This is a genomic window from Pseudonocardia halophobica, from assembly GCF_050948485.1.
Lineage (GTDB): Bacteria > Actinomycetota > Actinomycetes > Mycobacteriales > Pseudonocardiaceae > Pseudonocardia > Pseudonocardia halophobica.
This window is the reverse complement of record NZ_CP192046.1, coordinates 1,530,504-1,761,189: the sequence shown is the minus strand read 5'-3', so window position 1 is coordinate 1,761,189 and position 230,686 is coordinate 1,530,504. Positions and strand designations below refer to the sequence as shown.

206 protein-coding genes, 2 tRNA genes and 2 pseudogenes (1 of these 210 running past the window's edge) are annotated in these 230,686 nt (G+C 74.4%); 95 read left to right on the top strand and 115 right to left on the bottom strand.

Translation table 11 applies throughout. From position 1 onward, the window contains the following. Positions 1–1,102 precede the first annotated feature (1,102 nt). The 5 genes from ACQP04_RS08490 to ACQP04_RS08470 all read left to right on the top strand — a co-directional run bounded on the left by ACQP04_RS08490 (position 1,103) and on the right by ACQP04_RS08470 (position 6,788). Entirely contained in the window at positions 1,103–3,337 is a 2,235-nt protein-coding gene (locus ACQP04_RS08490) for an LCP family protein (RefSeq protein WP_433506503.1), read from the top strand. 164 nt (positions 3,338–3,501) lie between these two features. Further along, entirely contained in the window at positions 3,502–4,842 is a 1,341-nt protein-coding gene (locus tag ACQP04_RS08485) for an NAD(P)/FAD-dependent oxidoreductase (protein WP_433506502.1), read from the top strand. Between the two features lie 49 nt (positions 4,843–4,891). Then, positions 4,892–5,341 carry a nuclear transport factor 2 family protein gene (locus ACQP04_RS08480; protein WP_433506501.1) on the top strand — a complete coding sequence of 150 codons (450 nt, stop codon included), beginning with the start codon at positions 4,892–4,894 and terminating at the stop codon, positions 5,339–5,341. Positions 5,342–5,531: 190 nt separating this feature from the next. After that, entirely contained in the window at positions 5,532–5,843 is a 312-nt protein-coding gene (gene mihF, locus ACQP04_RS08475) for an integration host factor, actinobacterial type (RefSeq protein WP_037049162.1), read from the top strand. 96 nt (positions 5,844–5,939) lie between these two features. Continuing rightward, a complete protein-coding gene (locus ACQP04_RS08470) occupies positions 5,940–6,788 on the top strand; it encodes an alpha/beta fold hydrolase (protein WP_433508332.1) in 849 nt (282 codons plus the stop codon). A 14-nt stretch (positions 6,789–6,802) separates the two neighbouring features. Here ACQP04_RS08470 and ACQP04_RS08465 read toward each other — a convergent pair whose 3' ends face one another. Both ACQP04_RS08465 and ACQP04_RS08460 read right to left on the bottom strand, forming a co-directional pair. Continuing rightward, positions 6,803–7,495, bottom strand: coding sequence for a response regulator (locus tag ACQP04_RS08465; RefSeq protein WP_433506500.1), 693 nt, complete (start codon positions 7,493–7,495; stop codon positions 6,803–6,805). After that, positions 7,492–9,093, bottom strand: coding sequence for an ATP-binding protein (locus ACQP04_RS08460; protein WP_433506499.1), 1,602 nt, complete (start codon positions 9,091–9,093; stop codon positions 7,492–7,494). The genes ACQP04_RS08465 and ACQP04_RS08460 overlap by 4 nt, the downstream gene beginning before the upstream one ends. Positions 9,094–9,237: 144 nt before the next feature. Here ACQP04_RS08460 and ACQP04_RS08455 point away from each other — a divergent pair, with 144 nt between their 5' ends. The 4 genes from ACQP04_RS08455 to ACQP04_RS08440 all read left to right on the top strand — a co-directional run bounded on the left by ACQP04_RS08455 (position 9,238) and on the right by ACQP04_RS08440 (position 13,172). Then, entirely contained in the window at positions 9,238–10,251 is a 1,014-nt protein-coding gene (locus ACQP04_RS08455; protein WP_433506498.1) for a Bug family tripartite tricarboxylate transporter substrate binding protein, read from the top strand. After that, positions 10,248–10,790 carry a tripartite tricarboxylate transporter TctB family protein gene (locus ACQP04_RS08450; RefSeq protein WP_433506497.1) on the top strand — a complete coding sequence of 181 codons (543 nt, stop codon included), beginning with the start codon at positions 10,248–10,250 and terminating at the stop codon, positions 10,788–10,790. Before ACQP04_RS08455 ends, ACQP04_RS08450 begins: the two co-directional genes overlap by 4 nt. Then, entirely contained in the window at positions 10,787–12,313 is a 1,527-nt protein-coding gene (locus ACQP04_RS08445; protein WP_433506496.1) for a tripartite tricarboxylate transporter permease, read from the top strand. Before ACQP04_RS08450 ends, ACQP04_RS08445 begins: the two co-directional genes overlap by 4 nt. A gap of 94 nt (positions 12,314–12,407) precedes the next feature. Next, positions 12,408–13,172, top strand: a complete 765-nt coding sequence (locus ACQP04_RS08440) for a response regulator transcription factor (protein ID WP_433506495.1) — start codon at positions 12,408–12,410, stop codon at positions 13,170–13,172. An 18-nt stretch (positions 13,173–13,190) separates the two neighbouring features. Here the strand turns inward: ACQP04_RS08440 and ACQP04_RS08435 are convergent, their stop codons facing one another. Further along, positions 13,191–13,985: a DUF1684 domain-containing protein gene (locus ACQP04_RS08435; protein ID WP_433506494.1), complete on the bottom strand. Its 795-nt coding sequence runs from the start codon at positions 13,983–13,985 to the stop codon at positions 13,191–13,193. A gap of 280 nt (positions 13,986–14,265) precedes the next feature. Here ACQP04_RS08435 and sfnG point away from each other — a divergent pair, with 280 nt between their 5' ends. Next, on the top strand, positions 14,266–15,417 hold the full coding sequence (gene sfnG, locus ACQP04_RS08430) for a dimethylsulfone monooxygenase SfnG (protein WP_433506493.1): 1,152 nt from the start codon (positions 14,266–14,268) through the stop codon (positions 15,415–15,417). A 393-nt stretch (positions 15,418–15,810) separates the two neighbouring features. Further along, complete coding sequence (locus tag ACQP04_RS08425; RefSeq protein ID WP_433506492.1) at positions 15,811–17,031, top strand: acyl-CoA dehydrogenase family protein; 1,221 nt, start codon at positions 15,811–15,813, stop codon at positions 17,029–17,031. A 75-nt stretch (positions 17,032–17,106) separates the two neighbouring features. On the opposite strand, the gene ACQP04_RS08420 is transcribed toward ACQP04_RS08425, so the two are convergent. Further along, a complete protein-coding gene (locus ACQP04_RS08420; RefSeq protein ID WP_433508331.1) occupies positions 17,107–18,369 on the bottom strand; it encodes a TMEM165/GDT1 family protein in 1,263 nt (420 codons plus the stop codon). 304 nt (positions 18,370–18,673) lie between these two features. On the opposite strand from ACQP04_RS08420, the gene ACQP04_RS08415 reads away from it, so the two are divergent. Then, entirely contained in the window at positions 18,674–19,840 is a 1,167-nt protein-coding gene (locus tag ACQP04_RS08415; RefSeq protein ID WP_433506491.1) for a thiolase family protein, read from the top strand. A 181-nt stretch (positions 19,841–20,021) separates the two neighbouring features. Next, a complete protein-coding gene (locus ACQP04_RS08410) occupies positions 20,022–21,503 on the top strand; it encodes a S1C family serine protease (protein WP_433506490.1) in 1,482 nt (493 codons plus the stop codon). 90 nt (positions 21,504–21,593) lie between these two features. Here ACQP04_RS08410 and ACQP04_RS08405 read toward each other — a convergent pair whose 3' ends face one another. The 3 genes from ACQP04_RS08405 to ACQP04_RS08395 form a co-directional block, all read right to left on the bottom strand. After that, positions 21,594–22,772 carry a CaiB/BaiF CoA transferase family protein gene (locus ACQP04_RS08405; RefSeq protein WP_433506489.1) on the bottom strand — a complete coding sequence of 393 codons (1,179 nt, stop codon included), beginning with the start codon at positions 22,770–22,772 and terminating at the stop codon, positions 21,594–21,596. 56 nt (positions 22,773–22,828) lie between these two features. Continuing rightward, entirely contained in the window at positions 22,829–23,617 is a 789-nt protein-coding gene (locus ACQP04_RS08400; RefSeq protein ID WP_433506488.1) for a GIDE domain-containing protein, read from the bottom strand. 91 nt (positions 23,618–23,708) lie between these two features. After that, positions 23,709–26,051 carry an FHA domain-containing protein gene (locus tag ACQP04_RS08395; protein WP_433506487.1) on the bottom strand — a complete coding sequence of 781 codons (2,343 nt, stop codon included), beginning with the start codon at positions 26,049–26,051 and terminating at the stop codon, positions 23,709–23,711. A gap of 153 nt (positions 26,052–26,204) precedes the next feature. Between ACQP04_RS08395 and ACQP04_RS08390 the strand changes: the two genes are divergently transcribed. Beyond that, positions 26,205–27,695: a long-chain-fatty-acid--CoA ligase gene (locus ACQP04_RS08390; RefSeq protein ID WP_433506486.1), complete on the top strand. Its 1,491-nt coding sequence runs from the start codon at positions 26,205–26,207 to the stop codon at positions 27,693–27,695. Positions 27,696–27,711: 16 nt separating this feature from the next. Here the strand turns inward: ACQP04_RS08390 and ACQP04_RS08385 are convergent, their stop codons facing one another. The 6 genes and pseudogenes from ACQP04_RS08385 to ACQP04_RS08360 form a co-directional block, all read right to left on the bottom strand. Further along, entirely contained in the window at positions 27,712–28,416 is a 705-nt protein-coding gene (locus tag ACQP04_RS08385; RefSeq protein ID WP_433506485.1) for an alpha/beta fold hydrolase, read from the bottom strand. Between the two features lie 394 nt (positions 28,417–28,810). After that, positions 28,811–31,656 (bottom strand): annotated as a pseudogene (locus tag ACQP04_RS08380) (VTT domain-containing protein). A 61-nt stretch (positions 31,657–31,717) separates the two neighbouring features. After that, positions 31,718–32,530, bottom strand: coding sequence for an MBL fold metallo-hydrolase (locus ACQP04_RS08375; protein ID WP_433506484.1), 813 nt, complete (start codon positions 32,528–32,530; stop codon positions 31,718–31,720). A 20-nt stretch (positions 32,531–32,550) separates the two neighbouring features. Next, positions 32,551–33,903, bottom strand: coding sequence for an ATP-dependent 6-phosphofructokinase (locus tag ACQP04_RS08370; RefSeq protein WP_433508330.1), 1,353 nt, complete (start codon positions 33,901–33,903; stop codon positions 32,551–32,553). A gap of 280 nt (positions 33,904–34,183) precedes the next feature. Further along, positions 34,184–34,606 carry a TIGR03618 family F420-dependent PPOX class oxidoreductase gene (locus ACQP04_RS08365; RefSeq protein WP_433506483.1) on the bottom strand — a complete coding sequence of 141 codons (423 nt, stop codon included), beginning with the start codon at positions 34,604–34,606 and terminating at the stop codon, positions 34,184–34,186. Positions 34,607–34,613: 7 nt separating this feature from the next. Continuing rightward, positions 34,614–35,501 carry an EamA family transporter gene (locus ACQP04_RS08360; RefSeq protein ID WP_433506482.1) on the bottom strand — a complete coding sequence of 296 codons (888 nt, stop codon included), beginning with the start codon at positions 35,499–35,501 and terminating at the stop codon, positions 34,614–34,616. Between the two features lie 69 nt (positions 35,502–35,570). Here ACQP04_RS08360 and ACQP04_RS08355 point away from each other — a divergent pair, with 69 nt between their 5' ends. Next, positions 35,571–36,443 carry a LysR family transcriptional regulator gene (locus ACQP04_RS08355; protein WP_433506481.1) on the top strand — a complete coding sequence of 291 codons (873 nt, stop codon included), beginning with the start codon at positions 35,571–35,573 and terminating at the stop codon, positions 36,441–36,443. Here ACQP04_RS08355 and ACQP04_RS08350 read toward each other — a convergent pair. Next, positions 36,421–38,880 carry a PEP/pyruvate-binding domain-containing protein gene (locus ACQP04_RS08350; RefSeq protein WP_433506480.1) on the bottom strand — a complete coding sequence of 820 codons (2,460 nt, stop codon included), beginning with the start codon at positions 38,878–38,880 and terminating at the stop codon, positions 36,421–36,423. The genes ACQP04_RS08355 and ACQP04_RS08350 overlap by 23 nt on opposite strands. 142 nt (positions 38,881–39,022) lie before the next feature. On the opposite strand from ACQP04_RS08350, the gene ACQP04_RS08345 reads away from it, so the two are divergent. After that, positions 39,023–40,492 carry an MFS transporter gene (locus ACQP04_RS08345; protein ID WP_433506479.1) on the top strand — a complete coding sequence of 490 codons (1,470 nt, stop codon included), beginning with the start codon at positions 39,023–39,025 and terminating at the stop codon, positions 40,490–40,492. Positions 40,493–40,544: 52 nt separating this feature from the next. After that, positions 40,545–41,048, top strand: a complete 504-nt coding sequence (locus ACQP04_RS08340) for a winged helix-turn-helix transcriptional regulator (RefSeq protein ID WP_433506478.1) — start codon at positions 40,545–40,547, stop codon at positions 41,046–41,048. A gap of 425 nt (positions 41,049–41,473) precedes the next feature. Here ACQP04_RS08340 and ACQP04_RS08335 read toward each other — a convergent pair whose 3' ends face one another. Continuing rightward, complete coding sequence (locus ACQP04_RS08335; protein ID WP_433506477.1) at positions 41,474–41,860, bottom strand: VOC family protein; 387 nt, start codon at positions 41,858–41,860, stop codon at positions 41,474–41,476. 10 nt (positions 41,861–41,870) lie between these two features. Next, the gene (locus ACQP04_RS08330; protein WP_433506476.1) at positions 41,871–42,428 is read right to left on the bottom strand and encodes a carboxymuconolactone decarboxylase family protein; all 558 of its coding nucleotides are present in this window, start codon (positions 42,426–42,428) and stop codon (positions 41,871–41,873) included. Between the two features lie 369 nt (positions 42,429–42,797). On the opposite strand from ACQP04_RS08330, the gene ACQP04_RS08325 reads away from it, so the two are divergent. From ACQP04_RS08325 to ACQP04_RS08315, 3 genes are read left to right on the top strand one after another with little or no spacing between them, the layout of a single operon-like run. Then, positions 42,798–44,762, top strand: coding sequence for a 3-oxoacyl-[acyl-carrier-protein] synthase III C-terminal domain-containing protein (locus ACQP04_RS08325; protein ID WP_433506475.1), 1,965 nt, complete (start codon positions 42,798–42,800; stop codon positions 44,760–44,762). 13 nt (positions 44,763–44,775) lie between these two features. Then, positions 44,776–50,394 carry a biotin carboxylase N-terminal domain-containing protein gene (locus tag ACQP04_RS08320; RefSeq protein ID WP_433506474.1) on the top strand — a complete coding sequence of 1,873 codons (5,619 nt, stop codon included), beginning with the start codon at positions 44,776–44,778 and terminating at the stop codon, positions 50,392–50,394. Positions 50,395–50,396: 2 nt separating this feature from the next. Then, the gene (locus ACQP04_RS08315; RefSeq protein ID WP_433506473.1) at positions 50,397–51,173 is read left to right on the top strand and encodes a beta-ketoacyl-ACP reductase; all 777 of its coding nucleotides are present in this window, start codon (positions 50,397–50,399) and stop codon (positions 51,171–51,173) included. 59 nt (positions 51,174–51,232) lie between these two features. On the opposite strand, the gene ACQP04_RS08310 is transcribed toward ACQP04_RS08315, so the two are convergent. Together ACQP04_RS08310 and ACQP04_RS08305 are read right to left on the bottom strand one after the other, a co-directional pair. Next, entirely contained in the window at positions 51,233–52,486 is a 1,254-nt protein-coding gene (locus ACQP04_RS08310) for a glycoside hydrolase family 3 N-terminal domain-containing protein (RefSeq protein ID WP_433506472.1), read from the bottom strand. Positions 52,487–52,553: 67 nt separating this feature from the next. Beyond that, complete coding sequence (locus tag ACQP04_RS08305) at positions 52,554–53,564, bottom strand: glutathione S-transferase family protein (RefSeq protein ID WP_433506471.1); 1,011 nt, start codon at positions 53,562–53,564, stop codon at positions 52,554–52,556. A 52-nt stretch (positions 53,565–53,616) separates the two neighbouring features. On the opposite strand from ACQP04_RS08305, the gene ACQP04_RS08300 reads away from it, so the two are divergent. Further along, entirely contained in the window at positions 53,617–54,783 is a 1,167-nt protein-coding gene (locus ACQP04_RS08300; RefSeq protein WP_433506470.1) for an acetyl-CoA hydrolase/transferase C-terminal domain-containing protein, read from the top strand. Then, positions 54,780–55,136, top strand: a complete 357-nt coding sequence (locus ACQP04_RS08295) for a VOC family protein (protein WP_433506469.1) — start codon at positions 54,780–54,782, stop codon at positions 55,134–55,136. The genes ACQP04_RS08300 and ACQP04_RS08295 overlap by 4 nt, the downstream gene beginning before the upstream one ends. An 18-nt stretch (positions 55,137–55,154) precedes the next feature. Here ACQP04_RS08295 and ACQP04_RS08290 read toward each other — a convergent pair whose 3' ends face one another. Then, the gene (locus tag ACQP04_RS08290; protein ID WP_433506468.1) at positions 55,155–55,961 is read right to left on the bottom strand and encodes an alpha/beta fold hydrolase; all 807 of its coding nucleotides are present in this window, start codon (positions 55,959–55,961) and stop codon (positions 55,155–55,157) included. After that, positions 55,864–56,637: a GtrA family protein gene (locus ACQP04_RS08285; protein WP_433506467.1), complete on the bottom strand. Its 774-nt coding sequence runs from the start codon at positions 56,635–56,637 to the stop codon at positions 55,864–55,866. The genes ACQP04_RS08290 and ACQP04_RS08285 overlap by 98 nt, the downstream gene beginning before the upstream one ends. Positions 56,638–56,881: 244 nt before the next feature. On the opposite strand from ACQP04_RS08285, the gene ACQP04_RS08280 reads away from it, so the two are divergent. Next, positions 56,882–57,325: a hypothetical protein gene (locus ACQP04_RS08280; protein ID WP_433506466.1), complete on the top strand. Its 444-nt coding sequence runs from the start codon at positions 56,882–56,884 to the stop codon at positions 57,323–57,325. A gap of 13 nt (positions 57,326–57,338) precedes the next feature. Here the strand turns inward: ACQP04_RS08280 and pcaG are convergent, their stop codons facing one another. Together pcaG and pcaH are read right to left on the bottom strand one after the other, a co-directional pair. After that, positions 57,339–57,914, bottom strand: a complete 576-nt coding sequence (gene pcaG / locus ACQP04_RS08275; protein ID WP_433506465.1) for a protocatechuate 3,4-dioxygenase subunit alpha — start codon at positions 57,912–57,914, stop codon at positions 57,339–57,341. Further along, positions 57,907–58,617: a protocatechuate 3,4-dioxygenase subunit beta gene (gene pcaH, locus ACQP04_RS08270; protein ID WP_433506464.1), complete on the bottom strand. Its 711-nt coding sequence runs from the start codon at positions 58,615–58,617 to the stop codon at positions 57,907–57,909. The genes pcaG and pcaH overlap by 8 nt, the downstream gene beginning before the upstream one ends. Positions 58,618–58,736: 119 nt before the next feature. Between pcaH and ACQP04_RS08265 the strand changes: the two genes are divergently transcribed. Genes ACQP04_RS08265 through ACQP04_RS08250 form a run of 4 tightly spaced genes read left to right on the top strand, consistent with a single transcriptional unit; the run spans position 58,737 to position 62,436 of the window. Continuing rightward, the gene (locus tag ACQP04_RS08265; protein ID WP_433506463.1) at positions 58,737–59,495 is read left to right on the top strand and encodes an IclR family transcriptional regulator; all 759 of its coding nucleotides are present in this window, start codon (positions 58,737–58,739) and stop codon (positions 59,493–59,495) included. 49 nt (positions 59,496–59,544) lie between these two features. Continuing rightward, positions 59,545–60,543 carry an acetamidase/formamidase family protein gene (locus ACQP04_RS08260; RefSeq protein WP_433506462.1) on the top strand — a complete coding sequence of 333 codons (999 nt, stop codon included), beginning with the start codon at positions 59,545–59,547 and terminating at the stop codon, positions 60,541–60,543. A gap of 11 nt (positions 60,544–60,554) precedes the next feature. Continuing rightward, the gene (locus tag ACQP04_RS08255; protein ID WP_433506461.1) at positions 60,555–61,298 is read left to right on the top strand and encodes an SDR family NAD(P)-dependent oxidoreductase; all 744 of its coding nucleotides are present in this window, start codon (positions 60,555–60,557) and stop codon (positions 61,296–61,298) included. 4 nt (positions 61,299–61,302) lie between these two features. After that, complete coding sequence (locus ACQP04_RS08250; RefSeq protein WP_433506460.1) at positions 61,303–62,436, top strand: epoxide hydrolase family protein; 1,134 nt, start codon at positions 61,303–61,305, stop codon at positions 62,434–62,436. An 837-nt stretch (positions 62,437–63,273) separates the two neighbouring features. On the opposite strand, the gene ACQP04_RS08245 is transcribed toward ACQP04_RS08250, so the two are convergent. Then, entirely contained in the window at positions 63,274–64,443 is a 1,170-nt protein-coding gene (locus ACQP04_RS08245) for an FIST signal transduction protein (RefSeq protein WP_433506459.1), read from the bottom strand. A 298-nt stretch (positions 64,444–64,741) separates the two neighbouring features. On the opposite strand from ACQP04_RS08245, the gene ACQP04_RS08240 reads away from it, so the two are divergent. Then, entirely contained in the window at positions 64,742–65,344 is a 603-nt protein-coding gene (locus ACQP04_RS08240) for a superoxide dismutase (protein ID WP_433506458.1), read from the top strand. Between the two features lie 234 nt (positions 65,345–65,578). Here the strand turns inward: ACQP04_RS08240 and ACQP04_RS08235 are convergent, their stop codons facing one another. After that, a complete protein-coding gene (locus ACQP04_RS08235) occupies positions 65,579–66,877 on the bottom strand; it encodes a competence/damage-inducible protein A (RefSeq protein WP_433506457.1) in 1,299 nt (432 codons plus the stop codon). Between the two features lie 217 nt (positions 66,878–67,094). Between ACQP04_RS08235 and ACQP04_RS08230 the strand changes: the two genes are divergently transcribed. The 3 genes from ACQP04_RS08230 (at position 67,095) to ACQP04_RS08220 (ending at position 70,322) form a co-directional block, all read left to right on the top strand. Beyond that, positions 67,095–68,363, top strand: coding sequence for a glycosyltransferase family 2 protein (locus tag ACQP04_RS08230; protein WP_433506456.1), 1,269 nt, complete (start codon positions 67,095–67,097; stop codon positions 68,361–68,363). A 533-nt stretch (positions 68,364–68,896) separates the two neighbouring features. Then, a complete protein-coding gene (locus ACQP04_RS08225) occupies positions 68,897–69,550 on the top strand; it encodes a response regulator transcription factor (RefSeq protein WP_433508329.1) in 654 nt (217 codons plus the stop codon). Between the two features lie 52 nt (positions 69,551–69,602). Beyond that, positions 69,603–70,322, top strand: a complete 720-nt coding sequence (locus ACQP04_RS08220; RefSeq protein ID WP_433506455.1) for a class I SAM-dependent methyltransferase — start codon at positions 69,603–69,605, stop codon at positions 70,320–70,322. Between the two features lie 31 nt (positions 70,323–70,353). Here the strand turns inward: ACQP04_RS08220 and ACQP04_RS08215 are convergent, their stop codons facing one another. The 3 genes from ACQP04_RS08215 to ACQP04_RS08205 form a co-directional block, all read right to left on the bottom strand. After that, positions 70,354–71,184, bottom strand: coding sequence for a siderophore-interacting protein (locus ACQP04_RS08215; protein WP_433506454.1), 831 nt, complete (start codon positions 71,182–71,184; stop codon positions 70,354–70,356). A 56-nt stretch (positions 71,185–71,240) separates the two neighbouring features. After that, positions 71,241–71,807, bottom strand: coding sequence for a dihydrofolate reductase family protein (locus ACQP04_RS08210; RefSeq protein WP_433506453.1), 567 nt, complete (start codon positions 71,805–71,807; stop codon positions 71,241–71,243). A 171-nt stretch (positions 71,808–71,978) separates the two neighbouring features. Further along, positions 71,979–73,730: a trypsin-like peptidase domain-containing protein gene (locus ACQP04_RS08205; protein ID WP_433506452.1), complete on the bottom strand. Its 1,752-nt coding sequence runs from the start codon at positions 73,728–73,730 to the stop codon at positions 71,979–71,981. A gap of 238 nt (positions 73,731–73,968) precedes the next feature. Here ACQP04_RS08205 and ACQP04_RS08200 point away from each other — a divergent pair, with 238 nt between their 5' ends. Next, positions 73,969–74,367, top strand: a complete 399-nt coding sequence (locus ACQP04_RS08200; protein ID WP_433506451.1) for a response regulator transcription factor — start codon at positions 73,969–73,971, stop codon at positions 74,365–74,367. 27 nt (positions 74,368–74,394) lie between these two features. Here ACQP04_RS08200 and ACQP04_RS08195 read toward each other — a convergent pair whose 3' ends face one another. The 7 genes from ACQP04_RS08195 to ACQP04_RS08165 all read right to left on the bottom strand — a co-directional run bounded on the left by ACQP04_RS08195 (position 74,395) and on the right by ACQP04_RS08165 (position 84,136). After that, positions 74,395–76,776, bottom strand: coding sequence for an FtsX-like permease family protein (locus tag ACQP04_RS08195; RefSeq protein ID WP_433506450.1), 2,382 nt, complete (start codon positions 76,774–76,776; stop codon positions 74,395–74,397). Beyond that, positions 76,776–79,154 carry an FtsX-like permease family protein gene (locus tag ACQP04_RS08190; protein WP_433506449.1) on the bottom strand — a complete coding sequence of 793 codons (2,379 nt, stop codon included), beginning with the start codon at positions 79,152–79,154 and terminating at the stop codon, positions 76,776–76,778. The genes ACQP04_RS08195 and ACQP04_RS08190 overlap by 1 nt, the downstream gene beginning before the upstream one ends. 3 nt (positions 79,155–79,157) lie before the next feature. Then, positions 79,158–80,873: a sensor histidine kinase gene (locus ACQP04_RS08185; protein WP_433506448.1), complete on the bottom strand. Its 1,716-nt coding sequence runs from the start codon at positions 80,871–80,873 to the stop codon at positions 79,158–79,160. Beyond that, positions 80,870–81,652 (bottom strand): ABC transporter ATP-binding protein, encoded by a 783-nt coding sequence (locus tag ACQP04_RS08180; protein ID WP_433506447.1) that lies wholly within the window; start codon positions 81,650–81,652, stop codon positions 80,870–80,872. Before ACQP04_RS08180 ends, ACQP04_RS08185 begins: the two co-directional genes overlap by 4 nt. 157 nt (positions 81,653–81,809) lie before the next feature. Continuing rightward, the gene (locus ACQP04_RS08175) at positions 81,810–82,562 is read right to left on the bottom strand and encodes an alternative oxidase (RefSeq protein ID WP_433506446.1); all 753 of its coding nucleotides are present in this window, start codon (positions 82,560–82,562) and stop codon (positions 81,810–81,812) included. A gap of 545 nt (positions 82,563–83,107) precedes the next feature. After that, complete coding sequence (locus ACQP04_RS08170) at positions 83,108–83,794, bottom strand: alpha/beta hydrolase (protein WP_433506445.1); 687 nt, start codon at positions 83,792–83,794, stop codon at positions 83,108–83,110. Positions 83,795–83,851: 57 nt separating this feature from the next. Further along, positions 83,852–84,136, bottom strand: a complete 285-nt coding sequence (locus tag ACQP04_RS08165) for a DUF2795 domain-containing protein (protein ID WP_433506444.1) — start codon at positions 84,134–84,136, stop codon at positions 83,852–83,854. Positions 84,137–84,345: 209 nt separating this feature from the next. Between ACQP04_RS08165 and ACQP04_RS08160 the strand changes: the two genes are divergently transcribed. Continuing rightward, a complete protein-coding gene (locus ACQP04_RS08160; protein WP_433506443.1) occupies positions 84,346–84,735 on the top strand; it encodes an STAS domain-containing protein in 390 nt (129 codons plus the stop codon). Between the two features lie 9 nt (positions 84,736–84,744). Further along, positions 84,745–84,840 (top strand) — tRNA-Sec (locus ACQP04_RS08155). Positions 84,841–84,845: 5 nt separating this feature from the next. On the opposite strand, the gene selD is transcribed toward ACQP04_RS08155, so the two are convergent. Next, on the bottom strand, positions 84,846–85,889 hold the full coding sequence (gene selD / locus ACQP04_RS08150) for a selenide, water dikinase SelD (protein ID WP_433506442.1): 1,044 nt from the start codon (positions 85,887–85,889) through the stop codon (positions 84,846–84,848). Between the two features lie 103 nt (positions 85,890–85,992). Here selD and ACQP04_RS08145 point away from each other — a divergent pair, with 103 nt between their 5' ends. The 5 genes from ACQP04_RS08145 (at position 85,993) to ACQP04_RS08125 (ending at position 91,306) form a co-directional block, all read left to right on the top strand. Then, positions 85,993–87,024 (top strand): hypothetical protein, encoded by a 1,032-nt coding sequence (locus ACQP04_RS08145; RefSeq protein ID WP_433506441.1) that lies wholly within the window; start codon positions 85,993–85,995, stop codon positions 87,022–87,024. Positions 87,025–87,045: 21 nt separating this feature from the next. Beyond that, positions 87,046–88,401 carry an L-seryl-tRNA(Sec) selenium transferase gene (gene selA, locus ACQP04_RS08140; protein ID WP_433506440.1) on the top strand — a complete coding sequence of 452 codons (1,356 nt, stop codon included), beginning with the start codon at positions 87,046–87,048 and terminating at the stop codon, positions 88,399–88,401. Positions 88,402–88,403: 2 nt separating this feature from the next. Next, on the top strand, positions 88,404–90,218 hold the full coding sequence (gene selB, locus ACQP04_RS08135; protein WP_433506439.1) for a selenocysteine-specific translation elongation factor: 1,815 nt from the start codon (positions 88,404–88,406) through the stop codon (positions 90,216–90,218). Between the two features lie 109 nt (positions 90,219–90,327). Beyond that, complete coding sequence (locus tag ACQP04_RS08130; protein WP_051737928.1) at positions 90,328–90,723, top strand: STAS domain-containing protein; 396 nt, start codon at positions 90,328–90,330, stop codon at positions 90,721–90,723. Positions 90,724–91,000: 277 nt separating this feature from the next. Continuing rightward, entirely contained in the window at positions 91,001–91,306 is a 306-nt protein-coding gene (locus ACQP04_RS08125; RefSeq protein WP_037050093.1) for a WhiB family transcriptional regulator, read from the top strand. A gap of 183 nt (positions 91,307–91,489) precedes the next feature. Here ACQP04_RS08125 and ACQP04_RS08120 read toward each other — a convergent pair whose 3' ends face one another. After that, complete coding sequence (locus ACQP04_RS08120; protein ID WP_433506438.1) at positions 91,490–92,089, bottom strand: hypothetical protein; 600 nt, start codon at positions 92,087–92,089, stop codon at positions 91,490–91,492. A 231-nt stretch (positions 92,090–92,320) separates the two neighbouring features. After that, positions 92,321–94,564 (bottom strand): SpoIIE family protein phosphatase, encoded by a 2,244-nt coding sequence (locus ACQP04_RS08115; protein ID WP_433506437.1) that lies wholly within the window; start codon positions 94,562–94,564, stop codon positions 92,321–92,323. Between the two features lie 142 nt (positions 94,565–94,706). Between ACQP04_RS08115 and ACQP04_RS08110 the strand changes: the two genes are divergently transcribed. The 4 genes from ACQP04_RS08110 (at position 94,707) to ACQP04_RS08095 (ending at position 97,752) form a co-directional block, all read left to right on the top strand. After that, complete coding sequence (locus tag ACQP04_RS08110) at positions 94,707–95,138, top strand: STAS domain-containing protein (protein WP_433506436.1); 432 nt, start codon at positions 94,707–94,709, stop codon at positions 95,136–95,138. Between the two features lie 72 nt (positions 95,139–95,210). Beyond that, on the top strand, positions 95,211–95,648 hold the full coding sequence (locus tag ACQP04_RS08105; protein ID WP_433506435.1) for an ATP-binding protein: 438 nt from the start codon (positions 95,211–95,213) through the stop codon (positions 95,646–95,648). Then, positions 95,645–96,424, top strand: coding sequence for a SigB/SigF/SigG family RNA polymerase sigma factor (locus ACQP04_RS08100; protein WP_037050089.1), 780 nt, complete (start codon positions 95,645–95,647; stop codon positions 96,422–96,424). The genes ACQP04_RS08105 and ACQP04_RS08100 overlap by 4 nt, the downstream gene beginning before the upstream one ends. A 110-nt stretch (positions 96,425–96,534) precedes the next feature. Further along, positions 96,535–97,752, top strand: coding sequence for an NAD(P)/FAD-dependent oxidoreductase (locus tag ACQP04_RS08095; protein WP_433506434.1), 1,218 nt, complete (start codon positions 96,535–96,537; stop codon positions 97,750–97,752). Positions 97,753–97,785: 33 nt separating this feature from the next. Here the strand turns inward: ACQP04_RS08095 and ACQP04_RS08090 are convergent, their stop codons facing one another. Then, positions 97,786–98,007: a DUF3618 domain-containing protein gene (locus ACQP04_RS08090; protein WP_037050206.1), complete on the bottom strand. Its 222-nt coding sequence runs from the start codon at positions 98,005–98,007 to the stop codon at positions 97,786–97,788. A gap of 114 nt (positions 98,008–98,121) precedes the next feature. Between ACQP04_RS08090 and bcp the strand changes: the two genes are divergently transcribed. From bcp to ACQP04_RS08075, 3 genes are all read left to right on the top strand, one after another. Beyond that, positions 98,122–98,589 carry a thioredoxin-dependent thiol peroxidase gene (gene bcp, locus ACQP04_RS08085; protein WP_433506433.1) on the top strand — a complete coding sequence of 156 codons (468 nt, stop codon included), beginning with the start codon at positions 98,122–98,124 and terminating at the stop codon, positions 98,587–98,589. A gap of 355 nt (positions 98,590–98,944) precedes the next feature. Continuing rightward, complete coding sequence (locus ACQP04_RS08080; protein ID WP_433506432.1) at positions 98,945–99,310, top strand: HNH endonuclease; 366 nt, start codon at positions 98,945–98,947, stop codon at positions 99,308–99,310. After that, positions 99,301–99,374: transfer RNA gene (locus ACQP04_RS08075), tRNA-Leu, on the top strand. The genes ACQP04_RS08080 and ACQP04_RS08075 overlap by 10 nt, the downstream gene beginning before the upstream one ends. Before the next feature lie 46 nt (positions 99,375–99,420). On the opposite strand, the gene ACQP04_RS08070 is transcribed toward ACQP04_RS08075, so the two are convergent. After that, entirely contained in the window at positions 99,421–100,098 is a 678-nt protein-coding gene (locus tag ACQP04_RS08070; protein WP_433506431.1) for a TVP38/TMEM64 family protein, read from the bottom strand. Between the two features lie 122 nt (positions 100,099–100,220). Here ACQP04_RS08070 and pcaC point away from each other — a divergent pair, with 122 nt between their 5' ends. Further along, on the top strand, positions 100,221–100,619 hold the full coding sequence (gene pcaC / locus ACQP04_RS08065) for a 4-carboxymuconolactone decarboxylase (protein WP_433506430.1): 399 nt from the start codon (positions 100,221–100,223) through the stop codon (positions 100,617–100,619). A gap of 52 nt (positions 100,620–100,671) precedes the next feature. Here the strand turns inward: pcaC and rdgB are convergent, their stop codons facing one another. The 14 genes from rdgB to clpS form a co-directional block, all read right to left on the bottom strand. Next, positions 100,672–101,262, bottom strand: coding sequence for an RdgB/HAM1 family non-canonical purine NTP pyrophosphatase (gene rdgB / locus ACQP04_RS08060; protein WP_433506429.1), 591 nt, complete (start codon positions 101,260–101,262; stop codon positions 100,672–100,674). After that, entirely contained in the window at positions 101,259–101,981 is a 723-nt protein-coding gene (gene rph, locus ACQP04_RS08055) for a ribonuclease PH (protein WP_037050077.1), read from the bottom strand. The genes rdgB and rph overlap by 4 nt, the downstream gene beginning before the upstream one ends. A gap of 22 nt (positions 101,982–102,003) precedes the next feature. Next, the gene (locus ACQP04_RS08050; protein ID WP_433506428.1) at positions 102,004–102,777 is read right to left on the bottom strand and encodes an MBL fold metallo-hydrolase; all 774 of its coding nucleotides are present in this window, start codon (positions 102,775–102,777) and stop codon (positions 102,004–102,006) included. 9 nt (positions 102,778–102,786) lie between these two features. Further along, positions 102,787–103,212, bottom strand: coding sequence for a hypothetical protein (locus tag ACQP04_RS08045; RefSeq protein WP_433506427.1), 426 nt, complete (start codon positions 103,210–103,212; stop codon positions 102,787–102,789). Continuing rightward, positions 103,205–103,570 (bottom strand): hypothetical protein, encoded by a 366-nt coding sequence (locus tag ACQP04_RS08040; RefSeq protein WP_433506426.1) that lies wholly within the window; start codon positions 103,568–103,570, stop codon positions 103,205–103,207. The genes ACQP04_RS08045 and ACQP04_RS08040 overlap by 8 nt, the downstream gene beginning before the upstream one ends. Before the next feature lie 9 nt (positions 103,571–103,579). Then, positions 103,580–104,410 (bottom strand): glutamate racemase, encoded by an 831-nt coding sequence (murI, locus tag ACQP04_RS08035; RefSeq protein ID WP_433506425.1) that lies wholly within the window; start codon positions 104,408–104,410, stop codon positions 103,580–103,582. A 43-nt stretch (positions 104,411–104,453) separates the two neighbouring features. Next, a complete protein-coding gene (locus tag ACQP04_RS08030) occupies positions 104,454–105,089 on the bottom strand; it encodes a rhomboid family intramembrane serine protease (protein ID WP_433506424.1) in 636 nt (211 codons plus the stop codon). Positions 105,090–105,363: 274 nt separating this feature from the next. Then, positions 105,364–106,314, bottom strand: coding sequence for a PLP-dependent cysteine synthase family protein (locus tag ACQP04_RS08025; RefSeq protein ID WP_037050060.1), 951 nt, complete (start codon positions 106,312–106,314; stop codon positions 105,364–105,366). Positions 106,315–106,376: 62 nt separating this feature from the next. After that, positions 106,377–106,655 carry a MoaD/ThiS family protein gene (locus ACQP04_RS08020; protein ID WP_037050058.1) on the bottom strand — a complete coding sequence of 93 codons (279 nt, stop codon included), beginning with the start codon at positions 106,653–106,655 and terminating at the stop codon, positions 106,377–106,379. Positions 106,656–106,709: 54 nt separating this feature from the next. Next, entirely contained in the window at positions 106,710–107,180 is a 471-nt protein-coding gene (locus ACQP04_RS08015) for a Mov34/MPN/PAD-1 family protein (protein WP_037050057.1), read from the bottom strand. Positions 107,181–107,231: 51 nt separating this feature from the next. Then, complete coding sequence (locus tag ACQP04_RS08010) at positions 107,232–108,521, bottom strand: hypothetical protein (protein WP_433506423.1); 1,290 nt, start codon at positions 108,519–108,521, stop codon at positions 107,232–107,234. Positions 108,522–108,529: 8 nt separating this feature from the next. Continuing rightward, positions 108,530–109,030 carry a DUF3558 domain-containing protein gene (locus ACQP04_RS08005; protein WP_433506422.1) on the bottom strand — a complete coding sequence of 167 codons (501 nt, stop codon included), beginning with the start codon at positions 109,028–109,030 and terminating at the stop codon, positions 108,530–108,532. Positions 109,031–109,511: 481 nt separating this feature from the next. Further along, entirely contained in the window at positions 109,512–110,063 is a 552-nt protein-coding gene (locus tag ACQP04_RS08000) for a DUF2017 domain-containing protein (RefSeq protein ID WP_433506421.1), read from the bottom strand. After that, positions 110,060–110,356: an ATP-dependent Clp protease adapter ClpS gene (gene clpS / locus ACQP04_RS07995; RefSeq protein ID WP_037050048.1), complete on the bottom strand. Its 297-nt coding sequence runs from the start codon at positions 110,354–110,356 to the stop codon at positions 110,060–110,062. The genes ACQP04_RS08000 and clpS overlap by 4 nt, the downstream gene beginning before the upstream one ends. Positions 110,357–110,411: 55 nt before the next feature. Between clpS and ACQP04_RS07990 the strand changes: the two genes are divergently transcribed. Beyond that, complete coding sequence (locus ACQP04_RS07990; RefSeq protein ID WP_433506420.1) at positions 110,412–111,710, top strand: nicotinate phosphoribosyltransferase; 1,299 nt, start codon at positions 110,412–110,414, stop codon at positions 111,708–111,710. Positions 111,711–111,749: 39 nt separating this feature from the next. Continuing rightward, positions 111,750–112,298: an isochorismatase family protein gene (locus tag ACQP04_RS07985; protein WP_433506419.1), complete on the top strand. Its 549-nt coding sequence runs from the start codon at positions 111,750–111,752 to the stop codon at positions 112,296–112,298. A 4-nt stretch (positions 112,299–112,302) separates the two neighbouring features. Here ACQP04_RS07985 and ACQP04_RS07980 read toward each other — a convergent pair whose 3' ends face one another. Further along, on the bottom strand, positions 112,303–113,190 hold the full coding sequence (locus ACQP04_RS07980) for an AraC family transcriptional regulator (protein ID WP_433506418.1): 888 nt from the start codon (positions 113,188–113,190) through the stop codon (positions 112,303–112,305). A 113-nt stretch (positions 113,191–113,303) separates the two neighbouring features. Between ACQP04_RS07980 and ACQP04_RS07975 the strand changes: the two genes are divergently transcribed. Next, entirely contained in the window at positions 113,304–114,023 is a 720-nt protein-coding gene (locus tag ACQP04_RS07975) for a class I SAM-dependent methyltransferase (RefSeq protein ID WP_433506417.1), read from the top strand. Position 114,024: 1 nt separating this feature from the next. Here the strand turns inward: ACQP04_RS07975 and ACQP04_RS07970 are convergent, their stop codons facing one another. Next, positions 114,025–114,909, bottom strand: coding sequence for an acyl-CoA thioesterase (locus ACQP04_RS07970; protein ID WP_433506416.1), 885 nt, complete (start codon positions 114,907–114,909; stop codon positions 114,025–114,027). Positions 114,910–115,053: 144 nt separating this feature from the next. Between ACQP04_RS07970 and ACQP04_RS07965 the strand changes: the two genes are divergently transcribed. Further along, positions 115,054–117,135, top strand: coding sequence for an ATP-dependent DNA helicase (locus tag ACQP04_RS07965; RefSeq protein WP_433506415.1), 2,082 nt, complete (start codon positions 115,054–115,056; stop codon positions 117,133–117,135). A gap of 31 nt (positions 117,136–117,166) precedes the next feature. Here the strand turns inward: ACQP04_RS07965 and ACQP04_RS07960 are convergent, their stop codons facing one another. Genes ACQP04_RS07960 through ctaD form a run of 3 tightly spaced genes read right to left on the bottom strand, consistent with a single transcriptional unit; the run spans position 117,167 to position 120,882 of the window. Next, positions 117,167–117,862 (bottom strand): peptidyl-tRNA hydrolase, encoded by a 696-nt coding sequence (locus tag ACQP04_RS07960; RefSeq protein ID WP_433508328.1) that lies wholly within the window; start codon positions 117,860–117,862, stop codon positions 117,167–117,169. Positions 117,863–117,891: 29 nt separating this feature from the next. Then, the gene (gene serB, locus ACQP04_RS07955; RefSeq protein ID WP_433506414.1) at positions 117,892–119,085 is read right to left on the bottom strand and encodes a phosphoserine phosphatase SerB; all 1,194 of its coding nucleotides are present in this window, start codon (positions 119,083–119,085) and stop codon (positions 117,892–117,894) included. 42 nt (positions 119,086–119,127) lie between these two features. Next, a complete protein-coding gene (gene ctaD, locus ACQP04_RS07950; protein ID WP_433506413.1) occupies positions 119,128–120,882 on the bottom strand; it encodes an aa3-type cytochrome oxidase subunit I in 1,755 nt (584 codons plus the stop codon). Between the two features lie 390 nt (positions 120,883–121,272). Between ctaD and ACQP04_RS07945 the strand changes: the two genes are divergently transcribed. Next, positions 121,273–122,004, top strand: coding sequence for an ABC transporter permease (locus tag ACQP04_RS07945; protein ID WP_433506412.1), 732 nt, complete (start codon positions 121,273–121,275; stop codon positions 122,002–122,004). Between the two features lie 314 nt (positions 122,005–122,318). Here the strand turns inward: ACQP04_RS07945 and ACQP04_RS07940 are convergent, their stop codons facing one another. Further along, positions 122,319–123,137 carry a PIG-L family deacetylase gene (locus ACQP04_RS07940; RefSeq protein ID WP_433506411.1) on the bottom strand — a complete coding sequence of 273 codons (819 nt, stop codon included), beginning with the start codon at positions 123,135–123,137 and terminating at the stop codon, positions 122,319–122,321. A gap of 79 nt (positions 123,138–123,216) precedes the next feature. Next, positions 123,217–125,058: an AAA family ATPase gene (locus tag ACQP04_RS07935; protein ID WP_433506410.1), complete on the bottom strand. Its 1,842-nt coding sequence runs from the start codon at positions 125,056–125,058 to the stop codon at positions 123,217–123,219. A 160-nt stretch (positions 125,059–125,218) separates the two neighbouring features. Between ACQP04_RS07935 and ACQP04_RS07930 the strand changes: the two genes are divergently transcribed. Continuing rightward, the gene (locus tag ACQP04_RS07930; RefSeq protein ID WP_433506409.1) at positions 125,219–126,775 is read left to right on the top strand and encodes a benzoate-CoA ligase family protein; all 1,557 of its coding nucleotides are present in this window, start codon (positions 125,219–125,221) and stop codon (positions 126,773–126,775) included. 52 nt (positions 126,776–126,827) lie between these two features. On the opposite strand, the gene ACQP04_RS07925 is transcribed toward ACQP04_RS07930, so the two are convergent. Beyond that, positions 126,828–127,424 (bottom strand): hypothetical protein, encoded by a 597-nt coding sequence (locus ACQP04_RS07925; protein WP_433506408.1) that lies wholly within the window; start codon positions 127,422–127,424, stop codon positions 126,828–126,830. Positions 127,425–127,503: 79 nt separating this feature from the next. Continuing rightward, positions 127,504–128,547, bottom strand: coding sequence for a D-2-hydroxyacid dehydrogenase (locus ACQP04_RS07920; RefSeq protein WP_433506407.1), 1,044 nt, complete (start codon positions 128,545–128,547; stop codon positions 127,504–127,506). 60 nt (positions 128,548–128,607) lie between these two features. Between ACQP04_RS07920 and ACQP04_RS07915 the strand changes: the two genes are divergently transcribed. From ACQP04_RS07915 to ACQP04_RS07905, 3 genes are read left to right on the top strand one after another with little or no spacing between them, the layout of a single operon-like run. Then, positions 128,608–129,657 (top strand): alpha/beta fold hydrolase, encoded by a 1,050-nt coding sequence (locus tag ACQP04_RS07915; RefSeq protein ID WP_433506406.1) that lies wholly within the window; start codon positions 128,608–128,610, stop codon positions 129,655–129,657. Between the two features lie 57 nt (positions 129,658–129,714). Next, positions 129,715–130,257 carry an RNA polymerase sigma factor gene (locus ACQP04_RS07910; protein ID WP_433506405.1) on the top strand — a complete coding sequence of 181 codons (543 nt, stop codon included), beginning with the start codon at positions 129,715–129,717 and terminating at the stop codon, positions 130,255–130,257. After that, positions 130,254–130,814 (top strand): VOC family protein, encoded by a 561-nt coding sequence (locus tag ACQP04_RS07905; RefSeq protein ID WP_433506404.1) that lies wholly within the window; start codon positions 130,254–130,256, stop codon positions 130,812–130,814. Before ACQP04_RS07910 ends, ACQP04_RS07905 begins: the two co-directional genes overlap by 4 nt. 71 nt (positions 130,815–130,885) lie before the next feature. On the opposite strand, the gene ACQP04_RS07900 is transcribed toward ACQP04_RS07905, so the two are convergent. Then, on the bottom strand, positions 130,886–132,046 hold the full coding sequence (locus ACQP04_RS07900; RefSeq protein ID WP_433506403.1) for a macrolide family glycosyltransferase: 1,161 nt from the start codon (positions 132,044–132,046) through the stop codon (positions 130,886–130,888). 135 nt (positions 132,047–132,181) lie between these two features. Further along, on the bottom strand, positions 132,182–132,907 hold the full coding sequence (locus ACQP04_RS07895) for an SDR family oxidoreductase (RefSeq protein ID WP_433506402.1): 726 nt from the start codon (positions 132,905–132,907) through the stop codon (positions 132,182–132,184). 101 nt (positions 132,908–133,008) lie between these two features. Here ACQP04_RS07895 and ACQP04_RS07890 point away from each other — a divergent pair, with 101 nt between their 5' ends. Further along, the gene (locus ACQP04_RS07890; protein WP_433506401.1) at positions 133,009–133,938 is read left to right on the top strand and encodes a helix-turn-helix transcriptional regulator; all 930 of its coding nucleotides are present in this window, start codon (positions 133,009–133,011) and stop codon (positions 133,936–133,938) included. 22 nt (positions 133,939–133,960) lie between these two features. Continuing rightward, on the top strand, positions 133,961–134,359 hold the full coding sequence (locus ACQP04_RS07885) for a DUF6401 family natural product biosynthesis protein (RefSeq protein WP_433506400.1): 399 nt from the start codon (positions 133,961–133,963) through the stop codon (positions 134,357–134,359). On the opposite strand, the gene ACQP04_RS07880 is transcribed toward ACQP04_RS07885, so the two are convergent. From ACQP04_RS07880 to eutB, 4 genes are read right to left on the bottom strand one after another with little or no spacing between them, the layout of a single operon-like run. Next, positions 134,356–134,499 (bottom strand): hypothetical protein, encoded by a 144-nt coding sequence (locus tag ACQP04_RS07880; RefSeq protein ID WP_433508327.1) that lies wholly within the window; start codon positions 134,497–134,499, stop codon positions 134,356–134,358. The genes ACQP04_RS07885 and ACQP04_RS07880 overlap by 4 nt on opposite strands. A 44-nt stretch (positions 134,500–134,543) precedes the next feature. Beyond that, positions 134,544–135,095, bottom strand: coding sequence for an ethanolamine ammonia-lyase light chain EutC (locus tag ACQP04_RS07875; protein WP_433506399.1), 552 nt, complete (start codon positions 135,093–135,095; stop codon positions 134,544–134,546). Continuing rightward, positions 135,092–135,265, bottom strand: a complete 174-nt coding sequence (locus ACQP04_RS07870) for a hypothetical protein (RefSeq protein ID WP_433506398.1) — start codon at positions 135,263–135,265, stop codon at positions 135,092–135,094. Before ACQP04_RS07870 ends, ACQP04_RS07875 begins: the two co-directional genes overlap by 4 nt. Further along, positions 135,262–135,489 carry an ethanolamine ammonia-lyase subunit EutB gene (gene eutB, locus ACQP04_RS07865; RefSeq protein ID WP_433506397.1) on the bottom strand — a complete coding sequence of 76 codons (228 nt, stop codon included), beginning with the start codon at positions 135,487–135,489 and terminating at the stop codon, positions 135,262–135,264. The genes ACQP04_RS07870 and eutB overlap by 4 nt, the downstream gene beginning before the upstream one ends. A 253-nt stretch (positions 135,490–135,742) precedes the next feature. Here eutB and ACQP04_RS07860 point away from each other — a divergent pair, with 253 nt between their 5' ends. Further along, positions 135,743–135,883, top strand: coding sequence for a hypothetical protein (locus tag ACQP04_RS07860; RefSeq protein WP_433506396.1), 141 nt, complete (start codon positions 135,743–135,745; stop codon positions 135,881–135,883). 769 nt (positions 135,884–136,652) lie between these two features. Here the strand turns inward: ACQP04_RS07860 and ACQP04_RS07855 are convergent. Both ACQP04_RS07855 and ACQP04_RS07850 read right to left on the bottom strand, forming a co-directional pair. After that, complete coding sequence (locus ACQP04_RS07855) at positions 136,653–136,931, bottom strand: hypothetical protein (protein WP_433506395.1); 279 nt, start codon at positions 136,929–136,931, stop codon at positions 136,653–136,655. Positions 136,932–136,988: 57 nt separating this feature from the next. Next, positions 136,989–137,996, bottom strand: a complete 1,008-nt coding sequence (locus ACQP04_RS07850) for a LacI family DNA-binding transcriptional regulator (RefSeq protein ID WP_433506394.1) — start codon at positions 137,994–137,996, stop codon at positions 136,989–136,991. Between the two features lie 63 nt (positions 137,997–138,059). On the opposite strand from ACQP04_RS07850, the gene ACQP04_RS07845 reads away from it, so the two are divergent. The 5 genes from ACQP04_RS07845 to ACQP04_RS07825 all read left to right on the top strand — a co-directional run bounded on the left by ACQP04_RS07845 (position 138,060) and on the right by ACQP04_RS07825 (position 143,512). Beyond that, the gene (locus tag ACQP04_RS07845; RefSeq protein ID WP_433506393.1) at positions 138,060–139,697 is read left to right on the top strand and encodes a glycoside hydrolase family 13 protein; all 1,638 of its coding nucleotides are present in this window, start codon (positions 138,060–138,062) and stop codon (positions 139,695–139,697) included. 56 nt (positions 139,698–139,753) lie between these two features. Further along, the gene (locus tag ACQP04_RS07840) at positions 139,754–140,527 is read left to right on the top strand and encodes a class I SAM-dependent methyltransferase (protein ID WP_433506392.1); all 774 of its coding nucleotides are present in this window, start codon (positions 139,754–139,756) and stop codon (positions 140,525–140,527) included. Positions 140,528–140,556: 29 nt separating this feature from the next. Then, positions 140,557–141,657 carry a serine hydrolase domain-containing protein gene (locus ACQP04_RS07835; RefSeq protein WP_433506391.1) on the top strand — a complete coding sequence of 367 codons (1,101 nt, stop codon included), beginning with the start codon at positions 140,557–140,559 and terminating at the stop codon, positions 141,655–141,657. 161 nt (positions 141,658–141,818) lie between these two features. Continuing rightward, complete coding sequence (locus ACQP04_RS07830) at positions 141,819–143,228, top strand: O-antigen ligase family protein (protein ID WP_433506390.1); 1,410 nt, start codon at positions 141,819–141,821, stop codon at positions 143,226–143,228. Further along, positions 143,225–143,512, top strand: coding sequence for a hypothetical protein (locus ACQP04_RS07825; protein WP_433506389.1), 288 nt, complete (start codon positions 143,225–143,227; stop codon positions 143,510–143,512). The genes ACQP04_RS07830 and ACQP04_RS07825 overlap by 4 nt, the downstream gene beginning before the upstream one ends. A gap of 48 nt (positions 143,513–143,560) precedes the next feature. Here the strand turns inward: ACQP04_RS07825 and ACQP04_RS07820 are convergent, their stop codons facing one another. The 3 genes from ACQP04_RS07820 to ACQP04_RS07810 form a co-directional block, all read right to left on the bottom strand. After that, complete coding sequence (locus tag ACQP04_RS07820) at positions 143,561–143,947, bottom strand: DUF5313 family protein (RefSeq protein ID WP_433506388.1); 387 nt, start codon at positions 143,945–143,947, stop codon at positions 143,561–143,563. 662 nt (positions 143,948–144,609) lie between these two features. Then, positions 144,610–145,788 (bottom strand): LLM class flavin-dependent oxidoreductase, encoded by a 1,179-nt coding sequence (locus ACQP04_RS07815; protein WP_433506387.1) that lies wholly within the window; start codon positions 145,786–145,788, stop codon positions 144,610–144,612. Between the two features lie 93 nt (positions 145,789–145,881). Next, positions 145,882–147,360: an aldehyde dehydrogenase gene (locus tag ACQP04_RS07810; protein ID WP_433506386.1), complete on the bottom strand. Its 1,479-nt coding sequence runs from the start codon at positions 147,358–147,360 to the stop codon at positions 145,882–145,884. Between the two features lie 305 nt (positions 147,361–147,665). Between ACQP04_RS07810 and ACQP04_RS07805 the strand changes: the two genes are divergently transcribed. From ACQP04_RS07805 to ACQP04_RS07795, 3 genes are all read left to right on the top strand, one after another. After that, entirely contained in the window at positions 147,666–148,676 is a 1,011-nt protein-coding gene (locus ACQP04_RS07805) for an AraC family transcriptional regulator (RefSeq protein WP_433506385.1), read from the top strand. Between the two features lie 78 nt (positions 148,677–148,754). Beyond that, the gene (locus ACQP04_RS07800) at positions 148,755–149,993 is read left to right on the top strand and encodes a CaiB/BaiF CoA transferase family protein (protein WP_433506384.1); all 1,239 of its coding nucleotides are present in this window, start codon (positions 148,755–148,757) and stop codon (positions 149,991–149,993) included. A gap of 33 nt (positions 149,994–150,026) precedes the next feature. Further along, positions 150,027–150,956, top strand: coding sequence for a hydroxymethylglutaryl-CoA lyase (locus tag ACQP04_RS07795; RefSeq protein WP_433506383.1), 930 nt, complete (start codon positions 150,027–150,029; stop codon positions 150,954–150,956). On the opposite strand, the gene ACQP04_RS07790 is transcribed toward ACQP04_RS07795, so the two are convergent. Continuing rightward, complete coding sequence (locus ACQP04_RS07790) at positions 150,946–151,446, bottom strand: flavin reductase family protein (protein WP_433506382.1); 501 nt, start codon at positions 151,444–151,446, stop codon at positions 150,946–150,948. The genes ACQP04_RS07795 and ACQP04_RS07790 overlap by 11 nt on opposite strands. A gap of 222 nt (positions 151,447–151,668) precedes the next feature. On the opposite strand from ACQP04_RS07790, the gene ACQP04_RS07785 reads away from it, so the two are divergent. From ACQP04_RS07785 to ACQP04_RS07755, 7 genes are all read left to right on the top strand, one after another. After that, positions 151,669–152,919: a bifunctional 3,4-dihydroxy-2-butanone-4-phosphate synthase/GTP cyclohydrolase II gene (locus ACQP04_RS07785; protein ID WP_433506381.1), complete on the top strand. Its 1,251-nt coding sequence runs from the start codon at positions 151,669–151,671 to the stop codon at positions 152,917–152,919. An 807-nt stretch (positions 152,920–153,726) separates the two neighbouring features. Continuing rightward, complete coding sequence (locus tag ACQP04_RS07780; RefSeq protein WP_433506380.1) at positions 153,727–154,131, top strand: ArsR/SmtB family transcription factor; 405 nt, start codon at positions 153,727–153,729, stop codon at positions 154,129–154,131. 28 nt (positions 154,132–154,159) lie between these two features. Then, positions 154,160–155,593 (top strand): substrate-binding protein, encoded by a 1,434-nt coding sequence (locus tag ACQP04_RS07775; RefSeq protein ID WP_433506379.1) that lies wholly within the window; start codon positions 154,160–154,162, stop codon positions 155,591–155,593. Between the two features lie 90 nt (positions 155,594–155,683). Continuing rightward, entirely contained in the window at positions 155,684–157,228 is a 1,545-nt protein-coding gene (locus tag ACQP04_RS07770) for an amidase (protein WP_433506378.1), read from the top strand. Further along, complete coding sequence (gene nthB / locus ACQP04_RS07765) at positions 157,225–157,920, top strand: nitrile hydratase subunit beta (RefSeq protein ID WP_433506377.1); 696 nt, start codon at positions 157,225–157,227, stop codon at positions 157,918–157,920. Before ACQP04_RS07770 ends, nthB begins: the two co-directional genes overlap by 4 nt. Before the next feature lies 1 nt (position 157,921). After that, entirely contained in the window at positions 157,922–158,536 is a 615-nt protein-coding gene (nthA, locus tag ACQP04_RS07760) for a nitrile hydratase subunit alpha (RefSeq protein WP_433506376.1), read from the top strand. Next, positions 158,533–158,940: a nitrile hydratase accessory protein gene (locus tag ACQP04_RS07755; RefSeq protein ID WP_433506375.1), complete on the top strand. Its 408-nt coding sequence runs from the start codon at positions 158,533–158,535 to the stop codon at positions 158,938–158,940. Before nthA ends, ACQP04_RS07755 begins: the two co-directional genes overlap by 4 nt. A 57-nt stretch (positions 158,941–158,997) precedes the next feature. On the opposite strand, the gene ACQP04_RS07750 is transcribed toward ACQP04_RS07755, so the two are convergent. After that, positions 158,998–160,581, bottom strand: a complete 1,584-nt coding sequence (locus ACQP04_RS07750; RefSeq protein WP_433506374.1) for a phospholipase D family protein — start codon at positions 160,579–160,581, stop codon at positions 158,998–159,000. A 96-nt stretch (positions 160,582–160,677) separates the two neighbouring features. On the opposite strand from ACQP04_RS07750, the gene ACQP04_RS07745 reads away from it, so the two are divergent. The 5 genes from ACQP04_RS07745 (at position 160,678) to ACQP04_RS07725 (ending at position 166,819) form a co-directional block, all read left to right on the top strand. Next, the gene (locus tag ACQP04_RS07745) at positions 160,678–161,274 is read left to right on the top strand and encodes a PadR family transcriptional regulator (protein WP_433506373.1); all 597 of its coding nucleotides are present in this window, start codon (positions 160,678–160,680) and stop codon (positions 161,272–161,274) included. Positions 161,275–161,307: 33 nt separating this feature from the next. Beyond that, positions 161,308–162,660, top strand: coding sequence for an FAD-dependent oxidoreductase (locus ACQP04_RS07740; protein WP_433506372.1), 1,353 nt, complete (start codon positions 161,308–161,310; stop codon positions 162,658–162,660). A 256-nt stretch (positions 162,661–162,916) separates the two neighbouring features. Then, positions 162,917–164,692: an aminodeoxychorismate synthase component I gene (pabB, locus tag ACQP04_RS07735; protein WP_433506371.1), complete on the top strand. Its 1,776-nt coding sequence runs from the start codon at positions 162,917–162,919 to the stop codon at positions 164,690–164,692. A gap of 241 nt (positions 164,693–164,933) precedes the next feature. After that, the gene (locus tag ACQP04_RS07730) at positions 164,934–166,079 is read left to right on the top strand and encodes an MFS transporter (RefSeq protein ID WP_433506370.1); all 1,146 of its coding nucleotides are present in this window, start codon (positions 164,934–164,936) and stop codon (positions 166,077–166,079) included. Beyond that, complete coding sequence (locus ACQP04_RS07725; protein WP_433506369.1) at positions 166,076–166,819, top strand: PIG-L deacetylase family protein; 744 nt, start codon at positions 166,076–166,078, stop codon at positions 166,817–166,819. Before ACQP04_RS07730 ends, ACQP04_RS07725 begins: the two co-directional genes overlap by 4 nt. On the opposite strand, the gene ACQP04_RS07720 is transcribed toward ACQP04_RS07725, so the two are convergent. Beyond that, on the bottom strand, positions 166,780–169,617 hold the full coding sequence (locus ACQP04_RS07720; RefSeq protein WP_433506368.1) for a BTAD domain-containing putative transcriptional regulator: 2,838 nt from the start codon (positions 169,615–169,617) through the stop codon (positions 166,780–166,782). The genes ACQP04_RS07725 and ACQP04_RS07720 overlap by 40 nt on opposite strands. Positions 169,618–169,756: 139 nt before the next feature. On the opposite strand from ACQP04_RS07720, the gene ACQP04_RS07715 reads away from it, so the two are divergent. From ACQP04_RS07715 to ACQP04_RS07705, 3 genes are all read left to right on the top strand, one after another. Next, positions 169,757–170,803 (top strand): class I SAM-dependent methyltransferase, encoded by a 1,047-nt coding sequence (locus tag ACQP04_RS07715; RefSeq protein WP_433506367.1) that lies wholly within the window; start codon positions 169,757–169,759, stop codon positions 170,801–170,803. An 84-nt stretch (positions 170,804–170,887) separates the two neighbouring features. Next, positions 170,888–172,276: a glutamine synthetase gene (locus ACQP04_RS07710; protein WP_433506366.1), complete on the top strand. Its 1,389-nt coding sequence runs from the start codon at positions 170,888–170,890 to the stop codon at positions 172,274–172,276. Continuing rightward, positions 172,273–173,373 carry an amidohydrolase family protein gene (locus tag ACQP04_RS07705; protein WP_433506365.1) on the top strand — a complete coding sequence of 367 codons (1,101 nt, stop codon included), beginning with the start codon at positions 172,273–172,275 and terminating at the stop codon, positions 173,371–173,373. The genes ACQP04_RS07710 and ACQP04_RS07705 overlap by 4 nt, the downstream gene beginning before the upstream one ends. Here ACQP04_RS07705 and couO read toward each other — a convergent pair whose 3' ends face one another. Beyond that, positions 173,374–174,237 (bottom strand): 4-hydroxyphenyl-beta-ketoacyl-CoA hydrolase, encoded by an 864-nt coding sequence (couO, locus tag ACQP04_RS07700; protein ID WP_433506364.1) that lies wholly within the window; start codon positions 174,235–174,237, stop codon positions 173,374–173,376. It lies immediately after the preceding gene. A gap of 73 nt (positions 174,238–174,310) precedes the next feature. Here couO and ACQP04_RS07695 point away from each other — a divergent pair, with 73 nt between their 5' ends. Continuing rightward, the gene (locus tag ACQP04_RS07695; protein WP_433506363.1) at positions 174,311–174,607 is read left to right on the top strand and encodes a hypothetical protein; all 297 of its coding nucleotides are present in this window, start codon (positions 174,311–174,313) and stop codon (positions 174,605–174,607) included. Positions 174,608–174,857: 250 nt separating this feature from the next. Here ACQP04_RS07695 and ACQP04_RS07690 read toward each other — a convergent pair whose 3' ends face one another. Further along, complete coding sequence (locus tag ACQP04_RS07690) at positions 174,858–177,569, bottom strand: MFS transporter (protein ID WP_433506362.1); 2,712 nt, start codon at positions 177,567–177,569, stop codon at positions 174,858–174,860. Between the two features lie 195 nt (positions 177,570–177,764). Continuing rightward, positions 177,765–178,505, bottom strand: a complete 741-nt coding sequence (locus ACQP04_RS07685; protein ID WP_433506361.1) for an SDR family oxidoreductase — start codon at positions 178,503–178,505, stop codon at positions 177,765–177,767. 72 nt (positions 178,506–178,577) lie between these two features. Here ACQP04_RS07685 and ACQP04_RS07680 point away from each other — a divergent pair, with 72 nt between their 5' ends. Beyond that, positions 178,578–179,150 carry a TetR/AcrR family transcriptional regulator C-terminal ligand-binding domain-containing protein gene (locus ACQP04_RS07680; RefSeq protein WP_433506360.1) on the top strand — a complete coding sequence of 191 codons (573 nt, stop codon included), beginning with the start codon at positions 178,578–178,580 and terminating at the stop codon, positions 179,148–179,150. 1 nt (position 179,151) lies between these two features. Here the strand turns inward: ACQP04_RS07680 and ACQP04_RS07675 are convergent, their stop codons facing one another. Then, positions 179,152–181,095 (bottom strand): SpoIIE family protein phosphatase, encoded by a 1,944-nt coding sequence (locus ACQP04_RS07675; RefSeq protein ID WP_433506359.1) that lies wholly within the window; start codon positions 181,093–181,095, stop codon positions 179,152–179,154. 131 nt (positions 181,096–181,226) lie between these two features. Beyond that, positions 181,227–182,222: a 2,3-diaminopropionate biosynthesis protein SbnA gene (gene sbnA / locus ACQP04_RS07670; RefSeq protein WP_433506358.1), complete on the bottom strand. Its 996-nt coding sequence runs from the start codon at positions 182,220–182,222 to the stop codon at positions 181,227–181,229. A gap of 685 nt (positions 182,223–182,907) precedes the next feature. On the opposite strand from sbnA, the gene ACQP04_RS07665 reads away from it, so the two are divergent. Beyond that, positions 182,908–185,631 (top strand): ATP-binding protein, encoded by a 2,724-nt coding sequence (locus tag ACQP04_RS07665; RefSeq protein ID WP_433506357.1) that lies wholly within the window; start codon positions 182,908–182,910, stop codon positions 185,629–185,631. Positions 185,632–185,663: 32 nt separating this feature from the next. Further along, a complete protein-coding gene (locus tag ACQP04_RS07660; protein ID WP_433506356.1) occupies positions 185,664–186,569 on the top strand; it encodes a LysR family transcriptional regulator in 906 nt (301 codons plus the stop codon). On the opposite strand, the gene ACQP04_RS07655 is transcribed toward ACQP04_RS07660, so the two are convergent. From ACQP04_RS07655 to ACQP04_RS07625, 7 genes and pseudogenes are all read right to left on the bottom strand, one after another. Continuing rightward, positions 186,512–187,378, bottom strand: a complete 867-nt coding sequence (locus ACQP04_RS07655; RefSeq protein ID WP_433506355.1) for a LysR family transcriptional regulator — start codon at positions 187,376–187,378, stop codon at positions 186,512–186,514. The two genes, ACQP04_RS07660 and ACQP04_RS07655, sit on opposite strands and share 58 nt — an antisense overlap. 19 nt (positions 187,379–187,397) lie before the next feature. After that, complete coding sequence (fabG, locus tag ACQP04_RS07650) at positions 187,398–188,132, bottom strand: 3-oxoacyl-ACP reductase FabG (protein ID WP_433506354.1); 735 nt, start codon at positions 188,130–188,132, stop codon at positions 187,398–187,400. A gap of 10 nt (positions 188,133–188,142) precedes the next feature. After that, complete coding sequence (locus tag ACQP04_RS07645) at positions 188,143–188,319, bottom strand: acyl-CoA dehydrogenase family protein (protein ID WP_433506353.1); 177 nt, start codon at positions 188,317–188,319, stop codon at positions 188,143–188,145. Between the two features lie 89 nt (positions 188,320–188,408). Continuing rightward, a pseudogene (locus tag ACQP04_RS07640) lies at positions 188,409–188,507 on the bottom strand (hypothetical protein); the annotation flags it as partial. A 102-nt stretch (positions 188,508–188,609) separates the two neighbouring features. Beyond that, positions 188,610–190,253, bottom strand: a complete 1,644-nt coding sequence (locus tag ACQP04_RS07635; RefSeq protein ID WP_433506352.1) for a class I adenylate-forming enzyme family protein — start codon at positions 190,251–190,253, stop codon at positions 188,610–188,612. Beyond that, positions 190,250–191,572 (bottom strand): MFS transporter, encoded by a 1,323-nt coding sequence (locus ACQP04_RS07630; protein WP_433506351.1) that lies wholly within the window; start codon positions 191,570–191,572, stop codon positions 190,250–190,252. Before ACQP04_RS07630 ends, ACQP04_RS07635 begins: the two co-directional genes overlap by 4 nt. A 148-nt stretch (positions 191,573–191,720) precedes the next feature. Then, on the bottom strand, positions 191,721–192,290 hold the full coding sequence (locus ACQP04_RS07625) for a class I SAM-dependent methyltransferase (protein ID WP_433506350.1): 570 nt from the start codon (positions 192,288–192,290) through the stop codon (positions 191,721–191,723). Positions 192,291–192,525: 235 nt separating this feature from the next. Here ACQP04_RS07625 and ACQP04_RS07620 point away from each other — a divergent pair, with 235 nt between their 5' ends. Then, positions 192,526–192,687: a hypothetical protein gene (locus ACQP04_RS07620; RefSeq protein WP_433506349.1), complete on the top strand. Its 162-nt coding sequence runs from the start codon at positions 192,526–192,528 to the stop codon at positions 192,685–192,687. A 10-nt stretch (positions 192,688–192,697) separates the two neighbouring features. Here ACQP04_RS07620 and ACQP04_RS07615 read toward each other — a convergent pair whose 3' ends face one another. Genes ACQP04_RS07615 through ACQP04_RS07605 form a run of 3 tightly spaced genes read right to left on the bottom strand, consistent with a single transcriptional unit; the run spans position 192,698 to position 196,164 of the window. Further along, positions 192,698–193,351, bottom strand: coding sequence for a TetR/AcrR family transcriptional regulator (locus tag ACQP04_RS07615; RefSeq protein ID WP_433506348.1), 654 nt, complete (start codon positions 193,349–193,351; stop codon positions 192,698–192,700). A 24-nt stretch (positions 193,352–193,375) separates the two neighbouring features. Further along, on the bottom strand, positions 193,376–195,001 hold the full coding sequence (locus ACQP04_RS07610) for a class I adenylate-forming enzyme family protein (protein ID WP_433506347.1): 1,626 nt from the start codon (positions 194,999–195,001) through the stop codon (positions 193,376–193,378). Further along, a complete protein-coding gene (locus ACQP04_RS07605) occupies positions 194,998–196,164 on the bottom strand; it encodes an acyl-CoA dehydrogenase family protein (protein WP_433506346.1) in 1,167 nt (388 codons plus the stop codon). Before ACQP04_RS07605 ends, ACQP04_RS07610 begins: the two co-directional genes overlap by 4 nt. Positions 196,165–196,618: 454 nt before the next feature. Here ACQP04_RS07605 and ACQP04_RS07600 point away from each other — a divergent pair, with 454 nt between their 5' ends. The 6 genes from ACQP04_RS07600 (at position 196,619) to ACQP04_RS07575 (ending at position 204,792) form a co-directional block, all read left to right on the top strand. Then, complete coding sequence (locus ACQP04_RS07600; RefSeq protein WP_433506345.1) at positions 196,619–198,511, top strand: molybdopterin oxidoreductase family protein; 1,893 nt, start codon at positions 196,619–196,621, stop codon at positions 198,509–198,511. Further along, positions 198,511–200,346 (top strand): NAD(P)H-dependent oxidoreductase subunit E, encoded by a 1,836-nt coding sequence (locus ACQP04_RS07595; RefSeq protein WP_433506344.1) that lies wholly within the window; start codon positions 198,511–198,513, stop codon positions 200,344–200,346. Before ACQP04_RS07600 ends, ACQP04_RS07595 begins: the two co-directional genes overlap by 1 nt. Beyond that, positions 200,343–201,278, top strand: coding sequence for a 2Fe-2S iron-sulfur cluster-binding protein (locus tag ACQP04_RS07590; protein WP_433506343.1), 936 nt, complete (start codon positions 200,343–200,345; stop codon positions 201,276–201,278). Before ACQP04_RS07595 ends, ACQP04_RS07590 begins: the two co-directional genes overlap by 4 nt. A 103-nt stretch (positions 201,279–201,381) precedes the next feature. Continuing rightward, a complete protein-coding gene (locus ACQP04_RS07585; RefSeq protein ID WP_433506342.1) occupies positions 201,382–202,206 on the top strand; it encodes a HalD/BesD family halogenase in 825 nt (274 codons plus the stop codon). A gap of 13 nt (positions 202,207–202,219) precedes the next feature. After that, positions 202,220–203,977 carry a choline/carnitine O-acyltransferase gene (locus ACQP04_RS07580; RefSeq protein WP_433508326.1) on the top strand — a complete coding sequence of 586 codons (1,758 nt, stop codon included), beginning with the start codon at positions 202,220–202,222 and terminating at the stop codon, positions 203,975–203,977. After that, positions 203,974–204,792, top strand: a complete 819-nt coding sequence (locus ACQP04_RS07575) for a class I SAM-dependent methyltransferase (RefSeq protein WP_433506341.1) — start codon at positions 203,974–203,976, stop codon at positions 204,790–204,792. The genes ACQP04_RS07580 and ACQP04_RS07575 overlap by 4 nt, the downstream gene beginning before the upstream one ends. Before the next feature lie 177 nt (positions 204,793–204,969). Here the strand turns inward: ACQP04_RS07575 and ACQP04_RS07570 are convergent, their stop codons facing one another. From ACQP04_RS07570 to ACQP04_RS07495, 16 genes are all read right to left on the bottom strand, one after another. Next, complete coding sequence (locus tag ACQP04_RS07570; RefSeq protein ID WP_433506340.1) at positions 204,970–205,779, bottom strand: MBL fold metallo-hydrolase; 810 nt, start codon at positions 205,777–205,779, stop codon at positions 204,970–204,972. Continuing rightward, positions 205,776–206,738, bottom strand: a complete 963-nt coding sequence (locus ACQP04_RS07565; RefSeq protein WP_433506339.1) for an NADPH:quinone reductase — start codon at positions 206,736–206,738, stop codon at positions 205,776–205,778. Before ACQP04_RS07565 ends, ACQP04_RS07570 begins: the two co-directional genes overlap by 4 nt. Next, on the bottom strand, positions 206,735–207,703 hold the full coding sequence (locus ACQP04_RS07560) for an NAD-dependent epimerase/dehydratase family protein (protein WP_433506338.1): 969 nt from the start codon (positions 207,701–207,703) through the stop codon (positions 206,735–206,737). The genes ACQP04_RS07565 and ACQP04_RS07560 overlap by 4 nt, the downstream gene beginning before the upstream one ends. A gap of 4 nt (positions 207,704–207,707) precedes the next feature. Further along, positions 207,708–208,517, bottom strand: a complete 810-nt coding sequence (locus ACQP04_RS07555; RefSeq protein WP_433506337.1) for an SDR family NAD(P)-dependent oxidoreductase — start codon at positions 208,515–208,517, stop codon at positions 207,708–207,710. Continuing rightward, positions 208,514–209,830 carry an MFS transporter gene (locus tag ACQP04_RS07550; protein WP_433506336.1) on the bottom strand — a complete coding sequence of 439 codons (1,317 nt, stop codon included), beginning with the start codon at positions 209,828–209,830 and terminating at the stop codon, positions 208,514–208,516. The genes ACQP04_RS07555 and ACQP04_RS07550 overlap by 4 nt, the downstream gene beginning before the upstream one ends. A 27-nt stretch (positions 209,831–209,857) precedes the next feature. Then, the gene (locus ACQP04_RS07545) at positions 209,858–211,048 is read right to left on the bottom strand and encodes an LLM class flavin-dependent oxidoreductase (RefSeq protein WP_433506335.1); all 1,191 of its coding nucleotides are present in this window, start codon (positions 211,046–211,048) and stop codon (positions 209,858–209,860) included. A gap of 20 nt (positions 211,049–211,068) precedes the next feature. Continuing rightward, positions 211,069–211,866 (bottom strand): alpha/beta fold hydrolase, encoded by a 798-nt coding sequence (locus tag ACQP04_RS07540; protein WP_433506334.1) that lies wholly within the window; start codon positions 211,864–211,866, stop codon positions 211,069–211,071. Between the two features lie 94 nt (positions 211,867–211,960). Next, on the bottom strand, positions 211,961–212,755 hold the full coding sequence (locus ACQP04_RS07535; protein ID WP_433506333.1) for an SDR family NAD(P)-dependent oxidoreductase: 795 nt from the start codon (positions 212,753–212,755) through the stop codon (positions 211,961–211,963). 10 nt (positions 212,756–212,765) lie between these two features. Next, positions 212,766–213,521 (bottom strand): SDR family NAD(P)-dependent oxidoreductase, encoded by a 756-nt coding sequence (locus ACQP04_RS07530; RefSeq protein ID WP_433506332.1) that lies wholly within the window; start codon positions 213,519–213,521, stop codon positions 212,766–212,768. 3 nt (positions 213,522–213,524) lie between these two features. After that, positions 213,525–214,157 (bottom strand): enoyl-CoA hydratase/isomerase family protein, encoded by a 633-nt coding sequence (locus ACQP04_RS07525; protein WP_433506331.1) that lies wholly within the window; start codon positions 214,155–214,157, stop codon positions 213,525–213,527. Further along, on the bottom strand, positions 214,154–215,332 hold the full coding sequence (locus tag ACQP04_RS07520) for a CaiB/BaiF CoA transferase family protein (protein ID WP_433506330.1): 1,179 nt from the start codon (positions 215,330–215,332) through the stop codon (positions 214,154–214,156). The genes ACQP04_RS07525 and ACQP04_RS07520 overlap by 4 nt, the downstream gene beginning before the upstream one ends. After that, positions 215,333–216,220 carry an alpha/beta hydrolase gene (locus ACQP04_RS07515; RefSeq protein ID WP_433506329.1) on the bottom strand — a complete coding sequence of 296 codons (888 nt, stop codon included), beginning with the start codon at positions 216,218–216,220 and terminating at the stop codon, positions 215,333–215,335. It abuts the gene before it with no gap. Next, entirely contained in the window at positions 216,217–216,918 is a 702-nt protein-coding gene (locus ACQP04_RS07510; protein ID WP_433506328.1) for a Crp/Fnr family transcriptional regulator, read from the bottom strand. Before ACQP04_RS07510 ends, ACQP04_RS07515 begins: the two co-directional genes overlap by 4 nt. A gap of 46 nt (positions 216,919–216,964) precedes the next feature. Further along, the gene (locus ACQP04_RS07505) at positions 216,965–217,879 is read right to left on the bottom strand and encodes an alpha/beta fold hydrolase (RefSeq protein WP_433506327.1); all 915 of its coding nucleotides are present in this window, start codon (positions 217,877–217,879) and stop codon (positions 216,965–216,967) included. Positions 217,880–217,949: 70 nt separating this feature from the next. Continuing rightward, a complete protein-coding gene (locus ACQP04_RS07500; protein WP_433506326.1) occupies positions 217,950–218,816 on the bottom strand; it encodes an LLM class F420-dependent oxidoreductase in 867 nt (288 codons plus the stop codon). A gap of 592 nt (positions 218,817–219,408) precedes the next feature. Beyond that, positions 219,409–219,591 carry an SDR family NAD(P)-dependent oxidoreductase gene (locus tag ACQP04_RS07495; protein WP_433506325.1) on the bottom strand — a complete coding sequence of 61 codons (183 nt, stop codon included), beginning with the start codon at positions 219,589–219,591 and terminating at the stop codon, positions 219,409–219,411. 499 nt (positions 219,592–220,090) lie between these two features. Between ACQP04_RS07495 and ACQP04_RS07490 the strand changes: the two genes are divergently transcribed. Continuing rightward, a complete protein-coding gene (locus ACQP04_RS07490; protein ID WP_433506324.1) occupies positions 220,091–220,960 on the top strand; it encodes an alpha/beta fold hydrolase in 870 nt (289 codons plus the stop codon). 192 nt (positions 220,961–221,152) lie between these two features. Further along, positions 221,153–223,405 (top strand): molybdopterin-dependent oxidoreductase, encoded by a 2,253-nt coding sequence (locus ACQP04_RS07485; RefSeq protein WP_433506323.1) that lies wholly within the window; start codon positions 221,153–221,155, stop codon positions 223,403–223,405. A gap of 21 nt (positions 223,406–223,426) precedes the next feature. Here ACQP04_RS07485 and ACQP04_RS07480 read toward each other — a convergent pair whose 3' ends face one another. The 8 genes in view from ACQP04_RS07480 to ACQP04_RS07445 are tightly spaced (at most 39 nt apart) and all read right to left on the bottom strand, a layout consistent with a single transcriptional unit that may run on beyond the window. Further along, the gene (locus tag ACQP04_RS07480) at positions 223,427–224,293 is read right to left on the bottom strand and encodes a TIGR03619 family F420-dependent LLM class oxidoreductase (protein WP_433506322.1); all 867 of its coding nucleotides are present in this window, start codon (positions 224,291–224,293) and stop codon (positions 223,427–223,429) included. 1 nt (position 224,294) lies between these two features. Further along, complete coding sequence (locus ACQP04_RS07475) at positions 224,295–226,127, bottom strand: flavin-containing monooxygenase (RefSeq protein ID WP_433506321.1); 1,833 nt, start codon at positions 226,125–226,127, stop codon at positions 224,295–224,297. Further along, the gene (locus tag ACQP04_RS07470; RefSeq protein WP_433506320.1) at positions 226,124–227,068 is read right to left on the bottom strand and encodes an alpha/beta hydrolase; all 945 of its coding nucleotides are present in this window, start codon (positions 227,066–227,068) and stop codon (positions 226,124–226,126) included. Before ACQP04_RS07470 ends, ACQP04_RS07475 begins: the two co-directional genes overlap by 4 nt. Continuing rightward, positions 227,065–227,517, bottom strand: a complete 453-nt coding sequence (locus ACQP04_RS07465; RefSeq protein ID WP_433508325.1) for an SDR family NAD(P)-dependent oxidoreductase — start codon at positions 227,515–227,517, stop codon at positions 227,065–227,067. The genes ACQP04_RS07470 and ACQP04_RS07465 overlap by 4 nt, the downstream gene beginning before the upstream one ends. Next, positions 227,496–227,873, bottom strand: a complete 378-nt coding sequence (locus ACQP04_RS07460) for an SDR family NAD(P)-dependent oxidoreductase (protein WP_433506319.1) — start codon at positions 227,871–227,873, stop codon at positions 227,496–227,498. Before ACQP04_RS07460 ends, ACQP04_RS07465 begins: the two co-directional genes overlap by 22 nt. A gap of 11 nt (positions 227,874–227,884) precedes the next feature. After that, positions 227,885–229,087, bottom strand: coding sequence for a cytochrome P450 (locus tag ACQP04_RS07455; RefSeq protein WP_433506318.1), 1,203 nt, complete (start codon positions 229,085–229,087; stop codon positions 227,885–227,887). Positions 229,088–229,126: 39 nt separating this feature from the next. Further along, the gene (locus ACQP04_RS07450) at positions 229,127–229,588 is read right to left on the bottom strand and encodes a lipocalin-like domain-containing protein (protein ID WP_433506317.1); all 462 of its coding nucleotides are present in this window, start codon (positions 229,586–229,588) and stop codon (positions 229,127–229,129) included. After that, positions 229,585–230,686, bottom strand: the 3' portion of a protein-coding gene (locus tag ACQP04_RS07445) for an MFS transporter (protein WP_433506316.1). It continues 254 nt past the right edge of the window; 1,102 of the gene's 1,356 nt are visible here — the last part of the coding sequence; its start codon lies off the right edge, out of view; its stop codon occupies positions 229,585–229,587. Before ACQP04_RS07445 ends, ACQP04_RS07450 begins: the two co-directional genes overlap by 4 nt.

The following is a 230,686-nucleotide window of genomic DNA, read 5'->3' as shown; positions in this document are numbered from 1 at the left end:
GCCGCGCCGCGCCGAGCGGCCCCTCGTGCAGGAGCCCGCACCGCCCCGGCGGCCCGCGAACGGCTCCGGTGGCACCGGCGGCTCCGGCCTCAGCGGCCTGAACGGTGGCACGGGCGGCGGCCCCACCGGCCGCGACGGGGTCGCGAGCGGCTCCGGCCGGTCCGGCGACGCGCCCGCCCCGCGGGAGGCCTGGCCCTCCCGGCGGCACGCGGCCGGCGCCGAACGCCCGGAGGTGCCCGGTCCCGCGCGGCGCGGCCCCGGCGGCCCGGACGGCCGCGGCGCCCCCGCGGTGCCCGGACCCGGCGCCCCGGGCCCCGTCGGCCCGGACGTCCCGTCGCGCAACAGGCCCGGTGGTGGCCGCCCGCCCGCGCCGGACCTCGGCCACGGCGCGAGCCGGCCCGACCGCGGCGATCGCTCTGACCGTTCCGACCGCTCCGCGAGCGCCCCGCTGCCCGGACGCGCGGGCGGTCCTCCTCCCGGCGCTACCCCGAACGGCACCCCCGCCCACCCCGGCCGGTCGGGTCCGGGCGACCGGTCCGCCGACCGCGGCCGCGGCGCACGCCCGACGCAGGGCGGTCCCGGTGGCCCCTCCGGACCCGGTGGAGCCGGCCGGGGCGACCGTGCCCCCGACCGCCGGACCGGCGGCGATCCGCGGAACCCCGGCCGCCCCGGTGCGGGCGACCCCGGGCGCCCCGATCGGTCCCGCGGCAGCAGGTCCGCCGGCGAGCCCCGCGACCCCCGGGCCGACCCCCGTGCCGATCCCCGCACTCCCGGCGGTTCCGCCGACCGCTCCGGCGCCCCGCGCCGCGGCCCCGGCGGCCCTGGCGGCCCCAGCGGCCCTGGCGGCCGCGGCGGTCCTGGTGGCCGCGACGGTTCCGCGGGCGGCGCGCCGCGCGAGGGCCGAACCGAGCAGGGCCGAACCGAGCAGGGACGTGCCGAGCAGGGACGTCCGGAGCAGGGCGGTCCCGCCCGGCCTCCCGGCCCCGGCGCCCCCGACCGCCCGGGTGGGCCCGGCGGACCCCGGCAGGACGACCGCAGCGCCAGTGCGTCCGCACGCGGCGGCTCCGGTGCGCCCGCGGCCCCGCCCGGTCCCCGCGGGCGCATGCCCGACCAGGCCCGCCGCTCCCCCTCCGACGCCGGCCGCGCGCCCGGCGGTGCGGGCAGGCCCGAGCAGGCCGGTCAGCCCGGGCAGGCCGGTCAACCGGGTCAACCGGGTCAACAAGGGCAGCCCGGTGAGCGCCGTCCCGGCACACGACGACCCGAGGGCGCCGCGGCCCACCGCACCCGCGCCACCGCGACACCCGACGGGCGCCCGCCCGGCCAGGCCGGCCGCCGCCCCGGCACGCTCCCGCCCGGCGGCAGGCCCACCGGCGGCAGGTCCACCGGCGGCAGGCCCACCGACGGCAGGGCCACCGACGGCAGGCCCACCGACGGAACGACCGGTGCCGCCACCGGCACCCGCACCGGCTCCGACCGCGCCGGCACCCGCTCCGGTCCCGACCGCGCAAGCCCCGACCGCTCCGGCGCCCCGACCCGCGCCGTCGCCCGGACCGCGGGCGCCGCGGCCGCGGCCCCGAGTGCCGCTCTCGACGACCCGGCCGCGACCCGTGTCCCCCGCCGCATCCCGGCGAGCGAGGCGGCCGCGGACCGTGTGGCCCGCCGGCGCGCGGAGGCCGGGGACGGCGCCACCCGCACCGGTAGGAACGGCAGCGTCGGCGGAACCGGCAGCGTCGGCGGGAAGGGCGGCGCCGGTGGGAAGGGCGGCGCCGGTGGGAAGGGCAGGGCCGGCCGGCGCGGCACGGCCCGCCGCACCCTGCGCGCGGCACTGGCCACCACGGCGGCGTCGACGCTGGTCCCCGGCACCGGGCACCTGATCCTGCGCCGCCGGCGCACGGGTGGGCTCATCCTCGGCCTGTTCCTGCTGGTCCTGGCGGCCGGCGCGGTCGCGGTCCTCACGATGAGCCGGCGGGCGCTGCTCGAGAACGCGGTCTCGACGACGGTCCTCGCCGTCGGCGCGGTCGTCGCGCTCGTCGCCGCGCTCGGCTGGATCGCCCAGATCGCGCGGACCTACGCCCTGGCCCGCCCGCGGGACATGGGCGCCGGGCGGAAGGTCCTGGGCACGGCCGTCGCGGCGGTGCTGTGCATGGCCGTGGCCGTGCCGTTCGGCTACGCGGCCGACCTGGCGAACTCGCAGCGCTCCCTGCTCAACGACCTGTTCAGCGGCGGGGCAGGCGGCACCGCGGCCGCGGAGGCGATCAACAAGCCGCGGCTGAACGTGCTGCTGCTGGGCAGCGACGCCGGCCCGGACCGCACCGGCACGCGCACCGACACGATGATGCTGGCCAGCATCGACACGCGGACCGGCCGCACCACGATCTTCGGGCTGCCCCGCAACATCCAGCGCGCCGAGTTCCCGCCGGGATCCGCGATGGCCGAGAAGTTCCCGAACGGCTTCCACGACCCCGCGAGTCCGCTGTCGGGCGACTACCTGCTCAACGCGGTCTACGCCTACGCGCACAACAACCCGCCGCTCGCCCCCACCGGCCCGACGAACGACATCGGGCTGAACCTCCTGCAGTCGTCGATCTCGTACATGACGGGCCTGCCGATCGACTACTTCCTCGAGGTCAACATGGCGGGCTTCTCGACGATGATCGACGCGGTCGGCGGCGTGACGGTCGACGTCGGCCCGGTGCCGCTGCCGATCAACGGCGTCACGGCCGACGGCCGGCACGTCAAGCCGGACGGCTACATCCAGCCCGGGATCCAGACGTTGAACGGCGAGGAGGCGCTCTGGTTCGCGCGCTCCCGCCGGGACAGCAACGACTACCAGCGGATGAGCCGCCAGCGTTGCCTCATCCAGGCGGTGCTCGAGCAGAAGAGCCCGACGGACCTCCTGGCCAACTTCCAGCAGGTGGCGCAGGCGACCAAGGACAACGTCGACACGAACATCCCGCAGGCGGTGCTCCCGGCCCTGGTCTCGCTGGCCGGCGAGGGCTTCACCCTGCAGAGCATCTCGTTCGACCCGAGCCTGCCGGACCCGAACGAGGCCGACGGCAAGTTCGACACCTCGCGCCCGGACGTCGAGTACATGCAGAAGGTCGTGCAGGACGCGATCAACCCGCCGCCCGCCGCGGCGGCCCCACCGACGACCGCCGCCGTGCCGAGCACGGCCGAGACCCCGGAGACCTCGGGCTCGGACGAGACCGCGGCGGGCACCGCGGCCCCGACCTCGCTCGCCGACTCCTGCGCCGCCGCCGCGGGGCCCACGACCGGCGAGGGCGGGATCGGGTCGGGCCCGGAGAGCGCCGGCGAGGGCGGCTCCGGGGGCAACTGAGCCCCGGGACCCCGCCGGGCGCGCCACGCCCGGGGCCCGCCCATTACCCTTTCCTGGCGCGGTCCTGCGACGACGCCCGGGCTGCGGTACACCAGACACCGGTACGAACCGGGCACCGGCACGCCCGGATCCATCGGACCGGAGCACCAGAGGGGCAGACGGACGTGAGCAGCACTGGGGACACCCCCGCCCGCGAGGGCCGCACGAAGGTCGTCGTCGTCGGCGGCGGGTTCGGCGGGGTGCGCGTGGCGAAGGCGTTGGCCCACGCCGACGTCGACGTGACGCTCCTGGACCGGACCAACCACCACCTCTTCCAGCCGTTGCTGTACCAGGTGGCGACCGGGATCCTGTCGCCCGGCCTGATCGCGCCCGCGCTGCGCCGGGTGGTGAAGACGCAGTCCAACACCCGCACCCTGCTCGCCGAGGTGTTCGACATCGACGTGCAGGCGAAGGTGGTGCACGCCCTCGCGCCGAACGAGCAGCGCCTGGACCTGCCCTACGACTACCTGGTCGTCGCCGGCGGGGCCACGCACGCCTACTTCGGACACGACGAGTGGAGCCACTACGCGCCGGGCATGAAGAGCATCGAGGACGCGCGGATGCTCCGCAGCCAGATCCTCGGCGCCTACGAGCTGGCCGAGGTCGCGACGGACGAGAAGGAGCGGGACGCGTACCTGACCTTCGTCGTCGTCGGCGCGGGCCCGACCGGCGTCGAGATCACCGGGCAGCTCGCCGAGCTCGCCCGCTACGTGCTCCCGAAGGAGTACCGGACGATCGACACCCGCTCGGCGAAGATCATCCTGCTCGACGCCGCGCCGTCCGTGCTCCCGCCCTTCGCGCCGAAGCTGCAGAAGTACACCCAGCGCCGGCTGGAGAAGATGGGCGTCGAGGTCCGGCTCAACACCGCGGCCACGGACATGGACTACGACTCGATCACGGTGAAGGGCCCGGACGGCGTCGACACCATCACCGCCCGCACCAAGATCTGGGCGGCCGGCGTGCAGGCCTCGCCGCTCGCGGCGATGCTCGCCAAGGTCACCGGGACGGAGACCGACCGGGCCGGGCGCCTCGCCGTCGACCCGGACTGCAGCCTCCCGGGCGCCGAGGGCGTCTACGCCATCGGCGACATGGTCACCACGGTGGACCGGCTGCCCGGCGTCGCGCAGGTGGCCATGCAGCAGGGCACCTACGTCGGCAAGCTGATCGCGAAGCGGGCCAAGGGCGACCACACCACGCCCGCCCCGTTCCACTACTTCGACAAGGGCAGCATGGCGACCATCGGCGCCCGCCAGGCGGTCGCCGACGTGCGCGGGTTCCAGATCACCGGATACCTCGCCTACCTGCTCTGGTGCTACGTGCACGTCATGTTCCTGATCGGCTGGGGCAACCGGTTGGGCACGCTCTACAACTGGGTCCGCTCGCTGCGCTACGCGCGCAACCGCGGCCACCGGCTCATCAGCATGACGGGCGCGAAGGCGGTCGCGAAGCACCACGAAGCGGCATGACGCGGGCGGCCCGGTTGGAGATCGCCGGGCCGCCACCTACCGTTCGTTCGTGACCCCGTCCATGCAGGTCCTGATGCGCGAGGCCGAGCGCGTCTGGGACGACTTCTGGTCGGCCGTGTACGAGCGGGGGGACGTCGCGTCCGCGGCGGCCCTGCTCGCCCCGGAGGCCGTGCTCGTGGACATGCCCGCGATGACCGGCGGCAACGACCGGGCGGAGATCGAACGGCACCTCGCGGACACCGTCACGCCGCACCTGCCGGCGGATCTCGCGCGTCGGCGGATCTCCCGCACGGTCGACACCCGCGGGCTCGTCGACGAGCTGCGGTGGACCTTCACGCACGACCGCGAGCTGCCCTGGTTGCTCCCCGGGATACCCCCGACCGGCCGCCCGTTGCGGGTCCTGGCGGTCTCCGTGGTGGCCGTCCGGCAGGGCCGGATCGCGTCCGTCCGGACGCTCTGGGACGACGTCCGGCTGCGCCGTCAGCTCGCCGCGGGCTGACCGTCCGACGCCCGGAACCGGCCGTTCGCGGTTCTGCGACACCGTTATAGACCCTTTCGAGCCTCTGAACTGGGGGTTCCCCGCGTGCCGCCCTCGGTGTTCTGCCACGCTATGGGCCACGCTGTACCAGGAACGACCACCGACGCACCCCCGAGCGGGTGGTCGATGGGAGAGGAGAGGAGCACTCACCATGGCACTGCCCGCACTGACCCCCGAACAGCGCCAGGAGGCGCTCAAGAAGGCCGCGGCGGCCCGTACGGCGCGCAAGGAGCTCCGCGACAAGATCGCGAAGGGCGAGGAGACCATCCCCGCCGTCCTCGACCGGGCCAAGTCCGACCAGATCGTCGGCAAGACCAAGGTCGCGGACCTCCTCAAGAGCCTGCCCGGCTACGGCCCCGCCAAGGTCTCGGCGCTGCTGGAGCGCACCGGCATCGACGCGTCCCGCCGCGCCGCCGGCCTCGGCGAGCGTCAGCGCCAGGCGCTGCTCGACGCCCTCAAGTGAGCCGCCGGGCGTCCTGACGCCCGCGACTCCCCGCACCCGGTCCGGCCTCCCGCCGGGCCGGGTGCGGCGTTCTCTAGGGTGCGGGGCGTGGAACTGATGGTCGACGTCGCCCCGGGCGTGCAGCTGTGGGCCGAGGAGATCCCCGGCCCGACGCCGGACGCGGAGCCGCTGCTGCTGGTGATGGGCGCGAACGCGTCGGGGCTGGCCTGGCCGGACGCGCTGCTGGACCGGCTCGCCGAGCGGCACCGCGTGATCCGCTACGACCACCGGGACACCGGCCTCTCCACGCACGCCTTCGACCACGCCCCCTACGCGATCCGCGACCTCGCCGCCGACGCCCTGGCGGTGCTCGACGCGTTCGGGATCGAGCGGGCGCACGTCGTCGGGATGTCGATGGGCGGCACGCTCGTGCAGCTGCTGCTGCTCGACCACCCCGACCGGCTGCTCACCGCCACGGTCCTCTGCACCGCGGCCCTCGGCGCCTACGGCGACCCCGAGCTGCCCGGCCCCGACCCGGCCCTGCTGCGGCTGTGGGGCGAGTTCACGGACGACCGGGACCTCGAGGGCGAGCTGGCCTGGCGGGTCGAGCACTGGCGGCTGCTCAACGGCACCGGCACCCCGTTCGACGCCGAGGGCTTCCGTGCACTGGAGGAGCGGGTCGTCGCCCACTCCGGGCGGGTGGACAACCCGGCCGCGCACGCCGTCGCCGACACGGACGGGCTGGACCGCGGCGCCGAGCTGGCCGGGGTGACCGTGCCGACGCTCGTGATCGAGGCCCCCGAGGACCCGGTGAACCCGCCGCCGCACGCCGGCCACCTCGCCCGCGCGCTCGGCGCCGGCCGGCTCGTCCGCGTCCAGGGCATGGGGCACGCGCTGAACGCGACGGTCGTCGAGCCGGTGGCCGCGGCCGTCCTGGCGCACACCCGCGAGTACGCGCCCCTCTAGATCGGCACGGTCGGTCAGCGCTCCGGGCGCGCCCAGCTGTACCGCCGCTCCGGCCGTCCGGTGCCGCCGTACCGCAGCCGCACGGTCACGGCGCCGGTGTCGACGAAGTGCTCCAGGTAGCGCCGCGCGCTCACCCGCGACAGCTCGGTCCGCTCCGCGCACTCGCTGGCCGACAGGTCGCCGTCGGCCGCGCGCAGCACCCGCTCCACCAGCTCCGCCGTCGGCGCGGTCAGGCCCTTGGGCAGCCGCGCCGCGGCACCGGTCCCACCGCCCGGGCGGTCGTCGCCGAAGAGCCGGTCGATGTCGGCCTGACCGGCCCGGTCGAGGCTCGCCAGCCGGCCACGGATCCGCACCGCCCGCTCCACCTGCTCCTGCAGGGCCCGCGAGTCGAACGGCTTGACCAGGTAGTGCAGCGCGCCGCCGTGCAGGGCGGCGGCGACGGTGGCGCTGTCGTCCGCGGCCGTGATCACCAGGACGGACGGGTCGTCGGGCGCGCCGGTGCGGAGCTTGCCCAGCACGTCGATGCCGGACATGTCCGGCAGGTAGACGTCGAGCAGCACGAGATCGGGCCGCAGCCGCGCGGCCAGGTCGAGGGCCTCGGCCCCGCGGTGCGCGACGCCCACCACCTCGCAGCCGGGGATCCGCGCGACGTAGCCGCTGTGCACCTTGGCGACCATGAAGTCGTCGTCGACGACCAGGACCCTCACGCGCCCACCTCCGCCCGCTCCGGCTGCAGCGGCAGGACGGCGGTGAAGGTGGCGCCCCTGCCGTCAGGACCCGTCCCGCCGCTCTCCACCGCCACCCGGCCCCCGCGGCGCAGGCACACCTCGCGCACGATCGCGAGCCCCAGGCCGCGCCCGCCCGACCCGGACTCCGCCGCCTTGGTGGTGAACCCGTGCCGGAACACCTCCTCGGCCAGGTCCGACGCCACCCCGGGACCGGAGTCCCGGACCCGCACGTGCACCGCGCGCTCCCGCTCGGCCAGCCCGATCTCGACCCAGCCTCCCGCCGGGCCGACGGCGTCGAGCGCGTTGTCGACCAGGTTGCCCAGCACGGTGACCAGGTCGGCGCCGAGGCCCGGGTCCGCCTCGACCGGGTGCAGGTCCGTGTCCTCGGCCAGCCGCAGGCGCACGCCCCGCTCGGTCGCCAGGCTCGCCTTCGCGACCAGCAGCGCCGCCGCGGCCGGCTCCCCGACCCGCGACACGACCTCGCGCCGCCAGCCCTCCGCAGCCGCGACGATCCCGCTGACGAACCGGCGCACCTCGTCGTGCTCGCCGAGCTCGGTCAGCCCGGCGATGGTGTGCAGCCGGTTGGTGAACTCGTGCGCCTGCGCGCGCAGGGTGTCGGTGAGCGTGCGCGAGGCGTCGAGCCGGTCCTGCAGGGCGGTCAGCTCCGTGCGGTCGCGCAGCGTCACGACGGCGCCGACCCCGCGCCCGTCGACCTGCACCGGCATCCGGTTCAGCACGAGGACCCGCCCGCCGTGCAGCACCAGCTGGTCCTCCCCCGCCGCGCGCCCGGTGAGGACGTCGGCGAGTCGCTGGTCGAGGCCCAGCCCGTCGACCTCGTCGCCGACCTGCGCCGCCGGCAGCCCGAGCAGCTCGCGCGCGGCCGGGTTGAGCAGCGTCACCCGGCCCTCGGGATCGAGCCCGACCACGCCCTCCTTCACCCCGAGGAGCATGGCCTCGCGCCGCTGCACCAGCTCGACGATCTCGTCGGGTTCCAGCCCGAGGGTCTGCCGGCGCACCCGACGGGCCAGCAGCAGCGACCCGGCGACGCCCAGCGCCAGCGCCAGCCCGAGCAGGGCCGCGACCTCCCCGCGGGCCGGGGCCAGCGCCTCGACCAGGGTCGGCGCGCGGATGCCGGCGGACACCACGCCCACCACCTGCCCGCCGTCGCCGATCACCGGGACCTCGGCGACGACGGTGCGGTCCGCGGCGCCGGTCCAGGCGCGGCCGGCGAACGCCGTCGACTCGCCCACCTCGAAGGGGGTGCCCAGCTCGGCCGGGTCCGGTGAGCTCCGGACGACCCGGTTCGCGTCGACGACCACGATCCGGTCGGCACCGGAGAGGTTCTCCGCGCTGCGCGCGAAGCTGGCCAGCAGGTCGACGTTCCGGTTGACCAGACCGGCGCGGATCCCGGGCGTGGCGGCGACGTCCTCGGCGACCGACAGCATCCGCCGGCCCTGGGTCTCCCGGAACGCGGCGTCGGACTGCACGGCGGCGAGCGCGGCCACCGCCGCGAGCAGGATGACCACCACCAGCAGCTGCCAGACCAGGAACTGGCGGGCCAGCGGGCGTCGGCGCACGCGGCCAGCCTAGGCGGGGGCGGTGCCCTCCGGCGCGTGTACAGAACGACCACAACCACCGTTGCGGACACAAGCGCGACAGCGGGAACCCGCGCCCCGCACGATGACCGCCACAGTCCACTCGACGGGGAGGGATCGACACCGATGTCCGTCCGGGAGAAACCGACACGCGGCCTGTCCGCCGCGCTGGCGGTGCTGGTGGCCGCCGCCGCGGTCCTGCTGGTGCCGCCCGCCGTGGGCGCCCTGACCGGCGGGGGTGACGGCAACCAGCTGCGCGGCCTGCGCGTGCTCGTCCCGAACTCCCCCGGCGGCGGCTACGACGTCACGGCCCGCACCGCGGCCAAGGCCATGGAGGACGCCGGGCTCACCGGCTCGGTCGAGGTGTTCAACCTCCCGGGCGCGGGCGGCACGGTCGGACTCGGGCGCACGGTCAACGAGAGCGGGAACGACAAGCTCGTCATGTCGATGGGCCTCGGCGTGGTCGGCAGCGTCTACACCAACGACTCGCCCTCCACCCTCGCCGACACGACGCCGATCGCACGGCTCACGCAGGAGACCGAGATCGTCGTCGTCGCGAAGGACTCGCCGTACACGTCGCTCGGGCAGCTCGTCGACGCGTGGAAGGCGGACCCGGGCGGGGTCCCGGTCGGCGGCGGCTCCTCGCCGGGCGGGCCGGACCACCTGGCCCCGATGCTGATGGCGAAGGCGGCGGGGCTGCCCCCGAAGGACGTCAACTACGTCTCCTACGACGGCGGCGGCGAGCTCCTCGCCGCGGTCCTCGGCGGCAAGGTCGCGTTCGGCGTCTCCGGGCTCGGCGAGTACGCCGACCAGATCGACGCCGGTGAGCTGCGGGTGCTGGCCGTGACGGCCGGCGAGCCGGTCCCCGGCGTCGACGCGCCGACCCTGAAGCAGGCCGGCCTGGACGTCGAGTTCACGAACTGGCGCGGGATCGTCGCCCCGCCCGGCCTGTCCGACGAGGGGCGGGCCGACCTCGAGGCGGCCTTCGCCGAGCTGCGGCGCAGCCCGGAGTGGGCGGAGGCGCTGGAGCGCAACGGCTGGACGGACGCCTACCAGCCCGGCCCCGAGTTCGGGGCCTTCCTGGAGAGCGAGAACGAGCGCGTGGCCGGGGTGCTGCGGGAACTGGGGCTGACGTCATGACCGCCGTCGAGGAGAAGGCTCCCGCGCCGCCGCGGGAGAAGCGGGGCTGGTTGCGCGAGCACTCCGAGCTCGGGGTGTCGTTGCTGCTGTTCGTCGTCGGCGTGCTCGTCGTGGTGGACACGCTGCTGGAGAGCGGCGCGGGCAGCGACTCCGACCCGCTCGGCCCGCGGACGGTCGCGCTGGTCCTCGGCGGGGCGTTGCTGCTGCTGTCGGTGCTGCTGACCGTCGACGTCCTGCGCGGCGGGCACGGCGAGGCCGAGGCCGGCGAGGACATCGACCTGTCCACGCCACCGGACCTGCGCACCGTCGGGATGCTGGCCGGGTTCCTGATCGCGACCGCGGCCCTGATCCCGCTGCTCGGCTGGCCGATCGCCGGCGTCGTCCTCTTCTGGGGGGCCACGTACTCCCTGGGCTCACGCACCTACCTGCGCGACCTCCTCATCGCCGCCGGTGTGTCCGTGGTGACCTGGGTGATCTTCGACGGCCTCCTGGGCGTCGACCTGCCCGGCGGCCCGCTGATGGGGGTGTTCGGCGCATGATCGAGTCGCTGACCCACCTGATGGGCGGCTTCGGCGCCGCCCTCACCCCGGCCAACCTGCTGTTCGCCGCGATCGGGGTGCTGCTGGGCACCGCGATCGGCGTGCTGCCGGGCATCGGCCCGGCCATGGCGGTGGCGCTCCTGCTGCCGGTGACCTACGCGTTCGACCCGACCGGCGCCTTCATCATGTTCGCCGGCATCTACTTCGGCGCGATGTTCGGCGGCTCCACCACCTCGATCCTGCTCAACACCCCGGGCGAGAGCGCCTCGGTGATGGCCGCGCTCGAGGGCAACCCGATGGCCAAGTCCGGGCGGGGCGCGCAGGCACTGGCCACGGCCGCGATCGGGCACTTCGTCGGCGGCCTGCTCGGCGTGATCGGGCTGGTGCTGCTGGCGCCGCTGGTCGCGTCGGTCGCCGTCGACATCGGCGCCCCGGACTACTTCGCGGTGATGGTGCTGGCGTTCGTCGCCGTGACCTCCGTGCTCGGCAGCTCGCGGATCCGCGGGTTCGCGGCGCTGGCCATCGGCCTCACGATCGGGCTGGTCGGGCTCGACCCGCTCAGCGGGCAGCCCCGGCTCACCTTCGGCGTGCCGCAGCTGGCCGACGGCATCGACGTCGTCATCGTCGCGGTCGGGCTGTTCGCCGTCGGCGAGGCCCTGTGGGTGGCCGCGCACCTGCGCCGCGGTCAGCAGGAGGTCATCCCGGTGGGGCGGCCGTGGCTGTCCCGCGGCGACGTCAAGCGGGCGTGGAAGCCGTGGCTGCGCGGCCCGTTCATCGGGTTCCCGTTCGGCTCCATCCCGGCGGGCGGCGCGGAGATCCCGACCTTCCTGTCGTACGTCACGGAGCGGCGGCTGTCGAAGCACCGCGACGAGTTCGGGTCCGGCGCCATCGAGGGTGTGGCCGGCCCGGAGTCGGCGGCCAGCGCGTCGTCGGCGGGGACGCTGTCCACGATGCTCACCCTCGGCCTGCCGACGACGGCGATCGCCGCCGTCATGCTCGCCGCGTTCCAGCAGTTCGGGATCCAGCCGGGCCCGCTGCTGTTCCAGACCGAGCCCGACCTGGTGTGGACGCTCATCGCCAGCCTCTTCGTCGGCCTGGTCCTGCTGCTCGTGCTGAACCTGCCGCTCGCGCCGGCCTGGGCGAAGCTGCTGCGGATCCCGCGGCCGTACCTCTACGCGGGCATCCTGTTCTTCGCCTGCATCGGGGCGTACGCGGTCTCCGGGCAGGCCGTGGACCTGCTGGTGCTGCTGGGCATCGGCGCGGTCGGGTTCGTGATGCGGCGCTACGGCCTGCCGGTGCTGCCGGCGATCATCGGCGTGATCCTCGGGCCGGACGCGGAGCTGCAGCTGCGCCGCGCCCTGCAGATCGCCGACGGCGACGTCACGACCCTGGTCTCGACGCCGATCGCGATCACCGTCTACGCCGTGATCGCGCTGCTCCTGCTGTTCCCGCTGGTGCGCAAGGCCCTTCCGGCCCGGACCGCCCCGCCGGCCGACCCGGACCGGGAGCGCACCCCGGTCTGACCCTGGTCCGTCCGGGCGGTTCCCCACCGCGCCCGTTCACGCCCGCCCCCGCGATCGCCAGGATCGCGGGGGCGGGTGGCGTGTGGAGGTGGACGTGCGCACGGAGGCCGACTGGCTGGAGTTCACGGCGGCGCTGTTCCCCGAGCCGCTCACCGAGTTCCCGCTGGAGCGGGTGGCGGTGATGCTGCGGGACACCTTCGACGCGGGCGCGGTCACCACCAACGACCCGCTGCCGGGCGGCGGCCTGCGGACCGGCCTGTACCCGTTCGACGCCGACCTCGACGGGGCCCGCGCCGAGATCGAGGCCTGGCGCGCGTCGCCGGAGATCCGGCACCACCCGCTGGTGCGCTGGTACGTCTCGACCGGGTCCCGCGCCCCGGTGCGCCTCGCCGACGTCCCGGCCCGTTTCGCGCGCTCGTTCGGCGAGGGCCGGTCGCTGCTGCGCCGCGGGCACGTGCCCCACCTGCTCGCCCTCCCCTACGGCGGCGGGCGCAAGCCGAGGACGTTGGTGCCCGGGCGCGCCGACCCCTTCTCCGAGGCCGAGCTGGCGCTGGCCGGCCGCGTGGCCCGGCTGGTCGACGGGCTGGAGCGGCAGGCCCGCGCGTACGCCGCCGCGTCGTCCGGCGTGGGGCCCGACGGCATCGACGCCGTGCGCGCGATCGAGCTCACCCCGCGCGAGCTCGCCGTGCTGGGGCTGCTCGCCGAGGGCGTGACGACGCGGCTCATCGCGCGCCGGCTCGGCATCGGCGAGCGGACGGTGCACAAGCACCTCGAGCGCTGCTACCTCAAGCTCGGCGCCTCGGACCGGATCACCGCGGTGCTCCGGGCGCAGCGCTTCGGGCTCGTCGGGGCGAGGTGAGCGCAGCGCCGCCGCAGGTCAGGCGGGGAGCTTCTCCCCCGCCTCGACGGCCACGGACAGGGTGTTGCCCTCCGGCGGCAGCGGGCAGGTCGCGAACGCGGTGAAGGCGCAGGGCAGGTTGACGACGCGGTTGAGGTCCACCCGCAGCGTCCCGTCCGGGCCCGGCTCGCCGGCCTTGAGGATGCGGCCGCCGCCGTAGGTGGTGTCGCCCGAGGTGGCGTCGCGGAAGTGCAGGGACAGGCCGGCGTCCTTGCCCGCCAGCGCGACCAGCTCCTGCGGGGAGCCGTCGACGGTGAACCGGACGGTGCCCACGGCGATCGGGAAGTGGTTCAGCCCCTCGACCACCGCGCCGACCGTGATCCGGCGCGGCTCGGCATAGGGCTCGAAGCGGGCGTCGACCACCCAGCGCTCGTCCACCGGGAAGGCGGGGACACCGGAGAAGCCGGTGCGGGTGGGCGCCTGCGGGTCGCGCACCCGCAGGGCGTAGGTGTCCGTGCGCCGGGCGACCTCGATCTTCCGGTCGCCCGCGGTGACCAGGGCGCCGGGCAGGCCGTCCCGCGGCTCGAGCCGGACGGTGCCGTCGACCGGCGCGCCCCGGGCCACGAGCCCGTCGGCGGCCGTGGCGGTCAGCTCCACGCCGCCGTCGCCGGTCGCGCGCCAGGTGCCGGGGACGCCGTCGAACGTCGTGGGCGTCTCGGTGATCCACTCCAGCGCGGTGAGGCTGAGCCAGCCGTGCGGCGTGCGGAGCTCCTCCTCCCGCGCGGCGTGCCAGGTGTCCCAGTCCTGCTGCAGGGTGTTCTCCGTCGTCGTCACCTCTCGCCGAACGCCCCACGGCCCGACCGCATTTCGTCGCCGCGACGATTCCCGCGGTGTGGATCGCCCGCTGCGCCGATCGGTCCGATTGTCCGGACGGGTTCGCGATGTGGGAGGCCGTTTGACCCGGCCGCGTCGCGTCTGGTGGGCTCGTCCCGTGGCCACGATCCTGCTGACGCGCCGGCGTCACGTCGACCACAAGCGCGTGCACTCCTGCGCCTGTCGCTGACCCGCCCTCCCGCGCGTCCCGACATCCCTTTCTCCCTGCAGGAGCACAGCTGTGTCCTCTTCCCCCGACCTCCCCGCCGAGCCGCTGAAGTTCGCCTACTGGGTGCCCAACGTCAGCGGCGGCCTCGTCACCAGCACGATCGAGCAGCGCACCGACTGGGGCTACGAGTACAACAAGAAGCTCGCCCGGACCGCGGAGGACAACGGCTTCGAGTACGCCCTGTCCCAGGTCCGGTACATGGCGTCGTACGGCGCCGACCACCAGCACGAGTCCACGAGCTTCTCGCTCGCCCTGCTGCTCGCCACCGAGCGGCTCACGGTCATCGCCGCCGTGCACCCGGGGCTCTGGCACCCGGGCGTGCTGGCGAAGTGGGTCGCGACGGCCGACCACCTCTCCGGCGGCCGGGCGGCGGTGAACGTGGTGAGCGGCTGGTTCAAGGACGAGTTCACCAGCCTCGGCGAGCCCTGGCTGGAGCACGACGAGCGCTACCGCCGCTCCGAGGAGTTCATCCGCGCCCTGCGCGAGATCTGGACCAGCGACCACGCCGAGCTGCGCGGCGACTTCTACCGGATCCACGACTTCGACCTGAAGCCCAAGCCGGTCGAGGTGCCGGGCCGGGCGCACCCGGAGATCTTCCAGGGCGGCAACTCCACCGCCGCCCGTCGGAACGGCGGCCGCGTCTCGGACTGGTACTTCTCCAACGGCAAGGACTACGACGGCTTCACCGAGCAGGTGCACGAGGTGCGCGGGCACGCCCGCGACGCCGGCCGGCCGGAGACCGGCCCGGGCGCGGTCCGGTTCGGGCTCAACGGCTTCCTCATCGCCCGCGACACCGAGCGCGAGGCGCGCGAGCAGCTGCGCGAGATCGTCGAGAAGGCCGACCTCGAGGCCGTCGAGGGCTTCCGGTCCTCGGTGCAGCAGGCGGGCGCCTCCACGGGCGACAAGCGCGGCATGTGGGCGGACTCGACCTTCGAGGACCTCGTCCAGTACAACGACGGCTTCCGCACCCAGCTCGTCGGCACACCGGAGCAGATCGCCGACCGCGCGATCGAGTACAAGCGGCGCGGGGCGGACCTGCTGCTCCTGGGCTTCCTGCACTTCCAGGAGGAGATCGAGTACTTCGGGCGGCACGTGCTCCCGATCGTGCGCGAGAAGGAGGCGGAGCTCGCCGCCCGCGAGCCCGCCCTCGTCGCGGGCTCCTGAGCCGGTGCCGCGCCGACCGCGGCCCGGCACGGTCCGTCCGGCGGCCGGGCCGGCCCACAGCTGGCTGACCCGCCGCCGTCACATCGACCACGCCCGCGTCGGCACCCAGTCCTGTCCGGGCCCCGCCCGCTGACCCACCCGCGGGTCGCGCCCTCGCCCCCGCGAGTGCGCCCCGCTCCCGGTGGGTCCCGCGCCCCTCGCCCCGGCTCCCGCGAGTCGGCACTCTCGGGCGACCGGACCACACATCCCGGTCGCCCGCCCCGCCCTTCCGCATGCCCGCCCGACCGTGTCCGGGCCCGCCCGCTCCGGTCGCCGGTGCCGCGCCCCGGCCGCCGGACGCCCCGCCCGCACGGGCGGCGCCGGCATGCGCCCTCCCACGGAACAGGACCCGTCATGACCACGCTCGAGAACCGTCCCGAGACCCGTTTCCCGACCACCCCCGCGACGCCCGACGAGTGGCTCGCCCGCGCCCGCGAGGTGCGCACGATCCTCGCCGAGGGCGCCGCCGCCCGCGACCACGCCGGCGAGACCCCGTACGCCGAGGTCCAGCTGCTCAAGGACGCCGGCCTCGTCACCCTGCTCGGCCCGGTCGGGCACGGGGGCGGCGGTCAGGAGTGGCCGCTCGCCTACCGGGTGATCCGCGAGGTCGCCGCCGGCGACGGCTCGATCGGCCAGCTGCTCGGCTACCACCTGCTGTGGTTCTGGGCCGCCCGGCTCGTCGGCACGGCCGAGCAGATCGAGGCCGTCGAGGCCGAGGCCACCCGGCACCGCTGGTTCTTCGGCGGCGCGGTCAACCCGCGCGACGAGGACGTCGTGATCCGCGACGCCGGCGACCACATCGTCTACAACGGCCGCAAGTCCTTCTCCACCGGCAGCAGGGTCTCCGACGTCACCGTGGTGGAGGGGGTGCTCGACGGCACCGACACCCACATCTTCGCGATCGTGCCGAGCCAGCAGCCCGGCATCACGTTCCACGACGACTGGGACAACATCGGCCAGCGGCTCACGGAGAGCGGCAGCGTCACGATCTCCGAGGTCCAGGTGCCGTGGGAGCAGGCCGCGGGCTTCCGCGACAAGGCGTTCGAGCCGCGGGTCTACAACACACTCAACGTCCCGACGATCCAGCTCGTGTTCGTGAGCTTCTACCTGGGCATCGCGCGCGGCGCCCTGGAGGAGGCCGCGGAGTACACCCGCACCCGGACCCGGCCGTGGCTGCACGGCGGGCAGGAGCGGGCCGTCGACGAGCCGTACCAGCTCGACCTGTACGGCGACCTGGCGTCGAAGCTCTGGGCCGTCGAGGCGCTGGCCGACCGGGTCGCGGAGGAGGGTCTGGCCATCCACCGCAACGCCTGGGAGGTCACGCCGCAGGAGCGCGGCGAGCACGAGGTCCGGGTGGCGGCCGTCAAGGCGCGGGCCACGGACGTCGCGCTCGAGGTGACCGGTCGGGTGTTCGAGGGCCTGGGCGCCCGGGCCACCGCCACGGAGCTGGGCTTCGACCGCTTCTGGCGCAACGTCCGCACCCACACCCTGCACGACCCCGTCGCCTACAAGCGGCGCGAGGTGGGGGCGTTCCTGCTGCGTGACGAGCTGCCCGAGCCGACCTGGTACAGCTGACCCGAGATGAGCGAACGGCGCTCTCGTTCACATCTACTGAGCGAGAGCGCCGTTCACCTCGGTGGCGAGCCGGGGTCAGCCGACGCGTTCGCGGTCGTTCTCGGGCAGGCCGGCGCGCCGCTCGGGGTGCGGGGTGCGCAGCCGCGGCAGGAACCGACCGGTGCGGGCGAGGTAGTTGGCGTACTCCTCGCCGAGGGCCTGGGTGAGGCCCGGCTCGCGGACCGCGCGCGCCTGGATCTGCACCGCCACCACGATCAGCAGGGTGGCGAGCACGCCGAGCATGGTGGGCGCCATGACCAGCCCGCCGGCGGTGGCGACCACCATGCCGGTGAACGCGGGGTTGCGGACGCGGGCGTAGAAGCCGCTGCTGGTCAGGGCCAGGTTCTGGCCGCGCCGGCGGGCCGTGCCCATCTGGACCAGCGACGCCAGCACCACGGCCACGCCGAGGAGCAGCAACCCGACCCCGACCACGACCCAGCCCGGCGAGCTGAACACGGCGATCGGCTCGATGACGTCGAACGCGACGAGCAGCGGGGCGACCAGGCCGAGCAGCAAGGCGACCGCGAACAGCGCCTGGGACCACCAGGCGGGCGATCCGGGCCCGGTCCGCATCGGCGAGCGGCGCGCGCCGGCGCGGGCCCAGCGGCGCCCGAGGCCGACCAGCACGCAGGCGACGACCCCGAGGCCGACGGCGAGCCAGGCGGCGAGGTTGTGGTTCAGCGTGGCGGAGACGACCTCCCAGGCGCCCCGCCCGGTGAGCCGGCCGATCGCGTCGGCCAGCAGCACCACGCCGAACACGACGAACCCGGCCGCGGCGCCGTAGCGGATCGTCCGCTCGGGCAGCCGCCTGCCGAGCTGCCGGCCGACGACGATCGCCAGCGCATCGGCCGCGACCATGCCGAGCGTCGACCCGAGCCACACGCCGAACCAGCCGTGCTGGGTGGCCAGCGTGATCGTGGCCAGCATCGTCTTGTCGCCCAGCTCGGCCAGGAAGAACGCCACCGACGCCGCGACCACCGCCGACCGGGCCTTGCGGTTGACCTTCTCCTGCTCGTCGTCGGAGAGCGAGTCGCCCTTGAGCGTCCAGGCGCCGAACCCGAGGAACGCGACGGCCGCGACCAGCGCGACCCAGCCGGTCGGGATGGTGGCGCCGAGGCCGTACCCCACGGCGACGGACACGAGGTGCACGACGGACGTGGCGATCGTGATGCCCAGCAGCACGGGCCAGGTCTTGTAGCGGGTCGCGAACGTCAGCGCCATGAGCTGCGACTTGTCGCCGAGCTCGGCCACGAAGATCACGCCGAAACTGATCAGGAAGGCCGCGAGCACGTCCTGCATCGCCACACAACCCCTCGATCTCGGGCCGGATCGAGGAAACAGGGTCTCTTCGATCCGACGTGAACCGGATCGAAGGTCTCGCTCGCCTGGTGGTGGTCAGGCCCCGCAGCCGGGCGACGTGGATCGCCAGTATGTCGACCGCGGCGTTGAGAGCTACTCCCCTTCGCTGCGGCCGAACCTACCTCATCGATCCAGTCCGCTCGACACCCGGTTGCGAGCCCGTGAGGTAGTTCACTCGGGTTCTCGACGGGCGCACAGTGTCGTACGTTCGTTCAGATAGCTCTCGAGTGGACGCGGAGGAACCATGCCCGAGGCCGTCATCGTCGACGCGGTGCGCACCCCGATCGGGAAGCGCAACGGCTCGCTCGCCGACGTCCATCCCGCCGACCTGTCGGGGTACGTCCTGCGGGCGCTGCAGCAGCGCACCGGCATCGACCCGGAGGTGATCGACGACGTCGTCTGGGGCTGCGTGAACCAGGTCGGCGACCAGGCGGCGCAGATCGGCCGGTACGCCGTGCTCGCGGCCGGCTGGCCGGAGACCGTCCCCGGCGTCACCGTCAACCGGGCCTGCGGGTCCAGCCAGTCCTCCTTCGACTTCGCGGCGGGCATGGTCATGGCCGGCCAGTACGACGTCGTGGTGGCCGGGGGCGTCGAGACCATGACCCGGGTGCCGCTCGGCGCGGGCCGCGACCTCGGCCGCCCGTTCGGTTCGCTGGTGCGCGAGCGCTACGAGGCCGACCTGACCAGCGGCGAGTTCCCGAACGAGGACTTCAACCAGGGCATCGGCGCCGAGCGGATCGCGAAGAAGTGGGGCTTCACCCGGCAGCGCCTCGACGAGTACTCGTCGCGCAGCCACGAGCTCGCCGCCGCCGCGATCGACGCGGGCGCCTTCGACGGCCAGCTGGTCCAGGTGCCCGGGCTGCCGGAGTTCACGGCGGACGAGGGCCTGCGCCGCGGCACCACCGCCGAGAAGCTGGCGAAGCTCAAGCCCTCCTTCCGCGAGGACGGGGTGATCCACGCCGGCAACGCCTCCCAGATCTCCGACGGCGCGTCGGCCACCCTGATCATGACGCCGGAGAAGGCCAAGGAGCTGGGGCTCACCCCGATCGCCCGCTACCACTCCGGCGCGGTCTCCGGCGCCGATCCGCTGATGATGCTGACCGGGCCGATCCCGGCCACGCAGAAGGTGCTGAGGAAGAGCGGCCTGTCGATCTCGGACATCGGCGCCTTCGAGGTCAACGAGGCCTTCGCCCCGGTGCCGCTGGCCTGGCAGGCCGAGCTGGGTGCGGACGACAAGGTGCTCAACCCGCTCGGCGGGGCCATCGCCGTCGGCCACCCGCTGGGCGCCTCCGGCACGATCCTCATGACCCGGCTGCTCCACCACATGCGGGACCGGGGCATCCGCTACGGCCTGCAGACCATGTGCGAGGGCGGCGGCACCGCCAACGCCACCATCGTCGAGCTGCTCTGACCGGAGCCCGGTAAGGGGTCCCGCGGGGCCCCTTACCGGAAAGGGTGCCGTACTGCCCGGCCTTTCCCAGGGCGAGCACAGGCAGATCTCAGCTTCGGGGCGCAGAGTCTGTGCCATGACCGACGAGCAGCGGGGTCACTCCCGGCCCGATGGGGACGTTGCGCACAGCACCGACAGCACCGTGAGCACCTCCGCCGGGGACGCCCCGACCCAGCAGACCGACCCGACCCGTTCCTACGGCTCGCCGTACGCCTACGGCCGCGGCTCCGTCTACGGCACGCCCGGCTACGCCCAGACGAGCGGGCACGGCGGTGCCGACCAGGGCACGCGCCCCTACGGCAGCCCCGCCTACGGCCCGTACGCCCAGCAGGGCGCGGGCGACCCTCTGGGTGCCGCGGCGGGCGGCCCGAATGAACCGCCGCCGGGCGGGAACACCGCCTCCGTGTACGACGACCGCCCCCGCAAGCCGGCCCGCCCGTGGACGGCCGTGATCGCGGCCGCGCTCGTCGCGGGCGTCGTGGGCGGCGGGGCGGGCTTCGGCGGCGCCTACGCCCTCCTCGACCGGGGCAGCTCCTCCAGCGGGGTCACCCTGTCCGGCCAGCCGGCGTCGAACGCGTCGTCGGTGCAGACCAACGGCACCGTCCAGGCCGCCGCGGCGAAGGCCAGCCCCAGCACGGTCGACATCCGCGTGACCACGGGCCAGGGCACCGCCGAGGGCTCCGGCGTGATCCTCACCTCCGACGGCGACGTCCTCACCAACAACCACGTCGTCTCGGGCTCGACCGGGCAGATCCAGGTCACCCTCAACGACGGCTCCCAGCACTCCGCCTCGATCGTCGGCACCTCGCCGAGCTACGACCTCGCCGTCATCAAGCTCGACGGCGTGTCCGGCCTGCCCGCGGCCGCGCTCGGCCGCACCGGGGACGTGCAGGTCGGCCAGCAGGTCGTCGCGATCGGGTCGCCGCAGGGTCTCACGGGCACGGTGACGACCGGCATCGTCAGCGCCCTCAACCGCACCGTGCAGGTGCAGGGCGAGGACGGCTCGGCCGTCGTCTACAACGGCCTGCAGACGGACGCCCCGATCAACCAGGGCAACTCCGGCGGCCCGCTGGTGAACCTCGACGGCCAGGTCGTCGGCATCAACTCGGCGATCGCGACCGCGGGGCAGAGCAGCGGCAGCGTCGGCCTCGGCTTCGCGATCCCGGTCGACCAGGCCCGCCGGGTGGCGCAGGAGATCATCGACTCCGGCAGCGCCACCAAGCCCGTGCTCGGCGTCCAGGGCAGCACCCGCTCGTCGGGCACGGAGAACGGCGCGACCGTCGCCGCGGTGACGGACGGCGGCCCGGCGGCGGCGGCCGGGATCAAGGCCGGTGACGTCGTCACCAAGGTCGGCGACTCGACGGTCAGCGACTTCTCCGACCTCGTCGCCCGGATCGGCTCCTACGCCCCGGGCGACAAGGTCACGCTCACGGTCGGCACCGGCTCCGCGGCCCGCACGGTCGATGTGACGCTCGGCAGCACCAAGGACACCGGCGCCACCACCAGCAGCGGCGGCACCAGCCAGGGCGGCGGCAGCAGCAACCCGTTCGGCCAGCTCAACCCGTTCGGCGGCAACTCGCCGTTCGACGGCGAGGGCAACGGCAGCGGCAACGGCGGCGGCTGACCACCCGGTTCACCGGACCCCGGCCGCACGGGCGGTCGGTCCGGCGCGGGCCGGGCGGGGATCCCCTCCCCCGCCCGGCCCGTCCCGTTCTCAGCCCTTCAACCACGCCTTGACGGCGTCGGTGTCCGCGCCGAGGGCCGGCGGCGTGCGGCGGTAGTCCGGCGGGGTCGCCGAGTAGTCGACGGGGTTGCGGACCCCGCCGGGCCCGCCGCCGGGGTGCACGACCGGGGCGAGGCCGAGGCTCTCCGCGAGCTCGACGCCCTGGTCCACGGTGTTGATCGGGCCGCAGGGCACGCCGGCCCCGCTCAGCACGTCGAACCACTCCTGCGCGCCCTTGGTGGCGAGCTTCTCGAGCAGCAGCGGGCGCAGCTCGTCGCGGTGCCGGGTGCGCTCGACCATCGACCCGAAGCGCGGGTCCTCCAGCAGCTCGGGTGCGTCGATGGCGCCGCACAGCCGGCGGAACTGGTGGTCGTTGGCGGCGATCACGATCAGCTCGCCGTCGCCGGTGGGCAGCGGCTCGTAGGGGAACAGCGAGAGGTGGGCGTTGCCCATCCGCTTCGGCACCACGCCGCCCGCGACGTACGCCGAGGTCTGGTTGACCAGGCTCGACAGGGCCGCGGACAGCAGGTTCGTCTTCACGTGCTGACCCTCGCCGGTGGCGTCGCGGTGGCGCAGGGCCGCCAGGATCGCGACCGCGGCGTGCAGCCCGGTCATCACGTCGAACACCGCGACGCCCGCCCGGTACGGCGTGCCGTCCGGGTCGCCGGTCAGGCTCATCAGGCCGGACGTCGCCTGGATCAGCAGGTCGTAGCCGCCGAGCTTCGCGCCGCCCGCGTCGCCGAACCCGCTGATGGAGCAGTAGACGATCGACGGGTTGGTCCCGCGCACGGTGTCGACGTCCAGGCCCCACCTCGCGGTGGAGCCGGGCATGAAGTTCTCGATCAGCACGTCCGCGCGGGCCGCGAGCTGCTGCGCGACCGCCAGGTCCTCGGGGTCCTTCAGGTCGAGGACCACCGAGTGCTTGTTGCGGTTGATCGACAGGTAGTAGGTGGCGACCGGACCGTCGGGCCCGTCGACCGTGGGCGGCTGCCAGGTGCGGGTGTCGTCGCCGGTCGGGCCCTCGACCTTGATCACGGTCGCGCCGAGGTCGCCGAGCAGCATCGTCGCGTAGGGGCCGGCGAGGACCCGGGAGAAGTCGGCCACCACCACCCCGGCGAGCGGGCCGGACGGCGTGGGTTCGTCGGGGTCGAGCGGGGGGAGATCAGCCACGGCCCGACTCTAGATACCGGCCCGGCCGCGACGCGAGGTCACGGCCGGTCGGACGGCTACAGGACCGCGAGCACCACCAGCGCGAGGCCGGCGAGGGCGAGACCGGCGCCGACCCAGGCCCAGATGCGCTGACCGGTGCGGGCGGAGTCGGTCAGCTCCTCCTCCGTCTTCGTGGACATGACGAACGGCGAGCCGTCGCGCGGCGTGCGGATCACGAGCGGGCCGTCCCGGTCGTCGACCTCGCCGAGCACGTACATCCGCGTGCCGGGCCGCAGCACCCACTCGGTGTGCTGGTAGCCGATGGTCTCGTCCCGGTCGCCGCCGGCCAGCGCGCCGAGCACCGAGATCGCCCCGGCCAGCGCGCCCTGCGGCTGGTGGTCGTGCGCGGGCTCGAACCGGTCGACGACGGTCTCGACGCCGTCGGGCCGCCGGCCGCCGTGGTCGACGCCGATCGTGTGGCCGTCGCGCAGCAGCGCCCAGCCGTGCGGGGAGCTGATCTCGGCGACGGTCTCGGTGCGGGTGGTGACTCGGGTGTCGCCGTCGGAGTCCCGGTCGTAGTGCTTGTAGCGGCGCTGGACGCGGTGCGCGTGCCACACGCAGTCGACGCCGGCCAGCTCGGAACGCAGCAGGCCCATCGGCGCCGCCGCCGTCTCGCCGACGACCTCGCACACCTTGCGGAACTGCCCCGGCCCGGTGAGGTCGGCCGAGATGCCCTGCAGCTCGAGCAGCTCGGGCACCGAGAGCGTCTCGGCGGCCATCATCGCGTGCACCTTGCGCCGGGACCGGCTGGCCCCCCACAGGCACCCGCCGGCGGCCAGCAGCAGGATGATCCCGAACCAGACCATGGTCGTCGTTCCTCTCGTGAAGCGGTGAGGGGAACGCTAGGGAGCGCACGGGGGCGGCGGAGGTGTGCTGGCACCACACCCGGTGTGCGGGCTACCGGCGTCTGCGCACGGGGTCCAGCCTCCGCAGCACCAGCCCGGTCGCGACGGCGAGCACCACGGCCATGCCCACCAGCACCCCGGCGCCGAGCAGCCAGTGCGCGGCGTCGTGCGTCCAGAGGGGGTCGGGGCCGCCGCGCGCGACCCGGTTCAGGTCGACGGTCGCCGCACCCATCGCGAAGGCCCAGCGCGACGGCACGAGCCAGGCCAGCTGCTCCAGCCCGGCGTAACCCGCCACCGGGAAGAGCCCGCCGCTGACCACCAGCTCCAGCATCAGGACCAGCACCAGCAGCGGCATGCCGCGGTCCGCGTTGCCGATCGCCGCCGAGATCACCAGCCCGGCCAGCATGGTCACGACGGTCACGCCGACGACCGCCAGCAGCACCTCCAGCAGGCCCGACCCGAGCACGACGGCCGAGTCGGGCCCGGGTCGTCCCGCCAGCGCGAGCAGCGTGAACACCCCCGCCTGCAGCCCGGTGACGATGCCCAGCACCAGCAGCTTCGACAGCAGGTACGCCGGCAGCGACAGCCCGATCGCGCGTTCCCGGACGTAGACCGGCCGCTCCTTGACCAGCTCGCGGATCGCCGCCGCGACCCCCATCAGCGCCCCGCCGAGCACCAGGACCAGCATCAGCTGGCTCGGTTGGACCTCCTGCAGCTCCAGCGCCCGTGTCGTACTCAGCCCGGAGCCGCCCGGGACGAGCCGCGCCAGCGCCGCGAGGACCAGCGGGAGCGCCACGAGGAAGATCGCGTACTGCCGGTCGGCGGCGACCACGGCCAGGTAGCGGCGGCACAGCACGCCCAGCTGCGCGCCGAAGCCCTGCTGGCGCGGCGCCACCTCCGGCGCCGCCCGCTCGACGACCCGCGGCATCCCCGCCGTCGGCTGCGCGACGTACCGCGAGTGCTGCCGCGACTCCCGGTACCGGGCGGCGAGGGTGTCCCCCGGCACCCGCTCCAGCAGCAGGAACATCTCGGCGTAGTCCGGCGCGCCGAAGTACTCCAGCGCCTCCCGCGGCGGTCCGAAGAAGGCGACGTGCCCGCCGGGCGCGAGCACCAGCAGCCGGTCGCAGAGGTCGAGGTTGAGCACGCTGTGGGTGACCACGACGACGGTCCGGCCGCCGCTGCCCGACCGCGTGTCGGACCCGTCGGCCAGCCCGCGCAGCGTCTGCATGACGGACTTGTCCAGGCCCGGGTCGAGGCCGGACGTCGGCTCGTCGAGGAACAGCAGGCTCGGCCGGGTCAGCAGCTCGAGGGCCACGGAGGTGCGCTTGCGCTGGCCGCCGGAGAGCGTGTCGATCCGCTGCCCGGCCTGCTCGGTCAGGTTGAGCTCGGTCAGCACCTCGTCGATGCGGCGCTCGCGGTCGGCCTCCGGGACGTCGGCGGGGAAGCGCAGCCGGGCGGCGAAGCGCAGCGCGCGGCGGACGGTGAGCTGGGGGTGCAGCACGTCGTCCTGCGGGACGAGGCCGATGCGGTGGCGCAGCTCGTCGTACTCGGCGTAGAGGTCGCGGCCCGCGTAGCGGACCTCGCCGACGTCGGCAGGGCGGGAACCGGTGAGCGCGCGCAGCAGGGTCGACTTGCCCGCCCCGGACGGCCCGACGACGGCGAGCAGGCTCCGGCCCGGCAGCGCGAAGGAGACGTCCCGCAGCAGCGTCTTCCCGGAGTCGGTGGTGACCGAGGCGCCCTGGACGGAGAACCCGACGTCGCCGGTGTCCTCGGCGGAGACCAGCCGGTCGCCCTGCAGCTGCAGCAGCGCGTGCCCGATGCCGACGACGTCCCGCGGGGTGATCTCGGCGGAGGTGACCCGCACGCCGTTGACGAAGGTGCCGTTGCCGCTGTTGAGGTCCAGGATCCGCCACCCCGCGCCGCTGCGGTGCAGCTCGGCGTGGCGGCGGGAGACGAGGAGGTCGTCGAGCACGACGTCGTTGTCCGGCAGGCGGCCCACCGTGAGCCGGGTGGTGAGGACGTGCCGGACCGAGGTCTGCCCGCCCTGCCGGGCCAGGACGTCGGCCGGCGCCGGGACCGCTGGTGGCGTCGGGGGTGCGCTCACGGGCAGGACCTGCACGACCGCGGAGTCGGCGGTGTCGCCGAGCCGCACCGAGACCGGGCCGGCGAGCGGGAGGGTCGTGACCCGGCGGCCGTCGACCCACGTGCCGTTGCGCGAGGCGTCGGTGAGCCTCCAGCCCTGCGGGGTGTGCTCCACGATCACGTGCCGGCGCGAGGCCCGCGGGTGCCCGACGTCGAGGTCCGCCTCCGGGCCGCGGCCGATCACGAACGGGCGGCCCGGCGGGACCGGCAGCCGCCGCCCGCCGACGACGATCTCCAGGGCGGGCGGCGTCATGCGCGGACGATATCGGGGCGGACCGGGCGTCGTCACCGATCACGGTGGCGCCCGGATCGTCCGGTTGCGCACGCCACCCGAGTGTGCGCCCCTGGGAGGAGAGGCCGGTAGTGTCCCGGCAAGCTACCCGCCCGTAACCCCGGAGAGTCGACGATGACCAACCTGGCCGCGAACCTCGTCGCGACCGCGCGCGAGCACGGTGACCGCACCGCCGTGAAGCTCGACGAGTACGTCCTCACCTACCGGCAGCTGCACGAGGCGGCGGCCGCCGTCGCGGGGGACCTGCGCGGGCGCGGGATCAACCCCGGCGACCGGGTCGGGCTCGTGCTGCCCAACGTCCCCGCGTACCCGGTGCTGTTCTACGGCGCGCTGCTGGCCGGCGCCGTCGTGGTGCCGATGAACCCGCTGCTCAAGGCGCGCGAGGTGGAGTACTACCTGGGCGACTCGGGGATGTCCCTCGTCTACGGCTGGGACGGCTCGGGCGACGTGGTGCCCGAGGCCGCGAAGGCCGTCGGGATCCCGGGGATCGTGGTGCCCGCGACCGGCCCGACCGAGCTGGGCGGCACCCCCGCGCCCGAGGCCGTCGAGCGCGCCGACTCCGACACCGCCGTCATCCTCTACACCTCCGGCACCACGGGGCAGCCCAAGGGCGCCGAGCTGACCCACCACAACCTCGACTCCAACGCCCGCACCACGGTCGAGACGCTGATCGAGATCACGTCGGAGGACGTGATCATGGGCTGCCTGCCGCTCTTCCACGTCTTCGGCCTGACCTGCGGGCTCAACGCCGCCGTGGTCGCCGGGTCCACGCTCACCCTGATCCCGCGGTTCGACCCGTCCAAGGCGCTGCAGGTCGTGGCCCGCGACAAGGTGACCGTGTTCGAGGGCGTGCCCACGATGTACGCGGCGATGCTGCACTCGCCCGACGCCGAGGGCGCCGACATGGCCTCCCTGCGCACCTGCATCACCGGCGGCTCGGCGATGCCGGTGGAGATCCTCAAGTCGTTCGAGAAGCAGTTCGGCTGCGAGATCTTCGAGGGCTACGGGCTGTCGGAGACCGCACCGGTCGCCTCGTTCAACCAGCCCGGCCGCCCGCGCAAGCCCGGTACCATCGGCTTCCCGGTGCGCGGCTGCGAGATGCGCGTGGTCGACGACGAGGGCCGCGACGTGCCGGACGGCGAGCCCGGCGAGATCGCCATCCGCGGCGAGAACGTCATGAAGGGCTACTGGAACCGCCCCGAGGCGACCGAGGCGGCCATCCCGGACGGCTGGTTCCGCTCCGGCGACATCGCCACCCGCGACGCCGACGGCTACTACACGATCGTCGACCGCAAGAAGGACCTGATCATCCGCGGCGGCTACAACGTCTACCCGCGCGAGGTCGAGGAGACCCTCTACGAGCACCCGGCCGTGGCCGAGGCCGCCGTCATCGGGATCAAGCACGCCGAGCTCGGCGAGGAGATCGGCGCCGCGGTCGCGCTCAAGCCGGGCGAGGAGGCCGACCCGGAGGAGCTGAAGAACTTCGTCCGGGACCGGCTCGCCGCCTACAAGTACCCGCGCGCGGTCTGGCTGGTCGACGCCCTCCCCAAGGGCCCCACCGGCAAGATCCTCCGCCGCGAGGTCGAGCCGCCGGCGGACGTGTAGGCCCGAGTCACCCCGCTCAGCCGAGGAGGGCGGCGACCGTGCCCTCGGGGTCCGTGACCATCGCGTCGTGCCCCGTGGGCAGGTCCCGCCACTCCCAGCCCTGGTCCTTCACCACCTGGCGGGACGACGCCAGCACCGGGTAGACGGGCTGCGTGCAGTGGACGTAGGTGACCGGCAGGCCGGCGCCGAGCGGGCCGTCGAGCGCCAGCGGTTCGCGGTAGCTGCGCAGCGGGTGCGGGGTCATGCGGCGCTCGACCCACGCGACGTCGTCCGGGTCCGTCACCCCGAAGGCCTCGGCGGGCGGCGGCGGGAGCGCGTGACCGTGGCCGCGCCGCTTCGCGTCGAGCTCCCGCTGCAGCACGACGTCCTCGGGCAGGGCGTCGAACGCGCGCCGCCCCGCCTCGATCACCAGGCCGTCGAGCAGCACGAGCCGGCGGATCCGGTCCCGGGCCCGCTCGGCCGCCCCCAGCACGGGCAGCGCGCCGAAGCTGTGCCCGACGAGCAGGACGTCGGAGAGCTCCTCGGCCTCCAGCACCGCCGTGACGTCGCGGATCATGGTGGTGAGGCCCACCTCGGGGGTGAGCAGGTGGGCGCGCTCCCCCAGGCCGGTCAGGGTCGGGGTGAACACCTCGTGGCCCGCCTCGCGGAGCAGCCGCGCCACCGGGCGCCAGCACCATCCACCGTGGCACAGCCCGTGCACCAGCACGATCTGCTCACCCATCGCACCCGCCCCCTCGCACCCGCCCGCCCAGCCTGCCACCGCGCCCCGGGCGAGGGCGAGGGTCACTGCAGTGCTGTCGGCGCAGCGCTCCGGTCACTCTCGCCCCGCTCACCGGCAGCATGATCAGCGCGAGCGTCACACCACAGTCCCTCGACCAACGCTGCTGTCACGTTCGGAAAGATCACCGCCGCGAGAAGCGCGAGCGTCACGCCACCGCTCCCCGACCGGCGCTCCGGTCACTCTCCCCCCGCTCACCGGCAGCATGATCAGCGCGAGCGTCACACCACGATCCCTCGACCAACGCTGCTGTCACGTTCGGAAAGATCACCGCCGCGAGAAGCGCGAGCGTCACGCCACCGCTCCCCGACCGGCGCTCCTGTCACGCTCGGAACGATCACCGCACCCGGGCGGCCCGCTCCTCCGCCGCGTCGGCGACCTGGAGGGCCGGGCGGTCGGCCGTCGGTTCGGGATGACCGAGGTCCGTGAGCCAGCCCCGGAAGACCCGGTGCAGGTGCTCGGCGCCGACGATCTCGCCGGGATCGGCGAGCGCGGAGGGGGCGAGGAGGAAGCCGCGGCTCTGCGGACCGCCGAGCCCGCCGTGCGAGCCGACGTGCGGCTCGAAGGGCGACGCGTCGTCGGTCGCCGGGTCGTAGCGGCTGTTGATCATGATGTCGGGGCAGTGCGGGAAGGTGTCGACCCGGCGGACGAGGTCGGGGGCGTGCTCGCCGTAGTCCGCCAGCGGGTCGTCGCCGACCACCGCGCCGCTCGCCAGCCTGTGCACGCCGTCCCGGCCGAGCACCACGGCGCCGTGCTCCCGGCTGCGGACCAGCACGAACCCGATCCCGGGGTGGTCGACGAGCGAGGGCAGCAGGTCGGGGAACTCGCGCTCGATCGTCTCCAGCTCCACCCGCCCCTCGTGCTCGGTGAACGACACCATCGCCACGTGCCCGGAGGCGCACACCACGACCCCGGGCGCCGCCCGCGCCACCTCGCCCGGCTTCCCGGACTCGGTGCGGTGCTTCGCGGGCGACGCCCCCGCCTTCTCGACGCGCGCCCGCAGCCGGCGGGCGACGAACCCGCCGCCCGACGACGCCTCGGCCAGCGCCGCCCCCACCTGCCAGCCCTCGGCGGCGCGGCGGGTGGAGCGCTCGGCGGGGGTGCGGCCGAGGAGACGCCGGCGCGGGCGCGGCGGCGGGGCGCCGCACAGCCGGCCGACGTACTGCTCGATCGACTCGCCGAACCGGTCGGCGAAGGCCTGGCCCTGCGTCTGCCCGTGGTCGGACAGGCACACGACGAGGTACGGCCGCGGCGCGAGCTGCGCGGCGCGGTGCAGCCGTCCGATCTGCTGGTCGATCGTGCGGAGCACCGCGAGGGAGTCGAAGCGCTCGATGCCCGAGTGGTGGGCGACCTCGTCGTAGCCCAGGAAGTCCGCGTAGGCGACGGGCCGGCCCGCGAGCATGTCCTCGATCAGCGCGGACACCACGACGTCCCGCGCGATCACCGTGGTCCCGGGCCGGGCGAGCGGATAGAGGCCGCCCCGGTGGGTGCGCGGCCGGACGTCCGCCCGCCGCTGGGAGGACGCCTCGGCGACTTCGCGTACGGCGTCGACCAGCGCGCCGACGAAGGTGCGGATGCCGTTGACCGGGTTGGCGAAGTAGGCCCAGTACCCGCCGCCGACGTGGTCGCGCCGCCGCGCCGACCGCTTGCCGCCGAGCACGGTCACGGTGCTCATCGTGAGGCTGTAGTGCGGGGCGTCGCCGGTGAAGAGGTTGCCGCGGCTCGCCCCGTCGACGGCGAGCAGGCCGCGCCCGTCCGAGTGGCGGCGCTCGATCTCGGCGGCGTCGGCGGGGTGCGCGCACGCCATGACGTGGTCGCGGTCCTTCTCGTACCAGCGGAAACCGAGGATGTCGTGGTTGCTGCCGTGCAGGATCCCGGAGACGCTGGCGCCGGTCTGCGAACTCCAGTCCGTGGTCCAGTGCTGCAGGGTGTGGCTGCCCTCGGCGAGCCAGCGGGCCAGCGTCGGCATGGTCCCGTCGCGGACGGCGCGGCGGGCCGTGTCGTGGCCCAGCCCGTCGATCTGCAGGAACAGCACCCCGGGCGTCTGCTGCTCGGGCGCTGCCGACCGCCGGCTGCGGCGGACCGCGCGGCGGAAGAACAGCTCGTCCTCGTCGATGGCCAGCAGGCTCGTGGCGACGGCGTTGACCACCGTCATCACCACGACCACCACGAACGCGGTGCGGATGTTCGTCAGCTCCACACCCGGGACGAGCCAGAAGATCGCGAGCACCGCGGCGGCGAGCAGCACGAAGCTGCCGAGGCCGAGGGTGAACAGGGCCAGCGGCAGCGCGACCCGCAGCACCAGCGGCCAGACGACGGCGGTGAGCAGGCCGAGCAGCAGCGCGCAGACCGTGGGCTGCCACCAGCCGGCCATGGCGAACCCGGCGAGCCAGACGTCGAGCAGGTGCAGCGCCGCCGTGACCAGCGCCCACACCAGCACCACGCGGGCCACCACGCGCCCGCCGCGCAGCAGTGGCCCGCGCTCGACGGGCGTCGCGCGGTAGTCGCGGACGATCGGGCCGGTCCGGTTCACGGGCGCTCCTGGTCGGTCGGCGTGGGCGGCGGCAGCGGGCCGCGCCGCGCCGGGCCGGCCGCGGGATCGATCATCTCCCCAGGCTCGTCGGGGACGACGTCCGGGGCACGCCGTGCGCGCCGCCGTCGCACCAGCCGGGCGATCCCCGCGGACAGCGCGCCGACCAGGAGCACGAGCACCGCCGCGCCGAGCGTGGCCACGAGCGGGTTGTCGAACAGCCCGCCGGAGAGGATGCCGAGCAGCGCGTACGCGACCGCCCACACCAGGCACGCGACCAGCGCGGACGGCAGGAACCGCCGCCACGGGTAGCCCAGCGTTCCCGCGGCCACCAGCGCCGGGATCCGCCCGGCCGGCACCAGCCGCCCGACGACGATCAGCTGCCACCCGTGCCGCCTGAACCGCGCCCGGGCCCGGGCCAGCTGCTCCGGCGTCTGGCCGCGGGCGACGAAGCGGACCGCCGCCTCGCCACCCAGCCGGGCGACCCCGTAGGTCACGACGTCGCCCCCGAACGCGGCCAGGGTCGCGGCCAGCAGCACCAGCGGGAGCGACAGGTGCGTGGTCGTCATCGCGACGGCGGCGGCCGCGCCGACGACCGCGCCCGTGGGCACCACCGGCACGACCGACCCGAGCAGGACGCCGCCGATCAGCACCGGGTAGCCGATGGCCTGCGGGTTCGTCCAGTCCGCGGCGAGGATGCCCGTCACGCGGACATCATCCCCGGTGCCCCTCGCCGTCGAGCGGCACGTCCTGACCCGGCCGGGCGATCGTGATCGTGCTGGTGCTGCCCCGCTCCCGCGCCGCGGCGGCGAACCGGTGCGGCGGGTCGTGCAGCAGCGCCCGCATCCGCGCGCCGTGCCCGGCCGGTGCGCGGGTCAGCCCGGCGACGGCCAGTGTGCCCCAGTGGACCGGGACGGCGAGCCGGGGACGCAGCACGTCGACGGCCTCGGCGGCCCGCTCCGGGTCCAGGTGCCCCGGGCCCAGGTTCGGGCCCCAGCCCCACACCGGCAGCAGGGCGACGTCCAGGCCGAGCGACCCGAGGTCCGTCATCCCGTCGAAGAGATCGGTGTCGCCGGCGGCGTAGATGCGCAGGCCGTCGGCCTCCAGGACGTGCCCGAGCGCCGGCGACTGCGGCCCGCGGGTGGAACGCGGGCCCCATCGGTGCCCGCTGTGCGCGGCCGGCACCGCGGTGACCCGCAGCCCGCCCTCGCGGATCTCCTGCCCGACGTCGATCTCCTCGACCCGGCGCACCCCGCGCCTGCGCACCCACTCGCCCGCCCCGCGCGGCACCACGACCCGGGTGTCGGGCCGGAGCAGCCGCAGCGAGGGCAGGTGCAGGTGGTCACCGTGCAGGTGGGAGATCAGGACGAGGTCCGCGTCGGCCCAGTCCGGGGCGCGCAGCGGCGGCACCACGCGGCGCAGCAGCGACACCCGCGGGGTGAGGACGGGGTCGGTGAGGACGACGCGCCCGCCCAGCTCCAGGCGGGTGGTCGAGTGGCCGAGGAAGCGCAGGGCCGGGTGCTGCACGCCCGCCACAGTAGGTGGGATCAGGCCCCGAAGCGGACGGGTTGTCCGGTCGACTCGAGCACCGCCTGCCAGAGGTCGCCGTGCGGGTCGACCTGGTTGCGCTTGCTCACCGCGAGCGGCATCGGGATGTGGACGAAGCGGCGCCGCACCCGCCCGACGACCATCGCCGTGCGCCCGGACATGGCGGCGTGCACCGCCGCCTGCGACAGCCGGACCGTGTACACGCTGTCGTAGGGGTTGGCCGGCACGGACCGGATCGCGTAGCTGGGGTCGATGTAGCGCACCGACGTCTCGATCCCGGCCCCGTCGAAGTGGTCCTCGATGCGGTCCCGCAGGTACCGGCCGATGTCGCCGAGCTTGCGGTTGCCCGAGGCGTCCGTCGAGCGGCCGGCCTGGGCCGCCTCCAGCAGCTCCTGCCCCGCCCCCTCCGCGACGACGACCACCGCGTGCCCGCGCTGCTCCACCCGCCTGCGCAGGTGGGCGAGCAGGCCGGTGTCGCCCTCCAGGGCGAACGGCACCTCCGGGATCAGCACGACGTCCGCGTCGCTGCGGGCGAGCGCGGCGTAGCAGGCGATGAAGCCCGAGTGCCGGCCCATGAGCTTGACCAGGCCGATGCCGTTGGCCGTGGACTTGGCCTCGACGGTCACGGCCCGGATCGAGTCCGACGCCCGGGAGAAGGCCGTCTGGAAGCCGAAGCTCTGGTCGATGTACGGGATGTCGTTGTCGATCGTCTTCGGCACGCCGACGACCGCGATCTTGAGGTTGCGCTCGGCGATGACCCGCTCGATGCCCATGGCGCCGCGCATGGAGCCGTCGCCGCCGATCACGAACAGGATGTTGATGTGCATCCGCTCGAGGCAGTCGACGATCTCCTCGGGGTCCTGGTGCCCGCGGGAGGTGCCGAGCACGGTGCCGCCGTCGACCGCGATGTCGCGGACGTACTGCGGGGTGAGCTCGACCTCGTCGTAGCCGTAGCGGGAGATGAAGCCCTGGTAGCCGTTGCGGAAGCCGACGACCCGCCGGACCCCGTAGTGGTAGGTCAGCGTGCGGACCAGGCCGGCGATGACGTCGTTGAGCCCCGGGCAGAGGCCGCCGCAGGTCACGATGCCGGCGCGGGTCTTCGACGGGTCGAAGTAGATCTTGCGCCGGGGTCCGCAGGGCTCCAGGCCCGGCAGCTGGTCGATCGGCACACCGCGGGCGGTCACCCGGGCGATGGTGTCGTCGAGCAGGACGCGGTCGTCCTCGTCGACGTAGTGCTCGGTGGTCTGCCGCGCGTCGAGCAGGTCGAGCATCGGGGAGTCGATGCGGCTGGTCCCGAGCCTGCGGATCTCCAGGTCCGCCTGCGTGACGGCCTGCGTCCGCGAGAAGTGCACGACGTTGTCCGGCGCGTCGGGCGCGCCGGCCGTGATCGCGCCGTCGCCGGTCGCGTCGGCCGTGCTCGCGGCAGGTTCGTGTGCGCTGCTCACCGTGTCCCTCGGTCCTCGCGTGCTGGTGCGTGGTCTGCGTGCTGTGCTGTCCTGCACTGCCCGGCACCCGGATCGTGACGGTGTGCCGGACGGGCCGGCCCGCGACGGTGGGGACTCCTGACCCGGAAAGTGCGTCCAGCGTGCCCGATCCGGACACGATCCGACAGGTCCGTGCCACGGGATCGGTTCAGACCATACCGAGGAGGCGGTCGACGCGGATCTCGATGACCACGCGCTCGGGGTTCGGCCGGGGCACGCGGAAGCGGGCGGCGTAGCGCTGCTCGGCGTCCCGCACGGACTCCGGGTCGTCCCGCACGACGGCGACGCCCTCGAGCGTCGACCAGCGCCGGCCGTCGGTCTGCGACACCGCGACGCGGGCGCCCTCCGGCCCGGCCCCGGCGACGTTGCGGGCCTTCTGCGAGCCGCCGCGGCAGATCACCCGGGCGAGGCCCTCCTCGACGTCGATCGTGACCCCGACCGGCACGACGTGCGGCGTCCCGTCCTTCCGCAGCGTGACCAGGGTGCCCAGGTGCCGCTCGGTCCAGAAGGCGCGGAAGTCCGCGGAGACGACGTCGGGGGCCAGGCGGGTGCGCAGGGGGCGTGCGGTCACGCCCGCATCATGCCTCGACGGGTGCCGCCCGCCGGCCGCCCCACCGGACCGCGCCCGCGCAGGCGATGACGACCAGCGCGATCGCGCCCGCGCCGACCGGGGTGAGGGCCTGCCCCAGCACCAGCGCCCCGGCGAGCGCCGCGACGGCCGGTGAGAGGCTCATCACCACGGCGAAGGTGTTCGCGGGGACGCTGCGCAACGCCAGCAGCTCGAGCGAGTAGGGCAGCAGCGAGGACAGCACCGCGACGGCCGCGCCCAGCGCCAGCGCGACCGGGTCGAGGAGCGCGGCCCCGGCCCCGGCGATCCCGAGCGGCAGGGCCAGGGCGGCGGACACGGCGAGACCGAGGGCCAGGCCGTCGAGCTTCGCGAAGGAGCGGCCCGCCCGCTGGGCCAGCACGATGTAGCCGGCCCACAACCCGCCCGCGAGCAGCGCGAACGCGACCCCGACGACGTCGAGCCCGGTGAAGCCGTCCTCACCCAGCAGGGCGACACCGGCCAGCGCGAGCACCGCCCACACGGCGCCGAGCAGGCCGCGCCCGGTGAGCACGGACAGCGCGAGCGGCCCGAGCACCTCCAGCGTCACGGCGGCGCCGAGCGGGATCCGCGCGATCGCCTCGTAGAAGCAGATGTTCATGCCGCCGAGCGCCAGCCCGTAGCCGAGGACGGTGAGCAGGTCGCCGCGCGTGCGTCCCCGAAGCCGCGGCCGGCACACCAGCAGCAGGACGAGCGCGGAGATGCCGAGCCGCAGCGCCACGGTGCCGTTCGCGCCCAGTCGGGCGAACAGCAGTGCCGCCACGGCCGCGCCGAACTGCATCGAGAACTCGCCGCCGACCACGAGCCCGATCGCCGTCCGGCCTCCGGGGCGGGTGGTGGGGCGGGCGGCGAGAACGGTCACCCGCTCGACGCTAGGAGCCGGATCCGCCGCCGGGAAATGCCGGTTCAGCGGTGGTTATGCTCCCGAGGCATGAGCGCGGACCTGCGGCACCTCCGGGCCTTCCTGGCCATCGCCGAGGCCGGGGCGATCACCCGCGCCGCGGCCCGGCTGCACATCGGCCAGCCCGCGCTGTCGCGCACGCTGCACCAGCTCGAGACCCATCTCGGGGTGCGGCTCGTGGAGCGGTCGACCCACCACCTCGCGCTGACCCCGGCCGGCCTGGCGTTCCGGGAGCGCGCCGAGCGGGCGGTCGAGGCCGTCGACGCGCTGCTCGACCCGGCCCGTGCCGCCGAGTGGCTGCGGGTCCCGCTGCGCCTCGGGCACGCCTGGTCGGCGCTGGGCGGCCGCACCCCGGAGCTGCTGCGCCGCTGGCGGGCCGAGCACCCCGACCTGCCGCTGGAGCTGGTACAGCTCGACACCCGCACCGCCGGGCTGGCCGACGGCCGGGTCGACGCCGCGGTGCTCCGCGGGCGGGTGCGCATCCCCGGCACGCGCGCGGCGCGGCTGCCGGACGAGACGCGGGTCGCGGCGGTGCCCGAGGGCGACGCGCTGGCCGCCCGCGCGTCGCTCACCCTGGCCGACCTCGTCGGCCGGACCGTGGCGGTCAACCGGGTCACCGGCACCACCACCGCGTCGCTCTGGCCGGCGGACTCCCGGCCCGAGATCTCCTGGGTGGCCACCACGGAGGACTGGCTGGTGCGGATCGCCTCCGGCGGGGGGGCCGTCGGCGTCACCCCGGCCGCGACCTCGCAGCTGCACCGCTTCCCGGGCGTGGCCTACGTGCCCCTGGCCGACGCCCCGCCCGTCCCGGTGTGGCTGGTCTGGACCGACCCGCCCACGCACCCGGCCGTGCCCCGGCTGGTGGAGCTCGTGCAGGAGGTCACGGGCGCCCCAGCGGGGTGACCGTCCCCGCGGAGCCGTTCACCAGGACCCGGTCGCCGGTGCGCAGCCGCGTGGTGGCGTCCCCGCAGCCGACGACGGCGGGGATGCCCAGCTCGCGGGCGACGATCGCGGCGTGCGAGAGCGGCGCCCCGACGTCCGTGACCACGGCCGTGACCAGGGGGAACAGCGGGGTCCAGCCGACGTTCGTCACGGTCGTCACGAGGATCTCGCCGGGGCGCAGCGCCGCCCCGTCGGCCACGTCGGCGAGCACACGCACGGTGCCCTCGACGACGCCGGGCGCCCCGCCGAACCCGGTGACCGCACCGTCCGCGGCCACAGGTGCGGGTGGGCGTCCCTCGACGAACAGGTCCGCCCGCCGGTGCGGGTCCGCGGCCCAGGCGAACGGGTCGAACGTCCCGCGGATCACGGCGGGATACGGCGGCAGGGCGTCGTAGGCCTCGAACACGGCGCGGTTCCGCGCGGCGCGGGCGACGGGCGTGTCGGCACCCGGCTCGAGGGCCCGCAGCAGCGCGTCGAGCTCGAGGAAGAACACGGCGTCGCCGAGCCCGGTCACCTCGCCCGCCCGCAGCGCCCACGCCCGGAGCACGCCGAACACCCGCACCACCTCCGACCGGGTGCGTTCGCGGCCGCCGGCGGCGCGGGTCCAGCGGTCGACGGCCCTCCGCGCGCCGCGCACCCGCCGCGGCTGCTCGCGGCGCAGCCGGTCCCAGGCCTCCTCACGGGCGACGCGCTGGCGTTCGAGCAGCTGGGCGGGGCCGGCGCCGGCGGCCCGCAGGCGCCCCAGCTCGCGCCGCACCCACTCCGGGTCCTCGGCCGGGCGCGGCGCGGACACCTCGAACTCGCGCGGGCCCCGGTGCCCCCACCGGCGCAGGTACTCCGCCTCGGACAGCTCCCCCGCCTCGACCCGGGCCAGCCCGACGACGGGGCCGAGACTCTCCAGCTCCCCGCCGGTCGCGAGGGCGGCGGCGTCGGCCGGCCCGAGCAGCCGCTCCAGCCGGGCGCGGGCGCCGAGCAGCGCGCGCGGGTCGCTGCGGCCGGCCACCTGCAGCATCGCGCTGGCGCGGACCAGGAGGGGCTGCAGCTCGGCGGTCCAGGCCGTCCGCAACCCCGCCGCGTCGAGCCCCGCGACCCGGGCCGCCAGCGCCGCGCAACGGGCCGGGTTGCCCTCGACGTAGGCGTCGACGTGCGGTTTCTCCCGGCGCACGGTCCGCAGCACCTCGCGCACCGCGGGCAGCAGGGCCCGTCGCGCCGCCCGGCGGTCGAGCGCGGCGCGCGGGACCCGGACCCCGGCCGGGGTCCGCCCGAAGGCGCTGCCGACCAGGCGCACGAACAGCCCGCGCGGGACGCCGACCAGGCCGGCCAGCGCCGACGCCGTCGACAGGTCCATGTAGGCGCGCCCGCCGATCCGGCCGTACGCGCGCAGCCCCGGCAGCGCCGAGGTCGGCATCGCGTGCGCGGTGAAGATCTCCAGGAAGGACCAGGTCAGCGGGGTGACGCTGCCGGGCACGGCCTCGCCGAGGTTGCCGTTGGTCCACAGGTGGTCGCGGCCGCGCGAGTCGTTCCACGGGTCGCGGACCGTGGTGATCGGGCGGGCCTGGAGCAGGGCGAACCGCCCGTCCGCCCACGCCCACTCGACGTCCGTCGGGCCGCCGTACAGGGCCGCGACGCGGCGGCCGAGGGCGACCAGCTCGGCCACGCGCGCGTCGTCGAGCACCGGGACGCGGCGCAGCTCCGCGGGCAGGGGCTCCTCGACCGTCCCGGCGTCGGTCCGCACGGTCCGCACGGCCTTGTCCGCGGTGCGGCGCTCGCGCACGGCACCGGTGGCGGCGTCGGCGACGACCGCGTCCGGCGTGACGAGCCCGCCCACGACCGCCTCCCCCAGGCCCCACGCGGCGTCGACCAGCATCCGGTCCTCGTCACCGGTCACCGGGTCGGCGGTGAACAGCACCCCGGCCGACTCGGCGGGGACGAGCTCCTGGACCACGACGGCGATCTCGGCGCCGTCGATCCCCGCGCGGTCGCGGTAGGCGACGGCCCGCTCGGCCCACAGTGACGCCCAGCAGCGGCGGACGGCATCGAGCACCCCGTCGGCGTCGCGGACGTCGAGCACGGTCTCCTGCTGGCCGGCGAACGACAGCCCGGGCAGGTCCTCGGCGGTCGCCGACGACCGGACCGCCACCGGTGGGCCACCGAGCGCGGCGTGGGCCGCCCGGACGGCGGCGGCGAGGTCCGCGGGCAGCGCGGCCGTGAAGTCCTCCGGACGGGGCCGCTCCGGCAGCCCGGCGGCGTAGCGGCGGTAGGCGGCCGTGGTGACGACGAAGCCCGGCGGCACCGGCAGCCCCGCCCGCACCGCACGGGCCAGCGAGGCCCCCTTGCCGCCGCCCGTCGCGAGGTCGGTCGCCCCGGGCGCGTCGAGCGGGAGGACGAGGTCCGCCATCCCGGGACCGTAGCGTCCTCCGTATTCCCGGACGACCGTTCAGCGTGAGTTACTTGGCAAAGGCAAGGTTTCGCCTTGCCACGGAGTCGGGGCTCGTGGTCACCTGATCAGGCACCCTCTCGTGGACGGAGACCCACACCTCGTGAGCGCCGATCTGGCCGAATCGCCCGCCTCCGCCGCAACCGCACCGCCCGCTCGCCCGACCGTGGCGATCCTGGTGCTCGCGTCCTGCGGTCTGCTGGTGTCCCTCATCCAGACGATGGTCGTGCCCCTGCTGCCGCAGTTCCCGCGGCTCATGTCGGTCTCCCCGTCGACGGCGGCGTGGCTGGTCACCGCCACCCTGGTCGCCGGCGCGGTGTCCGCCCCGGTGCTCGGCCGGCTCGGCGACATGTACGGCAAGCGGCGGATGCTGCTGGTCTCGATCGCGCTGATCCTGGCGGGCTCGGTCATCGGGGCCGCGGCGCCGAACATCGTGCTGCTGATCGTGGGCCGGGTGCTGCAGGGCGTGTCGTTCGGCGTCATCGCGCTCGGGATGAGCCTGATGCGGGACGTGCTGCCACCCGAGCGGGTCGGCAGCGGCGTCGCGCTGATGAGCTCCTCGCTGGGCGTCGGCGGCGCGATCGGGCTGCCCATCACCGGGCTCGTCGCGCAGTTCACCTCCTGGCGCTGGTTGTTCGCCGGCGCGGCCGTGGTCGCGGTGATCCAGCTGCTGCTCGTCTCGCGGCTGGTCCCCGAGTCGCGGGTGCGCACCGGCGGCCGGTTCGACGCCGTCGGCGCCGTCGGGATCGCCGCCGCCCTGGTCTGCCTGCTGCTCGGCATCTCGAAGGGCACGGAGTGGGGCTGGACGAGCCCGACCGTCCTCGGCCTGTTCGGCGCGGCCGCCGTGCTGCTCGCGGTCTGGGCGCGCTGGGAGCTGGGCCGCCGCGCCCCGCTCGTCGACCTGCGCGTCTCGGCCCGCCCCGCGGTGCTGATGACGAACGGTGCCACGGTGCTCATCGGCTTCTCGATGTTCGCGACCTTCATGCTCGCGACCCAGATCCTGCAGGCGCCCGTCGAGACCGGGTACGGCTTCGGGCTGTCGCTGCTGGTCGCCGGCGTGGTGCTGCTGCCGATCGGCGGGTCGATGGTCGTCTTCTCGTCCGCCTCGGCGATCATCTCCCGGATCCGCGGGCCGCGGACGACCCTGATCCTCGGCACCGCGCTGCTGGCGGTGGGCAACGTCGGGTTCGCCCTGCTGCCGTCGTCGGAGCTGCTGCTGATCGGCACCGCGACCATCGGCGCGATCGGGGCCACCCTCGCCTACTCCGCGCTGCCGCTGCTCATCATGCGGGCCGTCCCCGAGACCGAGACGGCCGCGGCGAACAGCCTGAACACGCTGATGCGCCAGTTGGGCACCTCGACCTGCACCGCGGTGGTCGCGGCCGTGAGCACCGCGCTCGTGATGGACGTGGGCGGCGAGACGCGGCCCGCCGGCACGGCCTACACCGTCGTCTTCCTGGCCGCGGCCGTCGCCGCGGTGCTGGCGATGGGCATCGCCGCGGCCACGCCGGCGCCCGAGGGCGTCACCGACCCGCGCGACGACCCCGCGCTGGCCAGCCGGGCCGCGGCCTGAGGCTCCCCGGGGTTTCTGGCGGCAACCCAGCCGCCCGGCTACCCTGGCGCGCATGACGTCCGCAGCGTCTGCACCGTCGCCCGGATCGGCCTGGACCGACTTCGACAGCGGCACCTGCTCCGTCGCCCGCACGGCGGCGCTGATCGGCGACGCCTGGACCGTGCTCGTGCTGCGGGACATGTTCAACGGCGTCCGCCGGTTCGACGACCTGGCCGCACACCTCGGCATCGCCCGCAACGTGCTGACCCGCCGGCTCGCCGGCCTCGTCGACGCGGGCCTGGTGGAGAAGGTGCCCTACCGCGAGCCGGGCCGCCGCGAGCGCCACGAGTACCGGCTGACGCCCGCCGGCAAGGACCTGCGCGTCGTCATGACGGCGCTGCGGGACTGGGGCGACCGGCACCTCGCCGGCGAGGCGGGGCAGCCCATGGTGATCCGGCACGCCGACTGCGGCGCCGAGGTCCACGCGGAGCTGCGCTGCGAGGCGGGGCACCTCATCGAGCCCCGCACCAAGCTCACCTCCGACCCGGGCCCCGGCGCCCGCCTCCGCTCGGCCTGAGGCGCAGTACGGCCCACAACGCGCCGACGACCCGCTCACGGACGCACGACGGCTCCACGGCGCGCCCGACACCGCGGCTTCGAGCGTGAAGCCCTCTTGGCACGGTCGACGGCCTGTACGGCGCCTCGACGGGTGTGCGCGCTCGAGAACGCCGGGGCCGACCGAGTGCTGCTGCCCGTACTGACCCCGTCCTGACAACATTCCCGCCTTGCCCGGCACACCCGTCGAGGCGCAGCACACCCAGTCGACAGGGTGTGCCGCGCTCGTCGCGGGTGTGAGGCGACGTCAGGGCGGGGTCTCCCGCGCCTGGGCAGGTGTGCGGCGTCCGTCTCCAACGCCCTCGGCCGAGCACACACCCTCAAGCCGAGCACACCTCGTCAAGCCGAGCGCGCTCCCTCAGCCACACACTCGTCTGCCGGCCGCCCTCACTCTCCCCGGGTGTCGCGGCGGAGCGGGTGTTCCGGGGGGATCTCCACGATCCCGATCTTCACGCCGTCGGGGTCGGTCAGCCACATCTCCTCGAGCCCCCAGGGCTCGCGGCGCGGCTCCCGGACGATGGTGGCGCCCCGGTCCGCCAGCTCCTTGTGCGCGGCCGCGATGTCCCGCACCTGCATCCAGAGCGCGACGCCGGTGCGTTCCGCGGCGGGCTCGGCGGCGTGTCCCGACACCTCCAGGAACCCGCCGCCGAGGAAGAACACGGTACCGCCGGGGAACTCCCGGTAGACGGCCAGCCCGAGCACGTCCCGGTAGAAGGCCGTGGTCACGTCCGGGTCGGCCGGGCGCAGCAGCACCCGTCCGGCGAGGATCTCCATCTCGGCGAGCCTACCCAGCGGAGGGCCGTTCGACGCGTGCCGCGGGCAGGCCGTCGGGTCCGGCCGGCGCGTCGGGGTCGATCCGGAGCGCGGTCATGATGCGCGCGAGGCCGAGATAATGGGCCGCGGTGAGTGCGAGCTCCACTATTTCCCGTTCCGAGAACTCGGCCGCGAGTGCCGCGTAGTTCTCGTCCGACACTTCGCCGTCGCGCACGAGCGCCGCGGTGAATTCCAGAGCCGCCCGGGTACCAGGGTCGAAAGTCCCCAACTCGCCCCGGTCGAGGGCCTCGATCTGCTCGGCGGTGCCGCCGGCGGCGAGCGCGATCGGCACGTGCTGCTCCCACTCGTAGCGCGCGGCGAGTCGTCCGACCTGGAGGATCACGAGCTCGCGCAGGAGCGGGTCGATCGCGAGGTCCGCGAGGATCGCGCCGCCGAACTTCAGCCACGGCCGGAAGGCCGTCTCGGCGTGCGCGAGCATGCGGAAGACGTGCAGCGGGGGCATCTTGCCGAGCGTCGAGGCGACGGCGGGAGGGGCGGTCTCGGGCGTCAGGTACGTGACACGGGCCATGCCGGTGGACCCTAGAACGGATCGGCACCCGGTGCCACAACCGAGGGATCGGTCCACACAGGACTGCGTCCACACCGGACGGTGTCACGTCCTTGATCTGCACCGATCCAGGCCCGCCCAAGCGAACCCACAGGTAGAACCATTGAGTAGAACTCGCGGGTAACATTTCCTCGGATACCCAACAATGGGATCAGCAGACGGGTGAAGAGCCAGGTCACGTTCCGATCTCCGGTCAATTCCCGCTACGGTTCCCTTACCGCCGAAGCACGAAACCATCCGGGTCGCCGCGCCGTCGTCCGCCGCGCCGACCTGTGTTTCCGCCTTGTTCGGCCCACGTTTCGATCAGCGTCGCCGCCTGGAGGCACCCGTATGAAGCCGTTCGTGGTCAACCGCCACGGCCGCCTCGTGTTCCCCGCGAACTTCTCGCCGGATCTCGATTTCTCGGTGGTGGACACGCTCGACGGCGCGGCCGCCGTCATCGGCCGGGACTTCGAGTCCAAGGCCCCCACCGGGACCGAGATCGCCGAGCGCGTGGCCCGCGGCGCGTACACCCGCCGGTACGACCTGCTGCGCGACCTCGGCCAGAACCTGTTCTGGGTCAACCGCTGGGCGCTCACCATGTACGAGAAGCGCCCCACCCGCTGGCGCGACCTGCCGCGCACCCGGGACGACGTGTTCCTGCCCGTCGTCACCCCGTGGGTCGACGGCGAGCGCAAGGCCGCCGCCGTCGTCGAGGCCTGGCAGGCGCTGCCCGAGGGCCGGTACCCGGAGGTCGAGGAGCGGCTGTTCGGCCTGCTCAACGACGTGTACGGCAACCGCAAGCACCACGCGACGGACCTCGAGCCCGTGAAGCCGACCGTCGCGGAGTTCCTCGCGGAGCCCGGCGCCCTGACCTTCGTCCTGCCCGACCTGGAGCCGGACTACCCGACCTTCTCCCCGACCGAGATCCTCGACGCCCACGAGGAGGCCCCCGAGCTGGAGGCCCTGTCCCGCTGGGCGATGGTGCTGCACAACCAGTACCCGTGGACCCGGTCGCGGACCGAGCTGCGCGAGGCGTCGGCGATCGGCGACGACGAGGTCGTCATCGCGTTCCACCCGCGCACCCGGGAGGTGGCGGCGTTCCTGGACCGGGTCCGCAACGGAGCGCCCGTCCGGACCCGCCCCTCCCGGCCCCCCGTCGCGCCCGTCGCGCCGGCCACGCCGCTCGAGCCGGTGAAGGTCGCCGAGACGTTCGCGGTCAGGCCGACGATCGAGTCGCTGGCGGTCGTGCGCGGCGAGCACGTCTGCGAGAACACGGACGTCGTGCGCAACACCAGCTTCTCCTGGTCGCCGATGAGCGCCGCGGAGATCACGGCGAAGACCGGGATCGAGCGGCGGCGCTACTCCGAGCACGACATCGGCGACCTCGCCCTCGCCGCGGCCGACGCCGCCCTCGCCCACTCCGGCCGCAAGCCGGAGGAGATCGGCGCGGTCCTCGTGGCGACCTGCACCAGCGACCGGCTCATCCCGTCGCTGGCCACCTGGCTCTCCGGCGAGCTCGGCCTCCTGCAGACCCACTGCTCGGCGGACATCGTGGCGGCCTGTGCGGGCCTGCCCTACGGCCTCGCCGAGGCGGTGCGCCAGCTGCAGGAGGTCGGGCGACCGGTGCTGCTGGTCTGTGTCGAGAAGTTCAGCGACAAGATCGGCGGGGTCCGCACCTCGCGCATGATCTTCGGGGACGGCGCGGCCGCCCTCGTCGTCGCGCCCGCGGCGGAGGGGTCCGCGGGCGACGTCGAGGTCCTGCAGACCTACGCGAGCGGTCCGCCCGCCCAGGTCAACTCGATCATCTGGCCGAACCCGGAGTTCGACAACGACATCACGGTCTACGGCCCCGAGGTGAAGGCGCTCGTCGCCCGCTACCTGGAGCAGATGATCGGCGAGCTCGACGCGCTGCCCGGCCCGGACGGCGGGAAGCTGCTCGACGCCATCGAGCTGATCGTGCCGCACCAGGCCAACCGCACGATGATCGTGCAGCTGGCGGAGAAGGCGGGGCTGAGCGCGGACCAGCTGTACTTCGACATCGGCGACATGGGCAACGTGTCCGCCGCGTCGATCCCGATCGCGCTGTTCGACGCCGTGCGCGACGGTGTCATCGACCGCCCGACGCGGGTCTTCGCGCCCGGTTTCGGGGCCGGCGCGGTGGGCGGCTACGCCGTCCTCACCGTCGACCCCGCCATCATGGCGCCGGAGGTCGTGCTGCCGCCCGCGGTGCGGGACCGGTCGACAACGGTGTTACCGCGGAATCCGGTCGTCGGAACCTCCGTGGAGGATGTTCGCGCGGCGTTCGGGGCGTAGCAGGATGGCCCTCGTGAGCAGCTTCTCCCGGATCGCGATCGTCAATCGTGGTGAGCCCGCCATGCGGCTCATCCACGCCGTACGCGAGTGGAACGCCGCGGGTGGATCCCCGCTGCGGACCGTCGCGCTGCACACCGCCGTGGACCGGCGCGCCATGTTCGTGCGCGAGGCCGACGAGGCCGTGCTCATCGGCCCGGACGACCCCGACCACCTCGGTCCGTCGCCCTACCTCGACTACGCGGAGCTGGAGCGTGCCCTGAAGGTGGCCCGCGCCGACGCCGTCTGGCCGGGCTGGGGCTTCGTCTCCGAGAAGGCGGAGTTCGCCGAGCTGTGCCGGGACCTCGGCATCACCTTCATCGGCCCGTCGCCGGAGGTCATGCGCGACCTCGGGGACAAGATCGCCGCGAAGAAGCTCGCCGAGCGTGTCGGCGTGCCGCTGGCGGCCTGGTCCGGCGGCCCGGTCGCCGACCTCGCCGAGGCACGGGAGAAGGCGGAGACGATCGGCTACCCGCTGATGGTCAAGGCCACCGCGGGCGGTGGCGGCCGCGGCATCCGCAAGGTCACCACGCCGGACGAGCTGGCCGAGGCCTTCGAGCGCGCCTCCTCCGAGGCGGGCAAGACCGCCGGCGACGCGACCGTGTTCCTCGAGCGCGCCATCAGCGGCGGCCGGCACGTCGAGGTGCAGGTCGTCGCCGACGCCACCGGCGACGTCTGGACCCTCGGCGTGCGCGACTGCTCCGTGCAGCGCCGCAACCAGAAGGTCATCGAGGAGTCCGCCTCCACCGCGCTCGACGCCGAGCAGGAGGAGCTGCTGCGTTCCTCCGCCGCCGAGCTGGCCCGCGCCGCCGGCTACGTCAACGCCGGCACCGTGGAGTTCCTCTACGAGCCCAAGGAGCGGCTGCTGTCGTTCCTCGAGGTCAACACCCGGCTGCAGGTCGAGCACCCGGTGACCGAGGCGTGCACCGGCGTCGACATCGTCAAGCTGCAGCTGCACGTCGCGGGCGGTGGCAAGCTCGCGGACATCGCGCCGGAGCCTCCGCGCGGCACCGGCTGGGCGATCGAGGCCCGCCTCACCGCCGAGGACCCGGAGCGCGGCTTCGCGCCCGCGCCCGGCGTCATCGAGCACCTCGCGCTGCCCGCCGGTCCCGGGATCCGGGTGGACACCGGCGTCGCGACCGGGGACGTCATCCCGCCGCAGTTCGACTCGATGATCGCCAAGATCATCGCCTGGGGCCGGGACCGCGAGGAGGCCCGCGCCCGGCTGCTGCGCGCGCTGCGCCAGACCGCCGCGGTCATCGACGGCGGCACCACCAACAAGGCCTTCCTGCTCGACCTGCTGCAGCGGCCCGAGCTGATCGCCGGGGACACCGACACGACCTGGCTCGACGGGCTGATGGCGCAGGGCTACACCCCGCCCCGCCGGCTCGACGTCGCGCTCCTCGCCACCGCCGTCGAGGCGCACGACGGGCACGTCGCCCGTCAGCAGGAGCGGCTGTTCACCGCCGCCGAGCGCGGCCGGCCCGAGGTCGGCGCCGAGACCTGGCACCAGACGGACGTCCGCGCGGGCGGCGAGTCCTACCGGCTGCGGGTCGCCCGCACCCGGGCGAACCGCTACCGCGTGGTGCTCGAGGTGCCCGGCGGAGCCCCACAGGCGGTGGACGTCGACGTCGAGCGCTCCGGGCGCTTCGAGCGCCGGCTCACCGTCGGCGGCACCACGTACTCGGTGCTGTCGGCACCGCAGGACACGGACTACCTCGTCGAGGTCGACGGCGCCGTGCACCGGATCTCCGGTGGCGAGGCCGGCATGGTCCGCGCGCCCGCCCCGGCCATGGTCGTGGCCGTCCCGGTGATCGCCGGGCAGGAGGTCGCCGAGGGCGACGTCGTCGCGATCGTCGAGTCGATGAAGCTGGAGACCGCGCTGCGGGCCCCGTTCGCGGGCACCGTCGCCGAGGTCCTGGTGCCGTCGAACACGCAGGTCGAGGGCGGCACGAAGCTGGTCCGGCTGGAGCCCGCGGCCGACGCCGCCGGCCCCGCCGCGGGCGGCGACCGCGCCGACTTCGCCGCGCTGCTCGGCACCGGTGCCGACGAGGACCCGGCCGCCACGGCCGCCGACGCCCTCACCGCGCTGCGCTGGCAGGTGCTCGGCTTCGACGTCGACGAGCGGCAGTCCCGCCCGCTGCTCGCCCGGCTCGACGCCGCGCGCGCCGCGCTGCCCGGTGACGACCCGGCCGTGCTCGCCGGCGAGACCGCCGTGCTGCGGATCTTCACCGACCTGTCGGCGCTGTCCCGCAACCGCCGCGAGTCCGACGAGCCCACCGACGGCAACGGCAACGGCGAGTCGGGCCGCAACCCGCAGGAGTACCTGCACGCCTACCTGCGCTCCCGGGACGTCGAGCAGGAGCAGCTGCCGGAGTCCTTCCGCGCCAAGCTGCGCCGCGCGCTCGCGCACTACGGCGTGGAGCTGGAGGGTTCCGGCACCCAGCTCGAGCCCGCGCTGTACTGGATGTTCCTGGCGCACCGCCGCGCCACCGCGCACGAGCCGGTGATCCTCAACCTGCTGCAGTGGCGGCTGGCGCACCCCGAGTCCCTGGCGGGGCTGCCGGCGGCCACCCGCGAGGAGTACCTGCGCACGCTCGACGCCCTGGTCCTGGCCACCCAGCTGCGGCACCCCGTCGTCGGCGACCTGGCCCGCCAGGTCCGCTACCACTGCTTCGACGCCCCGGCGGTCGAGGCGGAGCGCGACCGCGTGCACCGCGAGGTCCGCACGCAGCTCGACGAGCTGGCCGAGCAGCCGGACGCCGCCGACCGGGCGGAGCGGATCGAGGCGCTGGTCGCCTCGTCCGAGCCGATCCTCGGGGTCTTCGGCAGCCGGCACAACGCCGCCCTGCTCGAGGTCATGACCCGGCGCTACTACCGGATCCGGCCGCTGCAGGACCTGAAGGTCAGCGAGAGCCTCGGGCTGCCGGTGCTCACCGCGTCGTACACGCACCGGGGCAACGACCGCACTGTCCTCGCCACGGTGATCGACAACAACGACCCGCGGCGCGCCCTGGCCGCCGCGAACCAGATGCGGCGGCTGGTCGAGGAGCTGCCCGAGGGCCGCACGGCGCTGGTGGACCTGTACGTCACCTCCACCCACGCCGACGACCGGGGCGACCCCGACGCCCGTGCCGACCGGGTGCGGGCCGCGATCGGCGCCGTGCCGACCGGGCGGGTCGCCCGAGTCGCGGTGGCCGTGCGCCCCAACCCGTCCGAGACGCCCGACGCCCTTGCCGACCCGAGCCCGGTGTGGTTCACCTTCCGCCCGGAGCCCGACGGCACGCTCGTCGAGGACCGCACGCTGCGCGGCCTCCACCCGCTCGTCGCGGAGCGGCTCGGGCTGTGGCGGCTCGGCAACTTCGACCTGCGCCGGCTGCCCGCCGAGCCGGACGTGCACCTGTTCCACGCCACCGGCAAGAACGTGCGCGAGGACCAGCGCCTGCTGGCCCTGTCCGACGTCCGGCGGCTCACCGTGCTGCGGGACGACGCCGGCGTCATCCGGTCGCTGCCCGAGCTGGAGCGGGCGATCGACGCCTGCCTCGACAGCCTGCGCAGCGCGCGGAGCCGGGACCCGAAGCTGGCCAAGCTGGGCTGGAACCGGATCCTGCTGCACGTCTGGCCGGTCGTCGACATCCCGTTCGAGGAGCTCGACACGGTGGTCCGACGGCTCGCCGCCCGCACCGGGTCGCTGGGCCTGGAGCAGGTGCTGGTGCAGTTCCGCGCAGACCGCCCGGGCGAGGCCGGGCCGAACGAGGAGAGCCCGCACGAGTACCTGCTGCGGCTGTCCCGGCCGCCGGGCGCGGGCCTCACCGTCCGGCTCGACGAGCCGCCGACGGGCCTCATGCGCGAGCTCGACGCCTACGCCCAGAACGTGATCAAGGCGCAGCGCCGCGGGGCGGTCTACCCGTACGAGATCATCCCGATGCTGACCGGGCCCGAGGGCCGGTTCGTCGAGTACGACCTGGTCGAGGGCTCGGGGGTCGACCCGGAGGCCGAGCCGGTCGAGCGCGAGCCCGGCCGCAACACGGCCAACATCGTGCTCGGCACGGTCACCATGCCCACGGCGAAGCAGCCCGAGGGCATGACGCGGGTGGTGCTGCTCGGCGACCCGACGCGGGGGCTGGGCGCGCTGGCCGAGCCCGAGTGCGCGCGGGTGTGCGCGGCGATCCGGCTCGCCCGCGAGCTGGACGTGCCGCTCGAGTGGTTCGCGGTGTCGTCGGGCGCCAAGATCGCCATGGACTCCGGCACGGAGAACATGGACTGGATCTCGCGTGCGCTGCGGGCGATCATCGAGTTCACCCAGGAGGGCGGCGAGGTCAACGTCGTCGTCACGGGGATCAACGTCGGCGCCCAGCCCTACTGGAACGCCGAGGCCACGATGCTCACGCACACCAAGGGCATCCTGGTCATGACGCCGGACAGCGCGATGGTGCTCACCGGCAAGCAGAGCCTGGACTACTCCGGCGGCGTCTCGGCCGAGGACAACTTCGGCATCGGCGGCTACGACCGCATCATGGGCCCGAACGGGCAGGCCCAGTATTGGGCGCCGGACCTGGCCGGGGCCGTCGACGTCCTGTTCCGGCACTACGAGCACACCTACCGGGTGCCCGGCGAGCGGTTCCCGCGGCCGGCCCCGACCAACGACCCGGTGCAGCGCGACGTCACGACCGCGCCGCACGAGGGCGGGGAGTTCACCACGCTCGGCGAGATCTTCTCGCCCGAGACCAACCCGGGGCGCAAGAAGCCCTTCGACATCCGCTCCGTGATGCGCGGCGTGGCCGACCTGGACCACGCCCCGCTCGAGCGGTGGGCGGACATGCACGACGCGGACTCCGTCGTCGTGTTCGACGCCCACCTGGGCGGCCAGCCCGTGTCCCTGCTCGGCATCGAGTCGAAGCCGATCCCGCGGCGGGGCGTGCTGCCCGTCGACGGGCCCGAGCAGTTCACCGCGGGCACGCTGTTCCCGCGCTCGTCGAAGAAGACGGCGCGGGCGATCAACGCGGCGAGCGGCAACCGGCCGCTGGTGGTGCTGGCGAACCTCTCCGGGTTCGACGGCTCGCCGGAGTCCCTGCGCTCGCTGCAGCTGGAGTACGGCGCGGAGATCGGCCGGGCGATCGTCAACTTCGACGGCCCGATCGTGTTCTGCGTGGTCTCCCGCTACCACGGAGGGGCGTTCGTGGTCTTCTCCGCGACGCTCAACGACCACATGGAGGTCGCGGCCGTCGAGGGCTCGTACGCCTCCGTGCTGGGCGGTGCGCCGGCCGCCGCCGTGGTGTTCGCCGGCGAGGTCCGCAAGCGGACCGCCGCCGACGAGCGGGTCACGGCCCTCGAGGCGCGCATCGCCGCCGCCGTCGAGGCCGGGTCCGACGCCGAGGCCTCCCGGCTGCGCGCCGAGCTCGCCTCGGTCCGGGCCGCCGTCCGCTCGGAGAAGCTCGGCGCCGTCGCCGAGGAGTTCGACAGCACCCACTCGATCCAGCGGGCCCAGCGCGTCGGGTCCGTCCACAAGATCGTCGATCCGCACCAGCTCCGGCCGTACCTCGTCGACGCCGTCCGCCGGGGCATCGCACGCACCCTCGAGGAACTGGAGACCTGATCATGACCTCCGCCCCCGCTCCGCTCGCGACCGACACCCACCCCGAGCCCCGCGTCGCCCTCGTCACCGGTGGCGCCCGCGGGATCGGGGCGGCGATCACGACCACCCTGGCCCGCGCCGGGGTGCACGTGGCCGCCGGCTACAGCTCCAACTCCAAGGCCGCCAACGACCTGGCCGAGAAGCTGCGCGCCGAGGGCTGCTCGGTCTCGGTCCACCAGGGCAACGTCGGTTCCCCGGAGGACTGCCAGCGCTACGCCGACGAGGTGCTCGCGGCCCACGGGAAGATCGACTACCTGGTCAACAACGCGGGGATCACCGTCGACAAGACGGTGCGGCGGATGACCGTCGAGGACTGGCACGCGGTGCTGCGGATCAACCTCTCCGGCGCCTTCTACATGACCAAGGCCGTGCTGGACCACATGTCCGGCAACGGCTTCGGCCGGATCGTCAACATCAGCTCGGTGATCGGCGAGTCCGGCGCCGTGGGCCAGGCGAACTACGCGGCGTCGAAGTCCGGCCTGTTCGGGTTCAGCAAGAGCCTGGCGCAGGAGGTGGCGCGCAAGGGGATCACGGTCAACTGCGTGGCCCCGGGCTACATCGAGACCGAGATGGTGGCCGCGGTCCCGGAGAAGGTGCTGGAGAAGCTGCTCGAGAACGTCCCGGTCGGGCGGCTGGGCCAGGCGCACGAGATCGCCCGCGCCGTCCAGTTCCTCCTCGACGACGACGCCGGCTACATCACCGGCAGCGTGGTCGCCGTCAACGGCGGGCTGGACATGTAACCACCTGCTCAGGCGAACGGCGCTCTCGCTCAGTCCTGGTGAGCGAGAGCGCCGTTCGCTCATGTGCGGCGGCAGAGGTTCTTGGCGGCGAGGATGCGCTCGACCGCGCGGTCGTTGTCGGCGGCGGCGATCTTCCCGGAGTCGAGGGCCTGCTGGAGGGTGTCGAGGATCGGGGCGACCGGCTCGACGTTCGACGACAGCGCCACGTCCGCGCCCGCGGCCAGCGCCGTCAGGCTTGCCTGCGGCAGCGTGAACCGGTTGCTGACGGCCTTCATCGCGCCGAGGTCGTCCGTCATGACCATGCCGTCGAACCGGTACTCGTCGCGCAGCAGCGTGTACGTCGCCGGGGTGAGCGAGGAGGGCAGGTCGTCCGTGAGGCCCGGGACGTCGAGGTGCCCGACCATCACGCCGACGCGGTCGTGGTCCAGCTTCGCCAGCAGGTCGGTGTACGGCTTCAGGTCCGCCTGCCGCAGCTGGTCGAGCGGCGGCACGGAGACGCGGCCCTGGTGCGAGTCGCCGCTGGAGTGCCCGTGCCCGGGGAAGTGCTTGAGCACGCCGTAGACGCCGGCCTGCCGCAGCCCCTCCTCGAACGCGCCGGCGTAGCGGGTGACCACCGCGGGGTCGTTCGAGAAGGAGCGGTCGCCGATCACCGAGTTGGCCGACTGGTCGCTGACGTCGACGTCCGGCGCCAGGTCCCAGGTCACGCCGCGCGCCGCCAGCTGCCGGCCGCGTTCCTCGGCGAGGGCGCGGACCTGCTCGGGGGTCTTCCTGGCCATCGCGCGGGCGCTGGGCAGCTCGCCGTCGAGGTCGTCGATGCGCTGGACGCGGCCGCCCTCGTCGTCGACGGCCACGGCGACCGGGAGGTTCCCCGCCTCCTGCACGGCGTCGAGCGCCTTGTTCTGCAGCAGGGCGTTCGCGTTGCCGCCCAGGAAGATCCCGCCGACGTGCGAGTCCCGGACGATCTTCGCGGCGCCGGCGGGGTCGGCGGCCTCGACGCCGACCATCAGCCGTTGGGCCAGGCGGTCGCGCGGGCTGAGCGCCTGGACCATGGCGACGCAGGTGGGACGCGGGTCGGCCGGCTCCGGCGCGGCCTGCGGGGCGGGCGCGGCCTGCTGCTGAGGCGTCTGCTCGGCGCGGGCGGAGAGCGCGACGTCCGGCGCCGCCCCGGTGATCACGCCGATCCCCGCCAGGAGCGCACCCACCACGAGACCGGCGCTGAGGACCGAGACCGCCCGCCGGCGCCGACGCGGCGGGCGCGGCCGCTCGGGGGCTTCGGGCGCCAGGTCTCCGGGAGGGAAGCTCTCGATCCGCATCGCACCCCAGTGTCCCTGCCACGCCGGGCCGTCCCGCACACCCCCGCCCCGCGCGTCGCGACACGGCTCAGGCGAGCGGGGGGACCTGCTCCCCCACCGGCGGCGGCTCGGGCGGGGTGCCGTCGCCGAAGGGGCGCCCGCCCAGCTCCTCGCGGTGGTGGGGGGTGAGCCAGCCGGAGAGGTCCGGGCCGGCCGGCACGATGCCCGTCGGGTTGATCTCCTCGTGGACCCCGTAGTAGTGCTGCTTGATCTGGGTGAAGTCGATCGTGTCGCCGAAGCCCGGGGTCTGGAACAGGTCCCGCGCGTAGGCCCACAGCACCGGCATCTCGGTGAGCTTCTGCCGGTTGCACTTGAAGTGGCCGTGGTAGGCGGCGTCGAAGCGGACGAGCGTGACCCAGAGCCGCACGTCCGCCTCGGTGATCGTGTCGCCGACGAGGTAGCGCTGGTCCGTGAGCCGGCCGGAGAGCTCGTCGAGCCGGTCGAACAGCGCCGTGTACGCCCGCTCGTAGGCCTCCTGCCCCTTGGCGAACCCGGACTTGTACACGCCGTTGTTGACGTCGTGGAAGATCTGCTCGGAGATCTCCTCGATCTCGTCGCGGTACTTGTCCGGGAACAGGTCCGGCGCGCCCGGGCGGTGGTAGGCCGACCACTGGGTGGCGAAGTCGAACTCGAGCGCCTTGTAGTCGTTGGTCACGACCTTCCCGCCGGCCACCTCGACGACCGCCGGCACGGTCACGCCCTTGTCGTAGCCCGGCACCGCCTTCTCGTAGGCCTCGCGCAGGTACTCGATCCCGAGCACCGGGTCCTTGTCGTCGGGGTCGAGGTGGAAACGCCAGCTCCGGTCGTCGTGCAGCGGGCCGGCGATGCCCAGCGAGATCACCGGCTCCAGGCCGTGCAGGCGGCGCGAGATGATCGCGCGGTTCGCCCACGGGCAGGCCCGCGCCCCGACCAGGCGGTAGCGGTCCGGCTCGACGGGCCACGGCGACGACCCGTCCGAGGTGATCCGCTCCTGCACCCCGAGCGGCTCCCGCACGAACTCGTCCGTGCTCGACTGGGCGGCGCCTGCGATGTCGGCCATACCTGGAATCTAGGTCCTCCCGGCCCGTCCCGCCGTGTGGTCGAATCCGACCATGGTCGCCGCGACGGAGCTGTCGGATCTGGTACGCCCCGGGATGCGGGTGGCGCTCGGCGACGGGTGCGGCACGCCGCTCGCCCTGCACGGCCCGCTGAGCCGGGCGGCCGAGGGCAAGGAGGTCCGGCTCGTCCTCGGCTGGATGCCCGGCCTCGCGCCCGACCTGGACCCCGCGGCCTTCGCCGACATCCGGGTGCTGATGGGCGGGCCCGGCGTGCGGCGCATGGTCGAGGCGGGGCAGGCGCACGTCGTCCCCTGCCGGCTGTCCGCCGTCCCGGCCCTGGTTGCGGGAGCGCTGAAGCCCGACCTGCTCGTCGCGACCCTGGTCCGCGGTCCCGACGGCCTGCACCTCGGCGCCGAGGCCTCCTACCTGCGCGGGCTCGTCGACGCCGGGGTGCCGGTCGCCGCCGTCGTCTCCACCGCCGCGCCGCTCGCCGAGGTCGGCCCACCGATCCCCGAGGAGCAGGTCACCGTGCTCGGCGAGACGGACGCGCCCCCGATCGAGATCCCCGACGCCGTCCCCACCCCGGCGGACGAGATCGTGGCGCGGCACGTCGCCGGGCTCGTCCCCGAAGGTGCGCGCGTGCAGGTCGGACCCGGGCGGCTCGCGCAGGCGATGGTCGGGGCGCTCGAGGTGCCGGTGCGGATCGACTCGGGGCTGCTGCCCGACCCGGTCGTCGACCTCGACGCGAAGGGCCTGCTGCTCGACGAGCCGGTCGCCGCCTACCTCTGCGGCACGCGGCGGCTCTACGAGTGGGCCGACGGCCGGCGGATCCTGCACCCGGTCGAGGTCACCCACGACATCGGGCGGCTGTCGGCGACGGGGGCCCCGCCGCTGATCGGCCTCAACGCCGCCCTGGAGATCGACCTCGACGGCCAGGTCAACGTCGAGGGCGTCGGCCGCGCGAGCGCCGGCATGATCGGCGGGCATCCCGACTTCTGCGCCGCGGGCGTGCGGGGCTCCGGGCTCTCCGTCATCGCCATGCCCTCGACGGTCAAGGAGCGGCCCACCCTCGTCGAGCGCCTCTCCCGGCCGGTCACCACGGCCTCGCACGACGTCGAGGTGGTGGTCACCGACCGGGGCGTCGCCGACCTGCGCGGCCTGGACCGGGCGGAGCGCCGCGCCGCCCTGCTGGAGTTGTGGGACGGGGAGGTGCGGTCGTGACGAGCCGGGTGCTCGCGGTGGCCGTCGACGCCCGGGACGCTGCTCGGCTCTCCCGCTTCTGGTCCGCCGCACTCGGTCGCGGCGAGCCGTTCACCTGGGACGACGCGACCGGCACGACCTACGTCGAGCTGCCCGGCGAGCCGGCGCTGCTGTTCCAGCCGGTCCCCGAGGAGAAGTCCGGCAAGAACCGGCTGCACCTGGACCTCGCGCCGCCGGAGGGCACCGGGCAGCGCGAGGAGATCGCGCGGTTGGTGGACCTGGGCGCGCGGGTGCTCGACGAGGCGGAGGGCCATCCGTGGGTCGTGCTCGCCGATCCCGAGGGCAACGAGTTCTGCGTGCTCCCACCCCGCTGAGGGCCGCAGAAGCCCGGCTCACCGCAGGTCGTGAGTGGCGACTGCCCCTCTAGCGGCAGTTGCCGCCCACAGGAAGTCGCGCAGGGCGGAGAGGGTGGCGGCCCGGTTCTCCTCCACCAGGAAGTGCCCCGCGTCGGGGATCGCCCGGCCGGTGACGAGGGCGAGATCGGCGGCGTGGCGGCGCCAGACCTCGGTCGGGGGTTCGGGGTTGCGGCCGACCACACCCTTCTCGCCCCACAGGACCAGGGTCGGCGCGCGGAGCCTTGCGCCCTCGGCGTCGTGCTCGAGGTCGATCGTGGCGCCGGCCCGGTAGTCCTCGAGCATCGCGTGCCGCGCCTCGGGGTCGGCGAAGGCCTTCTCGTACGCGGCGAGGGACTCGGCGTCGTGGGCCGCGATCCCGCTCCCCCAGCTGCCGAGCAGGCGGTGCAGGTAGTAGAGCGGGTCGCCGGCGATGAGACGCTCGGGCAGGTCGGCGGGCTGGATGAAGAAGAACCAGTGGTAGTAGGCCTGGGCGAGGGCGCGGTCGACGTGCTCGTAGACGTAGCTCGTCGGCAGGATGTCCAGCAGCGCGAGCTTCTCCACGCGGTCGGCGTGGTCGAGGGCGAGCCGGTGGGTCACGCGGGCGCCCCGGTCGTGCCCGACGACGGCGAACCGCTCGAACCCCAGCTCGGCCATCACCCCGGCCTGGTCGGCCGCCATGGCGCGGAACGAGTAGCCGTAGTGGTCCTCACCGGAGGGCGGACGGTCGGACTCCCCGTACCCGCGGAGGTCGGTCGCGACGACCGTGTGCCGCTCGGCCAGCTCGCGCATCACCGGCCGCCACATCACGTGACTCTGCGGGAAGCCGTGGAGCAGGAGCACCGGAGGGCCCTCGCCGCCACGCGTCCCGTGGATCCTGACCCCGTCGACCGTGACGTCGAAGGACGTGAACCCCGTCGTGTCCGCCATGGTCCGGACCGTAGCCCGGCCGATCGCCGTCGGCAGCCGGTCCGGTGTCCCCGGACCGGGTCTCGAACACCCACGCCTTGAGCACCGCGAACCGGATCAGGCCGCCGAGCACGCTGGCCAGCGTGACCGCCGCCGTCTCCTCGAGCGGGGTGGCGCCGGGGACGATCTCGTGCAGGACCAGCAGCACGGCGGTGCTGTAGCCGGCGTAGAAGGCGACGGTCCCCGCGTCCTGGACGTAGACCCGCCAGCGGTGGGCCGAGGCCCCCTGGAAGGTGAAGCGCCGGTTGATCTCGGTGCTCACCGCGGTGCTGAGCAGCAGCGCGACGAGGTTGGCCGGCACGGCGTCGAGGACCAGCCGCACGAGCAGGTAGAGCAGGGCGTTGACGGCCGTGCCGAGCCCGCCGACCACGCTGTACCGGACCAGCTGCGCCAGCAGCGGGAAGCGCGCCCGGAACGCGGCGACCCCCCTGCCCGGTCCCGCCACGGCACCGGCGGTGAGCTCGGCGAGTACCTGCCCCGGGTGCGTCACCCCGACCGCCCTGCTCGCCGTCACCCGTCCACCTCTTCCGCCCGATCCCGTGATCGGTACCTTTGTCGCATCCCCGCCTGGGTCTACGCCCTTCCCCAGCTGTGCGAACGCTGTGAGGGGCGATCTTTCATCCCCTCGGGGAAGATCCGTGACGGAGTCGTGATCAGCTCTACCCGTCACCGGTCCGTGGCACGCGCGTTGACCGTGTGAGGTCGATCGCCACCCGTCCGGGTGGCGAGCCGGGACATCGACAGGGGGACGGCCGGACATGCGTCGGACGGCACTGGCACTCGCGGTCATCGCGCTCGTCGCGACGGGTGGCGTCGCGGCCGCCACGGCGGCCTCCGCGGCCCCGACGAGTGACCCGGCCGTCGCGCACGGCTACTACCTGGCGCAGAACGGGACCGCGTGGGACGGCTCGTGGTCGCCCCAGTCGGACACGCTCGTCGACCCGAAGGTCGGGCACTGCTACGACCTGACGTCGCTGGCCACCGGCCCCGGCGCGGACTGGACGGAGTCGGTGAACCGCACCGACAAGGTCGCCCTGCTGTCCGCGAAGACCTGCGCGCAGCAGGCGGAGGACGCCGAGGACGCGAGCGGGGAGGCCGCAGCGGCCGCGCATCAGGCGGCGCGCTGGACCTCCCCGGACTCGGTGTCGCCGGGCTCCGGCGACTACACGTTCCGCTCGGTGAGCTTCGCGAACGTCCCCTAGCGACCAAGGATCGCTAGACCTGCAGGAAGACCGTCTCCCGGTCGCCCTGCAGGTGGATGTCGAAGCGGTACTCCGCCTCGCCGACCTTCTCGGCGACCAGGGTGTCCCGCCGCTCGGCCGGCACGGCGGCGAGGAGCGGGTCGGCGTCGTTGCCGGGCTGGCCGGCGAAGTAGATCCGGGTGACGACGCGGTCGAGCAGGCCGCGCGCGAACACCGACACGTCGAGGTGCGGTGCCTCCTGGGCCTCGGTGTCCAGCGCCGGCAGTGCACCGGGCAGCACGGTCCGGACGCTCCAGCGGCCCGTCTCGTCCGTGCAGCTGCGCCCGAAGCCGAGGAAGCCGGGCACGGAGGGCTCGACCGCCCCGCGCGGGTCGTCGGGGTGGGCGAAGCGGCCGTCGGGGTCGGCCTGCCAGGTCTCGATCAGCCCGTCGGTGATCGGCACCCCGGCGCCGTCGTAGACGATCCCGGAGATCACGATCTCGCCCGGGGTGCCGGGCGGGACGACGTCGGCGCCCTTCGGCCAGTCCAGCCCGAGCCGCAGGTACGGCCCGACGGTCTGGGACGGCGTCAGCGGCAGCTGCTCACTCATGGGGCTCCTCGAACGGGGTCTGCTCGCGGCCGCGCAGCACGATGTCCCATCGGTAGGACAGCGCCCACTCGGGCTGGGTGGTGTCCATGTCGAAGGTCGAGACCATCCGCTCGCGGGCACCCTCCGGCGCCGACCGGAAGATCGGGTCGAACGCGAACAGCGGGTCCTCGGGGAAGTACATCTGCGTCACGAGCCGCTGGGTGAAGGCCCGCCCGAACAGCGAGAAGTGGATGTGCGCCGGTCGCCAGGCGTTGTGGTGGTTGCCCCACGGGTAGGCGCCGGGCTTGATCGTGGTGAACGAGTACTCGCCGAGCGAGTTCGTGACCACACGGCCGCCGCCGGAGAAGTTGGGGTCCAGCGGCGCGGGCCAGTTGTCGCGCTCGTGCGCGTAGCGGCCGGCGGCGTTGGCCTGCCAGACCTCCACCAGCGTGTCCGGGACCGGGCGGCCGTCGGAGTCGAGCACCCGGCCGGACACGGTGATCCGCTGGCCGAGGGGCTCGCCCTCGTGCTGGCGGGTCAGGTCGTGGTCGTTCGGCCCGATCTCGCCGACGAGCAGCGGGCCGGTGACCTCGGTCAACCGCTGCGGGACGATGATCGGCCGCTGCGCCGGGGCCCGCAGCCCGGTGCTCTTGTACCCCGCGAAGTCCAGCGGCGGGTGGGTGTCCCTCGGCTGCTGGTAGGGCCGGGGATGGGCCAGGGTCATCGATCGCTCCTCTCCGAGCGTCTCGCTGCACGGTGCCTGTCGGCGCGTCGCCCAGCACTGTGGGGCACGGAGCCCGCACCGCTCGACCCGCCTTCCGTTGTGCGGAAGAATGCCCGCTCGTGGCGGGCAGGTCGACGGTGACGGCGCGGGTCCTCGACGTCCTCGGGGCCTTCACCGCAGCCACCCCGGAGCTCTCCCTCACCGAGATCAGCAGGCGTACCGGGCTCCCCCTCACCACGACCCACCGGCTCGTCGGCGAGCTGGCCGCGTGGGGCGCGCTCGAGCGCGGCGAGGGCGGGCTCTACCGGGTGGGGCTGCGGCTCTGGGAGGTGGGCGCGCTGGCCCCGCGCGGGCTCGGGCTGCGCGAGCGGGCGATGCCGTACCTCGAGGACCTGCACGAGGTCACCAGGGAGAACGTCCAGCTCGCGGTGCTCGACGGCGCCGAGGTCGTCTACGTCGAGCGGCTCGCGGCCCGGGACGCGGTGAGCATCCGGTCGCGCGCCGGGTCCCGGTTGCCGGCGACGGCCACGGGCGTCGGGCTGGCGCTGCTCGCGCACGCCGACCCCGAGCACGTCGAGAAGGTGCTGGCGGCTCCCTTCCGCCGCTTCACGGAGCGGACGCTGACCGAGCCGGACCGGGTGCGGTACCTCCTGGGCGAGGTCCGCCGGACCGGCGTGGCGATCAGCGAGCAGCAGATCGAGATGGTCTCCCAGTCGGTCGGGGCGCCGATCCGGGCGGGCCAGGGCCGGGTCGTCGCCGCGCTGTCCATCGTGGTCCCGATCGAGGCGAACCCGCACGCCTACGTGCCCGCGGTGCTGGCCGCCGCGCGGGGCATCTCGCGGGCCCTCGGCGCGTCCGCGCTCGCCACGCAGCCGTGACCCCGTCCGGGGTTGTGGCGCGCTGGGTGAAGGCGCAACGATCGCCGGCATGGACGTGGTGGAGTACCGGCCGACGCGTGACCAGTACGTCTGGACCTTCGGCGGGGTGGCGCCGTCGCACCGGATCACGCCGGGCACGCTCCTGCGGCTCTGGACCGAGGACGCCTTCTCCGGTCGGCTGACCTCCACGAGCGACCGCCCCAGCGCCGTGCTGAACATGGCCGAGGTCAACCCGCAGACCGGCCCCTTCTTCGTCGAGGGCGCGGAGCCGGGCGACACGCTCGCGCTGCACTTCGTCGACCTGACGCCGGCGCGGGACTGGGGCGCGTCGTCGACGATCCCGTTCTTCGGCGCGCTCTCCACCACCGAGCGCACCGCGCTGCTGCACGACCCGCTGCCCGAGCGGACCTGGATCTACGAGCTCGACCGGGCGCGGGGCGTCGTCCGGTTCGCGGCGCAGAGCGTGGACCTGGAGCTCGAGCTGCCGTGCAACCCGATGCTGGGCACGGTCGGCGTGGCCCCGGCCGGGCGCGAGGTGCGGTCGAGCCTGGTGCCCGACCTGTTCGGCGGCAACATGGACACGCCCGAGATGAAGCCGGGCGTGACCTGCTACCTGGGCGTCAACGTCGAGGGCGCGCTCTTCTCGGTCGGCGACGGGCACTACCGCCAGGGCGAGGGCGAGAGCTGCGGTACCGCCGTCGAGGGCGCCATGGACGTCACGCTGATCGTCGAGCTGATCAAGGACACGCCGACGGTCTGGCCGCGGATCGAGTCGGACACGCACTACACCGTCGTCGGCTCGGCCAGGCCGTTGGAGGACGCCTGGCGCGCGAGCCAGATCGGCATGATCGCCTGGCTCGGCGAGCTGTACGGGATGGACCGGCTCGACGCCTACCAGCTGCTCACCCAGATCTCCGAGTCGCCGCTGGCCAACGTGGTCGACACGAACTACAGCGCGGTCACCAAGATCGCGAAGAACCTCCTGCCCGCCGGATCGGCGTACGGGGGCATGCACGCCCACCTGCGCGACACGGCCCGCACGATCTAGAGGAGAGACGCGTGGACCTGCAGCTCAGCGGCCGGAAGGCCCTGGTCACCGGCGGGACGAAGGGGATCGGCGGCGCCGTCGTCGACCTCCTGGTGGAGGAGGGCGCGGCGGTCGCCTTCTGCGCCCGCAACGCCGACGAGGTGGCGGCCAAGGCGAAGGCGACCGGGGCGAGCGGCCGGGCCCTGGACGTCGCCGACGCGGAGGCCCTCACCGCCTGGGTGCGCGACGAGGGCGAGGCAGGCGGGATCGACATCGTGATCGCCAACGTCAGCGCCCTGGCCATCGGGCCCGGCGAGGAGAACTGGAAGAACTCCTTCGAGGTCGACCTGATGCACACCGTGCGGATGGTCGAGGCGGCGATGCCGTACCTCGAGAAGAGCGACGTGCCGGCGATCGTCGCGGTGTCGAGCGTGTCCGGGCGCGAGGCGGACTTCGCCGGCGGCTCCTACGGCGTGATGAAGGCCGCGATCGTGCACTACATCTCCGGGCTCGCCTTCACCCTCGCCGCCAAGGGCATCCGCGCCAACGCGGTCTCCCCCGGCAACGTCTACTTCGACGGCGGGGTCTGGCAGAACATCGAGCGCACGCAGCCGGAGTTCTTCGCCGAGGCCATGGGGTTGAACCCGTCGGGCCGGATGGGGACGCCCGAGGAGACGGCCTACGCCGTCGTCATGCTGGCGAGCCCGCGTGCGAGCCGGATCAGCGGGACCAACCTGGTGGCCGACGGCGCCCTCACACGCGGCGTGCAACTGTAGGGCCGTGCGCGACTTCCGCATCGACGTCCCCGAGGCCGACCTCGACGACCTGCGCGACCGGCTCCGCCGCACCCGCTGGCCGGAGCCGGCCACGGTCGGAGGCTGGACGCAGGGCGTGCCGCTCGACTACGCGAAGGAGCTCGTCGCGTACTGGGCGGACGAGTACGACTGGCGGCGCTGCGAGGCCGAGCTGAACTCGTACCCGCAGTTCACGACGGGTCTCGACGGCGGCGGCGACGACACCGTCGAGGTGCACTTCCTGCACGTCCGGTCCCCGCACGAGAACGCCCTGCCGCTGATCCTCACGCACGGCTGGCCGGGGTCGGTGATCGAGTACGTCGGGCTGGTCGACGCGCTGACCAAGCCGGAGGACCCCGCCGACGCCTTCCACGTCGTCATCCCCTCGCTGCCCGGTTTCGGGTTCAGCGGCAAGCCCTCGGTGTCCGGGTGGGGCGTCGAGCGGATCGCGACCGCGTGGGCGCAGCTGATGGACCGCCTCGGCTACGACCGCTACGGCGCGCAGGGCGGCGACTGGGGCTCGATGATCACCGCCGCCCTGGGTACCGGGATGCCCGAGGCCCTCGCCGGCATCCACCTCACGATGCCGCTGGCCGAGGCCCCGCCCCAGGACGAGCGCCGCGCCCTCTCCCGCGAGGAGAAGGAGGCGCTGATGTTCGCCAAGCGCTTCAAGGTCACGGGCACCGGCTACTCGGCCGAGCAGTCCACCCGGCCGCAGACGCTGGGCTACGGGCTCACCGACTCGCCCGTCGGGCAGGCGTGCTGGATCGTCGAGAAGTTCTGGGACTGGACGGACTGCGCCGGGCACCCGGAGAACACGGTCCCTCGGGACCGGCTGCTGGACAACGTGATGATCTACTGGCTCACCGCGAGCGCCGCCTCCAGCGCGCGGCTGTACTGGGAGAGCTTCCGCAAGCCGCGCATGGACATCGTGGAGGTGCCGACCGGTGCCACGGTGTTCCCGCACGAGATGAGCCGGCTGCCGCGGCACTGGCTCGAGCGCCGGTTCACCGACCTGCGGCACTTCTCGCACCCGGTGGCGGGTGGGCACTTCGCGTCGCTGGAGCAGCCGGAGACCTTCGTCGACGAGGTGCGGACCTTCTTCCGGATGGTGCGCTGACCGACCGTGGTCGGTGCCCGCCTCCTGGTGCACGTTCGAGTGAGTCGATCTTCGGAGCGTTGACCCTCCGAGACGGACGTCACCTTCGTCCGGGCGACCCGCCCCGCGGTCTCGCGACCCGTCAACCAGAACCGGCACACCCGTCGGGGTGCGGCGGAACACCCGTCGAGGCGCTCGCACAGGCCGTCGACGGGGTGTGAGCGCCCGAGAGGGTGTGCGACCGCCCGGCCCGCCGGGTCCGGACACCTCGCCCCGGGCGAGGCATCACCCCGGGCGACTCGCCCTGTGATTTCTTGACTCGTCAACCCCAAAGGCCGGCACATCCGTCGAGGTGCGGCGACACACCCGCCGAGGCACTCGCACAGGCCGTCGACGGGGTGTGGGCCGCGCGCGAGGGTGTGCGACGCCGTCGGCGGACCGCGCCTGCCCCGACCGCGGCCTTGACGAAACCTCGTGCCGGGCGACATGCTCCGGATCCTTCGACTCGCCCGCGGGTGCCGGCACACCCGCTGCGACGCAATACATGCCGTCGACGGCCTGTGCGAGCAACCTCCGGGGTGTGAGACCGCGCCATACCGGTTGTGTCGACGCTCGAGGCGGCCGGCGGGGATGGGACCGCGCCCTACGGTTGCGCCGGCCGACCTGGGCGACCGAACGAGCCGCGAGACTCCCGGCCGCCTCGACCCGCCCCGATCGGCGCACCTCGTCGGATCGCCGCGCCCGCGCTCACGCGCGCCACACCCGTTCGAGGCCGCGCACCCCTTCGAACACGACGCATCCCGCCGAGCACCCCCGCACCCGCCGAGCACGACGCCTCGAGCGGGGCTGCGCCGCCGACTACTCGAACGCCAGAACCGAGGCGGTGAAGCTGTGGAGGTGGTTCCGCCCACCCACCGGCCCGATCTCCCCGGCGGCGAAGAACCCGGCGACCGGGATCTCTCCGAGCTCGGCACGGACTATCCGGGGGTCGTGGTCGGCGTCGGGGAACATGCCCGCGCCGCGGCCGTTGCACGAGAACAGCAGCGCGCCGCGGACCTGCGGGAGGTCGTCGAGCAGGTGGGCGAGGTCCTCGCCGGCGCCGGCGGCGTCGCGCACCTGGAACCGCACGGTCCGCCCGACCTCGACGACGTCGCCGACCGCCACCGCGCCCGCCTCCGGGTCGATGCCCATCACGCCGCGGATGAGGAAGTCGCCGCGGCCGTGCTCGTCGGCGTACTCGTCCATCGCGACGCCCAGGTGCAGGGCCTGCGCCGCCTGGTGCCGCTCCTCCGGCGGCAGCGCCTGGACGATCGCGCCGAGCTTCGCGTAGGCCTGCTCGCCGGCCAGCTCCAGCAGCAGGTTCGCCTCCGCCGCGGTCACGATCATCGGCGGCCCGATCGGGCGGCATCCCTGGCTCACCACCGTCCGGACCCCGGCACCCCGGCCGATCAGCACTCCGGCCGCGCCGCCGTCGAGCACCTCTCCGTCGAGCACGAGACGGTTGCCGCCGGGCGCCGCGCCGACGCTCGCCAGCCCGCCCATCAGCGGCAGGCCCGGGAGCAGCTCGGCGGACCGCTCGAGGTAGCCGCCGACCGGGAAAGAGAACGGGTCCACGAGGAGGATCGCCGCCTCCGCGGCAGCTGCGGCCGCCGCGGGTGGTGTGCCCGTGACCTCGATGCCACCGGATCTGCGCCGCGCGCCGAGCCGGAACGTGTCGAGCGAGACCCCGGGGAGGGCCGCGGCGAACACCGAGACCGACGGTTCCTGCTCGACGCCGCGCCCGTCGGCGATCACGCCGTGGGCGGTCGTGCCGATCGCGGCACGGGCGCCGGCGATCTCCATGGCGCGCACGGCGGCCGCCGCCGCTGCATCGGGATCGCCGGCGCGGCCCGTGGCCACGAAGACCACCAACAGGTCGGGTGCGCGCCCCTCGAAACCGGCCAGCGCCTCTGCGGTCGCGACCTCCGCGGCCCCGCGGAGATTGGGACCGACGGCCAGGCCGTCGCCGAAGATCCTGCCGTCGTCCACGTCGTCCACCTCCCCCGCCACCGCGGGGAGCGCCGGTGGCGACGCAGAAATCGTCGCAGGTCCAGAGCGGCGCGACCAGCCGATCCAACGCCGACGTGCAACGACGAGAGGGCCGCCGGACGGGCCGGACGGCCCTCTCGTGGCGCACGGATGTCGAGCTGCCAGAACGATCACCTACGCCGGGTCCGCATCGGGCGGACGCGCATCACCTTATCGCACACGACTTTGACCTGCAAACAACTTGCAACAAGGGATAGCGTCGACCACGACCGACCCGACACGGAACGGAGCACCCCTCGTGGCCGAGTACACGCTGCCCGACCTGCCCTACGACTACGGCGCGCTCGCCCCCCACATCGCGCCGGAGATCATGGAGCTGCACCACTCCAAGCACCACAACACGTACGTCACCGCGCTCAACGGCGTCCTCGACAAGCTCGCCGAGGCACGCGCCGCCGGGAACTTCGACGCGATCGTCGGGCTGGAGAAGACGCTCGCGTTCAACCTCGGCGGCCACGTGAACCACTCGGCGTTCTGGCAGAACCTCTCCCCCGAGGGCGGCGACAAGCCGGACGGCGAGCTCGCCGCGGCCCTCGACGAGGACTTCGGCTCGTTCGACGCCTTCCAGTCCCACTTCACGGCCGCGGCCACCACGATCCAGGGCTCCGGCTGGGCGATCCTCGGATGGGACCAGCTCGGGAAGCGGCTCCTGGTGCACCAGCTCTACGACCAGCAGTCCCAGCTGCCGGCCGGCCAGGTCCCGATCGTGCTGCTCGACATGTGGGAGCACGCCTTCTACCTGCAGTACAAGAACGTCAAGCCGGACTACGTCAAGGCGTGGTGGAACGTCGTGAACTGGGCGGACGCGCAGAAGCGCTTCGCCGCCGCCCGCGCGAGCTGAGCCGCCGGTCCGGGCCCGCACCCGGCGGGCCCGGCCACGACTTGCCGGAGGCCACGGCGCGACTCGCCGGGGGCCAGCCCGACTCGCGGTGCCGGAACTCCCGACTCGCGGAACGGCGGCCCCCACCCCGCGAGTCGGGATCTTCGGCAGCGCGAGTCGGGATCTTCGGCAGCGCGAGTCGGGATCTTCGGCAGCGCGAGTCGGGATCTTCGGCAGCGCGAGTCGGGAGTTCGGTCAGTGCGGGAGGCCGCCGGCGGCGCGGAGCAGGAGGTGCATCGCGAGGTCGGTGGAGCGCTCCCGGATGTCCCCCCGTGACCCGGGCAGGACGGGGTCGCGGGCGAGGACCTGCCCGTCGGCGGTCGTGACGCAGAAGCAGACGTACCCGACCGGCTTGGCCTCCGTCCCGCCGCCCGGCCCGGCCACCCCCGTGATCCCGACGCCGATCGAGGCGCCGAACTTCTCCCGCGCCCCGTCGGCCAGCGCGCGGGCCACCTCCGGCGACACCGCTCCGTGCTCCGCGATCATCTCGGCCGGCACGCCCAGCAGCGAGGTCTTGGCCTCGTTCGAGTAGGCGACCACCCCGCCGTCGACGTAGTCCGACGAGCCGGCGCGGTCGATCAGCCGCGACGCCAGCATCCCGCCGGTGCACGACTCCCCCGTCGCGACCGTGAGCCCGTGTTCGAGCAACGCCTCCGCGAGCAGCTCGTCCGTGGTCGCGCCGACCGCGCTGACCAGCTGCTTCCGGTGCCGCGCGATCAGCTCGTCGGCCAGCTCGGCCGCGACCGTCTCGGCCCCGGGCAACGGGTGCAGGTCGACCTCCAGCTCCGAGCGGCGCAGGCAGGTCGTCACCTCGACGTCGGACAGGTCCCGGGCGCGCTCGATGTCGCGGAGCGTCTCGGCGATCTCGGACTCGGGCAGGTTGAAGAAGCGCAGGGACCGCGCCTCGGCCCGCGGCACGGTGGCCAGCAGCTCCGCGAAGGGCGCCGCCTCCAGCACGGCCGGCCACATCCCCTGCAGCTCGCGCGGCGGCCCGGGCAGGACGACGACGAGCGGCCCGTCCGGGCGCCGGACGACGAGCCCGGGCGCGGTCCCGACCGGCTCCAGCGCGACGGCCCCGCGCGGCACCATGGCCTGCTTGCGCGTGGCCTCGTCGAGGGCGGGCCCGGCGAACCCGGTGCGCCGCGCCCACCGCGCCACCCGGCGGCCGATCGTCTCCTGCATCGCGGTGTCGAGCTCCAGCTCGGCACCCACGAACGCCGCGACGATCTCGACCGTGATGTCGTCCGCGGTCGGCCCGAGGCCCCCGCTGGTCACGACCAGGTCGACGCCGCCCTCGGTCACCTGGCGCAGCGCGGCGGCCAGGTCCTCCGGCCGGTCCCCGACGAGCACGACCTGTGCGACCTCGAACCCGAGCTCGCCGAGCTCGCGGGCCACCCACGGCCCGTTGGCGTCCCGGACGGCCCCGGTGAGCAGCTCGCTCCCGGTCACGACGATGCCGGCGCGCGGCCGGCGGACCCTCGATCCCTCACCCACGCAAGGACCCTACCCCGGCCCGGGCGCGTCGATCGGAGATCGATACGGAGCGTGATCGAAATAGGGTAGATCACTCGGTGGTGCACCCTCAAGGACGTCACTGACCTGGGGATGTGCTCGTTCTCAGGGTGGTCACAGCGTGCGTGCGGAGACTGGTGTTCGTCCCACCCGGGACGCCCGAACGCCGGGTGCCGGGCCGGGACGGAAGGGACGCGAGATGACGGACGGGCACGGACCCACGTGGGTCGGCGAGACCGACGTCGACGACGTCGCGGGACTGCACGTCGAGCCCCGCTACACCGCCGCGAGGCTGCTGGTCACCGCGCACGGCGACGCCGTGGGGCAGGTGACCGTGCCGCTGCGCGCCGGCGTGGCCGACGCCGTGACGGTGGCCGACGCTGTTCGCGAGCAGCTCGGGGCCCTGCCGGAGCCGCGGCCGGTGCCGAGCTCCGTCGAGCCGGTCACCGTCGTGATCGCCACCCGCGGGCGCGCCGAGAGCCTGGGCCGCGCGGTGCGCGCCGTGCTGGCCGGCGACCACCCCGCCGTCACGGTGCTCGTGGTCGACAACGACCCGGCCGACGACGCGACCGAGCGGGTCGTCGCCGCGATCGGCGACCCCCGGGTCCGCTACCTGTGCGAGCCGCGCCGCGGCACGTCCGCCGGCCGCAATCGCGGGCTGGCCGAGGCGGGAACCCGGCTCGTCGCCTTCACCGACGACGACACCGAGGTCGACACGGCCTGGGCCCGCCGGCTGGCCGGCGCGTTCGCCGCGGACCCCGAGATCGTCTGCGTGAGCGGGCCGGTGCTCGCCGCGCGCCTCGACACCGAGCAGGAACTCCTCGCCGACGCGACGCTGGGCTGGGCCAAGGGCTTCCGCCCGCGGACCTTCTCGCTCGCCGCGCCGCCCGAGGACTCGGCGATCTTCCCGTTCGCCCCCGGCCTGCTGGGGATCGGCGCGAACCTGGCCGTGCGGGCGGACGTCGCCCGCGAGATCGGCGGGTTCGACGAGGCCTTCGGCCCCGGCTCCCCCACCCGCAGCGGCGAGGACTGCGAGTTCCTGGTGCGGCTGGTGCTCGCCGGGCACGTGCTGGCCTACGAGCCGGCCGCCTGGGTGCGCCACCACCACCGCAGCGACCTCGCCGGGCTGCAGGAGCAGGTCGAGGGCTACGCCGTCGGCCTGGCCGGCTTCCTCACCAAGGTCGCGCTCTCGCCGCGCGGCCGGGCCGCCGCGCTGCGCCGCATCCCGGCCGCCGTGCGCCGGCTGGGCGCGATCGCCGACCGCGACACAGGGGTGACGGGGGGCGCCGAGGCCGCCGCGCCGGGCTCCGGCCGCCGCCACCGGGCGCTGCTCTCCGGCCCGTGGCTCTACCTGCGCTCCCGGCGGCGCGCGCTGCGCTCCGGCGGGCGGGTGCCGCCGCTCGTGCTCGCGGCCGTGCCCCCGGCCCGCGCGGAGCGCCCGCGCGAGCCGGTGCTGGGCCTGCACTGAGACCAGCAGGCCGGGCAGGGCCAGCGTCCCGATCCAGGACAGCACCAGGGCCAGGCTGCCGAGCACCCGCCCACGCCGGCGGGTCATCGCGGCGAGCGTCAGCAACGTCGGCGTGATCCCCATGTAGCCGAAGAACAGCAGGACCGCCGCGAGCTGGCTGCGCAGCGGGTCCACGGTCAGGGTGTCCAGGTGGGCGAGGGTCCCCTCGCCGGTCTCCCGGACCGTCGTCGCGAAGCCGGCGGCGACGAGCAGGCCGCCGGCCGCCGCCGAGAGGCCGACGGCACGCCGCCGGAAGCCCGTCGCCGGCGGCACGGCGGGGGCGGGCGGGGTGAGGGTGTGGCCGGCGTAGTCGTCGGCCGAGAGGTGCAGGGACATCGTCGGCTCCTTCGGATCGTTCGACGGAACCCTCGCGGGACGACGCCGCCGGAGCACCGGTGTCACCCTGCGTCCGCGCACGTGGTCACCGCCCGGCAACGGTGTGGTCAGCACACCCCCGCGCCGCGCGGGGCCCCCTCTAGGCTGGGCGCGTGAAGATCCGAGTGGTCCTGGCGGAGGACAACGCCCTGCTCCGGCACGGACTGGTGCGCCTGATCGACGGCACCGAGGACCTCTCGCTCGTCGGTGCGGCCCCCGACCTGCCGACGCTCACCGCGCTGGTCGACGAGCACGACCCGGACGTCGTGGTCACCGACATCCGGATGCCCCCCACGAACTCGGACGAGGGCCTCTCCGTGGCCGCCGACCTGCGAGTCCGCAAGCCGGGGACCGGCGTGATCCTGCTGTCGCAGTACGCGGAGGCGCAGTACGCGCTGACCCTGCTCGCCGACGGCACCGCCCGGCGCGGATACCTGCTCAAGGAGCGGGTGGCCGACGGGGACGAGCTGGCCGAGGCGGTGCGGCGCGTCGCCGAGGGCGGCTCGGTGATCGACCCGACCGTGATCGAAGGCCTGGTCGCGGCGCAGCGGGCGAAGCCGTCCGAGCTCGACGCGCTCACCCCGCGCGAGCTCGAGGTCCTCGGCGAGATGGCGCAGGGCAAGAGCAACGCCTCGATCGCCGCCGCGCTCGTGCTGTCCGAGCGGGCGATCGAGAAGCACACCAACTCGATCTTCTCCAAGCTCGGGCTCTCCGAGGAGCGCGACCTCAACCGCCGGGTGTCCGCGGTGCTGGTCTACCTGCAGAACAGGTGATCGTTCCGCCCTCCGCGCTGCGGAAACGCCGCGGATGGTGCATTTTGCGCGCATGACCTCCCGGATCTCGTCCGGCCGCGTCCACGACCGCGCCGGCTGGGCCTTCCTCTGCCGGGCGGTCCGCCGCCCGCACCTGTTCGGCTCCCCGGCGCCGTCCGGCCGCGCGCTCGCCGCGCAGCTCGCCCGCCTGCTGCCCGACTCGGGCACCCCGACCGTCGTCGAGCTGGGCGCGGGCACCGGGGCGCTCACCCGGCAGATCCACGAGCGGCTGCCGGCGGGATCGCGGCTGCTGGCGGTCGAGCTGGACGAGGTGCTCGCCCGGCACCTCGCCGCGCACCTGCCCGGCGTCGACGTCCGGCAGGGCGACGCGGAGCGGCTCCCGGCGCTGCTCGCCGACGCCGGCATCACACGCGCCGCGGCGGTCGTGACGTCGCTGCCGTGGACGCTCCTGCCCGCCCACCGGCGCGACGCCGTGCTCGACGCGATCGCGGCCGCCCTCACCCCCGACGGGATGGCGACCGCCGTCCTCACCCGCACCGCGCTGCCGAACCGGGCGCGGGAGCTGCGCCGGGCCTTCGCGGCCCGCTTCGCCGAGGTCGAGACGATGCCGGTCGTCTGGCGCAACCTCCCGCCGGCGACGATCCTCGTCGCCCGCCGGCCGCACCCGACGCAGCAGCGCACCGAGCACCGCCCTGATCACCGCACCGAGCATCCCCGGCCCGATCGGCGGCCCGGGCATCGCCCGCCGGAGCCCGACGCCCGCGCCTCGTAGGACGGCCACGGCCGAGCCGGCGAACGATCTCTCAGTTCGCCGCGCCCTCCCGCCAGTACCCGCAGAACATGATGCGGTCCTTCGGCACGCCGTTGCGGACCCAGTGCCGCCGGATGCCCGTCGGGAGCGCCTGCTCCCCCACGGTCCAGCCGTAGAAGGGCTCGGTGGGGACCGGCAGGGCGAAGGCGGCCGCGAGGGCGGCCCGGCCGGGCGTGGCCCCGGGCTCGCCGCGGACGACCCGCGTGACCTCGACGTCCGGCGGGGCCGCGAGCTCCTGCCGGTCCTCCGCCGTCGGGACCTCGAGCACCGCGCGCCCCCGGGTGTCGACGGGCAGCGAGGCGAGGATCGCGGCGGTCGCCGGCAGCCCGCTCTCCTCGGCCACGAGCACGACGTGCTCCAGCGCGGGATCGGGGTTGAAGCCCACGCCCTCGTCGAGCAGCGCGACCGGATCTCCCGGCGAGCAGGTCTCCGCCCACCTCATGCCCGGGCCGGCGGCCGCCCCGTCCGTGCCGTGGAGCACCACGTCGACGTCGATCTCCGGGCCCTCCGGCCCGACCGGCCGGTACGCCCGCACGGTGTAGGCGCGCAGGACGGGCCGGGTCGCCTTCGGCAGGGTCAGGTACTTCGCGTAGCTCAGGGCGGTGAGCCTGCCCGGCAGGCCCTCGAGCGTGCCGCCCGGCACCGGGATGAACAGCCGGAACCACTGGTCGAAGCCGAGGTACCGGAAGCGGTCGAGGCCGCCGCCACCGAGCGTGACCCGGGCCAGGTGGGGCGACAGGCGTTCCCGCCGGACGACCCGGGTCGTCAGCAGCTCGGTGACCTCCGGCTTGATCCTCGTCGCCCTCATGTTCGTGCGGGCCATGCCACCTCCTCGATAAGTTAGGCAAACCTAACCACGCCGCGAGGGGTGGTCAACGGTCACCGCCGGGTGCGATAGGTCGTCTCGACCACGCGGCCGTCGAACACCCGGGTGCCGACGAGGTCGAAGCCGAGCCGGGTGCCGCCGGTCGCCAGCACCGCGTGCGGTCCGCCGAGGACGACCGGGTGCAGGCAGATCCGCACCTCGTCGACCAGACCCGCCGCGGCCAGCGAACCCGCGAGGGCCGCCCCGCCCATCAGCACGATGTCCTTGCCGGGGCGCTCCTTCAGCGCCGCCACCTCGGCGAGCACGTCGTCCCGGATCAGGGTGGTGTTCTCGGCGTCGACCCGCTCGAGGGTGCGGGACACCACGACCTTGTCCGTGGCCCGCCACCGCGGCGCGTACGCCCGGTCGTGCGGGTGGTCGGAGACCTTGTCGGCGGTCGGCCAGTAGGCGGCCATCATCTCCCAGACCCGGCGGCCGTAGAGCAGCGTGTCCAGCTGGTCGTTCAGCTCGATCGAGTAGGCCGACAGCTCCGGGCCCATCTCGGGCCAGTCGAACTCGCCCTGCGGGCCCTGGATGCGGCCGTCGAGCGAGGTGTGGACGAAGTGGATCAGGGTGCGCACGGCGGTTCCTCCCGCGTCCGGGGCGCCCTCGTGGGCGCCGCTCCCGGAGTGGTCGGAGGGGCACCCGTCTTTTCGACACGGCCGCGGAAGATTTTTTCGCCGGACGGCCGAAGGGCCGGCCCGGATGTCCGGGCCGGCCCTCGGGTCGGTGCAGCGGGTCCGTGCTGCGGGTCAGCTCTGGCGGGTCCCGCAGGTGGCGCAGAAGACCGCGCCGGGGGTGACGGTCGAGCCACAGTTCGTGCAGCTCCCGGCCTTCGGGATCGAGACGACCGCGGTGGGCGCGGCCGCCTCCTCACCCGACCCGTTGACCGGCTGGGCGGCCGGGGCGGGCGGCGGCGTGGGGGCCGCCGGGGGCTGCGCGGTGATCGGCGTGACCGGTGCACCGGGGCTCACGAACGGGCCGGCCGGCGCGGGCCGCTGCGAGGCCATGATGTCCGCCGGGGTGACGACCGTGGTCGGGCCGTCGGCGGGACCGGTCGGCCGGGCCGGCTGCTGCCAGGCCGGCGCGTGCGGGGCCTGCCGGGCCGGCTGGGGCATCGGCGTGCTCCCCCACGGTGCCTGCGGCATGCGCGGGGCCTGCGCGCCGGGCGTCCAGTCCGCGTAGCCGTCGAGGCGCGGGTCGCGCGGGGCCGGGATGTCCGCCACGACGCCCTCGCCGCGGCCCTTGCGCCGGCGGAGCATCGCCACCAGCAGCGCGACCCCGCCGACGACCAGCGCGGCCGCACCGCCGACGATCGTCCAGAACAGCCACGGGGCGAGACCCCACGGGCCGGTGTCGTCGCTCTGCTGCGCGACCGGGACGACCGGGGTGTCGCCGAAGCGCTCCTTGGCCTTCGCGGCCTCGGTCTTGAACTGCTGCGCCTGCCCGTGGTCGGGGTCGACGAGCAGCAGCCGCTCGAAGCCCGCGATCGCGCCGGTGTAGTGGCCGGCGTAGTAGTTCGCGAGCGCGTCACGGTAGAGGGTGTCGTTGGGGCCCAGCTGGTTCTGCACGCCGTTGCGCGCCAGCAGCTCGTTCAGCCCGCCCGCCGGGGCGATGAAGTTGAAGGCCTGGTCGTTGGGCAGGTGGGCGCTGTTGATGCCCAGGACGTCGCCGTCCATGTCGACGGTCGGGCCGCCGCTCATGCCGGGCGAGAGGGAGGCGGAGGTCTCGTAGTACGGGACGCTGCCCATGGTGCGCTTGGTGCTGATCTGACCGTCCTTGTTGGACGGCTCGAGGGTCGTGTCGGTGACGGCGTCGGCGGCGGCCGGGTAGCCGATCGACAGCACCGGGGTGCCGATGGCCGCGTCCGTGTCGGTCCCGAGCTGCACGGACGGCAGGTCCGAGCTCTCGATCTTCAGCAGCGCGACGTCGCCCTGAGCAGGCGGGCGGAAGTCGACGAGGCGGGCCGGCACGACCTCGCCCTTGGTGCCGCTGCCGGTGCCGGAGCCGATCACGGCCGAGTACTGGGCGTCCATCGGCGAGCCCTTGGCCTGGCCCTCCACGGTCCAGTTCGCCATGCCGTAGGTCATGGCGTCCTGCACGGTCACACCGGGCGTGCTGGCGGCGAGGTCCTGCGCGACCATGGCGATGAAGTCCGCGCGGACGCCGTCGGGGCTGGTCGTGTCGACGCAGTGGCCGGCGGTGGCGATGTAGCCCTGCGGGTTCACGCCGAAGCCGGTGCAGGTGGCGTTCAGCGTGAGCGGCTGGCCGTTGTTGTAGTACAGGCCGGTGCCGTCGCCGACGTAGGCGGTGAAGGTCTCGGTGAGGTAGACGATCGCGGGGCGGACCTCGGCGGCGGCCTTCTCGGTCGGCGTGGCCTGCTGGGGCGATCCGGGTCCGGGCGGGGCGCCCGGCTCGGCGGCGAGCGCGGTGCCAGCGGTGGCGAGGGCGACCGAGGCCGCGACGGCGACAGCGGCGGCGGCTCGGGCGATGGTGCCGGTCATGGGTGGTCCTCTCGGATGTGGCGGCTCCGGGCCTGTCGGCCCTCGCCCGGAGCCGGCGGCTGCGCGGCCCGTCGATGACGAGGAGAACTGTCCCGCCGTGGGCGCCGTCGTCACGAGGGGCCCAACCCGCGAACAGGGGTGGGGCCAGCACCACTTTCACTCCAGGCGGTGGACACCCCGCGCGGCCACCGGGCCGCATCCTCGGCGGACCGGACGCAGGCGGGGCACACTGTCCCGCATGGAGCAACGAGCCGCGTCGACGGCGCGGGTGCGCGTGCTGGTGGTGGACGACCACCGGCCGTTCCGGTCCGCCGCCGCCGCGGTCATCCGGCGGATGTCCGGGTGGGAGATCGCGGGCGTCGCGGAGACCGGCGAGGCCGCCGTCGACGTCGCCGCCGAGGTGCACCCGGACCTCGTGCTGATGGACGTCAACCTGCCCGGTATCGACGGCGCCGAGGCGGCCGTACGGGTCTCCGCCGCCGCGCCCGGCACGCGGACCGTGCTGTGCTCGACCTACCGCCTCGAGGACCTGCGGATCGACCCCGGCGGTCCCGGTATCGCCGGTTACCTGCACAAGGAGGAGCTCGGCGCCCCCGTGCTGCTCGACCTGTGGAACCGGATCAGCACCGCGGCGTAGCCGCGCATCCGGCCCACGGCCGGGGACTCACCCGACGCGGAGCGACGCCGCCACCGGCTCCCGGGCCATCCGCACCGCCGGCACCGCACCGAGCACCAGCGACCCGACCAGCACCGCGGGGATGATCAGCGCAATCGGCCAGACGGGCACCGCGACGTCGGGCGCCACGCCCGTCTGGCTCGCCACCTGCCACCACAGCAGCCGGCCGCCGCCCAGCCCGAGCAGCACGCCGAACGCGACGCCGGGCAGCACGGTCGTGCCGGCCAGGACCCCGAGCGCGGCGCGCACCTGCCCCGGCGTCGCACCCAGCACGGACAGCAGCGCGGCGTCCCGGGTGTGCCGGCGGACCGCGCTGATCAGCGTGTGGACCAGCCCCGCCACGGCGACGGCGGCGAGCAGCGTCGCCAGGATCTCGGGCAGCCGGAGCAGGCCGGCGAGGGTGTCGATCTCGGGCGGCATGCCCGGCAGGTGCACCTCGAGGCGTTGCGCGAGGTCGCCGTAGAGCGCGCCCGCCTGCCCCGGCGCGGCCAGGACGTGCGCCGACGCCAGCGGCTGCCGGAAGAGCTCGCGCAGCTGGTCCGGCGTCATCAGCAGGCCCTCGCCGAGCGGCGCGCCGCGTTCGGGCTGCGGGACGGCCACGCCGGTCACGGTGAGCCGGGCCGTGCGCCCGTCCGACGAGGTGACCTCGACGGAGTCGCCGAGGCCGAGCTGCTCGCGCACCGCCACCCGCGCCCCGACGGCCACCTCCCCCGGCACCGCCGGCATCCGGCCGTCGACCAGCGAGACCGGGATGTCGCCCTTGCGCAGCACGTGGGCGTAGGCGTCGATCTGCCGGGACCGGGCCGGATCGATCGTCACCCGCCCGGTCTCGACCTCGGTCAGCCCGGCGACGCGGGGATCGGCGGCCAGCGCGGCCATGTCCGGTTCGCGGGCGTCGGCGATCGTGAGGTCGGAGGTGAACCCGTACCGGGCGGGGGTGTCGACGAGCCGCTGCAGGCTCGCGCCGAGCATGGTCGACGCGACGATCCCGGCGACCGTCACCGCGATCCCGGTCGCGGTGATCGCGGCGGGCAGGCCGATGGTCCCGGGCACCGTGCGGCCGCGCAGGGCGAGCCGCAGCCCCACGAACAGCGGCGGCCAGCGCACGGCCCAGCGGGCGGGCCGGTGCCGGCCGGCCGGCGGCCGGGCGACGGCGGCGCGCCCGGCCAGCGCTGCGCTGCCGGCCGCCAGGGCGAGGAAGCAGAGCAGGACGACCGCGCCGCCGCCGGCGATCGTGCCCCAGACGGGCCGGAAGCCGGTGTCGGGCTCGAACCGGGCCTGGCTGCCGATGGGTTCGATGGCGCCGGCGGCCAGCGTCATACCGGCCGCGACGACCGCCGCCGCGGCCGCGCCCACGCCGGCGGCGAGCACCCTGGCCCCGATGCGCTCGGCCGTCGTCATGCCCAGGGCGTTCTCCACCCGCTGGTCGGCGGCGCCACGGGCGTGGTGGCGCACCAGCCCCTGCCCGACGACGACGCAGCCGCCCACCGCCACGACCAGGGCGAACCCCCACAGCCCGATGCCGAGTACGCGTTCGGCCGCGGCGACCGCGGGATCGGCGTCCGTGGTCGGGAAGACCGGGATCTCCGGGACGTAGTTGCCGACGATCAACGGCCGCGGCTGGCCCTGGTAGCTGCGGGCGAGGGAGGCGACGAACCGGTCCCGCAGCGCGGCGTCGGCCGCCGCGTCGCCGGTGTAGGCGAGCCGCGCGAACCCCGAGCGACCACCCGCGGCGCCGGCGTTCTGCGCGGCGAAGGCGGGCGTGGACATGGAGTCGCCGATGGGGCCGTTCCACGACGGCATCCGCCCGATGCCGACGACCGTCATCCGCCGGGTGGCACCCTCCGGCTCGCCGAACCCGACGTCGAACCGCGCGACCTGGCGCAGGGTCAGCATCTTCAGCGTGATCCGGTCGCCCACGCGCAGCCCGGCCGCGGCGGCGAGGGGTTCGCCGACGAGCAGCTCGTCGGCCGCCTCGACGCGCGGCGCGCGCCCGGCGACGATCACCGGCGTGACCAGGTCGTCCGGCCGCTCGGGCCCGGCGATCACCGAGGTGTACTGCAGGGTGGGCCCGGCGATCTGCGCGATCCACGCGTAGGCGGTCCAGCTCTCCTCGACGCCGGGCAGCCCGGCGAAGCCGGCCGTGACCTCGGGGAGGTCGGCGGGGAGGTAGGCGCGGGCGTCGTCGAGCCCGGTGCGCTCGACGAGGCGCGGGTAGGCGCTGCCGGTGCGGTCCGCGACCACGGCGGCACCGAGCAGGAGCCCGCCGACCACACCGGCGATCAGGCCGAGGACGAGCAGCGCACGGAACCCCGAGCGCAGCTCCGCCCGGGCGACGGCCCGCATCCCGTGCCAGCCCGCCCCGCTCATCAGAGGGCCGCCAACGGGGAGACCGCGGGGGTGCGGGCCCGCAGCGCCGGGACCGCCGCGACCAGGGCGGCCCCGAGCGGCACCGCCGCGATGAGCAGCGCGATCGGGCCGACCGGCACGTCGATGTCGCCGCCGACCCCGATCGTCGACGCCACCTGCCACCAGAACAGCCGGGCGACGCCGAGCCCGACCGGCACGCCCAGCAGCACGGCGGGCACCGCGGTCGACGCGGCCAGCACGCCGAGCGTGGTCCGCACCTGGCCCGGGGTGGCCCCGAGCACGGAGAACACGGCCATCTCGCGCGCCAGCCGCCGGGCGCCGACCAGCAGCGAGTGCGCCAGCCCCGTCCCGGCGACGACGGCGAGCACCACCGCGAGCACGTCCGGCAGCCGGCCGAGGTCGCCGAGGTTGCGGATCGCCTCGGGCACGGTCGGCGGGGACAGCTCCAGCCGGCCGCCCAGCTCGGCGGCGAGCGCGTCGGCCGTGCCGGACCGGGCGTAGACGTGCGTGGTGAGCAGCGGGAAGGTGCGGTCGGGGCTCACCGCGAGCAGCCCGTCGCCGGTGGCGAGGAGGTCCTGGCCGAGCGGGCCGTGGTTCTCGTTGGGCACCACCGCGATCCCGACGACGGTCATCGGGTGCGGGGCGCCGTCCGTCCCCAGCGTGTCGATCCGCTCCCCCGCGGACAGCCCGCGCTCGGCGGCCACCCGGGGGTTGACGGCGACCTCGTCCGGGGCGGCCGGCAGCCGCCCGGACACCAGCTCGACGGGCGGGGCGCCCTTGCGGGCGGTGATGCTGACGATGCCGAGCGGGTCGCCGGAGGCGAGCCGGGCGTACGAGGTGTCGGTGATCGCCAGCGCCGCGACCCGCGGGTCCTCGACGAGCGCGAGGACGTCGGGTTCCCGGCTGTCGGCGATCGTGATGTCGGCGCCGCCCGCCCACCGGTCCGGGTTCGCGACGAGCCGGTCGAGGCTCGCCCCGACCGTCACCGTGGCGACGATCCCGGCGACCGCGGCCGTGGCGGCGAGAACCGTGATCACCGGCGGGACGCCGCGCCGGGTGCCCGCCTGAGCGAGCCTGCTGCCGAGCAGCAGGGTGGGCCACCGCCCCAGCGAACCGCCGACGGCGGCGGCGAGCGAGCCCGGCCGGGGCGCGGCCGGCTCGGGGACGACCAGCGCGCGGCGGCGCCAGGCGAACGTGGCGGCGACCGCCATGACCAGCAGGAACAGCGCCCCGAGCGCGGCACCGCCGGCCACCGCGAGCGCCCACTGCGGCCGGAAGCCCGGCTCCGGCTCGAAGCGGGCCTGGCTGCCGAGGGGCGCGAGGACGCCGGCGGCCACCACGACCCCGGCGCCGAGCAGCCCGGTCACCGCCGCCGCGGGGACGGCCGCGGCGACCCGGGCGGCCACGCTCTGCGCCGCCGTCATGCCGAGGGCGGACTCGATCGACCGGGCCGCGCGGGCCGTGCCCGCGGTCCGCAGCAGCCCGAGCCCGACGACCTGCACGGCGCCCAGGCCCACGACCAGGGCGAACAACCCGACGCCGATCAGCAGCGCCCGCTCGGCCGCGTGCACCGCGGGGTCGGGTGCGCGCGGGTGCTCCACCCCGGGCGTGAGGTAGTCGCCGACGATCGACGGCTGTGCGGCCGACAGCTCGGCGACGGCCGCGTCGAAGCGGGCGCCGGCGTCCGGCGTCGGGTCGAGCCGGACGTAGGCGGCGTGGCCGATCCCCGTCCCGGCCAGCGCCCGCGCGAACCCGGGCCCCGCGAGGACGTCGGGCAGGGCCTGCCCCCACCCCGGCATCCGGGCGACGCCGACGACGCGCACCGTGGTCGCCGGGCCGTGCGGGGTGAACCCGACGGCGAACTGCGCCATGTCCTCGAGGGTCAGCATCCGCAGCGGCAGCACCGTGCCGACGCCCATGCCGTGCTCCGCCGCCCGCTCGGAGATCACCACCTCGTCCGCCGCGGCCGGGTCGACCGCCCGCCCGTCGACGATCACCGGGGTGACCAGCTCGGGGTGCGGGGCGGTGCCCGCGGCCAGCGACATGTACCGCACCTGCGGGCCGTCGACCTGCGCCACCCACGCCTCGGTGAGCCACGCGTCGGCGACGCCGGGCAGGGTCGGCAGGGCCTCGATCAGCGCGGGCCGGTCGGACGGGACGATCAGCCGGGTGTCGTCGAGGTGCACGGCCTCGACGAGCCGCGGGTAGGCGGTGGCGGTGCGCTCGCCGACCGCGACCGCCCCCAGCACCACACCGCCGAGCAGGCCGAGCACCACGCCGAGGGCGAGCAGGCTCCAGCGCCGTTCCCGCAGCTCGGCGCGGGCGACGAGCCGGACCGCGCCCCGGTGGCCCGGCGCGCCGGCCGCGCGCGCGGGCACGGCTCAGCCCGCCACGGGTGCGGGGCGCGACGCGACCGGGGAGACCGGTGGTCGAGGGGCCGGCGCGCCGTTCGCCCCCGCGGCCGGGACGGGGATGCGCCCGGTGAGCACCGTGCCCTCGCCCGGCGCCGACTCGAGCTCGACGGTGCCGCCGATCGCGCCGAGCCGGTCCGCCATGTTCTGCAGCCCGCCGCCGCCGGCGACCCGGGCGGGGTCGAAGCCCGGCCCGTCGTCGGCGACGACCACGGTGAGCTCGTCGCCGTCGGCGCCGGCCTCCACCTGCAGCGTGATCGTGACGTGCGCGCCGGGGGCGTGCTTGCCCGCGTTCTGCAGCGCCTCGAGGCAGCAGAAGTACACGGCGGCCTCGGCCTGCTCCGGCATCCGCCCGACCCCGTCGGCGTGCACCTCGACGGTGAGCGGGCTGCGCTTGGCCGCGGCCCGCAGCGCGTCCCCCAGGCCGGCGTCGCGCAGCAGCGGCGGGTAGATGCCGTGGGCCAGGTCCCGCAGCGCCTGGATGGAGTCGCGGACGCCGCGGTCGAGCTCGTCGAGCAGCTCGGCGTTGGGGTCGTCGGGCGAGGTCAGGGTGTCGCGGACGAGCCGCAGCCCCACGGCGAGGGCGACCAGGTGCTGCTGGGCGCCGTCGTGCAGGTCGCGCTCGATGCGGCGGCGCTCGGCGTCCGCGGCCGCGACGAGGCGGGTGCGGGAGGCCTGCAGGTCGGCGTTGGTGCGGCGCAGGTCGGCCAGGGTGGCCTGGAGCGCCTCGTCGAGCGCGCGGTTGCGCAGCACGATCGCCAGCCGGCGGACGACCTCGGCCAGCGCCCGCTCGTCCGCCTCGCCGAAGGTGTCGGCGTCCGCGTCCCGCTCGATCACCACGAGGGCGAGCACCTCGCCGCCGTGCACCGCGGGGGCCAGCCGCAGCTGCCCGCGGCGGGCCGGCCCGTCCTCCTCGACCAGGTGCGGGAGCCAGAGCTCCAGCCAGCCCGGCCCGGCGACCCCGGCGCGCTGCAGCGTGGCCAGCTCGTCGGCGTCGAGCGGGATCGGCTCCGGCCCCGGCTCGACCGGCTGCGGGACGACGAGGCTGCGCGCCAGGTTCCGGGGCGCGTCGCCGCGGTCGGCCCAGATCTGCACGCGGGACAGCCGCCAGTCCTGCCGCATGGTCTCGGCGAGCTGACGGAGCAGGTCGTCGACGGGGGTGCCGCGGCCGGCCCGTTCGGCGAAGTCGGCGAGCAGCTCGTCGGGCGAGCGGCGGACGCCCTGCAGCGCGGCGCGGGTGGTGCGCGCGGCCCGGCGGCCGAGCGGGCCCGCCACGACCGCGACGACGAGCATCCCCACCAGCGCGGGGTTCAGCAGCGCACGTTCGGCCCCGAGCGGGATCCGCCCGAACACCAGCAGCACGACGAGCAGGCCGGAGCAGACCGCCACGGACAGGCCGCCGAACTCCGACGCGCCGACCAGCACCGCGGTGCTGGCGCGCCGGGCGGTGGCGCTGAACATCAGCGCGATCCCGACCGCGAGCACGACCCCGGCGATCAGCCCGGTGACCCACCAGGCCGGGCCGCCGCCCAGCAGCCCGACGACGACGCCGGGCGCGATCACCCCGGCCGCGCCGATGAGCCCGGACAGCAGCAGGGAGCTGCGGGCGCGTCGGCCCGTCCCGATCCCGACGCGGCGGTGGCTGCGGAACCCGGCGCCGGCCGGGAGCGGCGTGCGGTCGCTCACCGGGCCACCCGCAGCCCGGCGGGCACCTCGACCGGGCCGGACGGCTCGCCGTCGGCCAGGATGCGGCCGTCGCGCATGCGGACCAGCCGCTGCGCGCCCTCGGCGACCTCGCGGCTGTGCGTGACCATGAGGATCGTCTGGCCCTGGGCGTGCAGCCGCTGGAAGAGGTCGAGGACCTCGGCGGCGCCGTCCGAGTCCAGGGCGCCGGTCGGCTCGTCGGCCAGCAGGAGCGTGGGGCGGTTGGCAAGCGCGCGGGCGATCGCGACCCGCTGGCGCTGGCCGCCGGAGAGCGCGGCGGGCAGCTCGCGGGCCTTGTCGAGCAGGCCGAGCTGGTCGAGCAGGTCGCGGGCCCGGGCGGTGGCCTCGGCGGGCTTCGCGCCGGCGACGAGCGCGGCGAGCGAGACGTTCTCCAGCGCCGACATGTGCTCGATGAGGTGGAAGAACTGGAAGACCAGGCCGACGCTGCGGCGGCGCAGCCGGGCCAGCCGCTGGGCGCCGAGCTCCTCGATGCGGGTGCCGTCCAGAGAGATCGTGCCCTCGTCGGGGCGGTCGAGGCCGGCGAGCAGGTGCAGCAGTGTGGACTTGCCGCAGCCCGAGGGACCCATGAGCGCCACGAACTCGCCGGCGCGCACGCTGAGGTCGACACCGCGCAGGGCGCGCACGGGGGCCGTACCGGCCTCGTAGGTCTTGCGCAGACCGCGGACGACGAGGGCGGGGCCGGGCGCTGCGCCGCCGGCGCGACCGCCTGCGCCGGCTGCGGACTCGGTCTGCTGTGTCACCTGCTCACCCTAGGGAGGGCCGGGTCCGCGCCGGGAGGGCCCGCGGCGAAGAGACCGGCTGGCACGCCGGAGCGGGGTGGTACTGGCACCACCCTCGGCCTGTCGTCGCCGCGCCCGGCGCCCGCGTTACGCCCTCCCCTGGGTCACCCCGGTCCGATCACCTCAGGCGGCCCTCGGCGAGGTAGCGCTCGGACTCCTCCTTGTGCATCCGCTCGTCGTGCCCGATCTGGCGGAGCAGGTCGGCGACGGTGGCGTGGGCGCCGTAGCGGTCGGCGAAGGCGGAGCGGTGCGGCACCGTCTCCAGCTCCGGGTGCTCGGTGACGTACTCGGCGTACTCGTGCTCGGCGTGGTCCTCGAAGTCGGCGTTGAGCCGGTAGCTCCAGCGCGGCGCGAGCACGAACATCAGCCAGGCCACGTGGTAGTAGGACAGCGCGAGCAGCAGCGGGAGCACCCGGAAGCGCACCCGGCCCGGCTTCCGGCCGGACGCCCGGACGAGCTCGCCGACGATCAGCAGGTGCCACTGCTCGTTGTCCTGCTGCTCCCGGTTCTCCTCGATCCGCTCGTGGATGCGGCGGGCGAGGGCGCCGTCCCGGTGCCGGCGGGTGAGCAGGCGGTAGGCCGCGTTCTCCCAGATCTGGTATGGGATCCGCGCCACGATCTCGAGCACCTGGAACTTCTCCAGCGTCCGGCGGCGGCCGTACAGCAGGTCCATGGTCACGAACAGCAGCCGGGCGAGGAGCGAGTACCGGCGGCGGGGCGCGGCCAGGGTGGCGAGCTGCTCGCGGCGCAGGGCGCGGCGGCCCAGGCGCGGGGTGGCCGCGGCGGTGAGCGGGCGGTCCGCGTGATCCCCGTCCGGCGAGGGAAGGAGTCGGACGTCGAGGCTTCCGCTGCCCGGACGCGGATCGTGCACGGCCGGCGGCCGCGGTCCGGGGTGGCGCGGAAGGGGATGGCCGGGGCCGGGGCGGCGGAGGGCGTGGTGCGGGTGCCCGGGGTGCGGCGGGTGTCCCGGGCGGGACGGGCCGGGGTGGGGCGGCCGGGACGTCGGCCCCGGCGCGGGACGGGGCGACGTGCCCGGGGTCGGACGGGGCGCAGAGGCGGGACGGGGCGCAGGAGCGGGACGGGGCGCAGGGGCGGGACGGCTCGTACCGGCGACGGAAGGGGGCAGAGCGGCGGGGGGACGGGGCGGGGTGGCGGGCGCGGGGCGGCGGGGGGCGGGCACGCTCCCGATCTGCACGGGGATCCCGTGGTCGAGGCCGGCGGGGGTCGGGGCGGGGCGCATGCGGCTCCTCCGGGTCGGCCCGGCGAGGGTTCCGGGCGGTCGGGGGAACCCTGTCGTCGCCCGGGGCGCGGCACGACCGTGCTGCCCGGTCGACCGCACGCGGCACCCACACCTCGGTCCGGTGTTGCCAGCACCACCCTCCGGTGCGTCGGCCCGCCGCAGCGCGGGGCGTCCGCTCAGCGGATCCGGCCGAGGACCTCGGCGAGCCGGTCGGGCATCGAGAACATCGGGGCGTGCGACGAGGGCAGCCGCTCGACGTGGTCGGCGGCCGCCGCCATCGCCTCCTGGGCCCCGATCGGGATGGTCGCGTCGTCCTCGCAGATCACATAGGTCACCGGGTGCATCCGTTCCGGCGCCGAGCTGGGTGTGGCGAAGCTGGCGATCGACTGGGGGCGTGCCCGCCGCAACAACGACTCGGCCCGCTCCCGCTCGACGTCGGCGCACAGCCACTCGTGGAGGAGGCCGACGTCGTCGACGGGCCGCAGCGTGCCGTCCTCGCCGGGCTCGACCCAGGGCAGCGGCGGCAGGGTGCCCAGCAGGTCGAGCAGCGACGCCCCGCGCGCCGGCCAGGCCGCGGAGACGTACACGCCGTGCGCCACGTCGGGATGGTCGGCGAGCTCGGTGACGACCATGCCGCTGTACGAGTGCCCGACGAGCACCACCGGCTCCTCGGCCGACTCCACGTGCTGCCGGACCACCTCGACGTCGCCGGCGAGATCGCCGAGGGGCGCGGGGTCCGCCCCGCAGCTCGGCAGCTGGGGGACGACGTCGACGGTGTGCCCGGCCTTCTCCAGCCGGGAACGGACCTCGTCCCAGTACCAGCCGCCGACGAAGGCGCCGTGGACGAGGACGTAGGTCGTCATGGGATCGAGAGTGGTCCCCGTCACATGCGGCGGCAACCGCCGAAAGGCGGCGCCGCGTCAGATGTCGACGCTCCCGCGGGGCTGGTCGACGGCCGCGGCCTGGACCCGGGGCTGCTGCCGGTAGCCCGGGCGGGGGTCGGGGAGCAGTCCGAGGGCCACCCCGACGGCGGCCAGGTCCGGGTAGGTCCCGATCGGCAGGGACCACAGCTGGGCGGTGGTCACGGAGTCCGCCCCGTAGTGGTCGGCGTGCGCGATGATCTGCCACTTCGCCGCGGGGTAGGTCAGTCCGGCCAGCACCTGGCCGATGCGCGCCAGGTCGGCGCGGGACGTCCGTCGGTACACGGTTCCTCCTGGTCGGCGCGCTCCGCGAGGGGCTCCGGGACGCGTCGCGGGAGAGTGCCCCACATCACAGTTTTCAAACACCGCCGTCCCTGCGACCCGCCCGAGGGGGCGTCTGTTGTGCGGCCGAGGCGCGCCCCCGTAGGGTTGGCGGGCGGTTGACGCGACAGTCCGCAGCACGCGTCCGCGGAAGTCGAGGAGCACGGTGCGTAATGAGCAGTGAGACCCCCGCCGACGAGGGCGGCGTCGAGATCGACGACGTCGTCCGCTTCGAACGGGCCGGCGAGGGTGACGGCGCGTCCCTGGTCGCGCACGTCCGCGGCGAGATCGACACGTTGACCGCACCCCTGCTGCGCACCGAGCTCGACGCCCGGCTGCCCGAGGCCCCGCTGGTCGTCCTCGACCTGTCCGGGGTGACCTTCCTGGGGTCCGCCGGGCTGGCCGTGCTCGTCGCGGCGAAGGACGCGGTGGAGCGGCGCGGCCACACGCTGCGGCTGGTGTGCGGGTCGCGGATCGTGACCCGGGCGCTCGAGGCGACCGGGCTGCTGGCGCTGTTCGAGGTGGCCGACGGGGTGTCGGACGCGCTGCGCCCCACCGGCTGAGCCTGCCAGGGAGGCGTCTGGGCGCCTGGTGGCCCCCGCGGTCTTCAACACCGACGTGGCCGAGCACCTCGGTCAGGCGGGTTCGATTCCCGTCCGCCTCCGCCAAGCCCTCACCGGCTGATGCGAATCCGGCCGGTCCCCTCCTGCACCCGTCCGACGACCGCGGCGCCGGGCAGCTCCGCCACCGTGGCCGCCGCCCGCTCCGGGTCGGCGCCGAACAGCAGCCCGCCCGAGGTCTGCGCGTCGGCGAGCAGCAGCACGTCCGTCTCCGTCACACCGGGCGCCAGGTCCAGCACCTCGGCCACCCAGTCCCGGTTGCGGCGGGTTCCGCCCGGGACCGTCCCGGCCTCGGCCAGTTCCCGCACGCCCGGGAGCAGCGGCACGTCGCCGACGACGATCTCGGCGTCGACCCCGGAGGCGGCCGCCATCTTGCGCAGGTGACCGAGCAGGCCGAACCCCGTGACGTCCGTGCAGCCGGTCGCCCCGGCGGCGAGCGCGGCGGCCGAGGCGGCGGCGTTGGGCGTGCACATCGAGTCGACCGCGCGGGCGAGCAGGTCCTCCCCCGCGGTGCCCGCCTTGACCGCCGTGGTGGCGATGCCGACGCCGAGGGGCTTGGTGAGCACCAGGGCGTCCCCCGGGCGCAGGCCGGTGTTGGTGAGGATCCGGTCCGGGTGCAGCTCGCCGACCACGGCCAGCCCGTACTTGGGCTCCGGGTCGTCGATCGAGTGCCCGCCGACCACGGCGAACCCGCACTCCCGGCCGGCGTCGGCGCCGCCCTCCAGCACCTCGGCCAGCATCGCCGGCGGCAGCGTCTCCGACGGCCAGGCCACGATGTTCAGGGCGAAGAGCGGCCGGCCGCCCATCGCGAACACGTCGGACACGGCGTTGGTGGCGGCGATCCGGCCCCAGGTCCGCGGGTCGTCGACGACCGGCGTGAAGAAGTCCGTGGTCGCGACGAGCGCGCGGTCGGCGTCGAGCCGCCAGACGGCGGCGTCGTCACCCGTCTCGGTGCCGACGAGCAGGTCGGGGTGACTGGGCGGGGTCACGCCCGCGAGGACCTCGGCGAGCCGGCCGGGCCCGATCTTGCACCCGCAGCCCGCACCGTGGCTGAACTGGGTGAGCCTGCGCGTCTGCTCGGTGGAACCCGCGGTCATCCTCCGACCGTATCCCGTCCGCCCGTCGCACGCGGGCTCCCACTGACCGACCCGGCCGACCCCGCAGGGAGATCGTCCGCAACGGGAGTCACACTCTGGAGGCGTGACATCCGTTCCGGAGCGTGACGCCGACCCGGTCACCCGGTCCGGCGCGTTCGAGGTCGTGCGCCGCGGCTACGCGCGCGACCAGGTCGACGCGCTGGTCCGCGAGCTGGAGCGGCGCGCCCAGGCCGCCGAGAACGCGCGCCGCATGGCCGAGCAGCACGCCGCGGGCCTCGCGGAGGAGCTGCGGACCCTGCGGGCCGGCACCCCCGCGGAGGGCCTGCCCACGGTCCCGCAGAGCTTCGGGTTCCGCGCGGAGAAGGTCCTGCGGCTCGCCGAGCGCGAGGCGTCCGACATCCGGGCCGCCGCGGAGCGCGACGCCGCCGAGACCCGCGCCACCGCCACCCGCGAGGCGACCGACCTGATGGAACGCGCCCACACCGCCGCGGGGCAGGCCCGCGCCGAGGCCGAGGCCGAGTGGGCGGCCGTGGCCACCGAGCGGGCCGAGCTGGCGGCGCGGGTCGCCGAGCACGTCGAGCGGATGGAGGAGCTCGCCGGCCTGCGCGCCGCGCTGCGCGACGAACTGGCCAGGGTGCACGCCGCGGTCGGCGCCGAGCTGCGCGGGCTCGACGCGGCGCTCGCGCCGGACGTCACCGCCGGCGACGCCGAGGAGCCGGTCCGCGTCGACGAGTCCGACCCGGCCGACGAGTCCGACCCGGTCGACGAGTCGGACCCGGTCGACGAGTCCGACCCGGTCGACGAGTCCGACCCGGCCGACGAGACGGAGGAGGCCGATGAGACGACGGAGCAGGCCGGAACCGCCGGGCCCGCCGTCGTCGAGCAGCCCGGGCCCGGCGTCGACCGGGCCGAGGCCGTCGAGCAGCCCGAGGCCGTCACCGAGCCGGCCGAGACCGAACCCGCCACCGGTGAGCCGTCCGACGAGCCGGCCCCCGCGGTGTGGACCCCCACCCCCGGCACGGCGGACCTGTTCGAAGCCGAAGCGGCCCGCCCGACCGACCGCGGCTCCGTCCGCGTCCCGGAACAGCGTCGCGAACAGACGACGGAGAGCAGACACGCCCTGCGCTCCGGCTGACGGGCACGGCATGCTCTTCCCATGACGGACGCCCCGGTCCGCGGCACGACCGCTCCCCCGCCCGCGGACGCACCCGACCCGCGCCGCGCCGTACCGCGCACGGACGCGGTGCTCGCCGACCCGCGCCTGGCGGAGGCGATCCACCGGCTGGGCCGTGCGCTGGTGAAGCGCGCGGTCGTCGACGCCCAGCAGCAGGCCCGCGCGGGTGCCATCCCGCCCGCCGAGGTCGCCGAGGCCGCGCTCGCCGCCCTCCCGCGCACCGCGACCCGGCTGCGTCCCGTGCTCAACGCGACGGGCGTGCTGCTGCACACCAACCTCGGCCGCGCCCCGCTCTCCGCCGCCGCCCGGGAGGCCCTCGCGGTCGCCGCCGGCACCTGCGACGTCGAGCTGGACCTCACCACCGGCACCCGCGGCCGCCGCGGCGCCGGGGTGATCGACGCCCTGCTCGCGGCCGTCCCCGGGGCTGCGGCCGCGCACGTCGCGAACAACGGCGCGGCCGCGCTCGCGCTCGTCGCGGCGACCCTCGCGGCCGGGAAGGAGATCGTGGTGTCGCGCGGCGAGCTCGTCGAGATCGGCGACGGCTTCCGCATCCCCGACCTGCTCGAGTCGACCGGCGCGCGGCTGCGCGAGGTCGGCACCACCAACCGCACCCACCTCGCCGACTACGCGCGCGCGATCGTCCCGAACACCGGGTTCGTGCTCAAGGTGCACCCCTCGAACTTCACCGTCAGCGGCTTCACCAGCGAGGTCGGCCCGGAGGAGCTGGCGGGGCTGGGCGTGCCGGTGGTCGCCGACATCGGCTCCGGGCTGCTCACCCCGCACCCGCTGCTGCCCGACGAGCCGGACGCCGCCGGCATGCTCGCCCGCGGCGCCACGTTGGTCACCGCGTCCGGCGACAAGCTCCTCGGCGGACCGCAGGCGGGCCTGGTCCTCGGTGGCGCGGGCGCGGGCGCGGAGCTGGTCGAGAAGGTCCGCCGGTTCCCGCTGGCCCGGGCGATGCGCGTCGACAAGCTCACGCTCGCGGCGCTGGAGGCCACGCTGCGCGGCCCCGGCACGCCCGTCCGGACGGCGCTGGAGACCTCCGTCGAAGACCTACGGCGCCGGGCCGAGCGGCTCGCCGGGGAGCTTGGTGGGTTCGCCGAGGCCGTCGACTCCGTCTCGACCGTCGGCGGCGGGGGCGCCCCGGGCGTCACGCTGCCGAGCGCCGCCGTCGCGCTGCCGGAACGGTTCGCCGCGGCCCTGCGCGCCGGCGACCCGGCCGTCCTGGGCCGGTTGGAGGGCGGGCGCTGCCTGCTGGACCTGCGCGCCCTGGACCCGGCCGACGACGAGGCCCTCGCCGCCGCCGTCGCGGCCGCCGCCACCCAGACCGGGACCTGACGATGCCCGCCCGCGTGATCGCGACGGCGGGGCACGTCGACCACGGCAAGTCCACCCTGGTCCGCGCCCTGACCGGGATGGAGCCCGACCGGCTGGCCGAAGAGCGCCGCCGCGGCCTGACGATCGACCTCGGGTTCGCCTGGACCCGCCTCGACTCGGGCACCGACCTGGCCTTCGTCGACGTGCCCGGCCACGAACGCTTCGTCACGACGATGCTGGCCGGCGCCGGGCCGGTCCCCGCGGCGATGATCGTCGTCGCCGCCGACGAGGGCTGGATGCCCCAGTCCGCCGAGCACCTCGACGCGCTCGACGCCCTCGGCGTGGAACGCGGCCTGCTCGTGATCACCCGCTCCGACCTGCTCGACCCGGAGCCCGCGCGGGAGGACGCCCTGGCGGCGCTGGCACGCTCGTCGCTCGGCGAGCTGCCGGTCGTTCCGGTGTGCGCGCCGCGCGGCGAGGGCATCCCCGAGCTCCGCGCCGCGCTCGACGCGCTGGTCGGCGGCCTGCCCGAACCCGATCCCGCCGCCGACGTCCGGCTGTGGGTGGACCGCGCCTTCACCATCCGCGGCGCCGGGACGGTCGTGACCGGCACGCTGGGCGCGGGCCGGATCCGGCTGGGCGACGAGCTGGAGCTCGGTGGCCGCCGGGTCGGCGTGCGCGGGCTGGAGAGCCTCGGCGAGCCGCGCGAGGAGGTCACCGGCGTCGCACGGGTGGCGGTGAACCTGCGCGGGCTGCCGAAGGAGGCCGTACGGCGCGGGGACGCCCTGCTCACCCCCGGCGCGTGGCTCACCGCGAGCGACGTCGACGTCCGGCTGCGGGCGCCGGGCGGCGGGGTGGATCCCGACGCGCCCGTCGAGCTGCCCGGAACCCTGATGCTGCACACGGGCGCAGCCGCGACCGGGGTCCGTGTGCGCCCGCTCGGCCCCCACCACGCCCGGCTGCGGCTGGACCACCCGCTGCCGCTGCGCACCGGCGACCGGGCGGTGCTGCGCGACCCCGGCCGGCGCGCGGTCCTCGCCGGGGCGGTGGTGCTGGACGTCCGGCCGCCCGTGCTGGCCAGGCGCGGCGCCGCCCGGCGCCGGGCGGACGAGCTCGCCGCCCCCGGCTTCGGCACCGCGGCCGGAGAGGTGGCCCGGCGCGGCGTCGTGCGGGCCGCGGACCTGGTCGCGATGGGGGTGCCACCCACGGAGGTCGCGGCTCTCCGCGTGCCCGCGGCCCACGGCTGGCTGGTCGACCCCGCGCGGGCCGTCCGGGCGGTCGCCGACCTCGCCGCGGCCGTCGAGGCCCACGACGCCGCCGAGCCGCTCGACCCGGGGCTCACGACGGAGGCCGCCCGCCGCGCCGCCGGCCTGCCCGACGCCGCGCTGCTGCCCGCGGTCCTCGCCGCCGCGTCGAGGCCGGCCGACGGCGGCGGGGTCCCGCTCGTGCTGCGCGACGGCCGCGTCCGGCTCGACCGGGCCCACGCCCTCCCGGCCGCGGTCCGGGAGGCGCTCGCGACCCTGCGCCACGACCTCGCGGGGGACCCCTTCGCGGCCCCCGACGCCGACCGGCTCGCGCAGCTCGGCCTCGGCACGAAGGAGCTCGCGGCGCTCGTCCGGGCGGGCGAGCTGGTGGAGCTCGCGCGCGGCGTGGTGCTGCTGCCGGACGCCCCGGACCGGGCGGTCGAGGTGCTGCGGACCATCGGCCCGGTGTTCACGCTCAGCGAGGCGCGGCAGGCGCTCGGGACCAGCCGCCGCGTCGCCGTCCCGCTGCTCGAGCTGCTCGGCCGGACCGGGCACACCCGGCGCCCCGACGACAGCCACCACGAGCTGCGCTGAGTGCTCTCGCCGCCCCTCGGGGACCGTTCGCCGCGCCGCCTTCAGCCGCGGGCCACAGCGGTCGCGCTCCGAGTGGCAGTGAGGTCCGGCAGCCCTTACCGTTCCGCCAATGCAGCACACGCACGACGCCTCCGGCGCCGCGGTTCGCCGCGGCGAGTCGGACGACCAGATCACCGTCTCCACGCGGCCCGCGGGCGACGGGCAGGTCGTCGTCGAGGTCGGCGGCGAGGTCGACATGCTGACCTCCCCGCAGCTGCGCTCGGTCGTGCTCGGTCAGCTGTCCGACGGTGCCCAGCTCGTCGTGCTGGCGCTCGACGGCGTCACCTTCCTCGGCACCAGCGGTCTCGCGGTGCTGATCGAGGTGCGGGAGGCTGCGCACCAGGCCGGGGTGGAGCTCCGGCTCGCCTGCACGGGCCGCCGTGTGCTGCGTCCGCTCTCGATCGCCGGTCTGGTCCCGATGTTCGACATCCACGACACCGTCGAGCAGGCCCTCGAGGCCACCTGAGCCTACCCGCCACCGTTGTGACGAGGGTCACAATCATGGTGTGTCGACGTGCGGACCCGCGCCGATCGCGGGATCCTCCACGGCCGCTCTGAGCTGCAAGGACACCCACCGGGTCCACTCCGGCCGGTGTCCGGTCCGGTCGTCCGCGCCCGGACGACTTCGCTCTCTCCACTGTGTTCCGACTCATCCGGCGTTTGGCCGTGGAGACCTTGGGGAACGCCGCGGCAGATCGCCCGGCACGTGGTCGGGCCCTCCGACGAGAGCGAAGGTGAGCCGAGTGAGCGACGTTTCCCGCCTCCCTGGGCCCATGGACCACGCCTGGCAGTGGCAGCGCCTGGGCGCGTGCCGCGGCATGGACAGCGCGGTCTTCTTCCACCCGGACGGCGAGCGGAACCCCTCCCGCGCCCGCCGGACCGCCCAGGCGAAGGCAGTGTGTCAGCGTTGCCCGGTGATGGACATGTGCCGCGAGTTCGCGCTCGAGACGCGCGAGCCCTTCGGCGTGTGGGGCGGCCTCGGCGAGTCCGAGCGCCGCGTGCTCCTCGAGCGCCGCGACCAGCAGAAGCGCCTGGTCTCCGCGAGCTGAGCCTCCCCGGCCCAGCGTCCGCCGGCTGAGGCTCCGCCGGCCGAGGCGTCCCTCCCGCGTCGTCGGCGGCCGCGAGAGGACCGACACACCGAAGGGGCGGTCCCGGAATCATCCGGGACCGCCCCTTCGGTGTGTCGGAGGATGCGCCGGGGCCGCAGCCGTCGGAGCCCGGACAAGGCCGTGCTAGGCGTCGCCCACCACGCTGAGCTCGAGACATCGGTAGCGCAGCAGCGGCAGCCCGTAGACCCGCACCACCCGCTGGACGGCGGCCACGACCGTCGTCCGCTCCGGGTCCGCCGGCGAGGGCAGCGGGGCCACGCAGTACACGCCCGGCTCGGGGTCGAAGCCGACGAGCTCGGAGAGGGCGGCGACCAGGTCGTCCTCGGCGGTGGTGCCGACCCGGCCGGGCAGCCCGAGCCGGTGGACGTGCACGTCCTGCAGCCCGAGCGCCTCGACGGCGGCGGCGATCCCGTCGTCGTCCTCGTCGTCGTCCTCGTAGTCGTCGTCCTCGTAGTCGTCGAGGTCGTCGAGATCGAGCTGTGCGGGGACCGACACCGGCGCCGGGGCGGGCGCCGGGACCACCGATACCGCGGGCGCGTCCGGCCGCGCGAGGAGCAGGTCGACCCGGCCGGCGTCGGCGACCACGCGCGCGAGGTCCGACTCCGGCCGCAACAGCTCCATGGGGCTCACCGCGACGGCCACCAGCCGCCGTCGCGCGGGTGGGACGGGGGACGGCCCGCCGCGCCGCTGCGCGGGCGTGCCGATGCCCTCGATGTCCGGCACCGCCACCATTCTTCGTTCGCCCCCTGCCCGATCGGCGCCGTTGCCGACCGTCTCGCTCCGGCCTGTCGACCGGTGTCAACGGCATCGTTTCCTGTTCGCGTCCCCGAATGCTGCCCCGCACGCCGAACGGACGGCGCGGGTCCGTGAGCGGGCGGCAGCGGCAGGCAGTCGGTTACCCCGATCGGGTGCAGCGGTCGTCAACACGGGACGAGCGGGACGGGCCGGCCGACCTCAGCGCTCGAGCCGGACGGCGAGCACGGCGATGTCGTCCCGGACGTGGCGCGGCTCGCACACCGCCAGCACCTGGTCGACGACCGCCTCGGCCGACGAGTCCGCGGGGATCTCCCGCAGGGTGCGTTCGAGCAGCTCGGCGCGCTCGTCGGCGTCCTCCCCCGCGATGTCGGTGAGACCGTCCGTGTACAGCAGCAGCAGGCCGCCCGCGGGCACCGTCAGCGTGGCCTCCGTGCGGCCCTCCTCGCCGGCCCGGCCGAGCGTCGGGACGACGCCGATCATCGGCGAGAGGTGCTCGTCGAGCCGGCGCAGCTCGCCCTCGCGGGTGAGCAGCAGCGGGGCGGGGTGCCCGGCGTTGGCGTAGTGCAGGACCCGGTCGCCCAGGGCGTCCGGCGGCTCGAGCCGCGCGTACACCGCGGTCGCCATCGAGGCCATCTCCAGCCCCTGCACCAGCTGGTCGCAGCGGTCGAGCACCGAGCCCGGGCGGCCGCCGTCCCACGCGTAGGAACGCAGCACACCGCGCAGCTGTCCCATCGCCGCGGCGGCGGACAGGTCGTGCCCGACGACGTCGCCCACCGCGATCCCGACCGCCCCGTCGGGCAGCGGCAGCACGTCGTACCAGTCGCCGCCGACCTGGTTGCCGTCCGTGCCGACCCGGTACCGCGCGGCCAGCTGCAGGCCACCCACCTCGGGGACGGCCGGCAGCAGGCTGTGCTGCAGGGTCGCGGCGGCGGCGTGCTCGCGCTCGTAGAGCCGCGCGTTGTCGACGGTCAGCCCCACCCGCCCGGCGAGGTCGGTGGCCAGGTGCAGGTCCTTCTGGCCGTAGCGACGGCCGTACGGGTGCTGGCTGACCAGCGTCAGCGCGCCGAGCACCCGGCCCCGGGCGCGCAGCGGCACCACGATCGCCGACCGCATCCGCAGCCGGTCGTAGAGCTCGGCGGCGTCCGGGTCGTCGTCGTAACGGTCGGCGCCGTGCTCGGGCAGGTCCGACAGCAGCACCGGCTCGCCCGACGCCAGCACGTGCCCGGTGGTGCTGCCCCGGCCGACGCGGTGGTCCCGCAGGCCGGCCATCCGCGCGATCCGGTCCTCGTCGGCCCGGTCCCGGGCCGCCACGGCGACCCGGCGCAGGAGCCCGGAGCCCGGACGGTCGAGCAGGTCCACCGCGCAGACGTCCGCGAGCTGCGGCACGACCAGGCGGGCCAGGCCGTGGCACGCGTCCTCGACGCCCAGCGTCTCGGTCATCTGCGTGGTCGCCTCGGCGAGCATCCGCAGCTGGCTGCGGGCCTCCTCGGCGTCGGCCAGCGCCGCCCGGCGCTCCTGCTCGACGAGCACCCGCTCGGTGACGTCGTTCTGCACGCCGACGAAGTTGACGAGGTCCCCGGCGCCGTCGACCACCGGCGAGATCGACACCTGGTTCCAGAACGCGGTGCCGTCCTTGCGGTAGTTCAGCAGCACCTCGGTGATCGGCTGCTGCGCGCGCAGCGCCGCGCGCATCCGCTCGATCGACGCCGGGTCGGTGTTGCGGCCCTGCAGGAACCGGCAGTTGCGGCCGACCGCGTCCTCCACCGCGTACCCGGTGAGCCGGGTGAACGACGGGTTGACCCAGATCAGCGGGTCCTCCGGGCGCCGCGGGTCGGTGATGGTGAAGGACATGTCGGTGGCGACGACCGCGCGGTCGCGCAGCACCTCCAGCCGCCGGCGGTCGCCGTGCTCGGTGCCGGAGAGCTGCAGGAACACCACCAGCGCCCGGGACCGCAGCTCCTCGGGGAGCGGCAGCTGCTGCCCCGCGTCGCCCAGCCCGCCCGGCCCCAGGACGAAGCCCGTGACCCACAGCAGCCGGCCCTCGGCGGCCTCGCGCTGCTCCTCGGTGGCGGTCGAGCCGCGGCGGGCGGCGTCGTGCACCGCGACCGGCTCCCCGGCGACCGGGATGCCGGCCGCGACGAGCGACAGCGGCGAGCTCGTCTCGCTCATCCGCTTGCCGCCGAGGTCGGTCAGGCCGGCCGCGTCGCCCCACGCGTCGATGTCGACCGGCAGCGAGACGCGGTGGCCGGTCAGCTCCACGGCCGCCGCGTTGGCGTAGACGACGCGCCGCTCGTCCAGGTCGATCATCAGAACGGCCGCGGGCGCGTCGTAGAGCACCTGCGGCAGCTCGCCGGCGCCGCCGGGCAGGCCGCTCTCCGCGACCCCCTGGGCCACCTCCTGGCCCAGGTCCTCGGCCAGCCCACGCCGGTCGGTCGTCTCCACGCGAAGAGCGTAATGGCGTCCCCGCCCACCCGCGCCCCGGCCGCCTCCGCCCGATGGGTAGGGTTCGCCGGGATCGGTTGAGCCCGCAGCCGTCTCGCGTCCCCGCCTGTCCGCGATCCGGGCGGGCACGCCGTCGCTGGAGGTGAGTGCACTGTCGTCCCCCGCCTCGCGTGGCCCGTCCCGTCCCGGTGGCCTCGACACCAGCCTCACCCGGCCCGCGCCGGGCGTGCACGTCCTCGTGGTCGACGGGGAGGTGGACACGCTCACCGCGCCGGCCCTCGGCGAGGCGCTCGGCGCGCTTCTCGAGCAGGAGCCGACGGACGCGCTCGCCGCGGTCGACCTCGACGGCGTCGGGTTCCTGGCGTCGAGCGGGCTGGCGGTGCTCATCCGGGCCGCGCACCGGGCGGAGGCGCAGGGTCGCGCGCTGCACCTGCTCGGCGGCTCGCGGGCGGTCACGCGGCCGCTCGAGGTCACCGGTTCCGACCGGCTGTTCACGCTGCTCCCGGGTCTGGACGAGCTCCTCGGCCGGGTCGACGGCGACCGCTCCACCGGTCGAGTACGCCGACCGGATTGATAAGAACGCACCCCGGGTAGCACGATGGGGATCGAGGGCCCGAGCGGGTCCGTGACGAAGGGAAGACGTCGCGTGTCCGAAGTGGATCCCGTGGGCGCCGGAGACGGCCCGGGGACGGTGGAGACGCCGGGATCCGTGGTGGAGGTGCGCACCAGCGCCTCGGCCTCGCTGATCCCGACCATCCGCGCCGTCGCCTCGGACCTCGCCGCCCGCGCGGACTTCGACCTGGACGCCATCTCGGACCTGCGGATGGCCGTCGACGAAGCGTGCGCGACCCTGGTCGACGTCGCCGTGCCGGGGTCCTCCCTCCGGTGCACCTTCGACGTGCGCGAGGAGCTCATCCGCGTCCACGCCGAGGTCGACACCGGCGACGCGACCACCCCCGTGTCCACGGACACCTTCGGCTGGCGGGTCCTGCAGACCCTGGCCGACGAGGTGGAGCTCGAGGCGAACGGCAGCGGCACCGTGGGCATCCGCCTGCACAAGCGCGCCGACGCAGCCCCCCGGTGAGTGCGGCCGACTCCGAGTACGGTCACCTGACCCCGCTCCTGGCGGAGTACGCCGGGCTCGACGAGGACGACCCCCGCCGCGAGGCGCTGCGCGACCGGCTGGTGACCGGCTTCCTGCCGATCGCGCAGCACATCGCCCGCCGCTTCGCCCACCGCGGCGAGCCGCTCGACGACCTGGTGCAGGTCGCCACCGTCGGGCTCATCAACGCCGTGGACCGCTACTCGCCGGAGAAGGGCACGGACTTCTTCTCCTTCGCCGTGCCGACCATCAGCGGCGAGGTCCGCCGGCACTTCCGGGACCAGGGCTGGTCGATGCGGGTGCCCCGGCGGCTCAAGGACATGCACGTGTCCATCAACGCCGCGGTGTCGGACCTGTCCCAGCGGCTCGGCCGCGCGCCCCGGCCGTCGGAGATCGCCGAGCAGCTCGGCGTTCCGGTCGCCGAGGTCCTCGAGGGCCTGGAGGCCTCCGAGGCCTACCGCAGCTCGTCGCTCGACGAGATGCTCTCCTCCGAGCAGGGCAGCGCCACCGTCGGCGAGCTGGTCGGCGCCGCCGACGCGGAGCTGGACCGCGTCGACCACCGGCAGGCCCTGCGGCCCGTGCTCGGCGAGCTGGCCGAGCGCGAGCGCACCATCGTCATGCTCCGGTTCTTCGGGAACATGACCCAGACCCAGATCGCCGAGCAGGTCGGCATCTCGCAGATGCACGTCTCGCGGCTGCTCGCCCAGACCCTCGACCGGCTCCGGTCCCGGCTCGACCCGGACACGCGCACCGGCTGATCACCCGGCGGTGTGGGCCGCGCAACAGACCGTGCGGGCCCCGAGACAGCGGCCGGGCGCGTCGGCCAGGATGGCCGCGTCGCAAGTCGCCGGGGACAGGAGCGTGGACGTTGAGCGGTGGGCCGGAGCACGTACTGGTCGTCGGGGCGGGCCTCGGCGGCATCCGGACCGTGGAGCAGCTGCGCCAGGCCGGCTACGAGGGCCGGATCAGCCTCGTCGGCGCGGAGGCGCACCCGCCCTACGACCGCCCGCCGCTGTCCAAGCAGCTCCTCGCCGGCGACTGGGAGGCCGAGCGGCTGGCGCTGAAGGAGGAGGCCGCGCTCGAGGACCTCGGCGTCCGGATGTACCTGGGGCTGCGCGCCGTCGCGCTGCGGCCCGGTGAGGTCGAGCTGGCCGACGGCGCGGTGCTCACCGCCGACGCGATCGTGCTCGCCCCCGGCGTCGAGGCGCGCCGGCTGCCCGGCCAGCCCGAGGGCGTCCACACCCTCCGGACCCTCGACGACGCCCTGACCCTGCGCGACGAGCTCGACAAGGCGTCGACCCTGCTCGTGGTCGGCGCGGGCTTCATCGGCGCCGAGGTCGCCAGCACCGCGATCAACAAGGGCGTGCAGGTCACGATGGTCGAGGCCGCACCGGTGCCGCTGGTGCGCGGCCTGGGCGCGGAGGTCGGCGCACTCGCCGCGCGGCTGATCCGCGAGGGCGGCGTGGACCTGCGGACGGGCGTGGCGCTCACCGGCTTCGTCGAGCCCTCCGGCGCCGGCGTGGCCGTCGAGCTGGCCGACGGGTCGCGGATCGAGGCGGACGTCGCGCTCGTCGGGATCGGCGGGCGGCCGGACCTCGGCTGGCTCGCCGACGCCGGGCTCGACCTGACCGACGGGATCCCGTGCGACGCGCAGGGCCGCGTGCTCGGGCTCGACGGCGTGTGGGCGGTGGGCGACGCCGCCGCCTGGGACTACCCGGCGCAGGGCGGCCGCCACCGGCACGAGCACTGGACCTCCACGGCCGACCAGGCCACGATCGTCGCCCGGGCGATCACCGGCACCGAGGCCCCGCCCGCCACGGTCCCCTACTTCTGGTCGGACCAGTTCGGGCTCAAGATCCAGCTGATCGGGCGACCCGATCTCGCCGACGGGATCGTGCCGCTGCACGGCGAGGGGCTCTCCGGCGGTGCGGTGAAGGGCACCGTCGTCGGGTACCTGCGGGGCGACCGGCTGGTCGCGGTGGCCGGCTTCGGCGCGGCCCGCTACATCGCGCGCTACCGCGCGCTGCTGCTCGCCGAGGCCGACCGGGCGCAGGCGCTGGAGTTCGCCGCCTCGCTGCGACGATGAGGGTGCCGGGGGCCCGGGTGGCCCCCGGACCCGTCAGGAGAACAGCTTCTTCAGCACGGCCAGGGCGAGGACCGCGCCGACGCCGATCAGCGCGTAGCGGATCTTCGGGTCCTCGAGCTTGATCGCGATCTGCTGCTTGCCCGAGTCGACGAAGCGCTTCGGGTTCGCGCGGTCGGTCAGCGCGTCCAGGCTGTCGGCGAGCGCGTCCCGCGTCTTCTCGATCTCGCTCTGGATGCTCTCGGGGTCGCGGGCCACGACACACTCCTCGGTGCTCGTCATCGGACTCTGACTCGGCCACACCGTAGACGAGCGGTCCCGGCCGGGCCCGGCGGGCGTCCCGGTGTCGGGGGGAACTGACAGGATCGGGGTATGACGACACGCCTCGCGCCGGGAGACGCCGCCCCGGACTTCACGCTGCCCGACGCCGACGACAAGCCGGTCTCACTGTCCGACCTGCGCGGCCGCAAGGTCATCGTGTACTTCTACCCGGCCGCGTCCACGCCCGGCTGCACCAAGGAGGCGTGCGACTTCCGGGACAACCTCGCCGAGCTCAACGACGCCGGCGTCGACGTCCTGGGCATCTCCCCGGACAAGCCGACCAAGCTCGCCACGTTCCGGGACAAGGAGGGCCTCACCTTCCCGCTGCTCTCCGACCCGGACCGGAAGGTCCTCGAGGAGTGGGGCGCCTTCGGCGAGAAGACCATGTACGGCAAGACGGTCACCGGCGTGATCCGCTCCACCTTCCTCGTCGACGAGGAGGGCAGGATCGAGGCCGCGCTGTACAACGTCCGCGCCACCGGCCACGTCGCCAAGCTCCGTCGGGACCTCAAGATCTGACCCCTGTGGACAACTCGAGCGGACTCGAACGCATGTTCGCTACGTTCGGATCATGCCGAGAGCCCGCAGGTGGACGGACGAGCAGCTGATCGAGGCGGTGGCGTCGAGCCGCACGCTGAGGGAGGTGTGCCGTGCCGGAAGCTGGGCATCCTGCCCGGGAAGTACGACGTGCTGCGGAGGCACATCGCGCGGCTCGGGCTCGACGCCTCGCATCTGCCACGAGCCTCCGCCGGCTCGCGCGCACCGGCCGGCGGTACAGCGACGAGCAGCTGATCGAGGCGGTGCGGGCCGAGGTGACGGTGCACGGGGTGCTCCGGCGGCTCGGCTACACGCCCAACGGCGGGATGTCCGCGCCGTGTCGGGGCACATCCGGCGGCTGGGCCTGGACACCTCGCACTTCACGGGGCAGTCCTGGGCGAAGGGACTGAAGGTGCCCGCCGCGGGTCGACCCACGCCCCTCGGCGAGATCCTGGTCCAGAACTCGACCTACACCTCCACCGGTCATCTGCGCCGCCGCCTCATCAAGGCGGGGCTCAAACCGGATCACTGCGAGGAGTGCGGCCTCCGCGAGTGGCGCGGCCGACCGCTGCCGCTCGAGCTCGATCATGTCAATGGCGACCACACCGACAATCGCCTCGAGAACCTCCGTATCCTGTGCCCCACCTGTCACGCCATCACGGAGACGTGGGGCGGACGAAAGAACAAGAAGACGCCGGCGTAGCCCAACTGGCAGAGGCGCATGACCTAGGATCATGACAGTGCGGGTTCGAATCCCGCCGCCGGCACCCCGACTGAACAGCGACAACGTGGTGAAGCCCAACGAGCGGAGGCTCAGCGGGCCACCTGCGTCTCCTCGCTCGGAACCTCCTCCGGGACGGGCTTCCGGGCCGCCACCCCGATCCCCGCGAGCCCGACCAGCCCGCACACCACCGACACCGCGACGAGCGCGGGCGAGGGCCGTCCGCTGACCGCGTCGCCCAGCACCACGATCGCGACCGTCCCCGGGATGATCCCCACGACTGTCCCGAGCAGGTACGGCACGAACCGCACCCTGGACAGCCCGCACACGTAGTTGAGCGCGGCGAAGGGCACCAACGGGACCAGCCGCATCGAGGTCACGGCGAGCGTGCCGTGATGGTCGAGGCGCCGGCGCACCCAGGTCACCGCCGATCCGCGCACGTACCGCTCCACGAGCGCCCCGCCCGTCGCGCGCACGAGAAAGTAGGCGAGCACGCCCGCCAGGGTGGTCGCGGCCAACGTGACCACCAACCCGACCGCGGAGCCGAACAGCACGCCGGCCGCGAGCGTGAACACCGTCCGCGGCACCGGCGCCACGCACAGCCCCGCCTGCAGCCCCAGGAACAGCAGCGGCGCCCAGGGGCCCGCCTCCGCGGTCAGCCGCCGCAGGTCCGCGACGCCCGGCACCCCGTAGACCCGCGCCACCACCAGCACCACGGCGACCAGTGCCACCACGCCGAGCCCGGCCAGCACGGGACGCCACCACTTCACTCCCGCGACGGTACCGACCACGGTGCCCCGCCCGTCGTCACACCCGGACGGCCGCCGCCGACCGCTTCCGATCACCGGAACCCGCCCGGCCCGCACACCCCCGCCGGGCTACCGTCCGGGGAGTGAGCACCGAGAAGCGCGAGCTGGACCTCGATCCCGCGGGCCTCGCCGTCCGCCGCGAGGTCCTGGGCGCCACGCACGTCGACACCTCGCTGGAGCGGGCCGACGACGTCACCGGCGAGTTCCAGGAGATGATCACCCGCTACGCCTGGGGCGGGATCTGGACCCGGCCCGGCCTGGACCGGAGGATGCGCAGCGCGATCACGCTGACCGCGCTCGTCGCGCACGGGCACCTCGACGAGCTGGAGCTGCACCTGCGCGCCGCCCGCCGCAACGGCCTGACCCGCGAGGAGATCGTCGAGGTGCTGCTGCAGAGTGCCGTCTACTGCGGCGTCCCCGCCGCCAACAGCGCCTTCGCCCGGGCGAAGAAGGTCCTCGCCGAGGACGCCCCCACCGACTGAACGAACGGCACTCTCGCTCACCAGACGTGAGCGAGAGTGTCGTTCGTCGCGGTCAGGACAGGGCTTCGAGGTGCGGGAGGAGGGCCCGGAAGGCCCGGCCTCGGTGGCTGGCCGCGTCCTTCTCGTCCGGGCTGAGCTCGGCGGCGGTCCGCTCCTCCCCCTCCGGCACGAAGATCGGGTCGTAGCCGAAGCCGTTGCTCCCGCGCGGCGCCCGGACGAGCCGCCCGCGCCACTCCCCGTGCACGACCTCCTCGGGCCCGTCAGGGACCACGAGCGCCGCCGCGCAGACGAAGGCGGCGCCGCGGCGCTCGTCGGGGACGTCGGCCAGCTGGCCGAGGAGCAGGTTCAGGTTGGCGAGGTCGTCGCCGTGCCGGCCCACCCAGCGCGCCGAGAGCACGCCCGGCATGCCGTTGAGCGCGTCGACGGCGAGCCCGGAGTCGTCGGCGACGGACGGCAGCCCGGTCGCGGCCGCGGCGTCGCGTGCCTTGGCCAGGGCGTTCTCGGCGAAGGTCGCGCCCGTCTCGGGGGCCTCCGGGAACTCCGGGACGTCGGCGAGGCCGAGCACCTCGACGCCCGAGCCCTCGGCCAGCCGGCGCAGTTCGACGAGCTTCCCGGCGTTGCGCGTGGCGAGAAGGATCTTCACGACTCGAGCGCCTCGGTCTGGATGCGGGTGAGCTGGGCGATGCCCGCGAGCGCGGAATCGAGCATGGCGTCCAGCGTGCTGCGGGTGAAGGTCGCGCCCTCGCCCGTGCCCTGGACCTCGATCAGCGTGCCGGTGTCCGTCGCGACGACGTTGGTGTCGACCTCCGCGCGCGAGTCCTCCTCGTAGGGCAGGTCCAGCCGCACGCGCCCGTCGACGACGCCGACGCTCACCGCCGCCACCTGGCACGAGATCGGCTTCGGGTCGGCCAGCTTGTTGCGCTCGCCCAGCCAGGTCACGGCGTCGACCAGGGCCACGTACGCGCCGGTGATGGCCGCGGTGCGGGTGCCGCCGTCGGCCTGCAGGACGTCGCAGTCGAGCGCGATGGTGTTCTCGCCCAGCGCCTTGAGGTCGATGCAGGCGCGCAACGACCGCCCGATCAGGCGACTGATCTCGTGGGTGCGGCCGCCGATCCGGCCCTTGACGGACTCGCGGTCCGAGCGGGTGTTCGTGGCCGACGGGAGCATCGCGTACTCCGCGGTGAGCCAGCCCAGCCCCGATCCCTTGCGCCAGCGCGGCACACCCTCGGTCACGCTGGCCGCGCACAGCACCTTGGTGTCCCCGAACTCGACGAGCACGGAGCCCGCCGGGTGCTTCTGGAAACCGCGGGTGATGCGCACCGGGCGCAGCTCGTCGTCGCTCCTGCCGTCTGCTCGCGTCACCCCGACATCCTAGGAAGGGGGCTCAGACCTCGTACTCGCCGTCCGGACGGACCAGCTCCACCGGCCCGTCGAACGACGCCTTGGCCTCCGCCAGCACGGCGTCCGGGTCCGTCCAGATCGGCACGTGCGTGAGCAGCAGCCGTCCGACGCCCGCAGCCGCGGCGTGCTCCCCCGCCTGCCGGCCGGACAGGTGGACACCCGTGGGCATGTCGTCCGTGTGCCGCCAGGACGCCTCGCAGAGCAGGACGTCCGCACTCCGCGCCAGGTCGACGAGCCCCCGGCACGGCCCGGTGTCGCCGCTGTAGACGAGGCTGCGTCCTCCGTGCTGCACGCGCAGGGCATAGGCCTCGCAGAGATGGTCGACCGCCGCCGCCCGCAGCACGGCACCGCCCACGGTGGCCTCGCAGCCGTCGCCGAGGGCTCCGAACGCGAAGACGTCCTCGAGGTCGGTCCCGGCCCGTTCGGCCGCCGACGGGGCGTAGGCCGCCCCGAGCCGCTCCGGCGCCTCGACCGGCGCGAACACCGGCAGCCGGTTGCGCGTGGGGTCGAAGGGCGGGGCCGGGTGGTAGCGCCGCCACACGGCGAGTGCCGAGAAGTCCGCGCAGTGGTCCGGGTGCAGGTGGCTGAAGGCCACGGCGTCGAGCGCCCAGGGGTCGAGGGCGCGCTGCAGCGCGCCGAACGTGCCGTTGCCGAGGTCGAGGGCCAGCCGGGTGCCCCCCGCCTCCACGAGGTAGCCGGACGCCGGCGAGCCCGGCCCCGGTCCGCTGCCGGAGCAGCCGAGCACGACGACCTTCATGTGAGGAGGCTAACCCTTGGCCGAGGTGCGTCGCAGCCACCACAGCCCGACGAACGGCAGCACCAGCGGGATGAAGCCGTAGCCGCGCCCGTAGACCGACCAGACCGTGTCGTCGGGGAAGTCGCCGGTGTCGAACACGGTCAGCGTGCCGACCACCAGCACCCCGACCAGCTCGAACAGGACCGCGCCCCAGGCGAGCCGCCGGTACCCCGGGCCCCGCCCGGCCAGCCCGATCGTGGCGAGGATGTAGACGACGCCGGCGAGACCCGAGAGCAGGTAGGCCACCGGCGCCTCGGAGAACTTCGCGGCGATCTGCACGCCGGCCCGCGCCGTCGCGGACAGGGCGAAGATCGCGTAGACGGCGATGAGGACCCGGCCGGGCCCGCTCGACGTCGCGCGCGGCTCCCGGCCCGGCTCCCTCGTCGGCTCAGCCATTCCCGGCGACCCAGAGGTCGTGCAGCCGCCAGACGGCCACCCCGGTCCCGATCGCGCCGACGGCGATCACCGTGCCGCCCCAGCGGGTCGGCTCGGCCGTGGCGAACTGCAGGGCGATGGGCATGACGCACACGCTGACCAGCAGGTAGATGAGGAAGGTCGACTGCTCGGGCAGCTGGACGCCGGTGAACACGCGCACCGCCGCGACGACCGCCTGGACGACCAGGACCGCCTCGAACACCCCGACCGCGATCCGGTGCGTGCGGTCCGGCGGGCGGTTGCGGACCGTGGTGACCACGCCGTACAGGGCGACGGCCGCCGCGACCACGTAGGCCACGATCTCCAGGACGCCGATCACGCTCCGACGCTACCGGAGCGCCTCCGCGGCCTCCGCCGGCACCTGCTGGACCTGGCCGATCTCCGGGCCGAGGAAGCGCCGGCCGAGCCGCCGGAAGGGCTCCGGGTCGCCGGTCGCGAGGAACTCGTGCGGGCCGGGCGGCGGGTCCGTCTCCGGGTCCCGCGCGAGGTCCGACGCCATCAGGGTGCGCACGACGTCCTTGGCCGTCTCGTCGGCGCTCGACACCAGCGTGACCTCCGGCCCCAGCACGATCTGCAGCACACCGGTGAGCAGCGGATAGTGCGTGCACCCGAGCACCACGGTGTCGACGCGGGCCTGCTGCAGCGGCTCCAGGTAGCTCTGCGCGAGCCCGAGGACCTGCCGCCCGCTCGTCATCCCCCGCTCCACGAAGTCGACGAACCGCGGGCAGGCGACGGCGGTGACCTCGACGTCCCGGGCCGCGGCGAAGGCGTCCGTGTAGGCACCCGACGCGATGGTGGCCTTCGTGCCGATGACGCCGATCCGGCCGTTGCGGGTCGCCGCGACCGCGCGCCGGACGGCCGGCAGGACGACCTCGACGACGGGCACGGGGTAGCGCTCGCGGGCGTCGGCCAGGCAGGCCGCGGAGGCGGTGTTGCACGCGATGACCAGCAGCTTCATGCCGCGGTCGACCAGGCCGTCCCCGATGGCGAGCGCGTGCCGGCGGATGTCGGCGATGCGCAGCGGGCCGTACGGGCCGTGGGCGGTGTCGCCCACGTAGACGATCCGCTCGGCGGGGAGCTGGTCGATGACGGCGCGGGCGACGGTGAGGCCGCCGACGCCGGAGTCGAAGATGCCGATGGGGGCGTCGCGATCGGTCACGGGTGTCCTGCGGTGATCGGGAACGGGCTTACGGCGCCGATCATCAGACCGGCGCCGGCGTGCGGTCGGCCCGCGCGACGATCCACGCGGCCAGGATCCCGAACAGCGCGCCGAACAGGTGCGCCTGCCACGAGATCCCGGGGTTGCCGGGGAGCACGCCGAACAGCATCCCACCCTCGAAGAACAGCAGGACCACGGCCAGCGCGATCTGCCGCCCCGAGCGCGCGAAGAAGCCCCTGGCCAGCAGGAAAAGCAGCCAGCCGAAGATGACGCCGGACATGCCGATCGTCGACGCCATGCTCGGCCCGACGAGCCACACGGCCGCCCCGCTGCCGAGCCAGATCAGCGCCGTGACGCCGAACCACTGCCGGATCCCGCCCGCCATCGCGAGCCAGCCGAAGACCAGGAACGGCAGGGTGTTGGCCCAGAGGTGCGGCCAGCCGCCGTGCAGCAGCGGCGCCCAGAGGATGCCCCACGCCCCGTCGGCGTTGCGGGAGATGATCCCCTCGTTGTCGAGGTACTGGCCCGACATCTGGTCGTAGAACTCCACGGCGTAGAGCACCGCGGTGAACAGGAGCATGACCACGGCCGCCCCGAGCGGGTGCGGCGGGACGATGCGCGCGATACCGCGCGACGACCGCGCGGCGGGGAGGGAGCTCGGTACCTGCGGCGCAGCCATGTGGCCGAGAGTACGCGGGAACACCGTCACCCTGCCGTGAACGGGAATCGGACCAGAACCGTCGGACCCCTTCGCTCGTCGGGGTCGGTAACCAGGACGCGGGCGCCGCCAGTACGGTGCTGAACGCGACGCAGCAGGTCGGCGCCTCGCTCGGCATCGCGCTGCTGAACACGATCGCCACCACGGCCGCGGCGAACTACGTCCGCGACAACCCGATCACCGCCCCGGCGGGACGTCACCGCGGCGACGCCCGTCCACGTGGGGTGAGGGCCGCTCAGGCCCAGAGGTGGCCCTCGATGCCTTCCGCGGCGTCGTCGAGCTCGCCCGAGTAGGCGCCGGTGGAGAGGTACTTCCAGCCGCCGTCGCAGACCACGATCACGATGTCGGCGCTCTCGCCGGACCCGGCGGCCTTCTCGGCGACCGCGAGCGCGGCGTGCAGGATCCCGCCGGTCGAGATGCCGGCGAAGATGCCCTCCTTCTCGACCAGCTCGCGGGTGCGGCGCAGGGCGTCGTAGCTGCCGACCGAGTACCGGCCCGTGAGGACCGAGGGGTCGTACAGCTCGGGGACGAAGCCCTCGTCGAGGTTCCGCAGGCCGTAGACGAGCTCGCCGTAGCGCGGCTCGGCCGCGATGATCTGCACGTCGGGCTTCTGCTCACGCAGGTACCGGCCGGTGCCGACGAGGGTGCCGGTGGTGCCCAGCCCCGCCACGAAGTGCGTGATCTCCGGGCAGTCCCGCAGGATCTCCGGACCCGTGGTCCGGTAGTGCGCGTCGGCGTTCGCCGGGTTCCCGTACTGGTAGAGCATGATCCAGTCCGGGTGCTCGGCGGCGAGCTCCTTGGCCATCGCGACGGCCTGGTTGGAGCCGCCCGCGGCCGGCGAGGAGATGATCTCCGCGCCGTACATGGTGAGCAGCTGCCGCCGCTCCTCCGACGTGTTCTCCGGCATCACGCAGACGATCCGGTAGCCCTTGAGCTTCGCGGCCATCGCCAGCGAGATGCCCGTGTTCCCCGAGGTCGGCTCGAGGATGGTGCAGCCGGGCGTGAGCAGACCGTCCGCCTCCGCCTTCTCGATCATGGCCAGCGCGGGCCGGTCCTTGATCGAGCCGGTGGGGTTGCGGTCCTCGAGCTTCGCCCAGAGCCGGACGTTCTCCGCGGGCGACAGCGACGGCAGACCGACCAGGGGGGTGTCCCCCACGGCCTGCAGCAGGGAGTCGTAGCGCGCCATCGCTCCTCCAAGAGCGGGCAGAGGGCGGCGGGGTTCGGGTCCCGCCGCCCGGTGCCGTCAGCTCAGCGCATGCCGCCGGCGACGGCCGGCAGGATGGTGACGGTCGAGGTCTCCTTGACCGGGGCCTCGAGGCCACCGGCGAAGCGGACGTCCTCGTCGTCGACGTAGATGTTGACGAAGCGGTGCAGCTTGCCGTCCGAGATGAGGCGGTCCTTCAGGCCGGCGTGCCGCGACTCGAGGTCGTCGATCACCTCGGCGACGGTGCCCCCCTTGGCCTCGACGGCCTTCTCGCCCCCGGTGTGGGTGCGGAGGATGGTCGGGATGGAGACGGTGACGGCCATGGTTCTTCGGTGCTCCTGCTCGGGTTCGTTCGGTGAGGGTGTGGCGAGGACGGGTCAGCCGAGGTCGGGGACGTCGTCCGCGCCGGTGTGCGCGAACATATAAGTCTCCACGACCTCGACTTCTTCCTCGGTCACCACACCGTCGACGATCCGGAACGACCGGAACTCGTGGCCCGTGTGGTTCGTCTCCGCCGAGTCGCGGGTGGAGACCAGGACGTAGTGCGCCTCGGGCTCGGAGGCGTACGAGATGTCGGTGCGCGACGGGTAGGCCTCGGTCGCGGTGTGCGAGTGGTAGATCACCACGGGCACCTCGTCGCGCGAGTCCATCTCGCGGTACAGCCGGAGCAGGTCGCCCGAGTCGAATTCGTAGAACGTGGGCGAGCGCGCCGCGTTCAGCATCGGGATGAACCGCTCGGGCCGGTCGGAGCCCTCGGGACCCGCGACGACGCCGCAGGCCTCGTCCGGGTGGTCCCGGCGGGCATGGGCGACGATCTCGTCGAGGAGATCCTTCCGGATGACCAGCACGTTGCCAGCGTACGTAACGCGTCCGTCCGGAGCACATCCGCCCGACGAGACTCACATGCCCGATCCGGTACTCCCGTCCTCGCCGCGCAGCACACCCGGTCCGTACGTCGGGACGTCGACCAGCCACACGCCCTCGGGATCGTCCTCGACCAGCCAGTCCGGCCGCGGGTGCGGCCCGCCGCGGCGGGCGCCGCCCACTCCCGCCGGCACGTACGGGAGGTGTGACGACGTCGACCGCGCCGCCGGGGCGGGGCGTGCCTGCTCGGCGAGCGGGTCGGCGCCGCGGAACCGCTCGCCCGGTGCGAGCCGCGGGGTCGGCTCGCCGAGGCGCGGGGCGGTCGTGCGGGGTGCCGTGGTGCGGCCGGCCTCGAGCGGCCTCGCGGAGGGCGCGGCCGTGCTCGCGCTGCCGTACCGAACGGACGCTCGTGGCACCGAGGGGCTGAGGACGCCGGGCGGCAGGTCGACCGGGGCCCGGCGCGCGACCGGCCGGTCACCGGACGGAAGCGGTGGCGTGGCAGCCCCGGTGGGGCGGCTCAGCCCTGCGACCGGCGTCGGCGCGCGGCCTGCCGGCGGCGTTCCGTGCACGGGCGCGGCGCTCGGCATTCCGGCGCGGCCGGACGCGGCGGCGGGACTCGGCGGGGTCGCGGCCGGCGCCACGGACGGCGTCGCGGCGTCCGCAGGACCGCTCGCGGCCGGCGCCGGCATTCCCGGCGGCGCTGGCAATCCGCCTGCCCCGGTCGGAGCGGTCGCCACGGCCGTGGGAGCGACCGGGACCGCGGCACCTCCGTCATCGGGCCATCCGGACGCGGCGGGTGGTGCGACGGCGGCGGTGTCGGGCGTCGGGAGTGTGAGCGGGGTGAAGGCCTGGAACGCGGTCGTCAGGTTCGCGTTCGAGTTCTCCTGGTAGCGGTTCGCGACGTGCGCCGCCGACTGCTGCTGCTCGTCGACCTGGTGCGGGTTGCCGGTCCTGCCGAGGTAGGCGTCGGTGGCGCGCAGGGCGGCGAGCTCCCGGTTCGCGACGGTGTAGTACTCGGCCTGGTCGCCCAGTGCCCGCGCCGCGAGCTGGAACATCACGGTGCCGACCCGTCCCGGCTCCCCCAGCTTCCGCAGGTACATCCGCGTCACCTCGGCCGCCTCGCCCTCGTGCGCGTCCGCGTACTCGCGCTCCAGCGCCTCGAGCTCGGCGTTGACGTCCGCGAGCTTGCGCGACACCTCGGCCAGCGCCTGCTCCGCCGCCCGCATCGACCCCGGCCCCGGCCCGGTCGCCACGGGGTCCCGGATCTCCGGCAACGTCATCCCCTCGAACGCCACCGCCGTCCCGTCGTACGTCCTCTCCGCCACAGCTCTCCCTACTTCCGCAGTGCGTCCAGGACTTCTGACGCCAAGGCTCGCGCCTTTTCGCACAGCGGCGGCGCAGAGGCGGAAAGACTGCTCGCTCCCGCACTGAAGGTTTGGTTACTAGTGATTTCCACCCAGTAGCGGCAGGTCGGGCCTCCATTTTCGTCGACCTGCACCGCGGGATGACCTTGTATTTCTACAGGGATATGAACATCCAAATCGACTGAACGATCGAGGCCAACCGCTTCATTCATTGTCAGGTTAGCTTCGAAGTTCTTGTCTAAACCGATCCATGAACATCTAGTCGCGAACTCGTTTGAGTCGTGATCGACTGGCTGACTTGCAACTCCGAGCCGTCTGGCCGCTGCAGAGTCGAGGACGTCGCAAGAATCGATCCCTCGCACGACGGCCTCCTGAGCAGGCACGCTCGCTGTCACCGACACCACCGCCGAGTCTTTGGTCTGCGACAGACCATCAACCTCGTCAGAACAGCCCGAAACAAGAACGATCAACGATGCCAGCAGAAGTGGCAGTAGCGCCGAGGACCTACTAGGTGCGGCTCGCAAATGCCCCCTCCGATGCGACGTAGCCTTGAGTTTGTGCGGCGACCGAGGCACCAGCGATTATCAGGTCCTGACGCCACCTCGCCAGGTATGCTCGAGCATGGTTGATCATAACTGTGGACTGCTTGGATGCATTCCTGCTGACTGGGTCATTCGCTGGGGCCGCTACGAAGAGGACGTCGAGGGTCCTCTCAATCTCAGCCACTTCCCGAATCACCCCCTCCAACCTCCCCACCAACCCCTCCACCTTCTCCGGGTCGACCCGGAGCACGGGTGAGTAGCTGAGGGACTGGCGGGAGCGGGGGACGACGGGGCCCGGGTCGTCCCACCGAGGAGCGGTCATGCCGGGATGATCTCAGCGAACCACCCGACACAGGCCCGTCCGCGACGAACCCGTTGCGATCGTGAACACGATCGGGGAGCGCAGGCCCTACAGCACGTGCATCCGCGCCTGGACCAGCGAGTCCTGCACGAAGGTGAGCCAGTGATAGACGCCGAGGTGCGGGGCGCGGGGGTCGTCCTCCGGGAACTCCTCGGGCGTCTCCTCCGAGACGTCCAGGGCCGTCCCCAGCGCGAGCCGGACGTCGTTGAGCGCCGTCAACCACTCGTCGGCCTGCTCGACCGTCAGCTCGACCCGCCCGCCCCGGCCGGGCAGCGCGGTGAGCACGGACTCCGCGGCGTGCTTCTTCGCCTGGATGAGCTCGGGTTCGTGCAGGGAGCGCAGGCCGGCGGCGAGGTCGGCGTCCTCCGAGGTGAAGTCCGGCAGCAGGCGGGCGAGGACCCGGTCGTCCGGCCGGGAGGTGGGTCCGGTGCGCATGCCGGTCAGCTCGGCGAGCTCGTCCTGGGGGGTGTCGGCGGTGCGCCCGTCGAGCATCTGGGTGACCTCGGTGACCAGCCCGCGCAGGACCGTCGACTCCTGCTGCTCGAGGGTCGCGACGAACCGGGTCCGCGCCCCGCGCCCCGCGCGCTTCCAGCCGTTCACGTGCGCTGCATGGTGGCCCAGAGGCCGGCCGCGTGCAGCTTGGCGACGTCGCCCTCGATCTTGTCCTTGTCCCCGGCGGAGACGGCCGCCTTGCCCTTGTGGTGCACGTCGAGCATCAACGCCGTGGCCTTCGGCTCGGGGTAGCCGAAGATCTTCTGCAGCACGTACGTGACGTACGACATGAGGTTGACCGGGTCGTTCCAGACGACGGCCTGCCACGGGGTCGCTCCCGCGACGTCCTCGTCCAGGGCAGGGTCCACCTGGGTGGTGGGCGAGCTCAGCGGCGCGGACATGTGTCCATGGTGTCACGCACACGCGCTGCCGCAGAACGCCGCATAGGCTCTCCGCATGAGCGGCCCCTCGGGTTCGAGCGCCAGCACCGCGCTCCTCACCGACATGTACGAGCTGACGATGGTCGCCGCGGCCCTGGCCGACGGCACCGCCGAGCGGCAGTGCGTGTTCGAGCTGTTCGCCCGGCGCCTGCCGGACGGCCGCCGCTACGGCGTCGTCGCGGGGACCGGCCGGGTGCTCGACGCGCTGCGCGACTTCCGCTTCGGCGACGCCGAGCTCGCGTCGCTGCAGGGCGCGCTCGACGAGCGCACCCTGAAGTGGCTGGCGGACTACCGCTTCGCCGGCGACGTCGACGGCTACCCCGAGGGCGAGCTCTACTTCCCCGGCTCCCCCATCCTCACCGTCACCGGGACCTTCGCCGACGCCGTCGTCCTCGAGACGCTCCTCCTGTCGATCCTCAACCACGACAGCGCGATCGCCTCCGCCGCCGCCCGCATGGTCACGGCGGCGGGCAACCGGCCGTTGATCGAGATGGGGTCGCGGCGCACGCACGAGGAGGCCGCGGTCGCCTCCGCCCGCGCGGCCTACCTCGCCGGGTTCGGCGCCACGTCGAACCTCGAGGCCGGGCGCCGGTACGGCGTCCCGACCGCCGGCACCGCCGCGCACGCCTGGGTCCTCCTGCACGACGACGAGTCGGCGGCCTTCCGCAGCCAGGTCGAGACCCTGGGCGTGAACACGACCCTGCTGGTCGACACCTACGACATCCGGCAGGGCATCGAGCGCGCGATCGAGGCCGCCGGTCCCGAGCTCGGCGCGGTCCGGATCGACTCCGGCGACCTGGGCGTCCTCACCCGGCAGGCGCGTGAACAGCTCGACGCCCTGGGCGCCACCGAGACGAAGATCGTCCTGTCCGGCGACCTGGACGAGTACGCCATCGCCTCGCTGCGGGCCGAGCCCGTGGACTCCTACGGCGTCGGCACGAGCCTGGTGACCGGGTCCGGCGCCCCGACCGCCGGGATGGTCTACAAGCTCGTCGAGGTCGACGGCCGGCCGGTCGCCAAGCGCTCCAGCAGCAAGGAGTCCCGCGGTGGGCGGAAGTCCGCACTGCGCCGGTACAAACCCACGGGCACCGCGGTCGAGGAGGTCGTGCACCCCGTCACCGTGCGGCCCGAGCACGGCCCGCACGACCGCGTCCTGCCGATCCCGATGGTCCGCGAGGGCGAGCCGGTCGCCGACCTGCCGAACCTCGAGGAGGGGCGCGAGCGGCTGCGGGCGGCCCTCGTCTCCGTGCCGTGGGAGGGCCTCAAGCTCTCCCGTGGCGAGCCCGCCATCCCGACCGTCTTCCCGGGGTCCTGAGAAGAACACCGAGAAGCACCGAGAAAGAGAACCGACAGCATGCGCGCGCTGATCGTCGTCGACGTCCAGAACGACTTCTGCGAGGGCGGCTCGCTGGGCGTGACCGGCGGGGCGGCCACCGCGGCCGCGATCTCCGAGTACGTCCGACAGGCCGACTACGACCACGTCGTCGCCACCCGGGACATGCACGTCGCGCCGGGCGGCCACTTCAGCGACACCCCGGACTTCATCGACACCTGGCCGGTGCACTGCGTCGCCGGCACGCCGGGCTCGAGCTTCCACCCCGCGCTCGACGTCGCCCGGATCGAGGCCGTGTTCGACAAGGGCCACCACGCCGCGGCCTACTCCGGGTTCGAGGGCTGCGAGCCGGGCCGGCTCACGCTGGTGGAGTGGCTGCGGGCGCACGACGTCGACTCCATCGACATCGCCGGGCTCGCCACCGACCACTGCGTGAAGGCCACCGCGCTCGACGCCCGTCGCGCCGGCCTCGACACCGGCGTCCTGCTGGAGCTGTGCGCGGGCGTGCTGCCCACGACCACCCGGCTGGCGCTGGTGGAGATGCGGGAGGCGGGAGTCGTGATCGCCTAGCGGCTCACGGCGTCCCGCGGCGCCAGGCCGTCGGGGTGACCCGGTGGGCGCTGCGGAAGCGGCGGACGAAGTAGCCCGCGTCCCGGTAGCCGATCCGCCGGGCGATGTCGGCGACGGTGAGGTCGGTGTCGGCCAGCAGCCGGCGCGCCTCCCGCATGCGCCGCTCGGTGATCCACTGCTGCACCGTGCGCCCGGTCGCCCGCCCGACGACCGTGGTCAGGTGCCCCGGCGTCAGCCCGACCGCGTCGGCGACGTCCCGCAGCGAGATGGCCTCGTGGTACCGGGTCTCGACGATCTCGAGCACCTCCGCGACGAGGGGATCGACGTCGAGCTCGTCCGGCAGGTCGATGCCGAGCCGCCCGAGCCGGACCAGCAGCAGGGTGAGGTGGGCGCGGGCGGCGTCGGCGTACCCGTCGCGGCGGCCGCGCAGCTCCGCGTCGAGGTCGGCGAGGTGGGCGAGCCAGGCCGCGCGGTCCTCGACCGGGACCCGCAGCCGTTGCCCGCCCCCGCGGTGGTTGCCGACGAACGGGGCGAGCAACGGGTGTCCGCGCCAGGAGACGAGCGGGGCGGCGGCTCCCGGGTCGACGGTGTCGGGCGGGAAGGAGACCGCCCAGACGTCGCCGTCGGGGTCCGGCCGCCCCGGTGTGACGACGGCGCCGGGCGCGATGACGAACACGTCGCCCGTGGCGATCGTCCGGGCGCGCCCGTCCACCCTCGCGACGAGGCTGCCGCACGCGACGTAGAGGAGCAGCAGGAAGTCGTGGGCGTGGGCCCCGCTGAACCGCGGCCCCTCGGACGGGTGGTCCCCGACCCAGTGCTGCACGGTGACCGCCGGGAGCCCGGGCCGGCGGACGTAGTCGAGCAGCGGGACGTCCTGCGCGGTCCGGCGCACGACCTCAGCCGAAGAACGTCCCCCTGCAGCCACACTTCGTCCCTTGTCCGCAGCTCATGTGGCATGGACGCTAGCAGGGAGCCACCGAACTTCGTACGACCCGGGAGTGCACCGTGCCGACAACCGAGACGCGGGACTACCTGCCCGCGATGATCAACCCCGCGTTCCTGCCCTTCTACGACCGCTTCGGCAAGCTCGCCGGGGTCGGCGACTCCTACTGGCAGCTCGTGGCGCAGGCCGCGATCGAGCCCGGCGCGACCGTGCTGGAGATCGGCTGCGGCACCGGGAACGTCCTGCTGCTGGCGAAGCGCGCGGTGCCCGGCGCGACGGTCATCGGGACCGATCCCGACGGCGAGGCGCTCGCCCTCGCCCGGCGGAAGGCCGAGCGGGCGGGCCTGGCCCTGCAGCTCGACGAGGCCTACGCCCAGTCGCTCCCGTACGGCGACGGGACCGTCGACCGGGTCCTGTCCTCGCTGATGCTCCACCACCTGCCCGAGGACGCGAAGGTGGGTGCGTTGCGCGAGGTCCGCCGGGTGCTCGCACCGGGCGGGAGCCTGCACCTGATGGACCTCGACCACGACCCGCGGGAGTCAGGGGGCGTGTTCGCCCTGGTGAACGGGCTGCACGGGCTCCTCCTCCGGCTGCGCGGAGGACACGACCACGGGGCCGGGCACGGCCACGGGCAGGGGCACGGTCACGCTCAGGGCCACGGTCACGGGCACGGCCCGTCGGTGCTCGACCTGCTCGCGCAGGCCGGCTTCACCGACGCGACGGCGGTGAGCCGGGGGCGCACCCGGCTCGGTGGGCTGACCTTCTACCGGGCGACCGCGTAGCTCAGCCGCGCATGCGGAACGGCTCGAACGCGGCGCGCAGGTCGACGTCCCGGCCCTCCGCGTCGACGGCCCGGACGGCGCCGGCGGCGTCGGCCAGCCCGACGCAGCGGTGCCCGTCGAAGAGCCCGCAGGCGTAGCGGACCTCGTGGTCGTCGAGCTCCAGGACGCCGACCCGCAGCTGATAGATGCCCGGGTAGTGCACCTGGTCGCGGTACTCGACGCGCAGCGAGCTCGGGGACAGCCCGTCGAGCGGCCCGCCGAGCGGGTAGCCGAGGACGTCGGTGTGCAGCTCGGCGAGGCCGTCGAGGTACCAGCCGGCGAGGGCCACGTTGTTCACGTGCCGGTTGGTGTCGATGTCGCCGAAGCGGGTCCGCACGTCGTAGCGGAACGGGTAGTTCTCACGGACGAGGCGCGACGCGTCGAATGCCCGGCGCCCGGTCGGGGCGGCCTCGGGCAGCACGAGGCCGGCGAGCGCGGTGCGCATCTCCTCGGGCAGCGGCGCGGGCCGGCCGCCCTCCACCCACACGCTGGTGGACTCGCCGGTGGCGACCAGCTCCGCGCCGGTGAAGACGCCGTAGCCGTAGCTGAACGACGAGCCGCCGACCCGGTTCACGGCCATGCCGACCCGGTAGTCGTCGGCGATGCGCAGCGGGGCGAGCACGTCGACGTCGATCGAGGCGAGGAGCTGCCCCGTCCCGGCCGGGCGGTTCCCGAACGTGCGCTCGGGGAAGGCCCGGTGCTCGGTGGTCACCCGGGCGTCCTCGAACCAGCGGACCAGCGCCTCCCGGCCGACGCGGCGGCTCGGGTCCAGGTCGCTGTAGCGCGGCGTCACCTCCAGCACCATGGGGTACCGGTCGGCCTCGGGTCGGATCTGCGTGGACGTCACCCGCCTCATGATGCCCACCTACCCCGGCGTGAGCTGCCGTAACGGAACGACGTCACGTGTGACCATCCCGACCTCGGCGCGGTTCCCCGCGCCCGACCGGGCCGGTTGGCGGGTCCTGTCGGTGCCGGCGGCTATCGTCGGGCGGTGCCCCTCGCCTCCGCCTCCCCGCCCGTCCGGTCCCAGGACCTGCCGGGTGTGGCCGAGCTGCTCGAGGTGGCCGTCACGGCCGTCGGCGGCACCCGCCGCGAGGGACAGGACGCGATGGCCCAGGCCGTGCGCAAGGCGCTGTCGAGCGGCGAGCACCTCGCCGTGCAGGCCGGCACCGGCACGGGCAAGTCGCTGGCCTACCTGGTGCCCGCGATCCGGCACGCGATGGCCCGCGACACCACCGTCGTGATCTCCACGGCCACCATCGCGCTGCAGCGCCAGCTGGTCGACCGGGACCTCCCCCGCCTCGCGAAGGCGCTCAAGCCCGCCCTCGGCCGCGAGCCCACGTTCGCGATCCTCAAGGGCCGGCGGAACTACCTGTGCCTCAACAAGCTCCACGGCGACGAGGAGACGGCCGACCCGGCCGAGGAGCAGCTGTTCGACGCGTTCGCGATCTCGGCCATGGGGCGCAACGTCAAGCGGCTGCACGACTGGGCGTCGGACACCGAGACCGGGGACCGGGACGAGCTGGTCCCCGGCGTGCCGGACAACGCCTGGCGCCAGGTCTCGGTCACCGCCCGGGAGTGCCTCGGCGTCTCGCGGTGCCCCGTCGGCGAGGACTGCTTCGCCGAGAAGGCGCGGGCGGAGGCCGGCCGGGCGGACGTCGTCGTCACCAACCACGCCCTCCTCGCGATCGACGCGATGGGCGAGGCCCAGGTCCTCCCGGAGCACGACGTCGTGGTGGTCGACGAGGCCCACGAGCTGGTCGACCGGGTCACCGGCGCCGCCACCGGTGAGCTCACGGCCGGCACGGTCGCCGCGGCGGCGCGGCGCTGCGGCAAGCTCGTCGACCAGACGCTGGCGGACCGGCTGGCCGAGGCGGGCGAGGGCCTCGGCATGGTGCTCGAGGACCTGCCCAACGGGCGCTGGGAGGCGATCCCACAGGCCGCCACCGGCGCGCTCACGGTGATCCGGGACGCGGCCGGCATGTGCCGGCAGGCACTGGGCGGCGAGCGCCGCGAGGACCCCGAGGGCGCCACCGGGCGCAAGCTCGCGCTCGCGCTGCTCGACGAGGTGTCCGAGTCCGTCGTGCGGGTGCTGAAGGCCTTCGAGGAGCCGGACCCCGCCAAGCGGTACGACGTCGTGTGGCTGGCCGAGCAGGGCCCGGACGGCGCCCGGCACAAGGTGCTGCGGGTGGCGCCGCTGTCCGTCGGCGGGTTGCTGCGGGAGCGGCTGTTCGGGCAGCGCACCACCGTGCTCACCAGCGCGACCCTGGCCCTGGGCGGCTCGTTCGACGCCCTGGCCCGGCAGTGGGGGCTGCCGCCGGAGAAGATCGTCTCGGCTCGTCCCGGGGGCGGGGTGGAGTCGGCGGGCGGGGACTCGGCGGACCCCGTCCGGGACCCGGACGCGCCGCGGTGGAAGGGCCTCGACGTCGGCTCGCCGTTCGCCCACGGGCGCAGCGGGATCCTCTACGTGGCCAAGCACCTGCCGCCCCCGGGGCGGGACGGGCTGGCGCCGGAGTACCTCGACGAGATCGCCGGGCTGGTGGAGGCCGCGGGCGGGCGCACGCTCGGGCTGTTCTCCTCGATGCGGGCCGCGAAGCAGGCCACCGAGGCGTTGCGCGGGCGGTTGTCCGTCCCGCTGCTCTGCCAGGGGGACGACTCCACGATGCTGCTGGTCAAGCGGTTCGCCGAGGACACCGAGACCTGCCTGTTCGGCACGCTGTCGCTGTGGCAGGGCGTCGACGTCCCGGGCCCCTCGCTGAGCTGCGTGATCATCGACCGGATCCCCTTCCCGCGTCCGGACGACCCGCTGGTCGCCGCGCGGCAGAAGGCGGCGGACTCCCGGGGCGGCAACGGCTTCCTCACGGTCTCCGCCACCCACGCCGCGCTGCTGCTCGCCCAGGGCGCCGGCCGGCTGCTGCGGGGAACCGACGACCGGGGGGTGGTCGCGATCCTGGACCCGCGGATCGCGACCGCCCGCTACGGCGGCTTCCTCCGCGCGTCGCTCCCGCCCTTCTGGCAGACCACCGACGCCGGGAAGGTCCGCGCCGCCCTCACCCGCCTCCGGGAGGCCTGACCGTCCCGACGAGCCGCGTGCGACCCGGTCGTCAGTCGGCAGCGGCGCAGGTGATGGTGCCGGGGTCGACCTCGGTGAAGCCCGCGTCCCGGACGCACACCACATCGTCCCGGGCCAGCACGGCCTCCCACAGCGCGGGATCGCGGCGCACGGCGAAGCGCGGTGCCCCGGACCACCCGCGCACCGCGCCGAGGATCATCGACGCGTGCCCGACCTGGGCGGCGGCCTTGCCGACCGTCATGTCCACGGCCGGGTTGATCACGATCAGCGGGGTGCCCCCGGGGACCGGGCCCGGCTCGTCCGCCGGCAGGTCCGTGCCGCCGATCTGCAGCCGCGACACGGCTTTGGGGACGTCGTCGACCGGGCCGGGCAGCAGGGCCCGGGCCTCGGCGCCGTCGACCTCGACCGTGACGCCGGGCAGCTCCTGCACCGCCGCCCAGTGCGCGCCGCGGGCCCGTCGCGCGATCTTGCGGATCCGGCCGTCGACCCAGGCTTGCAGCGGCTCGTGCCACTCCCCCTGCGCCCGCGGGTCCAGGCACACGGCGAGCGCAGCCTGTGCCGCCGCCTCGAGCAGCGCGGTCCGCGCGGGCAGCTCCCGCTCGATCCGCAGGATCACGGGCATCGCCCGGACCACGCCGTCGGCCTCCGGCGGGATCACCGCGGGCGCCCCGGAGTAGCGGGCCCCGAGCGGCGCGAGCACCGGCGGGTGGGGCTCGGCGGCGGTCATCGGCTCCTCGGGCTGCTCCGGCTGGGCGCTCACGCGATCGGCACCCGCCGCAGGACGCCCTCGGCGGCGTCGGCGCGCTCCACCTCGTCCCGCGTGATGCCCAGGACGAACAGCACGACGTCGAGGTAGGGCTGCGACAGCGCCGTGTCGGCGATCTCGCGCAGGGCGGGCTTGGCGTTGAACGCGATGCCCAGCCCGGCGGCGGAGAGCATGTCGATGTCGTTGGCGCCGTCGCCCACCGCGACGGTCTGCTCGACCGGGATCTCGTGCTCCGCGGCGAAGCGCCGCAACGCCTCCGCCTTGCCCGGCCGGTCGACGATCTCGCCGACCACGCGTCCGGTCAGCCGGCCGTCCTCGATCTCCAGCGTGTTGGCCGCGCAGAAGTCGAGACCCAGCTCGGCGACCAGGCCCTCGATGACCTGGGTGAACCCACCGGAGACGACGCCGGTGCGGAACCCGAGCCGCTTCAGCGTGCGGATCGTGGTGCGGGCGCCGGGCATGAGCTCCAGCTCGGCGGCCACCTCGTCGATGACCGACTCCGGCAGCCCCTTCAGCGTGGCGACGCGCGCCCGCAGGGACTGCGCGAAGTCCAGCTCACCGCGCATGGCGGCCTCGGTGACGCGCCGGACCTCGTCCTCGGCACCGGCCCGGGCGGCCAGCATCTCGATGACCTCGCCCTGCACGAGGGTGGAGTCGACGTCGAACACGATCAGGCGCTTGCTGCGCCGGGACAGCCCGACGCGCTCCACGGCGACGTCGACCCCGGCCTCGCGGGCCACCTCGACGAGCTTGGTGCGCAACGTGCCGTGCGGCTGCTCCGGATCGTCGGGGTTCGGCGAGACCTCCAGCTCCAGCCCCGTGACCGGGTAGTCCGCGACGCGGCGGATGGAGTCGATGTTCGCCCCGACGTCCGCCAGCGCCTGCGCGACCATCCCGAAGGCGCGCGCCGTGATCGGTCGCCCCAGCACGACGACCGCGTGCGTGGACCGCCGCCGCACCGAGCCGTCCGTGCCGATCGAGGTGTGGACCTGCATCCCGATGCTGTGCATGGCCGCCTCGACGGCCTCCTGCAGCTCCTCGGGATCGTGCGCGACGGCGACGAGGGCGCCGAGGGTGAGCCGGCCGCGGATCACGACCTGCTCGACGTCCAGCAGCTCGACCGCGTGCCGCGTGAGCACGGTGAACAGCACCGAGCTGACGCCGGGACGGTCGGGCCCGGTCACCGTCACGAGGACGGTCGACCGGGCCTGATCGTGCTGCGGCACTTACCGGGAGCGCGGGTCGTCGTCGGGCTGGGTCTCCCGCGAGACGCCCTGCGCGGCGATCTCGGACGGGGCGGGGTGCCCGCCGACGTGCGCCTCGGCCCGGGCCCGCTCCACCAGGTGCGGGTAGTGCAGCTCGAACGCCGGGCGCTCGGAGCGGATGCGCGGCAGCTCGGTGAAGTTGTGCCGCGGCGGCGGGCAGCTCGTGGCCCACTCCAGCGAGTTCCCGAAGCCCCACGGGTCGTCGACCGTGACCACGCGGCCGTACCGGTAGCTGCGGAACACGTTCCAGATGAACGGCAGCGTGGACGCCCCGAGGACGAACGCGCCGATCGAGGAGATCATGTTCAGCGTGGTGAAGCCGTCCGTGTCGAGGTAGTCGACGTAGCGGCGCGGCATGCCCTCGTTGCCCAGCCAGTGCTGGACGAGGAAGGTCATGTGGAAGCCGATGAACGTGGTCCAGAAGTGGAACTTGCCCAGCGTCTCGTCGAGCATCCGGCCGGTCATCTTCGGGAACCAGAAGTAGATGCCCGCGTAGGTCGCGAACACGATCGTCCCGAAGAGCACGTAGTGGAAGTGCGCCACCACGAAGTACGTGTCGGACACGTGGAAGTCGATCGGCGGGGAGGCCAGCAGCACGCCGGTCAGGCCGCCGAACAGGAACGTCGCGAGGAAACCGACGGAGAAGAGCATCGGCGTCTCGAACGTGAGCTTGCCCTTCCACATCGTGCCGATCCAGTTGACGAACTTGATGCCCGTCGGGATCGCGATGAGGAACGTGGTGAACGAGAAGAAGGCCAGCATCACCGCGCCGGTCGCGTACATGTGGTGCGCCCACACGGCGACGGACAGTGCCGCGATCGCGATCGTCGCGAAGACCAGCGTCTTGTAGCCGAAGATCGGCTTGCGGCTGAACACCGGGAAGATCTCGGACACGATGCCGAAGAACGGCAGCGCGACGATGTAGACCTCGGGGTGGCCGAAGAACCAGAACAGGTGCTGCCAGAGGATCACGCCGCCGTTGGCCGGGTCGAACACGTGGGCGCCGAGGTGGCGGTCCGCGGCGAGGCCGAACAGGGCCGCCGTGAGGACCGGGAACGCGATCAGGACCAGCAGCGACGTGATGAAGATGTTCCAGGTGAAGATCGGCATCCGGAACATCGTCATGCCGGGGGCGCGCATGCAGACGATCGTGGTCACGAAGTTGACGCCGCCGAGGATCGTGCCCAGACCACCGACCGCGAGACCCATGATCCACAGGTCGGCACCGGCGCCGGGCGAGCGGATCGCGTCGGACAGCGGCGTGTAGGCGAACCAGCCGAAGTCCGCGGCGCCGCCGGGGGTGAGGAACCCGGACAGCACGATCAGCCCGCCGAACAGGAACAGCCAGTAGGAGAAGGCGTTCAGCCGCGGGAACGCCACGTCCGGGGCGCCGATCTGCAGCGGCACGATGTAGTTCGCGAAGCCGAAGAGGATCGGCGTGGCGTAGAGCAGCAGCATGATCGTGCCGTGCATGGTGAACAGCTGGTTGTACTGCTCGCTCGACAGGAACTGCTGCCCGGGCCGCGCGAGCTCGCCACGGATCAGCAGCGCCATCGCCCCGCCGGCCATGAAGAAGCCGAACGACGTGACCATGTACAGGATCGAGATGTCCTTGGGGTCCGTCGTCCGGAGCATCTTCAGGAACGTGGAACCCTTACCCGTCCGACGCGCCGGGTACGGGCGCGTCGTGATCGGCTTGGGCGCGACGGCTGTCACTGTGCCTCCTGCACTGGACCTCGCTGAACCTCGCTGGCTCAAGGTGGTGGGCCAGGTCCGGACTCTATCTCCCGCCAACCGGACCGCACGCCCTCGGGCTGTGCCGAGGGGAGCGGGCACGGTTCGCACGGGCATTGTGCTCTACGCAGGGTAGAACGACCAACCGAGGGGGGCCAGGCAGGGGCACGGACCTCCCCCGTCGGTGGGGTGCGGGCCCGTCGGCCCTCGCCCGGGACGAAGCGACGCTCGCGATCGGGGCACGAGCCCGCCGGCGCCCGTCCGTGGCGCCCCGCCCGCACCGGACTGCCCGACCGTCGGTCGGGGCACGCCGCTCGGACCACGATCGGCCGCGCCGTGCCGCCCGACGGCCCGTCCGGCCACAATCCGCCCGTGACCTTGAACGCCGGGCCCGGCCTCGCGGTGGCCGCAGCCCTCGCGGTGCTGATCGCCGCGGCGATCGCCCTCCTCGCGCAGCTGGGGACGGCGCGGGCCGCCGTGCTGGCGTCGGTGCGCGCGGTCGCCCAGCTCGGCGCGGTGTCGCTGCTGATCGGCGTGGTGGTGCGGTCGCTGGGGACCAGCGCACTGTTCGTGCTGCTGATGGTCGCGGTTGCGGCCTTCACCTCCGCGCGCCGCCTCACCCGGCACCCGAGCGGCTGGTGGGTGGTGCTGCCGATCGTGGCCGGCCCGCTGCCCGTCGTCGCGCTGCTGGTGGCGGGTGGGGTCGTGCCGGCGACCGGGATCGCCGTGATCCCGACGGCGGGCATCCTCATCGGCGGCGCGATGACGGCGACCTCGTTGGCGGGCAGGCGGATGCGCGACGAGCTGATCGCGCGCCGGGGCGAGGTCGAGGCGGCCCTGTCCCTGGGGTTCCTCCCCCGCGACGCGAACGTGGAGATCGCCCGGCCGAGCGCGGCCCAGGCGCTGGTTCCCGCCCTCGACCAGACCCGGACCGTCGGGCTCGTCACGCTGCCGGGCGCCTACGTCGGCATGCTGCTCGGCGGCGCCTCCCCGGTCGAGGCCGGCGCGGTGCAGCTGCTGGTGCTGGTGCTGCTCCTGGCCGTCGAGACGGTGGCGGTGGCCCTCACCGTCGAACTGGTCTGCCGGGGCCTGGTGCGGACGTAGGCGCCCAACGCCCGCATCCCGTCGACGGCCTGTACCGCGCTCGAACGGGTGTGCCGGCACCGGCCGCGAGCCTGCGACGCCGATCCCCGCTCGGGAGCGCCATGGCGAACGCGACGCGCTCGACCCCAGCCTCACACCCGGCAGGGCGTCCCACAGGTCGTCGACGGGGTGCGACGGACCTTGCGGGTGTGCGACGCGCCTACGACGGGTGTGGGAGGACCGCCCGGGTGTGCCGAGTCCCACTGGTTGCGTCCGCGCCCCGAGCTGCCCGTTCCCCGTCCGCGACGGCTGAGCCGCGCAGCGGGAGCAGGTGCTCAGGGACGCATCGGCAGGAAGAGGTCCGTGAAGACCTCCGGCGCGGCGGCGGGGCTGGGCGGGTCGGTGACGATGTAGAACTCCGTGCCGAAGCCCATCGCGAAGATCGGGTCCGGCATGGCGAGCATGAAGTGCTCGGGCCCCATCTGGCTGGCGTGCACCCGCATCGAGGCGCGCTTCTGCTCCGCGAAGTCCACGGCCTCGACCCGGTGCGTGATCTCGGCCTCGGGCTTGCCGAAGGTGGGCGGCGGGATGGTCTCGTCGGGGGTGTCCCAGCCCTCGGGGATCTCGCCGGAGGCCTGCAGCCCGCGCATACCGCGCAGCAGCCAGTCCCGGTTGATCGTGTTCTGCGCGACGACCGGGACCCCGGCCAGCTCCGCCGCCCGCTTCCCCACCCGGTGGACCTGGATGTGGTCGGGGTGGCCGTAGCCGCCGTTGTCGTCGTAGGTGGTGAGGACGTCCGGCTCCTCCTCCTCGAGGATCACCGCCAGCCGCCGCGCCGCGTGGTCGACGCCCGCCTGCCAGAAGCAGTACGGGGCGTCGTTGGTCGGGTCGCCCATCATCCCGGAGTCGACGTAGCCCAGGAACTCCACGCGCGCGGCGCCGAGGACCTTGGCGGACTCGAAGCACTCCGCGGATCGCCGCACCGACAGCTGCTCGCCGTCGGCCAGCACGCCCGGGACGGGTTCGCCCAGCTCACCGCGGGTCGCGAAGACCAGCACCACGCGGTGCCCGGCCTTGGCTGCCTTGGCGAGGGTGCCCGCGGTGGTGATCGACTCGTCGTCGGGATGGGCCTGGAAACTGACGATGGTCCCCACGGCGCCGAACCCTACCCGCGCAGGTCACCGGGGGTCGTGAGTGCCTACCGCCCCTCTAGGGGCAGTAAGCACTCACGGGTCAGCAGAGGACGGCGGTCAGGGCCGGGGCGATGTCGGCCAGCCGCCGCACCGCCTGGTAGCTGCCGCCGCCCTTCGCCGCGAGGGCGCGGGCGGCCTTCTCGGCGTCCTCGTCCGGGAGCGGGCAGAGCACGTGCACCCGGTCGATGCCGCCGAGGGCGGTGAGCGGGTCGTCGCCCGAGGTGTGCAGGCAGTCCGACAGCAGCACGACCATCCGCTCGTCGGCGACCGCGCCCGCCAGCTGCACCGACGCCTCGCGCAGCGCCGCCGCCACGTCCGTGGTGCCGTGCCCGCGCAGCGCGACCAGCTCGCCGATCAGCTCGTCCGGCGGCCGGCGCACGCCCTGCCGCTGCAGGGTGCGCACCTGGGAGCCGAAGGCGAGCACGCCGGGCTCGAGCTTGCCCGAGCCCGACTCCGACGCCAGCACGACGCCTGCCGCGGACACCGCCGCCAGGGCCACGGCCAGCCCCTGCATCGACCCCGAGATGTCGACGACGAGCGACACCGCGCGCCGGTGCGCCGTCCACCCGCGGGTGACGATCTCGTCCGGCCGCGGCCGCCGGCTCGCCGTCGGCTGCCAGTTGTCGAGCGTGCGGTCCAGGTCGAGGTCGCCGTCGCCGCCCTTGGCCTGGGCGATCTTCCGGGTGCCCCGCGCCTTGGCCGGCCCGACCTTGCCGAGCTGGATGAAGACCCGGCCCGCGAGCTTGCGCGCCTGGGCCCGCAGCGTCGCGTCCGTGGCCACCGCGAGATCGGCGAGCAGTGCGGCGGCCTGCTCGGGGTTCTCGGCGAGCGCCGAGTCGAACGCCGCCTCGTCGAGCTGGCCGACCTCCGGCGAGATCTCCTCGAAACGCTCGTGCCGGGAGCCCAGCTCGCCGCGGCCCATCGTGCGCTGGCCCCGGCTGTTCTGCGGCTTGTCCCGCCCGGACTGGCCCCCCGATCCCGGAGGAGGGGGGCCGTCAGCTTTTCCCGGGTCGGACTCCTCCCGGTCGGTCGGCTCGGGCGCGTCCTCCGGCCAGAGCCGCTCCAGCAGCTCGTCGATCACCGACTCCGGGGTGCGGTCCAGCCCGTCGGCGACCTTGATCCGGCCGGACAGGGCGGCGTGCGCGGCATCGCGCGCGGTCTCGCGGGCCGGCTTGTCCTCGCCGCGCAGCTGCGCGAGCCCGGTGAGCACGTGCGCGAGGTCGATCGCCCCGCGGACGGACGAGCCCATCCGCAGGTCCCGGTGCTCGCGGGTGGCCCGGGTGAGCCCGACGGACAGCTCGTTCACCCAGCCGTCCACCCCGCTCACCGAGGTCGTGATCGCCCGCTCGGCGTCCTCGGACTGGTAGCCGAGCACCACCCGGCACATACGGTCGGCGATGGCCTGGCTGACGCGGGCGGTCCCGATGGCGTCGAACGGGTTCATGGCGGCGATCAGCCGGAAGCCCGGCCCCGCCGTGACCGTGCCGAGCCGCGGCACCGCGATCTCACCCTCCGTGAGGACGGTGATCAGGACGTTGAGCGTCTCCTCGGGGACCCGGTTGAGCTCCTCGAGGTAGAGCAGCCCGCCCTCGCGCATGGCGGTGAGCAGCGGGCCGTCGACGAAGCTCGCCGGCAGGTAACCCTCGTTGAGCACCTGGGCCGGGTCGAAGGAGCCGATCAGGCGGGCCGGCGTGAGCTCGGCGTTGCCCTCCACGAACACGACGTGCTGCCCGGCCTCGCGCGCGATCGACCGCAGCAGGGTGGACTTGCCCGTGCCGGGCGGCCCTTCGAGCACGACGTGCCGGCCGGTCGCCAGGGCGACGGTCAGCACCTCCCGCTCACGACGGAGTCCGACGACGGGCGTCGGCGGGGCAGTCGTCACGCGTACCTCCTCTGAGGGGGACGGGCACCTGCGCCGGGCCCCCAGGTCATTGGTAGCAAATCGAACGTCCGCACGGGAGAGGTGATCTTCTACGCGTCGTTGACGGCGCGTGGTCTCGCTGTAGAGTTCGACCACCCGAACAGGCACAGGAGCCCGGTTCATGAGCGAACTCTTCAACGCTGCGGAGTACCTGACCGAAAGCCGGGTGTCGGCGGGCGACGGCGACCGCACCGCGGTCCACCACCCACGGGGCACCCTCACCTACTCGGAGCTCGCCGCGGAGGTCCGCCGGGTCGCCGGTGGACTGGCCGGGATCGGCGTGCGCCCCGAGGAGCGGGTCGTGCTCTGCATGGCCGACGACGTCGAGCTGTTCACCGGCATCCTCGCCACCATGTACCTCGGCGCGGTCGCCGTGCCGTGCTCCACGATGCTCACCGGCGCCGAGCTGGGCTCGCTCGTCGTCGACTCCCGTGCCCGCGTGCTGATCGGGAGCCACCAGTTCACCGAGGCCGTGCACAGCGCCGCGGCCAGCGCGCCGGACCTGCGCCAGCTCGTCCTCGCCGGCGCCGACCCGGTCGCGCCCGCGCCCGGCGTCACCGCCCTGACCTGGGAGCAGATGCTCGCCGCCGGCGCGCCGCTCGAGGCCGCGTACCCCACCTGGGACGAGTCGCCCGCCCTGTGGCTCTACACGTCCGGCACCACCGGCAAGCCCAAGGGCGCCATGCACCGGCACGCCGACATCCGCTACGTCGCCGAGACCTACGGGCAGCAGGTCCTCGGCATCCGGCCGGACGACGTGTGCCTGTCCGTCGCGAAGCTCTTCTTCGCGTACGGCATCGGCAACTCGATGTTCTTCCCGCTGTCGGTCGGCGCCTCGGCGGTGCTGCAGCCCGCCCGTCCGACCCCGGACCTCATCGCGGGCGACGCGCGGGAGTACGGCGCCACGCTGCTGTTCGGCGTCCCCAGCTTCTGGGGGCCGCTGCTGGCCAGCGGCGTGCCCGACGACGCCCTCGCCGGCGTCCGGCAGGGCGTCTCGGCCGGCGAGACCCTGCCCGCCCGTATGTTCACCGGCATCCGGGACCGTTTCGGCGTCGAGATCCTCGACGGCATCGGCTCCACCGAGGCGCTGCACATCTTCATCTCGAACCGGCCGGGCGCCGTCGTCCCGGGCAGTTCGGGCTTCCCGGTGCCCGGCTACGAGATCGAGCTGCGCCGCACGGACGGCTCGGTGATCTCCGGGACCGGCGAGTCCGGCATGCTGTGGATCTCCGGCGACTCGATCTGCACCGGGTACTGGTGCCGCACCGCCGTGAACCGGCAGGTGTTCCAGGGCGAGTGGATGCGCACCGGGGACCAGTACGTGCGCAACGACGACGGCAGCCTCACCTGCCTCGGCCGCACGGACGACGTGCTCAAGGTCGGCGGGATCTGGGTCGCGCCGGCCGAGGTGGAGTCCCGGCTGCTGGAGCACCCGGCGCTGGCCGAGGCGGTCGTCGTCGGGATCCCGGACGCCGACGGCCTGGACAAGCCCGTCGCCTACGTCGTGCCGCGGGCGGGCGCGGTGGTCGACCCGGACGAGGTGGTGGCCTTCTGCAGGGCGGGCCTGGCCTCGTTCAAGCGACCGCGCTCGGTGATCGTGGTCGAGGAGCTGCCGAAGACCGCGACCGGGAAGGTGCAGCGCTACCGCCTGCGGCAGAACCACCCCGTCACGGCGTAGCGCCCCGCACAGCGTCGGCGCCCGCACAGGATGCGGGCGCCGATCGTCGGTGTCACGCCCTGCGGCGCACGGCGACGGCGAGCAGCACGCACCCGACGCCGAGCAGCACACCGTGCGCGATCCGCAGCGCCGGCGACAGGAAGAACTGCGGCAGGAACAGCACCATCGCCAGTGCGAACGGCAGGGCCGGGGCCCGACCGCGCACCGCGACCAGTACCGCGGCCACGGCGAACAGGAGCAGCCCGACCCCGAACACGCTGAGCTGCACGGGTCCGTTGCGGACCGCGTCGGCGGTCGCGGCCAGGGCCTCGCCGGAGCTGCGCAGGCCGAACGCGTGCAGGGCGAACGCCTCTGCCCCGTAGTACGGCAGGACGAGTCCCGCCCCGATCCACCACACCGTCGCCGCGGCCCGGGACAGCGGCCGGATACCGAGGCCGACCAGTACGAACCCCGCCACGGCGGCGAGGTGCGACGCGAGCCACGCGGGCGAGGCGAACGCGCCGGCCATCCCGTCGACCGTGGCGTCGCCCCAGGGCCGGAGGGCCGGGTAGGCGACGAAGAGCGCGCCCGCGGCGACCAGGCCGGCGCCCGTGTACGCGCTCCGGGTGGCCGTAGGGCGGACCGTGGGAACGGCGAGCGTCGTCGACATCAGATCTCCCTTCGTGAGCGATGCTCATAGAATGGAGCGGTAGTCGCAACGCGTCATGAGCACTGCTCTCAGTTAGTGCTCAGTAGAACTCGACGGTGTCGACGACGTTGCGCAGCGGGCGGCCGTCGAGCAGCCGGGAGGCGTTGTCCGCGAACAGCTCCGCGATCCGGCGGTCCTCCTGCGGGTCGAGGGTTGCGGTGTGCGGGCTGATCAGGACGTTCTCGAGGTCCCACAGCGGGCTGGCGGGGTCGAGCGGCTCCTCCGCCACCACGTCGAGCGCGGCGAACCCGATCCGCCCGTCGCGCAGCGCCTCGACCAGGGCGGGCTCGTCGATCACCGTGCCGCGCCCGACGTTGACCAGTGTGCAGCCCGGCCGGACCGCCGCCAGCACGGCGGGGCCGATCAGGTGCTCGGTCGCGGCCGTGGCGGGCAGCGTCACGACGATCCCGTCGACCCGCCCGACGACCGAGGCGAGGTCATCGGGGTGCACCACCTCGTCGACGCCCTCGGGCGGCGGCCCCGGCCGGCGCGCGGTCCCGATCACGCGGCAGCCGAAGGCCCGCAGCCGTCGCACCACCTCGCGACCGATCCCGCCGAGGCCCACCACGAGGACGGTCCGGTCGGCGAGCTGCCCCATGAACCACCGCGGGCCCCACTCGTGCGCGCGTTGCCGGGCCTGCAGCCGCGGCAGGGTCTTGGCCCCCGCGAGCAGGCCGAACACGGCGAACTCGGCGAGCGGGCCGCCGTGCACGCCCGCCGTCGTCGTGAAGACGACCCGGTCCAGCTGCGCCGCGGTGAGACCCGCGGCGCGGACCGTGGCCCCTCCCCCGGCGGCCATGGTCTGCACCCAGCGCAGCCCCGGGTTGGCCGCGACGGTCCGGGCGAGCGCGGCGGCGTCGTGCTCGCCGGGGATGCCGTAGAGGGCGTCGGCGGAGTCGAGCAACTCCTCGAACCGCCGCTGCTGCACGGGGGTGCGTCGCCAGTCCGGGTCGCCGGTGTGGTCGGACGGCCAGCGCATGGGCGGCAGCAGCCCGTGCTCGCGGACCAGGGTCAGGCGGGGTTCCCGCTCCTCGACGAGGCGGCAGAGGTCCTCGTCGAGCGGGGTGGCCAGGACGACGCGCACGTCCCCGACCCTGCCGGACGGCGGATTGACCACACGCCACCGGCCCTCGACGATCACGCCATGACGCTGCTGCCCGGAGTGCGGTCCGCCACCGTCGACACCGACCGCCTCCGCATGCACCTGCTGGAGTCGGGTCCCGAGGGCGGCGAGCCGCTCGTCCTGCTGCACGGCAACCTCTCCACCGCCCGTTTCTACGAGCACCTGATGCCCGGGTTGGGCGAGCGGTACCGGGTGATCGCGCCGGACATGCGCGGCTTCGGCGACACCGAGCCGAAGGCGCTCGACGCCACCCGCGGCCTCGGCGACTGGGCGGACGACACCGCCTCGCTGCTGCGCGCCCTCGGGATCGACCGCCCGCCGCACCTCGTGGGCTGGTCCACGGCCGGCGCCGCGATCGCCGCGTACGCGAAGGACCGGCCCGTCGCCTCGCTGACCTTCCTCGACCCGGTCTCCCCCTACGGGTACGGCGGCGTCCGCGCCGACGGCTCGCCGGTCTCCCCCGACTTCGCCGGCTCGGGCGGCGGCGCCGCCAACCCCGAGGTCGTCGCGCGGCTCGCGGCGCAGGACGCCTCGGACGAGAGCGCCTTCTCCATCCGGAACGTCATGCGGGCGCTGTACTGGTCGCCGACCTACCAGCTGCCCTCGGACCGCGAGGACGTCCTGGTCGCGGAGGTGCTCAAGACCCTCGTCGGCGACGACGGCTACCCCGGTGACACCGCGACGTCGTCGCACTGGCCGGGCATCGCGCCCGGCAGCCGCGGCATCCTGAACGCGTTGTCGCCGAAGAACTGCCGGTGGGCGGACCTCGTGGACCTCGACCCGAAGCCGCCGGTGCTGTGGACCCACGGGAGCGCGGACCTCGTCGTGTCCGACGCGTCCCCGCTCGACTTCGGCGTGCTCGGCGCGAGCGGCGCGGTCCCCGGCTGGCCCGGCGAGGAGGGCTTCCCCGCGCAGCCGATGGTCACACAGATCCGCGAGGTGCTCGACGCGTACGCCGCCGCCGGCGGGCGGGTCACCGTCGAGATCTTCGAGGGCAGCGGGCACGGCCCGCACGTCGACGCCGCGGACCGCTGGACCGAGGTCCTGCTCACGTTCCTCGCCGGTGTCTGAGTACGACGATCGGGTGAACGACCGTCGGAGCGCCGCCGCGCCGTCCGATGGAGGGGCGTGAGCGGACCGCAGGGCCCCACGAGCGGGGTCGAGCCCGACCCGGGGCTCGACCTGCTCGCCCTGTACGACTCCGCGCTGCCCGAGATCTACGGCTACCTGCTGGCCCGCTGCAGCCGGCGGGCGCTCGCCGAGGACCTCACGGCGGAGGTGTTCCTGGCCGCGGTCGCGGCGTGCCGGTCCGGCACGCCGCGGGTCAGCACGGCGTGGCTGGTCGGGATCGCCCGGCACAAGCTCGTCGACCACTGGCGGTCGCTGGAGATCCGGGACCGCGCGCTGCGGGTCCTGGAGGCACCGGAGGCCGAGGACCCGTGGGAGGCCGAGCTCGACGCCCTGCTCGCCCGCGAGGTCCTCGACGCGCAGGCGCCGCAGCACCGGGCCGCGCTGACGCTGCGTTACCTCGACGGGCTCTCCGTCCCCGAGGTCGCCGAGATCATGGGCCGGACCGTGCACGCCACCGAGGCCCTGCTCGTCCGGGCGCGGGGCGCGTACCGGCGCAGCTACGCCGCCCACACCGACTGGACCGGAGGAGGCCCGGCATGACCGATCCGCTGGACGTCCTCCGCGAGCCGATCCGGCCCGTCCACCCCGATCCGGGGTTCGCCGCGCGGCTGCGCGGGCGCCTCGAACGGCTGGTGCTCGGGCCCGAGAGCGAAAAGAGCCGCACGAGCCCGACCGACGAGTCCGCGACCACCGCCGCGGCGGCACTGCCGCTGCACACCCTGACCCCGTACCTGGCCGTCCCCGACGCGGAAGCCGCCCTCGACTTCTACGTCGACGTGTTCGGCGCGGTCCGCCGCGGGGAGCCGATCGTGATGCCGGACGGGCGGATCGGGCACGCGGAGATGGCGCTGGGCGACTCGGTCGTGATGCTCGCCGAGGAGTTCCCCGAGCTGGGGCTGCGGGCACCGGCGCCGGACGCGGTGTCGGTGTCGCTGCGCCTCGAGGTCGCCGACCCCGACGCCGTGGTGGAACGGGCGGTCGCGCGGGGCGCCTACCTGGAGCGGCCGGTCACGGACTCGCCCTACGGGCGCGGCGGCGTCGTCGTCGACCCCGCCGGGCACCGCTGGATGGTCTCCCGCGCCCCCGGCGGAGCCTGACGCGTGATGGATCCCTCACGCGCGCCGGAGCCCGGTTCGAACGCGTTATGGATCCATAATGCTGATCACCGTCAGTCCGGCAGCAGCGACTCCACCACGTCGGCCGCGGCCCGGGCGCCGCCCTCCGCCCGGACCTCCGCGCGCAGGGCGGCGCAGCGGGCCGCCACCTCCGGCGACTCCGTGAGCTCGACCAACGCCTGCCGCAGCCGCTCCGGCGTCGCCTCCTCCCGCGGGACGTGCCGGCCGACGCCGAGCGCCTCGAGCAGCGCCGCATTGCCGAACTGGTCGACGGCCTGCGGCACCGCGATCATCGGGACGCCCTGGTAGAGCCCCTCGGAGCAGCCGCCGGACCCCGCGTGCGTCACGAACGCGCGCGCCCGCCCCAGCGCCGCGAACTGCGGCACCCACCGGTGGATCTCGACGCCCGCGGGCAGCGCGCCGAGCTCCTCGGGCGTGACGTGTGGCCCCGCGGCGATCACGACTCGCCAGCCCAGCGGCGCGAAGGCCTCCGCGCAGGCGCGGTAGAAGACCGGCTGGTTCGTGTAGTTCGAACCCAGCGAAACCAGCACCATCGGGTCCGCACCCGCCGGCCACTCCTCGCGGCGCCGGTCCAGCGCCGGCCCGACGAAGGTGTACACGCGCTCGTCGACCCGGTCGGCGTTCGGCTGCATGGCCCGCGGGATCTCGACGAGGCAACGCGGCGGCCGGCCGGCGAACTCGTCCGGTGTGAGCGCGATGCCGAGCCCGTCGAGCCACGCCTGGAACCGGCGCTGGTACGCGGCGTGCTCCGGGGTGTCGCGGAAGGCCAGCGCCTCGGCCATGTCCTCCTCGAACCCCTCCCACGCCACCATCGACGGCGAGAGCTGGACGAGCGGCAGGCACCACCGCGCCGCGAGGGCGCGGCCGGGGTAGCCGCCGATGTCGTAGAGCACGAGGTCGGGCGGGTCGCCGGCGAGGGCCTTCTCGACCTGCGGGTACACGTGCTCCGCCTCGTCGAGGAAGATCGACATGCCGGCGACGGGGTCCTCCGGCCACGACTCGCCCCGCGACTCGTCCGGCACCAGGGAGTCGACGACGAGCGGGACCGCGCCCGCCGCCGCGACGGTCGCGGCGAAGGACCCGGGGATCACCCAGGAGACGCGGTGGCCGCGTTCGGCCAGCTCGGCGACGACGCCCAGGTGCGGGTTGGTGTGGCCGTGCGCGCCGACGCCGGCCATGAGGATGTGCGACAAGGGGACTCCAGGAGCTCTGCGGGTGCAACGGACATGCGGACGACCCCGCGCGGGAGGCGGGGTCGTCGGGGCACGGCCTGGTCAGCCGTAGAGCTGCTGGACCACGGCGGTGAGGTTAGGGGCACCGGCGCCCGATCACCACGGGATTTCGCCGGCGCGGTCGCGGTAGGTGCCCGTCGGCCCGTCGGGCCCGACCTGTGCGAGCTCCACGATCGCGTCGGTCCCCTCGGTCACGGTCTGGTGGCCGCTGTGCCCGTTGAGGTCCGTGGCGGTGTAGCCGGGGTCGGCGGCGTTGACCCGGAACCGCGGCAGCGCCTTGGCGTACTGCGTCGTGATCATGTTCAGCGCGGACTTCGACGACGGGTAGGTCAGCGACAGGATCTGCGACTCGATCCGCGCCGGGTCCGCGGTGATCGTCAGGGAGCCGAGCCCGCTGGACACCATCACGATCCGCGGCGCCGCCGAGCGCTCCAGCAGCGGGAGGAAGGCCCGGGTCACCCGGACCGGCCCGAACACGTTGGTCTCGAAGACCTCCTGCATCGCGTCGGCGCCGGTCTCCCGCACCTCCACCCGGGGGCCGGTGATACCGGCGTTGTTGACCAGGACGTCGAGCCGGCCGTACCGCTCCTCGACCTCCTTCGCGGCGGCCTCGACGGACTCGTCGGAGGTGACGTCGATCGGCAGCACCTCGACCGCGCCCTCCAGCTCGGCGCCCTGCAGTTCGTCCACCGTCGCGGCGCCGCGCCCGGCGTCCCGCGACCCCAGCAGCACCGTCCAGCCCAGCGCGGCGAGGCGGCGGACCGTCTCGCGGCCCAGTCCCTTGTTGGCCCCGGTCACCAGGGCGATCGTGTTCTCGCTCATGGCCCCACCGTGCGCCGGGATCCCGGGGGCGACCAGGTCCGGCGGATCGTGGGACCCGCGGTACCAGGCTGGGCCCGTCGCCGCCCGGCATGCTGGAGGACGTGGACCGGACGGAACTGGGCAGGACCCTGCGGACGTGGCGGGAGCGGCTGCGCCCCGCCGACCTCGGCCTGCCCGCCGGCACCCGCCGCCGCACCCCCGGCCTGCGCCGCGAGGAGGTCGCGCAGGTCGCCGGGATCTCCGTCGACTACCTGACCCGCCTCGAGCAGGCCCGCGGCCCCCACCCGTCCGCCGCCGTGCTGGGCGCGCTGGGCCGCGCGCTGCGGCTGAGCACGGACGAACGGGACCACCTGTTCACCCTCGGCGGGGTGCGGCCGCCGGTGCCGGGCACGATCTCGGCCGAGCCGCGGCCCAGCCTGCTGCGGCTGATGGACCGGCTGACCGACCTGCCCGTGCTGCTGTTCAACGCCCGGATGGACGTGCTGGCCTGGAACGCGATGGCTGCCGCCCTGCTCGGCGACCTGTCGGCGGTGCCGCCCGGGGAGCGCAACATGGCCCGGCTGGCCTTCCTCGGGCCCGGCAGCCGGGTAGTCACGGACGACGCCGCCGAGCGGGACCGTCTCGACCGCGCGCTCGTCTCGGACCTGCGCAGCTCCTCCGCCCGGTACCCGGACGACCCGGGCCTCCACCGGCTGATCGCGGCCCTGGAGAAGGGCAGCGAACGGTTCGCCCGGATGTGGGCCGAGCGGACGGTGCGAGTGCGCCACGGCGACCGCAAGCGCATCCGGCATCCCCAGGTCGGCGAGCTGACGCTGGACTGCGACACCCTGCACGACGCGTTCGACGACCAGATGCTGCTCGTCTACTCGGCCGCTCCGGGCACGCCGGAGGCCGAGGCGCTCGCCCTCCTGCGGGTCCTCGGGATCGAGTCGCACGGCCAGGTGAACGGTGCGACGGACGGCCGGCCGGACCGGGCTCCCGACCGGCGCGCCACGCCGACCGATCGGCTCACGGATCACCCGATCCGGTGAAATCGCTGGCTACGATTTGCGCGTGAGCCTGCTGCGGGATCTGCGCGCCGCCGTCGTCGAGTGGAAAGCCCACCGCCTCCTCCGCCGCCTGATGGAGACGGTCGGCCGGCCCGGACTCCGGGCGGTCGCGGCCGAACCGGCCCTCGCGGCCGTCGTCGACCAGCACGCGGCGGCGGTGCGGGACATCGTGCGGGACGGTATGCGCCGTTCCGGCGGTGGCTCGGTCGCCACCCTCACCCCGACCCTGACCACCGCCGGCGGTGCCGTGCGGCTGGCCGCCTACGCCCGCTCCCTGCTCGACGAGCAGCGCCGCAGCGGGGCCACGATCGCGTTGCCGCAGAGGGGGATCTGGCGCCCGACGGACTGGGCGACGCTGCGCCTGATCGCCGTGTGCCAGCTCGCCTCACGCGGCGCCGTCTAGGTCTTCTCGCTCTCGAGCGCCGGGTCGGCCTTGAGCCGCACCCCGGACAGGCGAAGTCGCCGCGACTCCGTGAGCAGCATCGCGAGCGTGGTCGCGACGGCCTCGTCACCGGTGCCGTGCGGCGGGCGGATGGTGGACAGGCCAGTGCGCTCGGAGGCCCCGCGACCGCGCCGGGGGTCGTAGGTCAGGTACGCGCCGGCGAGTCCGTCGAGCTCATTCCGGGCCGCTCCCCGACCAGCACGACCAGGGCCTCGTTGCCGAGGGCTGCGCCGATCTCGTCGCCCGCCGCCACGCGCGCCTGGGTGGCGACGACGACCGGGGCGATCCGCCAGCCCTCCAACCGGGCCAGGACCTGGCGCAGCAGGGGCGCGGCGTGCCGGTGCACGGCGAGCGGGGAGAGCCCGTCGGCGACCACGAACGCGACGTCGTACTCCCCCGGCGCGAGGTCGTCGGCGCCGGAGAGCCGCCGCCCCAGGTCGGGACGCTGGAGGTACTCGGCGCGGTCGTGCGCGGCGCTGGTCGCGGTGGGGACCTCGAGGCCGAGCCCGCGGAGCTCCTCGACGACCGCGTCGACGTCGAGCGGCGCGTGCACGGCGTCCCGGGCGGCCGCGTGCGCGGCCAGCAGCTCGGCGGTCGGCAGGGCGTCGCCTGCGCGGCCGAGCGCGACGCGGGCACGGGTGGCCGCGCGCAGCCGGGCGGACGGGTCGACCGGACCCTCGGTCGCGGGAACCGTCACAGCAGGGGTTCCCGGTCGGCCTCACCCTTCGGTGGGTCCGAGCCCTCCTCCTCGGCCAGCAGCGCGTCGATGTCGTCGAGCACCCCGCCGCCCGGGTTCCGCGGGCCGACCGGACGGGAGCCCGTCGCCTCCTCCGCCCGGCGCCGCCACGCAGCGGCCCTGTCCGTCACCGCACACCCGCCGTGAGCGCCCGCAGCGCGGACGAGTCCGCGCCCGGCTCCCTGATCCGCCCGTCTCCGGTCATGAGCTCCATCCGTTCCAGCCAGGCCGCGAACTCGGGCGCCGGGGCGAGTCCCAGCACCTGTCGTGCGTACAGCGCATCATGGAAGGACAGCGACTGGTAGTACAGCATCACGTCGTCGCCGCCGGCACGCAGATCACGAACGATGAACAACGCGAAACCGACAGGACCCGCGGCAGGGAACCGGCGCGGGACAGGGCGAACGTCTGCCGCGAGTAGGCGTGGATGATCGAGAAGAAGCTCGCGACCAGGCCGCGAGACCGATGTCGTTGACGACGGTCGCGGCCGTCCCGGTGCCGAGCGCCTCGACCAGCGGGTTGCCGGACTCCGACAGCGCGCTCGCCCCAGCGCTCCGGTGGAGAGCACGAGCACCAGGTACGCCGCCCGGTAGACCCACCAGCCGTCGGTGACCCCGGAGAGGTTCGGCGACTCCGTGCAGGCGCCGATGAACGTGGCGATCGCCGCCAGCGCGATGGCGTACCCGACGAGGATCGCCGTGCCCGTCGCGAAGCCCGCCCCAGGGGCCGAGGGCTGCGCGAACGTGTAGCCGCCGCCGTGCCGGCAGCGCGCTGGACAGCTCCGCCATGCCGAGCACCATCGCCACGTACATGGCCGCGATGACGACCCCGGCGATCAGCAGCCCGCCGAACCCGCCCTGCCAGCCCGAAGTTCCAGCCCGAGTGGTCGCCGGAGATCACGTACCCGACGCCGAGACCCGCCAGCAGCACCCAGCCCGCGGCGCCCTTCCGCAGCTGGCGCCGGGCGAGGTACTCGCCGCCGGCGGTCGGTGTGTCGCCGGCGGTGCTCCCGCCCGTCGGTGCCGGCAGGAGCGCGGCCACACGGTCGCGATGGTCGGCGACGGCGTCAAGATCACCAGTCGTGGAGCAGCACGGTCGGAAGAACGACTCTCCCGCTCCGCAACCGACGATCATGAACAGTCGCGGGGACGTGGCGCATCAGCCGCGCAGGAGCGGCTCCCGCACCACAACTCGCCCAGCGCACCGCTCGCGGGATCACCAGTCGTGGAACAAGACCCGCCCCAGGCGCGGCTCCCGTTCCACATCCAACGATCACGAGGTCGCCGACTCGGCCCACTGTCGCCACGCAGCAGCTAGCGACGCCACCCTCCGATCGCCTCGGCGGCAGGTCATGATCGCTGGTTGTGGAGCACGGGAGTCGATTTCCGACCGTCCTGCTCCGGGGACGGTGATCTTGTCAGCCGTGTCGGCGCTGTTCACGGGCGACGTGACAGTGGATCTCGGACGACAGGAGCGGCTCCCGCAGCGCAGTCCCCACCACGTCGGCGCGTCAACCGCCTACAGCCCGGGCGGCGCGGTACCGCCGCTGGTGGCGACCTCGCTGGAGGGCGGCTTCGGCGGCATCGCGATCGGGCTCTCGCTGCCGGCCGTGACCAGCCTGCTCGGTGAGAGGCGCGCCCGCGACCTCACCGGCGGATCGTCCGCCACCCGCGGCCCCGGGATCGACGGCACAGTGAGCTCCAGCTCGAACCCCAGCTGCTCGCCCTCCGGCGCAGTGGGCGCGCGGTAGTGCCCCTTCACCCAGCCCAGCGCACGCGGGTGGCCGTGCACGAACATCGCGGCCTCCCTTCGCGGCCCGCACCCAGTGCAGCACGACCCACCGACAGAAACCGATCAGGAGCGCGGCGGCCCGCTCGTCCCCCGCACCACCAGCCGCGTGGGCAGGTCGACGTCCGGAACCTCGTCCAGCCGCCCGGCCAGCGCGACGAGCAGCAGCGCCGCCGCACGTTCGCCCTGCTCACGGGCCGGTTGGGCGATGGTGGTGAGGTCGGCGAACTCGGCCACCGCCTGGTCGTCGAACCCGACGACGGACATCTGGCCGGGCACGTCGAGCCCGGCCCGCCGCAGCGTCCGCAGGGCGCCGAGGGCCATCTCGTCGGACATCGCGAGCAGGGCGGTGGGCAGCCGGGGTCCGCTGAGCAGCCGCTCGACGGCCCGGGCGCCGGCAACGGCGTCGTGCCCCGCCGGGATCACCCACTCCGGCCGCAGCGGCAGCCCGGCCTCCGCGAGGGCCTCGGTGAACCCGACGCGTCGGGCGTCCGTGGTGCCCCGCCCGACCGTGTCGTCGGGGTCGAAGGACAGCAGGCCGATCTCCGTGTGCCCCAGCCCGACCAGGTGCCGCACGGCGGTCGCGGCCCCGGCGCGGTCGTCGATGCCGACCCGCGGCCGCCCCGGGAACGTCCCCCCGACGACGGCGATCGGCACCGCGAGCCGTTCGAGCACCTCGCGCTCCGCCTCGGTGAACGACGACGCGACGACGATCAGACCGGCGACCGCCCAGCGCTCCAGCGTGGCGAAGACGTGCGCGCGGCCTTCGGGATCGCCGACGTTGTGCAGCAGCAGCTGGTGCCCGCCGGAGCGCAGCACCTTCTCCACCCCGCCGACGGCCTCGGCGAAGAACCATGCCGACGGGAAGCGGGCGAGCGCCGCGACCGCGGGCGGGGCGGCGCGGCGGACCGGGCGCTCGGGCGGCAGGTAGGCCAGCTCCGCGATCGCGCGCCGGATGCGTTCCTGGGTGTCGGCGGCGACGTAGGACGTCCCCGACAACGACCGCGAGACGGTCGACGGCGCGACGCCGGCGAGGCGCGCCACGTCCCGGATGTTGGCCCGTCGCCTGTCCATCCCGCCTCCCCGCCGTACCTGTGGAACAGTATGGAACAGCAGGCAACGCGAGCGGGAGGTTCCATGTCCGACACGGCCGCGTGGTGGCGGAGCGCCGTGATCTACCAGGTGTACATCCGCAGCTTCGCCGACGGCGACGGCGACGGCATCGGCGACGTCGCCGGCCTGCGGCAGCGCCTGGACCACCTCGCCGACCTGGGCGTCGACGCGATCTGGATCAACCCGTGGTACCCGTCGCCGCTGGCCGACGCCGGCTACGACGTGTCCGACTACCGGGACATCGACCCCCGCTTCGGCACGCTGGCCGACGCCGAGGCGCTCGTCCGGGAGGCCCACGACCGGGACCTGCGGATCATCCTCGACATCGTCCCGAACCACACGTCGAGCGAGCACGCGTGGTTCCGCGAGGCGCTGCGCGCCGGCCCCGGCTCCCCCGAGCGCGACCGCTACATCTTCCGGCGCGGCCGGGGGCCCGGCGGCGACGAGCCGCCCAACGACTGGCGCGCGATGTTCGGCGGCGGCGCGTGGACCCGCGTCACCGAGCCCGACGGCACGCCCGGCGAGTGGTACCTGCACCTGTTCGACGTCGAGCAGCCCGACCTGAACTGGGAGAACCCGGAGGTCCGCGCCGACTTCGAGAAGACCCTGCGGTTCTGGTTCGACCGCGGGGTGGACGGCTTCCGGATCGACGTCGCCAACTCGCTGATCAAGGAGCAGGAGCTCCCGGACGTCGGCGACCGGCAGCACCACGACCCGGGCCCGCACCCGCACTGGGACCGCGACGAGGTGCACGACGTCTACCGCGAGTGGCGCGCGGTCGCCGACACCTACGACCCGCCGAAGGTGTTCGTGGCCGAGGCCTGGGTGCCCGAGGCGGACCGCTTCGCCCGCTACCTGCGGCCGGACGAGCTGCACACCGCCTTCAACTTCGACTTCCTCAAGGCGGCCTGGCGCGCCCCGGCGCTGCGCGAGTCCGTCGAGCGCACGCTGCGCGAGCACGCCGTCGTCGGGGCGCCGCCGACCTGGGTGCTGTCCAACCACGACGTCGCGCGGCACACCTCGCGCCTGGCCCGCGACCCCGCCGCCGGCATCGGCACCTCGCTCGACTCGATGATCGACCTCCCGGCGGACCTGGAGGCCGGTCTGCGCCGCGCCCGTGCCGCCGCGCTGCTGATCTTCGCGTTGCCCGGCGGCGCGTACGTCTACCAGGGCGACGAGCTGGGACTGCCGGAGGTCGAGGACCTGCCGGAGGCGTCGCTGGACGACCCGACCTGGCGGCGTTCGGGGCACACCCAGCGTGGCCGGGACGGCTGCCGCGTCCCCGTCCCGTGGTCCGGCGACGGTCCGCCGTTCGGCTTCGGCCCGGGCGACGACCAGCCGTGGCTCCCGCAGCCCGAGTGGTTCTCCCGGTTCACCGTGGAGCGCGCGGACAAGGACCCCGAGTCGATGCTCGCGCTGTACCGGCGGGCGCTGCGGATCCGCCGCGAGACGGCCGCGCTGGGCGACGGGCCGCTGACCTGGCTCGACGTCCCGCCCGGTGCCCTCGGCTTCGCCCGCGACCACGGCTTCGCACTGCTGCTCAACGTCGACGCCGAGCCGTTCGCCCTCCCCGAGGGCGCCGAGGTGCTGCTGGCCAGCGGCCCGCTGACGGACGACGGACTGCTCCCGCAGGACACGTCGGTCTGGCTGCGCGTCGCATAGCCGCTGCTCCGGATGCGGGAGTGACGCGGGCCGCGCCGCGCCCCGACGATGCCCGGGTGGAGCCGAGCGAGCAGACGACCGGTTACCGGGCGGAGTACCGGGACCTGCTCACCCAGGCGTACGACCTGGACAAGCCGGCGGCACCGGCCGACGAGCTCACCTTCCTGCTCACCGCGGTCGGGGCGGCGGAGCCCGTGCTGGAGCTGATGTGCGGGAGCGGGCGGTTCCTGCTGCCCCTGCTCGCGGCCGGCGTCGACGTCGACGGGGTGGACGCCTCCCCGTCCATGCTCGACGCCTGCCGCGAGCACGCCGCCGAGCAGGGCCTCGACGTCTCGGGGCGGCTGCACGAGCAGCGCGCGGAGAACCTGCGGCTGCGCCGCCGGTACCGGGCCGCGTTCTGCGCCGCCGGGTCGTGGGGCCTGGTCGCCGGCGACGACGAGGTGGCCCGCGCGCTCGCCGCCGTCCGCGCCCACCTGCTCCAGGGCGGCACCTTCCACTTCGAGGTCGAGACCGGCCCGGAGCCGCCGGGCCCGCCGGGCGGCATGACCTGGTGGACCCGGCCCGACGGTGCCGTCATCACCGCCCGCGGCGGCAACCGGATCGACCCCGGCACCGGCCTCGAGCACGGTGTCGGGATCTACGAGCTGTTCGTCGACGGCGTGCTGGTGCACACCGAGCTGAACCGCTGGGTGCGCCGCTTCTGGTCGGCCGACGCGATCGCCGCGGCGGTCCGCACCGCCGGGTTCGCCGAGGTCGTCGTCCGGTCCGGGTACTCCGACGAGCCGCCCGCGCCCGACGACGTCCTGCTCACCGTGCACGCGACCCGATGAGTCCCGGGCGTCCCCGCGGTCGGCCCTGCATGAGCAGCCTCACGGACGCCCTCGCCCCGTACGTGGCAGACGGCTCGGTGCCCGGGGTCGTCGCCGGCGTCGAGCGCGGGAGTGAGCTGGAGGTCGTCGTGCTGGGTGGGACCGGCCCCGGCGGCCCTCCGCTGCGCCGCGACGCGCTCTTCCGGATCGCCTCGATCTCGAAGCCGGTCACCGCCGTCGCCGCGCTGACGCTGGTCGAGGAGGGCACGATCCGGCTCGACGAGCCCGTGGTCCGGCTGCTCCCCGAGCTCGCCGACCGCCGGGTGCTGCGGTCCGAGGCCGCGGAGCTGGACGACACCGTGCCCGTGGCGCGACCGATCACCGTCGAGGACCTGCTGACCTTCCGATCCGGGCTCGGCGTACCACCCCTGGAACCGGGGACCCTGCCCTGGCAGCGCGCGTACGCCGAGGCCCGGCTCGGCGGCGACGGCCCACCGGGCTCGCACCCCGTGCCGCCGCCGGACGAGTGGGCGCGCAGGCTCGGCACCCTCCCGCTCCTGGCCCCGCCGGGCGAGCGCTGGCTCTACCACACCGGGTCGGACGCGCTGGGCGTCCTGATCGCGCGGGCCGCCGGCACGAGCCTCGGGGCGCTGCTGACGGAGCGGGTGCTGGGCCCGCTCGGCATGATCGACACCGGGTTCTCCGTGCCACCCTCGCAGCTGCACCGCTTCCAGCCGCAGTGGCGGGGCGGCGCGGTGTTCGACCCGGTCGACGGGCGGTGGGCCCGGCCGCCGGAGTTCGAGTCCGGCGGCGGTGGGCTGGTCTCCACGCTCGACGACCTGCTGGCCTTCGCCCGCATGCTGCGCCGCGGCGGCGCTCCGGTGCTGCGCCAGGAGACCGTCACCGCGATGACCCGCGACCGGCTGACCGAGGACCAGCGCGCGGGTACGCGGCTCTTCCTCGGGGGCGCCGGGTGGGGCCTCGGCATGAGCGTCGGACCCGACGGCCGCTACGGCTGGGACGGCGGCCTCGGCAGCTCCTGGCGCAACGATCCCGCTCGCGACCTCACCGGCATCCTGCTCACCCAGGCGATGTGGCCCGACCCCACCGGCTCGCCCGTGACCCACGCCTTCTGGAAGGCCGTCGGCTGATCCCACGACCGTCACGCTGAGCGACCACGGCTCGGCGCGTCGCTCACGAAGCGTCCCGGACCACGCGGCCGGGTGGCACACGGTCGAGTGGAAGCCTGGTGCGCAAAGGGCACCACGACTGCGGACGGTGCACGCTCCCGAGTCGTGAGGGAGCACACACCATGATCGTCACCGCGCCGCGGCCGGCCGCCCCGACCCCGCTCGTCCGCCGGACGGGCGGCTGGGACGGCCGCGCGACGCTGCTGGGTACGGCCCTCGGCGTGGCCGTCCTGGCCCAGGGCGCGTTCTACGCCGGCCCGTTCACGGTGGTCGCTGCGCTCGTCGCCGGTGCCGGGGTCCTGGCCGTGGTCCACCGCGCCCCGGTCCCGCGCCCGCTGTCGATCGCGGCGGCCTGCTGGGCCGGCTTCGCGCTGTGGGTGCTGGTCCGGGGCCTGCTCGACGACGCCGTCGCCTACGCGGTCCCGGCCGCCGCCCTCGCGCTGCTGCTCGCGGTCGCCCTGCCGGTCGCGGCCGGGCTCGGCGGCGAGGGGCGGCGGCTGCTGCAGACCGTCGCGCTCGCGCTCGCCGTGGTCGTCGCCGCGTCCGGGTGGGTCGGCACGGCGCTGCACCTGTCCCCCCTGTCGATGCCCTCCTCCGGGCTGTGGCGCGCCGCCGCCACGATCACCTACGCCAACGCGGCCGGCGCCGCGCTGGTCACCGGTCTGCTGCTCGCGCTGGTCACGCTGCCCGCGGCGCGCCCGTTGCTCCGCCGGGCCGTGGTCGCGGCCCTGGTGCTCGGACTCGCGGTCACGATGAGCCGCGGAGCCGTACTGGCCCTCGCCGTCGGGACTGCCGTGCTGCTGGCGACCGCCGCCGGGCGTCGCCGCGTGCGCGGTCTCCTCCCCGTCGTCCCGGGGGTCGCGGTGCCGTGCGCTGCGCTGCTGCCCTCCCTGCCCGACGGCGCGGAGGCGCGGCCGCTGCTCGCCCTCGCCGGGCTCGTGGCGGGCGCCGCCGTGCTGCTCGCGGCGGACCGACGGCGCCGGGCCGCGGCCGGCACCGCGCTGGGCGCCGTGCTGCTCGGCCTCGCCGACCTCGTCACCGGCCCGCTGACCGGTGCCGACCCGGCCGTGGCCGTCGACGCCATCGCGGAGACCCGGCTGACCGGGGCGTCGGCGGACCGGGTCGACCTGGTCCGGGAGACGCTGGCGCACTTCGCCACCGCCCCGGTGACGGGCGTCGGTCCGGGGATGCTGGACCTCACCTACGTCGACCACGGCGGGCGGCTCGTGCACGCCTGGTTCACGCACCTCGAGTACCTGCAGGTCGCCGCGGAGACCGGACTCGTCGGCCTGGCGCTCGCGCTGGCCGGTGCCGCCGCGCTGGTCGCCGCCGCGTTGCGGGCACGCAGGGCCCGCCGCCTCCCGCTCCGCGCCGCCGGGGCGCTCGCCGTCCTCGCCGCGTTCGCCACCCAGAGCGCGCTCGACTTCCTCTGGCACGTCCCCGCGTTGCCGCTGCTGGTGTGCCTCGCCGTGGCCACCCTCCTGCCCGCCCCCGCCCGAACCGACACCGTCACGAAGGAGCCCGTCCGATGAGTCGCTCGTCCTCCGGCCGCACCGGCCCCCGCACCGCGCTGCGCGCCGGCCTGGTCCTCGCCGCCAGCGGGGTGCTGGTCTGGGCCGGCGGGGCCGCACCGGCCCTCGCCCAGTTCAGCCCGCCCACCTACGTCACCTGCACGAGCCTGCCCGGCCTCGGCACCGGGGTCGCCGTGGGGCAGGGCAGTGCGCCCGTGCCCGCCGGACTCTGCGGCCCGGTCGGCGGGTTCAGTGCCCCGGCCGTCCGGCCCGCCCCGCCGATGGTGCCGGGCAGCCCGTTCTGACCGGCCGCGACGCCCGGTCCAGCAGCGCGGCCGGGTCGGCGCGGTCCCCTACCGGTAGCGGCTGTCGTACCGGGCCCGGGCGCGCTCCCGCACGGCGCGCGCCGCGGCATCGCGCACAGCCTGCGCGTGGCCCGGCGGATAGCCCGCTCTGCGTACGCGGTGGTCCACCGAGTCGTGCAGCAGGAAGATCGCGAACTGGGCGGCGACCAGCCAGCCCAGCAGCAGCCCGCACAGCCGCACCCACAGCGGCCCGGGCACGAACAGCACGATCGGCACCGAGACGAGCGTCAGCGGGACCGCCGTGCGGAGCAGGTGCCGCGCCACCCAGGTCGGGCAGGTCGCGTCGTACAGCACCCACTCGCGGTACCGCTCCGGCAGCCGCCCGCCGACCGCGTACCAGACCCACCGGGCGGGACCCGGCCGCTGCACAGCCACGCGACCGAGGCTAGAGGCCGTGTCTCTCACTCCGCCACCACCGCTCCCGGCGCCCACGCCGTCCCCGCCGACGTTGCCGGGCCACCCGAATACGCCCGGAATGAGGGCAGCCCGGCTGCCTTGCCGGGAACGACGTGGATCACCGGGCCCGGCGGCGCCGGAGTGAGAGACACGGCCTAGTCGGGTGGGTGTCGACCAGCCGCTGTGATCACCGCGAGAGCTTCGGACACGACCACCACTGCCCACTCGCCGCGATCATGAAAGTGGCAGGTGGCCCCGACCGCCCGCGCACCCTCCAAGATCGCTACGAGTGTGCCGCCAGTGCTCCCGGCACGACCGCCACTGCGCACTCACAGCGATCTTGGGACCGGCCGGCGGCTCGGACAGCCCATGCGTCTTCATGATCGCGACGAGTGTGTCGCCAGCGCTCCTGGCACAACCGCCACCGCCCACTCGCAGCGATCTTGGAGCCGGCCTGCGGCCCGGACCGCCCGCGCACCCCTCCAAGATCGCGACGACCGTGCAGCCGGTGCTCCCGGCACGACCGCCACTGCGCACGCATAGCGATCTTGGAGCCGGCCGCCGGCGCAGTCCCCCGCACCACCACCCACCACCCCTGCCGACCCGGCACGCGGCCGGGTCGGCAGGCCGGCAGTGCCGGCTCAGTGACGCAGGCCCGCCTGCTTGAGCAGCGGCATCACGTTCTCGCCGAAGTACTTGAGCTCCTCGTTGTAGTCGATGAGCCCGAAGATCATCCCCTCCATGCCGGTCTCGTTGAGCTTGCCCAGCTCCTCGGTGACCTGCTCAGGAGTGCCGACGATCGGATAGCCGCCCCAGCCCGCGATGAAGCGCTCCTGCATCTCCTTGACGGCGTGGTCGAAGGACTGGCTGGCCCCGGACCCGGCGATCTTGATGACGTTGCCCGCCGCACCCCAGTCGCCCTCGTCGACCACCTGCTGGAAGGCGCGCTTGGCCTCCTCCTCGGTGTCCCGGCAGACGACGAGGCCATAGGTCATCACGTGGATGTCCCGCTGGTAGTCGTCGCGGGCCTTGGACTTCACCTTCTCGACGTACGCCTTGATGTTCTCCAGCGTGTCCAGCGAGGCGAAGTTGAAGTCGACGTTGCGCGCCGAGAACTCGATGCCCGACGGCGAGTTGCCCGCGTTGAGCAGCGCGGGCCGCGGGCCCTGGTGGGGCTTGGGGTAGGCCTCGAGCAGCTCGGCGTCGAAGTACTTGGAGTGGATGGAGAAGGTGCCCTGCTCGGTCCAGAGCTTGTTGACGAAGTCCAGCCACTCCTGGCCGAACGCGTAGCGCTCGTCGTGCTCGCGCTGCTCGGAGCCGAACATCTCCATCTCCGGCGGCACCCAGCCCATCACCATGTTCAGCGCGAACCGGCCGCCGGAGATGCGGTCGACCGTGGTCGCCTGCTTGGCTGCGACGATCGGGTGCATCGTCGGCAGGTGCGACGTCGCGGCGACCGCGATCCGCTCGGTCGCCTCGGCGACGCCCGCCGCCCAGGTGTAGGTCTCGAAGCAGTTGCCGTTGAAGTTCGTGGACCCGCCGAAGCCCTTCCACCGGGCGACGGGGACCAGGACGTCGAACCCGAGCCGGTCGGCGCGCTGCGCGATCTCCTTGGTGTGCTCCCAGGTGATCTCGTAGGTCGACGGGGCGTGGCTCATGATCAGCCCGTAGGAGCAGTTGGTGCCGAACAGGCCCAGCTTCATCTTCTGGTCGCCGAACAGCGGGTTGGTCTCGGTGCGGTCGGCCGCGGGCTGGGTCTCGCTCGCCGGGCGGGGGTCGGTGGGGGCGAGGCCGAGGCGCTCGTTGGCGGTCACGGTCATGGTCGTCTCCTGTGACAAGGTCGCACGAAAGTGCCGTTCGTGCGGTAGGTCCGCACGAAAGTGCCGTTCGTGCGAAAGGGGGTGGAGGGGTGACTAGCCGAGCTGGAAGGGGTCGCGGGTGCCGCCGGTGAGCTCGACGAACACGGACTTGTTCTCGGTGTACTCGTTGATCGCGTCGACGCCGTTCTCGCGGCCGATGCCGCTGGCCCCGAAGCCGCCGAAGGGCATGTTGGGGGCGATCACGCGGTAGGCGTTGATCCAGATGGTGCCCGCGCGGAGCTTGCCTGCGACGCGGTGGGCGCGGTGCACGTCCTTGGTCCAGACCGCACCGGCCAGTCCGTACGGGGTGTCGTTGGCCAGCTTGAGGGCCTCGTCCTCGTCCGTGAAGGTGTAGGCGGCCAGGACCGGCCCGAACACCTCCTCGCGCACGATGGTGTTCTCCGGCGTCACGTTGGTGACCACCGTGGGCTTGACGAACAGCCCGCCCCGCTCGGCGTCGGGCTCGCCGCCGCAGGCGAAGGTCGCGCCCTCCGCGGCCGCGCCCTGCAGGTACCCGAGGACCTTCTCGTACTGCGGCCGGTTCGCCACCGGGCCCATCTCGGTGTCGGCCTCGGTCGGGTCGCCGAGCACGATGGCGTTCGCGCGGGCGACGACCTTCTCGACCAGGGCGTCGTGGACGTCGGCGTGCACGATCAACCGGGAGCCCGCCATGCAGGTCTGCCCGGTGGCCGCGAACACCCCCGCGACCAGGCCGTTCGCCGCGGCGTCGAGGTCGGCGTCGGGGAAGACGATCTGCGGGGACTTGCCGCCCAGCTCCAGGGTGACCCGGTTGAAGTTCGCCACCGCGGCCTGGGCGACCTTCGCGCCGGTCGCCGACGAGCCGGTGAAGGCGACCTTGTCGACGCCGGGGTGCGTGGACAGGGCCTCGCCGGTGGACCGGTCCCAGCCCGTCACGACGTTGAGCACGCCCGCCGGCAGCCCGGCCTCGTGCAGGATCTCGGCGAACGCCACGGTCGAGGCGGGTGCGTGCTCGGACGGCTTGACGACCATCGTGCAGCCGGCGGCCAGCGCCGGGGCCAGCTTGAACGTCAGCAGCAGGAGCGGCGAGTTCCACGGCGTGATCGCGCCGACCACGCCGACCGGCTCGCGGGTGGTGTAGCCGAAGTAGTTCGGGTTGACCGGCGGCACGGTCCGGCCCTCGACCTTGTCGGCCAGCCCGGAGAAGTAGTAGTACCACTGCGGCAGCGACTTCAGCTGGCCGAGCATCTCGCGCAGCAGCTTGCCGGAGTCGTTGACCTCCAGGCGGGCGAGCCGCTCGGCGTTGGCGGCGATGGCGTCCCCGCACTTCCGTATGATCGCGGCGCGCCGGAAGCCGGTCATCGCGCCCCACTCGCCCTCGAACGCGGAGCGGGCGGCGGCGACGGCCTCGTCGACGTCCTCCGGGCCGCCGTCGGCGAGGCGGGCCCACGGCTCGCCGGTGTACGGGTTGAGCGACTCGAACGTGCGGCCCGAGCGGGCGTCGACGGGCTTGCCGCCGATGAAGAGCTTCAGCTCCTCGAGGGATGTCGTCATCGACCTCTCCTTCTCCACTGTGCAGGGTGCGGCCGCGGATCCGGCGGCGGACGACGAGGGACGCTAGGGATCCGGCCGGGGCCGCCGATATCCGCGGACCGCAGTCGCGGAGCCGTTCCGTGCGAGATCAGGGGCACACCGTGGAGGTCCCGCGCTGCACTGAGCGGATAGCGCACCGCGCTCTCGGGCTAGTAGTGAACGCCCGGGGTTCCCTACTGTCGGAGGCGCCTTGATCGGGCGGCTCCCCCGCCGCCCGCAGCGCGGTGAGGGAGCGCGCCGCGCCCACGACACGAGGAGGTGTCCGGATGGAGGTCGCTGCCGAGCCCGTGCAGGTCCTTCCCGCCCGTCTCACGCGCTACCCGATCCTGGACACCCACAGCCTGGACGAGGCCCGCGAGGCCGTGACGCGGGTGTACCTCGACCACGACCTGACCGCGCCGGACGACCGGCTCGAGATGACGCTCAACGCCACCTCGGACCGGCTGTTCACGCTGGGCTACCTCACCTACAAGTCGGCCGCGAAGCTCGTCATGCCGCCGACCGAGGACTGCTACCACATCAACCTGACGACGGCGGGTCGCACCGAGGCCAACCGCACGGACGGCGGGCGCGCCACCACCACCGCGCGGAACAGCGGCATCGTGCTGCTGCCGGACCAGGAGAACACCGTCCGCTGGTCCCCCGACGCGGAACAGCTGATCCTCAAGATCCCGCGGCGCAGCCTGGAGGACCACCTGAGCGAGCAGCTCAACCGGCCCGTGCACGAGGTGCTGGACTTCGACTACGGGATCGACCTGACCACCGCGGCCGGCCGCACGCTGCTGGCGTCGGTCGAGTTCTTCGTGCGCGAGCTGGACCGGCCCGGCGGGCTGGCCGACATGCCGATCGCGCGCGAGCAGTACGAGGCGTTCGTGATGACGCAGCTGCTGCACGCGGGCCGGCACCAGCACACCGACGCGCTCCTCGCGCCGGCCGATCCCGCCCGCTCGGGGCGGCTGCGGCCCGTCCTCGACTACATGGAGCAGCACGCCGACGAGCCGCTCACCCCGCAGGAGCTGGCCCGGGTGGGCTGCATGAGCGTCCGGACCCTGCACGCGACCTTCCAGCAGGAGCTCGGTGAGTCGCCGATGAACCACCTGCGGCGCATCCGGCTCGACCACGTCCGCGCCGAGCTGCTGCGCTGCGACCCGGCATCGACCCGGGTCACGGACGTCGCGCTGCGCTGGGGCTTCTTCCACCAGAGCCGCTTCGCCCAGCAGTACCGGGAGCGGTTCGGCGAGCTGCCGCGCGAGACCCTGCGCGAGCGCGCCGGATAGCCCCGGGTGGCGCTCGGCGGATATCGGGCCACCGCCATCGGATAGCCGGGCCGTCCCGCGCCTCCTACCGTCACGGACGTGCTCGACGACGACACCACCGACCCCGCGCCCGGCGCCCTGGACGGCGTGCGGGTGCTGGAGCTCGGCACGCTCATCGCCGGTCCCTTCTGCGGCCGGCTGCTCGCCGACCACGGCGCGGACGTGATCAAGGTGGAGGCCCCGGACCGGCCCGACCCCCTGCGCGTGTGGGGCCAGGCCGAGCAGGACGGCCACCACTTCTTCTGGACGGTGCACGCCCGCAACAAGCGCTGCATCACCCTCGACCTGCGCCGCGACGAGGGCCGCGAGCTCTTCCTGCGCCTGGTCGACACCGCGGACGTCGTGGTCGAGAGCTTCCGCCCCGGCACCCTGGAGCGCTGGGGCCTGGGCTATGACGTGCTCTCCGCCCGCAATCCCGGGCTGGTCCTCGCCCGGGTGTCCGGCTACGGGCAGACCGGCCCGCTCAGCCGTCGTCCCGGCTATGCCTCCGTGGCCGAGGCGGCGGGCGGCATGCGATACCTCAACGGCTTCCCCGGCGGGCCGCCGCCGCGCGCGGCGCTGTCGATCGGCGACTCGCTGGGCGGGATGTTCGCGATGCAGGGCGTGCTCGCCGCGCTCCTCGCCCGCGGGCAGCACGGTCCCCGGCAGGGGAAGGGCCAGGTCGTCGACGTCGCGCTGGCGGAGGCCTGCCTGGCGATGCTGGAGTCGGTCATCCCGGACTACGACGCCACGGGCCTGGTCCGGCAGCCGTCGGGCACCCGACTGGACAAGCTCGCGCCGTCGAACCTCTACCGCAGCCGCGACGGCCGATGGCTGATCATCGCGGCCAACCAGGACACCGTGTTCGCCCGGCTCTGCACCGCGATGCGCCGCGAGGACCTGGTGTCCGATCCGCGCTTCGCCACGCACGTGCCCCGCGGCGAGCACCAGGACGAGATCGACGCGATCGTCGCCGAGTGGGCCGGCCGGCACGACGCCGACGAGCTGACCCGGCTGCTCGAGGAGGCCGGCGTGGTGGTCGGTCCGGTGGACACGGTCGCCGAGGTGGTGGCGAACCCGCAGTTCCGGGCCCGCGACATGCTCGTGCCGCACTTCGACGAGGCGATCGGCAAGGACGTCCTCGGCCCCGGCGTCATGCCTGTGCTCACGGGTACCCCCGGCGGGCTCCGGTGGGCCGGGCCGCCGGAGCCCGGGACGCACAACGCCGAGGTCTACACCGGGCTCCTCGGCCTCGATCCCGCCGAGCTCGCGGCCCTGCGTGCCGCCGGCGTCGTCTGACCCGCCGTCCACGTCGTCCGAATCGAGGTACCCGTGCTCTCCCTGCCCCGCTCCGTGGACCTGCGCGAGGTCGGCCTGCGCGACGGCCTCCAGCTCGAGGCCCCGATCCCGCTGGCCGCCAAGCTCACCCTGCTCGACGCGATCGCCGCGACCGGGGTGCGCCGGGTCGAGGTCACGTCGTTCGTCTCGCCCCGGGCGGTGCCCGCGCTCGCCGACGCCGAGCAGGTCGTGGGCGAGCTGCACCGCTGGCCCGAGCTGTACTTCTCGGCGCTCGTCGCCGGCCGCGGCGGTGCCCGACGCGCGGTGGCGGCCGGGATGGCGAACCTCGAGTACGTCGTCTCGGCCTCCGACGGGCACTCGCTCGCGAACGCCCGCCGCACCACCGACGAGGCCGTCGAGGCCGTGGCCGACATCGCCGAGCTGACCCACGGCGCGGGCGGGCGACTGGAGGCGATCATCGCCGTGGCCTGGGACTGCCCTTTCGACGGCCGCACCCCCGTGGAGCGCACGGTCGAGGTCGCCCGGCGGGCGGTGGAGCTCGGGGCCGACGAGCTGTGCCTCGGCGACACCATCGGCACCACCGTGCCGGGCCGGGTCGTGGAGCTGCTCGACGCCGTGCGCGCGGCCGTCCCGGGCGTCGAGGTCGGCGTGCACTTCCACGACACCCGCGGCGCGGGCCTGGCCTGCGTGCTCGCCGCGGCCCAGGCCGGCGTCACGAAGATCGACGCGTCCGTCGGCGGGCTCGGCGGCTGCCCCTTCGCCCCGGGCGCGAGCGGCAACATCGCGACCGAGGAGGTCGTCTACCTGCTCGAGGAGTCCGGCGTGGACACCGGGCTCGACCTCACCGCGGCGCTCGACGCGGCCCGGGCCGCCGAGCGGGCCGTGGGCCACGACCTGCCGAGCACCCTGCACCGCGCGGGCGGCCCGAACCGCCCGCGCGGCCGGGCGTCCGTCACGCGCTGATGCCGTAGGCGCCGCGGTGGAACAGCAGCGGCGCCCGGGACGGGTCCGCACCGAGGCCCCGCACCCTCCCGACGACGATCGTGTGGTCGCCGCCGGGGAACTCGTCGGCGAGGGCGCAGTCGATCCAGGCCGCCACGCCGTCGAGCCGCGGGGCACCCGAAGGGGCGGGCGCCCAGGCGACGCCGGCGTACTTGTCGGTGCCCGACCGGGCGAAGGCCGTGCTGAGCTCCTCGTGCCCCTCGGCGAGGACGTTCACGCAGAAGGCCCCCACCTCGCGGATCCGCGGCCACGTCGAGGAGGTCCGGGCCGGGCTGAAGGACACCAGTGGCGGATCGAGCGACAGCGAGCTGAACGACTGGCAGGTGAAGCCGGCCGGCCCGTCGGGGGTGATCGCCGTGACCACGACGATGCCGGACGCGAAGTGCCCCAGCACCTCGCGCATGCGGAGGGGGGCGACCGGCGGGGGCACCTCGGTGTGCGTCTCGTCCATGCCGGACGACGGTAGGCCGCGGCCGCGGGCGCCGATATCCGCGGACCGCAGGCGGACAGCCGCAGCGCGACTGTGTCCGGCGTCTCCCCCGAACGGCCCGCGCTGCCCGGATAGGAGTCGGCTCACAACGGATAGTCGGAGCGGCCCGCGCTCTCCTACCGTCGTGGTGTGCACGACGATCCCGTCCGTCCCGGGTGGGCATCCGACCGTGAGGAATCGACGATGACGTCTCCGACTCCCGCCCTGCCGTCCACGCGCGCCGTGCAGCGGGCGGTGGCCGCGCTCGCCGCCGGCCGGATGGTGATCGTGACCGACGACGCCGACCGCGAGGACGAGGGCGACCTCATCCTGCCGGCCGCGACGGCCACGCCCGAGCAGATCGCGTTCGTGGTGCGGCACACCACGGGGATCGTCTGCGCCCCGATGCCGGCCGCGCGGGCCGACGCCCTGGGCCTGCCGCAGATGGTCACCGACAACAGCGACGCGCACGGCACCGCGTTCACCGTGACCGTCGACCACCGCGACGCGGGCACCGGCGTCTCCGCCGCGGACAGAGCCCGGACCCTGCGCGCGCTCGCCGACGGCGCGACCCGGCCGGACGACCTCCGCCGCCCCGGGCACGTCTTCCCGCTGCGGGCGCGGGAGGGCGGCGTCCTCGTCCGGGCCGGGCACACCGAGGCCGCCGTGGATCTGCTGCGCCTGGCCGGGCAGGAGCCGGTCGGCGTGATCGGCGAGATCGTCGACGACGACGGCTCCATGGCCCGCGGCGAGCGGCTGCGCGCCTTCGCCGCCGAGCACGACCTGCCGGTCCTCGCGATCGCCGACCTCGTCCGGCACCGGCGGGCGACCGAGCAGCTGGTCGAGCACGTCGCCACCTCCGCGATGCCCACGGTGTTCGGCGAGTTCCGGGCCGCCGCCTACCGCTCCACGCTCGACGGCACCGAGCACCTGGCGCTCGTGTACGGCGACGCCGTCGCGGCGAGCCGGTCCGCCGGCGGCGCCCTGGTGCGGGTGCACAGCGAGTGCCTGACCGGCGACATCATCGGCTCGCTGCGCTGCGACTGCGGCGCCCAGCTCGAGCAGGCCCTGCGCGCGATCGCCGCCGAGGGCGCCGGCGCCGTGGTCTACCTGCGCGGGCACGAGGGCCGCGGGATCGGGCTCGCCCACAAGATCCGCGCCTACGCGCTGCAGGAGAGCGGGCTCGACACCGTCGACGCCAACACCGCCCAGGGCCTGCCGGTCGACTCCCGCTCCTACGGCGTCGGCGCGCAGATCCTCGCCGACCTCGGCATCACCCGGCTGCGGCTGATCACCAACAACCCCGCCAAGTACGGCGGCCTCGACGGCTACGGCCTGGAGATCGTCGGGCGGGTCGGCCTGCCCTCCGCCCCCTCCCCGCACAACCTCCGCTACCTCCGCACCAAGCAGGAGCGGATGGGCCACGTCCTCAGCCTCGAGGACGAGGTGGGCTGAGGCACACGTCGGGCGCGGAAACCGTTCCACGGAGCGTTCCGCGCGGAGGATCAGGCCCCCTGATCGCTTTCCCGTCCGCATTTTCCCGCCCGCAGACCCTTGTCGCCGCAAGGGTACGGCGCTACCGTTCCTGCGCCACCGGTGGCGACGGGGAAAAACGGTCGACGGGAGGCGTCATGATTCGAAGGGTCGTCGCTGCGGTGTTGATCGCCGCAGGTCTGACGGTCGGTGGGGCCGGGGTCGCCTTCGCAGATCCTGATTTCGGTCCGGGCAACAGTTCGGCGGGCCCGCACGACGCCAACGCGAAGTGCCACCCGCCGGGACAGACCACCACGACACCCGGCTGCAAGTAGGAGCAGAGCCGGTCGGTCTGCCTGCGGCAGAGCGCATCCGGGCTGACTGCATCCGGGCTGACTGACGCGCCGGCGCGCAGCGGTCCGGGCGCCCGACCAGGGAGTGCCGGGGCGCGGGGCTTCCGCGTCGATTGTCGGCGGACGATCTGCGCGGGAGCCTCGCCCCGGCAACGCAACCGTTCTGCGCCGACCATCATCGGCGAACGACCTCCATCAGAACGCTGCGAATACGCGGAATCCGCCATTGTCCGCGCAATTTCCCGGGAACCACAGAGCGCCGGACAATTCCCCTTCACCTTCGATCCCGGCGTGGCGCGTCGAACCTCTGAGCGCCACGCCGTGCCGACGATTCGGCGCATCTCGACGAACTCCCTTCGCACTGATCACCCCCCCGGGCACGACGACGCCCCCCGACGCGGCGTCGCGTCGATCTCCGCTCGGCTATCGTGGGCTCATGTCATCGGACAGTGACACGTCGGGACGCGCGGAGCGGCGCGACCTGGCGTTCGACGCCCTCGCCGACCCGGTGCGGCGGGAGATCCTCGCCGTGCTGGCGGAGGAGGACGAGTGCAGCGCCGGCGCCCTGGCCGAGCGCATCACCAGCGTCGGGCGCACCGCCGTGTCGACGCACCTGCGCGTGCTGCGGGTGGCCGGGCTCGTCACCGAGCGCCGGGCAGGGCGCTTCCGCTACTACGCCGTCGACCCGACCGGTTCGGCGGCCGAGGTCATGACGCTGCTGCGGGGTCTGTTCCAGCAGTCCCTTCACGACGTGCGCGCGACCGTGGAGAATCGGCCGCCGGCGTCCGGCAGGACCGACACCGACAGGACCGACACCGACGGGGCCGCGGAGGCGGGATGAGCAGCTACCGGGTGAGGGGGCGGTAGCGGTGGGGACCGTCGCGGTCTCGGCCGAGGAGTTCGCCGCCGTCCCACCCGAGGTGGTGTTCGACCGCTTCGGTGGCGGCACCGGGGCGGGCTGGCTGTTCGACGCCGCCTGCGACCGGATCGCCGTCGGCGCCGTCGTCACGCTGCGGGTCCCGCTGGGCGGGGCGGGACCGGTCGACGTCCTCGGCCGGATCAGCGCGCTGCGCCGCCCCACCTCGCTCACCGTGAGCCACGACCAGCCCTGGCGCGGCCGGATCCGGCTCCGCTTCACCCCCGCACCCGGCGGCACCCGGATCAGGCTGCACGCCGAGATCGACGAACGCGGGCTGGAGTGGCTCATGCGCCGGCAGGGCCTGCCGGTCCGGCCGGGAGCCGCGGCGGGGCCCCGGATCGGCCTGCTGACCAGCAAGTCCGGCCCGGGCAGCCTCTTCGCCGCGGCCACCGAGAACGTGGCAACCCTCGCCCTCGAGGAGATCAACGGCGACGGCGGGGTCGCCGGCAACCCCGTCGAGCTGCTCGTCGCCGACGACGCGACCGACCCCGCCACCGGCGCCGTCGAGGCACTCCGGCTCGTCCGCTCGGGTTGCTCGACCATCTTCACCATGACCACCTCGGCCACCTATGACGCCGTGTCGGCCGCCCTCGGCGACTCCGGGGCCCTCGTCGTGCAGTCGCACATGAACGAGGGCGGCGGGGAGAACCGGCTGCGGATCCGGCTCGGCGAGCGGCCGGCCCGCCAGCTGGCGGCTGCGGCCACCCCGCTGATGCGCGCGGCCGGGGGCCGCCGCTGGTTCCTCGCCGGCAACGACTACGTGTGGCCGCGGGAGGTCAACGCGGCCGCCCGGGCGGTGCTGCCCGCCGTGGGCGCCGAGCTGGTCGGCGAGCGGTACGCGCCGCTCGGCACCGAGGACTTCGCGCCGATCGTCGAGACGATCGCGGCCTCGGGGGCGGACGTCGTGCTCAACTCGTTCGTGGGGGCGGACTCCGCCGCGTTCGAGCGGCAGTGCCATGCCATGGGACTGCGGGACCGCGCGCTGAGCCTCGGCCCGGCGCTCGACGAGGTGACGCTGGAGCGGGTCGGCGCCCCGGCCGCCATGGGGATCCACGGGGTCTCCGGGTACTTCCAGCAGCTCGACACCGAGGGCAACGGAACGCTGCTGCAGCGCTACCGCGCGACCTTCGGCCCGTGGGCCCCGCCGCTGTCCACGTTGACCGAGTCCGTGTTCGAGGCGATCCACATGTGGGCGGCGGCCGCCCGGCGCGCCCGCACCACGGACCCCGGCCCGGTTGCCGACGCGATGCGCGTGGGGCGCTACGAGTTCCCGCGCGGCACGGTCACGCTCGACGGCACCGACCTGGTGCAGCAGCAGCTCTACCTGGCCGAGGCCCGCGGGACGAGGTTCGCCGCCCTGTGTCCGGCGGACGTCGCGGGGTAAACACCGCGTCAACGCGTCAAGAACCGTTGACACGATGTGACCGATGTCCCTAGCGTCCGAGGGCGGATCCACCCGACCCGAGGAGCGCACGTGACGATCCCTCCCCCCGATGCCGCCCGGTTGGCGGCGCTGAACGAGCACCACGCCTTCGGGCTGTCCGAGGCCGAGCTGACCGAGTACGCGCCGGCGGTGGCGGCCACCCTGGCCGCGTCCGAGCGCGTCGAGGAGCTCTACGCCGCGACCGCCCCGTCCGCACCGGACCGGGCCTGGTCGCAGCCGGCCGACAACCCGCTCGGCGCCTGGTACGTCACCACCTCGATCCCCGGCGCGGCCGAGGGCCCGCTGGCCGGCAGGACGGTGGCGGTCAAGGACAACGTCGCCGTCGCGGGCGTGCCGATGATGAACGGCTCGCGCACGGTGGAGGGCTTCGTCCCGACCCGCGACGCCACCGTCGTCACCCGCCTGCTGGCGGCGGGCGCGACGGTCGCGGGCAAGGCGGTGTGCGAGGACCTGTGCTTCTCCGGGGCCAGCTTCACCTCCCACCCGGGCCCGGTGCGCAACCCGTGGGACCCCGCGCGCAACGCCGGCGGCTCGTCGTCGGGCAGCGCGGCGCTGGTCGTGACCGGCGCGGTGGACCTCGCGGTGGGCGGGGACCAGGGCGGGTCGGTGCGCATCCCCAGCGCGTTCTGCGGCGGGGTCGGGCACAAGCCCACCCACGGACTGGTGCCCTACACCGGCGCGTTCCCGATCGAGCAGACCATCGACCACCTCGGCCCGATCACCCGCACCGTCGCGGACGCGGCCGTGATGCTCACCGTGCTGGCCGGGGTCGACGGGCTCGACCCGCGCCAGCCCACCACCCTCGACTCCGTCGACTACACCGCCGCCCTCGCCACCCCGGCCGACGGACTGCGCATCGGCGTGGTCGGGCAGGGCTTCGGCACCCCGGTCAGCGACCCGGGCGTCGACGACGCGGTGCGGGCCGCCGTCGAAACGCTCCGCGGGGCCGGGCTGGTCGCCGAGGACGTGTCGATCCCCTGGCACACCGACGCGATGGCGGTCTGGAACGTGATCGCCACCGAGGGCGCGGCGTTCCAGATGCTCGACGGCAACGGCTACGGCATGAACTCCCAGGGCCTCTACGACCCCGAGCTGATCGCGCACTACGCGGCCGGCCGGATCGCCCGGGGCGCGGAGCTGTCGAAGACGGTGAAGCTGGTCGGGCTCTCGGGCCGCTACACCTTCGAGCAGGGCGGTGGGAAGTACTACGCGATGGCCCGCAACCTCGCGCTCGAGCTGCGCAAGGCCTACGACGACGCGTTGTCGGCCTACGACGTGCTGGTCATGCCGACGCTGCCCTACACCGCCCGCGAGCTGCTGCCGCTCGACGCGCCGTTGGAGACCTACCTGCCCACGGCGCTGTCGATGATCGGCAACACCGCGCCCTTCGACGTCAGCGGCCACCCCGCGGCCACCGTGCCTGCCGGACTGGTCGACGGGCTCCCGGCCGGACTGATGATCGTCGGCAAGCGGTTCGACGACGCGACGGTCCTGCGCGTCGCCCACACCTTCGAGCAGGCCGTCGGCGGCTTCCCCGCCCCGCCGGCCCTGACCACGGCGGGAGGCCGGGCGTGAACGGCGTCTTCGATCTCGGCGGCACGGACGGCCTCGGTCCGGTCCGCACCGATCCCGACGAGCCCGTGTTCCGCGCGGAGTGGGAGAAGGCCGCGTTCGCGATGTTCGCGACCTGCTTCCGCGCGGGGTTCTTCAACGTCGACCAGTTCCGGCACGGCATCGAGAAGATGAACCCGGCCGAGTACCTGCTGTCGAACTACTACGAGCACTGGACCCACACCGTCGAGCACTACGCCGAACGGGCGGGCGCGATCGACCCGGCCGAGCTCGAGAAGCGCACCCGGTACTACCTGGAGAACCCGGACGCACCGCTCCCCGAACGGAGCGACCCCGAGCTGCTGGCCTTCGTCGACGGCGCGATCAAGGCGGGCGCACCGGCCGCCCGGGAGTCCGACAAGATCGCGAGGTTCACGGTGGGCGACACGGTGACGGTGGCGACCGACAGCCCCGAGGGCCACACCCGGCGGGCCCGGTACATCCGCGGGCGCACCGGCGTGATCACCGGGGCGCACGGCACGTTCATCTACCCCGACACCGCCGGCAACGGGCTCGGCGACTGCCCCGAGCACGTCTACACCGTGAAGTTCACCGCCACCGAGCTCTGGGGCGACGGGACCGGCGACCCGAACGCCGTCGTCTACTTCGACGTCTGGGAGCCCTACCTCACCCCCGCCTCCCCCGAAGGAGCCTGACATGGCCGAACCGACGGACACCCCGCTGCGCTCCCAGGAGGAGATCGCCGCGCGGGTCAAGGCCCTAGAGGCCCTCCTGATCGAGAAGGGCGTGATGACCACCGAGGCCGTCGACCGGATGGCCGAGGTCTACGAGAACGAGGTCGGGCCCCAGCTCGGCGCGCAGGTCGTCGCCCGGGCGTGGACCGACCCGGACTTCAGGGCGCGGCTGCTGGAGAACGCCACCGCCGCGTGCGCCGAGATGGGCATCGGCGGGCTGCAGGGCGAGGACATGATCGTCGTGGAGAACACCGACACGGTGCACAACGCGATCGTCTGCACCCTCTGCTCGTGCTACCCGTGGCCGGTCCTGGGCCTGCCGCCGAACTGGTACAAGGCCCCGGCCTACCGGGCGCGGATCGTGCGCGAGCCGCGGAAGGTCCTCGCCGAGGACTTCGGCTTCCCCATCCCCGACGACGTCGAGATCCGGATCTGGGACTCCAGCGCCGAGCTGCGCTACTGGGTCCTGCCGCAGCGCCCGGCGGGCACCGAGGACCTGGGCGCCTTCGAGCTCGCGGCGCTGGTCACCCGGGACTCGATGATCGGCGTCGGTCCGGTGAAGGCGGTGGGCGCGTGAGGCCCGACGCGACCGAGCTCGGCGACGCCCGCCGGCGCGTCGAACAGCTGGTCCGTGGGATGCCGGGCGGCGACGCCGACTCCCGGTCCTTCGAGGAGCCCTGGGAGCTGCGGGCCTTCGCCATGGCGGTCGCGGCCTACCACGAGGGCCACTACGAGTGGAGCGAGTTCCAGCTCTCGCTGATCGAGTCCATCCGCCGCTGGGAGGAGGGCGAGGGCGGCGAGTCGTGGAGCTACTACGCGCACTGGCTCGAGGCGCTGGAGACCGTCCTCGCCGCGAGCGGGGCGCTCTCGGACTCGCTCGCGCTCGACGAGCGCACCCGCCAGGTGCTGTCCACCCCGCGCAACGCCAACCACCACCATGCCCACCGGGAGCCCGTCGCGGTCTCGCCCGCGATCCGGTGAGCGGGACCTGACCCCCGCCCGGCCCGCCGCGCCCCCTCCCGGCGGGCCGGGTGGCTCTCACCAGCGGTTGCGGAGGCGGTCGCGCCAGGGGCGGCCGTCGGGGTCGTACAGCAGGCGGTAGGCGGGGACGGCCCACAGCCTGGTCGGCCGCGAGAGGCGTTCGGGCTCGTGGTGGCGCAGCTGACCGGGCGGGCGCGGGCCCCGGCGGCCGCCGCGGTGCCAGTCGTCGAGCGCGGTCGCGGCCTCCTCGACGGCCCGGACGGCGGAGGCCGGGTCGACGAGGTCGGCGTCGTCGCCGTCGGACCGCTCCAGGTGCTCGCGCAGCAGCCGCAGGCGCAGCGCGCGGGCGAAGACCCGCGCCCCGTCGCCGCGCCCGCCGAGGTCGGCGGGCGCGCGCTCGTCCCGGGCCTCGTCCAGCACGGCGGCGGTGAGCTCGCTGTCGTGGCTCCACGAGCGGCGGTTAAGGTTGGCGCTGCCCACCGCGGCCCAGACGTCGTCGACCACCGCGGCCTTGGCGTGCACGTACACCGGCGTGCCGTCCCGGTTCTCGAGGTCGAACACGTGCACCCGGTCCGCGGCGGCCCGCCGGCACGTCTCGATCGCCTGCAACCGGCCCACCTTGTTGGGCGGCAGGGCGAGCCGGCCGTCGACGTCGGGGTGCCGCGGCACCACGACCAGCAGGTGCAGGTCCGGGCTGCGGCGCAGCGCCGCGGCGAACAGGTGCGCGACGTGCGGCGACCACATGTACTGGTCCTGCACGAAGACCAGGCGGCGGGCCCGGCGCAGCGCCTTCGCGTACCCGCGCGCCACCGATCGCTCGCCGCGGGGCGCGAACGGGTAGCCGGGGCGGATCGCCGGGTAGGTGCGCAGGACCTGGACCGCGGCCGTGCCGGCCGGGCCCGGATCGGCGGGCCGCTCCGGGAGCGGGTCGGCACGCAGGTCCGCGTGGCGCACGGCGTCCCGGATCCGCGCGATCGGGTTGTGCGTGTCGAGCGAGTGCGGGTCCTCCCACCGCTCGCGGAAGACCCGGTCGAGCAGCCCGACGGCCGGCCCGCGGATCTCGAGCTGCAGGTCGTGCCAGGGCGGGGTGTCCCCGTAGGCGGGGTTCATCGGCAGGCCCTGGTCGTCGCCGCCGTGGTCGTGGTCGTCGCCGCGGGAGTGGCACAGGTCGATCCCACCGACGAACGCGACGTCCCGCCCCGGGTCGCCGACGCGGCGCAGCACCACGAGCTTCTGATGGTGCGATCCGGCCCGCCGCACGCGCTGGTCGAGCAGCACCTCGCCGCCGGCCTCGCTCACCTCGTCCCCCAGCTGCCGGTTCTCCTCCTCGCTGTAGGCCAGCTCGTCGGTGTGCGAGCGCCACATCAGCCCCTTGACGACGACGCCGCGCCGCGCGGCCGCGGCGAACAGCTCGCCCACCGTGGGACCGTCCGGCGTGAGCCGCTCGTCGGCGTCGCCGCGCCAGTCGGTGAAGAACAGGTGGTCGCCCGGACCGAGCGCGGACACCTCCTCGACCAGCCGCGGGAAGTAGCACGCCCCGTCGACCAGTGGGCGGACCACGTTGCCGGTGCACCAGGCCGGCAGCCGGCAGGCGGGATTGCCCCGTTCCCCGTCGCCGAGGAACCAGTCGTCGAACCCCATCCGCGCACCTCCCCGGCCGGACTCTCGCGCCTCGGCACGGATCCGACAACTCGGGGAGGCTTGTCTAGTGTTGGCGACACTAGTAGCTTCGACACTATGACCCAGCGGTCCGGACTCGCCCTCGCCGTGCTCGCCCTGGCGGCGGAGCGGCCGATGCACCCGTACCGGATGCAGCAGCTCATCCGGGAGCGCGGCAAGGACCAGGTGATCAACATCGGGCAGCGGTCCCAGCTGTACAAGACGATCGACCGGCTGGTGCGGGACGGCCTGCTGGTCGAGCAGGCGACCGAGCGGGAGCACGCGCGGCCGGAGCGCACGGTCTACACGGCGACCGAGGCCGGGGTGCGCACGGCGGTGGAGTGGACGGTCGAGATGCTGGCGGCCCCGCGTCGCGACTTCCCCGAGTTCACCGCGGCCCTGGCCTACCTGCCGTTGATCACCCCGGAGGTGGCGCTCGAGGCGCTCGGGACCCGGCTCGCGAGCCGCCGGGCCGAGCTCGAGCGGCTGCGCGCCGACCTGGCCGGCGCCGGGCACCTGCCCCGGCTCGTGCTGATCGAGGGCGAGTACGCCGTCGCCCTGCTCGAGACGGACGTCCGCTGGATCGCCTCCCTCGTCGACGACCTGCGCAGCGGGGCGCTGACCTGGAACCGGGAGGAACTGCTCGAACTCGCCGAGAAGTTCGAGTCGCGGTAGTTGGAGACCTGATCGACCACTCCGGGGGGAGCCATGTCGAAAGAGCTGAGGACCATCGTGATCGGGGCGGGCACCGGGGGGATGTGCCTGGCCCACGGCCTGCGGCAGGCGGGCATGGAGGTCGCCGTCTACGAGCGGGACCGCACCCGCACGGGCGGCCTCAACGGCTACCGGGTGGGCATCTCGCCCAACGGCGCCCGGGCGCTGAAGGCCTGCCTGCCGCAGGACCTGTTCGACACGTTCGTCGCCACCACGGGCCTGCCGTACAGCTACCTCACGATGTACACCGAGCGGTTCCGCGAGCTGGTCGGCATGCGGTTCGACGACCTGCCGCAGAGCGGCGACCGGCCCGAGGACCGCGACCACAACGTCAGCCGGATGACCCTGCGCCAGGTGCTGTTCACCGGCATGGAGGACGTGATCACGTTCGACAAGTCGTTCACGCACCACGAGCAGCACGCCGACGGCACCGTCACCGCACACTTCGCCGACGGCGACTCCGTCACCGGCGACCTGCTGGTCGGTGCCGACGGTGCGAACTCCCGCGTCCGGAAGCAGTACCTGCCGCACGCGAGGCACACCGAGACGGGCCTGGTGGCGATCGGCGGGAAGGTCGCGCTGACCGAGCGGAACGCCGACCTGCTGCCGGAGCGGGCGATGGACGGGCTGTCGATGCTGTTCGACCGGCGCGGACAGTTCGGGATCGTCCACGCGATGCGGCTGCCCTGGCGGGACGGCGCCCCGCGGGAGGGCATCGGCGCCGGCGACGCCACGCTGATCGAGGCGTGGCCGGGCCTGCGCTACGACAACACCACGGACTACCTGTCCTGGGGCCTGTCGACCTCGCGCAGCCTCGCGCCGGCCGACGTCCTCGACCGCCGCGGCGAGAACCTGCACGAGGTCGCCCTGTCCCTCACCGAGGACTGGGACCCGCGGTGGCGGGAGCTGGTGGCGACCTCGGATCCGACGGCCGCGCTGGCGTTGAGCATCCGCACGTCGGAGCCGGTGCCGGCGTGGCAGCCGAGCAGCGTGACCCTGGTCGGCGACGCGATCCACACCATGACGCCCGGCCGCGGTGCCGGCGCCAACACCGCGCTGCGCGACGCCCGCGAGCTGCGGGACCGGCTCGTCCGGGTCCGCGACGGCGAGCTCACCCGCGACGAGGCCGTCGGCGGGTACGAGGAGCTGATGCGCCGGTACTCCGCCCTGGCCGTCAAGGAGTCCCTGGAGTTCATGAACGACGACGGCACCGCCCGCCGCCCCGTCGTCGGCCCGCTGAGCGTGCTGGCCCAGCGCACCGCCCTGCGGATGGTCAACCACCTCCCGCCGGTCAAGCGGCGGATGGCCGCGGGGATGCAGAAGGTGCGGGACTCCGAGCTGGTGTGAGCGCCAGGGCCGCACCGTCGGGTCGCTGACCGCCGCTGCACCGGGAGCCCTCCGTCGAGGACGGTGCGGCTCGGCGAGGGCGAGCGCCTGATGGGCGACAGGATGGACGGTCCGGCTCACGTCGGCGGAGCGTCGGGAGGAGCCTGCACCGGAGCGCGACCGCCGCGGGTGGGCTGGGCCACGCGGCCGTCGCGGGCCCGGGGCGGGACCCGGCATCATGCGGTGCCCGCCCGTTCCCCTCCCGAGGAGCCCGCGCATGTCCGGATCCTGGGCCCGCGTCGACGACCTCGTCGCAGGTACCGCCCGGCTCTTCCCCCGGGCGGAGGCCGAGCTGGTCGCGTGGCGGCCGGAGGAGGTCGCGGGCGTCCTCGACGAGGTGCAGCGGCGCACCGACGAGGGCTGGTGGGCGTTCGGGACGGTGGCGTACGAGGCCGCAGCCGGACTCGACCCGACGCTCGTGACCCGCGAGCCGGTCGACGGGCTCCCGCTCGCCTGGTTCGGCCTCACCCGCGAGTCGCACCCGGTGCCGGTCGTGGCGCACGGCCCGCGATCGCCGCTGTCGGCCGGGCCCTGGGAGCCGGAGTGGGACGCCGCGGCGCACCGCGCGGCCGTCGGCACGGTGCGGGAGCGGATCGCCGCCGGCGAGACCTACCAGTGCAACCTCACCACCCGGCTGACCGCGCCCGTCACCGGCGACCTCACGCAGCTCTACCGGGACCTGGCGCTCGGCCAGCGCGGCGAGCACCACGCCTACCTGGACACGGGCCGGTTCGTGGTCGCGTCCGCGAGCCCGGAGCTCTTCTTCTCCCTGCGGGGCGACCGGATCCTCATGCGCCCCATGAAGGGCACCGCACCGCGCGGCCGCACGACCGCCGAGGACGCCGAGGCGATGGCCCGGCTGCGCGGCAGCGCGAAGGAGCGGGCCGAGAACATCATGATCGTCGACCTGGTGCGCAACGACCTCGCGCGTCTCGCCCGCCCGGGGACCGTGACCGTGCCGCGCCTGCTCGGGGTCGAGCGGTACCCGACCGTCCACCAGCTCACGTCGGACGTCACCGCGCAGCTGCGCCCGGGTGTCGGGCTCACGGAGATCTTCCGCGCGCTGTTCCCGTGCGGCTCGGTCACCGGCGCGCCGAAGGCCCGCACGATGGAGCTGATCCGCGAGATCGAGGCGAGCCCGCGAGGCGTCTACTGTGGAGCGATCGGCGTCGTCGCGCCCGCCGGCCACCCGGAGCGCGCCCGCTTCTCCGTCGCGATCCGGACGGTGGTGGTCGACCGCGAGCGGGGCACCGCGACCTACGGCACGGGCGGCGGCGTCACGTGGGGGTCGGAGCCGGGCGCGGAGTACGCGGAGCTGCGGGCCAAGGCGCGGGTGCTCGACGTCCGGCCCGAGGACTTCCACCTGATCGAGACGATGCGGCACGAGGCCGGGACCGGGTTGCGCTCGCTCGACGCCCATCTCGCCCGGGTCGCCGACTCCGCCGCCTACTTCGGCTTCCGGTTCGACGAGGCCGCCGTCCGCTCCGCCCTGGCCGCGCACCTCGCCGGCTGCGGCGGCGCCCGCGTCCGGCTGCGCTGCTACCGGGACGGCACGTCCGGCATCGACGTCGAGGACCTGCCGCCGCCCGCGTCCGGGCCGGTCCGGCTGGTCCTGGACCCCGAGCCCGTCGACTCGACGCAGTGCTGGCCGCACCACAAGACCAGCCGCCGGGCGCCCTACTCGGTGCGACTGGCGCGCCACCCCGAGGCCGACGACGTCCTGCTCGTCAACGAGCGGGGCGAGGTCACCGAGTCCTGCACCGCGAACCTCGCCGTCCGGCTCGACGGCGAGTGGTGGACGCCGCCGCTCGGCAGCGGCTGTCTGCCCGGGGTCGAGCGGGGCCGGCTGGTGGCGGCGGGACGCCTGCACGAACGCGCGCTCCGTCCCGGCGACCTGCTCCGCGCCGAGGAGCTCGCGCTGGTCAGCTCGCTGCGCGGGTGGCGGCCGGCGACGCTGACCGGCGCACCGGTCCCCAGCGGGCACCCCACCTGACCCCGGCACACGCAACGCGAGCACAGCTGATCGGCATGGGCGGCGCGCACCGCGTCTCTGCTGGTCAGCAAGGGTCGTGAGCGGCAGGTGCCCCTCCAGGGGCAGTTGCCACTCACGGGTGCTGACAGCGGCGTGTCGGGCGGTGACAGCGTGCTGCAAGGGCCACCCCCCACGCTCCTTCCACCGAACGACGAGCGGAGGGAGGGACGGGATGGCCGCCCGGGTGATCGAGGAGAGACGTGTGGGGGGTGCGACCGCGCTCCTCCCGGCACCGGTGGCCGTGCTGGGCCTGGGTTCCTTCGCGATCGGGACGGACATGTTCGTCCTCGCGGGGGTGCTCACCCGGACGGCCGCCGACCTCGCGGTCGCGCCCGCCGAGGCCGGTCTCGCGCTGGCGGTGTACGCCGGCACCTACGCCGTCGGCGCCCCCGTGCTCGGCACGCTGCTCGGCGGGCGGCGGCTCCGTCCGCTGTTGCTCGGCTCGATCGTGGCGGTCGGGGTCGCCGCCGTGGCGACCGCGCTCGCGCCGAGCCTCGGTGTGCTGATGGCCGCGCGGGCGCTCGCCGCGCTCGCGGCGTGCATCCACGTCCCGGCCGCGGCGGCGGCCGCCCTGGCCGCGGTGCCCGCCGAGCGGCGGGGGCGCGCGGCGGCGGTCGTGCCCGCCGGGTCGTCGCTCGCGATGGTCCTGGGGGCGCCGCTGGGGGTCGTCCTCGCCGACGTGTCGTCGTGGCGCGCCGCGTTCGCACTGGTCGCGGTGCTCGCCGTGGGCGCCGGGGCCGGGCTGTGGCACGCCGGAGCCGGCGCCGCGGACCTCCCGAGGACGACGGCCCGCGAGCGGTTGCGGCCCCTGCGGTCGCCGGCGGTCGTCGGCGTCCTGGGCGTGTCGGCGCTGCTCATGGCCGGCTCGCAGGCGGTGCACGCGCACCTCGACGTCCTGTTGACGGGCGGGCCGGGGCCGGTGCTCGCGGCCATGGGCGTCGGCGGGGTGCTCGGGACGTGGTGCGGCGGCGTCGCCGCCGACCGCTGGGGTGGCCATCGCGTGGTCGCCGTCGCCGCCGTCGGGCTGGCGGCGGCAGTCGTCGCCGTCACGGCCGACCCGGGCATCCTCGGGCTGCTCCTCGCGGCCGTCGGCTGGGGTGCCGCGGCCTGGGCGTGCATCCCTGGCCAGCAGCACCGGCTGGCCGGGCTGGCCGCCGGCCCGCTGCCGGTCGTGCTGGCCCTCAACGGCACGGCCGTCCACCTCGGTTTCGCCGCCGGCACGCTGCTCGGCGGCCTCGCGCTCGACGCCCCCGACGGGGGCGCGGACGCGGTCCGGCTCGTCGTCGCGGCCTGCTGCGGCGCCGGCCTGCTCCTGCACCTGCTCCTGATCAGAAGGGACCGATCATGATCACCACCGCCGACCGCGTCGCCGAGCTGGGCACCGTCCTGGGGATCTGGGCCCACCCCGACGACGAGGCCTACCTGTCCGGTGGCCTGATGGCGCTGGCCCGCGCGCACGGGCAGCGGGTGGTCTGCGTGACCGCCACCCGCGGCGAGCGGGGGACATCCGACCCGCAGACCTGGCCGCCGGACCGGCTGGCCGACGAGCGCACCGGCGAACTGGCCCACTGCCTGGGGATCCTCGGCGTGCGCGAGCACCGGTTCCTCAACTACCGGGACGGGGAGTGCGCCGACGTGGACGCGGAGGTCGCGATCGCCCGGCTCGCCGGGATCGTCGACGAGGTCCGCCCGGACACCGTGCTGACCTTCGGCCCCGACGGGATCACCGGGCACTCCGACCACCGGACCGTGTCCGCGTGGACGAGCGCCGCCGTCGAGCGGGCCGCGACGCCCCACACCCGGCTGCTGCACGCCGCCGTGCCCGCGCGGCACGCCCGGCGGTGGGCCGGGGTCGACGCCGAGCTCGGCGTGTACGAGCCCGGGTACCCGCTGGTCGTCGAGCAGGACCGGCTCAGCATCGACCTGGCGCTGCCACCCGTGGTCGCCGCGCGCAAGGTCCGCGCGCTGGCGGCACAGACGACCCAGACCGCGGGCCTGATCGAGGCGCTGGGCCGGGAGCGGTATACGGCCTGGGTGAGCGAGGAGTCCTACCTCGAGGCGGAGCGGGCGCCGCTGGTGCCCGCCTGAACCCGGTCCGCGCGGGTCACGGCCTCGTGGGCCAGCCGGAGGATCTCCGTCCGGTCGGGCACCGGCCCGTCGGGCGACGGGAAGGGCCGGGCCCCGGCGACGGCGGGCGCGTCGGGGGCGAGGTCGGCGGCGGCGTCGATCAGGGCCGCCGTCCGGTCGTCGCCGAGGGTGCGCAGCAGGTCGGCGAGGTTGCGCAGGGTGGTCCACAGGTGGGTCCAGTTGCCGGTGCGCGCGAAGCCGTCGACGACCCGGGTGTAGCCGCGCAGGGCGTCGTGCACCCGGCCGGCCCGGGCCAGCACCGCGAGCAGCCCGACGCTGGCCACGCCGGCCAGGAACGTCGCGCCCACGCCGCGGGCCAGCCGGAGCGCCGTGCGGTAGTGGGCCTCGGCCGTCTCGAGGTCGCCGGCCAGGCCCTCGATCTCCCCGGCGACGTAGGCCGCCCACGAGCGCATCGACGGGGACACCGCGGCCGCCGTGCCCCGCCCGTTGAGCTCGCGGGCCGTGTCGAGGTCGCCCCCGTACGCGGCGGCGAGGGCCGCGATCCCGAGGCACTCGCGGTGCTCCCCGACGGCCGCGACCGCGGCCAGCGCGTGCTCGGCCGTCTCCTCGAACTCGCCGCGGGCGAGGGCGACCACGGCCAGCGCCATCCGGCCGTACCAGGCGTCGTCCGGGTCCGGGCCGCGCTCCAGCCCGGTCCGCGCGAGCCGCTCCGCGCCGCCCGCGTCGCCGCGGTGGTAGACCCCCTCCGCCGCGACGCCCAGCACCGCGGCCGCGCGGGGATGCGCGGCCAGCGCCGGGTCGGCCGCGAGCTCCTCGGCCCATCCCCGCAGCTCGACGAGGTCGCGGTAGCCGATCGCCTCGAACAGGGCGATCACGATCGCCGCCGCGGAGTCGAGATCCCCGCTCCGCCGGGCCAGCCGCCACGCCACGCGCAGGTTCGCGATCTCGCGGCGCAGGGTCGCGTCCGCCTCGGCCTCGGCCGCGCCGTCCAGCCCCGCCCGGATCCGCTCGGTCAGCCCGACCGCCCAGCGCACCAGGAGCGCCTCGGCCGCGTGCGCCTCGCCGGCCGCGGCCAGCCGGTCGGACCCGAAGGCGCGCAACGTCTCCAGCATCCGGTACCGGGTCCCGTCGGCGAAGTCGGCGTCGAGCAGCGAGGCGTCGACGAGCCGGGCCAGCAGGCTGCCGGGGTCCCCGCCGAGGCCGAGGTCGGCGGCCAGCTGCTCGGCGGTGTCGAGGTCCGCGCCGTCGGCGAACAGCGCGAGATGGCGGAACAGCCGCTGCTCGTCGTCGGTGAGCAGCTGGTACGACCACTCGACCGTCGCCCGCAGGGTGCGGTGCCGGGCGTCGCCGGTCCGCGCGCCGCCGAGCAGGTCGAGCGAGCGGTCCAGCCGGGCGTGCAGGTCGGCGAGCGACAGGCTGGACAGCCGGCCCGCGGCGAGCTCGATCGCCAGTGGCAGCCCGTCGAGCCGGCGCACGATGTCCGCGACCAGCCGCAGCTCCGCCGGCCCGGGCGGCGGCCCGGGACGCGCGCGACGGGCCCGCTCCAGGAACAACGCGACCGACGCCGACGCGGTCACCTCGCCGCCGGGGTGCGGAACCGGCAGCGGGGCCAGCCGGTACGTGTACTCGGCGGCCAGCCCCAGCGGCTCCCTGCTCGTGGCCAGCACGGACAGCCGCGGGCAGCCCGCGAGGAGGGCCTCGACGAGCTCGCGCGCGCCGGCGAGGAGGTGCTCGCAGTTGTCGACGACGAGCAGGCCCGGCCGGTCGCCGAGCAGCGCCAGGCAGGAGGCCAGGACGTCGCCGCGGGACACCTTCAGGTCGAGGGCGGCCGCGAGGGCGTGCGGCAGGCCCGCGGGATCGGTGACCGGCGCCAGCAGCACCACGGGCGTCTCGCCGCGGCCGGCGACCTCCAGCGCGACCCTGGTCTTGCCCACCCCGCCCGGGCCGACCACCGTCACCAGCCGCTCCTCCGCGAGCAGCCGGCGCAGCGCGCTGACCTGCTCCTCGCGGCCGATCAGCCGGGTCGCCGGCGTCGGGCGGCCGGGCGCGGCGGGGGCGGGCCCGGCCGCCCCGGCCGCGACGGCGCGCTCGACCTCGCCGAGCGCCGGTGACGGGTCGAGCCCGGTCTCGTCGGCGAGCATCCGCCGGAACTCCCGGCCCACCCGCAGTGCCTCGGCCGGCTGTCCGCTCGCCGCGAGCGCGCGCATCAGCAGCACTGCGCCGGGCTCGCGGAGCGGGTCGGCCGCGTGGGCCGCCGCCGCCTGCCCGACGACGCCGGCGCCGTCGCCCGCCTCGACGGCCCGGCCGACCAGCGCGTCCGTCACCTCCTGGCGCAGCCGCTCCTGCTCCTCGACGGCCACGGCGATCGGCGGGACGTCGGTCAGGTCCGCGAGGACGGGGCCGCGCCACAGTGCGTGCGCCTGTCGCAGCAGCGGGAGGGCGGCCGCCGGGTCGTCGAGGGCCTTCGTCCGGGCCAGCAGTGCCCGGGCCTGCGCGAGGTCGAGCTCGTCGGCCGCCAGCTCGAGGCGGTACCCGTCCTGCAGGGTCCGCAGCCGGTCGGCCGCCGGGCCGAGCAGCGTGCGCAGCCGCGAGACGTGCGTGTGCAGGGCCTGCCGGCCGGAGTCGGGGACGCCGCCGGGCCACAGGGCGTCGAGCAGGTGGTCGACCGGCACGGTGCGGCCTCCGGCCAGCGCGAGGAGGGCGAGCGCGGCGCGGCGCTTCGGCCCCGGGACCTCGACCGGCGTCCCGTCGACGAGCAGGCGCAACGGCCCGAGCACCTCGACGCGCACGCCGCCCATCCCCCACCTCCGCCGACAGCATGCCCGGGCGGCGGGAGTGCTGTCAGCGCCCGGACAGCCGGAGTCAGGCCCGTGCAAGCCCGGGGGCGCACGGTCGTCGTCGACCGGCACCCGAGCCGGGCGGACGGAAGGAGCAGGGATGGATCAGGACACGGTGGCCGAGTTCCTCGGGCGTTTCGTCACCGAGATCGGCGCCACGGGCGCCGCCGGGTCGGTCGCGGTCGGCAACCGCCTCGGCCTCTACACCGCGCTGGCCGACGGCCCGGCCACACCGGCGGCCTTCGCCGCGCGCACCGGATGTCACGAGCGTCCGCTGACCGAGTGGCTGCGCGGGCAGGCCGCAGGCGGCTACATCACCTACGAGCCCCGGACCGGCGAGTTCTCGCTCACCGAGGAGCAGGCCTACTGCCTCGTCGACCCGGACGGGCCGAACATCTCCGCGGCGTACCGGCTGGTGCTGGGTTATCTGCGGGCCGACGAGAAGATCGCGGAGAGCTTCCGCACCGGGACCGGGGTGCCCTGGGACGCGCACGACGAGGACGTCTTCCACGGCTGCGCCGCGTTCTACCGCTCCGGGTACGTCGCGGAGCTGGTGCAGAACTGGATCCCGGCCCTCGACGGCGTGCAGGTGAAGCTGGAGGCCGGCGCCCGCGTCGCCGACGTCGGCTGCGGGCTCGGCGAGTCCGCGCTGCTGATGGCGAAGGCCTTCCCGCGCAGCACGTTCGTCGGCTCGGACTACCACGCGGAGTCGGTCGTCGAGGCGCGCAAACGGACCGCCGACGCCGGCGTGGCCGACCGGGTGACCTTCGAGGTCGCCTCCGCGCAGGAGTTCACCGGCACGGGGTACGACCTGGTCGCGATGTTCGACTGCCTGCATGACATGGGCGACCCGCTCGGGGCCGCCCGCCGGGTCCGGGAGGCGCTCGCGCCGGACGGGACCTGGATGGTCGTCGAGCCCGCTGCGGGCGACACCGTCGCGGACAACCTCCACCCGGTCGGCCGGCTCTACTACAGCGGCTCGACGTTCCTCTGCGTACCCAACGCGCTCTCCCAGCCCGGGGGCTACGCCCTCGGCGCGCAGGCGGGCGAGTTCCCGATCCGGCAGATCGCGGCGGAGGCCGGCTTCACCCGGTTCCGCAAGGCCGCGGAGACGGCGTTCAACGCGGTGTACGAGATCCGGCCCTGATACCCGCCGACCCGGCCCTGGGGGGCGACGGGGCGGTGGTCGGATCTCCCGGCCGCCGCCCCGGAGCTGGCACGATCGTCGGGCATGGACACCGCACAGCTGGACGCCGCCGGGCGCGAGGAGCGGGCCGCGCGGGCGCGCAGCCTCGTCGAGCGGATGGCCGCCGAACGGATCGCCGCGATCGCGCTGACCTTCGTCGACACCGCCGGCATCACCCGGGCCAAGGGCGTGCCGCTGGCGGCGTTCGAGCACGCGGCGGCCTGGGGCGTCGGTGCCACCCCGGTGTTCGACGCGTTCGGCGTCGACGACTCGATCGCCGCCACCACGGTGGCGAACCCGACCGGGGACCTGCGGCTCCTCCCCGACCTGGACCGGCTCGTCGCCCTCGTCGCGCAGCCCGGCTGGGCGTGGGCGCCGGCGGACCGGTGGACCCAGGAGGGTGGGCCACACCCCGGCTGCGCGCGGCTCCTCGCCGCCCGGACGGTCGGCCGCCTGGCCGACGCGGGACTGACCGCGCGGGCCGCCTTCGAGGTCGAGTGGGTGGTGTACCGGGCCGGGGACGGCGAGCCGGAGCCCGCCGCGACCGGCCCGGCGTACGGCATGACCCGGCTGGTCGAGCTGTCGGACTACGGCGTCGAGCTGCTCCGCGCGCTCGCCGCCGAGGGTGTCGACGTCCGGCAGTTCCACCCGGAGTACACCCCGAGCCAGTTCGAGCTGTCGGTCGCGCCGGCGCCGCCCGTCGCCGCCGCCGACACCGCCGTCCTCGTGCGCACCACGATCCGCGCGGTCGCCGCCCGGCACGGTCTCGCGGTCTCCTTCGCGCCCAGCGTCGCGGACCCCGGCGTCGGCAACGGCGGCCACCTGCACGTCTCCCTCGACCGCGACGGCCGCAACGTCTTCTCCGGCGGCGACGGCCGGTTCGGGCTCACCCCGGAGGCCGAGGCGTTCACCGCCGGGATCCTGGACCGGCTGCCCGCGCTGCTGGCCGTCGGGGCCCCCAGCGTCGCGAGCTACCTGCGGCTGCTGCCCTCGCACTGGGCGGGGGCCTACGCCTGCTGGGGCCGGGAGAACCGGGAGGCCGCCGTCCGGCTGGTCACCGGCTCGCACGGCGAGGAGACGACCGCGGCCAACGTCGAGGTCAAGTGTTTCGACCAGGCCGCCAACCCGTACCTCGTGGTCGCGGGCGTGCTCGCGGCCGGGCTCGCCGGCGTGGACGAGGGTGGCACGCTGCCGGAGCCGGTGCACGCGGACCCCGCCGGCCTGCCCGATGACGAGCGGGCCCGGCTCGGCGTGGAGCGCCTGCCCACCGACCTCGCCACCGCCGTGGCGGCGTTCGAGGCCGAGCCGGCTCTGACCGAGGCCTTCGGCCCGGCGCTCACGGAGACGCTGCTCGCCGTGCGCCGGGCGGAGGCCGACGCCTTCGCCGGCCGGACCGCCGCGGAGATCATCGCCGCCACGCGGTGGCGGTGGTGACCGCCTGGGCCGAGGAGCTGCGGCTGGTCGACCACCACTGCCACAGCGTGGTCGGCGACGAGCTCGACGCCGCCGCGTTCGGTGCGCTGCTCACCGAGGCACCCGCGCCGGTCGGCCACCCGTGGGACTCGATGCTCGGGCTCGCGGTGCGACGCGTGTGCGCCCCGGTCCTCGACCTCCCGCGGCACGCCCCGCCGGCGGACTACCTGGCCCGACGCCGCGAGCTCGGCGCAGCCGAGGCGACCCGCCGGCTGCTGGCGGCCACCGGCACGGACGCCCTGCTCGTCGACCACGGCCTGCGGGCCACCGACCTGCTCGGGCTCGACGCGCTGTCCACGGCCGCGGGCGCGCCCGTCGCCGAGGTCGTGCGGCTGGAGGCCGTGGCCGAGGACGTCGCGCCCCCAGGGGTGCGCCCGGCCGACTACGCCGACGCGCTCGTCGAGGAGCTCGCCCGGCGCACCGCGGGCGCGGTCGCGTGCAAGTCGATCCTGGCCTACCGGCACGGCTTCGACGTCCCGCCGGGCCGGCCCGCGCCGGCCGAGGTCGCGGCCGCCGCGGCGGAGTGGGCGCGCACCGGCGGCCGCCTCGCCGATCCGGTCCTGCTGCGGCACGCGCTGTGGTGCGGTGTGGACCGCGGCCTGCCGGTGCAGCTGCACACCGGCTTCGGCGACCCGGACGAGGACCTGCACCGGGCGAACCCGGTGCTGCTCACCGACTTCTGCCGGGCCACCGCCGACACGGGAACGCCGATCGTGCTGCTGCACTGCTACCCGTACCACCGCGAGGCGGCCTGGCTGGCCCAGGTGTTCCCGCACGTGTGGTTCGACGTCGGGCTGGCCTCCACCTACGTCGGGCACCGCGCGGCGGAGGTGCTCGCCGAGGCGCTCGAGCTCGCCCCGTTCGGCAGGCTTCTGTACTCCTCCGACGCCTTCGGCCTGCCCGAGCTGTACCTGGTCGCCGCCCGTGCCTTCCGCCGCGCGGTCGACCATGTGCTGGGCGGTTGGGTGGCCGAGGACCAGGCCGCCGAGGAGGACATGCGGCGGATCGCGGCGATGATCGCCGGGGGGAACGCCCGCGCCCTCTACCGGGTGCCGTGATCAGCCGAGCCCGAGGACCCGCACGGCGTTGTCCTTGAGGATCAGCGGCCGGACGTCGTCCTTGATCTCCAGGTCCGCGAAGTCCGCGAGCCAGCGGTCGGGGGTGATGACCGGGAAGTCCGACCCGAACAGCACCTTCTCCCGCAGCATCGTGTTCGCCGCCCGCACCAGCTGCGGCGGGAAGTACTTCGGCCGCCAGCCGGACAGGTCGATGAACACGTTGGCCTTGTGCGTGGCGATCGAGATGGCCTCGTCCTGCCACGGCACGGACGGGTGCGCCATCACGATCGTGAGGTCGGGGAAGTCCGCGGCGACGTCGTCGAGCAGCATCGGGGCGGAGTACCGCAGCTTGATCCCGTGCCCGCCCGGCAGGCCCGCCCCGATCCCGGTCTGTCCGGTGTGGAACAGCGCCGGCACGCCGGCCTCGGCGATCGCCTCGTACAGCGGGTAGAACCGCGGGTCGTTGGGCTCGAAGGCCTGCAGCGACGGGTGGAACTTGAACCCGCGGGCGCCGCGCTCGACGAGCGCGCGGATCCGCGTGACGGCGGCCTTGCAGGCGTGCGGGTCCACCGAGCCGAACGGGATCAGCACGTCCGGGAACTCGGCGGCGCCGTCGAGGATCTCCTCGCTGGACAGCGCCGGGTGCCCGGTGCCCGAGGCCGCGTCGACGGTGAACACCACGGCGGCCATGTCGCGCTGGCGGTAGTGCTCCGCGATCGCCGCGACGGTCGGCGTGCGGTCCTGGTCGGCGCGGAAGTACTGCGCCGAGGCGTCCATCAGCTCCTGGTCCAGCGAGAAGCAGCCGTGTCCGTCCTGCTCGACGTGGGTGTGCACGTCGATCGCGACCAGCCGGTCGATGTTCACGTGTCCTCCGGGGTTCCGCTTCGGTGCGCCACGCCACCGTATCAAGCTTCCTGAGATAGCGGGAGTCCCGTCGGTGCACCCCGACTGCACGAACGGGCCGTTCGTGCGGACCTACCGCACCAACGGCCCGCTCGTGCAGCTCAGCGCCAACGGGTTACCGTGCGTCGGGCCGAACGACCAGGCGGAGGACCTCGGCCACCAGCCCGCGGTGCCGCTGCGCCACGCCGGCGCCCTCCTCGGCCGCGGCCCGGGTCAGATCGTCCGTCGCCACCCGCAGCGCCGCGTTGACCACCGCGGCCCGCGGGAGCTCATGATCGCCGACCGGGGCCGGACCCGGCCGCGTATGGCGGCCAGCGGTCCGAGACGGTGATCATGGCGGCGGTGCGGGCCCGACTCGGAAGCGGGCTCGCCTCTGCCCGTGATCGCCGTCCCGGACCGCACACGGTCACCTGCGGCCGCGAGGTGCCTCAGATGGCGATCATGACGTCGTGATCGTCACCTGCGACCGCGGAGCCGACAGAACTGGCGCGGAACGGTCAGAAGCGGTGATCTTGAGAGCCCCGTGAACACGACCGCCGGCCGCCAGGGACGTCCCGGCGGCCGGCGGTCCCGTCCTGACGTCAGTCCCCGGCGACGGGGTCGAACCTCCGTACGTCGGCGGGGGTGGCGCCGGCCGGGGCAGCGGCGCCGTCCCACGGGGCCGGGGCGCCCAGCTCGACCCGCACCTCGGTGGTGGTGCCGGGCTCGACTCGCACGCTGCGGACGTCCGGCGCGTACCCGGCGGCGGTGAGGGTGTAGGTGCCCGCCGGCAGGTCGGCGAAGGCGAACCCACCGTCGGACCCCGTGGTGGCGGTGCCGACGACCTCGCCCTCCGGCGAGATCAGCGTCGCGACGGCCTCGGCCACGCCGCGGCCGGTGCGCTCGGCGGTGACCGTACCGCGCAGCTCGGCCCGGACCGGCAGCTGCAGGTCGACGGCGGCCGCCTCGCCGTCCGCCACCAGGACGGTCGTGACCACGGGCTGGTGGCCTGCCAGCGCGGCGGTGAGGGTGTAGGTCCCCGCGGGGACGCCCTCGATCGCGTAGCCGCCGGTCTCCTCGGTGCGGGCCGCGCCGGTGACGTCGCCCCGGGCGTCGATCAACGTGACGGCCGCGCCGGCGGCGGGCTCGGTCGCGCCCCGGTCGACGGTGCCGGAGACCCGCCCGCCGCCCGCGAGGGTGACGTCGTGGCGCGCCGGGCGGTCGGCCACGGCGACCATCGACGCCGAGGGCCGCAGCGACCCCGAGGACACGACCAGCAGGTACGTGCCGCCGGTGCGCAGGTGGAACTCGTAGCCACCGTCGGGCGCGGTGGTGGTGCGGGCGACCTGCTCGCCGCGGGCCCCGGTGAGGGTCACGGCGGCGTCGCGGATCCCGGCTCCGCCGGCGCCGGTCACGAAGCCGTACACCGCCGGCCCGACTCCGTCGGGGTCCTGTGCCGGGCGCGGCCGGGGGCGGGGCGACGGCCGGAGGGCCTGTCGGGGCCGGGCGTGCCGGCCGTGCGACCACTCCCCGGCCGGCGCGGCGAACGCAGCAGGCGCGACGGGCGCGGCGGGCGCGGCGGACACAGCGGGCGCGACGGGCGGGACGGGCGCGGTGGGCACCCCGCGCTCCCCCGGGACGACCGGGATCGGCATGGTGGCGGGCTCGATCGCCGCGGCGGCCGGCACGGCGACGGTCGCGGGGGCGACACCGCCGTCCACCTCCTGTCGCTGCTGCTCGATGCCGCTCTGGGTGCGCAGCGGCACCTCCTTGATGAACACGATCGCGAGCAGCGAGACCACGGCCAGGCACGCGGAGACGAGGAAGATCGTGGCGGTGCCGTCGCCGTAGGCGGCCCGGACGATGTCGGCGACGAACCCGGGCAGCTGGTTCAGCGAGCCGATCCCGACCTCACCGGAGCCGCCGGCCGCGACCGCGACCCCGGCGTCGGCCAGGCCGTCGGTGGTCAGGGTGGCGACCCGGCTGGCGAGAATCGAGCCGAGGACCGAGACGCCGATCGTGCCGCCCAGCGACCGGAAGAAGGTCACCGTCGACGACGCGGCGCCGAGGTCCTTCGCCTGCACGGTGTTCTGCACCGCGAGCACCAGGTTCTGCATCGTCATGCCCATGCCGAGGCCCAGCACGGCGAGGAAGGTGCCGACCAGGACCATGTTCGTGGCGTGGTCGATCGTGGCGAGCAGGCCGAAGCCGGCGATCATGAGGACCGCGCCCCCGACCAGGAAGGCCTTCCACCTGCCCAGGCGCGAGATGAGCTGCCCGGAGAGGGTGGCCGAGACCGTCGAGCCGATGATCATGGGCAGGGTCAGCAGGCCCGAGGCCGTCGGCGAGTAGCCGCGCGCGATCTGGAAGTACTGGCCGAGGAAGACCGCGCTGCCGAACATCGCCACGCCGACCGCGACGCTCGCGACGGTCGCGAGGGTGGTCGTGCGGTCCTTGAACAGCCGCAACGGGACGATCGGCTCCGCGGCGCGCGACTCGACGAACACCGCCAGGCCCAGCAGGACGACGCCGATCGCGAGCAGCGACCACGAGGTGCCCGAGGTCCAGGCGAAGTCGTTGCCGGCGAGGGTGACCCAGATGAGCAGGTCGCAGACACCGGCGGCGATCAGGGCCGCGCCGAGGTAGTCGATCTTCACCTTTCGCTTGACCACGGGCAGGTTCAGCGTGCGCTGCACGACGACCAGCGCGACGATCGCGACCGGCGCGCCGACCCAGAAGCACCAGCGCCAGCCCAGCGAGCTGTCGACGATCACGCCGCCGATCAGCGGACCGGCCACGGTGGCCAGGGACATCACCGCGGCGATCGGGCCGGTGTAACGGCCCCGCTCCCGGGGACTGATCATCGCCGCGATCACGATCATGACCAGCGACTGCAGGGCGCCGAGACCGAGGCCCTGCACCGCGCGCCAGACGATCAGGATGTCGACGGAGTGCGAGAAGCCGGCCAGGATCGAGCCGCCGATGTAGAGCACGATCGCGATCTGGACCAGCAGCTTCTTGGAGAACAGGTCCGAGAGCTTGCCCCAGATCGGGGTGCTCGCCGTCGAGGCCAGCAGGGTCGCGGTGACGACCCAGGTGTACTGGCTCTGCGAGCCGTGCAGGTCCGTGATGATCGTCGGCAGCGCGTTCGAGACGATCGTCGACGACAGCAGCGCGGTGAACAGCGCCAGCAGCATTCCGGTCAGGGCCTGCAGGATCTGGCTGTGGGTCATGCCGGCGCCGCCGCCGGCCCCGGCAGGGGCACTGCTCCCCGTCCGGGCCCGGGGCGCCGCTTCGGCGTGGGTGATGGACACGTCGTCTTCCTCGTCCTTGTCGTTGATTGCTACATGCAACGATATCCCGATGTATGCACCATGCAAGTTAATACGAGGTGATCGTGCTCACCGCACCAACTGCGCGCCGGAACCGGCCGGCCGCAGCGCCGGTCGGACCACCCGGACCTGCGGGGAGCCGTCCCCGCAGGTCCGAAGTCCGCCCGAGGACGCAGGTCAGGCCACCCCGCCGTTGACGTAGAGGACCTGCCCGTTGACCCATCGCGCGGGGCCGGCCAGGAAGGCCACCGCCTCGGCGATGTCGGCGGGCTCGCCGAGCCGCTCCAGCGGCGGCATCGACGCGAGCCGGTCGACGACCTCCTGCGGCTTGCCCTCGAGGAACAGCGGGGTGGCCGTGGGGCCGGGCGCCACCGCGTTGACCGTGACGTCGCGACCGCGCAGCTCCTTGGCCAGGATCATCGTGATGGCGTCGACCGCGCCCTTGCTCGCGGCGTAGCCGGCGTAGGTGGGCAGCGCGAGCTTCACGACCGAGCTGGAGAAGGTCACGATCGCGCCCCCGGTCCGCACCCGGCGCGCCGCCTCGCGGGCGACCACGATCGCCCCGCGGACGTTGGTGCGGTGCATGCGGTCGAAGTCGTCGAGGTCGAGCTCGGCCAGCGGCGCGAGCAGCATGATGCCGGCGGTGTGGACCACGACGTCGACGCCGCCGAAGGCCTGCTCGACCTCGTCGAACATCGCCGCCACGGCCTGCTCGTCCGCCACGTCCCCACCGATGACCAGGCTGCGGCCCCCGGCGGCCTCGACCGCGGCCGCGGCCTCCTTCGCGCGCTCGGCGTTCCCGGCGTAGTGCACGGCCACGGCGAACCCGTCGGCGCCGAGCCGCTCCGCCACGGCCCGGCCGATGCCGCCGGAGCCGCCCGTCACGAGCGCGACGCGGGTGTTCTGGGCGGTGGTCATGTCGTCCTCCTCGATGTGTACGATGAGTTCATAAAAGCACATGTGTACGACGAGTTCAATTAGGGAGGGTCCGTGGGCCGAGGGCGGCGTCCGACGGAGCAGGTGCGCGGCGAGGTGCTGGCCGCGGCGGGCGCGCTGCTGCTCGACGGGGGCATGGCCGGGTTCACCGTCGACGAGGTGGCGCGGCGCTCGGGCGCGAGCAAGGTGACGATCTACAAGCTGTGGCCGTCCAAGGGCACGCTCGCGCTGGAGGGCTACTTCACCACCGTCGAGGCGGCGCTGGAGTTCCCCGACACCGGGGACGTGCAGGCCGACCTCCGCACCCAGCTGCACGCGTTCGTCGACCTGCTGACCACCACCACGGCCGGGCGCACGGTCGCCGAGCTCCTCGGGCACGCGCAGACGGACCCGGAGCTGCGCGAGGCCTACCTGCGCACCTACTCCTCCCCGCGGCGGCGGCTCGCGGTCGAGCGCATGGAGCGGGGCCGTGCCGCCGGGCAGCTACGGGCCGACCTCGACCCGGAGACGGTCGTCGACCAGCTGTGGGGCGCCTGCTACCACCGGCTCCTGGTGCCCGACCTGCCGCTCGACCACGCGACCGCCGACGCGCTCGTCGACAACCTCTTCCGCGGGATCGGGGCCTGAGTCAGCCCAGCCGGTCGGCGAGCCCGGTCAGCGCGACGACGGCGCCCGCGACCCCGTCCGGGTCGACGCGCAGCCGCAGCTCGGGCAGCATCCCGGCCAGGTCGTGGAACAGCTGGACGCCGGCGCTGGACAGCACCGTGATCGCGTCGAGGTCGATGCGCAACGGACGGGTCCCGCCACGCGCGGCCTGCAGCAGCTGCGCCCGCAGCTGGTCCACGGTCGTCAGGTCTACGGGGCCGGACACCGTGGCCACGCCGGCGACCTCGTCGAGGTCCACGGCGAGCTTGTCGTCCCGCGGCCGCGGCTCCGGCGCCGGCGGCGGCACCCCGATCGTGACCGGGCGGCCCAGCCGGCGGCGGAGCCGTACCGTCGTGCCCGCGGGGCCCTGCTCGATCACGGTGTCGTCGGTCAGCTCGCGCATCATCAGCACCCCGCGCCCGCCCACCACCGGGCCGGGGGGCGGCGGCCGCCACCGTCCGGCGTCGGCGACGGTCAGCCGCACCACGCCGTCCGCACCCAGCTCCGCCTCGAACCGCACCGGCCGCTCCGGCCCCTCCGCACCGGCGTACGCGTGCCGGACGACGTTCGAGAGCGCCTCGACCGCCGCGTAGACCAGGGAGTCGACGTCGTCGTCGCCCGCGCCGACCTCCGCCAGCCAGCCCGCGAACCCGCGGCGGACCACCGCCAGCATCGCCGGCTCGGCGTCCAGATCCAGCACGAACGGCGCCGGCGGCGTTCGGCGCTCGGCGATCACCAGCGTGACGTCGTCCTCGTAGCCCTCGCCGAGGAATCCCATCCGCTCGGTGACCACGGTGGCGAGCCGCTCCACGCCCGAGTCGGGCAGCGTCGTCTCGTCGAGAACCCGGTCGTCGAGGTCCCGCCGCGCCGCGGCCACCGTTCCGGCCAAGGAGGCGACCGTCTCCCCCAGCGGCCGGCCCGGCCGCTCGACGAGCCCGTCGCTGTAGACCAGCAGCGTCTCGCCGACCTCGACCCGGTTCCCGACCCACACGGCCGCGGGGCCACCCGTGCCCAACGGCGTCGTGGCGGGCACCGCGAGCCGGCGCGCCCCGTCCGGTCCGACGACGACGGGCGGCGGGTGGGCGTGCGCGGCCACCTCGAGCTCCCCGGTCGCCGGGTCCAGCACGGCCACGCACACGCTCGCGGCGCGGGTCGCGCGCTGCCGCGCGGCGAAGCGGTCGAGCCGCTGCAGCGCGGCCGCCGGGGTCTCCCCCGCGTGCAGCGCGTCGAGCGCGACGGCCCGCAGCTGCCCCATCGCGCCGGCCGCGCCCGCGCCGTGGCCCACGACGTCGCCGACCAGCAGCGCGACGCGGTCGTCGGGCAGCACCAGCACGTCGAACCAGTCCCCGCCGGCCGCCAGCTCGTCGCCGGCGACCCGGTAGTGCGCCGTGGTGACGAGGCCGGGGAGCACTGGCACGCCGGTGGGCAGCAGGCTGCGCTGCAGCTCCAGCACGATCTCCGACGCGTGCCGGTACCGCCGCTCGGACGCCGCCGCCGCGAGCTCGGCCTCCTCCTGGCGCAGAGCCTGCGCGGTGGTCTCGGCGATGTGCACGACGAGCCCACGGACCGTGCCGTCGGCGTGGTGCGTGGGCAGGAAGGTGTAGGTGAAGAAGCCCTCCTCGAGCCGGCCGTCGCCGTCCCGGTCGACCAGCACCCGGCGGTGCTCGGCCGAGACCGGGCGGTCCGCGGAGAAGGCCTCCTCCATCATCTCGAAGATCTGCTGCCCCTCCAGCTCCGGCAGCACCTCGCGGATGGGGCGGCCGACGATCCCTGGCCGGAACCCGGCGGAGGCGCGGGCCCCGGTGTTGGCCGCGACGACCCGCAGCTCGGGGCCCTCGAAGGCCCAGATGATCGCGGGGACCGACTCGAACGCGTCGAGGACGTCGGCGGGAGCGCCGGCGTCGCTCCTGTCGTCGTCCACCGGCATGCCGCAGATCGTGGCACAGCGGCCGGACGGCCGCGCGGCACTCCCACCACGCGAGGACCTGCTCCGCGGCGTGCAGGGCGGCGGCCGGCCGGGGGCCGCCCGCGACGGCGACCGCCCGGCCCGCACCCGGCTCAGGCCGAGCAGGCGCGCTGCGCCGGGACCGTCTCCTCCTCGTCCCGGAGGACGTCGTCGCCGTAGAGCGCCTCGACCCAGTTGCTCTGGTACACGGTGTCCAGGTAGCGCTCACCGAGGTCGGGGGCCAGCGCCACCGACACGGTCCCGGGCGTGCCGTGCTCGGCCAGCCAGCGGGTCGCACCGCTGACGACCGTGCCGGTCGACCCCCCGAACAGGAACCCGCGGCGGGCGAGCCGGTGGCACATCCGCACGGTGTCGGCCTCCTCGACGCGCACCACGTCGTCGACCAGGGACCGCTCGAGGAACTGCGACGGCACGCTGCTGCCCAGCCCCGGGATCATCCGCCGCCCCGGCGCATCGCCGAAGGTCACCGAACCCGCCGCGTCGACCGCCACGATCCGCACCTCTGGCGCGTGCTCGCGGAACCAGCGCGCGCACCCCATCAGGGTCCCGGTGGTACCCGCACCCACGAACAGCACATCGAGGTCCGGGAACTCGCGGTGGATCTCCGGCGCGGTCCGCCGGTAGTGCGCCCGCCAGTTGTCCGTGTTGCCGTACTGGTTGAGCCACACGTACTTCTCGTCCGAGGCGAGCAGCTCGCGCACGTGCCGCAACCGGGCCCCGAGCAGCCCCTCCTCCGGGTCGGGGTCGGTCATCACGTGCACCTCGGCCCCCAGCGCCTCCATCATCCGGCGGGTCGCCAGGTTGCACCGGGAGTCGGTCACGCACACGAACCGCAGGCCCTTGCTGGCCGCGAGCAGGCTCAGCGCGACCCCGAGGTTGCCCGACGACGACTCGACCAGCACCGACCACGGATGGATCACGCCGCGCCGCTCGGCGGCCTCGACCATCTCGGTGGCCGCCTTGAGTTTGATCGATCCTGCGAAGTTGAACCCCTCGCACTTGAGGTGCAGCGGCTGGTCGACGATCGCGGCCAGATCGACGTACAGCGCATCCTCGTTGTACTGATGGGGCTCGGAGATGACGGGCACTGTGGCCCTCCTCGTCTGACTGCTGGCCCGCGGCGCGGTCGCACCGGCGAGACCGTGATGGAGAACGACGGAGGTTCGGGGTTCCGGTCCGCGGGCGCGCCGAGGCGACCCTCCGCACCGGGGTGGATCTCCGGCCGTCGCGCGGGGCGCGAGGGCGGCCGGTGTGCCGGGTGGGTCCCGCCGGCCGCGGGGTGGTCCGTCCCGGAAATCGGCATTCGAGTGGTCGGTGACCGGTCAGCGCGGACCGGGTGGGAGCCGCACGGGTACGGCGGTCGCGGGCCCCGGTGGCCGGCGGGATCGCCGCCTCCGGGACGTCACCGACGTCGCTCTCCAGATGTCGTCACGAGCGGTCAAGGTTCCCCCCTTCCCGACCGGCGACGGCACCCCCATGCCCCGCCGATCAGTGCCCCGCCGCCCCCTTGCGGCGAGTCGTGCACGTAGATCCCTCCGGAGGACCCGTCTGTTTCACACCGGTCGAGAATTCACTCGGAAAGCGTATATGGGGTTGCGCGACAACAGCGTTCCGTGCCTATCCCGCGACAACCGGGTGATCACACCGATGCCGGCATTCTCCCGGCGATCTCGACCTCGCCTCGACCTGGCCTCCCACCCGACGGCATGACCACCGTGGACCGACCGGTCGTCCTCCATCGACTTCGGACGTGCTCGCGCGCACACTGCCACCATGACCGCGCCGGACGAGTTCGTCGGGCGACGTGAGGAACTCCGCGTGCTGGCCGAGGAGTTCGACCGGGCGAGGGCCGGCCGGGCGCGGGTGGTGTGGCTGACCGGCGGGGCCGGGATCGGCAAGACGTCCGTCCTGCACCGCTTCCGCGACCGGGCCGGCGCCGGGACGGTGCTGTGGGTCGCCGGCGACGAGGCCGAGGCGGGCCTGCCGTACGGCCTGCTGCGGCAGCTCCTCGCCGACGTGCCGGCCGAGCTGGTCGCGGACCTGCCCGTCCTCGCTGCGGGACCGGCGCCCGGGGCCGACCCGGTCGACGTCGGGGCGGCGCTGCTGGAGGTCCTGAGCGCGCTGCAGTCCGGCGGCCCGGTGCTGATGGTCGTCGACGACGCCCAGTGGGCCGACGAGCTGTCCGTGCGCGCGCTGGTGTTCGTGGTGCGGCGGCTCCGCCGGGACCAGGTCCTGCTCGTGGCCGGGGTCCGCGCGGAGGACACGCCGTCGCCGGCCTGGGGCCGCGTTCTCGCCCAGGAGCCGCTCCTGCGCCGGCTCTCGCTGACCGGGCTCGATCCCGACGACGTCGGCGCCCTCTCCGCCGCCCTCGGCGGGCCCGAGCTGCCTCCCGCCGCCGCGCGCCGCCTGCGCGATCACACCGAGGGCCACCCGATGCACGTCCGGGCCCTGCTGGAGGAGATCCCGTCCGCCGACCTGCTCGACCTCGCCGTCACCCTGCCCGCGCCGCGCTCGTTCGGCTCGCTGGTCCTGGCCCGCGTGGCCGCGCTGTCGCGGCCCGCGCAGGAGGTCGTGCTGGCCGCGGCCGTGCTGGGCGTGCGGGCCGCGCTGTCCGACGTGGCCGCGCTGGCCGGGGTGCCGGATCCGCTGGCGGCGCTCGGCGAGGCCGTCTCCGCAGGCGTGCTGCAGGAGGTGCCCGCCGGCGTGCGGCCCGACGTCGTGTTCCGGCATCCGTTGATCCGGGCCGCGGTCTACGCCGACCTGTCCCCCGAGCGGCGGCACACCCTGCACGCCGCCGCAGCCGACCGCCTGGGCGGCGCGGCGGCACTCGAGCACCGGATCGCCGCCGCCGTCGGGCCGGACGCCGTGCTGGCGGCGGAGCTGCAGGAGCTGGGCGAGAGCGAGCGCGCGGGGCGGCGGTGGCGGGACTCGGCGGCGCACCTGCTCGCCGCGGCCGACCTCAGCCCCACCCACCGGGAGCGGTCGGCCCGGCTCGTCGGGGCGCTGGAGTCGATGCTCGCCGGCGGGGACCTCGCCGGGGGCCTGCGGGCGGAGCCGGAGGTGCGGGCCGCCGAGCCGAGCCCCGGGCGCAGCCGCGTCCTCGGCCAGCTCGCCGCGTTCACCGGCCGGTTCGCCGTGGCCCGCGAGGAGCTCACGGCGGCCGTCGAGCAGGGCGGCCGGCAGGACCCCCGGCGGCCGGCCGCGGCGGCGCACCTCGCCCTCGTCTCGCTCATCGAGGGCGACACGGCCCGGGCCGTCACGTCGGCCGAGGAGGCGCTGGCCGCCCACGAGGCCTCCGACGTCGCGGCGACGGCGCGGTTCGTGCTGGTCGTCGCGCTGGCCGCCGAGGGCCGGCACGCGGACGCCCGCGCGGTGCTCGACGCCGGACGGTCCGGCCCGGAGTCCGTCGAGGCCCGGGCGCTGCGCGGGATCCTCGCGCTGTGGGCCGGCGATGCCGCCGGGGCCGCCCGGACCCTCTCGGAGGTGGTCGAGGACCGGGCGCAGCACCTGCCGATGCAGGGCCGCCTGCTCACCCTGGGCTATCTCGCCGAGGCGCACTACCGGACGGGCGACTGGCAGGAGGCGACCGTCGAGGCGGAGCTGGCGATCTCGCTGGCCCGGGACGCGGGCGTGGTGATGGGCAGCGGCGTGGTGCGTGCCATCGCCGCCTACGTGGCGGCGGGCCGGGGCGACCGGGAGACGGCGCACGCCCACACCGCCGCGGCCGCCGGCGTCGCGCAGGCACTGCCCTGGTGGGGCGGGCGCGCGTACGCCGCCCTCGCCGCCGCGACGCTCGCACAGGCCGAGCACGACCACGCCGCGATGCTGGAGGCGCTGCAACCCTACGACGATCCCGCGCTCGCCCGGCTGACCGACAACCTCGGGACCGCCGGCTGGCGGGTCCTGCGCACCGAGGCCCTCCTCGGGCTGGGCCGCGAGCAGGAGGCGGACGACGCCCTGCGCGCGCTGGAGGCCCGGATCGCGGGCCGTCGGCCGGGCTGGCCGGAGGTGGAGGCCGCCCGGCTGCGCGGCCTGCGCGAGGAGCTGCGGGCGGACCGTGGCGCCGCGGAACGCGCCTATCGGCAGGGCCTCGCGACGGCCGACGACGTCGGTGCGGCCCTCGGCCGGGCCCGCCTGGAGGTCGCCCTCGGCCGGCTGCTCCTGGCCGGCCCCGAGCGGCGCCCGGCGGTGGACCTGCTGCGTACCGCCCACGACCGGCTCGCCCGCCTCGGCGCCGCCCCGTTCCTCGCGGAATGTGCCGAGCTGCTCCGCTCCGCCGGGCTGCACCCGCCCTCGTCGGGCGACGCGCTGGGCCTCACCCCGCAGGAGCTGGCCGTGGCCCGCTCCGTCGCCGCCGGGCGCACCAACCGCGAGACGGGTGCGACGCTGTTCATCACCGGCCGCACCGTCGCCTTCCACCTCAGCAACATCTACGCGAAGCTCGGCCTCTCCTCGCGCCGCGAGCTGGCCGCGCGCCTGCAGGAGCTCGACGCCTGACCGCCTCCCGGGCGCACGGATAGTGTCGGGCCGTGGAACCGCGGGCGGCCGAGTACTTCCTCGCCGTCGTCGAGCACGGCGGGGTGACCCGGGCGGCCCAGGCGCTGTACCTCGCGCAACCGTCGCTGTCGGAGGCGATCCGGCGGCTCGAGGAGGAGCTCGGCGTCGTCCTGTTCGAGCGGTCCGGCCGCGGTCTCGTCCCGACGCCCGCCGGCCGGGCCCTGGTCGAGCCGGCCCGCCGGATCGTCGCCGACGTCGAGCGGGCCCGGCGCACCGTCGAGGAGGTCGTGGCGCTGCGGGCCGGCGAGCTCGTGATCGCTGCGGTGCCGGCGCTGGCCGTCGACCCGCTGCCCGAGCTGGCCGCGGCGCTGCGCCGGCGCCTGCCCGGCGTCCGGCTCGTCCTGCTCGACGGCACCGCCGAGGGCGTCGAGACCGACCTGCGCGCGGGTCGCTGCGAGGTGGCGCTGACCGACGGCCCACCCGCCGACCGGGACCCGCTGTGCCGCCACGACGCCGGTGGGCGGGAGATCGTGTTGGTCACGACCGGTGCGGAGGAGCTGCCCGAGCCGCTGCCCCGGTTCCACCTCGCCGAGGTCCCGCTCGTCACGGAGCTGGGCGACAGCTGGCTGCGCGCCGAGCTGGGCGAGCCGCGCACCGCGGTGGAGTGCGCGCACCGGCAGGCGCTGTGGGAGCTGGTCGCCGCCGGCGCCGGGGCCGCCCTGGTCTCCCGGGCCGGGGCCGCGCGGGAGCTGCCCGGTGCGCGGACCGTCGGCCTGGACCCGCCGCTGCACCGCCCGGTCGTCGTCGCCCACCGCCCGGGGCCGCTCTCCCCTGCCGTCGCCGCGTTCCTCGAGGTGGCCGGGCTGGGCTGCGGAGAACCTCAGCCGAGCGCGGCGACGAACGCCTGCCCGGCGGGCGAGAGCCGGCGCGGGTCGTAGATCACGCCGTGTGGTCGGTGCACCGCCGGGCGCAGCGCCCGCACACCCGCGCCGAGCCCCGCCAGCCGCTCGGCGACCGACCGCTCCAGGAAGGTGGCACCCACCCCGGCCAGCACCAGCGCGCCGATCGCCTCGCGGTGGTGGCACACCGCGGCGACCCGGGTGCGCTTGCCCACCGAGAGCAGCTCGCGCTCGATCTGGATCCGCACCGGCACCGCCTGCGGGACGACGATCAGCGGCAGGTCGGGCAGGTCCGCCAGGTCGAGCGGGTCGGCGGCGGGCAGGTCCACGTCGGGTGGGGCGACCAGCCGGTACTCGTGCCGGCCGAGCTCGCGCACCGTCAGGCCGGGGGCCGGCACCGGGAGGTGGGTGAAGGCCAGCTCGCAGTGGCCCTGCCGGACCAGGGCGGCGGAGTCGTCGTCGTCCGCGAGGGCGCCGATCCGCACGGCGACCTCCGGGTGTGCGCGGCGGAAGGCCCCGACGAGCCCGGCGACGGGATGGACCGCGACGTAGGTCGAGGCCAGGACGTCGAGCCTGCCCCGCACCGGGCCACCGGGGCCGACCGCCGCCCCGTCGGCGGCGAGGGCGCTGCGGACGATCCGCCGCGCCGGCCCGACGAACGCCCGGCCGGCCGCGGTGAGCACCATCCCGCGGCCGATCCGGTGGAACAGCTCGGCGCCGAGCTCGCGCTCCAGCGCCCGCACCGCCTGGGAGACCGACGGCCCCGCCAGCCCGAGCGCCGCCGCGGCCCCGGCCACCCCGCCGTGCTCGACGACCGCGAGGAAGTACCTGGCCTGCCGGAGCTCCACGACCTCAGCGTAGGGAGGCTCAGATGTGCCGGCCGCCCGTCACCTCGAGCACGGTGCCGGTCATGTAGCTGGACAGGTCCGAGGCCAGGAAGAGCGCGACGTTCGCGACCTCGTCCGGTTCCCCGATCCGGCCCAGCGGCACCTCGGCCCGCTTCGCCTCGAGGATGTCCTCGCGCAGGTCCGCGGTCATCGCGGTGGCGATGATGCCCGGCTGGATCGCGTTGACCCGGATGCCGAGGTGGCCCAGCTCCTTGGCGGCGGCCTTGGTCAGTCCGACGATGCCGGCCTTGGCGGCGCTGTAGTTGGTCTGGCCCATCATCCCGACCTTGCCCGAGATCGACGACATGTTGATCATCGCGCCGCGGCCCTGCTCGCGCATCACCAGCGAGGCGGCCCGGACGCCGAGCCAGCAGCCCCGCAGGTGTACGTCGACGACGGCCTCGAAGTCCTCCAGCGTCATCCGGCGCAGCGTGCCGTCCCGGAGGATGCCGGCGTTGTTGACCATCACGTCGAGCGACCCGTGCCGGTCGACGCAGGTCCGCACGAGCGCGTCGACCTCCTCGGGCACCAGCACGTCGCACGCCACACCGGTGACCCGCTCGCCCAGCTCCTTCGCGGCCGACTCGGCGGCCTCGCCGTCCCGGTCCCCGATCACGACCGAGGCCCCGTGCGCGGCGAAGGTCCGGGCGATCGCCAGCCCGATCCCGGCCGCCCCACCGGTGACGACGGCGGCCCGCCCTGCCAGCAGCTCCATGACGTCCTCCTCAGCCCGCCACGCCGGCCAGCAGCCGCCGGGCGATGATCAGTTTCTGGATCTCGCTCGTGCCCTCGTAGATCCGGAAGAGCCGGGCGTCGCGGTAGGACCGCTCCACCGGGACCGAGCGCATGTACCCCATCCCGCCTTGCACGTGGACACCCCGGTCGGCGACGCGCCCGAGCATCTCACTGCAGAAAGCGTGCCCGACGACGGGGCCGGCGTCATGTCCTCGCCCGCGTCGTAGGCGCGGGCGGCCTCCGGCACCATCGCCCGGCCCGCGTACAGCTCGGCGTGCGACTCGGCGAGATGGGCCTGGACCAGCTGGAACTCGCCGATCGCCTGCCCGCCCAGCCGGATCGTCGCCGCCTGCACCGTCTCCTCGCCGACAGGTCCACCGGGTGCACGCCGGCCAGCCCGCCGCCGCGCCGGCCGATGGGGGTGCGGACCGCGCCGACGACGGCGTCCCGCGTCCGGTCACGCACGGACCAGCCTCGACCGCAGCTCGGTCTTGAGGACCTTGCCGGCCGGCGAGGTCGGCAGCCGGTCGGTGAACACCACCTCGCGGATCCGCTTGTAGGGCAGCACGCGCTCGCCGACGTGGGCCATGAGCGCCTCCGCGGTCAGCCCGGCCCCCGGGTCCGCCACGACGAAGGCGACGGGCAGCTCCCCCGCCACCGGGTCCGGCCGCCCGACCACCGAGGCCTGCCGCACTCCCGCGACGCCGGTCAGCAGCTCCTCCAGCTCGCGCGGGTACACGTTGTACCCCTTGTAGATCAGCATGTCCTTGGCCCGGCCGGTGATGGCCAGGTAGCCGTCCTCGTCGAGCCGGCCGATGTCGCCGGTGCGCAGCCAGCCGTCCGGGAACTGCTCCGCGGTGGCGTCGGGGCGGCCGAGGTACCCGGCGGTGACCTGCGGGCCCCGGACCCACACCTCGCCGTCCGCGCCCTGCGGCACGCAGCGGGACAGGTCCTCGAGGTCCCGGATCTCGATCTCCGTGTCGAAGCCGGGCACGCCGACGGTCCCGATCTTCCGCAGCCCGTCCGGGGTGGTCGGCGGGAAGGTGACGGTGCAGGTCGCCTCGGTGAGCCCGTAGCCCTCCAGCACGGTGGCGTTCGGGAAGGCCGCCGCGAGGCCGGCGTGGGTGGCGGCGTCCATCGGCCCGGCCCCGCTGGTGATCGCCCGCACCGAGGACAGGTCGCGCTCGGCGAGGTCCGGCACCGCGAGGACCGCCTGGTACGCCGTCGGCGCGGTGGCGGTGTAGGTCGCGCCGTGCCGCTCCACCAGATCGAGCAGCCCGGCCGGGTCGAAGCGCCCGGCGATCACCGCCGTGACCCCGCACGCCACCAGGAAGTTCAGCGTGACCAGGGCGTGCTGGTGGTAGAGCGGGGAGGTCACGACCGACACCGAGCGGCCGAGATCGACCGGGAAGTCGGCCGTGTCGGGCAGCTCGCGGAACCGGATCCCGGAGCCGTCGACCTCGGGCAGGACGCCGGCGCGCCAGCAGGACATGTGCAACACGTTCGCGACCAGGTTGCGGTGCAGCACCTGCACCGGCTTCGACGCGCCCGTCGTGCCGCCGGTGTAGGCGAGCAGCGCGGTGTCGTCCGGCCCGGTCCGGATCTCCGGCGGGTCCGAGGGCCGGCCGCGGGCCAGCTCCGGCAGGCCGACGCCGATCGCCGTCAGGCCGGGCGCGACGGCGGTCGCGGGCAGGGTCACCACCAGGTCGAGGTCGGGCAGCGACTCGGCGCACGACGGGTGGGTGATCGCCGCGACCGCGCCCGTCTCGCGCAGCTGCGCGGCGAGTGCCGGCGCGGGCTGCAGCGGGTTCAGCAGGGCGACGGTGCCGCCGGCGAGCAGGATCGCGTAGTAGCCGACCGGGTGCCACAGGCCGTTGGGCCCGTGCAGCGCGACGACGTCGCCCTCCCTGATCCCGTTCGCGCGCAGGCCGTGCGCGGCCTTGGCCGCCGTGCGGAGCAGCTCGCCGTAGGTCAGCGACTCGTCCCCGTCGCACAGCGCGACCCGGTCGGGGAAGGCCGAGGCCGCCCCGCGCAGGAACGCGGTCGCCGGCAGGGCCGGGTAGTCGAGCGAGCGCGGCAGGGAGGCGGGCCAGATCGTCACGCCGCCACCGCCGGGGTGGCGCGGGCGACGGTCTCCCGGTCGCGGTCGGGCCGCACGATCAGCGCGACGACCACGCCGCCGACCACCGCGGCCAGGCCGAAGACCTGGAAGGACAGGGCGTACCCGGCGGCCGGGCTCGCCGCGCCGTCGACGATCAGGCCGGTCACCGCGGGGGCGATCAGCCCGGAGAGTGCCTGCAGGGCGAGGAAGATCCCGAGCACGGTCGACTGTCGCGCGGCGGGCGCGATCAGGGAGACCGACGCCGACATCAGCGGCAGGCACACCGCGCCGATGCCGTAGCCCACCGACACGATCGCCACCGCCGCGGCCGGCGCGCCGACCAGCGGCAGTACGGCCAGGAGCCCGCCGCCGAACACCAGCCCGGCTGCACTGATGAACCCGCGCATGACCCGGGAGCTCGCGCCGCGGGCCAGCCGCCGGTCCGTCCAGGCGGACACGCCGATCATCACGACCATGCCGACGATGCTGGGCAGGCCGAGCATGCTGCCCGCCTCGAGCCGGCTGAAGCCCAGGCCCGTCTCGAAGTACGAGGGCAGCCAGGTCAGCACGACCGTGACCAGCCCGTACATCGTGAAGGTGCCGACCACGGCGCCGATGAAGGTCGGCCGCGTGAGCACGACGCGCAGCGGCGCGGACGGGGCCGACGCGCGCGCGTCCGGGGTCCGGACGGCGTACGGCCCGGGCTTGCCGATCAGCAGCCACAGCCCGGCCCAGACCACCCCGAACACGGCCAGCGCGACGAACGCCGCCCGCCAGCCCCACGTCACCACGATCAGCGTCAGCACCGGGGCGATCGCGATCTTGGCGATCGACGCGCCCGAGCTGACCAGCGCCGACGGCAGCGCCCGCCGCTCGGGCGGGAACCAGCCGAACGACGCGACGCTCGCCATCGCCGTGCCCGGGCCCTCGGCCGCACCCAGCGCGATGCGCCCGACCAGCAGGGCCGCGCCGGTCGCCCACAGCAGCACGGGCAGCTGGGTCACCGACCAGAGCAGGGCCAGGGTGAACAGCACCCAGCGCATGCCCACCCGGTCGGCGACGAACCCGGTGACCACGCCGGTGATCGAGAAGAGGAAGTAGAAGGCGCTGCCGATGAAGCCGATGTCGGCCGCGGTGAGGCCGAGGTCGGCCATGAGCGGCTGGGCGGCGATCCCGAGGATCGCCTTGTCCGCCCAGTTGACGACGATGAACAGGACCGCCATCGCGGTCACGGACCAGGCCCGGACGGGGTTCACCCGCACGTCGGGCCCGGTGGACGGGGACCGCACGGGGGCGGCCGCGGCGTCGTGCACTGCCATCTTCCAGCGTCCTCCTCGATGAACACGCGGCCGCGGGTGCGGCTCGATCAGTGAACGGTCGAGGAGTGATCCGGGTCAAAGAGACAGCGGCTCACGAACCGGGAGGAGATTCCTATGGGGTGCACCGGAGGACGCGCCGGTCCGCGGCCTACGGGGGCGTGGTCGCGCTGAACCGGAAGGATCGCCCTCCCAGGCCCGTCTCCGCCTCGGCGAAGCCTGCCGCGCGGAGCCGGTCGGGCAGGGTGGCGGGATCGACGGGCACCATGGTGTCGCGCACGTGCAGCAGCCGGAACCGGAGCGAGACCCGGCTGTCCGAGCCCGCGAACGTGCCGCCGGGCCGCAGCACCCGGGCGGCCTCGGCGAACAGGCGGTCCTGCTGCGCCGCCGAGGGGACGTGGTGCAGCATCGTGAAGCAGACCACCACGTCGACGCTCCCGGCCGGGAAGGGCAGGTCCGCGCCGTCGCCGGTCCTGACCTCGACCCGGCCGGCGAGATCCCACCGCAGGTCGGCGGCGAGCGCCGGGTCGACCTCGACGGCGGTGAGGTGGCCGGCGCGCTCGGCCAGCCAGCGGGTCGTCACCCCGTAGCCCGGGCCGATCTCCAGCACCTCGCCGGAGAGCGCCACGCCGTCGAGCGCCCACGGCATGACCTGGCCGTGCATCCGCTCCGCCCAGCCCGCGGAGCGGCACAACCGGCGGTGGACGGCGTTCATCGGCATGGGCCGGGACGCTAGACGCCGTGCGCCGCTGGGTCGACCGGCGTGTCGGGTCCGGACCGCGCTGGGGCGGCCACCGCCGCGGACCCCCACCGGCGAGGTCGGGGCCGCGTTTCGCCGGGCGTCAGGCCGAACGGCGCAACAAGGCCGCGTCCGGTCGTCGTCAGAGAGTGCGACGATCCGAGTTCGACCAGTGACACCCCTGGTGCAGGTGGGTTGCACGATGCACCATCGAGTCATGCCACGGTGGGCATGGGGTTTGATCGTCGTGCTGGTCCTGCTGATCTGGGTGATCCCGAACCCGGCGGCGGCAGGAGCAGCGGTCGGCAACGCCTTCCAGGCGATGATCATCTTCTTCCGGAGCATCGGCACCGCGGCCTCCGCGCTGATCGTCCTCTAGGAGCAGGCTCCTAGCGCCCCCCGGGCTCCCCCGGCAGGGCCGCCCCGGTCCGCATCAGCATGCCGTCGACCAGCAGGTCGGCGTAGGCCTCGCCGATCTCCTCCGGCGAGCGCTTCCCGTCCGACCGGTACCAGCGGTAGACCCAGTTGGCCGCCCCGAGCACGGCGAGGGCGGTGAGCTGGGGGTCCAGGTCCGGCTTGACCCGCGGGTCGGCCTGCGCGTCGGCGACGAGGTCGGCGACCACGGCCTGGTACTCGCGGATCGGCAACCGGGCCCGGTGCTCGTCGGAGAGCTGGTCGAACTCGTGCAGGAGCACCGTCGTCCCGACGAGGTTGTCGGTCAGGTACAGCACGTGGCCGCGGATCACCGCCCGCAGCCGGTCGACGGGGTCGAGGTCGGCCGCGGCGAGCGCGCGCAGGTTCGCCAGCCCGGCCCCGTAGACGGACCGGACAACCTCGAACAGCAGCTCGTCCTTGCTGCGGATGTAGTGGTAGAGGCTCCCCTTCAGCACGCCGAACTCGTCGGCGATGTCCTGCAGGGTGGTCGACCGGTACCCCTTGCGCGCGAAGATCCGGGCCGCGATCTCCAGCAGCTCCTGCCAGCGGCCGTCGTCGGAGCGGAAGGGCGGCGCGGTACCGGTGCGCGGCGCCCTCCTCCTGTTCACCACCCCGTCCACCTCACCGCCGGGTCACACGCCGGCCGACAGCTCGTCGAGCAGCCGGTCCCGCAGGCGGAACTTCTGGATCTTGGTCGCGGACATCGGCCAGTCGGAGGTGAACCGGACGTACCGCGGCACCTTGTACTTCGCCAGCCCCGCACGGCAGTGCGCGAGCACCTCCTCCTCGGTCACCGCCGCGCCCGGCCGCAGCTCGACGAACGCCGCCGGCACCTCGCCGTACTTCGGGTCCGGGAGGCCGACGACCGCCGCCACCTGCACGTCCGGGTGCGCGGCCAGGTGGGCCTCGACCTCCAGGCAGCCGACGCTCTCGCCGCCGACCTTGAGCATGTCCTTGGTGCGGCCGCGGAAGGTCAGGTTGCCCGCGGCGTCGATCGAGGCGAGGTCGCCGGTGTGGAACCAGCCCTCGTCGTCGAAGCTCGCCGCGGTCTTCGCCGGGTCGTTGCGGTAGCCCTGGAAGAGGTTGAACCCGCGGATCCACAGCGGCCCGGTCTCCCCCGGCGGCAGCGCGGTGCCGGTCACCGGGTCCCGGACCTGTGCCTCGACCCCGGTGAAGGGCTTGCCCGAGGTCAGCCGCGCCTCCAGCGGGTCGTCGAGCCGGCCCATGATGGCGACCCCGCCGGTCTCCGTGGACCCGTAGCAGCTGACGTGCGTGGTGTGCGGCAGCAGCTCCTGGAAGCTGCGCAGCAGGTCCGGCGGGCCGACGGTGAGCATCGCGCGCGCCCGCCGGAAGGTGTCCGGGCCGTACGAGGGATGGCGCAGCAGCGGGCCGGTCAGCGTCGGGTAGGCGGGGTAGAGGATCGTCGCGCGCTCGCGCTCGATCTGGGCCATCGCGGCGTCGACCTCGAAGTGGGTCATGGAGAGCCAGGCGGCGCCCGCGTTGAGCACACCGACCATCGGCGCCTGCGCGCTGACGTGGAACATCGGCAGCGGGTTCCACATCCGGTCGGCGGCGGTGAGCGCGAAGGCCTCCTCGCCGACCGCCCGCCCCAGCCCGACGACGGAGCGGTGCGTGAGCGGGCAGCCCTTCGGCTCCGCCGTGGTCCCGGACGTGTACATCATGATGTACGGCATGTCCGGCGTGACGGCCTCGGCCGCCGCCAGCGCGGTGCCCTCGTCGACCGCAGCGCCGAGGGCGAGGAAGTCCGCACCGGTGCGGAAGCCGGGTGCCGCGCGGGTTCCGATCACCACCGCCGTCTCCAGCGCGGGCGCGCCGGCGAGGGCCGGCGTGGTCCCGGGTGCGGCGCCGGCCAGCTCGGGGAAGGCCTGGTGCAGCCGCGCCACGTAGTCCACGTGCTCGTCGACGGCATCGGTGGTGAGCAGGACTTTCATGGCGGAGTCGGGGACGACGTGCGCGATCTCCCGCGGCGCCAGCCGGGCGTTGACCGGCACGAACAACGCCCCGGTCATCGCGGTCCCGATCATGGCCTGGGCGAAGGCCAGCCCGTTGGGCATCAGGGTGCCGACGGCGTCCCCCGGTCCCACCCCGAGCGCGGTGAGCGCCCGCGCCACCTCGGTTGCCGAGGCGAGCAGCTCGCGGTAGGTCTGCCGGACGTCGGGGAAGACGAACGCGTCGGAGTCCGGGTGCTCGCGGGCCGCCCGCAGGACCAGGCCCGGGATCGTCAGCGGAGCGCTCACGAGAACGACCGCGGCAGGCCGAGCCCCTCGGCGATGCCGTTGCGGGCCATCTCGTTCGTGACCGGCCCGATCCGGAACAGCCGCACGTCGCGCCAGTAGCGCTGCATGTCCGTCTCGGCCGAGTAGCCCATGCCGCCGAGGATCTGCAGGCCCAGGTCGGCCGCCTGCCCGGCCAGCTCGGAGGCCACGACCTTGGCCATGTTCGCCTCCTGCCCGCACGGGCGGCCCGACGACTGCAGCCACGCCGCCCGGTAGACCATCAGCTCGGCCTGGTCGCGCCACATCGCGATGTTGGCGACGTGGTGCTGCAGTGCCTGGAACCGGCCGATCGGCCCGCCGAAGGCCTCCCGCTCCTGCATGTACCGCAGCGCGTCCTCGAGGACCCCGTCCATGATCCCCACGCAGAACGAGGACAGCATGATCCGCTCGTTGTTCAGCGTGGGAAGCAGCATGTACCAGGCCCGGTCCTGCTCGCCGAGCAGGTTCGCGTCGGGGACGAACACGTCGTCGAGGAAGACGTCGCACGAGCCGAGCGCGCGCATCCCCAGCTTGGGGATCTCGCGGATCGTCACGCCCTCGGCCCTCGCGGGCAGGATGAACAGCGACACGCCCTGGTGCCGCTTCTCGCCGTGGTCCGCGGTCCGGGCCAACAGCAGGATGTAGTCGGCCACGTGCGAGGCCGAGCTCCAGGTCTTCTGCCCGTTCACCACCCAGCCGCCGTCGACCTTCCGCGCCCGGGTCCGCATGCCGCCCAGCAGGTCCGTCCCGCCGCCGGGCTCGGTGAACCCGATCGCCCACTTCTCCCGACCCTCGACGATCGCCGGGAGGTGCTCCGCCTTCTGCTCCTCGGTGCCGTAGAGCCCGACCGACTTGCCGCCGGCGAAGGAGGTGATCCCCCAGACCCAGGTCAGCCCGGCCAGCGACCGCGCCAGCTCACGGGCCAGGATCATCTGGGTCAGCACGTCCCCGCCCTGGCCGCCGTACTGCTCCGGGATCCCGATGCCGTGGAAGCCCGCCGCCGTGAACTTGTCGAACAGCGCGAACGGGAAATGGTGCTCGTCGCGCTCCAGCTCCCGCGCCCATGACTTGGGAACCTCGCGGTCCACCCACGCCCGCACCGTCTTCCGGAAGAGCTGCTGCTGCTCGGTGAGATCGAAGTCCACGCGACACCTCCGTTGGTCCGCCGCGTGCCGACGGTACCCGCCCAGACAATCGTTTGGTAGGGCCCCCGGCGGAACGACGGATTCGGACACCCGGTCCGGCGGGCGAGCCCCCGTCAACCTTCTCTTGACGACCGTGGCGTCAATGCTAAGTTGACGTTTGTTGACGAGGGGTGACGCCGAGAGGCTGGGGAGGTGCGCCGTGGCCAAGAAGAAGGACAAGAAGAAGAAGGACAAGAAGAAGAAGTGAGCCCTGCGGGCTCGCTCCGTCGAGCCCGGTGGCGCCGCGACGATGCGGTCCGGCGCCACTCCCGCGTCCCGGGGCGGGCCACGGGATCACGGTCGGCGGCCCTGGCCTGTCGGACGGGTCGAGTTGCCCGCGCCCCCGTGTGCGGAGTCGCATTTCTCACTAGGCTGGTCGCGGCTGGTCCTCGCAGTCCGAGCAGGAGGTCGCCCGATGCCGCGCCGCCCCCGCCACGTCCGCCTCACCGAGCCGCTCGTCCGTGAGGACGGCGTGCTACGCCCGGCGAGCTGGGACGAAGCACTCGACCGCGCCGCCGCCGGGTTCCGCGGCGTCGCCCCCGAGGCGTTCGGGATGTTCAGCTGCTCCAAGGCCACGAACGAGATGAACTTCGTCGCGCAGAAGTTCTCCCGGGTGGTCATGGGCAGCAACAACGTGGACTCCTGCAACCGCACTTGACACGCTCCCTCGGTCGTCGGTCTGACGGCAGTGTTCGGAGCGGGTGGCGGGACGTCGGCCTACGTCGAGGCCGAGGACGCCGATCTGCTGGTCCTGTGGGGTTCCAACGCGCGCGAGACGCACCCGATCTTCTTCCACCACGTCCTGCAGGGCCTGAAGAAGGGCGCCCGGATGTGGTCGGTCGACCCGCGGCGCACGTCCACGGCGCAGTGGGCGGACGGGTGGCTGGGCCTCGACGTCGGCACGGACGTCGCGCTCGCCAACGCGATCGGGCGGGAGATCATCCACGCCGGCCTGGTCAACGAGGTGTTCGTCGAGCGCTCGACGACCGGGTTCGAGGATTACCGCGCCACGGTCGAGCCCTACACGCTCGAGCGTGCCCAGGAGATCACCGGCGTCGACGCCGACCTGATCCGCGGCCTGGCGCACGCCTACGCCCGCGCCGACCGCGCCCAGATCTGCTGGACGCTCGGCATCACCGAGCACCACAACGCCGCCGACAACGTGTTCGCCCTGATCAATCTCGCGCTGCTGACCGGGCACGTCGGCCGCTACGGGTCGGGCCTGGTGCCGCTGCGCGGGCAGAACAACGTCCAGGGCGGCGGTGACATGGGCGCCATCCCGGCCAAGCTGCCGGGCGGCTACGACCTCGGCGACGAGGAGGCACGGGCCCGCTACGAGCGGGCGTGGGGCGTGCCGATCTCGCCGAAGCCGGGGATGCACCTGTCCGAGATCTTCGAGGCGATGGATACGGGCACGCTGCGCGCGCTGTACTGCATCGGGGAGAACCCGGCCGAGTCGGAGGCCAACGCCGCCCACGCCCGCCACCTGCTGGAGGGCCTGGACCACCTCGTCGTCCAGGACATCTTCCGGACGGCCACGGCCGAGCTGGCCGACGTCGTCCTGCCCGCCGCGGCGGACTGGTGCGAGTACGAGGGCACGGTGACCAACTCCGAGCGGCGCGTCCAGCGCGTCCGCAAGGCGCTCGACCCGCCGGGGTCGGCCCGCCCGGACTCGCACATCATCTGCGGCGTCGCCGAGCGGATGGGGCACGCCTGGGGCGAGCCGACCGCCGAGGAGGTGTGGGACGAGCTGCGGTCGCTGTCCCTGAACTGGCACGCCGGCATGTCCTACGCCCGCCTGGACGCGCTCGGCGGGATCCAGTGGCCGTGCCCCGACGAGGACCATCCCGGCACGCCGACACTGCACACCCGGCTGTGGGCCGAGAACCCGGAGGAGCGCGGCCGCCTGGCGCCGTTCATGCCGGTGGAGCACGCCGCCCCGCTCGACGTCCTCAGCGAGGACTTCCCGATCCGGCTCACCACGGTCCGCATCCTCGACGCCTACAACTCGGGCGTGCAGAGCGGCGGGTACTCCTCGCCGATGCGGCGGCGCGAGTCGCTGCGGATGGACGCCGGGGACGCGGCGGAGCTCGGCATCGCCGACGGCGAACGGGTGCGGGTCGTGTCCCGCCGCGGCGCGGTCGAGGCGCCGGTGGCGTTCGACCCGTCCCTGCGGCCGGGCCTGGCGTCGTTCACGCCGCACTTCTCCGAGGAGGTCGACATCAACGTCCTGACCAACGACGCGTGGGACCCCAAGTCGGGTACGTCGGAGTTCAAGGCGACGGCGATCCGCATCGAGAAGATCTGATGGACCTGCGCCTGTCCGGCACCGCGCCGACCGAGGCCGAGCGCCGCGCCGTCGACTCGGCGTTCGCCGCGCACCGGTCGCCCGACGACGTGCCGGGCGCCGACGTGCGCTTCCCCGACTCGGGGCACGCCGCCCGGGGCCGCCGGCACATCCTGCTGCCGGCGCTGCACGCGGTGATGGACGAGGTCGGGCACCTCACGCCGGGCGCACTGAACCACGTCGCCCGGGTGCTGTCGGTGCCGCCCGCCGACGTCTACGGCGTCGCCACGTTCTACGCGATGTTCAGCGTCACGCCGCGGGCGCCGCACGTCGTCCACGTGTGCGACGACGTGGCGTGCGCGCCGGCCGGCGCCGAGGACGTCATCGCCGGGCTGGCCGAGGACCTCGGCGAGGAGGGCGAGGGCAAGGAGGTCTGCTGGGTGCGCAGCCCGTGCCTGGGCCTGTGCGAGCGGGCCCCGGCCGTGATGCTGCAGCTGGCCAAGCGGCCGGACGTGAGCGTCGCGCCCGCCGCGATCGGGGGTCTGCGGGCGGAGCTGGACCGGATCGCGACCGAGGAGCCCGCGGAGGTCCCGGCCGCCGACGCCGCGTTCGCCGACGTCACCGTGAGCGTCCCCCAGGCCGGGCAGCCGCAGCTGACCCTGCTGCGTCGGGTGGGCGTCGTCGACCCGGAGAGCATCGACGACTATCGCGCCCACGGCGGCTACGAGGCGCTGCGGCGCGCGGTCGAGATGGGCGCCGAGCGGGTCATCCGCGAGGTCTCCGACTCGTCGCTCACCGGGCGCGGCGGGGCCGCGTTCCCGACCGGCGTCAAGTGGGACGGCGTCGCGCGCGCCCCGAGCCGCCCGCACTACCTCGTGTGCAACGCCGACGAGTCGGAGCCCGGCACGTTCAAGGACCGCGTGCTCATGGAGTACGACCCGTTCGGGCTGATCGAGGCCATGACGATCGCCGGGTTCGCCACCGGCTGCGAGCGCGGCTACCTCTACATCCGCGGCGAGTACCCCCTCGCCACGCGGCGCCTGGAGCATGCCATCGAGACCGCCCGGGCCCACGGGTACCTCGGCGACGACGTGGCGGGGGACGGTTTCCGCTTCGACATCGAGCTGCGCCGCGGTGCCGGCGCCTACATCTGCGGTGAGGAGACCGCGCTGCTCAACTCGATCGAGGGCCACCGCGGCGAGCCCCGCAACAAGCCCCCGTTCCCCGCCACGAGCGGGCTGTTCGGCAAACCGACCGTGATCAACAACGTCGAGACGCTGTACAACGTCCTGCCGGTGCTCGCCGTCGGCGGCCAGGTCTTCGCCGGTGTCGGCGGCGGCCGCTCGACCGGCACCAAGCTGTTCTGCGTGTCCGGCGCGGTCGCCACACCCGGCGTCTACGAGGTGGAGTTCGGCACCACGCTGCGCGAGCTGCTGGACCTGGCCGGGGGCGTGCGCGGCGAGCTGCGGACGGTCCTGCTCGGCGGCGCGGCGGGCGGGTTCGTCCTGCCCGAGCACCTCGACGTCCCGCTCACGCTCGAGGCCGCGCGCGAGATCGGCGCCACCCTCGGCTCCGGGGTGGTGCTGGCGTTCGACACCCAGGCCGACCTGACCGGGACCCTGCGCCGGATCGCGGCCTTCTTCCGCGACGAGTCGTGCGGGCAGTGCGTGCCCTGCCGGGTCGGCACCGTCCGCCAGGAGGAGGCGCTCGCGCGGCTCACCCGGGGCGCCGCGAAGGGCCCGGAGCTGACGCTGCTCGACGACCTGGCCCGCGTCATGCAGGACGCGTCCATCTGCGGCCTGGGGCAGACCGCCCCGGCCGCCGTCATGTCCGCACTGAAACTGGGGCTGCTGTGACGACCGTGCTGCTCGGCTCGATCTCCCGACTCGTCACCGTCACCGTCGACGGCCGCGAGCTCCGCGTCCCCGAGGGATCGACGATCCTCGACGTGCTGCGCGAGCAGGGCGTCGAGACGCCGACGTTGTGCTGGGCGCCCAACCTCACGCCCATCAACGCCTGCCGCGTCTGCATGGTCGAGGTCGAGGGCTCAAGGGTGCTCGTGCCGTCGTGCGCACGGAAGGTCGACGACGGCATGGTCGTGCGCACGGACACCGAGAAGGTGCGCCACAGCCGTCGGATGGTGCTGGAGCTGCTCGCGTCGTCCACCGACATGACCCAGGCGAGCGCGGACGTGCAGCGCTGGATGGTCGAGTACGGCGTCGAGCCGGACCGGTACGGGCCGCCCGCCCCCGCCGAGGAGGACCGCGCGGGCCGCCGGCCGGGGCACCACCACGCCCCGGACGGCTCGACGGCGGCGAACGTCGCCCAGCCGGTCAAGGTCGACAACGACCTCTACGTGCGCGACTACGCCCGCTGCATCCTCTGCTACAAGTGCGTGAAGGCGTGCGGCACGGACGCGCAGTTCACCTTCGCGATCTCCGCCGCGGGCCGTGGGTTCGACGCCCACATCGCCACCGAGTACGACGGCGAGCTCCCCGACTCGGCGTGTGTGTACTGCGGCAACTGCATCGGGGTCTGTCCGACGGGCGCGCTGAAGTCGGTCCGCGAGCACGAGCTGCGCGAGGACGGGGACTGGCACCCCGAGTCGGAGACCGTGACCACCACGATCTGCTCGTTCTGCGGGGTGGGCTGCAACCTGGAGCTGCACGTCCAGCAGGGCAGCATCGTCAACGTGACGAGCCCGTCGGACCACTCCGTGACCCACGGGCACCTCTGCATCAAGGGCCGCTTCGGCTTCCAGCACGTGCAGAACCTGCCCGAAGCCTGAGCGCCGCCCCGGGACCCCTGCGGTCGGAGAGTTCTGGCCCACCCGGCGAGCCGCTACGTTCCGCACACCGACGCTCGCACGACGACGTGAAGGGTGGGGCCGCGTGGACCCGACGATCGTGGACACCGACCGCTATCCGCTGGACGACCCGGGCCTGGTCGACCGGGTGCGGGCCGATCTACGCGAGTCCGGGTGCTGTGTGCTGCCGGGGTTCGTGCGGGCGGGGCAGGTCGAGGCGTTGCGCGAGGAGGGCCGGGCCCTGGCGCCCCTCGCCCACCACGAGACCGAGATCGTCAACGTGTACAACACCGCCCCGGACCCCGCGCTCCCGGCGAGACACCCGGCACACCGGCTGATGGAGCGGGGCAACGCGTTCGTGGCCCGGGACCGGATCCCGGCCGACGCGCTGATCCAGCGGCTCCACCGCGACCGCGCCGTCCAGCGGTTCGTCGCCGCCGCGTTCGGCCTGCCCGAGGTGTTCGCGCTCGCCGACCCGCTGTCGGGCCTGGTGCTCAACGTCGTCGTCCCCGGCCGGGAGCACCCCTGGCACTTCGACACCAACGAGTTCACCGTCAGCCTGCTCACCCAGGCCGCGGAGGCCGGTGGGGCGTTCCAGTACTGCCCCGGCATCCGGTCGCCGCAGGCCGAGAACCTCGACGCCGTCTCCGCCGTCCTCGACGGTGACCACACGGCCGTCCGCACCCTGGAGCTGCGCCCCGGCGACCTGCAGCTCTTCGCCGGCCGGTACTCCCTGCACCGGGTCAGCCCGGTCGAGGGCGGCCGGGACCGGCACACCGCGATCCTCGCCTACAGCCGTCGGCCCGGGGTGGTCGGCACGGCGACCCGGACCCGGCAGCTGTTCGGCCGCGTCGCCGCCGCCCACTCGGTCCGCACCGGCGCCGGCCGCGTCGACCGGCTCCTGATCTGAAGGACTCCCGGTGATCCTCTCCCCCTTGACCTTCGGCAACGAGGACGCCCTTCCGCGGGTGCCGCTGCCCTCCCTCGAGGACACGGCCCGGCGGTTCCTGGAGTGGTGCGCACCGCTGCTGACCGACGACGAGCGCGCCCGCACCGAGAAGGCCCTCGACGAGTTCCTCGCCGCCGAGGCCCCGGAGCTCGACGCCGCCCTGCGCGCCTACGACGCCACGCCCGGCGTGCACAGCTGGCTGGACGCGTTCTGGCGCTCCCGCTACCTCGGCCGCCGTGACCGGATCGCGCTCAACGCCAACTTCTTCTTCCTCTTCCAGGACGCCCCCGGTCTCGGCCGGATCGAGCGCGCCGCCGAACTGACGGCCGCCACCGTCGCCTACAAGCTCGCCGTCGACGCCCAGGCCGTGTCGCCGGCGACCCAACGCGGCGCGCCGCTGTCGATGGAGCAGCTCAAGTACCTGTTCTCGGCCTGCCGCATCCCCGGCCGCGAGATCGACACCAGCCGCACGCCCTACACCGCCGCCTGGCCGGGACCGTCGGCCGAGCGGCACGTCGTGGTGTTCCACCGCGGCCACGTCGTCCGGCTCGACGTGATCGCTCCGGACGGGACGCCGCACTCGGCCGCCGAGATCGCCGAGGGCCTCCGCGCCGTCGTCGCGGCCACCGCCGAGCGCGGCGACGGCGTCGGGAGCCTCACGACCAAGGCCCGCGCGGCCTGGGCGGAGAGCCGCGACGCGCTGCGCGAGCACAACGCGGACGCCCTCGAGACGATCGAGACCGCGCTGTTCTGCATCGCCCTGGAGGACGCCGTCCCGGCCGAACCGCGCGAGGCGTGCGACATCCTCCTGCACGGCGACTCCGGGAACCGGTGGTTCGACAAGTCGCTCACGCTGATCGTGCTCGGCGACGGCACGGCCGGGCTCAACGGCGAACACTGCGAGCTCGACGGCACCACCGTCATCGGCTACGTCGACACGATCCTCGGCGCACCGACCCCGGACCTCCCCGGCGCGGGCCCGGCCGTCGTCACGCCCGTCCGCTGGCGGCTCGACGACGCCCTGCGCGCCGACGTCGCCCGCGCCGGATCCGAGTTCGCCGACTTCGCCGTAGCCTGTGCCACCTCGACCCTGACGATCGAGGGCTTCACCAGCAGGCGGGCCAAGGAGCTGCGCTGCTCCCCCGACGCGTTCGCCCAGCTGGCCTTCCAGCTCGCCCACCGCCGCGCGAAGGGCCTCACCGGGACGACCTACGAGTCGATCGCCATGCGCCGCTTCCACCACGGCCGCACCGAGGCCATGCGCGTGGTGACGCCGGAGATCGTCGCGTTCGCCGACGTGATGACCGACCCGGCCGCGGACGACGACATCCGGCGGGCCGCCTTCCGCGCCGCCGCCGAGGCCCACGTGCGACGGGCGAAGGAGTGCCAGGCCGGGTACGCCCCCGAGCAGCACCTCTGGGAGCTCCAGTGGATCCAGCGCCGCCGCGGCGGCCCGGAGCTGCCGTTCTTCGACAGTCCGGGATGGACGATCCTGCGCGACGACTACCTCTCCACCAGCTCCGTCCCCTCACCGCGGATCCAGTACTTCGGCTTCGGCTCCACCAGCCCCACCTGCATCGGCGTCGGGTACGGGCTGCAGCACGACCGCTTCGACATCTACCTCGCCACCCCGCACGCGGTGGCCGACCGGATGCGCGTCTTCGCCGACCGCCTCCGCGAGGCCGTGGCCGAGCTCGACACCCTCCTCGCCGGGGAAGAGGCCCCCGGATGACCCCGGCGGCGCGGTCCGCGCGAACCGCGGCGTCCAAGGCCGACTTCAGCGGCATCTACACCGCGCCCGACCCGCGCGCCTACTTCACGGCCCTCGCGCCGCTGGAGTACCAGGTCCCCGAGCACGCCCTGCCCGTCGTCCGCGCCGAGATCGACGCGGCGGGCCGGGATCCACGGGCACGGACCGTGCTCGACCTCTGCTGCTCCTACGGCACCAACGCGGTGCTGCTCCGCACCTCGGTGGGGCTCGGCGCGCTCGCGGCGCGCTACACCAACCCCGCCCTCGCCGAGCTGTCCCCGGGCGCGCTCGCGGCCGCCGACGCCGCGTTCTTCGGTGTCCGGGAGGACCGCCCCGACGTCCGCGTCCTGGGCCTCGACGCCTCCGCCCCCGCCGTCGGCTACGCGTCCCGGGCCGGGCTGCTCGACCGCGGGTTCGCCGAGGACCTCGAACGCGCCGACCCCTCCCCCGGGCTCGCCGCGGCACTCCCCGAGGTGGGGACGGTGGTGTGTACCGGCGGCGTCGGGTACGTCGGCCCGCCCACCTTCACCCGCCTCCTCGCCCACCTGCCGTCGGACGTCCGGGTGGTGGCGTTCGTGCTGCGCGTCTTCGACTACGACGAGATCACCGGCGTGCTCGACGCCCACGGGCTCGCCACCCACCGCCTGCCCGGCACCGTCCGCCAACGCCGCTTCGTCGACGCTGCGGAAGAGGCCGCCGCGATCGCCGACGTCCGCTCCCGCGGCCTCGACCCGACCGGCAAGGAGGCCGCGGGCTGGTTCCACGCCGACTGCTACATCAGCCGCCCGCGCCCCTGAGCCGGTGGGTACGCCGGCGCCGGGAACGCGGCGTGGGCTCAGTACGCCACGATCCGATCCCGGGACACGTGGTCACCGGTCGCGTGACGGACCCTCACAAGCCTCCTACAGGTCGGCCTCCGCGCATGTCCGGCGGTCGTGCGGGGTGGGCCCCAGGGGAAGACGGCCCGATACCGATCACGGCGGGGCGCTGCTCTCGAAACGGAACTCGCGGAGGCCGTCGGCGGTGACCAGCCGCCCGAAGGACAGGCCGGGGAGGTGCGCGGGAGCGAAGGGATCGCCGGTGGCCGCGAGTTCGTCGGCGATCCGCGCACGGACGGCGTTGGCGGCCTCGCGGTCCACGTCGAACATCCCCTCCCACTCCGGGTCGGTGAGTTCGCTGACCGTGTGCACGACGTCCCCGAGCAGCAGGGCACGCTCCCCCGCGTCGCTCAGCACGAAGACGGTCGAGCCCGGGGTGTGCCCCGGGGCGGGGCGGGCGCGCAGACCCGGGAGCAGCTCGACCTCCTCGTCGAAGGTCTCGAGCTGCGTCTCGACGGGAGCCAGGACCTCGGACATGGACTCCTCCGCACCCGGCCCGTGCAGGAAGTACGCCCAGTCCGCGGCATGCACACGGTACGTGGCCCGTGGGAAGGTCAAGCGGTCTTGCGTCGTCGCCCAGCCGACGTGGTCCACGTGCAGGTGCGTGAACACGACGTCCGTGACGTCCTCCGGCGCCACGCCCGCCCCGAGCAGGTTCGCGGGCAGGTCACCGGTGGTGAAGGCCTCGTGGATGAACCCGTTCCCGGCGCCGAGGTCGACGAGCACCGTGCGGTCCCGGGCACGCACGAGGAAGGCGCCGATACCCATGTGGACCCGGCCCTCGGCGTCGAGCGGCTGGTGCGGGCAGTCCCATGCCGAGTCCCTGACGTGCCGCACCCCCATCTCCGGCCGCAGCCGCGCGTCGCCGTCCAGCACCGGCACCACCTCGATGCTCCCGATCCTCATGGCCGCACCACCACCTTCCCGACGGCACCCTGTTCCACCGCGTCGTGCGCCTCGGCCACCCGGTCCAGCGGAAACTCCGTGATCGGGAGGGCGCTCAGGGAGTCGAGGACCTCCGAGGTCCACCGCACAGCAGCGGCCAGCTGCTCCGCGGGCACGGTGTAGAGCAGCGCGAACATCAGCACCGCGTTCGCGCTCATCAGCGGCCCGCCCGGCAGGGTGAGCGTCTCGTCGGCGGCGTAGGTCGCGATCGTGCCGCCGCGGGCGAGCACCCGCAGGTCCAGGTCGAGGTTCGCCATCGGGGCGACCTCGACGATCCGGTCAACCCGGCCCACGGCCGCCAGGATCTGTGCCGCTGGGTCCTCGTCGGTGTAGAGCACGACGTGCTCGGCGCCCGCCGCCTCCGCGAGCGACTGCTTCTCGGGCGAGCTCACGGTCGCCACTACCCGGGCACCGGCGTGGCGGGCCAGCTCGATCGCGTAATGCCCTACCGCCCCCGCTCCCCCGGCGACAAGCACGGTCCGGTCCTTCAGCCCCTCCGGCGTTCCGCCGAGGCAGTGCGCCGCCGTCAGCGCGGGCACACCGAGGCAGGCGCCGAGGTCGTCGGAGGCGCTGTCCGGCAACGGAACCGCCCGCTCGGCGGGCACCACCGCGTACTCGGCGGCGGTCCCGAAGCGGTTGCGGTAGGCGGCGAGGTACAGCCACACCCGCTGCCCGACCGCGAGCCCGACGACGCCCTCGCCCACGGCGTCGACCACGCCTGCGCCGTCGTGGTGCGGCACCTGGAACCCGTCGGGGCGACGGGCGGTGAGCCCGGCCCGCCCCTTCCAGTCCGTCGGGTTGATCCCCGACGTGGCGATCCGGACGCGCACCTGCCCCGGACCCGGCTCCGGCACGTCCAGGTCGACGACCTCGAGCACCTCGGCCGCGGGGCCGGGGCGTCGGTAGATCGCCGCCCTCACCGGTGCGCCCGCACGTGCTCGACGTAGTGCCGGACCGCGCGCTCCGGGTCGAAGCGGGGTCTCCACCCGAGGTCCTCGGCGATCCGCGTGTTGTCCAGGACCATGTAGGCGCTCTCCTTGGCGTCCATCGGGTTCAGCCCTGAGCCGACGTCCAGCTCGGCCTCGGGCAGGACCGCCCGGATGACGTCCGCGAACTCGGCCACCGACAGCGCTCGTCCGCTGGACACGTTGTAGACGTTGTGGCGCAGCGTCCTCGGGGCCGCCACGACGGTGGTGATCGCCTCGGCGACATCGAGGACGTAGACGAGGTCGTCCCGCTCTTCCCCGCCGTGGTCGAGCGCGAAGGGTAGGCCGGCGGCGGGCAGCTCGATCATCGAGCTGTAGGCCGACACCAGACCGATGCCCACGTTCCCGCCGTGGCGCTGCAGCTTTCCCGGCCCGTAGATGGTGGAGAACCGCAGGCTGACGCACTCCAGGTCGGCGGTGCGGCCGTACCAGCCCAGGACGTCCTCGGCGGCGGTCTTGGTGATGTCGTACATCCCGCGCGGCAACCGCTCCCCGTCCTCGGTGATCGGCTCGTAGGTCGGGAAGCCGCGCTTGCCCGTGGTCGGCCCGTAGACGGCCTTCGAGCTGGTGTTCACCACCCGTCGGACACCCGCGGCGACGGCAGACGCACACACCTGTGCGGTGCCGCCGACGTTCACCGCGATCGCCGTGTGCGGGTCCTGCTCGGCGGCGACGAAGGCCGCGAGGTGCACCACGCACTCGGACCCCCGCATCGCCGTGGCCAGCGAGTCGGCGTCCCGGATGTCGCCGACGACCAGCTCGATCCGGTCCGCGACGTCCTGTACCAGGGTCAGGTCCTCGCGGTTCTCGACCACCACCACGTCGTGCCCGCGGCCGAGGAGCTCGCGCACCACCCAGGCTCCGTTGACCCCGAGCCCGCCCGTCACCGTCACCCGCATCGGCTCACTCCTCCCGCGCCAGCCGCCGGAACGACGGCACCATCGGCGCGTACGCCGACATCCCACCATCCACGACGAGCACGTGGCCGTTGACGAACGCGGCCTCCGGGGAGGCGAGGAACAACGCGGCCAACGCGACGTCGTCGGGGCGCCCGAGGCGCGGCGCCGCCATGTGCTCGGCGAGCACCTCGGTCTGCTCCGCGGTGTACATGCCCTCCGTGCCGGGCGAGACGATCGGGCCGGGCGCCACGACGTTGCACCGGATCCCCTGTCTGCCGTACTCGACGGCGATCGACTTCGACAGCCCGATCACGCCGGCCTTCGCCGTGGCGTAGGCGGGCCGCGACTCCAACGGCAGCCAGCCGACCAGCGACGACGCGTTGGTGATGCTCCCGCCGCCCCGCCGCAGCATGTGCGGCAGGGCGTGCTTCGCGGTGAACACGCAGCCCATCAGGTCCACGTTCAGCTGCCGTGCCCACACCTCGGCGTCGGCGCCCGCCACGGCGACGTCCTCGGGCACCACACTCCGGTTCGAGGCATAGTTCTGCAGGACGTCCAGGCCGCCGAAGGCCCGCACGGTGAACTCGACGAGCCCCTCGACCTCGGTCTCGTCGGAGACGTCCGCGGCGTAGGGCTCGGCGACGCCACCCTCGTCGCGGATCCGCTCGACCGTCGCACCGGCACCCGCCTTGTCGAGGTCCGCGACCACGACCCGCGCCCCCTCCCGCGCGAAGACCTCGGCGGTCGCGGCGCCGATTCCCGATCCCGCGCCCGTGACCAGCGCGGACCGGCCCGTCAGCCGCCCCGGGCTCACGAGTCCGAACTCCGCCGCACGGACACCGAGGTGACCACGACGACCAGCGTCACCAGACCGGCCGCGGTCATGTACCAGGCCGGGGAGAGCGTGTCGCCGGTCAGCTCGATCAGCAGGGTCGCGACGAACGGCGCGGTGCCCGCGAAGATCGCGGAGCCGAAGCCGTACCCGATCCCGAAGCCCGAGGCCCGCACCTTCGTAGGGAAGAGCTCCGCGAACAGCGCCGGGATCGCGCCGCCGAAGGCCGCCACGGGCACCCAGAGGATCAGCTGTCCGAGCAGCACGGACCCGAAGCCCCCGAGGCCCATGACCAACATGCTCGGGTACGGCAGGAGGACCGTCAGCACACAGGCGAAGACCAGGACCGCCCTCCTGCCGTGGCGGTCCGACAGGTGGCCGAACACGAGCACCATGAACACCCCGAACGTCGTGGCGAGGACGACGCTCGTCAGCGCCTGCACCGCCGGCAGCCCGAGAACGCTGCGGATGTAGGTGAGCACGAAGGCCTGCGCCGTGGCCGAGGCAACGCTGAATCCGATGCAGATCCCGATCAGCGTCAGGAACGCCCGCCAGTGTTCGCGGAAGAGCGTCCGCAGCGGGCTCTTCGCCCGCGCGTTCACGGCCTTGACCGCCTCGAACTCCGGGGACTCCGCGATCCGGTAGCGCAGGTACAGCCCGATGGCCAGCAGCGGGAAGCCGAGCAGGAACGGAATCCGCCAGCCCCAGCCGGTGAGCGCGTCCGCGGGCATCCAGATCGTGAGGACGAGGACCACGAGGGCGCCGAGCACGCTGCCCGCCGTCGAGGAGAAGAAGGCGAAGGACCCGTAGAGCCCGCGGCGGTGTCGCGGCGCGTGCTCCACCAGGAAGCTCGCGGAGGTGCCGAACTCGCCGCCGACGGACAGCCCCTGCAGCAGCCGCGCGACGCAGAGCAGCAGCGGTGCCAGCACCCCGGCCTGGGCGTACGTGGGCATGACACCGATCAGCACCGTCGTCACGCCCATGATCAGGACGGAGATCGCCAGCGGGATCCGGCGGCCGTGCCGGTCCGCGAGCCTGCCGAACACGATGGCGCCCACCGGCCGCATCACGAACCCGACGGCGTAGAGGGCCAGGGTGGAGAGGATCGCTGCCAGCTGGTCACCGGAGGGGAAGAACAGCTGCGAGATGACCGGCGTCAGCGAGGCGAAGATCGCGAAGTCGTAGAACTCGAGGGCGTTGCCGGTGCCCGCGGCGACGACGGACCGGCGGGAGAGCCCAGCGGGCGCCGCCGCCGGACGTGAACTCACCGCATCGGGCGGGGATGACTGAGACATCGTTGTCCTTAGCGCATCGGAGGGGGATCAGACGGTCACGGGATCGGTCACGCGGTCGAGCCGGGGGACGACGTCCTCGGCGAAGATCCGGAGGCCGCGCACGGTCTCCTCGTGGGTGAGGTGTCCGGCCTGCCCCATGAGCAGCAGGTTGCCGAAGCCGCCGACGTGCTCGTAGAAGCGCTCGAGCTGCCCGGCGACCGTCGCCGGGCTGCCCGCGAACACGATGCCCTTCTCGATCAGCTCCTCGAGGGACATCGTGGACAGGTCCTTCGACACCCGGCCGCCCTGGCCGGGCAGCAGGGCGGGGTCGCCGATCGCGCTACGCGCCCGCAGGCCCGCGGCCCTGGCCTGGTACGGGATGTACCCCGGTGGGTAGAGGAACTCGGTCGCGACCTTGTTCGAGTGGATGTACCAGAGCAGCTTGCGGGCCCCCTCCAGGCCCTCCTCGTCCGTGCGTCCGGTGTAGACCAACGCGGCGTAGCCGAACTTCTCCTCCCCCGCAGCGGGCTTCCCGGTCTCGGCGAGGCGGTCCCGGTACTCCCGGAAGACGCGACGGGTGCCCTCGAGCCCGGTCAGGAAGGTGCCGATCGTGAAGTCGTTGTCCGCCACCCGGGCGGCGCTGCCGGGGCTCACGGCGGTGACCCACACCGGCGGCGCGGGCTGCTGGAAGGGCCGCGGCCAGATGTTGACCTGGCGGTGGTGGAAGAACTCGCCCTCCCAGTTGAACGGTCCGTCGTGGGTGGACCAGGCGCGGGTGATGATCTCGATCGCCTCCCACATGCGCTCGGTCATCCCGATGGGCTTCGTGTTGGTCGCGGCGATCTCGTAGGGCACGCCTTTGACGAAGCCGACCTCGAGCCTGCCGTGGCTCAGCAGGTCGACGAGCGCCATCTCCTCCGCGACGCGGACGGGGTCCTTCCGGTTCGCGACCGGGTTGCCCAGCAGCAGGATCCGCGCCTTCGACGTCACCCGGGCCAGCACCCCGGCGACGACGGGGGCGACCGAGTTCATGCAGGTCGCGGTGGAGTGGTGCTCGTTGACCATCACGTTGAGCCCGCATTCGTCCGCGACCTGCCACTCCCGGATGTACCGGTCCCACAGGCCCGCAGCGTGCACGGGATCGACCAGGCCGTTGGGCAGGGTGACCCGGATCGAGGAGTAGTCGTCCGGGTCGGGGAGATCGGGGTAGGCCGTCTCGCTGAAGTGCCAGTGCTGCACGGGGTTCTCCTCGGATCGGGTCAGACGGCGGACTTGGCGACGAGCCGCGCGAGGTCCTCCGGACGCTCCACCTGCGGGCGGTGCCCGGCGCCGTCGACGATCTCGAACCGGGCGCCGGGGATCCGTTGGGCCAGGCCGCGGCCGTGGTCCGGCGAGACGATGCCGTCCCGGTCGCCCCAGGCGACGGTGGTCGGCACCGAGATGCGCCAGGTCCAGTCGGGCAGCCGCGGGTTGTGCAGGAAGGGCTCCCACCCGTAGGTCGCGAGCGCCTCCTCGTTGCGCGCCAGCTCGAGCACCGCCTCGATCGGCGCCGCACCGAGGTCGCCGAGCGCGTACCGCGGATCCGCATAGGTCAGGCTGTCCAGCTCGGCGTGCGGCGTGGCGAAGAGGTCGACGACGTCCCGGTCCAGCCGGCCGCCGAGCTTGACCCCCAGCGCGTCGACCAGCACGAGCCGGGAGACGCGGGCGCAGCTGCGTACCGCCATCTCCAGCGCGACCCAGCCGCCGAACTGCAGGCCGACGACCGTGACGTCCGTCGTCCCGGAGCGGTCGAGCCACTCCAGGTAGAGGTAGGCGAGGTCGTCGACCGACCGGCACCAGCCCGGCCGCGGCGACCGACCGAAGCCGGGATGCGACGGCGCCACGACGGTGAACTCCTCGGCCAGCGCGTCGAGGAATGCGGTGTCCTCGGCCGCGCGCTCGGCGCCCGGGAGCACGAGGGCCACCCGCTCGGCCGCCCCGCCGCGGCGGATGTCGAGCGGGACGCCGGGGATGAACTCGACGCCGCTGCCGGCGTCGACGAGGTCGAGGGTCTGCACAGTGCCTCCAACTCGGGCGCGAGGCCCGGTGAGTGTCCGTGTCGAGAAGTCTGGCCGCCCGCGGCAGGTGTGACTGTGACCTGGATCCGGCGGTCTATCCCCTGGTCGGGGCGGCGGTGCCGGTCGCGCTGCGGCCGCCGTCGACCACGTACTGGGCACCGGTGGTGTTGGACGCCAGGTCCGAACAGAGGAACAGGACTACGTTGGCGATCTCCTCCGGAGTGCTGTACCGACCAGTGGGCTGGGCGGCCCGGTTCCGCGCGGTGAGCCCGGTCGGGTCGTCCGGCGCGATCTGCTCCTCCAGGCGGCGCATGGCGTCCGTGTCGACGGGGCCGGGGCACACGGCATTCACGCGGATCCCCTGCCGTGCCACCTCACCCGCCGCGGTCTTGGTCAGCCCGATCACGGCGTGCTTCGAGGCGACGTAGGCCGACGCGCCGGGCGTGGCGATGAGCCCCGCCACCGAGGCCGTGTTCACCACGGCCCCACTGCCCTGCTCGATCATCACGGGCAGGACATGGCGCAGTCCGAGAAAGGCGCCGGTCACGTTGACGGCGAGTACCGCGGCGAAGTCCTCTTCGGCGTACTCGGCGACGGGCGCGACGGTGCCGCCGATCCCGGCGTTGTTGAAGAAGCAGTCGATCCGGCCGAACTCCTCGACGGCGGTGCGCACGTAGGCCTGCACGTCGGCGGAGCTGGTGACGTCCGCGCGCACCGCGAGCGCCTTCGCCCCCGCCTCGCGGAGGAGGTCGGCCGTCTCCTCGGCCGCCGTCGCGTCGCGGTCGACGGCCACCACGGCGGCGCCGTGCCGCGCGAACGCCACGCAGGCCGCCCGCCCGATGCCGCTGCCGCCGCCCGTGACGAGTGCGACCTTGCCGGTGAAGTCCATGGTGTCTCCTTCAGTAGTGGACGGCGCCGCGGTTCCCGCCCGCGACGGTGACCGCGTCCCCGGTCACCCCGGCCGCCCGCGGGGAGCAGAGGAACACGACGACCGCCGCGACCTCGTCCGGGGTGACGAGCCGATGCAGGCTGGTCGTGGCGGCGAGCTCGGCCCGCATCTCGTCCGTGAGCCGGGCGACGAGCCCCGGGGTCTCGACGAGGCCGGGGTGCACCACCGTGACCCCGACGCCCGACGGGCCCAGCTCGTCGGCCAGGTTGGCGGTCAAGGCTGCCACCGCCACATTCCGGACGGTGCCGGGGATCGAGCCGGTGCGGCGGGCATTGAGGCCGGAGACGTTCACGATCCGGCCGCAGCCCTGCGCGATCATGTGCGGCGCCACCGCTCGCGCGCAGCGCAGGTAGCCCAGGACCTTGGTGTCGAGGTCGCGGTGGACCTCGGCGTCGGTGAGGTCGGCGAGCGTGGGCGGCGCGCCGGCGGAGGGTGCAGCGGCGGCGTTGACCAGGACATCCACGCCGCCCCAGGCCGCCACGACGCCGGTCACCAGGGAGCGCACGGCGGCGTCGTCGGTGGTGTCGGTGGGGAACGCGAGCACCGTGCCGGGGAGGCCCTCGGCCGCGGCGCGGAGCCGCTGCGGGTCGCGCGCGGCGAGAGCCACCCGGGCCCCCTCGGCGACGAGCCCGCGGGCCACCGCGAGACCGAGGCCGCTCGATCCGCCGGTCACGATCGCGCGGGCGCCGGTCAGCTGCAGGTCCACGTCCTACGCCCCGGCCCGCAGCGCCGCGGCGGTCGCGACGACGGCCGGGCGGGGAGCGCCCCGCAGTCCGGCGAGGACCTGCTCGACCGCCCCGGCTGCGTCGTCGACGCATCGGTCCACCAGCCCGTGGCCCGCCGCCTCCGCCCCGCTCCACGTCTCGCCGCCGTACAAAAGGAGCGCGGCCGCACCGGGCCCCACGACCTGCACGAGCCGCTGCACGTGGACCGGCTCGTAGACGATCCCGTGGCGCAGGGCGGGGATGCCGAACCGCGATCGCGTCGAGCAGATGCGCAGGTCGCAGGCCAGGGCGACGCTGGCGCCCGCACCGAAGCACGGGCCGTCGATCTCGGCGACCGTCGGCGATGTCAGGTCGCGCAGCCGCAGCACCGTGGCCTCGGCGAGCTCCTGGATCCCGCCGACGTACTCGGGGTCCGGGGTCCGCAGCTCGGCCAGGTCCGCCCCGGCCGAGAAGCTCCCGCCCGCGCCCCGCAGCACGACGGCCACGACGTCCTCGCCGGCGAGCGCGTCGAGGTGTCCGCGCAGCGCCGTCCACATCTCCGCGGTCAGCGCGTTCCGCTTGGCGGGCCGGTCGAGGGTCAGGCGGGCCACGCGGTCGGTGACGTCGAGCCTGATCACGCGCCCACCACGTGGTCCCGGCGCAGCGCCTCGATGTCGCCGTCCCGGTACCCGAGCTCCCGCAGCAGGGCCGCCGTGTCCTCCCCGACCGCCGGCGCCCGCTGGTGTGCACGCGGGGCCCCGTCGGACACGAGCGGGGTGTTCACCATGCGCCGCTGCCCGAACCGCGCGACATCGCTCGGGAACATGTCCCGTGCCGCGTACTGGGCGTCCGCGAGCATGCCGGGCACGTCGTTGACCGGTCCACAGGGGACTCCCGCGTCGCGAAGGCGATCGATCCAGAGGTCCCGCGGCGCGGTGCCGAACCGCTCCTGCAGGAGGTCGGCGAGCTCGGCGCGATGGGTGAACCGGGCGTACTCGCCCTCGAACCGCGGGTCGTCGGAGAGGTCGACCCCGAGAATCGCGCACAGGTCCTTCCAGGACCGTTCGGTCGCGCCGATCACCAGTGTCTCGCCGTCCTCGCAGGTGAAGGCCTCGTAGGGCGCGGTGAGGCGGTGTGCGGTGCCGAGCGGGCCGGGCGCGGTGCCGCTTCCGACGAAGTCGGCGACCTCCCACACGGACCACCCGGCAATGGTGTCCGCGAGCGAGACGTCGATGTGCGCACCGCCGAGTCCCGCCCGCGCGCGCAGCAGCGCCGCGAGCACCCCGATCGCGCCCCACATCCCGGTGCCGAGGTCGCCGATCGGGTAGCCGGCCTTGGCGAGTCCGCCGCTCGTGCTCCCCGTGACGCTCAGCAGACCGCCGTAGGCCTGCGCGACCAGGTCGATGCCCTTGGCGTCCCGCATCGGCCCGAACTGGCCGAAACCCGAGATCGAGCAGTAGACGAGGTCCGGGCAATCGCTTCTGAGGTCCTCGTAGGACAGACCCTGGCGGGCGAGCGCGCCGACCCGGAAGTTCTCGACCAGCACGTCGGACCGCGCGGCGAGGGCCTTCACGACCGCCTGCCCGCGCTCGGACTTGATGTCCACGGCGAGGCTGCGCTTGTTGCGGTGGATCAGGTCGAACGGCAGCGGAGTCTGCTCCTCCCCCACCAGGCGGCGGCGCAGCGAGTCCCCCTCGACCGGCTCGATCTTGATGACCTCGGCCCCGAGGTCCGAGAGGATCGTGGTGCAGTAGGGGCCCGCGAGGGCCCCTGTGACGTCCAGGACCCGGACCCCGCTCAGGAAGTCCGTCATCTACCGCTCTCCCAGCAAGGTGCGCAGCACGGTGGTCTCCTCTGTGCGTTGACGGACGCTCACCGCGGCACCGGGCACCGCGAGGGAGCCGTGGAAGGTGCCAGGGAACAGGTGCAGCTCGACAGGGACGCCGGCCGCCAGGAGGGCCCGGGCGAAGTCGATCGCCTCGTCACGGAGCGGGTCGAGCTCCGCCACCGAGACGTAGGTGCGGGGCAGCCCCGCGAGGTCTGCCCGCGCCGGGGCGGCATACGGCGAGACCTCGGCGCTGCCCGGCACCACCGACCCGAGGTAGGCGGACCAGCAGATCTCCAGGTCGCGGCGGGTCAGCGCCGGGGTGTCGATGAGCCGGCGGCTGCTGGGCGTGGTCAGCCGGTCGTCCACGACGGGCGAGACGAGGAGCTGGCCGGAGATCGCCGGACCGCCGCGGTCGCGCGCCAGCAGCGCCGCCCCGGCGGCCAACGCGCCACCGGCGCTCAGCCCGTGCAGGACGACCCCGTCCCCGATCCAGGCGAGACCGGCGTAGACGTCCTCGAGGGGCGTCGGGAAAGGCCACTCCGGCGCCAGCCGGTACTCGACGGCGACCACGTCCGCCCCGACGTCCCGCGCGATCTCGGCGTTCCGGAGGTGGCCGGCGTCGAGGTCGCCGAGGATGAACCCGCCGCCGTGCACGTGGTAGACCACGCCGTCCCGCGTCCGGCGGTCCGGTCGGTACCTCCGCAACCGGACGGTGTGCCCGTCGGCGCTCGGGACGGTGTGCTCGACGACCGTCACGCCCTCCGGCACACCGGGTGCGGGGCCTGCGGTGATCCGTCGGGCCTCCGCGACGTCCGTCCGGTCGACCCGCGGCAGAGCCGCCGCGGCCGCTCGCAGGTCCTCGTCCAGCTTCACGACGGCGGCCCGGCGTCGCGCGTCCAGCCGCCCAGCGGGCTCGACGCCAGCGAGCGCAGCAGGGCCGGGTCCTCGATCCAGATCTGCCGGCGGGAACGACGGATCGCCCCGGTGTCGCCCAGCTTCTTGAGCGCCCGGGCCACGACCTCCCGCACCGACCCGATGGCGTTGGCCAGCTCGGTCTGGTCCGTCGTCACGAGCAGGCCCTTGACCGTGGGCGTCGCCATCTCCAGCAGGTGCCTGCTCACCCGCTGCTGCACGGAGCCGAAGACGTTGTCCTCGTAGTAGGCCACCGTCTCGTAGGTGGACTCCGCGAGGTAGACGGCCACCTGGTAGGTCAGCTCGGGGTGGCGGTGCATCAGCCGCCGGAAGGTCGCGGGGTTCAGGACCGAGACCTCGGTGGCGGCGACGGCGTGCAGCGAGGCGGGCGCCCCGTGCGTGAGCATCGCGGGCACCGCGGTGATCTGCCCGACCGTCATGTACCGGGTGGTGACCTCACGGCCGTCCCAGGAGGTGATGGCCGCCCGGATCCGGCCACTGTGGATCAGCGCGACGCGGTAGTCCTCGTTCGCCCGGCAGACGACCGCCCCGGCGGGGTAGCGCACGACCCGGCTGTCGCCGAGCAGCGCGTCCCGGATCTCGGCGTCCTGGCCCGCCAGGAAGCTCTTCGACCACGCCTCCAGCGCTCGCGGGTTCATCGCACACCTCGCCTCGTCCCTGGGGTTCCTCCCGACGAGGACGCCGCTAGCCGGCAACAGACTCGGTCCGATCGAGGTCGAACTGCAAGACGGTCCTGGACCGCGGGTCCCGTTCCGGCCACGCGCCCGCCCGCACGCGGCCCAGGAACCAGCGGATCAGGTCGCCGAAGCGCCGGGGGTCCTCCAGGTTTGGCACGTGCCCGGTGTTCGGGAGCACCACCAGCCCGCAGGCGGGCACGGTCCGCTTGAGCAGCACGCCGGTCGAGAGACAGGCCTCGTCCTCGTCCCCGTTCACGACGAGCAGCGGCACTCGGAGCCCAGCGAGGTCGTCGACCAGGGCGTGCAGGGACGGCCGGCGGCCCTGGATCTCGACGATCGTGTGCGCAAGGCCCTCCACGGAGTGCTCGGCGAACTGCGCGACCATCTCGTCCCACGCGGCCGGGTCGGCCGCCTTGAGCTGTACCCGGCTGGGCCCCTCGGCCATCCGCCGCCCGACGAAGTCCGCGCCGCGGGCGCGCAGCTCGGCGGCGACGACCTCGGTCTCGGCCAGGTACGCCGGACGCGTCGCCGGGTCGGAGCCCGATCCCACGCTCGCGGCGACGATCGAGCGCACCCGGCCCGGGTGGCGCAGCCCGAACTGCAGGGCCGTGTAGCCGCCCATCGACAGCCCCACCACGTGCGCACTCTCCAGGTCCAGGGCGTCGAGCACCGCCACGACGTCGGAGACGGCACGCTCCCACGAGTACGCCGCCGGGTCCGCGGGCACGTCCGACGGTAGGTAGCCACGCGCCGCGTAGGTGACGCAGCGGTGGTCGGCCGCGAGCACGGCGACCTGTCCGGCCCAGCTGCGCTGGTCCCCCGCGTACTCGTGGAGGAACACGATCGGGGCGCCCCGCCCCGTGTCCGCCACCGCCAGCCGCACGCCGTCCGGCGTCTCGACCGTCATCTCCGTCGCATCCACGTCGATGCTCCTTCCCGCTCCGCACCCATGCTCGCCGGGTGCACCCGTCGGGTCTGTGACCCCGGTCCGCTCAGAACGCCGCGGCGACGGGGATGATCCGCTCCCCGAACAGCTCGAGCGGGGCGATCTCGGCCGCCCCCGGCACGCGGGAGTGCGCGTGCGCGATCCCCAGGCCCGCCAGCCGTTGCAGCTCGGCGAGGATCGCGTCGACGTGCTCGCCGCGCGGGCCGGGATCCATCGGGAGCACGACGGTCTTCTCGATCTCGTCGTAGTCCCGCCCGACGGCCGCGCAGTGCTCGCGCAGTACGTCCAGCTTCCGTTCGAGCTCCGGCGTGGCGAAGAGGTTGCAGGCGTCCGCGTACCGCGCGACGAGGCGGAGCGTGCGCCGCTCGCCGCCGCCCGCCACCAGGACGGGGGGCCTGCGCAGCGGCTGCGGCACGTTCAGCGTGCGCTCCAGCGTGTAGTACCGCCCGGAGTAGGGCTTGTCCTCGTCCGACCACATCTGCAGGCAGATCTGCAGCGTCTCCTCCAGCCGGTCGAACCGCTCGGCCGTCGGCGGGAACGGCAGGCCCAGCCCGCGCGCCTCCTCGGCGTACCAACCCGCGCCGATCCCGAGCCAGGCCCGGCCGCCACTGAGCACGTCGAGCGTTGTCACGCACTTGGCGAGCAGCGCGGGCTCGCGGAACGACACCGCGCTGACCCAGGTCAGCAGCTCCACCCGTGAGGTGCACGCCGCGAGGTAGCCCAACGTCGTGTACGCCTCGAGCATCTCGCTCTCCGCGGACCCGTTCGCCGGGATCTGCCAGAGGTGGTCCGCGACCGCGAGCCGCGCGAACCCTACGTCCTCGGCGGCCACCGCCATCCGCCGCAGGTCCGCCGCGAGGGCGGGCGGCCCGCCGGGCACGCTGAAGTCCGAGAGCTGCAGACCGATCTTCATGGGCGATACCGCTTCCCCTTCGGCGACTGACCGGAGGGATCCTCCCCGCCCGGGGCCGCAGAGGATGTGACCTGGATCCGGGGATCACGCGAACCGGAGCACCACGTCGTCCCGCGGCCCTCGGGGTGACAGAGTCCGGAGACGAGAAGAGCCCGGACTGGTGTCCGGCTGATCAGGAAGGGTGGAGCACCCTCGAGGCGCCACCGCGGGGAGGTCGCTGTGAACTCGCGACCCACCTTCTGGCGCTACCCCTCCTCGCGCCGTCATCACGACGACCTCCGGGTCCCCCGACTGCACACGGCGTTCAGACCCGGTAACCGACGTGCCGTCGATGAACCCGTCCGACGGCTCCACGAGTTGCGCAACCGCGTCGTTCACCACGAGCCACTGCTCGGCCACGATCTCGCTGCACGCCACCGAGACCTGCTCACGGTCGCACGCCTGCTCTCGCAACCGCTCCTCCTGCACGCACCCACCAGGTCCGCGAATCTGATCGCCACGCGGCCTCTCTGATGTCGAGCATCAGCGTCGAACACGGTTCCGAGCCAGAGCCACGGGTCTACGGCCTGCCTCCGGTCAGCGTCACCGCCGGTCAGTGTCTGCGCCCCTGACGGCCCGTGCCCCCTCGAGGTGCGCACGCGGCCTCGCTCTTGTGGGCGTCCCGGGCCCAGAGCGTGATGTTCGCCCCGGCCCGGGCCATCCTCGTCACCATCGCCAGGCCGATCCCGCCGTTGCCACCCGTGATCACGGCGTGCAGACCGGACAGATCATTCACGACACTCTCCCGTGGGTCGATCTACAGCGATAAGGTAAATCCGCGATACGATGACACACGATCCGTCCACCGTCGCGCATCGCGGCAGAGGATGCCGCGACGACGCGAGGGGTGCGCCATGGTCCGACCGCACGAGGGCCGCTCGCTCATGGTCTCGGACACCTCGCCGGCCGGCCCGAAGAGGGTGACCGAGGGCTTCCGGGCGGCCTGAGGTGGCCGTCGACCTGCTCCGCCGGACCGACCGGGATCTCGGCGACCTGCAACGGCGGCTCACGAAGTGCCTCCGCGTCGAGGGGATCCTCGACGACTGCGTGATCGAGACTGCGCGGCACGCCCCCGGTCCCGGGACCGCGAACGAGACGGTGCTGGTCGACAGCCGGACGCCCACAGGGCGTGCACGGCCTGGTCGTCCGGCTCACGGTGCCGGCGCCGCCGCCTCGCCGCACCCGGCTGACCCGCAGAACACGATCACGCCGCGGCACGACGAGAAGAGGTATCGATGGAATACGGCCACCGCCGGCTCACCTTGCCGGGCGAGGGTGTCCGGCTCACCGCGGACCGCTGGGCACCGCCGCTGCGCACGCGCCGCGGCACCGTCCTGCTGCTGCACGGCGGCGGGCAGACCCGGCACTCGTGGCGGCACACCGGCCGGCGGCTGGCCGCGCAGGGCTGGACAGCGATCGCGTTCGACCTGCGCGGACACGGCGACAGCGACTGGGCGCCGGACGGCGACTACACGCTCGACGCGCACGTGGCCGATCTGCGCAAGGCGGTCACCGTGCTCGACGAACCCCCGGTGCTCGTCGGCGCCTCCCTGGGCGGCATGACCTCCCTGCTCGCGCTGGCCGCCGACCCGGCAGTGGCCCGCGGCCTGGCGCTCGTCGACGTCACGCCCACCACCGAGCGCGCGGGGACCGCGGAGATCACCGACTTCATGCGCTCCGGCACGGCGGGGTTCGCCACGCTCGACGAGGCGGCTGCGGCCGTCGCCGCCTACAACCCCCACCGCACCCGGCCGCCGCGGCCCGAGGGCCTGAAGAAGAACCTCCGCCGCCGCGACGGCCGCTGGTACTGGCACTGGGACCCGCGCCTGCTCGACGCCCGGCAGACCGACCCGCGCACGCTCGACGAGAACGCCCGCCGCGCTCGCGAGGCCGCCCGTGGGCTGGCCGTGCCCACGCTGCTGGTGCGGGGCCGGCAGTCGCGCGTGGTCAGCACCGCGAGCGCCCAGGAGCTGCTGAGTCTCGTCCCGTCGGCCCGCCTCGTCGACGTCGACGGGGCCGGGCACATGGTCGCGGGCGACGACAACGACGTCTTCGGCGAGCACCTGCTCGACTTCCTCGACGGTCCGGTCCGGCTCGCCGGATGAGCGCCCACCCGCCTGCGACCACGTCGACACCATCGCCTGGCGCTGCGGTGGCCTGCTCGGGTCCGGCCATCTCGCCGTCCGCGAGCGGGGCGCCCCCTCGGCCGAGCACCGGGCCTGGCTCGCGGCGCACGACCACCGTTGACCGCTCGCCGCCCTCAACCTACAGTCGTTAGATATGTGCGAGGAGGCCCGATGACGAGCGATGCCGCCACCCGAGCCACCGTCCGGGACCTGGCCCTGCGGACCGTCCCCCGGGGCTGCCCGCTGTGCGAGGCGATGTGCGGACTGACGGTCACCCTCGATGCCGAGGACCGCGTGGTCTCGGTCCGCGGCGACGCCGACGACGTCTACAGCAGGGGCTACCTCTGCCCCAAGGGCGCCTCGCTCGGGGCCGTGGACGACGATCCCGACCGGCTGACCCGCCCGCTCGTGCGGCGCGACGGCGAGCTGCGCGAGGTGAACTGGGAGGAGGCGTTCGACGAGGTCGACCGGCTGCTCACGCCGCTGCTCGCGCAGGACCGCAACTCGGTCGCCGCGTACACCGGCAACCCGACGGGCCACAACGTCGCGTTCACGCTGCTCGCGGGCCGGCTCGCCCGGTCGTTGGGCAGCATCCAGGCCTACTCTCCGGCGACGATGGACCAGCTGCCGCAGAACGTCACGGCGGCCCTGCTGTTCGGGGAGCCGAGCAGCATCCCGGTGCCGGACCTCGACACCACGGATCTGCTGGTGATCGTCGGCGGCAATCCGCTGGTGTCGAACGGCAGCATCGGCGCCGCGCCGGACTACCGCGGGAAGCTGAAGGCGCTGCGGGCCCGAGGCGGCCGGCTGGTCGTCGTCGACCCCGCCCGGACCGCCACCGCCGGGGCAGCGGACGAGCACCTGCAGATCCGGCCCGGCACGGACCTGTTCCTGTTCCTCGGGATCCTGCACGTCCTGTTCGCCGAGGACCTGGTGCGACCCCGCGCGGCCGCGGGCCGGCTCAGCGGGCTGCGCGAGCTGCGCGAGGCCGTCGCGGCGTACCCGCCCGCGGCCGTCGCCGAGGTCTGCGGCATCCCGCCGGAGACGATCGCGCGCCTGGCACGAGAGCTCGCCACGACGGACAGGGCCGCCGTCTACGGCCGGCTCGGGACGACCCTCAACCGGTACGGAACTCTCACCTGCTGGGCGCTCCAGACCGTCAACGTCCTGTGTGGGCACCTCGACCGACCGGGCGGGCTGCTGTTCACCCGGCCCGTCACCGGCGGGCCGACCACCCGGAAGGCCACGAAGCCCGCGCACCCGTTCACCGTCGGGCGGTACCGGACGCGGGTGAGCGGGCATCCCGAGGTGTTCGGCGAGCTCCCGGTCGCCGCGCTGGCCGAGGAGATCCTCACCCCCGGGCCCGGCCGGGTCCGCGGACTGGTGGTGTACGCCGGCAACCTCGCACGCTCGCTGCCGGACTCCGCACGGATGCAGCGCGCCCTCACGGAGGTCGAGGCGCTGATCTGCGTCGACCCCTACCTGAACGAGACGACGCGGTACGCGGACGTGATCCTCCCGCCACCGGGCTCGCTCACTCGCGACCATTTCGATCTCGTGCTCTACCAGTACGCGCAGCGCAACTACGCCCGTTTCTCCACACCCGCCCGCGGGGTCCCGGACGGGATGCTCTCGGAGTGGGAGATCCTGCTGCGGCTCTGCGGGATCTACGAGGGCCGCGGCGCCCACGCCGACCCCGACGAGATCGACGACGAGATCGCGACGAGCCTGCGCCGCTCCATCGCCCGCAGCCTGGGCACGGAGGAGTCCGAGATCGTCGCCGGGGTGCCCGGCCGGGGCCCGCGGCGCCTGCTGGACCTGCGGATCCGCTCCGGCCCCTACGGCGACCTGTTCGGCCGCAACCCCGGCGGGCTGTCGCTCTCCCGGCTGCTGGAGTTCCCGCACGGCATCGACCTCGGGCCGCTGGAGCCACGCGTGGACGAGGTGATCCGCACGCCGTCCGGCACGATCGAGCTGGCCCCGCCGATGATCCTCGAGGCCCTCGCCCGGGTCGAGGTTCCGCAGCCCGAGCCCGGCACGCTGCTGCTCATCGGCCGCCGTGACCTGCGGTCGAAGAACTCCTGGCTGCACAACGTCGCGCCGCTCGCGAAGGGCAAGGACCGGTCGGCGCTGCACGTCTCCCCCGCCGACGCCGAGGCGTACGACCTGGCCGACGGCGGGTTCGCGCTGGTGACCTCGGCCGCCGGCGAGATCCGGGTGCCGGTTCGGGTCACGGACGAGGTGGCGCCCGGCGTCGTCTCGCTGGGCCACGGCTGGGGCCACGACGACCCGCACGCACGGCTGCGGGTCGCTGCGCGGAAGCCCGGTGTCAACAGCAACACCCTCACCGACGGCACCGTGCTCGACCCGCTGTCGGGAACCGTGCAGATGAACGCGATTCCGGTCCGCCTGACCCGCACCTGAGGCCGCGAGGGAGACGGGAGGTCACCTTCCTCGCGAGACCGTGCCCAGCGCGCGCTCGACATGGCGCAGGTGCTCCGCCACCGACCCGAGGCCGGCGTCCATCGTGCTGAACGACAGGTGCGACGCGCCGTGGTCGACCCAGAAGCCGATCTCCGCCGCGACCTCGTCCGCGGGTCGACCCGGCACCCGGATCCGCGGCTCGACGCCGATCCCGGCCGGGTCGCGCCCCGCCTCGCGGGCCGCCCGGCGCACCGCCTCCAGACGCGCGGCCGCCTCCGCGCCCGGCTTCTCCAAGGGAATCCAGCCGTCGGCGATCCGCCCCGCCCGGGCGAGCGCGGCGGGTGCCTTCCCTGCCAGCCACACCGGGATCTCCCGGCGCGGCCGCGGCGCGAGGCCGACGCCGTCGAGCTCCTCGACGCTCGTCCGCGCCGTCACCGACGGCGCCGACCACAGCGACCGCAGCAGCTCGACCTGTTCCTCGATCCGCGCCCCGCGACGGGCGAAGGGCACGCCGAGCGCTCGGTACTCGGACTCGTTCCAGCCCAGGCCGACCCCCAGCCGTACGCCGCCCGCGGCGAGCCGGTCCGCCTCCGCCGCCTGTTTGGGAACGAGCGCGGTCTGCCGCTGCGGCAGCACCAGCACGCCGGTCACCAGCTCGAGCCGGCACACGGCGGCCAGGTACCCGAAGAGCACGAAGGGTTCGTGGAACTCCGAGTCGTTCCGGTAGAGGTGCGTCCACTCCGGACGGACCGTCGGATCGACGCCGAGCACGTGGTCGTAGACGAGGAGGTGGTCCATCCCCAGCCCCTCGACCCCGCGAGCGAACTCCGCGATGTCGGCCGCGTCCCGCAGCACGTCGTACTGCGGGAACACCGCCCCGATCCTCATCTCAGCGCACCAGCTCGATCCCGGCCAGGTCACCCGCGTCCCGCCACTCCCGAAGCAGCCGGTCGAACTCGTAGAACCCGCGGCCGTACCGCTCGCCTGTCGCAGGTCGGATGCCGCCGGTTCCGCCGCCCTCGTTGTTGTAGTAGCCCGGCGTGCACTGCTCGAGGAAGGTCTTCGACGGGGCGAGCTCCTTGATCACCGCGACCCACTCGTCCTGCGCCTCACGGGTGGGCTCGACGGTCGCGGCGCCGCGGGCCGTCGCCTCGGCGATGAGGTAGGCGATGTGCTCGCCCTGCTGCACGTAGTTCGCCGTGACGCTGGCGTTGCCCCCGCCCTGGGTGTTCCCCGTGAAGAACAGGCCGGGGAAGCCGTGGCTCGTGAGGCCGTGCAGAGTGCGGAAGCCGTCCCGCCAATGGTCGAAAAGGGACAGCCCGCCCCGACCCTCGATCGCGTCGATGCCGGAGGCCACGCTCAGGTCCTGGGCGGTGATCTCGAAGCCGCTGGCGAAGATCACGCAGTCGACCTCGTGCTCCTGCCCGCCCGCCACCAGGCCCGTCGCGGTCATCCGCTCGATGCCCTTGGTGGCCGACACGTCGACCAGCGTGACGTTGGGCCGGTTGAAGGTCTCCAGGTAGTCATTACTGGAGCAGGGCCGCTTGCACAGGTAACGGTAGTAGGGCTTGAGCGCCTCGGCCATCTCCGGGTCGTGCACGATGTCGTCGACGCGTCGCCGGACGCGCTCCATGACACCGTAGTCCTCCTGCTCGCGGATCTCGGCCAGCTCCGTCGGCTCCAGCGACCGGCCGTCGATGCGGGCGGAGACGTTCCGGCCCACCTCGGTGAAGAAGTCGCAAGCCACGTCCTCGGCGGGCGAGAGGGTCGGGAACGGCTCGGAGGCAAAGGCGTGGAAGGCGGCCTGCCGGCGCTTCTGCCAGCCCGGCGTCAACGACGCCGCCCACTCGGGATCGGTGGGCGGGTTGCGGCGCTCGTCCACGGCGGACGGTGTGCGCTGGAAGACGGTGAGGTGCTTCGCGTACCGGGCGAGGTACGGCACGATCTGGATCGCCGTGGCGCCGGTCCCGATCACCGCGACGCGCTTGTCGTGCAGCTTGTCCAACACCGTGTCCCCGGGGCTGCCCCCGGTGTAGCCGTAGTCCCACCGCGCCGAGTGGAAGGTGTGGCCGGCGAAGTCGTGGAGGCCGGGGATCCCGGGCAGCTTCGGCTTGCTCCACGGCCCGGTCGCCATCACGACGTAGCGTGCGCGCAGCTCGTCGTCGAGGTTGGTGGTGACGGTCCAGCGCCGGGTCGTCTCGTTCCAGCGCATCGCGCGGATCATGGTGCCGAACAGGGCGCCGTCGTAGAGGCCGTAGTGCTTGCCGATGGCGCGACAATGCTCGTAGATCTCCGCGCCGTCCGGGAACCGCTTCGACGGCATGGCGTTCAGCTCCTCGAGCAGCGGGATGTAGCAGTAGGACTCGTTGTCGCACTGGATCCCCGGGTACCGGTTCCAGTACCAGACGCCTCCGAAGTCCCCGCCCATGTCGACGACCCGGACGTCCTCGACGCCCGCCTGCTTCAGGTGCGCTCCGGTGAGCAACCCCGCGAACCCGCCGCCGACCACCAGGACCTCGACGTCCTCGTGCAGCGGCTCGCGCACGACGGGCGGGCTGTGCGGGTCGGTCTCGAAGAAGTCGTCGCGCTCGCCCTGTCCGGTGTGGACGTACTGCGCCGACCCGTCGGTCCGCAGGCGCTTGTCCCGTTCCGCGGCGTACTTCTCCCGCAGCGCCGGGATGTCGAGGTCGGTGGGCGTGGACGAGGGTCCACAGGTCGTCACGGGGTGTCCCCTCCGTCGAGGCCGAGAGCGCCTCGCAGCACGGCGAGGCGGCTGCGCTTGAAGTCCTCGCTCACCCGCGCCGTTCCCACGTCGAAGCCGTGGAAGGTCCGCGGGTAGACCTCGACCCGGGTCGGGACGCCCGCCGCGATCAGGCGCGTGGCGTAGTCGAGGTCCTGGTAGACGAGCAGGTCCAGTCCGGCGGCACCGATGTAGGTGGGCGGCAGCCCGGACAGGTCTGTAGCGCGCGCCGGGGCCGCGTAGGGCGACACGTCCGGCCCACCCACCGCATCGGCGCCGAGCAGACAGGACCAGCCGAAGTCGTTGCTCTCCCGGAACCAGGCGATCTCCCCGGTGACGCCGTCCGGCGCGACGGAGCGGTCGTCGAGCATCGGGTAGATCAACGACTGCAGGACGAGCGGCGGGAACTCCGCCTTGTCGCGGGCCATGAGCGCCAGCGCCGCCGCGAGGGCGCCGCCGGCGCTCACGCCCTCCACGGCGATCCGCGTCGGGTCGACGCCGAGCGCCGCGGCCTCGGAGTGCAGCCAGCGCAGCGCCGCGTAGCAGTCCTCGATCTGGCTGGGGTAGCGCGCCTCGGGCGCGAGCCGGTAGTCGACGGAGACGACCACGATGCCCAGCTCCGCCACGATCCGCCGGTTGAACGGCGCCCCGTTGTCGGCCGTACCCCCCACGAACCCGCCGCCGTGGATGAAGAGGAGCGCGGGAACCACACCTGTCCGCACGGCAGGCTCGAAGACCACGACCCCGACGTCCGTGCCGGGCACCGGTCGCTCGGACCGTGTGACCCCGTCCTCCGGCGGCGGGGCCGCAGCGGACCAGACGGCGCGCATTCCCGCCCGGTCGGCCTCGAGGGTGTCCGCGCCGAACGGCCGCGTGGGCATCCGCTCCAGGAGTGGCTCGAGCTCCGGGTCGATCGCGGTCACCGTGGCTCCGGCATCCGGCTACGGGCGCTGACCAGGGAGATCCCGCCGTCGCTGACCAGGTGGGCGCCCGTCACGTTGGCGGCCAGGTCGGAGAGGAGGAAGCCGATGGAGTCCGCCATCTCCTCCGGCTGCGCCCACCGGCCGCGCGGGGTGTTGAGCGCGCCGAGCTCCGCGACGAGGTCCGCGCGGTCGCCGCCCCGGTCCGCGACGGCCTGCCGGAACGTCTCCTGCGCGTCCCAGATCCCGGAGTCGACACTGCCCGGGACGACGACGTTGACCCGGATGCCGTACGCCGCGTTCTCCAGCGCCGCGACCTTCGCCAGATGGCCCAGCGCCGCCTTCGCCGCGCCGTAGTCCGCCGTCCCCTCCATCGGCCTGATCCCGGCGACGGACGAGGTCAGGACGATGCTGCCGCCCCGGCCCCGCATCAGCCGCAACGCACACCGCAGTCCGTGGAACGCGCCGTCCAGATTCGTGCCCAGGACCCGACGCCACTGCTCCGCGACGTGTCCGCGACGGAGAGACCGGCCGGCGGCACTCCGGCATTGAGCACGGCGTGGTCGAGCCGCGACGTCTCGGCCGCGATCCGCTCCCAGAGACCCGGGTCCCCGACGTCCCCGACGACCCGCCGGACCTCGCACGAGAGGTCGACGGCCTCCAGTCCCGCGGCATCGACGTCGACGAGGACCAGCCCGGCGACCCCGGCCTCGTCGAGCCACCGCGCCGTCGCCCGGCCGATGCCCGACGCCGCGCCGGTCACCAGCGCCCGGCGGCCGCCGAAGTCGAGCTTCTTCGCGGTGCTCATCGACTCCGGGCTCACCGGGACGGGGTGAAGCGCAGGGGCAGCGACTCGAGCCCTCGCACCTGGCTGTGGTGGAACACCGGATCCCCGTCCAGCTCGTAGTCGGGCATCCGGCGATGGATCTCCTCCAGCGCCGTGCGGATCTCGATGCGGGCCAGGTGGGAGCCGACGCAGCGGTGGATCCCGGCCCCGAAGGCCAGGTGGCGGTTGGTCGGGCGGTCGAGCCGGAGCGTGCCCGGGTCCTCGAACTCGGCGGGGTCCCGGCCCGCGGCCGAGGACATCAGCAGCACCCGGTCGCCGGGCTCGAGGGTCACTCCACGCACGACCGTCCGCTTCTTCACGAGCCTGCCGAGCGCGACCGGCGAGTCGATGCGCAGCAGCTCCTCCGCCGCGGCACCGGCGAGGCCGGGATCGGCGATCAGGGCGTCCCGCTGGGCGCGGTCGCGCAGGAAGTGCAACATCCCGAAGGACAGCACCCCGCGGACGGTGTGCAGGCCGCCGACCATCAGCAGCCACAGCATCTTCTGGAGCTCGGTGTCGGTGAGCGGGCGCTCGTCGTCGTACCGAGCGGTGAACAGCACGGACATGACGTCGTCCGGCCGCGGGTCGTTCCGCCGGGCGATCATGTCGCCGAAGTAGGCGAACACCGCGTCGTTGGCCTCGGAGCGGACCCGGGCGTCCTCCTCCGGGGACGCCCCCGGCTTCCCGACGAGCATGTCGGTGGTCCAGCGGTCGAACTGCGGGGCGTGCTCGGCGGGCCAGCCCATCAGCGCGACGAAGGTGCCCGCCGTGATCGGCTGCGCGAACTCGGTCACGAACTCGCAGGTCCCCCGCCCGGCGAAGGCGTCGATCAGCTCGACGGCCACCGCGCGGATCCGGTCCTCGAGGGCCTTCATCCGGCGCGGGCTGAACAGCGGGTTGAGCACGTCCCGGTAGTGCTTGTGCGCGGGCGGGTCGATCTCGTTCGGGATCGAGGGCTCGGTGGTGATGCGCGGGACCTGCGCGTTCTCGACGGAGAAGACCTCCCAGTCCCGGCAGGCCTCGTAGCAGTCGTCGTAGCGGGTGAGGATCCAGTGCCCGCCGTGCCGCGGCGACCAGGCGACCGGCGTCTTCTCCTGGTACGCGGCCAGCGTCTCGTGCGGCACGGCGAGGGCGGGATCGGCGATGTCGAAGTCCACCACCAGCTCGGCGGGGACGTCCTCGGTTCGGGTGGGCACGGGGGTACTCCGTTCGGCGGTGAGGCGGAGTGCGGGGTGTCAGCGGGGGGTGAGCGGGCGCCAGGACAGCTCGTCGTACAGCAGGCGGCCCGACCGGGTGCGGCGTTCCTCGGTCCGCAGCACCAGCAGGCCGTCCTCCCAGCGCGCGACCCGCACCAGGTCCGTGCCCGGGTGCTCCGGGTAGAGGGAGATGTCGAGGTGGTGGGTGACGACGTCCCCGTCGAGCTCGAACCAGCCGCCGTAGCCGACGAAGCCCAGGGCCGCGGCGCCGCGTGTGGCGTCGTCGACCTGCAGGAAGTCGCCGTCGGTGGGCCAGGCACGCGCGCGCTGCATGAGCAGTGCCGTCACCCGCCCGTCGGGCTGGTAGCTGATCCGACCCACGGGATCGGGTCCGAGGACGTCGCCGATGACCTCACCGTCGACGAGCCGGACGAAGCGGACCAGGTCCCAGGTGCCGTACAGCTGCTCGGCGGAGAGTGCCGTGCGCTCGCTCGTGCTCATGCGGTGGCCGGGGTCTCGGAGGCACCCGGCTCGGCGACGGGCCGTGGCTCGGCGCGGCGGTCGGCGAGCCCGCTGCGGGGCACCGCCGCCACGAGGACGGACGCTGCGACACCCACGGCCGCGAAGGCCCAGAAGGCGCCGGTCGCACCCGCGGAGGTCGCCATGATGAGACCCACCATGATCGGCCCGACGACGCCGCCGAGCCGGCCGAGGCCGGTGCAGAGACCGAGGACGGTCCCGCGCGAGGCCGCCGGGTAGTAGATCCCCGCGAACCCGTAGACGGCGGTCTGGGACGACGCGCAGAACCCGATCAGCAGCACCAGGGCGAAGACCGCACCCTGCGCCGGGCCGAGCGTCAGCGTGGCGACGGCCAGCGCGCCCAGGACGAAGCCGGTCGAGATCACCTTGCGGGACCCGAAGCGGTCCGCCAGCCCGGTGAGGACGACCATGCCGATCGCGCTGCCGATGTTGAACGCCAGGAGGAAGGTGAGCGCGGAGCCGAGGTCGTAGCCGGTGGACCGGAGGATCTGCGGGATCCAGGTGTTCATGCCGTAGGACACGAGCAGCCCGAAGAAGCTGATCAGCGGGAAGAGCACGGTGGCGAGGCGGAAGCCCGGGACGAACAGGGTCCGCAGAGCGGACCGCCGGCGGCCCTCCGCGGCGGGCGGCGCCGCCTGTAGCGCGACCGCCGACTCGGCGCTGCGCCCCAGGTCGTACCGCTCGGCCAGCGCCTGCGCCTCCTCGTGCCGGCCGCGGGCCACGAGGAAGGCCAGCGACTCCGGCAGGTTCCGGTAGGCCACCACGAAGAGCGCAATCCCGATGACGCCGGCGGCGGCGAAGAGCGAGTGCCAGCCGAACGCGGGGATCACGAAGATCGCGATGACGGAGATGATGGCGCCACCGATCGGGAAGCCGGTCTGGATCACGCCGTTGTAGAACTGGCGGCGTTCGATCCGCACGTACTCCATCGTCAGGGCGATCACCGTGGGCAGCGCCCCGCCGAAGCCGAGGCCGGCCAGCAGGCGGAAGGCGCCGAACATCTGCAGGTTGGTCGCCACCGCACACAGCCCGGTGAAGATGCTGAAGCTCGCCACGCAG

Bases quoted from the DNA above. Each gene is read 5' to 3' on its own strand.
- ACQP04_RS08470 (WP_433508332.1), top strand. From the start codon at position 5,940: ATGGTCGACGTCGCCCCGGGCGTGCAGCTGTGGGCCGAGGAGATCCCC.
- ACQP04_RS08330 (WP_433506476.1), bottom strand. From the start codon at position 42,428: ATGGCCCGTGTCACGTACCTGACGCCCGAGACCGCCCCTCCCGCCGTC.
- ACQP04_RS08340 (WP_433506478.1), top strand. From the start codon at position 40,545: ATGACGTCCGCAGCGTCTGCACCGTCGCCCGGATCGGCCTGGACCGAC.
- bcp (WP_433506433.1), top strand. From the start codon at position 98,122: ATGACGACACGCCTCGCGCCGGGAGACGCCGCCCCGGACTTCACGCTG.
- ACQP04_RS07720 (WP_433506368.1), bottom strand. From the start codon at position 169,617: ATGGGCGGCGTGCGCGTCGAGGTGCTCGGGCCGTTGCGCCTGCTCGTC.
- ACQP04_RS08415 (WP_433506491.1), top strand. From the start codon at position 18,674: ATGCCCGAGGCCGTCATCGTCGACGCGGTGCGCACCCCGATCGGGAAG.
- selA (WP_433506440.1), top strand. From the start codon at position 87,046: ATGACGGACGCCCCGGTCCGCGGCACGACCGCTCCCCCGCCCGCGGAC.
- ACQP04_RS08260 (WP_433506462.1), top strand. From the start codon at position 59,545: ATGGACGTGGTGGAGTACCGGCCGACGCGTGACCAGTACGTCTGGACC.
- ACQP04_RS07810 (WP_433506386.1), bottom strand. From the start codon at position 147,360: ATGACGACATCCCTCGAGGAGCTGAAGCTCTTCATCGGCGGCAAGCCC.
- ACQP04_RS07520 (WP_433506330.1), bottom strand. From the start codon at position 215,332: ATGACGGACTTCCTGAGCGGGGTCCGGGTCCTGGACGTCACAGGGGCC.
- ACQP04_RS08020 (WP_037050058.1), bottom strand. From the start codon at position 106,655: ATGGCCGTCACCGTCTCCATCCCGACCATCCTCCGCACCCACACCGGG.
- ACQP04_RS08305 (WP_433506471.1), bottom strand. From the start codon at position 53,564: ATGGCCGACATCGCAGGCGCCGCCCAGTCGAGCACGGACGAGTTCGTG.
- ACQP04_RS08030 (WP_433506424.1), bottom strand. From the start codon at position 105,089: ATGGCTGCGCCGCAGGTACCGAGCTCCCTCCCCGCCGCGCGGTCGTCG.
- ACQP04_RS08350 (WP_433506480.1), bottom strand. From the start codon at position 38,880: ATGGCGGACCTCGTCCTCCCGCTCGACGCGCCCGGGGCGACCGACCTC.
- ACQP04_RS07930 (WP_433506409.1), top strand. From the start codon at position 125,219: ATGAGCGAACTCTTCAACGCTGCGGAGTACCTGACCGAAAGCCGGGTG.
- ACQP04_RS07740 (WP_433506372.1), top strand. From the start codon at position 161,308: ATGTCGAAAGAGCTGAGGACCATCGTGATCGGGGCGGGCACCGGGGGG.
- ACQP04_RS08220 (WP_433506455.1), top strand. From the start codon at position 69,603: ATGACCTCCCGGATCTCGTCCGGCCGCGTCCACGACCGCGCCGGCTGG.
- ACQP04_RS07575 (WP_433506341.1), top strand. From the start codon at position 203,974: ATGACCCCGGCGGCGCGGTCCGCGCGAACCGCGGCGTCCAAGGCCGAC.
- ACQP04_RS07665 (WP_433506357.1), top strand. From the start codon at position 182,908: ATGACCGCGCCGGACGAGTTCGTCGGGCGACGTGAGGAACTCCGCGTG.
- ACQP04_RS07905 (WP_433506404.1), top strand. From the start codon at position 130,254: ATGACCGATCCGCTGGACGTCCTCCGCGAGCCGATCCGGCCCGTCCAC.
- ACQP04_RS08310 (WP_433506472.1), bottom strand. From the start codon at position 52,486: ATGCGGATCGAGAGCTTCCCTCCCGGAGACCTGGCGCCCGAAGCCCCC.
- ACQP04_RS07855 (WP_433506395.1), bottom strand. From the start codon at position 136,931: ATGTTCGTGCACGGCCACCCGCGTGCGCTGGGCTGGGTGAAGGGGCAC.
- ACQP04_RS07560 (WP_433506338.1), bottom strand. From the start codon at position 207,703: ATGCGGGTGACGGTGACGGGCGGGCTCGGGGTCAACGGAGCCTGGGTG.
- ACQP04_RS08490 (WP_433506503.1), top strand. From the start codon at position 1,103: ATGCCCGACCAGGCCCGCCGCTCCCCCTCCGACGCCGGCCGCGCGCCC.
- ACQP04_RS07500 (WP_433506326.1), bottom strand. From the start codon at position 218,816: ATGAAGATCGGTCTGCAGCTCTCGGACTTCAGCGTGCCCGGCGGGCCG.
- ACQP04_RS08455 (WP_433506498.1), top strand. From the start codon at position 9,238: ATGTCCGTCCGGGAGAAACCGACACGCGGCCTGTCCGCCGCGCTGGCG.
- ACQP04_RS07595 (WP_433506344.1), top strand. From the start codon at position 198,511: ATGGACCTGCGCCTGTCCGGCACCGCGCCGACCGAGGCCGAGCGCCGC.
- ACQP04_RS08170 (WP_433506445.1), bottom strand. From the start codon at position 83,794: ATGACGACCTACGTCCTCGTCCACGGCGCCTTCGTCGGCGGCTGGTAC.
- ACQP04_RS08130 (WP_051737928.1), top strand. From the start codon at position 90,328: ATGCAGCACACGCACGACGCCTCCGGCGCCGCGGTTCGCCGCGGCGAG.
- ACQP04_RS08420 (WP_433508331.1), bottom strand. From the start codon at position 18,369: ATGCAGGACGTGCTCGCGGCCTTCCTGATCAGTTTCGGCGTGATCTTC.
- pcaG (WP_433506465.1), bottom strand. From the start codon at position 57,914: ATGAGTGAGCAGCTGCCGCTGACGCCGTCCCAGACCGTCGGGCCGTAC.
- ACQP04_RS07710 (WP_433506366.1), top strand. From the start codon at position 170,888: ATGGACACCGCACAGCTGGACGCCGCCGGGCGCGAGGAGCGGGCCGCG.
- ACQP04_RS07715 (WP_433506367.1), top strand. From the start codon at position 169,757: ATGGATCAGGACACGGTGGCCGAGTTCCTCGGGCGTTTCGTCACCGAG.
- ACQP04_RS08355 (WP_433506481.1), top strand. From the start codon at position 35,571: ATGAGCGCGGACCTGCGGCACCTCCGGGCCTTCCTGGCCATCGCCGAG.
- pabB (WP_433506371.1), top strand. From the start codon at position 162,917: ATGTCCGGATCCTGGGCCCGCGTCGACGACCTCGTCGCAGGTACCGCC.
- ACQP04_RS08280 (WP_433506466.1), top strand. From the start codon at position 56,882: ATGCGTCGGACGGCACTGGCACTCGCGGTCATCGCGCTCGTCGCGACG.
- ACQP04_RS07480 (WP_433506322.1), bottom strand. From the start codon at position 224,293: ATGAGGATCGGGGCGGTGTTCCCGCAGTACGACGTGCTGCGGGACGCG.
- ACQP04_RS07450 (WP_433506317.1), bottom strand. From the start codon at position 229,588: ATGAGCACGAGCGAGCGCACGGCACTCTCCGCCGAGCAGCTGTACGGC.
- ACQP04_RS07915 (WP_433506406.1), top strand. From the start codon at position 128,608: ATGACGCTGCTGCCCGGAGTGCGGTCCGCCACCGTCGACACCGACCGC.
- ACQP04_RS07985 (WP_433506419.1), top strand. From the start codon at position 111,750: ATGCGCGCGCTGATCGTCGTCGACGTCCAGAACGACTTCTGCGAGGGC.
- ACQP04_RS07830 (WP_433506390.1), top strand. From the start codon at position 141,819: ATGATCGTCACCGCGCCGCGGCCGGCCGCCCCGACCCCGCTCGTCCGC.
- ACQP04_RS08160 (WP_433506443.1), top strand. From the start codon at position 84,346: ATGAGCAGTGAGACCCCCGCCGACGAGGGCGGCGTCGAGATCGACGAC.
- ACQP04_RS08200 (WP_433506451.1), top strand. From the start codon at position 73,969: ATGGAGCAACGAGCCGCGTCGACGGCGCGGGTGCGCGTGCTGGTGGTG.
- ACQP04_RS07510 (WP_433506328.1), bottom strand. From the start codon at position 216,918: ATGAACCCGCGAGCGCTGGAGGCGTGGTCGAAGAGCTTCCTGGCGGGC.
- ACQP04_RS08300 (WP_433506470.1), top strand. From the start codon at position 53,617: ATGGTCGCCGCGACGGAGCTGTCGGATCTGGTACGCCCCGGGATGCGG.
- selB (WP_433506439.1), top strand. From the start codon at position 88,404: ATGCCCGCCCGCGTGATCGCGACGGCGGGGCACGTCGACCACGGCAAG.
- ACQP04_RS07805 (WP_433506385.1), top strand. From the start codon at position 147,666: ATGGAGGTCGCTGCCGAGCCCGTGCAGGTCCTTCCCGCCCGTCTCACG.
- ACQP04_RS07785 (WP_433506381.1), top strand. From the start codon at position 151,669: ATGACGTCTCCGACTCCCGCCCTGCCGTCCACGCGCGCCGTGCAGCGG.
- ACQP04_RS08215 (WP_433506454.1), bottom strand. From the start codon at position 71,184: ATGGCCCGCACGAACATGAGGGCGACGAGGATCAAGCCGGAGGTCACC.
- ACQP04_RS08315 (WP_433506473.1), top strand. From the start codon at position 50,397: ATGACCTCCGCCCCCGCTCCGCTCGCGACCGACACCCACCCCGAGCCC.
- ACQP04_RS08450 (WP_433506497.1), top strand. From the start codon at position 10,248: ATGACCGCCGTCGAGGAGAAGGCTCCCGCGCCGCCGCGGGAGAAGCGG.
- ACQP04_RS08045 (WP_433506427.1), bottom strand. From the start codon at position 103,212: ATGGCTGAGCCGACGAGGGAGCCGGGCCGGGAGCCGCGCGCGACGTCG.
- ACQP04_RS07550 (WP_433506336.1), bottom strand. From the start codon at position 209,830: ATGTCTCAGTCATCCCCGCCCGATGCGGTGAGTTCACGTCCGGCGGCG.
- ACQP04_RS07925 (WP_433506408.1), bottom strand. From the start codon at position 127,424: ATGTCGACGACGCTCGCCGTTCCCACGGTCCGCCCTACGGCCACCCGG.
- ACQP04_RS07675 (WP_433506359.1), bottom strand. From the start codon at position 181,095: ATGCCGGTGGACGACGACAGGAGCGACGCCGGCGCTCCCGCCGACGTC.
- ACQP04_RS07815 (WP_433506387.1), bottom strand. From the start codon at position 145,788: ATGACCGTGACCGCCAACGAGCGCCTCGGCCTCGCCCCCACCGACCCC.
- ACQP04_RS08400 (WP_433506488.1), bottom strand. From the start codon at position 23,617: ATGGTCTGGTTCGGGATCATCCTGCTGCTGGCCGCCGGCGGGTGCCTG.
- ACQP04_RS07845 (WP_433506393.1), top strand. From the start codon at position 138,060: ATGTCCGACACGGCCGCGTGGTGGCGGAGCGCCGTGATCTACCAGGTG.
- ACQP04_RS08230 (WP_433506456.1), top strand. From the start codon at position 67,095: ATGACGGACGGGCACGGACCCACGTGGGTCGGCGAGACCGACGTCGAC.
- ACQP04_RS07745 (WP_433506373.1), top strand. From the start codon at position 160,678: ATGACCCAGCGGTCCGGACTCGCCCTCGCCGTGCTCGCCCTGGCGGCG.
- ACQP04_RS08025 (WP_037050060.1), bottom strand. From the start codon at position 106,314: ATGGCGCGCTACGACTCCCTGCTGCAGGCCGTGGGGGACACCCCCCTG.
- ACQP04_RS07725 (WP_433506369.1), top strand. From the start codon at position 166,076: ATGATCACCACCGCCGACCGCGTCGCCGAGCTGGGCACCGTCCTGGGG.
- ACQP04_RS07780 (WP_433506380.1), top strand. From the start codon at position 153,727: ATGTCATCGGACAGTGACACGTCGGGACGCGCGGAGCGGCGCGACCTG.
- ACQP04_RS08390 (WP_433506486.1), top strand. From the start codon at position 26,205: ATGACCAACCTGGCCGCGAACCTCGTCGCGACCGCGCGCGAGCACGGT.
- ACQP04_RS07990 (WP_433506420.1), top strand. From the start codon at position 110,412: ATGAGCGGCCCCTCGGGTTCGAGCGCCAGCACCGCGCTCCTCACCGAC.
- ACQP04_RS07630 (WP_433506351.1), bottom strand. From the start codon at position 191,572: ATGGCAGTGCACGACGCCGCGGCCGCCCCCGTGCGGTCCCCGTCCACC.
- ACQP04_RS08195 (WP_433506450.1), bottom strand. From the start codon at position 76,776: ATGAGCGGGGCGGGCTGGCACGGGATGCGGGCCGTCGCCCGGGCGGAG.
- ACQP04_RS07825 (WP_433506389.1), top strand. From the start codon at position 143,225: ATGAGTCGCTCGTCCTCCGGCCGCACCGGCCCCCGCACCGCGCTGCGC.
- ACQP04_RS08395 (WP_433506487.1), bottom strand. From the start codon at position 26,051: ATGACGCCGCCCGCCCTGGAGATCGTCGTCGGCGGGCGGCGGCTGCCG.
- ACQP04_RS08290 (WP_433506468.1), bottom strand. From the start codon at position 55,961: ATGTGGCGGCCGGTGATGCGCGAGCTGGCCGAGCGGCACACGGTCGTC.
- ACQP04_RS07620 (WP_433506349.1), top strand. From the start codon at position 192,526: ATGCCACGGTGGGCATGGGGTTTGATCGTCGTGCTGGTCCTGCTGATC.
- ACQP04_RS07535 (WP_433506333.1), bottom strand. From the start codon at position 212,755: ATGGACTTCACCGGCAAGGTCGCACTCGTCACGGGCGGCGGCAGCGGC.
- ACQP04_RS08335 (WP_433506477.1), bottom strand. From the start codon at position 41,860: ATGGAGATCCTCGCCGGACGGGTGCTGCTGCGCCCGGCCGACCCGGAC.
- ACQP04_RS07485 (WP_433506323.1), top strand. From the start codon at position 221,153: ATGACGAGCGATGCCGCCACCCGAGCCACCGTCCGGGACCTGGCCCTG.
- selD (WP_433506442.1), bottom strand. From the start codon at position 85,889: ATGACCGCGGGTTCCACCGAGCAGACGCGCAGGCTCACCCAGTTCAGC.
- ACQP04_RS07790 (WP_433506382.1), bottom strand. From the start codon at position 151,446: ATGGACGAGACGCACACCGAGGTGCCCCCGCCGGTCGCCCCCCTCCGC.
- ACQP04_RS07750 (WP_433506374.1), bottom strand. From the start codon at position 160,581: ATGGGGTTCGACGACTGGTTCCTCGGCGACGGGGAACGGGGCAATCCC.
- ACQP04_RS08425 (WP_433506492.1), top strand. From the start codon at position 15,811: ATGACCACGCTCGAGAACCGTCCCGAGACCCGTTTCCCGACCACCCCC.
- ACQP04_RS07490 (WP_433506324.1), top strand. From the start codon at position 220,091: ATGGAATACGGCCACCGCCGGCTCACCTTGCCGGGCGAGGGTGTCCGG.
- clpS (WP_037050048.1), bottom strand. From the start codon at position 110,356: ATGTCCGCGCCGCTGAGCTCGCCCACCACCCAGGTGGACCCTGCCCTG.
- ACQP04_RS08050 (WP_433506428.1), bottom strand. From the start codon at position 102,777: ATGAAGGTCGTCGTGCTCGGCTGCTCCGGCAGCGGACCGGGGCCGGGC.
- ACQP04_RS07625 (WP_433506350.1), bottom strand. From the start codon at position 192,290: ATGCCGATGAACGCCGTCCACCGCCGGTTGTGCCGCTCCGCGGGCTGG.
- nthA (WP_433506376.1), top strand. From the start codon at position 157,922: ATGGCCGAACCGACGGACACCCCGCTGCGCTCCCAGGAGGAGATCGCC.
- ACQP04_RS08205 (WP_433506452.1), bottom strand. From the start codon at position 73,730: ATGACCGGCACCATCGCCCGAGCCGCCGCCGCTGTCGCCGTCGCGGCC.
- mihF (WP_037049162.1), top strand. From the start codon at position 5,532: ATGGCACTGCCCGCACTGACCCCCGAACAGCGCCAGGAGGCGCTCAAG.
- fabG (WP_433506354.1), bottom strand. From the start codon at position 188,132: ATGGAGCTGCTGGCAGGGCGGGCCGCCGTCGTCACCGGTGGGGCGGCC.
- ACQP04_RS08385 (WP_433506485.1), bottom strand. From the start codon at position 28,416: ATGGGTGAGCAGATCGTGCTGGTGCACGGGCTGTGCCACGGTGGATGG.
- ACQP04_RS07835 (WP_433506391.1), top strand. From the start codon at position 140,557: ATGAGCAGCCTCACGGACGCCCTCGCCCCGTACGTGGCAGACGGCTCG.
- pcaH (WP_433506464.1), bottom strand. From the start codon at position 58,617: ATGACCCTGGCCCATCCCCGGCCCTACCAGCAGCCGAGGGACACCCAC.
- ACQP04_RS07460 (WP_433506319.1), bottom strand. From the start codon at position 227,873: ATGAGCACCGCGAAGAAGCTCGACTTCGGCGGCCGCCGGGCGCTGGTG.
- ACQP04_RS07850 (WP_433506394.1), bottom strand. From the start codon at position 137,996: ATGGACAGGCGACGGGCCAACATCCGGGACGTGGCGCGCCTCGCCGGC.
- ACQP04_RS07685 (WP_433506361.1), bottom strand. From the start codon at position 178,505: ATGACCACCGCCCAGAACACCCGCGTCGCGCTCGTGACGGGCGGCTCC.
- ACQP04_RS08325 (WP_433506475.1), top strand. From the start codon at position 42,798: ATGAAGCCGTTCGTGGTCAACCGCCACGGCCGCCTCGTGTTCCCCGCG.
- ACQP04_RS08445 (WP_433506496.1), top strand. From the start codon at position 10,787: ATGATCGAGTCGCTGACCCACCTGATGGGCGGCTTCGGCGCCGCCCTC.
- ACQP04_RS07960 (WP_433508328.1), bottom strand. From the start codon at position 117,862: ATGACCGCCGCCGAGCCCCACCCGCCGGTGCTCGCGCCGCTCGGGGCC.
- ACQP04_RS07895 (WP_433506402.1), bottom strand. From the start codon at position 132,907: ATGAGCGAGAACACGATCGCCCTGGTGACCGGGGCCAACAAGGGACTG.
- ACQP04_RS07645 (WP_433506353.1), bottom strand. From the start codon at position 188,319: ATGCTCGGGCGCGTCGCCGACCGGGGTGTCCACGTGCAAGGCGGGATG.
- ACQP04_RS07570 (WP_433506340.1), bottom strand. From the start codon at position 205,779: ATGAGGATCGGGAGCATCGAGGTGGTGCCGGTGCTGGACGGCGACGCG.